This window comes from Lysinibacillus sp. RC79 (assembly GCF_041262405.1).
GTDB lineage: Bacteria > Bacillota > Bacilli > Bacillales_A > Planococcaceae > Lysinibacillus.
The window spans coordinates 1-201,739 of record NZ_JBGCCD010000008.1 but is presented as its reverse complement, the minus strand read 5'-3'; the positions used below and the strand labels follow the sequence as shown (position 1 = coordinate 201,739).

Here is a 201,739-nt window from a genome sequence, read left to right as displayed (position 1 = left end):
ACTCTCCATAAAAAGAAATTCGATTAGCTCAAATTGTTTTGCTGGCATCATGTTTGATGTCCAAAATTTTGTTTCGTTCACCAACTCAAGGTTAGTTACTAAAAACTTTATTGATTACGTTTTGCTTGTTCAGTTTTCAAGGTTCATTACTTTATTTTAAGTGTCACCTCTTGGCGACTCACTTATAATATCAAGAATCTAAAACTATGTCAACACTTTCTCAAAAAAAATCAATAGTTTTTAAAAAATCTATTATTCTTCTTCTACTCACCATGTAAAGAGGGTTTTAGTTAGCCTTAATTAAATAATTTCAAAGGAATAATTTTCTCTATATCACTTGGTTTTTAAGATATCAATTTTCTCATAGTTAGCTCATTTTATTTAGACGTAGGAACCTTTGTTAATGCTTTGGTTTCGATACCTAAATATTTGTCGATTGAGATAAAAATGAAAAAGGCAGACGCCAATATTAATGGGTTGCCCTTTTACTATTATAAATTTGTTATTATACGTGAAATATAGAAGGTACGATTTTTACCTAAATCAAATATCTCCCCTGAATGGCTTAGTTTGATAAGTGGTCGAGTTGGTGCAAATTTATTTACAAACATTACTTCGCCTTGTTCCAGATTAGATAGTTCAACTATTGTTCCTAGAGGAAGGTCGACAACAATATCTATCAGTGCACGAACTACTTTAATATCAAACTTCCCAAATTCAGATTCATTAATCATCTCTATGACTTTAAAGGAAGATTGCTTAGCTCTATACACTCGCTCACAAGTCATTGCATGGAATACATCTGCAACCGCGATAATTTGAGCGAAAGTAGAAATATTAGCGATTTTTTCCCCTTTCGGATAGCCACTACCGTTTAAACGCTCATGGTGCTGGAAAATAGCCTCTTTCATTGTATCCTTTAAGATTGTTAAATCTTTGACCATATTATAGCTATAAATCGGATGCTTATAAATTTCATCAAACTCCTGCTCTGTTAAGGTTGTTTTTTTATCGCGGATACGCGGATGAACTTTTGCCATTCCACAATCAGCTAATAACCCTCCAATTGCAACTTGAATTGTAATTCCTTTGTCATAGCCTAATTTTTGTGCAATCACCGAAGAAATCAATGCTGTTGCTACACAATGATGGTACAAATAGTCTTTTTGATTTGAATACTCATTCAATTCAAAAATGATTGTACGATCTTCTAAAACCATTTCTAATAATGGCAAAATGATTTTACGTGCTTTCGCAATATCTACCTTTGCACCAGCTTCCCAATTTTTAAATTCTTTTTTGAACTGTTCAACAGAATTGTCATAAACCTTTTTGAAAGTTGGAACAGCATCTGTTGGAACAACTAAATCTGTTTCTTTTACCTCCGTTCGAGCCTCTATACCATCATTATAAACAGGGACTCTTGAAATATTAAAAGCAAAAAAAACTTGTAAATGCTCATGGGAAATTATTGTATTTTTAAAAATTATTGGATATTGTGTATTAGCAAAAATATCTTCTGAAATTACTTTACCAACGCGTAACTCTGAAATTGGGACATGTATAGTTTCCACGTAATTAACTCCTCTTCACTATTTCACTTGCTTAAACATAAGGTTAATTTCATTTTATCATGGAATTCAAAATAATTACTTATTTTTCATGATTTATGCTAAAAAAACCGATGAACGACATGAGCTGTCGTCATCGGTCTTTTTATTATTCTTCTACTTGATCATTTTCTTCGTTAGAGTCTTCGTTAAAGTCTTCGTTAGAGTCTTCTTCTTTTTCAACCTTTGCTACAGTTGCAACAAGCTCTTCATCGCCTAAACGAATTAAACGAACTCCCTGTGTACTACGGCCAATTAATGAGATATCATTCACATCCATACGGATTAGCATGCCGTTAATTGTAATAAGCATTAAATCTTCTGAACCATCAACAGTTTTTACAGCTACCATTGGACCATTTTTATCAGTGATTTGAATTGTTTTTAATCCTACACCACCACGGCTCTGTAAACGATATTCCTCTTCAGAAGTACGTTTACCGTAACCTTTTTCTGTAACAACTAAAATTTCCTGTCCTGGTTCAATGATTTCCATACCAACTACTTCGTCACCATCACGTAGTTTAATACCTCGTACACCACCTGCAGTACGGCCCATTGAACGAATATCATCCTCTTGGAAACGTACAAGCATACCATCACGAGTACCGATAATCACTTGTTTATCGCCATCTGTTAAACGAACAGAAATGAGATCATCATCTTCTCGTAAACTTATAGCTATTAAGCCGTTTGTTCGGATGTTAGCAAATTGAGATACTGGTGTACGCTTTGTAATACCTGTTTTAGTAGTGAAGATAAAGTACGCATCTTCATCAAATGAACCAACACGGATCATTGCTGTTACTTTCTCACCTTTATCAATATTGAGTAAGTTAACAATCGGTAAGCCTTTCGCTGTACGACCAAATTCCGGAATCTCATAACCTTTTGCTCTAAATACTTTTCCTTTTGAAGTGAAAAATAAAATTGTATCGTGTGTAGATGTATTCATAAGATGCTCTACAAAATCATCTTCATTTGTGCCCATACCTTGTACACCACGACCACCACGTTTTTGACTGCGATATGTATTCGCAGCTAAACGTTTGATATAACCATTGTGCGTTAAAGTTACGACCGAATTTTCGACTGGGATTAAATCCTCGTCTTCAATCATTTCTAAACCGCCAGAAGTAATTTCAGTACGTCGTTTATCGTTAAAGCGTTCTTTTAGTTCTACTATTTCAGTACGAATAATATCAACAATTTTAGTCTCATCCGCTAAAATCGCTTTTAATTCAGCAATTAATATTTGAAGCTCTTGATATTCTGCTTCAATTTTTTCACGCTCTAATCCACTTAAACGAACTAAACGCATATCTAAAATCGCCTGTGCTTGACGTTCAGATAAATTGAATCGTTCCATTAATTGTGGTTTCGCTTCATCACCACTTCGCGAACCACGGATAATAGCAATAATTTCGTCGATATGATCAAGAGCAATACGTAAGCCCTCTAAAATATGTGCTCGATCTTCTGCTTTCCTTAAGTCAAATTCCGTACGACGACGAATAATAACCTTTTGATGCTCTAAATAATGATGCAGCATTTCTTTTAAGCCCATTACTTTAGGTTGACCATTTACTAATGACAGCATATTAATACCGAAGCTCGACTGCATGGCTGTTTGTTTATATAAATTATTTAAAACTACATTAGCATTTGCATCTTTACGAACTTCAATGACTACTCGCATACCACGTCGGTCAGATTCATCACGTAGGTTTGTAATACCATCAATTTTTTTATCGCGTACAAGCTCTGCTATTTTTTCAATAAGCTTAGCTTTATTTACTTGGTATGGTAATTCATGAACAAGAATTGTTTCTTTACCATTTGATTTTTGTTCAATCTCTACCTTTGCGCGAATAATGATGGAGCCACGACCTGTTTCGTAAGCGCGGCGAATACCGCTACGACCTAAAATTAATCCACCAGTTGGGAAATCAGGTCCTGGGATGATTTCCATCAATTCTTCCGTTGTAATAGCAGGATTTTCAGAAAGTGCTATCACTGCATCTATCGTTTCACCAAGTTGATGTGGCGGAATATTTGTCGCCATACCTACCGCTATTCCTGCCGCTCCATTTACTAATAAGTTTGGATAGCGACTTGGAAGGACAACAGGTTCCTTTTCTGAACCATCATAGTTATCTGTATAGTCAATTGTGTCTTTATTGATATCACGAAGCATTTCCATTGCAATACGAGACATACGTGATTCTGTATAACGCATCGCTGCCGCTCCGTCACCATCGACAGATCCAAAGTTACCATGACCATCGACTAGCATGTAACGATAGCTGAAATCTTGCGCCATACGTACCATTGCATCATAGATGGATGAGTCACCATGTGGATGGTATTTACCCATTACGTCCCCAACTATACGTGCTGATTTTTTGTACGCTTTATCTGCTGTATTCCCTAGCTCTTGCATGCCATATAAAATACGGCGATGTACAGGTTTTAATCCATCTCGTACGTCTGGTAATGCACGAGAAACGATTACACTCATCGCATAATCAAGGAAGGATGTTTCAATTTCTTTTGTTATATTAATTCCTTTAACACCGGAGCGTTCTTGTTCTGACAAAGTGTAGACCTCCTCTCAAGAAAGATTAAATATCTAAATTAGCGTATACAGCATTTTCTTCGATAAATTGACGACGAGGTTCAACTTCATCGCCCATTAAACGCTCAAATGCTTGGTTTGCTTTAATTGCATCATCTAATTCTACTTGTAACAATGTGCGGTGCTCAGGATCCATTGTAGTTTCCCAAAGCTGCACTGCATTCATTTCCCCAAGACCTTTGTATCGTTGTACATTTGGTTTTGGCATTTTTGATAGTCGTTCTAAAATTTCTTTTAATGTTTCGTCATCATAGCAATACTCAACATGCTTACCTTGCTTAACTTGATAAAGAGGTGGCTGTGCAATATAAATATAACCTGCCTCTATGAGAGGTCGAAGGAAACGGAAGAAGAATGTTAATAGTAATGTGCGGATATGGGCACCATCAACATCGGCATCTGTCATAATAACGATTTTATGATAACGAGCCTTTTCTAAAGAAAACTCTTCACCAATACCTGTGCCAAATGCTGTAATCATGGCACGGATTTCTGCATTCGATAAAATTTTATCTAAGCGTGCTTTTTCAACGTTAAGGATTTTACCACGTAACGGTAAGATTGCTTGGAAGTGTCGGTCACGTCCAGATTTTGCTGAACCACCGGCAGAATCACCCTCAACGATATAAATTTCACATTCAGATGGATTTGTTGATGAACAGTCAGCTAATTTACCTGGTAAACTTGATACTTCAAGGGCATTTTTGCGACGTGTAAACTCACGTGCTTTTTTAGCAGCGACACGTGCACGAGCAGCCATTAAACCTTTTTCTACAACTTTACGAGCGACAGTTGGATTTTCTAACATAAATCGTTCAAAACCATCTGAGAATAAGGAGTTAGTAATTTGGCTAACTTCAGAGTTACCAAGCTTTGTTTTTGTTTGTCCTTCAAATTGTGGATCAGGATGCTTAACTGAAACAATAGCTGTTAACCCTTCACGAACATCCTCACCAGTAAGGTTTGCATCTGATTCTTTTAATAGTCCGTTTTTTCGAGCGTAATCATTAATAACACGTGTCAGAGCTGTTTTAAAACCAGACTCATGTGTACCGCCTTCATACGTATTAATGTTATTAGCAAATGAAAAAATATTTGAAGAGAATCCAGCATTATATTGCATAGCAATTTCAACTGAAATACCATCCTTTTCCCCAAGAACATCAATTGGTTCATGGATAGGCTCTTTAGATTGATTCAAATGCTCTACATAAGAACGGATACCACCTTCATAATGATACGTAGTAGAACGTTCCTCACCTTCGCGTTCATCAGCAATTGTAATCTTGATACCACGATTCAAATAAGCTAATTCACGAATTCGATGTGCTAAAATATCATATTCATAAACCGTAGTCTCTTTAAATATTTCAGGGTCTGCTTTAAAACGTGTAGTTGTTCCATTACGATCTGAATCACCAATAATCATTAGCTCTTGAACAGTTTTCCCACGTTCAAATATAATTTCATGAATATGACCCTCACGATGAACTTGAACAATCGTCTCAGCTGATAGAGCATTTACAACAGATGCCCCTACACCATGAAGACCACCAGATACTTTGTATCCTCCACCGCCAAACTTACCGCCAGCATGGAGCACTGTCATAATAACTTCAACAGCAGGCTTCCCCATTTTCTCTTGTATACTTACCGGAATACCACGACCATTGTCTTCTACACGAATCCAATTGTCTTTTTCTATCGTTACTTTTATATCTGTACAAAATCCTGCAAGTGCTTCATCAATACTATTATCAACAATTTCCCACACTAAATGGTGAAGACCTTTAGAGCTTGTTGAACCGATATACATCCCTGGTCTTTTACGTACCGCTTCTAAACCTTCTAATACCTGTATCTGATCGGCTTCATAAGCTTGATTTTGTAAACCTTCGTTCTCTATAGCCACGGCTTTCATCTACTCCTTCATAACATCATTGTGTGTAAATGAATGAACAGTCAACCGAGCTGACTATTACCATTCTTTTGTAATCTAAAAAACTCCCGGGCTAACTTTCTTCAATCGCTCCTTGTTTCACGTGAAACAGCTGTGCATGCTCCATCGTTTCATGATGAATTCCATCAACACTTGTAGTCGTAACAAAAGTTTGAACTTCACCTTGAATGGTATTTAATAAATGCGATTGGCGATAATCGTCGAGTTCCGACAATACATCATCTAAAAGTAGTATGGGTGTTTCATTTGTTTCTTGTTTAATTAATTCGATTTCAGCAAGTTTTAATGAAAGAGCGGTTGTACGTTGCTGGCCTTGTGAACCATATGTCTGAACATCATAGCCATTTACTAAAAACTGCAAATCGTCTCGGTGCGGACCAACTAGTGTTACACCTCGATCAAATTCACGTTCCTTAGCTTCTATTAGCTTTTTATGCAAGAAGCCTTCAATTTCACTAGAAGTAAGTTCTTTTTCAATACCAGCTACTGTGCGGTATTTAATAGCTAACGTTTCTTTTCCTTGTGAAATACCAGCGTGAATTGGCTCTGCCCACTCCTGCAATAAATCCATAAATTGAAATCTTTTTCGAATAATTTGGGTAGCTGCGTGAATATATTGTTCATTATAAACTTCGTACATCACGTCATCTGGCATTGTTTTACCTTGATTCATTTTTAAAAAATGGTTACGTTGCTTTAAAATTTTTTGAAAGGTTAATAAATCATGTAAATAGACAGGCGAAATTTGCCCAATCTCCATATCAATAAAACGTCGGCGTATTTGCGGACTTCCCTTTACAACGTTTAAATCTTCGGGTGCAAACATCACGACATTCATTTGGCCAATATAATGACTGAGTCGACTTTGTTCTATGTGATTTATCTTACCTTTTTTGCCTTTTTTCGTAATCGTAAGCTCAATCGGTAAAATACCATGCCGTTTTTGAACGGCCCCTTCTATTTTACCATAGTCTGAATCCCAACGTATTAATTCTTTATCGTTCGTCGTTCGATGGGATTTAGCCATCGCTAATACGTAAATAGATTCCATAACATTTGTTTTTCCTTGAGCATTTTCACCAATAAAAACATTAATTTTTGGAGAGAAGTTTAAAGCTAAGGCATCATAGTTACGGTAATTTGTAAGTTTTAACTGCTCTATATGCATAATTTACTGTCCAGTGGTTCCAACGATACGAAATCGACCACATCCAGGAATATTTACAATGTCACCGTCACGTAATTTACGACCGCGGCGATCATCTACTTCTCCATTTACATATACTTCATTTTCGTGTAAAAACCACTTCGCCATGCCACCAGAGCTAATGGCATCGGTCATTTTTAAAAGTTGCCCTAATGTGACAAACTCTACATCAATTTCAATGTCCTTCATAGTTGAGTTCCCCTCCAAATACAGACTGTCTATCTCTCTATCATACCTAAATATTCGCCATAAGTAAAAAAAGATAGCCGCAACTAGCGACTACCAAAAAGTTTTTCAAAGCATTTAGAGCTTGAAATTATGGAGTTTATTCTCTCCAACAAAAATTGACATCCGCCGGAGGCTTTAGGCCAACAGATGTTTTTGCGCGAAAGCGTAGTGCTAACGTAGCGACAGCAGCATGATGTTGGTCACTCAGTCGTGTGTTGCTGTCGCTGCGCTTTCGCACAGATAAATTGTCACAGGATATGGCGTTTTTAGACTGAGTTACTCTAGTTCAGCAGGTGTTTGGACACCCGCTGAAAAGTAACTTAAACCCGCATTCATCTCCCGCCTATAGAGGTGAGAGACTTCTGTACCTGTCGCTTTGCTTTCGCTACAGAAAATAATTGTAACTGCCGTTTCACTTACGTTACATAAAACATTTGCTGAAAGAAGTTAATTCTTAATAAGTACGTACAGGTAAAATCAACTGTAAAATAGCATCGTCATGAACTGAACGTAAAATAAATGGTCTCATTGCTCCTGTAAATTGAATGACAACATCTTGACCATCTATTGCTTTCAAAGCTTCCATCATGTATTTCGCACTGAAAGAAATTTTTAAGTTCTCCCCTTCTAATGATTCAACAGGAATTTCCTCTTGAACCTTACCGATTTCTGGAGAATTAGAAGAAACTTCGACAGCTTGATTATCTAAAATCTCAAAACGTACAACATTATTACGATCGCCACGAGCAACAAGAGATGCACGATCGATCGCTTGTAATAATGATTTACCGTTAATTGTTAGATTTGTTTGATACTCTTCTGGAATTAAACGTGATGTATCTGGGTAGTTACCTTCAAGTAAGCGAGAGAAGAATAACACTTCTCCAGTTTTAAATAACACTTGCTGGCTTGTCATAACAATTTGCACAAGATTTGTAGAATCCTCTAAAACTTTATTTAACTCATTTAAACTTTTACCAGGAATTACAACGCTATGTTCAACTTCAGGTAAATTTTCCAGTTGAACTTTACGTCTTGCCAAACGGTGGCTATCTGTTGCAACACAGATTAATGTTTCGTTTTTTATCTGCCAGTTTACACCTGTCAACACTGGTCTACTTTCTGAAGTGGCAACAGCGAATACTGTTTCACGGATAATCGACTTTAATAGATCAGCAGGAATAGTAAATTTTTGATCCTCTGTTAATTCGGGTAATAAAGGATATTCAGCAGCATCTGAGCCAATTAAATGGAATTCAGATTTACCTGAACGGATATGAGTTTGGAAACCAGTTGTTACTTGAATTTCAACCTCATTTGTTGGTAACTTACGTACAATTTCATTAAACATACGAGCTTGTACAACAATTGATCCTGTTTCTGTAATATGAATTATTTGTTGGCCATCTTCTTCAACTGGAATAAATGTTTGAATTGTAATATCAGCATCACTACCTGTTAAGCGAATACCCTCATCTGTTACATCAATTTTTATCCCCGTTAAAATTGGAATAGTTGTTTTTGAACTTACGGCTTTCATGACATCATTTAAACCCTCTAATAAACGGTCACGTAAAATATCAAATTTCATTCGTTTTCCCTCACATATTTATATTATTTATTTATATAAAATAAAGAAGATATAGTAATAGGTCCTGTGGATTTGTGGATAAGTGCTTTCAAGTGAATAAAATCAGTCTATCCACATGTAGATAGACTGTGTATAAGTTTGTGTTTAAATGTTTGTGTTGTCCACAGCATTATTTCCCTAGCATGCTTCGAATTTGTTTAATATCTTGCTGTAGCTGAACGTCATTTTTCAACAAAGAAGATATTTTTTCGTGCGCATGGATAACAGTAGTATGGTCACGTCCACCAAATTCTTCGCCAATTTTCGGCAGCGAGAAATCTGTTAATTCGCGAGATAAAAACATGGCGACTTGACGCGGGAAGGCAATTAACTTTGTACGTTTTTTCGCGACAAAATCCTCTAAACGAATGTTAAAATGCTCTCCTACTGCATTTTGAATGTCTAATATCGTGACAGTTCGTGGCTTTGAATTAGGAATAATATCCTTTAATGCTTCAGCAGCCAAAGTTGCATTAATATCCTTGTTAACAAGTGATGAGTAGGCAACGACGCGAATAAGCGCACCTTCAAGCTCCCGAATATTGGAGTCAATCTGGTTCGCAATATAGAGCATGACTTCATTTGGCACTTCTAGACCATCAGCCTTTGCTTTTTTTCGAAGAATGGCGATACGAGTTTCCAAATCAGGAGGTGCAATATCTGTAATTAGTCCCCATTCGAATCGAGAACGTAAACGATCTTCCAATGTCGGTATTTCCTTAGGAGGACGGTCACTGGAAATAACAATTTGTTTCGATTCTTCATGCAATGTATTAAAAGTATGGAAAAATTCTTCCTGAGTTGATTCTTTTCCAGCTAGAAATTGAATATCATCAATTAGCAGTACATCTACATTGCGATATTTATTGCGGAAATCAAGAGCCTTATTATCACGAATTGAGTTAATAAATTCATTTGTAAATTTTTCAGATGATAAATATACCACCTTTGCATTTGGGTTATGTTCCAGTACATAATGACCAATCGCATGCATTAAGTGTGTTTTGCCAAGTCCTACTCCCCCATAGATAAAAAATGGGTTATAAGCCTTCGCAGGCGCTTCTGCGACAGCTAGCGAGGCAGCATGTGCAAAGCGGTTACCAGAGCCAATAACAAACGTATCAAAAGTATACTTCGGGTTTAACATACCTGGTGAAATATCATGGTGTTCGTTATTTTTTGCTTGGATAATCGGCGCTGGTAAATCGAAATCGTCCGAATCCTGGTTTTTTTGAACAACAAACTTAATAAGCAAGTCTTCGCCTGTAAGCTCCGTTAATATACCTGTAATCAAATGAATATAATGATTTTCAAGCCAGTCTCGAGCAAACGAATTTGGCGCAGCAATTGTCACAGTAGAACCACTACCATTGTAGGAAAGTAGTTTTGTAGACTTTAGCCACGTTTCGAAGCTTGGTTTAGAAATTTTTTGTTCAACTTGAGCCAGGACATTATTCCATAGTTCTTCTAAATGTTCCAAGCTGCTAATCTCCTTTACAGTTCAATACAATTACAATAATAAAAGCGCATTTATAGAAACGGTAAATACGTTCATTTTTACAACTAGTCCACAAACTCACAAGTTGTGGATAAAAGTTAACCAAAGGCTGTGATAAAAATTATCCACAGCATATCAACAGTTGTGGATAAGATAAAAGTTAATTTCAGTTTTCAACAAAGTGAAGCACAGATATCGTATCAGAAAAACAAAGCTATTTCAATAGTTTGCGAAACTTATCCACACACCTTTCATTTATGCACTTCCAAGTTGTCCACAAGGTCTGCTTATGTGAAAAAGATGTAGATAAATGTTGTGGATAAAAAATAATGCAAAAAATACTATACACAGCTCTGTGTAAAAAAAACAAGTACTCTGTGGATAATTTATATTTGTTTCAGTAGAAGATGATCGTAGTAAAAGATAGACATAGATTCGCTTAAATATAGAAATTTATAAAATTCATTGACAAAATCACTAGTTACTTTATATAATATTCAGGTCTGTATGTTGAAAAATTCAACTCAATCAGGAGGTGTCTATATAAATGAAACGTACTTACCAACCAAAAAAACGTAAGCACAGCAAAGTTCACGGTTTCCGCGCACGTATGAGCACGAAAAACGGTCGCAAAGTTCTTGCTGCTCGCCGTCGTAAAGGAAGAAAAGTATTATCAGCATAAAATAAGTCCACTGAGACACATCAGTGGTCTTTTTTTTCTTTATTTTTGGTAAACCTAGAAATGAGGATCAAAGGATAATTATCGAGTAGCAGGTGAAAGAAATGAAAAAACGCCAACGAGTGAAAAAAAACGATGATTTTCAAAAGGTGTTTAAAAAGGGTAAATCTTTCGCTAATCGTCAGTTTGTCGTATATTTTTTAGAAAAAGAGGGACAAACAGAATTTCGTGTAGGATTATCGGTTAGTAAAAAGCTTGGGAATGCAGTAACACGCAACCAGATCAAACGCTATATTCGACAAAGTATTCATGAATTAAAGGATGAGTTAAAGTCGAATATGGACTATGTTATTATCGCCAGACAACCGGCGGCCACTATGGATTTTCATGAAGTAAAACAGGGTTTGCAGCATGTACTACGAATCGCAAAAGTATTAAAGAAGACGTAATATGAATGGCAACCAAAGTGGTGAATAGAAGCGTTTCTGCGCAAAAGTGAAATCGCTGAAAATACTCACCGGGGTATTTCTAAATGGATTTTCACTGCAATATATGAATTATTAGTAACATTACTTAGTAAATATGTGCACATTGTTAGAATATTTAGTAGAGTGAAACGATATATGCATGATAAAATAACTGATAACTTTATTCAGTTGCAGGAAACTGTAAATGTATAAAGAAGAGAACGCATATAGTTTTAGAAAAAGTGAATAGTATTTGTAGGGGGAAAAAGGTTGAAGAAACAACTTTGGGTAATTTTGTCGCTAGCATCAGTAGCATTGCTACTTTCTGGTTGTACAGAATTCAAAGAACCAATCTCCAAAGAAAGCACAGGCTTCTGGAATGAATTCATTGTTTGGCCTTTAGTGTCAGCGATAAAATACTTTGCTGATTTGCTCGGTTCATATGCATGGGGGATCATTGTTGTAACGATTATTATTCGTTTAGCCGTTCTTCCATTGATGATTAAACAAACAAAGAGCTCTAAAAAAATGCAAGAAATTCAGCCAAAATTGAAGGAATTGCAAAAGAAGTATGCTTCTAAGGATGCACAGACACAGCAACAGTATCAAAAAGAGATGATGCAGCTTATGAGTGAGTCTGGTGTCAATCCAATTGCTGGATGTTTACCTGTATTCATTCAAATGCCAATTTTAATTGGTTTCTACCATGCGATTAGTCGTATGAATGCTACACCTGCTTTTGATTTAGGAAATTTCTTTATTTTCCCATTAGCAGAAACAGCACCGGCACTAGCAATTACTGCTGGTATAATGCAATTTATCGTTTTACGTACGGGCCCAGCGATGGATAACCCTCAAATGAAAATAATGATGTACATTATGCCATTTATGATTATTGCTTTCGGTATGGCATTGCCAGCAGCATTATCATTATACTGGGTAGTCGGTAACATTATTTCGATTGCTCAAAACCTGTTTATTTACAAACCTTGGGAGAAAAATAAAACACAACCTGCTCAAAATGGAGGGGCTAAAAAGTGAAACAACTTACGCAAATAGGCGCAACAACACAAGAAGCGATCTCATTGGCGTTACAGAAACTTGGCAAAACCCGCGAACAAGTAGATGTTGAAGTTTTACAAGAAGGTAAAAAAGGATTTTTAGGTTTTGGGGCACGATCTGCAGAAGTTCGTGTAACAGTAAAGGAAGTACAGGTTCGATCAACAATTGAAGAAGAAATAGCTGAACAGCAAAATACGATTCAATTTGTCGAACCAACAGTAATAGATGATGTTGAAGCAATAAGTTCACAAGTTTCTGAACAACCAAGTGATATCGAAGCTGTTCAACAAGTCGTAGAGGAACAAAAAGAGGAAGAACAAACCTCGGTAAACCCAATTGAAGAAGCAAAGACTTATGTAGTAAATATTGCTGAACAATTGGATATTCATGATCTTGAAATTGAAACGACACGTGAAGGGAAATATGTATTATTTCAACTGAAGAGCGAGAAAGCTGCACTGCTAATAGGGAAACGTGGTCAAACATTAAATTCCTTGCAGCAATTAACACAACTTGTGTTAAATAAAAGTGCCAAACAGTTCTTAATGGTGAAATTAGACGTAGAAAACTATCGTGAACGTCGTCAAGTAGCTTTGGAGTTACTGGCAGATCGTATGGCAGATAAAGCACTTCGCTTAAATCAGCGTGTGACATTTGAGCCAATGCAGTCGTACGAAAGAAAAATTATTCATAATCAATTGGCAAATCGCCTTGATATTGAAACATATTCAGAAGGAACGGAGCCTAATCGTTATTTAGTCATTGAACCTGTAAAGTAACGACTAAACTTCGTAAAAAACATACAGGCAAAGCTAAAGTCATTTTATCGTCATGATAAAATGACTTTTTATGTTGTTGAAAAACTATTATGTCAGTGAAATTAAGGTGTTCTATTAAAGAAAGTATGGCTCTTCGGCAAAACGAGGGGTTGATTTCCGCTCCGACTGGGCGCTTTGTTGTTGCTGTCGCTACGCTTTCGCACAGAGCAAAGCTTCCTGGGGGGCGTCCGATGAGCCGCTTGGGCCAACACGATGTTGGTCACGAAGGCGTTATCACAGGACGTGATAACGCCTTCGTTCCCCTATCTGCTCGCTCCAGGGTCTCATCTGTGACGCTAATCCCCAAGGAGTCGCCCAGCCTGGAACGGAAATCACCCTCATTTAAAGCGCCACAACATTTACAAAGATTCCATCGACCATTTTGATTTTTTATCTGTTAAAGCAACTAACTATAAGATTTTTAATTGTGGACAACAGAGGGTATAGTTTTCGTTTAGGTTAAAGATTTAACTTTCTAGCGTTCGCAACTTTTGTCGAAATACGTGCTATAATGTAGAGCTTTCTTATTATCCACAATTGGAAATTATCCTTACTTTAGATTTTGCAGAAAATATGTTAGTCTAAGGTGTTAGTAAGTATTGGTCGGTTTTTATTTATCCACATGTGGATAACGTTAAGGAGGTCATTAAATGGAGTTCGATACAATTGCTGCGATATCCACACCGATGGGTGAAGGAGCTATTGCTATTGTTCGCTTAAGTGGGGACGAAGCAGTCGCAATTGCAGATAAAATATTCAGATCGCCTGGTGAGAAAAGTTTAACAACGAAGGCTTCACATACAATTCATTATGGACATTTGGTCGATCCAAAAACAAATGAGGTTGTAGAGGAAGTAATGCTGTCATTAATGCGCGGACCTAAAACATTCACCCGTGAGGATGTAATCGAAATTAACTGTCACGGGGGACTAGTTTCGGTGAACCGTGTATTAAAGCTAGCATTAACAAATGGAGCAAGACTTGCCGAGCCAGGTGAATTTACAAAACGCGCATTCTTAAATGGACGTATCGATTTATCACAGGCTGAAGCAGTCATGGATTTAATAAGAGCGAAAACTGATAGAGCGATGAATGTAGCGTTGGGACAAATGGATGGCAAATTATCGCGTTTAATAGGTGACTTACGCCAAGCATTACTAGAGACATTAGCGCAAGTAGAGGTTAATATAGATTATCCGGAGTATGATGATGTAGAAGAGATGACGGTACCGGTATTAGTAGAAAAATGTACATGGGTACGAAATGAAATTATTAAACTTTTGCAAACATCTTCTCAGGGGAAAATATTACGAGAGGGTCTATCAACTGTTATTTTAGGCCGCCCAAACGTTGGGAAATCTTCTCTTTTAAATAGTTTAGTACAGGAGAATAAGGCTATTGTGACAGATATAGCGGGTACAACTCGTGATATTATAGAAGAGTACGTGAATGTACGTGGTGTTCCGCTTCGTTTAGTCGATACAGCTGGTATTCGAGAGACAGAGGATATCGTCGAACGAATTGGTGTTGAACGTTCACGTGAGGCGTTGCGTGGCGCAGATTTAATTTTATTTGTTTTAAACTACGCAGAGGAATTGACTGCCGAGGATGAGCGTCTATTCGAAACAATTCAAGCGATGGATTACATCGTTATTGTCAATAAAACAGATCTACCGCAAAAAATTGATGTAGCTCGCGTCAAAGAGCTAGCAGGCAATCATCGCGTTGTGACAACTTCTCTTTTACAGGAAGAGGGTATCACAGAGCTAGAGGAAGCGATTGCCGCGTTGTTCTTTGAAGGGCAAATTGAAGCGGGCGATTTAACATATGTTTCAAATGCAAGACATATTGCTTTACTACATCAAGCACAAGCAACGGTCGAGGATGCATTAGCTGGAGCACAAGCTGGTGTACCTGTTGATATGGTGCAAATAGATGTCACAAGAACATGGGAAATACTTGGTGAAATTATCGGTGACACTGTACAAGAAAGCCTAATTAATCAGTTATTTTCACAGTTCTGCTTAGGGAAATAATTTTACTAAAGAAAGGAAGATACGAGCTATGCCAACAAAATATGAGGCAGGCACGTTTGATGTTATCGTAATTGGCGCAGGTCACGCAGGTTCTGAAGCTGCACACGCTGCTGCCAAAATGGGTGCTAACACACTGATGTTAACAATCAATGTAGATATGATTGCATTTATGCCATGCAATCCATCCATTGGTGGTCCTGCCAAAGGAATCGTAGTACGAGAAATTGACGCATTAGGTGGCGTCATGGGGAAAGTTATTGATAAAACGCATATTCAAATGCGTATGTTAAATACAGGAAAAGGTCCTGCTGTGCGTGCATTACGTGCACAAGCGGACAAAGTTTTATACCAACAAGAAATGAAACGTACGTTGGAGGAAACTGAAAACTTAACAATTCACCAAGGAATGGTGGAAGAGCTAATAATTGAAGACGGGGAAGTAACAGGTGTTATTACACAAATCGGTGCTATTTACCGCGCTAAAACAGTTGTAGTCACAACAGGTACATTCCTTCGTGGTGAAATCATTATTGGAGACGTAAAATATTCAAGTGGTCCTAATAACCAACAACCGTCCATTCGTTTAGCAGATAACTTAAAAGAGCTTGGCTTTGACCTTGTGCGTTTTAAAACAGGTACACCACCACGAGTGAATAGCCGTACCATTGATTATGATAAAACAGAAATTCAACCTGGAGATGATGTTCCACGTGCATTCAGTTTTGAAACAACTGAATTCATCATGGATCAGCTACCTTGCTGGTTAACTTATACAAGCCTAGAAACACATGAAATTATCGAGGCAAACCTACATCTTTCACCGATGTACTCAGGGATGATTAAAGGTACGGGCCCACGTTATTGCCCTTCTATTGAAGACAAAGTTGTGCGATTTAACGATAAACCGCGCCACCAAATCTTCTTAGAGCCAGAAGGTCGCAATACACGTGAAGTATATGTACAAGGTTTATCAACTAGCTTACCAGAACATGTACAAACACGTTTACTAAAATCAATTCCAGGCTTAGAAAAAGCAGAAATGATGCGTGCTGGTTATGCTATTGAGTACGATGCAATCGTGCCAACACAATTGTGGCCAACTTTAGAAACAAAACGTATTAAAGGCTTGTATACTGCTGGTCAAATCAACGGAACATCAGGTTACGAGGAAGCAGCAGCTCAAGGCTTAATGGCGGGGATGAACGCTGCTGCTAATGTGCTTGATAAAGCAGAATTAATCTTAAGTCGTTCAGATGCTTATATTGGCGTTTTAATTGATGATCTAGTGACAAAAGGAACAAATGAACCGTATCGCTTACTAACATCTCGTGCAGAATATCGTTTACTACTTCGTCATGATAACGCAGATTTACGTTTGGTAGAGCTAGGTTATAATATGGGAATGCTTACTGAGGAAAGATATGCAACATTCAATGAGAAAAAAGAGCTGATTGAAAACGAAATTGCACGTCTTCGTGAAGTTATTATTAAACCAAATGAAGCAACACAAGCTGCTATTCGCTCTGTAGGTGGTAGTGAGCTAAAAGACGGTATTCGTGGAGCGGATTTATTAAAACGTCCAGAAATGCATTATGAATTAATTTCTTCGTTAATTCCAGCAGACATAGAGCTTTCGGATGAAGTGAAGGAACAAATTGAAATTCAGCTTAAATATGAAGGTTATATTGAAAAAGCATTACAACAAGTTGAAAAGCTTCATAAAATGGAGAATAAAAAAATCCCTGAAAATATTGATTATGACGCTATTTCAGGTCTAGCAACAGAAGCTCGACAAAAATTAAAACAAGTTACACCACTTTCCATTGCTCAAGCATCGCGAATCTCTGGTGTAAACCCAGCAGATATTTCAATATTACTTGTTTATATTGAGCAAGGTAAAATCGCACGCGTCAGCGGTGAATAATTAACAACAGTAAAGTGAATAAGAGGCGGGCATACCTTTGTGCCCGCTTCCTATTTTTAAGGCTATGCTATCTTTACATAGTTGATGAGTACATGCTTACAAATCAATAATAGGGATAGTCAAGCCAGTTAGAAAAAGGAGACTTTACATGAACGAACAACAATTTATCGAGGCTCTAAAGAAGAAGGGCATTGAACTTTCTGAAAAGCAGTTGGCTCAATTCAAAAAATACTTTGAGTTACTTGTTGAGTGGAATGAAAAGATGAACTTAACTGCTATTACTGATATAGAAGGTGTTTATTTAAAGCACTTTTATGATTCGATTAGTGCCTCTTTCTATTTTGATTTTTCAAAAGTGACGACAGTTTGTGATGTTGGAGCAGGTGCTGGTTTCCCAAGTATTCCAATTAAAATCTGCTTCCCACATTTACATGTAACAATTGTCGATTCTTTAAATAAAAGAATTACATTTTTAAATCATTTAAGTGATGAGTTACAATTAGAGAATATGCATTTTGTACATGCCCGTGCAGAGGAATTTGCTCAAAATGCGAAATATCGTGAACAGTTTGATGTTGTAACAGCTCGTGCGGTAGCCCGATTATCGGTCTTATCGGAGTTATGTGTCCCACTAGCAAAGCAAGGTGGCTATTTTGTTGCTTTAAAAGCAGCAGCTGGTGCGGAAGAGTTAAAAGATGCAAAAAAAGCATTGGCTACATTAGGGGTTGCACTAAAAGAAGAATTTTCTTTCCAGCTACCTGTTGAAGAAAGTGACCGTATTTTATATATCTTTGATAAAATAAAAGGAACACCAAAAAAATATCCGCGTAAACCAGGTGTACCAAATAAAACACCGATTCAATAATTAGTGTTTCATGTGAAACTTCTCAAAGTAGAAAATATTTTTTCTATTTTGAGCATACATACTAGTTATGGGTGGTTCACGCAAATGACATCTATGAACTATATACATTTTAAGAAATATAATAAATAATAATAGAATAAAACAGAGCAAGATAGTTACTTAAAGGTGGTGCCACTTGGATGAAAAGTCCTTTTTCACGTTTTTTTGGAGGCGGGAATAAAACTGAGCCTATTGTGAAAAATGAAGTAGAACAAGCAGAGGCGGTTCATGCAGCAGAAGAGGTTATAAAGCTGCCTATTGATCAAATTGTGCCTAACCGTTTTCAGCCACGTACTATTTTTGATGATGAAAAAATTGAAGAATTATCAAGAACCATTCATACGCATGGTGTGATTCAGCCAATCGTTGTACGTAAAACAGCAGAAAATCAATATGAAATCATTGCTGGTGAGCGTCGTTATCGAGCAATGAAAAAGCTACAATGGACAGAAGTTCCGGCAATTATAAGAAATTTAACTGATAAGGAAACAGCCTCTATCGCGTTAATTGAGAACCTACAGCGTGAGGAATTAACATCAATTGAAGAAGCTGTTGCCTATCAAAAATTATTAGAGCTTCATGAGCTGACACAAGAAGCTTTAGCCCAACGACTTGGAAAAGGACAATCCACGGTAGCTAATAAATTACGTTTATTAAAGCTGCCTGAAGAAGTGCAGCAAGCTATTTTGAAGCGTGAAATCTCTGAACGACATGCACGAGCATTAATTGCAATTAAAGATCAGCCATTACAGCTAGAAGTTTTACAACAAACGATTGAAAATGATTGGAACGTTCGTCAGTTAGAAGAGCAGATTTATTCTTTATTACATCCAGAGGCAGAAGTTCAAGAAGAAGCGGAACCGAAGAAAGTAAAGCCGAAACGTAAGGCCATTAGTAAAGACGTACGTATTGCTTTAAATACGATTAAACAATCGTTATCTATGGTAACAAAGAGCGGTATAACAGTTAAGACTGAAGAAGAAGATACAGAGGAATATTATCAAATTACAGTGAAAATACCTAAAAAGAAAAGTCTTAAGTCGTGATCGGAATTATATTAGAAAAATAAAAAAATGACTTTTATATCTCTGTACAAAGGAGGCATCTCAGTAATATTTCTGAGATGTCTCCTTTTTTGTATATATTCTTAATATTTTATACAACTATTTTCTGTTTTTTTGATAGAATGAAAGTAAGATAGAGGTATTTAACTTCTTTCAGCAAGTGTTTTTTGTACCGAAAGCGTAGCGACAGGTACAGAAGTCTCTCACCTCTATAAGTGGTAATATGAATGCGGGTTTAAGTTACTTTTCAGCGGGTGTCCAAACATCCGCTGAAAGAAGTTAAAGCCTCCGGCGGATGTCACGGATTCGGAAAGGAGTGCTTAGAGGATGTTAGCCTAAAATCATCGCATCCATGCGATAACGGCTAACTGACCTGCATCGTGCAGGCCTAAGCACAAAGCCGAATCCGGACACAATTATGCCGAGGCATAATTGATCAGTGATTTTACAAATGATTTATCAAAGTGAACCTTTGATAGATGAAAGCAGGTGCTTTTAAATGGGTAGAATTATAGCAATCGCCAATCAAAAGGGTGGCGTAGGGAAAACAACGACATCGGTCAATTTGAGCGCTTGTCTAGCATATCTAGGGAAGAAAGTGCTCTTAATCGATACTGATCCACAAGGAAATACAACGAGTGGGCTTGGCGTTAATAAGGGAGAACTTCAAGGTTGTATTTATGATGTATTAATTGATGATGAAAACGTTAAAAATGTCATTCAACAAACAAATGTAGAAAACTTAGCAATCGTTCCCGCAACCATTTCACTAGCAGGAGCAGAAATTGAATTAGTTTCGACAATTTCCAGAGAAGTACGTTTAAAGCATGCACTTCAAGATGTAAAAGAAGACTATGATTATATTATTATTGATTGCCCGCCTTCGTTAGGGCTACTAACAATTAATGCTTTAACTGCTTCAGATGCGCTCATTATTCCTGTACAATGCGAATATTATGCATTAGAGGGGTTAAGTCAGTTATTATCAACTGTCCGTTTAGTGCAAAAACATTTAAATCAGCAATTATACATTGACGGTGTATTGCTGACGATGCTTGATGCACGAACAAACCTAGGCTTACAAGTTATTGATGAAGTAAAAAAATATTTCCAAGATAAAGTATACAAAACAATTATTCCTCGTAATGTGCGATTAAGTGAGGCTCCAAGTCATGGGCAGCCAATTATCATTTATGACGCAAAATCAAGAGGTGCAGAAGTGTATTTAGAGATGGCGAGGGAAGTGATTAAAAATGGCTAGAGGTTTAGGAAGAGGCATAGGTGCATTATTTCCTGGAGAGTCTATAGAACAAAGTGGGCAAGTGGAAGAAATACAATTAGAGCTTATCGTCGCAAACCCATTTCAGCCTCGTAAAATTTTCGATGAAGAAACTTTACAAGAATTAGCTGACTCTATACAGGAACATGGTATTTTACAGCCAATTGCTGTACGTAAAAAAGGACGCAAATATGAAATCGTTGCTGGAGAACGCCGTTATAGAGCAACTCAATTAGCAGGGTTAGAGGTTATTCCAGCTATTATAAAAGAGCTATCAGATGCGCAAATGATGGAACTAGCTATTTTAGAAAATCTACAGCGTGAAGATTTGACAGTTATTGAAGAGGCTGAGGCATATCAAAGCTTAATGGAAAACTTACATTTAACACAGGAGGAGCTTTCCAAAAGATTAGGGAAAAGTAGACCGCATATTGCTAATCATGTTCGTTTACTTGCATTACCAGAGGATGTTCGTGAGTGTATGAATGATGGAACACTATCGATGGGACAAGGACGAGCGTTACTTGGATTGAAAAATAAAAGAAGAATATCAGAAGTGGCAAATAAGGTCATTAAACAAGGATTAAATGTACGGCAAGTTGAAATGTTAGTACACAATTTGAATGAAGAAGTTTCACGTGAAACAACTCAACCAAAGAAAAAGGATATATTTGTGGCAGCTAAGGAAACACAGTTACGTGATTACTTTGGAACAAATGTACAAATTAGGAAAGCTAATAATAAAGGGAAAATTGAAATTGAATTTTATTCTGAAGATGATTTAGAACGCATTTTAGAAATATTAAATTTACAGGAAGAATAAGAGAAATATCGATATCGTAATCAGAGCGCCGAACTACAAGGCGCTCTCTATTTTTCTAGAGAGAAGGAAGGTTGGGACGTGGTATTACTAGGGGCATTAATTAACGCTTTGCTTATTATGGCAGGTGCATTGATAGGACGCATTTTTAAAAATATACCTGAATCGATGAAGACTACTGTATTATCAATTATCGGTTTAGCAGTTGCACTTTTAGGCATTAAAATGGGCTTTGAAAGTGATAATTTTATTATTTTAATGATAAGTTTAGTGGTTGGTACAGTAATTGGTGAATGGTTAGATTTAGATAAGCAAATGAATAGACTTGGAAAATGGGTAGAATCTTTATTTAGTAAAAATCGTACTGATAATAATCAAATTGGCATAGCAGAAGGTTTTGTAACGGCCTCTTTAATATTTGTAGTTGGCTCTATGGGCGTAATTGGTGCACTCGATAGTGGTCTGCGTAATGATCATAATATACTTATTACGAAAGGATTAATCGATGGATTTATATCGATAATATTAGCATCTACATTAGGTGTTGGAGTGCTATTATCTGCAGTACCTGTATTCGTCTATCAAGGATTAATTGCACTTTTTGCAGGTGTTATCAGCTCCTTTATACCAGATGCTGCACTACAAATGTTTATTCATGAAATGACTGCTGTAGGCGGTGTTATGATTTTTGCCATTGGTTTAAATATAGCAGGCTTAACTAAGATCAAGGCTGCCAACTTGTTGCCAAGTCTCATCGTTGTCGGTATTGTGGTTGCTATCTTCTATATGTTTCAGTGAATAACGATGTGCAGCGAGCAATAGAGCTCTTGAAAGCTTTTCCGCCATTGCATAGGAAATATGAAGTCTTGTATTTTGTAAAACAAGCATTTCCATAAAGCCTCCAACATTGACTATTCCTTTAATGGAAATATCACCGATGGGAGGTAATTCTTTTTTTACAGCTTTTCCTGGAAAAATAGGTCCGTTCTGTACAGAAATATGTCCAACATTTTGTTCACTTCCAAGACATGCATCAATCGCAATAATGAAAGGTTTTATAGTATGATTGTGTAGCTGTTGCATAGTAGTGTCTAAATTAAGAGCATGCAAAGGATTGTCTAAAGAGCCTACAATTTCATATGGAAAACTAACTGACTTTTTTAGGAAGCTACCTGTTAACGGCCCAAGTGTATCACCTGTACAACGGTCACTTCCAATACAACAGAAAATAAGGCGTTCATGATGAAATGGTATATGTTCTAAAAATAATGTACTTAATTGCCAAACGATATTTTTACTTTCATGATGAAGAGAATAAGGGAGTAACAATTTTGGTATAGTATTCATAAAAAAACTCGCTTTCCTTTTTATTTGTAAGAAGTGCTCGATTTTTATGCAGTATACGCAAATTTTTAGCAAGTTATTCAAGAGGTGGTAATAATGGATTGGTTTAGTGAAAAGGTATTAAGTAACTTATGGGATAAGCTGATGTCAGAGAAGCTTTGGGAAACGATTATGACTGCTTCAATTAAGATAACGGTTATTTTGATCGCATCGTGGTTAGCTGTCCGATTAGGTAAAAAATTTATTAAAAAAGTGTTTCTAATGCGTATGCGTTCACCTTTAGACCATTCAGAACGTCGACAAAAAACAATTTCAAGATTATTACAAAGTGTCATTTCCTATGTTGTTTATTTTTCAGCAATCGTTGCTATTCTCTCTATCTTAGAGATTAAGATAGCAGGATTATTAGCTGGAGCAGGGATTGTCGGTTTAGCCATTGGTTTTGGTGCGCAAAGTTTAGTGAAGGATGTCATTACTGGATTCTTTATTATTTTTGAAGATCAATTTGGTGTTGGTGATTATATAAAAATAAATGCAGCTGAAGGAACTGTTATAGAAATAGGTTTACGTACGACGAAGATTAATGGTTCTACAGGAGAGCAGTTTATTATTCCGAATGGTTCAATTGGTGATGTTGTCAATTACTCTGTCAACAACTCTAAAATTCATATAGATTTACAAATGACGACCGATGCCGATTTTGAAAGAGCTGAATCTATTATTAAAAAGTATTTAAATACTTTACCTGACATTCATAAGGAACTTGTAGCAGTACCTGTCTTTTTAGGTGTCCAAAATGTTAAGGGTACAGAAGTAACGATTCGTATAGTCGCAGAAACATTGCCACAGCAACAATACGGGGTGGCTCGTACTATTCGTCGTGATGTTACAAAACTCTTTGAAGAAAATAATATTCCAATGGCTCATCCAAAAATGATGTTCTATGGTGTTAATGGAAATGAAGAGGGGAGAAATGAGTAATATGGAAGCGAAGAAATTTGGTTTAAACGATATTGTTGAAATGAAAAAGCAGCATCCATGTGGCACAAATAAGTGGAAGATTATTCGGATGGGGGCGGATGTGCGCATTAAATGTGAAGGATGTCAGCATAGTGTCATGATTCCACGCCGCGAATTTGAGAAAAAAATGAAAAAGGTTTTAATTTCGGCTAGTGAAGACTAGCTTGTATCTTCAATCAGTAGGTGTTAGTGACACCCACTGATTGAAGATAAAGCCTCCGGTGGATGTCACGGATTTTGAAAGGAATGAATATAAGGATGTTAGCCTAAAACCTTCGCATCCTGCGAAAACGGCTAACTGACCTGCATCGGTAAAAATGCCACGTCCTGTGGCATTACCGAAATGACCGACATCGTGTCGGCCCTCGTGCAGGCCTGGGCACAATTCAAAATCTGGACGCATTGTTTATCTGTAGCGAAAGCAAAGCGACAGCTACAATTACGCCAAGGCTAAATTGATGTGTATTAGACTTTTTATGAGTGAATCAATATAATAGATAAGGTTATACAGTGATTTATTGGTGGGGACTTTCTGCATCCTCACCGTATCCGTTAGAACGGGAAATAAGAGCAAATTTGAACAGATCATAGAAAGGTTGTGTCCATTCATGGCATTAACAGCTGGAATCGTTGGTTTACCTAACGTAGGAAAATCAACATTATTTAACGCAATTACAAAAGCGGGCGCATTGGCTGCAAACTATCCATTCGCAACAATCGATCCGAACGTCGGTATTGTTGAAGTACCAGACGCACGTTTAGATAAATTAACAGAATTAGTAATACCTAAAAAAACAGTACCAACAGCATTTGAGTTTACTGATATTGCTGGTATCGTAAAAGGCGCTTCAAAAGGCGAAGGTTTAGGGAACAAATTCCTTGCTCATATTCGTGAAGTAGATGCAATTTGCCAGGTAGTACGTTGCTTTGTAGATGAAAATATTACACACGTATCAGGTGCAGTTGATCCAATTGACGATATTGAGGTCATTAATCTAGAGCTTGCACTTGCTGATTTAGAATCTGTTGATAAGCGATTACAACGTGTTAGCAAAATGGCAAAGCAAAAAGACAAAGAAGCAATGATTGAAGAACCAATTCTTCTGAAAATTAAAGAACAATTAGAAAACGGTCGACCAGCACGCGCTGCAGAGCTTTCAGAGGACGAGCTAAAGGTTATTAAAGGACTTCATCTTTTAACAATTAAACCTATGCTTTATGTGGCAAACGTTTCAGAAGATGAAGTAGCTGACGCAGATAATAACGAATATGTGCAAAAGGTACGTGAGTATGCAGCTGCTGAGGGAGCTCAAGTTATCACAATTTGTGCAAAAATAGAGGAAGAAATTTCTGAGCTTGATGATGAAGAAAAAGCAATGTTCTTAGAAGAACTAGGCATTAAAGAATCTGGTTTAGATCAATTAATCCGTACTTCATATGATTTACTAGGACTAGCAACTTATTTCACTGCTGGGGTACAAGAGGTACGTGCATGGACATTCCGTAAAGGCATGAAAGCACCACAATGTGCTGGAGTCATTCATACAGACTTCGAACGTGGATTTATTCGTGCAGAAACAGTTGCTTTCGATGATTTAGTAGAAGCTGGTTCTCAAGCTGCTGCTAAGGAAGCTGGTAAAGTACGTCTTGAAGGTAAAGAATATGTAGTGCAAGACGGCGATATTATGTTATTCCGTTTCAATGTGTAAAATACAAACAGGGGCAATCTTTCAATGGATTGCCTTTTTTGTCTATATACTTATCTGAATTTTCAATCCGGATGGTAGGCTAGTATGAACATATTTCAAATAAAAGAACGTGGTTTAGAAATTGAACGCCATAGATTTGTGCAATAATAGAATCTGCTTGGAGTCAAGCAGATTCTTTTTGTAACGTGACTTGCATCAGTTATTTCTTTTCCTCAGGCATATATACATAAAGCTTAGGTAAATGAGGATCATCCTGTATGAATGCATTTTTTGGGTATTTGCGCAATTCTTTATACATGGAAAAATCACCTACTGCCCCAGCTATTAAAAAAGCTCCCACTAATACTAAAACAGTACTGTTAAAATAGAAACCAGCAATTGTCGGGAGGACGCCAGTTGTCCAGAATGGAAGTAATAAAGCTTTTTTCATTGCATGATTTGGTAACGGTTGTTCAGTTGTTGCGTACGCTACGCCAAGCTCTAAATTTAAGCCGTATTTTAATGATTTAAAGGGCACGCCACCGAAGACCATAAAACCAATTAAATGAAAGGCTTCATGTAAGATAATGAAAACAATATACAGAATGACGAAAAGGATGGATCCAATAATCATATTCCAAAATGTTATGGAAAAAGGATCTTTAGTGTAAATATATTGAATCATCATAAATATTAGTACAAGACCACTAGTGACAACGATATTTTCCAACATTAGTTTTTTTATATTGAGTTCAATGACAATAGGTTCTTTATCTGGTAGCATGAAGATCTCCTTTCATTAATAAATGAATTAAGTTCATTATATAGAATGAATTGTTTGTTTGCGACTTGAAAGACAAACGTCTATATGTTACAATTCATTGATGTGAGTAATAATTATTACTTACTCCTTGCTCCCTGTGTACAGGAGAGCCTAAGTCCATAAGGAGGTGTAAACAGATGAGAAAATACGAATTAATGTACATCGTACGTCCGAACATTGAAGACGAAGCGAAGAAAGCTTTAGTTGAACGTTTCAACGAAATCTTAACTTCTAACGGTGCAGAAGTCATCGAATCAAAAGAGTGGGGCAAACGCCGCTTAGCTTATGAAATTCAAGACTTCCGCGAAGGTTTCTACCAAATCGTGAAAGTAAACGCTACTTCAGAAGCAATTAACGAATACACACGTCTTTCTAACATTAGCGAAGATATCATTCGTCACATTGCTGTTCGCCAAGAAGCATAATCATTTATTTTTAACAAAATGCTGAAAAGGAGGTTGCATTTCTGATGATAAACCGTGTCGTATTAGTTGGAAGACTAACAAAAGATCCTGAGCTACGCTATACGCCTAATGGTGTTGCGTCTACAAGATTTACAGTTGCTGTGAATCGAACATTCTCAAACCAACAAGGTGATCGCGAAGCTGATTTCATTAGCTGTGTTGCATGGCGCAAACAGGCTGAAAACTTAGCGAACTTCATGAAAAAAGGAAGTTTAATTGGAGTGGAAGGCCGCATTCAAACAGGCAGCTATGAAGGACAAGATGGTAAACGAGTATACACAACAGATGTAGTGGCAGATAGCGTACAGTTTTTAGAGCCTCGTAATGCTAGCGGTGCTCCTGCTCCTCAATATGGTGGGCAGAATACTTACGGTAATAATCAACCGTCATATGGCGGTGGACAACCACAGCAACAGTTTGGTGGTGCTATGCCAGGGCAGGGTTCATTTGGCGGCGATGCTTATCAGCAAAATCAACCACCTATGAATCAGCCGAATTATACACGTGTAGATGAGGATCCATTTGCTAATAGCAAAGGACCGATAGAAGTATCTGAGGATGACTTACCATTCTAATACTTCTAAAATAAAAAATGATAAGGAGGAGACATACTATGGCACCACGTCGCGGAGGCCGCAAACGCCGTAAAGTTTGCTACTTCACTTCAAACAATATTACGCACATCGACTACAAAGATGTAGATTTATTAAAAAAATTCATCTCTGAGCGCGGTAAAATTTTACCACGTCGCGTAACTGGCACAAGTGCAAAGTACCAACGTAAATTAACTTCAGCTATCAAAGTATCTCGTATCATGGGATTACTTCCATTCGTAGCAGAAGACAAATAAGATATAAATAAAGGCACAACAAGGTTTAATCGCTTTGATTGTGCTTTTTTTATTTGTGAAAATGGAGTTGCTAATCTTGTAACCGCCAGTATAGAAATTTTAGAAGGTTAACATGTGAATAATCACATAGGGTAAGGAAATCGAGAATGAATATCCCGATTCTGGTAATATCGTTTATTTTATAGCACATCACCAAAAGATGAGGATGGTTAAAATGCATGTCATGTTGATTGGAGTGGAGACCGGGCGACTCCTTGGGGATCAGCGTCACAGATGAGACCCTGCAGCGAAGCGAAGCGGCTCATCGGACGCCCCCAGGAAAGCGCCCGGTCGGAACGGAAATCAACTCCCACGCTATGGCGATGAGCTTAGTTGATCTCAGTAATTGCTCTATATATTACCATTTGCTATTATCATAAGAATTTATTACACTCTTAATAGACATGAATAAAGAAAAGATGAAATTTTAGAGATTGAGAAACAATCGACTAAGTAACATTTTTTAAAACAAAAAGGCTTATAATCATTTCGATTAAAAGCCTTTTTTCATGTATTAGTAACTGTCGTAAGTTGCTTTTTTTATTGTTGAAAAAATTTGAGAAACACATATATATAATCAATGAATGAATTTGTTATGCTTTTTCGGTGAAAAATCTCCTATATAGCTATGTATTTTATGCTTTAGTCATTGGTTCTACAAAATTAATGACAAAGCATACAGTTGTTCTTAGCGTTTTTTGTTCAATAACCTGAAAAAATGGTACAATAAAGGTCAGTAAGTTTGACTGAAAAAAGGAAGGTTTTCAATGCCGAATAATCAAACAAAGGCGCTTGTACAAGGCTCAATGATGGCCGCAATCTTTACGATTTTAATGCTTATTTCTGCATATGTACCATTCATTTTTATAGTAAGTCTAATATTTGCTCCACTACCGATTGCTTGGTATAGCGCAAATTACAAGCGTTCCTCATCAATATTTGTAGCAATAGTAGGATGTATCTTAACCACTTTAACGAGTGGCATAACTATGTTACCATTTGCCTTTATTTTGGCATTACTTGGTGCCGTTATAGGAAGTGCAATTAATCTAAAGAAGAGCAAACTTTACCTATTCATGTCATCTGGGGTTGCTGTTCTTCTGTCAATGGCAATTGTTTATGTAGCCTATGTTCAATTTGCTGGTATCAATATCATTGCCATGAGCACAGATCTTTTACGCGGAAATTATGAGCAATCAAATGAACTTACAAAAACTGTGACGGGTCAAGTAATGTTTCAGCAAGAACAAATTGACGCTATGTTAAAAACAATTGAGCTGACAATACCTGCAACAGTAACAATCTCTGCATTTATGGCAGCCTTTATTATCATAGCGGTAAATTTACCTGTATTAAAACGTCTTGGTTTAGACGTACCGAAATTTGCACCGTTCCAAAATATGCGTCTACCACGATCTATTTTATGGTATTACATGATAGTTTTATGCATTAATTTATTTATGCGTCCAGAATCCGGATCTACATTAGATATTGTTGTTTTAAATGTTTCTTATATTTTATGGATGTTATTAATCCTGCAGGGGATTTCCCTTATACATTACTTTATTTCAAAAAAGGGAATGCCAAATGGTGTTAAATGGATAGCTACTTTGTTAGCCTTACCACTATCATCCTTTATGATATTGCTAGGCATCGTAGATTTAGGTTTCGACGTACGTTCACTTGTGAAGGGGAAAACTAAAGAATAAGGGGCTGATGTAATGGGGACTTTTAGAAAACGACCAATCCGCTATCCGCTTTTTGTTCTTTCCATTTTTGGCATTGTGACGTTTGTGCTTCTATGTATTTGGAATATCGGGATAGGTATCGGTTATGGAGTAGGTTTTGTTCTATTAATGGCCTATACGTGGAAGGTAGAAAAGATTACCTTTGATGAAACAGAAAAGCATATTGAATCCATCTCTTTCCGCATGAAAAAAGTTGGGGAAGAGGCATTGCTTGAAATGCCAATCGGGATTTTACTTGTCAATGATCAATATGAAATAGAATGGTCGAATCCATATATGCAAGGCGTTTTAAATATGGAAAATTTAGTAGGTGAAGGAATCGTTAATATATCTGACGACATTTACGTGCTAATGAAGAGCGAAGAGACAAACGAAGATACGATTACGCTCCGTGATCGTAAATATCGAGTTTATTATAAAAAAGAAGAGAATTTACTATATTTCTTTGATATCACTGAGCAGATAGCTATTGAAAAACAATACTATGCAGATCGTACAGTTATTGCGATTTTATTTGTTGATAACTATGACGAAATTACGCAAGCAATGGATGACCAACCACGTAGTTTAACGAATACGATGGTGACATCAATTGTTAATGATTGGGCAGCTGAGCAAGGTATATTTGTAAAACGAATATCATCCGATCGTTTTTTAGCTGTATTAAACGAATCCATTTTAATGGAGCTTGAAAAGAAAAAATTTGCCATTTTAGATACTATTCGAGAAAAAACAGCGCAAAAAAATATGTCATTAACATTAAGTATTGGTGTTGGCGCAGGATCATCTTCATTAGTCGAGCTTGGTGAACTAGCACAATCAAGTTTAGATCTTGTTTTAGGTCGTGGTGGTGATCAGGTTGCCATCAAGCAACCTTCAGGAAAGCTAAAGTTCTATGGCGGGAAAACCAACCCAGTTGAGAAACGTACACGCGTTAGAGCACGTGTTATTTCCCATGCACTACGTGATTTAATTCAGGATAGTGACCAAGTGTTTGTTATGGGACATAAAAACCCTGATATGGACTCTATTGGTGCCTCCGTTGGTGTACGTAAAATGGCACAAATGAATGATGTGAAGGGCTATGTGATCATAAATTTTGAAGAATTAAACGGAAGTGTAACACGTTTAATGAATGAAATAGAGAGTAAATCGGATTTCTATGAAAATTTCCTAACACCAGATGAAGCTGCGGCAAGAATGACAGAAAAATCATTGCTCGTAATTGTCGATACACATAAACCTAATCTAGTCATCGATGCACACCTATTGAAGCTGGCTGAAAAAGTTGTGGTCATTGATCACCATCGTCGAAGTGAAGATTTTATAGAAAATCCAACGCTTGTTTATATGGAGCCATATGCATCGTCTACAGCAGAGCTTGTAACAGAGTTACTCGAGTATCAACCAAAGCGTGCGAAGATTAATATGTTAGAGGCTACGGCATTGCTGGCGGGAATTATTGTCGATACGAAGAGTTTTACATTGCGTACAGGAGCCCGTACGTTTGAAGCGGCTTCTTATTTACGGACAAATGGTGCCGATACAGTGCTAGTACAGCGATTATTAAAAGAAGACGTCGATACGTATATCGAGCGTTCTAAAATAGTGCAGACTGTTAAGTTCGTGAAGCCGGGTATTGCAATTGCTGTAGGTGAGGAAGCGAAAGTGTATGATTCTGTACTAATTGCGCAAACAGCAGACATTTTACTAACAATGAAGGATGTTGGTGCTTCCTTTGTCATTGCGCATCGTTCAGATGGCAAAATCGGCATAAGTGCAAGATCACTTGGCGAAGTAAACGTACAGCTTGTTATGGAGAAGCTAGGCGGCGGCGGGCATTTAACTAATGCAGCTTGCCAAGTCGAATCAAATTCCATTGCTGGAGTAAAAAAATATTTAGAAGAGGCCATAAATGAGGTACTCGAAGGGAGTTCTGAATCATGAAAGTAGTATTTTTAAAAGATGTTAAAGGAAAAGGGAAAAAAGGGGAAATAAAAAATGTAGCAGACGGCTATGCACAAAACTTCTTAATTAAAAATGGTTATGCTGCTGAAGCAAATGCACAAGCATTAAGTCAATTAGAAGGTCAAAAGAATTTAGAAGCTAAAAATGCTGCTGCCGAATTAGCTGAAGCGGAAGCATTAAAAGAAAAATTAGAAGCTTTAACGGTAGAACTAAAAGCAAAATCAGGTGAAGGTGGTCGCCTATTTGGTTCAGTATCTTCAAAGCAAGTTGCCGATGCACTTCAAAAAAAGCATGGCATAAAAATTGATAAACGTAAAATGACTTTAAGTGATGGAATTCGTGCGCTAGGCTTTACAAATGTACCTGTAAAACTACACCACGAAGTATCTGCTACTTTAAAAGTTCATGTAACGGAAGAATAAGGGGCGACAATCCATGAACGAACCGATGATGGATCGCGTTCCACCGCATAACCGGGAAGCGGAGCAATCGGTTATCGGTGCGATTTTCCTCGATCCTCAATCGTTAATCACTGCATCTGAAATTTTACTAGCAGATGATTTTTATCATAATGCACATAAGCAAATTTTCGAAACGATGCTACGTTTAAGTGATCAAGGAAAAGCGATAGATGTTGTCACAGTTACTGAAGAATTATCAGCTAAAAAAGAAATTGAGGATGTTGGCGGGCTATCGTATTTACTAGAGCTCGCCAATGCTGTCCCTACGGCTGCTAACGTCGCACACTATGCGAAAATTGTCGAAGAAAAGGCCCTATTACGTCGTTTAATTCGTGTAGCTACTAAAATAGTAGAAGATGGCTATACTCGTGAAGATGAGGTAGAGGCATTACTTGGTGAAGCAGAGAAGAAAATGATGGAGGTAGCCAGTCGTAAAAATGCGGGTGACTTTAAGCATGTTAAAGACGTATTGGTGGAAACCTTTGATAACATTGAGAAGCTTCAATCACAAAAAGGTGATGTTACAGGTATTCCGACAGGCTTCCGTGACTTAGACCATATAACAGCTGGCTTCCAGCGTAACGATTTAATTATTGTTGCGGCACGTCCATCTGTAGGGAAAACAGCCTTTGCATTGAATGTCGCACAAAGTGTTGCCGTTCAAGCGCGGGAAAATGTTGCGATCTTCTCCTTAGAGATGGGTGCTGAGCAGCTAGTTATGCGTATGCTTTGTGCAGAGGGAAATATAGATGCACAAGTTTTACGTACTGGTGCTTTAACAACAGAAGATTGGGGTAAACTAACTATGGCAATGGGGAGTTTATCAAATTCAGGAATTTTTATTGACGATACACCGGGTGTACGTATCAATGAAATTCGCGCAAAATGTCGACGTTTAGCACAAGAGCATGGCCTCGGTATGATTTTGATTGACTATTTACAACTTATTCAAGGTAGTGGTAAAGCAGGGGAGAACCGTCAGCAAGAGGTATCTGAGATTTCACGTTCTTTAAAACATTTAGCGCGTGAATTAAAGGTTCCAGTCATTGCATTATCACAGCTATCTCGTGGCGTTGAGCAACGTCAAGATAAACGACCAATGATGAGTGACTTACGTGAATCGGGAAGTATTGAGCAAGATGCTGATATTGTTGCCTTCTTATATCGTGATGATTATTACGATAAGGAGTCCGAGAGTAAAAATATGATTGAAATTATTATTGCTAAACAGCGTAACGGTCCAACAGGTACAGTTACTCTTGCCTTTAAAAAAGAATTCAATAAATTCATTAATGTGGATTGGTCGCAAATGCCGCCACCACCTCCACGTGATTAAATATTAACCTTCATTCAACAGGAAAAAATTCCTTTTTTAGAGGGAATTCAACGTTAGAGATTACGCCAAAACGGAATTAATCTGAATGTTAGATAATATTCATACCATTCTGTTATTAAACACGAACGTTGAATCATATTATTTGATTTTACGTTCGTGTTTTTAAGTATTTTTGTTGACTAGGCGTTTCTATCATTGTTACAATAATTAACGGCTTAAAAATTGAGATACAAATCGTATCTAACGGAGGTGCTGACTATGACATCAGTTGTAGTTGTAGGAACACAGTGGGGAGACGAAGGAAAAGGTAAAATTACGGATTTCCTTTCACAAAAAGCCGATGCAATCGCTCGTTTTGCAGGCGGTGATAATGCAGGTCATACTATTAAATTTGATGGCGAAACTTATAAATTACATTTAATTCCATCAGGTATTTTCTATAAAGAAAAAACTTCAGTAATCGGAAATGGTCTGGTTGTTAATCCAAAGTCATTAGTGACTGAGCTTAGAGGCTTACAAGAGCGTGGCATTAATACAGATAATTTACGAATTTCTAACCGTGCGCATGTTATTTTGCCATATCATATAAAGCAAGATATCGCTGATGAGGAAAGCCGCGGCGATAATAAAATTGGTACGACTTGTAAAGGGATTGGACCATGTTATCAGGATAAAGTAGCACGTATCGGTATCCGTATGGCTGATTTACTAGACAAAGATGTATTTGAAGAAAAGCTACGTCAAAATTTAGCAATTAAGAATAAATTATTTGAGAAATTTTACGAAGTTGAAGGTGTAACATTCGAAGAAATTTTCGAGGAATATTACAACTATGGACAAGAAATCGCAAAATATGTAACAGACTCATCGAAAATCTTAAATGATGTACTAGATGAAGGCGGCAAAGTGTTATTTGAAGGAGCACAAGGTATTTTACTTGATGTCGATCAAGGTACGTACCCATTTGTAACATCTTCAAATCCTGTTGCCGGCGGAGTAGCAATCGGTGCTGGTGTTGGTCCATCACGAGTTACAAGTGTTATTGGTGTATCGAAAGCCTATACATCTCGCGTTGGTGATGGTCCGTTCCCAACTGAACTATTTGATGAAGTGGGTCAACAAATTCGTGAAGTTGGTCGTGAATACGGTACAACAACTGGCCGTCCACGTCGTGTAGGCTGGTTTGATACGGTAGTTGTACGCCATTCACGTCGAGTAAGTGGTATTACGCATCTTGCGCTTAATTCAATTGATGTTTTATCTGGCTTAGAAACAGTGAAAATTTGTACTGCGTATAAATATAAAGATGAAACAATTACTGAGTATCCAGCAAATCTTCATATTATTGAACAATGTGAACCAATTTATGAAGAGCTTCCAGGCTGGTCGGAAGATGTTACAGGCTGCAAAACATTAGAAGAGCTACCTGAGAATGCACGACGCTATGTAGAACGCGTGAGTGAATTAACTGGTATTGAAATTGCTACTTTCTCTGTTGGTCCTGCACGTGAACAAACGAACGTTTTAGTGGACGTTTGGGAAGCATAATTAATTTTAAATAACAAAAGGGCGTACCATATACGGTACGTCCTTTTTTATAGCTCTTTCCTTACGCCGAATTTTGAGGTGAGACGCAAATTATTGTCCGTTAATGCAGGATATATTTTTTGTATTCAAAATTAAGTATGGCTCTTCGGCAAAACGAGGGGTTGATTTCCGTTCCGACTGAGCGCTTTGTTGCTGTCGCTTCGCTTTCGCACAGAGCAGAGCTTCCTGGGGGCGTCCGATGAGCCGCTTCACTCGCGCTGCTCGCTCCAGGGTCTCGGGCCAACACGATGTTGGTCACGAAGGCGTTATCACAGGATGTGATGGTTTTAGCCTTCGTTCCTCTATTGCTGATCCCCAAGGAGTCGCTCAGTCTCCACTCCAATCAACTAATTCACTTATCATGTATCTTCTGGCATATTACTTCAGTTTATAGTGTGATAATATGCGAAAATATAGCGGTCGTAACAGATGCTTTTTGTGCGAAAGCGAAAGCAACAGATGTTTTTTGCAAAGCGTAGCTACACCAAATGTAAAATAACGTCATTGTTATAAGTCTATTCAATTTGATTATGGTAAGTAGCCATAGCGTTCACTTTCATAGATGTATTTCAACAACATTAAAAGGTCGTGCCATATATGGTACGGCCCTTTTGTCATTAGTGAATATCTCTCTTCTTGAAGCGACCACCTTTAACCTCTGCAATATTACCAATTGCTAGGAATGCATGATCATCAATTTCAGCGACAATTGATTTAAGCTTCGATTCCTCTAATCGAGTAATAACGGTAAAAATAACTTTTTTATCGTTCCCCGTATAAGCTCCCTCACCATGAAGGAAGGTTACACCTCGACCAAGTCGGTCCATAATGGTCTGCCCAATTTCATCAATGTCGTCACTAATGATATAAACAGATTTTGATTCCTCCATCCCTTGAATGACGATGTCAATCATTTTATAGGCAATATAGTATGCCAGGATAGAGTACATGGCTTGTTCCCATGTAAACACAAATCCCGCTACCATAAAGATGAGTAAATTGAAAAACATAATAATTTCACCAACGGAGAACGGTGTTTTTCTATTAAATAAAATAGCTAAAATTTCTGTCCCATCTAATGAACCACCATAACGAATGACGATGCCGACACCAATACCTAAAATCATACCTCCAAAAACTGTGGCCAAAAGCGTATCCTGAGTAAACGGGTTTAGATTATGTAAGAAAAGTGTTGTTAATGAGAGTACTGTAATTCCGAGTCCTGATGAAAGTGCGAAAGTTTTACCAATTTGTTTATAGCCTAAAAAGATAAAAGGTAGGTTTAAAATGAAGATGAAAATACCAAGAGGTAAATTTAATAAATGAGAAGTGATAATGGAAACGCCTACGATTCCACCATCCATAATGTTGTTTGGTACTAAAAATAGCTCCAGCCCCAGTGCCATAATGACTGCACCTAATGACACCATAATGGTCCTAATTATAAGTTTACGAACAGTCTTCTTACTTTGGGGCTTTCGTACTTTAGGGGTTATTCCAGAGGTTTGTGAATCATTCAAATTAATCGCTCCAATCAACTAGTATATCTTACCTCTAGTTTATCTGAATATTAAAAAAGTAAAAAGCGATAAGTCTAAAATTATATTAATAGCTACAAAAATAGGGATTATGTAACAATTAGTAGAGAATTAATACATTTACATTACAAAAAGATGAAAACAGTCAAACCATATTTTCTTTATGGTACAGTGTAGTGGTGCAAAAAATCTTTGTGGGTAATTAATCCTACGGTAGGTTAAAGTTGGAAGGGGCTTTATTAATGAGTTCGTCTTGGTCAAGAAAAGAAAAGAACAATAGATTCACTTATAATTTTTCTTCAATTAAAAAGGTATCCATTATTACAGTTGTAATGACAAGTTTAACGTTTAATGTAGGTTTTGCAAAAGAAAATCATAAAGAAGATTTAAATAAAATTAATCACGTTTACGTGGGGAATAAATATATAGATGCGGTTCCTAATGAGCAAGCGATCGAAGAAATCATTGCATCAAAGGGAAAGGGAGCAAGTCAACAATACAAAGAATTATCTATCGATGCTAGTTCTTCTGTTAAAATAATCCCAGAGATAGTATTTAGTAATCAAACAAAAGATGCGGAAATTTTGGAGAAATTAGAGCAATCTTTAGTAGTTAAATCTCCAGCTTTTACATTATTTGTAGCTAATAAGCCTGTAGTTTCTTTAAAAGATACAAAAGCCTATGAAGATACTATTCGAATGCTAAAGCTACAATATGTTTCACAGCAAGAGCTAAATAGTATATATGTTAACCAGCAATCTACGAATATTCCACCAATACAGACTGGTGAAACGCGCCTTTTAGATATTTCTTTTAAACAGGAAATTTCAGGTACAACACAAAAAGTAGCACCAAATGCTATTGTAGCCCCTGAGGAAGCTGTGAAATATTTAATGACAGGTTCTCTTGAACGAGAAACATATAAAATTCAATCAGCTGATGTTTTAGGCTCGGTTGCCCAAAAACATGGATTAACAACAGCTGAGCTATTAGCGTTAAATCCTGGTATCACTGTTGATACAGTTTTACAGATCGGGCAAGCATTAAACGTAACAGTCGCTAAACCATTAGTAACACTTGAGATAAAACAGGAAAAGAAAGTTACTGATAAAATTCCGTTTAAGAAAATAGTTGAAGAAGATCCGACGATGTATAAAGGTGAGAAAGTGATTAAACGACAAGGCGTTAATGGAAGAAAAGAAACATCATATTTATTAACGTCTGAAAATGGAACTCGTATATCCAAAGTTGCGTTAGAAGAAGAAATCATACAACAACCAGTTGACGAAATTGAAGTAGTTGGTACGAAGGTGATTTCTTCTCGTGGTACGGGTGAATTTACTTGGCCAACAGTGGGTGGCTATATTTCAAGTGGGATGGGCCAACGTTGGGGAGAACTCCATCGTGGTATTGATATTGCCCGTCCTAGTAATTACAATATTTTAGCTTCAGATAATGGTGTTGTTGTCGCAGCTGGTGTCTCTGGTAGCTACGGTAATCGTATTGTAATAAATCATAATAATGGTTATACAACGCTTTACGGACACCTATCTTCAATTAAAGTGGAAGTAGGACAAGTAGTAGAAAAAAGTTCAGTTATAGGTATTATGGGCTCTACTGGAAATTCAACAGGTACACATCTACACTTTGAAGTTAAGAAAAATGGTTCGTTAGAAAATCCATTATCATATGTAGGGCGTTAATCAGTTCGAATAGAAGGCAGTCCGAAATAGGGCTGTCTTTTTGTATACTTCGTATATAAATCTATGTTATTTCCCGAGAAATATTTGTCGAAAAATAGTTTAATATAATATCGTAAAATGTCTTAGGATTTAGAATAATGCATAGAAGCTAAAAGCATGGTAGAGTTAGAGTAGTGACTTTAAAAATACACAACGTTTAATAATAGATAAATAGCGAAAGGGAGAAAAATATATGGACAAAACCATTTTAGTTGTTGACGATGAAAAACCAATCGCAGATATTTTACAGTTTAATTTAATAAAAGAAGGCTACAAAGTTATTTGTGCTTATGATGGAGATGAAGCACTAGAGAAGGTTGAGGAAGAACAACCAGATTTAATGCTTTTAGATATAATGTTACCTAAGCGTGATGGGATGGAAGTTTGTAGAGAAATACGAAAAAAATATGATTTCCCTATCATTATGTTAACAGCAAAAGGCTCTGAGATTGATAAAGTATTAGGACTAGAAATGGGCGCAGATGATTATGTGACAAAGCCATTTAGTACACGTGAACTTATTGCGCGTGTAAAGGCAAATATGCGTCGCTTACAGGTAGTAGCTCCTACTGCCGAAGAGGTTGAAGAAGAGTCCAATGAAATTGTAGTAGGCTCTCTTGTTATTCAGCCAGATGCTTACTTAGTATTGAAGCGTGATGAGGCAATTGAACTAACGCATAGGGAGTTTGAATTATTACATTACTTAGGTAAGCATATCGGTCAAGTAATGACGCGTGAACATTTATTGCAAACTGTGTGGGGCTATGATTATTTCGGTGATGTACGAACAGTAGATGTAACAATTCGTCGTTTACGTGAAAAAATAGAGGACAATCCTAGTCATCCGGCTTGGATCGTCACACGTCGTGGAGTAGGTTATTATTTACGAAATCCTGAACAGGAGTAAAAAGGAATGCAGAAAGTAAGCTTCTTTAAATCAATTCATGTCAAACTAGTATTAATTTATATTTTGCTGATTCTGCTTGCTTTGCAAATAATAGGAATATATTTTGCGCGTGAATTAGAGCAAAATTTAAAAGACAACTTCCGAGAATCCATTTTTCAACGTGTCGATTTGATGCAATATAGCATTCGTGAAGAAATGTTAAAAGAACGCGATGAAAGTAGTATGCCAACTCTTGAAGAAAGCTTGAAAACGATTGTAATGGAGTTTTCCACAGGGTTGAAGGAATCTAATGGAGATATTTTAGAAATCCGTGTCATCGATAATAGACAGCGTATTCGCGCCACATCTGAGGTAGACAATCAAAGTTTGATTGGACAACGCTCGAATAACGATCTCGTACGCCGTGCAATCTCTGCAGAAACATTATTTGAAAACATTAAACTTGATAATAAAACAAGAAACCGAGTATGGGTGTTAGCTTCGCCAATTCGAAATGGTGCAGGTCCTGATGATGAAATCATAGGGGTACTCTACATTGAAGCTAATATTGAATCTGTTTTTGAACAAGTGAATGACATTAACCGTATTTTCCTTAGTGGTACGGCAGTGTCCTTGGTGATTACTATCTTTTTAGGAATTTTAGTGGCACGAACAATTACACAGCCTATTTCAGATATGCGTAAGCAGGCACAGGCGATGGCAAAGGGTAACTATTCTCGAAAAGTGCGGGTTTATGGTACAGATGAGATAGGGCAGCTTGCTATAACCTTTAATCATTTAACGAATCGCTTGCAGGAGGCGCAATCTACTACAGAGGCAGAGCGGCGAAAGCTCGATTCGGTCCTTAGTAATATGACTGATGGTGTTATTGCGACAGATCGAAAAGGGCGCATCATTCTTATTAATGATCCCGCACTAGAGCTGCTGCATATTTCAAGAGATATTACATTAGGTCGTCCGATTGCATCTGTTTTAGGTATTGACCAAGAGTATAGTTTTGAGGATTTAATTCACATGAATGATGCGGTGAATTTAGATTTCAGTACAGCAGACGCACCGTATATTTTACGTGCGAATTTCTCTGTTATTCAAAAAGAAACGGGCTTTATTAATGGTCTAATTACCGTCCTGCACGATATTACGGAACAGGAAAAAATAGAGATGGATCGCAGGGAATTTGTATCAAATGTGTCACATGAATTACGGACACCATTAACGACGATGCGTAGTTATTTAGAGGCGTTAGCAGATGGTGCATGGAAAGATGAAAATATTGCTCCAACATTTTTGAATGTTACACAAACAGAGACAGAGCGTATGATTCGCTTAGTAAATGATTTATTACAGTTATCACGAATGGATAGTTCAGATTATGAGTTGAATAAAGACATTGTTCTATTCAATTCATTCTTTAACCGTATTATCGATCGTTTTGAAATGTCTAAGTCAGATAAAGTGATGTTTGAACGTTTATTCCCAGAGGCATCTTACTATGTAGAAATTGATACAGATAAGGTGACACAAGTTATCGATAATATCATTTCCAATGCTATTAAGTATTCACCAGATGGAGGTAATATTCGCTTTGGCTTTACAGCGCAAGGAGATATGCTGAAGGTTATGATTTCTGATGATGGTATGGGAATTCCTAAGGAAAATGTAGGACGTATTTTTGAGCGTTTCTATCGAGTAGATCGTGCTCGAGCTCGTTCTATGGGAGGCACTGGTCTAGGGTTGGCTATTGCCAGGGAAATGATTGAAGCTCATGGTGGTAAAATATGGGCTGAGAGTGAGGAAGGACATGGAACAACGGTTTTCTTCACATTACCACTTAATTTAGATGATTTTGACGAAGCAGGTGAGTGGGAATGAAATATATAGAACCAGTTAAATCAGTTGTTTTATTCCTACTTGTTATGTTAAGTGTGGTGTTAACCTTTATGATTTGGACATACACGCCAGATTATAAATTTATTGAACAGACTGAAGGAAAAGAAATCCTAATTGGACCACAAAAAAAAATGGAGGATGTAATTCGTCCGTATAAAGCTATTTACCATTTTGACAAGGAATTTACCGGAACCGTATCTAATGGTGTAATGGAAGATATTATGGAAGCATTTAAGGGATGGAATGTCCTAGATTTAATGCCCGTTAACAATAATCTTCCGGCCAACTCTGTAAACGAGATGATTCGTACTAATAATTGTATGACTGTCTTTTTTGCGGGTGAGATTCCTTACTCTGCCTTTAACTCAATTTTTCAGTTCGCCGATAAGGAGCTACCTGAAACAACCTTTAATCGTATGATTATAGATTGGAGTAATTATAATAACAAAGATTTACAGGTGTTTTTCATTAGTGGCAATAATGAAGTATTGATGCGTTCACGTGTAAGTCTAGAAAATGCTAATCAATTTGTAAGAAATATTATTGAGCCAGCGAAAACATACGGCACTTTTAAAGAAGTGGAGCGAGATGGCTTTACCTCACTATATATTGCAAACGATAAAATTGAATCAGCAAAATATACGTATTTTGTCGAAGAGAAACCTGAATTATTTAAAAATGTGTTATTTACAAATCCAAACAATGTCCTTCGCACTGATGAAAGTGCAACTACTGAAAAATATCAAGATGGAATGTCACGGATGGTGATTGATTCGAAATTAAAATCATTAACCTATGTATATCCAGCTGCAGAAAGTAGTGTAAGAATAGAGCCTTCCAAGCTCTTGACGGATAGTTTTGAATTTATCAATGAACACGGAGGCTTTACAGATGATTATCGCTATGTATCAACAAGTACAAGCAATAACCAATTAGATTATCAACTATATTTACATGGATTACCGATTTATAGTGAGCAGGCTATAAACCGAATTACAACCGTTTGGGGAGATAATCGTATTTTCCGCTACAAACGTCCATACTTTTCTTTTGAGAAGGATATTTTATCTGAAAAAGAGATGAAAGAACTTCCGTCAGGATCGGAAATCGTTGAAAAGATTCAAAAGCTTAAAAACATTGATTTATCAGATATAGATGACATTGTTGTGGGTTACTATTTAACTCTTGATCAAAACACAATAGTGACATTAGAGCCATGCTGGTTTGTTATTCGTAATGGTGTATCGATGAAACTGACACCTGAAATATTAGGAGGTGTCAAAAATGGATTGGAATAGAACAAAATCTATTTTTATATTCGTTTTTTTAATCCTAAATATCTTCCTGTATTGGTTGTATTTAAATCGATATAATGAAGCGCAGAGCGTAGAAATACTAGGTGAAAAAACAATAGAAGCCCGTTTAAAAGATGATAATATTACGTATGGACCACTGCCTAATAGTAATGAATCTGCCACTTACATTACTGGCAAAGTGCATAATTTTAAAAAAGATGATTTTCCTGAGGATAATCAGCAAGTAAGTTTCACTGATGAGACACATGCACATATACGTGCTAATTTTATCAACCCTGTGAAATTACGAAATATTAATGAAAATGCAAGCTTTACCGATTTTGTCCATACAAACGTTAAAGAAGGAGATTCTTATGCATTGTGGAAGGTAGATCGCGAGGATCGAGTTGCAGTCTTCTTCCAGAAGAAAAATAATCGAATGTTCTATTACAATGATAGTGCTGTATTAAAAGTATACTGGAATATAGATAACGAAGTGATAATGTATGAGCAGACAATGATTGACAATATTGAAGAAATGGAGCAACAGGAAACTGTCATTCCACCACTTCAAATTTTCCAAACACTTTATAATAAAGGGCTATTAAAGTCAGAATCAAGTATTAAGCAAGTGAAGTTAGGTTACTCGACATTTAGTAATTTAACGCAAACGCAAGTGTTGATACCAACATGGGAAGTACAAGTGGAATTATCGGACGGAGAAATAGAAGAGCACTTCGTTGATGCTATTGATGGGAAAATTATCGAAATCCAAGGAGACAAGCAAAAAGGCGAAGAGGAAGACTGGGGAGTTGAATAATGCGATTTAGTGTTTTAGCAAGTGGCAGTACAGGAAATTCGATTTATGTAGAGAATGAAGATCACGCATTTATTGTCGATGCTGGTCTCAGTGGCAAAAAGATGGAGCAACTATTTACAAAAATCGACCGCAATATGAAACAGCTAAGTGGCATTTTCGTTACACATGAGCATAGTGATCATATTAAAGGAATAGGTGTATTAGCACGAAAATATAGTGTACCTATTTATGCCAACGCCAAAACGTGGCAGGCGATGGACGGGCTAGTCGGTGAAATACCTTTAGAGCAACGTTTTGAATTTGAAATGGATACTGTAAAGCATTTTGGTTCATTAGCTGTTGAATCCTTTGCCGTATCACATGATGCAGCCGATCCAATGTTCTATAGCTTCCATGAAAATGGACGCAAGCTTGTTGTTATTACGGATACAGGCTATGTTAGCGACCGTATGAAGGGTATCATTCGAGGTGCTGATTCCTTTGTATTTGAAAGTAACCACGATGTGAATATGCTGCAAATGGGGCGTTACCCATGGTCTATAAAACGTCGTATTTTAAGTGATGTAGGGCACGTTTCCAATGAGGATGCAGCTATAGCAATGAGTGACGTAGTATTTGAAAAACCAACAAATATTTATTTATCACATTTAAGTATGGATAATAACATGAAAGAGCTTGCGCGCATGAGTGTCACACAAACTTTGCAATCGTGCGGCATTATTGTTGGAGAGTATTTAAATCTATTTGATACAGATGCAGAAGAGCCGACGAAATTAGTAACCGTTTAATGATTAGCATCAGTTAAGAATATCGACATTATACAAATGAAGCTTTAATGAGGCTGTTCAATGACATTTTATAAAAATGCTTTGAACAGCCATTTTTATGTCCATTTTATTTATTTTTCATCTGATTTTAATGTTTGAATCGTAATATTAGGGTAACAACTAACAAATACTAATAAGGGAAAGGATGAGGACGAATGAGCTATTTTCAAGATGATGATAAAAACAATGACTCTCTAAAAAATGATGAAATACAAAAATCACCTCTTCAGGAGCGACTCGAACAAGAGGAGCGAGAAACGCAAGAGAAACGTTATAAAAAGAAAGGCGGTGGCGGAGGTAAGGGTGGTTATTTTTTCACGGGTCTTATCGGTGTCATCATAGGCGCTTTACTCGTTTGGCTCATGATGCCTGGACTTGTTAATCAAATGCCTGGTACAACAACAAGTAGCGCAGGTAATGGTAATAAAAATGAAACAACCATTAATCAAGTTGCAACAGAAGTGACAACTGATGTTACGAAAGCAGTTGATAAGGCTTCAGGGGCCGTTGTAGGGATTACAAATATTCAAGAAGTGAAAAGTGGAGGATTCTGGAACCCGACAACCACGTCAGAAGAGGCTGCAGGGAGTGGTTCAGGTGTTATTTACAAAGTTCAAGGTGATAAAGCATTTATCGTGACAAATAACCATGTTATTGAAGGTGCAAAGCAGTTAGAAGTAACAATGCCAGATGGTTCGAAAGAAGTGGCACAATTAGTTGGTCGCGATGTTTGGACAGACTTAGCAGTCATTTCAATCAGCTCTAAAGATGTTAAGACAGTAGCGACATTTGGTAACTCTGATGTATTAAAACAAGGTGAAACAGTAATTGCGATTGGTAACCCACTGGGCTTAGAATTCTATGGTTCTGTTACTACAGGTGTTGTATCTGGTAAGGATCGTTCTGTACCAGTTGACATAAACAATGATGGCACTATAGATTGGCAACAAGAAGTATTACAAACAGACGCAGCAATCAATCCTGGTAATAGTGGTGGTGCACTTGTTAACCTTGCTGGTGAATTAGTCGGTATCAACTCCATGAAAATTGCACAATCATCTGTTGAGGGTTTAGGCTTCTCCATTCCGATTAACTCAGCGATTCCTATTATCGAGGAATTAGAGAAAAATGGTGAAATGAAACGTCCAACAATGGGTATTAAAATATTAGCAGACTTAACGGATATTCCGTCATTCTATCAACAAAATTTAAAATTGCCAAATGATGTTACAAAAGGTGTTGTTATTGATAATGTTGTGCCTAACTCTCCAGCTGCAAAAGCAGGCATTCAACAATACGATGTAATAGTTGAAATGGATGGCGAAAAAATCGAAACATCAATCGATTTGCGCAAGCATTTATATATTAACAAAAAAATTGGTGATAAATTGACGATGAAAGTATACCGCCAAGGTAAATTAGTGGATCTATCACTAACATTAACAAATAGCGATTCATTGTAAATTAGAAATCAGTGGGGATTATAAGATCTCCACTGATTTTTTGTGGAATTAAAAATATTATTTATCATCAAAAGTTGGAGCTAATATTTGTTAGAATGTATGCCATTTTTATTAGTTGATTGGAGTGGAGACTGGGTGACTCCTTGGGATCAGCAATAGAGGAACGAAGGCTAAAAGCATCACGTCCTGTGATAACGCCTTCGTGACCAACATCGTGCTGCTGCCGCTACGTTAGCACTACGCTTTCGCGCAAAAAACATCTGTTGCCCCAAGCGGCTCATCGGACGCCCCCAGGAAGCTCTGCTCTGCGCGCGAAAGCGAAGCGTCAGCAACAAAGCACCCAGCCGGAACGGAGATCAACCGGACATTATAGTGATGAGCCAAAAATATTCGGAGGCATCGGCTGAATTATTAAGAATGATTTAGAAAATATTGTGGATAACTAGAAAATTGTGAATAATAACATATACACTGCGAGTGGCGGTAGAAAGCCTATTCTTCCATACTCGCCTGACCTTTGTTACAATAGACTGTGGATAACATAGACCGAATTGTGAATAAGTTTGTGGAAATTTCGGAAAATAAGAAGAGGTGTAAAAATGGAAAAATACAGCTGTGAAAACCATATAGAACACGCTTTAGACATGTTTGTGGCTGAGCAAAAAGAGTTCCCAATTATGGATAAAATCGAAGAGGATAAAAAGTTATCCACAAAATGTAGCTACTGTGAACGACCTGCAGAATATCTTGTATCAAGTAAATAACTTTACACAAGATATAGGAATGGCTTGTGGATATGTTGATAACTTTTGTGGATAATTTGTTTGTAAATGAAATGTAAAGGTGGATAACGTGTGAATATAACGATTGTATCAGTCGGAAAACTAAAAGAAAAGTACTTAAAAATGGGAATAGATGAATACGTAAAACGTCTCGGTGGGTACGCAAAAATGGATTTAATCGAAGTACCAGATGAAAAGGCACCCGAGCAGCTAAGCGAAGCAGAAATGGAAATCGTAAAGAAAAAAGAGGGTGAACGTATTCTATCTAAAATCAGCCCAGATACATACGTTATCGCCCTAGCCATTAACGGCAAAATGAAAACCTCTGAACAAATGGCGGCAGATCTTGAATCCCTCATGACCTACGGCAAAAGTAAAATCGCGTTCGTCATCGGCGGCTCCCTTGGTTTACACGATGATGTATTGAAACGAGCTGATGAGCAACAATCCTTTGGAAAGATGACATTACCGCATCAGCTAATGAAGCTTGTTTTGGTCGAGCAGGTTTATAGAAGTTTTAGGATTATGAAGGGTGAACCGTACCATAAGTAAGTGCGGTTTTAGAAGGGGATTTCTCCTAAGTCATTTAGTGACTGAGAGATGGTCTCCTTTATTCATGTATTGATTTCCGTTTCAGACGGACGCGTTCCGCGGGCATAACTTCAGTCTCCTCGTCGCACCGCTCCTGCGGGGCATTCAGCTCATGCTATTCCAGCTGGAGTCGCCGCCTTCCACTACAATCCATCACCAACTAAAATAGTGATTTACTAAAAAGTATACAAAAAACAGGCATGGAAAAAGTTCTCTTTTTCTATACCTGTTTCCATTTAAGAATTTGTTGGATAGTCCTTTTTCTCCAAACTGAGTATAAGCATAAAATGGGAATATAGTAGATTTATGAATCAAATGTTACTTTCATTTTTAAATGTGTATTGGTGCGAGTGTTAAATATTACTGCTGAAAGGGAACAAATGACAATAAAAATCGTTCGGAGAATGTAGCTCATGCAAACAGAATCAACAATCAGTTCTTATTCATGGGTATCATATGAATGGTCTGTTAAGTGGATAGAGCCATTGAAGGTGACTGGCAATGGAAGGATATCAGGAACTAACAAAAGCGGATTGAAGTTATTAGAAGTCCTTATGGTCGTTCCTATCATCGGGTCGAAACAGGCTAGCGCTATCACGGTAAACCGTATCATAAGTAATAGAGGTTTTCCGTGTATAATAGGATACAGATATAAAATTAAAAATAGTAAACTGATCTAGAACTAGACTGTTAGCTAGAAATTATACTTTTACTTTTAATTTTAGTAGGCTTTGATTGGAGACATTGTGAATGTTAAGTGAACAGACGAGATATTCTAGGCTCGCGAGTATAACCAAAGTAATTAATACAAAGTTAGAACTACGTGAAGTTTTACAGCGTGTAACGCAGGCAATATCCGAGGAAATCGTGCAATGTAACTCGGTTGGTATTTATTTACCCGAAAAAGATGGCACATTTAGAGGATTTGTAGGAAAACCAGAAGATGTGAATGGCATAACGCTCGATACACAGGTAATTGATATTGAAACAGACTTACTGGCCAAAGAGGTTATTGAAACTAAAAAAACCATCTATATCGCTAATACCTCAAAGGATAATCGGCCGGACCCGAGATCGGTAGGAGCCTTCAAAATTAAATCCTTATTAGCACTGCCTATCTCATATGAGCAAGAGATATTTGGTTTAGTTTTTTTATTTGATTATGGAACGCCGATGAATTTAACAGAATCAGAAATTCAGAGTGTTGAAGCATATGTGAATATGGCTGCAGTTGCAATTCAAAACGCAAATAATTTAAAGCAAAAGGAAAACCTTATTGCAGAAAAGCAGTTGTTACTCAATGTTACACGTGATTTGTCGATGTGTTCCTCCGTGCAGAAAAGTCTTGATAAATGTTTTTACTACTTAGGAAAGGTTTTAGGTAGCAAAAAAAGTGCAGCCCACATCCTGGATCCGTTTGGAAAAAACACAATCACATTCATGAAGTTTAATAAAGACTGTGATTGGACAGAAGCCAATTGGATGGAGAATCTTAAAAGCATAAGAATGAACCAAAGCTACGAAGCTATGATTCAACAGATTATTGAAACAAAAAGTATAATTCTCACTCCAAATATAGATAGTATGAGTCTACTTATGATGCCACTGGTTTCAATGGGGGAAGTATTAGGGGTTATAACAGTTGTCAATTTAGGAGGGGAAACATGTAATTTCCATGAATCTCAAATTCAATTAGCAAAATCGATAGTCGATGCCACAGCCCCTACAATTTCAAACTTGTTATATATGGACCAACTTGAAAATATGGTAGAAGAGCGAACAAGGGAACTAGCTGCTGCTAATGAAAAGGTTACGAGTGTTATTGAAAGTATAACGGATGGATTCTTTGCATTGAACAAAGAGTGGGAATTTCTTTACATGAATAAACATCAATATTTGCCGCAAAGGAAAACGGCAAAAGATGTATTAGGCCAGAATATATGGGGGATTTTCCCGAAATGTGTAGATACGGTCATGTATAAGGAATTTCATCGTGCGATGTCAGAGCGAATAGCAGTACATTTCGAAATGACCTCAGCATATGGTGATTATTGGTACGAAGCAGTTGCTTACCCATATGATGAGGGAATCTGCTGCCTTTTAAAAAACATAACCGAAAAAAAGAAATATGAGAAGGAATTGAAAAGATTATCAAACCTAGACTTAATAGGTCAGATGGCAGCAGGTATTAGCCATGAGATTAGAAATCCTATGACAACAGTACGAGGATTTTTGCAGCTATTAAAAAAAGAGAACGAATTCGAAAAACATAATGATTACTTTAATGTAATGATCGAAGAGCTTGACCGTGCCAATTCTATTATTACTGAATTCCTTTCTATAGGTAATACAAAGACATCCGATTTACAGATGTTAGATTTAAATTCTATTATTCGAGATATTACTCCTTTAATAAAGATAGATACATTTAATCAAAATAAAATTATTCAATTTAATCTGAAAGACATTCCAGATTTACTTTTAAATCGTAACGAAATACGACAATTGATAATAAATCTATACCGTAATGGCTTAGAATCAATGAGCACAGGTAAGGTTCTATCCATCAGTACCTACAAAGGAGATGAAAATTGTGTAATTCTTGCAGTACGGGATCAAGGAGAAGGTATCAGTCCTGCGATAGTAGAGAAATTGGGTACTCCATTTTACACGACCAAAGATAATGGCACTGGCTTAGGACTAGGCATATGCTATGCAATTGCTGCCCGTCATAACGCAAAAATTGAATTTCAAACAGGATCTGAAGGAACTACTTTTTTTATAAAATTTACTTATATATGAAAAAGTGAAACTCTGCTTTAGTGTTGTTACGAAGAACCGTAGTGTTGAATAGATTAGCAAGATATGCAAATTTCTTTACTTGCATATCTTTTTTGTTAAGAAGGTATTTACATATAATGCTCTGAATAAATAAATTTATGAGTTCAAATTTCAAAAAACTATTTCGATAATTATTAATAGCTATGATGAAATCTGCGCTATATTGATATGCTATTTCGAAGGAGGTGTAGAATGAAGCAACTTTATATAAAGCAAAAGGTATTCAGTCTAAGTGGCAAATTCACAATAAAGGATCAGCAGCAGGAGAGTTCCATACTACAGTTATAAGTGGGCCACTTTTTAAACAAGATTTAAAGGTTAGAAATGGAGAGGTTACGTCAAAAGGTGACTATATGTACCTAACATTAGAATTAGAAAATTAACATTTTGAAAATAACCTCCATTAAAGGTGCAACGGTGAACCTTATCATAAGTAAATGAGGTTTTTAAAATTTATAGATACGCTAAACGAATGTAGATAAATTTAGGAAACATAGATTAGTTGCTTTTTTGATGTCAAGTTCCCAATTTGAAACTATGATGTTCGTCTATCTGACTTCGAAAAACGCTATTTCGCAAGTAGTCTATAGGATTTTTAATTTCGAATACTAATCTGGAATGACGGTGAGGATGCCTGTGTTAATGGTATATGTTATCGGCAAACTACGGTTGATAGCTGAAGTGTCAGATTGATAGGGGTCATTTGTATTAGCGGATTCGATTTGAAATCCTTCATTTCAATATAGAAAGTCAGCTCAATCTGAGTTGACTTTTTTAGTCAGTAAAAAATGGGCATCCTTGATGAAATCCAACATACTTCGGGTGATGACTAGGCTCGGAGACCGGATGATGTCAAAAGTAGATGCATCTGTTAAAATTGAGATTACTTAAGGATCTAGTAGCTTGTAAAGGGGTAAAAGTAAATCAATGGATTACGATAAAATTCAGCATATGCAAATCAATAAAGTAGTGGAGTATATTGAAGAACATATTTATGATACCCTCCGACTTGAACAGTTAGCCAAAGTGTCTACGTATTCTCCTTTTCATTTTCAACGATTGTTTAAAGGGATTATTGGCGAAACTCCGGCTGGCTATGTAAAACGGATTCGTTTGGAGAATGCGGCACATTTATTAATTTATGAACCACAATTACCAATCACACAAATTGCATTAATGAGTGGCTATTCATCATTGTCAGCTTTTTCTTATTCATTTAATGCCTATTTTAAAACGAATCCAAAAGGCTGGAGAGAAGGAGCTTATTTACAACGATTTCCACGTGAATATCTTAATTGCAGAATCAGTGCAATCGCTTTAGCCATAGAGCCTAAATAAATCGGGGGTAAATGTATGTCAATTGATTTAAGTGCGTTAAATTATCTTGCTATTCTTATTGGTGGAATCTTGTATATGATTTATGGGGCGATCTATTATTCCATATTAGTAGGGAAGGAAACTCAAAGCAAAGGTGCATTAAAATATGTGATTTCAGTAATCGTTGCCTTTATTAGTTCCATTTTTATTGCAATTCTCGTTCAAGCCACTAGTTCAAATAGTTTGTTAGAAGGTGCTGCTGTTGGAGGTATTATTGGCATTCTTATTTCAATTGTTTATTTGAAAAATACATTATTTGGACTCGTAAATAAGAGAAATTTTTTAATTGCGATTGGTGACCATTTTATCATTTTTACCTTACTAGGTGCACTCCATGGTCTTTTTGTCTAATCGTATCGATTTTATAGATTGAAACAAGTAAAAAGAAGGATTTCTCATACATATGGGGATCCATTTTTTATTCCTCATATAGGGGCGTTACGGTGAACCATACCACAAGTAAATGCGGTTTATTCGAAAATAGAGAAAGTACCGTTCTAGATTTTAGAACTGTGCTTTTTTTTAGTAATTGATGGAACGATAAGTAGATATTTAAAAACACTCCTAAATGTCGCTTTAGGAGTGTTTTCACTTTATTACAAATGTTAATTATAGAAATAGAAATCATGTCAAATACATTGAAAAAAATGTGAACCCGTGGTAAATTTATATAGATAGACATTTTATAATTAAAAAGGGTAAACTATCCCTATTTTAATTATAAAATATAATTTTTCATTAGTCAACCCCTATATTTATATTTTTAAGGAGTGAATGCTATGAATTCGGAGTTTCAGCAGGAGCAAAAACGGGTGGACAATGTAATGGAGACCATTACGGAGCAAATTAGCAGATTGGAGGTAGAAACTTCGCAGCGCAAGAACGAAGTGGTAAATATTCGCAAACACTTTTGGGATGAAATCAAGGTGAATACGGATACCTTCGACGATTTTCTTGAGACCGTCATCAGCTTGAGACAAGAAGCTCAAGCATTGTCCGTAAGCCAAAGCACCCACAAACATGCATCTAAGAGATTGTCTACGCTGCGACGTATGCAGAAGGTTCCCTACTTCGGCCGAATTGATTTCATAGAAGAAGGAATGTCTACTCAGGAGCAGGTCTATATAGGAATCTCCTCGCTTATGGATAAAAGTGGAGAGGATTTTCTTATCTACGATTGGAGAGCACCAATCTCGAGTGTCTACTACGATTACCAGCCTGGTCCTGCCCAGTATGCAATACCAGGAGGCATAATCCAAGGGGAGTTGGAGAAAAAGTGGCAATATCTTATCCGCGGAGGTGTTCTTCAATCTATGTTCGATACAAGTCTCACTATTGGAGATGAGATTTTACAGCAGGTTCTTGGCCAAGGTACGGATAAACATATGCATAGTATAGTAGCTACCATTCAACAGGAACAAAACCGGATTATCCGTCATAATCACGGGAAGCTTCTCATTGTTCACGGTGCAGCTGGCAGTGGTAAGACATCTGCGGCATTACAGCGAATTGCTTATTTGCTCTACAAATATCGAGATAGTCTGAATGCTGATCAGATTATTTTATTTTCACCTAATTCAATGTTCAACAGCTATGTGTCCAATGTGCTGCCGGAACTCGGCGAAGAGAATATGCAGCAGGTGACATTTCAGGAATACTTGGATCATCGACTAAGTAAAGAGTTTCAGGTTGAAAATCCTTACGAGCAATTGGAATATGTTTTAACAGCAGCAAATTCTCCTTCGCACAGGTCAAGGGTGGCTGGCATCCGATTCAAAGCATCTACCTGTTTTTTTGAGGTCATCAAGTCATACAGAAAGTCGCTTGAGTTATCTGGAATGTTATTCAAGGACATTAACTTCAGAGGAAGGCCGATTGTTACCGCTCAACAAATTGCGGATAGATTTTATAGCGGCGATACCTCAATCAACTTCCATAATAGACTTGAAGAGTTAAAGGAATGGCTCATGAAGAAAATAAAGGAAGCCGAAAAGGTTGAACGGAAGAAGCCGTGGGTGCAGGAGGAAATCGAGCTGCTTAGCAACGAGGAATACCATAAGGCACATACCTACTTAGCGAAAAAGCGCGGTTATGAAAGAGAATCAATTGGCGATTATGAGATGGAGCTTGAAGCACTTGCACGATTGATTGTTCACCAGAAATTGAAGCCGTTGCGAAAACGAATCCGGGCGTTTCATTTCATCGACATTAAGGAGATATACAAGCAGCTTTTTGCAGACCCCCTGCAGATCAAACAGTGGATAGAGGGGAAAACACCCGCGGAGTGGGTGGATATTTGTCGAGCGACGCTAGAAATGGTAGACGAAGGCAAACTGTTTTACGAAGATGCTACTCCGTTTTTACTTATGAAAGAATTGATTCAAGGCTTTCAGACGAATAGGTCGATAAAGCACATACTTGTTGACGAGGCGCAGGACTATTCACCATTTCAATTCGAATTTTTAAAGCGTTTGTTTCCTGCGGCAAGGATGACAGTACTAGGTGACTTTAATCAGGCGATATTTGCCCATGCCAATGAAATGGTGGATTTTAATAGCCTTAGCAGCTTATACGGACAGGATGAAACGGAAGTAATCAACATGACGCGCAGTTATCGTTCTACAAAACCGATCATTGAATTTACACGCAGACTAGTTCCAAACGGTGAACGGATTATTCCTTTCGAACGCGATGGCGAGTTGCCTGTGCTAACACAATTGTTCGATCACGCAGAACTGCACCGCTGCATTGTCTCCAAAGTCGAAGCTTTGCGAAGTCTTGGCTATAATAGTATTGCCATAATATGCAAATCAGCTGAGGAAAGTAAGAGTGCATATGAAGCCTTGTCCAACATTGAAGATGTTAAGCTTATAAAGAATGGCTCACCTGAGTATGAACAAGGAGTTGTGGTTATACCATCGTATTTATCCAAAGGCATCGAATTCGAAGCTGTCATCATCTATGATGCATCGGAGCAAAAATACGGTGATAAGAACCTGCGCAGAGTTTTCTACACCGCTTGCACCAGAGCGATGCATGATTTGCAGCTTTACAGCGTAGGTGAACCGAGCCCATTTTTGCTCAACGCCTTGCAGGAAAATCTCATCCGAGTTTGACCTAATTGGATTTTTAAGAAAAACTAACATTCCTAAAAGAATCGGTGCCTAAGTAAATAAAATGGTAAGGAAATGAAAGAAAATGATGATCATTCATTGACGAGAATAATTACCTTCAACCTCATTTAAATACATTACGGAGAACCGTATCATAAGTAAGTGCGGTTTTAAAAAAGACCATTTAGGACGTTGAATTTGCAACGTCTTAGGTGGTTTTAATTTATTGAGTAAGAAAATATAAATTTCCGCAGAAGGTAACATTGAAAATGCTATTATTTACGTTTATGGCAAAGCGAATTTGTTTATGATTTTAATTGATAGCCCCAAAAAATTTCATGGAAACAAAAAAGGCAACATCTCACAAGGAGATGCTGCGGTAGAATTCTTTGTTCCTGAAGAACTCTAATGGGTTTGGCACCCAATAACGCTAATTTGTTCAATCTAAAATTACCATTATTCAGTGTCAATAATTGTTGTTTACTACTTATATAATATAGCATAGCAACCTGTGATATATTAATTAATTATGTATTCTGTGTATACGTTACACAGAATACATAAAACTGAGGACACATTCGATTTATATTTAAGCGTTTTATAAAAATCGCACTTAAGCCTATTACGGTGAGCCGTATCATAAGTAAGCCCATAGTTATTTGAAGAGGAAACATCAAAGAATAACGAATTTCTTTGATGTTTCTTTTTTCTGGGCAATTATCTTTATTAATAGTAATCTGATTAATAATAGAATGTAGAAAATCTTTTTGTTGTTCAGGGGGAAGAGTGGGTAATATTTTAGAAAATGAACTTAAAATCTTAGAGATTTGTTCAAATGAAATTATTTAAACTATTTCTTTTAGCCATGCTCAAATACTAGTTCCGTTTCTATATTTACATCTACAATTTTAAATCTTTTTTCAATGGATAATGTTCTATACCATTCTTGATTATCCATACTATATCGCTCATTCTTTGGTATCAAGTTAGCCACGTTAAAGGCTGGATTATTTGAGATTTTTTCATATAAAACATCGAAGTCATATACATCTAAAGGATTAATGTTAAAGGTTGGATCATTAAAGATTTTTTTACATAAAACACCTAATTCAATTCCAGCGTTCTCCACCCCGTAATCTGCTAAAAATAATATCTTTTTTCTTCATCCTTCATATAGTAACAATAACCTTCGTATACTAAGCCACCAATATATGAAGTAGGGTGCTCGTGGTTCTCCATACATAAACATATATTGCAATTAAGAGACTTGAAAATATTAATGAATTTAGTGAGGTATTCATACTTTATAGGTACTGTTGGTGGAAATCCCCACAATCTGGTTTCGAGTCCTATATATCTTTCTTCTATCCTGATTTCACAATATTCATCTTCATTAAGACTTTCGTTTTTCTTTTCATTTAAAAAGTATCTAATATACTTATCAGCAATCTTATGAATATGTTTACGTGGTGGTATTAAGTCACCATACATAAGCAATACTAATTTTTTTATTGTGTTTTCACACCTCATTTTATAGCTATATTACAGCGTTCCCCCTTCAATTGAACTGAATTAATTATACGGCATTTCATACATAAAAATATCTCATGTCCGTAAACTAGCAAAAAGTAGGTACAAGAAAAAATCTTGCACCTACTTTTTTTATGTTGTCGCAATTTCCGCAACTTCTGCACCCACATGTACGGGTGGTTTACGATCTTTCCATGGAGCAGATTCTTCTAATTGTTTCCCAAGCTGTAGAAGGGTTAACTCATCTGCGAAGCGTCCTGTAAATTGCAGCCCGATTGGTATGCCAGACGCACTCATCGCAAGCGGCAATGATAACGATGGTTGACCTGTTGCGTTAAACAAATTGGTAAACGGCGCGTATGTGAAAATTTGCTCTGTCCATTCAATCGCAGAGATGTTTGGATTATCCGCATTTAGCTCACCAATTTTCGCTGGTAATGTGCCGATTGTTGGGCTTAAAAGCACATCATAATCTGCAAAGAATGTCGCTACTTGACGTGATACAAGTGCATTCGTATTAATGGCTTCTAAAAGTGCGCTAGCTTTTAAGTCTTTGCCATATTCATAGCATTGCCAAATGGCTGCTTCGATATTATCGCGTGAAGGTGTTTTACCTGTTAATTCTGCTGCCCCTACAATCATTTTATAAATATTCGCTGTCCAAATATCTACCGTTGCGCGTGAAAATAGTGCTTGGTCGTAAACTGGTCGAGCTTCGACTACTTCATGCCCTAACTCTTCTAATAATTTTACGGCCTTATGTACGGCCTCGATACATTCCGGATCAACGAGTGCACCAGAATTTGTTTCTGTTGTCCAGGCGATCTTCAGTGGACGTACCTTTTGCTGAATTGCTTTACTGTAAGGCATTTCTGGGCTTTGAATAATCGAGTAGCATCCTAAGTCTGGCCCAGCTACTTGGTCCAGTAATGTAGCGGTATCACGAATGGTTTTTGTCAACGCAAATTCAATGGCTAGCCCATTTAGTGCCTCACTGTTATAAGGACCCATTGGCACGCGACCACGTGAAGGCTTTAAGCCAACGACACCACTGCATGATGCAGGAATACGAATGGATCCGCCTCCATCATTACCATGTGCGATTGGGACGATACCACTTGCGACAGAAGCGGCTGCACCGCCACTTGAACCACCTGGGCTATGGTCTAGATTCCATGGATTACGTGTTGGCCCATAAATGACTGCTTCCGTTGCGGCATTATAGCCGAACTCTGGTGTTGTGGTTGTACCGCTTAACACAAAACCAGCGTTTTTAAAACGTTTCATTAATTCACTATCGACAGACATTACAGCATTTTCTGCAACACGGCTGCCCATACTATGTGGCACACCTTCCGCATGGAGTACAACTTCTTTAATTAAAAATGGGACACCTGCAAATGGTTGATTATCATTTAAAGTTGAAATCGCTTTGTCAGCCTGTTCCTCTAATACGCTGACAACGGCATTAATCGAAGGGTTAACCTTTTCAATACCTTGTAGCGCCAATTTTGTAAGCTCTTGTGGTGTCACTTGCTTTGTTTTTACTAACTCCGCTAATCCAAGACCATCATATGATGCATATTCTTGTAAATTCATCTGATCACCTCATTGTAGTTTTGACTTACAAATTCATTTTAAATTGAGATGAAAAGAATTGATATTACCCAAAAGGATAATTCGTTTCGAGCGAGAATATATGAACTTAAAATAGAAAATAGGAGGAATTAATATTGTATGAGCATAAAGAGGTGGAGTATTTATTAGAAGCAACATTTAAGATTTCGAATATGAATATGCAACAAACAAGTGAAGACTTTAAATTGAATGTGTTGCAAGTATTGAGTGAATGTTTTCAATATGAGCATACGTTATTTTGGGAAGTGGAAGATGGGGAGTTAAATGAACAGCCCGTCTGTTTCAATGTAGAGACATATACGGTACAAAATTATCTACATGATTATAAATATTATGATCCTTTACACCCAGTGAATATGCAAAACCAACCCGATATTCAATTAATGCAACGAAATGAAGTAATATCGATGAAGAAAAAGCGGCATTATGTTGAGCGCTTTTTACAATTAAATGATTTTATAGATGAAATGGTTATGTATCTGTACAATCAGCAAAAGCCAACAGCGGCTATTGGCTTTTTACGAAAAAAAGGGGAGACACCATTTACAGAGCAGGATAGTCAAAAGCTATTGTATGTAAAACGGACGATTGAAAATGTATATTTATTACATCAATATGTTCAGCCAGACGAGTCATTGCAAACTACACAACGTGAAAAAGAGCTGTTAATGTATTTATGTAAGGGATTTAAAAATGCAGAAATTGCCAGTTGTTTATATGTCAGTGAAAATACAGTAAAGAAGCATCTGCAAAATTTGTATCGAAAATTTCAAGTAACTTCCCGAACGCAGCTTGCATTAAAATATGCAGAAAGCTTTCGAGCATAAAAATAAGATGTTGCCAATCGATAAAAACCGAGTGCTATTTTAACCCGATAAATATAAAAAGCCCAAAATAAACAAAAGACTGATGAGAAACTATTTTCTCATCAGTTTTTATTAGTCCTAAGTATCGATCTCTTCTTGATGCGATAGAGTAATACTGCTATTAAGATTACAAGGACAATTATTAGTAAATAAAGACGATTATGGGCTGTTGCTAAAATAATGCTAAAGGATGCTGAAGCAAGTACTAAGCCATAAATCATGTTGCCTACTGTGGTTGCGATAACAAAGTGCGAGGTTTTAATGGAGCTTAACCCAGAGGCAATATTGATTAAATTCGTTGGCATAAATGGAAGAACGCGTCCAGATAAAACAAAAAGAAAGCCATTTTTCTCTATTTTCTCTTGGTATTTCTTTGTTTTCGAATTAGAAAATGCATCCTTAAAAAGATATCGAATGGATAAGAAAATCAGTGTGCTACCAATTACGCTGCAAAAACAGCCATATAAATAACCGTACCAGAAACCGAATAAAGTAATATTTGTAGCAATTACAAAGACAAGTGGAATGAATGTAAATAAGTTTTGCAACACCATGATGACGAGCATAATAAGTAAAATGAGTAGGATATTATTGTGTGCTAAAGTTTGAATCGTTTCCGGAGTTAAGTCAGCAACCGTTAAACCGCTCCTTTTTAATAAAAAGAATAGGCAAAGTATGAATGCAATATAACCAATAACGCGTAAAATAAGTTTACGTTTATTCATGAGATGCTCCCTTTGAAAGGGTATGAATAGTATACTTACTCAAAATTTCTTTTATTTTCTGCTGTGATTCGAGTACCACTTCTATGATAAATTGACCCATATAATCAAATTTTATAGATTTGTCATCGATCAGTTTATATCCCCCACAGCGTTCTCCGAAGCCTTCAACAACATTTTCTTGCATTAATTTAGCCAATACTTTTCGAATAAAGCTCGAATCAATTCCTAATTTTTCAGTCAATGTGTTTCTTGTTACAAGCCGATTTTCATTTGCTAATAAAGCTATTGATTTAATAGCTACTATGAAGTTAGTTTTACCTAAATAGCTTAATTGTAAGAAATTTTCCATGTGTTCACGTCCTATAAAATCAAAGTATTACTTTCATGATTGTAAAAATTAAAAAAACATGGAAATGAGAAAGGAGTCTTTCTGTAAGAAAGACTCCATCTGTTTACTATGTCTTAATCTATCAATACAGCAGATGGTTCTTTATGCTGGATATGACTTGAAATCCAGCCGACGATGCAAGCGAGTAAAAGGTAAATGAGTAAAAACAATCCTTGTGTGACTAAGTTTGACCAGCCACCAAGGGAAATGACTTCCTGGAAACCCTTTAGTGAATGCGCCATTGGCAAGAATCCACCGATCTTAGCTAACATTGGGTTTTCGAGTTCACCTGGGAAAGTTCCGCCACAGGTTGCTAGTTGAAATACTAATAATGTGACAGCTAGTAATTTACCGAGATTCCCCAAGAGAATAATGAGCATGAGGATGAAGGTCATGAAAGTTAATGATACGATAATACTTGATAGGATAAATAACGGTACACTGGCTACTGTTAATTTAAATCCTAAAAGTACTACGAGGTCCACGATAAGAGTCTGAATTAACCCTACTACGTAAACTAATCCTAGTTTATTGATAAAGTGAACGGTGCCGGTCACTTTTAGAAGTTCTCTACGCCCTAGCGGCAGAATATTGGCTGCCATAATGCCACCTACAAATAAAGCAAGAGACAAGAAATAAGGGGCGATGCCAGTTCCATAGTTCGGAACTTTAGATAAATTGGATTCTACTAATTCAATTGGTTGTGCAAACATCGTTGTAGTAGAATCGTTGTATTGAAGATTAGACGTTTCTTTCGCTGCTTCATTTAGTTTTGTCGCTAACTCATTTGAGCCAGCTGCTAGTGAAGAAAGTCCGTCTTGTAGTTTCACTAATCCACCTAATTCTTGACCGATGCCACTAGCGAGAGTTGTGATTCCTGTGTTAAGGGTTGTATAGCCTGCCATCCATTTTGTAAATCCGCTAGCGAATTCAGCCGTTCCCTCATGTAATTGTTTTGCCCCTTCAGTAGCCTGAGTTATTTTAGCACCAAACGTTTCCATACCAGTTTGAAGTGATGCTTGCCCAGTAGCGATATTTTTTGCAGCTACTCCCACCTGGTCTTGTCCAGCTTTTAAAGTAGTTTCTGCTGCGGATAATGCCTCTGATAAAGCAATAATTTGTTGGAATTTCTGATCCTGTTGCGCTTCGGGATGGGTTTTTACATATTGGGCTAATTGTTCCTCCAAATTGCTAGCTGTATTAGCTGCTTGTTCTTGTCCTTGAACTAATTTTGTATTTCCAATGGACCAGTTTGTAATACCTTGGCTTACTTGATCCATTCCCAATTGTAGCGAGTGTTCGCCTTCCGTAAGTTGTTGTAATCCTCTATATAAAGAGTCAGAGCCGGTTGTGAGTGCATTTATACCATTAGATAAGCTTTCTTGTTCAGCTGAAAGTTTCGTGCTACCTGTTTTAAGTTTTTGTGCCCCTTCATCTAAACTTTGAATGCCATCTGTTAATTTATTGCTTCCACTTTTTGCGTCCACTGTTCCATCATAAAGTTTCTGTGCCCCAGTCCCTGCATCAGCGAAGCCAGTAGAAACATCCTGGAATTTAGTTAGAATCGTTTCTGAGTAAAACTTCGTAACGCTGGCATTGATTTTCGTTTCCATTTTTTCAACGGCCGTTGTAGAAATTTGCGATGCTACATAGTTTCTTCCCGGATTGACTTCATATAAAAGTTTAGCCGGTTTTGGTGTTTCATCCATTAATGTTGTGATGTTTTTAGAAAAATCCTTTGGAATCGAGATGACCATATAATAGTCGCCTGCTTTAAGTCCTTTTTTGGCGGTCTTCGCAGAGACAAATTGAAAGTTTAATTCTTTACCTTTCTTCAATTGGGCAACAAAGTCATCACCGATGTGAATGGATTCATCATCGATTTTAGCTCCTTCATCAAGATTAACGACTGCTACAGGAAGTTTATCTAATTGTCCGTATGGATCCCAATATCCTGCTAAAAAGAATCCTACGTAAATTAAAGGAACAAGAGTAAGGAAAATTAAAGCGATTCGTCCATGCTTATGTTTCCAAATGGCGACTAAGTCTTGTAATACTAACTGTATTCCTTTCATGAAATATCCTACCTTTCTTTCCTTAAAAGATTAATTCATCATAATCTAATCTGTTGATGTTGTATAATACATAAAAAGTTATTACATAATAGATTTGAATCTATGTAAAAAGGGGAATCTACATGGAATTTTTGCAGTTAAAGTACTTTCAAACAGTTGCTCGTTTGGAACATATGACGAAAGCAGCAGAACAACTTCAAATTGCCCAGCCATCGCTCAGTAAAACGATTTCCCGTTTAGAGGAAAATTTGGGGGTGGAATTGTTTGACCGGGAACATCGGAAAATTAGTCTGAATGCAGCCGGGAGAATTTTTTTAAACCGTGTGGATCGGGCTTTTGCAGAATTGAACGAGGGACAAAGAGAACTGAATCAATTTATTGATCAAGACCAAAGAAGTATTACATTGGCAGTTACGATTCCAAGAGTGTTACCTGCATTATTAGGTTCGTTTTTATCGAAATATCCTGATGTTCGTTTTCAACAGTTTCTAAAATCCGTTTCTTCTATGAAAAAAATGTTGATGGAGGGGGAATTGGATTATTGTATTTCTTCAGTTCCAATTGAAGGAGAGGACATTAGATGGGAACCTCTCATTACTGAAGAAATATTTTTAGTCGTGCCACCTAATCATCGGTTAGCAGGGAGGGAAAGCGTTCGGCTTGAAGAGGTTAAGGATGAAGCATTTATTAGCATGAATACAGGCTACGGCTTTCGGAACTTAACCGACCAGTTTTGTCGTGAAGCGGGATTTGTCCAAAATATCGCTTTTGAAGGTGACGAACCCACTGTTATTTCAGACTTAGTTAGGCAGGGGTTAGGTGTTGCTTTCGTTTCTGAATTATCATGGATACCTAAATCAGGGGAATTTCCATATAAACTTCGAATAGACGAACCAGCTTGTCAACGAACTATTGGGTTAGCCTGGTCCGAAAAGCGCTACTTTACACCAATTGCTAAGCAGTTTCGCCAATTTGTTGTAGAATACTTTTTAACAATTTCTCAAAATTGATTAAATGACCTTTTTTATAGTGATGAAGATCTTAAATACTAATAAATTTTAGAGTATAAACGAAAAAATAAGCTGGATAGAGAGTTTGATTTTTAATAACTTCTATCCAGCTTATTTTTTAAATCCTTATATAAAACATGCATCTCAGTTCATCAATTAACACTCTAAAAAAATGATCATGTATGCCACAAACTTGTGCTGGGCATAAACATAATCAAAATGCATAGTCAGAGCTATTTGTTAACTTTTTATTGCTAGGCCACTAAAAGAAATCGGTCCAACAATGTTTGCTTGTGTGTTAGGTGTAATGTTCTCAACAAAAACCTGATAGAAGTTAGCGCCAGCTACTAAATTGGAATCAATAGCTTGGAATGTAAAAATGTAATTTTGTTCTGAACCTGTTGATTCTGCGCCATTTTGAGTATTATAAATTTCTTTCCCGTTACGGAAGATTCTAAATACAAGTTGAGAAATATTTGTAACTCCCGTCACACCAACGCTTGCAAGTAGCTCAACGTTATTATTTCTTGAAGCGGTGCCTGGGATATTTATTTGAATAGAGGCTAGAAGAACTCTAAATGGAGCTTGTGGAATTGGAAAAGCAGTTTCTGGGTTAAACGTACTTAGAGGTTCAGTTGCTTGGTAATCAAGAACTTGTGCCATTTTATCACCTCCTTTTGCTAGGATACTATAAGATATGTTCTATATTAGAGCTCCGATTGTGTAGTAAACTAAGCCGTGCTATTTTTTAAAACTTTGTTTAGTTAATCCGTTCTAGCTCTACTTAAATTTGTTGTGTGTAAGCTCTCAAATTAAAGTCATGTAGATTTATTAGGGAGAAATTTTTCATAAGTTTGAGGAATAAAATATGTGAAAAGGTATGTGAACATAGTTGTTTTGCATACTTTTTAGATGAGATGAATTTATATTTGAGGCAAATCTTCATTGAAGGATGAAGGTAGATATTCTTTTTACATTGAAATGAGCCAAATAAAATCATCCTCAATAATAATCTGAACGTCTAGACCAAGGCTAATCAACTTCTCAGCTTTTAATTGTTTCGTACTTATACCGCGATGTTTGTCCCCAAGAATAAGGAAATCTGTATCCTGTGTAACTGCCCCCTGCATAATCCCTCCACAAGCTCGTACTTTTTTCGCAGCTTCTGAACGTGTCATCGTGGAAAGGGCCCCAGTAAAGACGATTTGTTTATTATAAAACGGATGCATCAAGCATTCGGATGGGTCAGAAAGTAAGATGACTTCTGTGTTGTCCTTATTGTTGTTCATGTTTACTCTCCTTAATTGAAATGAAAGATTTTTACCTGAATTATAGGTGAGATTGATTGATACGATAGGATGTAGGTAACAAAAGAATGTCTCTCTACATTTAAACTGTACATGGAGAATAGTATCATATAGATCCGTTCTTCATGAATACTTGTATCAATAGATAAAAAGAGTATGTGAATTTAAATTGATTTCGTATACTTTTTTCCCAAAAGAAGGATTTTATAAATGTTGCCCGAACTATGAAATAGAGAGACAAAAAAATAAAACTTCTTGTTCAACAAACTAGCCCATTAACAAAACGAAAAATAAGGGGAAAAGGATGGTTCAATGGTGATTCAATTTCAAAAAGATAATATTACAGTTTTTCAAAGCGCATTATATATGACTACCTCGGCAATCATTGAAACTAATGAAGCAGTAATTATGACAGATCCTAATTGGTTACCTACTGAAATTGAAGAAATTAAGAGCTATATCAACAAGATGAAAGGTGATAAACAACTATATATTATTTACACACATAGCGATTTTGATCATATTATTGGGTCTGGGGCATTCCCAGAAGCTAAGGTAATTGCATCTAAACAATTTAATGAAAATCCTAACAAAGAAAACAGTATTCAAAAAATTAAACAATTTGACCAAGGATATTATTTGAATAGAAGCTATTCACCTGTATATCCAACTGTAGATATTGTTGTTTCAGAGGATGGGCATAAATTAGAATTAGATTCCCTAACCATGACATTTTATCAAGCACCTGGTCATACGAATGATGGTTTATTTACAGTTATTGAGCCGTATGGTCTGTTTCTTTCTGGCGATTATTTATCAGATATTGAGTTCCCGTTTATTTTTAGCAACTATAAAGACTATGTAAATACGGTCAATAAAGCTGAAAATATTTTGCTTAATCATCATATAACGACCCATATACCTGGACACGGTTCGACAACACAAAATCAACAGGAAATTCAAAAAAGAATAAACGATTCGAAGTATTATTTAGAGAAGCTTCCTCATGATAATGGAGAGTTAGAAAGATATTTAAGTCTAGAGTATCCATTTTTTGAAGGAATGAAAAGCATCCATACTGACAATAAGAAAATGGCTAAAGAAAATGTGTAAGAGGCTGATATAAAGGAGACCGATCATTTTAGACGGTCTCCTTTTTTCTTAAACTTGTACTACACTCATGAATGCATGAGTGTTATCTTCTGTATCTTTAAAAAATAATATACACGTTTCTGTTTGCCCCATTTTTGCTAATAAGTAGATGTCATATTTCTTTTGATTATGTATTTATAGTCAAAGTTATATACAAAATGCATTTTCATTAGATATTCGTTACTTCATCCGTACATATTTTCTGCACATTTTCCAATACTATATATAGATTATTTATCAAATTGACACGAAGGGAAGAGGCAAAATTGGCTAAGCACTCAGATATGAGCTGGAAACAGGATCATCCAAGCACTTTGTTTGGGAACTCTGTCCAAAAGGCAGAGCGTTTGTTGAAGCATGCAAAGTCACATCCGGAGGAGATAGCGATTGAGCATGCTTTCAATCAAATCGAACATGCAGAAAATGCATTTATGAATGCAAAGCAATTTGGTGAGCATTTGGATACAGTCCAACAAAATAAAGAATACTTAGAGCAGATCAAGCAGCAATTACATGAAATGCAAGGCAAATAGTAGATAGAAGAAATAAAAATAATGCTTTAAGCGGTTTAAGCCCTATAATCTAAAGGACTTAAGCCGCTTAATTTTTTATTTTTGTTTGCTTGCATATAATGCACTGTTAGTCAATTTTTTATGTGAAATGTTGTACAGATGAGGAAACATAATGTTTTGAATAACAGAATGTAATCCGTCGATTTGAACGTGGGAGATTAAGACCTTTCCTGGGAAATATTTTCTGTTGTTTTTAATTAACACCAAACAATTATAGTATACGGTGTAGTTTGTGCAGGAATACTTCTTGTAGTAGGGCCATAGATAACAATTAGGTTTCGATTTGCCGGGCTTTTTGAAAAAGATTGCCCATTTTTAAGCAAGATAAGCGTATAAGCAGAAAGATTTAATTGTAATTGGCCATCACTACTCACTAATTGGCTATTAAAAAAGTCGACTTTGACATTTTGAAAGTTATTTTCCTTTACAACGACGAGTGCTCGATATTGGGGCGGATATATCAAAGGTACAGGCGCATCTCCATCATAATATCCAGTAATCTGATCACCGATTGTTACAATTTCTTGGTTTACGAAATAAGTAGAAGGAGAGATGACAAAATTGACGATGCCCCGAGTACTATCTTCTATCGTCATAAGTTTATAACAACCTTCCTTTTCTCCGTTTTGCCCGATTGGAAAATCATCAATCTGAGTAACGACCCCTCGAAATGATTTAAAATTTACCATAGCCATTCCTTTCTTTATAAAATCTAAATCGATCATTGGTGAGACAAAAGCTTGGTTTGATTATTGTTTACCCAAAGGAACTGATTTGAATTCAATTACTAAAAGAAAACCAATTTTATAATAAGTACTTTAATTCAGCGTAATTTTAATTTATGTAACATCTCCAATTTGGGTGACAGAGAATGATTTTATTATCAAAAGGTTAGGTTTCTATATTACATGAATCAATATATACTTAATTTGCAAACTATGAATGTTTATTTTTTCAGAGGAGGGGAGCCTATTGAAGTGGATTTCTAAAAATAAGAAAGCCCTTTTACTATTCATCATTATTATTATTGTCATTGCTGGAATACTCGATATCAAATATGAAGGATTGTTCTTTCAACTATTGCCAGAGTCTATTCAAAATCGTTTAGCTGATATTATCAAATAAGTAAAATTGTATTTTCTAGGACACAGAGACTGGCTATAAAACTCTTTTATTCATAGTTGGAATTGGCTGTATGACTTAATTAGCAACAGCAGTATATTTCTTGTACTAACGATAGGTAGCAGTTCTAGAAGATTGATTGTGGCTCTTTCGAATAAAATCTGTTGACATGGAGTTAACTCCATCTTTTAAAGTAAATGTATTAAAAGAATGGGGTGATGTAAATGGATATTATTGCTTATGTATTGATAGGGTTATACGCATTATTAACAGGGATTGCCGGCTTGCATCAATGGAAAGAGAATGGATATCAATTACGAACATTCTTATTTGTGGTCTTATCTATCAGTATGCTTGTAACGATATTTTTACCAAACAAAGCTCTGGTACTAATGTTATTAATCCTTGAATTTGTTCTATTACATGTATTAGCAATTGCGGAAGGGCTATTAACAAATAAACAGCTAAGATATAGTCACCATATCGTTCGCTTCATCTTCCATTGTATACTGCTATTAATGGTTTATAAATTTATTTACTAGTAGGTGATGATCATAAAAATCGGTGAGTTTGCTACATGTACTGGTCTTAGTAAAGATACTATCCGTTATTACGAAAAAATGGGTCTATTGCATCCGGAAATAAAAAACAAACATCGAGAGTATAACGAGGATCATATCGAAATCATTGGTACGATTCTTAAATTAAAGCAATGTGGTTTTTTACTTCAAGAAATTAAAATACTTTTTGAATGGTCGCAAAATACTAATGAAAATGATGAATTGACAGAGGCGGAAATTCAGAACATTCAACAGATGAAAATATTATTTCAAAATAAGTATAAGCAGATGATTCAAAGAGAAAAAGAGATTAAACAAATAAAGCAAGTATTGCTACGTGCTGATTGTAAAATGGAGCAACTACTAGAAAAAAATAGAGGCTAGATGGGTGTTCTAATAAGAATCACGGTGTCATTTTAAAATCCTGAAAAATGCACTGAATTAGCAATAGGTAAAAGTGGAACATCAATAAAAAAGATAACATTTTATAAATTTAACGCAGCTAATAAGGCTGTGTTTTTTTATTACCTTGAATATATTGTGGTATTCCAAAGTGCAATTGAAAGGTGATGATAATTTTATGGAAGAATGGAAAATGGCACTTGAAGAGTTTTTAAAAGATTGGAAGAACCGAAATGATGTCGTTGGAGCGCTTGTATGTGGGAGCTACATAATGGGAGATCCTTCAAAGCGTTCTGATATAGATGTACATATTATTTTATCTGAAGATGTTGATTGGCGAGAGAGAGGGAATAGAATTGTTAATGGTTTTCTTATAGAATATTTCGCTAATCCACCAAAACAAATTCGCAAATACTTTCAAGAAGATTTTCAAATCCATAGAACAATGTCCATGGTTCAATTCATGACAGGAAAGATTCTATTTGATAACACGGGGATACTTAATGAGTTAAAAACCGAAGCTGAACATTGGCTAAACAATGACTATGAAGAACTAAATAAAACCGTTTTAGAAATAAAAAAATATTCACTATGGGATTCATTAGATAATTTAAAGGATTGTTTTGAACAAAAAAGAGTAGATTTCCCCTTTATGTATTTTAATTCGTTAGCTAATTTATTTTCTGAGTACTGTCAGTTTTTAAAGTTAGAAAGCATTCCATACTATCAAGTACATTCTTATCTTATAGATCCAGCATTTATTAAAAAATATCTGAAAAATGTTTTTCCCGATTCAATATTTAAAGAAATGTTTTTAAAAGCATTAATTGAAGCGGATAAATTATGAAAAGTTAGTAAACCATGTATTTAATCAGATGGGTGGTTTTAAAATAGATGGCTGGAAAATAAAAAGCCCTGTCGAAAAATAGGATGAAATTTGACTTTTTGGTTAGAATAAAAGAAATAATTTTAAAATAACACTAGAAAATATTAAGAAAATTCGATATATTTTTATATGTAGTGGAGCTGGTGTAAAAACAAGACTGGTTCCATATCTTTATGTTATTATATAGATATAATAATTAAAAAATCCTCATTATTATATGAAAATGCTAGCCAATTTTAGGTCAATTATTCCATAAAACTTAAATAAAGGCTGGGTTTCTTAGTGAGGGAATAGGAGGTTTTTCTCTTGATTTATTAAGGGGAAGGCTCGAAAAATGCACATAACTCTCATATAGATAGTTGATATTTTAATCTTTATGTAATTATGATACACTGCAATAAGGTAATAATTGATACAGAAAAGGTGTACTCCTAGGTTACTCCGTGGCTTACTTTGACATCTAAGCAGGAGAGCTTACATCCTTTCTGCAAATCTTAACATATAAGGAAGGTAAAAATGAGTAACAGACAAATTAAATCAGATGTTATCTTAATTGGTGCCGGAATCATGAGTGCGACTTTGGGGACAATGCTCAAAGAATTAGCGCCAGATTGGAAAATTACAGTGTTTGAGCAGCTCGATAAAGCTGGTGAAGAAAGTTCTCACGAATTAAATAATGCGGGAACTGGGCACGCGGCACTTTGTGAGCTTAACTACACTTCAGTGAAAAAAGACGGATCAATCGATATCAGCAAAGCGATTAAAGTTAATGAGCAGTTCCACCTTTCAAGACAATTTTGGTCTTATCTTGTGAACAACCAACTGATCAGTAATCCACAAGACTTTATTATGCCTTTACCTCATATGAGTTTAGTACAAGGTGCAGACAATGTAGAGTTTCTAAAAAAACGTCATGAAACGATGACAAAAAATCCTTTATTCCAAGGTATGGAATTTTCTGATAACCCAGAAAAACTAAAGGAATGGATTCCTCTTATTATGCAAGATCGTCCAGCAGATGAAGCTATCGCTGCGACAAAAATTGACACTGGTACAGACGTTAACTTTGGTTCATTAACACGTATGTTATTCGACCACTTAAAAACTCAAGACGTTGACATCAACTACAATCATAGTGTTGAAAGCATGAAACGTACTAGCGATGGTTCATGGGAAGTACGAGTGCACGACAAAAATGGCTGTAAAATGGAATACCATACAGCAAAATTTGTCTTCCTTGGAGCTGGTGGAGGAAGCCTAGAATTACTACAGAAATCAGGTATTCCTGAAGGAAAACATATTGGTGGATTCCCAATCAGTGGATTATTCTTAGTATGTAAAAACCAAGAAGTTGCTGAACAACATCATGCAAAAGTATACGGAAAAGCTAAAGTTGGTGCTCCACCAATGTCTGTTCCGCATCTTGATACACGCTATATTGATAACAAAAAATCATTACTATTTGGACCGTTCGCAGGTTTCTCACCTAAGTTCTTAAAAACAGGTTCAAATATGGATTTATTTGCTTCTGTAAAACCGCATAATATTACAACGTTATTAGCGGCAGGGGTTAAAGAGATGGGATTAACAAAATATTTAATCCAACAACTTATGTTATCTAAAGAACAACGTATGGAAGAGCTACGTGATTTCATTCCAAATGCTAAGAGCGATGATTGGGATATTATTGTAGCTGGTCAACGTGTACAAGTTATTAAAGATACTGAAGCTGGTGGTAAAGGAACGCTTCAATTTGGTACGGAAGTTGTAAGTGCTTCTGATGGCTCAATTGCTGCATTACTTGGAGCTTCTCCAGGTGCATCTACTGCTGTACACGTTATGCTTGAGGTAATCAATAAATGCTTCCCTCAACATGTTAACGAGTGGGAGTCAAAAATTAAAGAAATGATCCCATCATACGGCAAATCATTAGTAGAAAATCCAGAGCTTCTTAAAGAAATTAACGAAACAACAGACGAAGCGCTTCGTTTAAAATAAAATTAGATGTAGAAACAAAGGATTTAAGTGTTTGTTTCTACAAAATAAAATAGAACCTTCATTCTAATTTTGGATGGAAGGTTCTATTTTTTTATTTAACAAATGGAGTTGCAGTGAGAATTTTCATCCATATTAACTAATATATTAAAATAGGCATTAATTAATGACAAATACATGAGGATTGAATGAAAATAGTTGAATGGACAGCATGATGAGAAATACTAATGAAGTATATGGCGAATATTCGACTCTTAATGAAGAACAACAACAAGCGATTGTTGAAGAGATAGCAATTGAGGAATTTGAAAAAGTTTGAGGGAGCTCCATTTTGGGGAGATGAATTAGACCCTCGCGTACAATTAATGATTATTAAACAAATAAGAAACACACCTTTTATTATCAAACAAAAGGTGTGCTTCTTATTTTAAAATTTAAGCTTGGAAAAACAAAATTGGATAGAGCGTTTGATATACATTGAACAAAAGAACAGCAACAAAGAAACCAAGAGTGCTAGAGGAATGCTGAAAGCGATCGGAAGCTCAACACCGTTCCAAATGCTCATTTGTATTTGTTCCAAGCCGAATGTTCGCAAAATGCCGGCTACTATTGATAGTAATGCGCTTAAGACTAGCCCTGCATAGAGGATAGATAATACGAGAAGGGCTAATGAGCAAAAAAAGCCTTGAATGATTTTTATGAATGTCATTCCTTTTCCCTCCGTATAATTTGCTGCACCTTGGCGTTTTTAGCAATCGAATAGCTTTTTGTATAATAAAGTGTTTGTATATGACAATTATCGCCTACTGCTACAATATCTCCATCAACGATTTCTGCATCTGTATAGGAAAGATGTATTTGTTCACCTTTAATATATTTACAATTCAGCTTTTTCTTTAGAAAAGATATAGATAACGTATCTTTTTCTACATGTATCACATCTGCAATAAGCTTTCCAATCTCATTTCCACCAGACATTTTTAATTGAAAATGTTTAGCCTCTATTTCATTCGCTTGAACAAGACCGATTGCATGAAACTGTTCTGCTTGTAAGTTTTGTTCCATGGTCAACTTCCCAGAACTATCCAATTTTGTTACTCGCCCATTGCGTATATTTAAGCTCCCGGCATTTTTAATCTCATTAATTTCACAAAAATCTTTTATAGAGCATGATCCTGTACTATTTAAAATCTGCGCTTCAACGCGGGAATGAAAAGAACTATGACCATGAGTAGAGATTTTTTTTACGCGTATTTCTTGATGTAAAGTAACAAATCCACGGATATTTAATTGCTCACAGTCTGCTGCTAAGTCTTTAATAGTGCCATTAGTAAGGGTTACTGTACGTAGTTTTTGAATCACGGATAATCACCTCATGTTAATTTAATTAATATATATTTTAATAATTAAAATATATATTAATTAAAGTATATGTCGCTTTGTTTTGTCAAGAACAAAAAATTTGCCATGAGCTTTTATGTATTTTCTGGGCAATAAAAAAAGGATTTCAATTTTATGAAATCCTAAAAAATTTTATTCATTAACTGATTAACCTCACGCAATATTTTTGCCATGTCTATCAGTTTTTCCTGTGGGAACTTTAAAAATAAATCTTGAACCTTTAAGTCACCGCTATTAGTTAACACCATTTTTACAACACGACGATCTTCTTTCTCTCGTATCCGCTCGACAAATTCTAATTTTTCCAGTTTATCGCACATCGATGTAACCGCTCCTGGTGTCACACTAAAGAACTCAGCAATTTCTGTTGCTTTCATACCACTATTAATTTTTAGTTGAAGTAGGAGGACCAGTTGGTTTTGAGATAATGATTCTCCCTCAGATAGGAGATTTACAAACATTTTTGATTTTTGCTGTATTTCAAGCATCTCTTTCATAATGATTTCCACATTGTGCAATTGATCATTTTTTGACATAGTATCACAGCCCATTAAAATATTTAATAGCTAAATTATATAGTAAATAAATAATGTGGGCTACAGCAAACGTTGCTATTGACTATATCGATAACTTCGATTGCTGTTGTAACAAAGTTTGTAATAGAGGTTGATTATATTAATGATATTAACCAGATGAGTGGCTCACCACCATAACGTCTAGTTGATTTCCGTTCCGACTGGGCGCTTTCCTGGGGGCGTCCGATGAGCCGATTCACTCGCAAGGCTCGCTCCAGGGTCTCATCTGTGACGCTAATCCCCAAGGAGTCGCCCAATCTCCACTCCAATCAACTTATATCCATGGCATATGAAAAATTGATTAAAACACGCTCTTATTAAATAAATAGGGCAGATTAATTTCTTGAAAAAAACATATTGTAAGAATATCCCCATTAATAATTTGACTGGATTCAAGATTATGAAATTATTACAATTGCATTTATTTTATAAAAGTATCGCACATCCATTCATAAAATTTTTCCTTCTCTTCAAATTGTGGATAATGTGCTGATTGTTCAAAGGCAATAAATTCTTTTTTATCGGCTTCAATCATATCAAAGTATTTTTTTGCTGCATTAGATGAAGTTTGATAATCATATTTACCCATAACAAAATAGCATGGTAATTCAAGTTTTTTTACTTTAGTAGGTAATGGGTTTTTCATTACTTCCTCTAATAGAGTTTTTTGAGAATAGGATAGCCCATAGTTGTAACGAATCACATCTAATAAGTTATACTCACGACTGAATAACATACTTATGATATTCCCATCAGGGTTATCAATAAGTCTTGAAGATCCACCATATTTTGCAATATACTTCCGTGGAGTAAACGTCTCGCCATTTTCAACTTGTTCAGTTAACCCTTGTAAATATAGAACATCCTCTGCATTACCATCGTATTCAGCTTGCTGAATAACGTAATTCAAACCGTCAATCTCGCTTCCTACTGTATCACTCATCTGTCCAATTCCAACATATGCTGTAAATTTTTCAGGAGCTTTAGAGGCAGCTTGCGTTGCAATAAACGTACCATAAGAATGGCCAATTAATAGTACTTTTTCTTTGCCAAGACGATCTGATATATAATCCGTCAAGGCCAATAAGTCATCTACGAGTAAGTCTGATGAAAGATTAGAATAATCCTCAAAAAAATGATATGATTTTCCGCTTGCTCTTTGGTCGTAATTCACGACCGTAAAATTGTTTTCCAATAAGTTTTGATACTTACTGGCATACGGTATTTCCGAACATCCAGGCCCTCCATGGACAAAAATAATAACGGGATTATCCTTATCTTTGCCACGTATCATAACTTCATGATTACTTCCATTTATCTTTACTTGCTCTAATGCACTTACACTGTTATTACCTTTAATATGGGAAGTCCATGTAGGGAATAAAAGCGCTGTTATGAGTAATACGATTGTAATTATTACAGTATATTTTATAAATTTCACTATCTTTTTCATCTAATTCCCCCTGTGAACATGAAATACAATCGGAATTTTTAGACTTTTTTAGGAAGAGTTGTTGAATTGTACATTTTTCTTTTATAAACATAAAAGTACATGCTAAGGGGCCACCATAGGACTACAAATATTGGATAAAACGCCCATATTACTCCTGGTGAAGAGACGATATTTACTGTAATAAAAAAGATACTGATAAGTACTGTAGCGGTAACAGAGAATGCTACAAACGTTTTTCTTTGTGCGTGGTATAAAGCTAAGGGCCACCAAATTACTAAAAATGCTGGATAAATCGCCCAAGGGTATGGATGGGACAAAATAATATTTAATAAGGAGTAATAAATAATGGTACTTGCACAGCCTATTAGTGCGATTTTTAATGTTTTTGCTTTTTCTTCTAAATACATAAGAATTGGCCACCAGATGATTGGATAAATCGCATAAATGAACCATATATAATCGGGTGAGTATAAATAATTTTCAATGATAAGAAAAGCAATAATCATGGCACTACAAACAAGAGAATATTGTTTATACATTTTTTTAGACATGAAAAATAAAGTAATGGGCCATAGCAACACAAGTAAACACGGGTAAATGAACCAAATCGTTTGAGGTGAGGTCGTATAATTGACGATTCCTAAAAAAAACATTGTCATCAAACTACCAACAATCGAAAAGCTAATAAAGTTCTTCATGTTTTATTCACTCCATTTCTTACGTGACCAAACGAAGTACATAGATAATGGCCACCATAATATTGCGAAAATCGGATAGATTGCCCAAATTGTATGCGGTGTATAGTAAAGATTAATAAAAATAAAAAATGCAATAATTAAGCCACTACCCCATATAGAGAATTCTAAATTTAATTTAGACATGTTTTTCTTTTCGGGCTCCTTGATGTCTAATTCCTTTTTTAAATCCTCAATATCTCCAAACTCCACGATGGCTTTGTTGATGGCATCCTCTTGTTCTTTCCCTTGATCCATCAAATAAAATACTTTTTCTTCAAGATTTTGAATGATTTCTTGTTTCACCATCTCTGTTTCTTTATTACGAGGAATGTCTTTAAAAAGCTCATCAATATGATTTTTTATTTTTTTCATTCTAAGCCCTCCATAAATAAGTCGATAATTTCTTTTACTTCCGACCACTCTTTTACTAGCTCATTTAAATAAGCTTTACCTAATGGGGTAATACGGTAATACTTTCTTTTGCCTCCGTGTGAAACATCACCAAAATAGGCTTCAATAATTTCCTTTTTCTCAAGACGTTGAAAAACTGCGTATAAAGTTGCTTCTTTAATTTGGAAACGATTATTTGTGCGGATACTTATTTCCTGAGAAATTTCATAACCATAACGATCTTTCTCTAAAATTAGCCTTAAAATAATGGAATCCAAGTGTCCGCGGATGATGTCACTTCGAACCATAAGTCACCTACTTCTTTTTATTGCTCTATCTGTCAGAGTAATATTAGCAAATATTACTCTACCTGTCAAAGTAATTTTTCCAAATACGTCCAGTTTTTCGCCGAGACATAATGGATTATAGGTTAAAAAATCCCCATTCACTTCAGAAGTAAAAGGGGATTGGGGATATTTATTTATTTATTTATTTAGCATTGAATTGTGATGGTTCTTCGATTTCATAAACTGTTTTCACAGATTTTCGGCACTTTTTATTACATATACAATGCTGCAAGGAATATACCTAATGTTTCTTCATAGATGTCGTAGAATTGGCTGAGTGGAAGCGGATTTGTACCACTACCTAACTCAACGGTAAAGCCGGGTCTGCGGAAGTCCTGAATAAACCAATCTTTATAACCTGCATAACTGCCTGCCGAATTGACAGGCTCGTAGCCACTGACCCGGCTAAACTCATTAACAAGGATTTCTGACTCTGGTGGTTCGAGATTTTCAAACCCCCAATAAATCACTCTACCTTGTGTATGAAACGCAAGAACTCTGGCAAAATCACGCTTCTTTGTTAAATCAGCCATAGCAATCGCCTCTGGCTCGGACAAAGGTCGTTGTCCTCCAAAATCTCTTGGTCCAGGTGTTTTAGGATTTCGTGCATTTTCGAGCTCCCATTTTGCAGGAAACTGATCGTTCAAATCGACACCATTTATATTAGCCTTCCAACCTGAGAAATCGGTGCTACCGTTATTCCAAGTAATAAGCTGATTTCTTAATGCCTCGTCACTAGGTGGTCCTTGAACTACTAAATCGACACCATCGGGATTGACCATCGGAACTATAGAAAGGATTGTTTGCTGGTAAAGTGGGAGTGAAGATAAACCGCGAATTGTACTTTGATTGGTGAGAGAGAGTAGGTAGTCGTTTATAAAAGTTAACATAATCGGAGTTGTAATCCATTCATTCGCATGAAAGGAGCCGTTATAATGTACACGCTTAGGTCCGTTTCCGATTAGAAGCTCTGGAATTTCATGCTGTAAAACAGAATGTCCAATTGTAGAACTTTGTAGAAATGGATAAGCATCGAGTAGCTTTTTGATATCATTCATCATAGTAGTGTAGGAATAATTTTGTTTACCATTGACGATCCTCCATGTGATCCGTTGGGGAATGCGAATTGTCTGTCCAATGTGTAATTGATTTGGATTAAGACCAGGGTTGACAAGCAAGATGGCTACTAATGGTAGATTTCTGCTTTGAGCTATTTGCCAAAAAGTATCTCCTTGTTTGATTTGATAATTGACTGTAACAAACCCCGGAATTCGGATGCGTTGTCCAACCCTTAAAAATGAAGGTTTAATATTTCGGTTCGAATCTATAATTAGTTGAAGAGGTATTTTAAACACTTCACTGAAACGCCAAAGAGAATCTCCTGGTCTTACGTAAATGTCCACATTGTTCTCTCCTTACTATCAATTATGCCTCGGTAAAATGGGCCAATATAAAATATATATGAAAAGAATATAGGAGTTATTAACTTTTAATGGCTCATCACCAAAAGTTGTGGATGATATTTGTTAAAACGTTTATATAAGTTGATTGGAGTAAAGACTGACGCCCCCAGGAAAGCGCCCAGTCGGAACGGAAATCAACCACACGTTAAGCTCTTTTAATGTGAACTTTGTTAAGTATTTGTCGGAAAGAGATTATTCTCTTAACCTAAGCGGAAGAAACTTAGTTACTTTTTGATGTACAATAATACTAGTTATAGAGTTTATGACAGATAAAGGTAGGAAAACAAATGTTAAATAAATTAAAGATAGGTATACGAACGAAAATTACGTTAGGCTATATTGTTATCATATTTTGTTTACTTGCATCAGTGATTATCTTAAATAATCAAATTACCTCTCTACAAAAAGAAAGAAATTATATTATCAAGAAGGATTCAAATATACATACTCTAACAAATCGCATTGAAAATTACATTTTAGATATGGAATCGAGCCAGAGGGGCTATATTATTACAGGTGAATCAAGCTATTTAGAGCCCTATAACAAAGCTAGTGAAAATTGGAAATCTAATTTTAATGAACTTTATCAGCTTTTAGAAAATAGCCCAATACAACAACAGAAGTTAAATGAGATAAAGTCGACAATTGAGCATTGGATTACAACGTCAGGAGAGCCTTCTATTAAATTTAAAAAAGAAAACAATACAGAAGCGTTATGGGAACTCTATAAAGTAGATATAGGCCGTAAAGACATGGAAACAGTACGAGAGCAGTTTGAAACACTCCGTTCAGAGGTAATTGCAACTATGCAAGCCAAAGTAAACGGGTTGGACAAAAGGAATGGTATTGTAACACTTACACTGCTTGGCATACTTGTATTTATTTCAGTTGTTGCGATTACCATTGCAAGTAGTATTTCTCGTTCAATCGTAAAAACGTTAACAGAGGTTACACGAACGATCCAAGAAATCGCTGCTTCCAAGAGCAGTCAAAAAGGAAGAATCCATGTTAGAACAAATGATGAAATCAATGCTCTAGCAGCCGCTACAAATGAGTTGCTGGATGCGCTTGAGAGAAGAGAATGGCTACAGTTGAATATTGCAGAAATTGTCACTAAATATCAAGGCATTTCTGCCATCACCAAATTAGCTGAAACCTTCCTTTCAGAAATAGCGCAAAAAACGCAGTCTTCCCTTGGTGCCTTTTATGTTCGTGAAACTACTGATAATAATATACAGTTTGTAAAAAAAGCTGCTTTTGCGGACGCAAGGGATAACGTTGGAATTGAGAGCTTTAAACTGGGGCAAGGCTTAATTGGACAATGTGCTTTAGAAAAAAGGGTTTTAATTGATAATGATATTCCAGAAGATTTCCGATTAATAAGCACTGGTTTAGGGGAAGTATCACCAAAAGGTATTTTTATCGTCCCTATTATATTTGAAAATGACGTAATAGCTGTCGTTGAATTAGCTACAATGACTGGCTTTAATGAGCTGCAGCAGGAATTAGTGAAACAAGTTATCGAAACCTTTGGATTAACGATCAATAGTGTCCTAGGGCGTATGGAAATTGTCCGTTTATTGAATGAATCAAGAGCTTTGACAGAGGAATTACAAGTACAATCTGAAGAGCTTCAGGCACAATCGGAAGAATTGCAGATCCAAACAGAGGAACTGACAATGATTAATGAACAATTGGAAGAAAGAACAAAAGAGGCAGAGTTAAAGTCGAGAGAATTAGAACAAGCTAAAAAAGAATTAGAGGAAAGTGCGGAGCAGCTGTTACTAAATTCAAAGTATAAATCTGAGTTTTTAGCCAATATGTCACATGAATTGCGAACGCCACTGAATAGCATATTAATTTTATCTGAAATGTTAGCCGAAAATAGCCAAAGCAATTTATCAGAAGAGGAAGCTGAATTTGCAAAGGTTATCCATTCTTCGGGTAGAGATTTGCTTGCATTAATTAACGATATTTTAGATTTATCTAAAGTTGAGGCAGGCAAGCTGGATATTAGCTTTGGTGAGATGAATATGAGTGAGGTTCCTGTACAAATCGAGCAAATCTTTGCGCCTGTAGCAACGAAACAAAATCTACAATTCCATATTTCGATAGACAAAAATGTAGTAGATGTTTTCTATACGGACGAAAAAAGATTCCAGCAAATATTAAAAAATTTATTATCAAATGCCTTTAAATTTACAGAGCAAGGCTCAGTTAATCTTGACATTAAACAGCTTTGCCAAGAACAGTTAACAAATAATATGCAGGATGTTAGTGCCGACTGGTTAGAAATCATTGTTTCAGATACGGGTATAGGTATTCCAAAGGACAAGCATCAGCTTATTTTTGAATCATTCCAACAGGCTGATGGGGCAACTGTACGTAAATACGGTGGAACAGGTCTTGGTTTGTCCATTTGTAAAGAGCTTGCAAGATTACTTGGTGGCTGGGTTTCTTTACAAAGTGAAGAGGGGCAAGGGAGTACATTTACACTGACAATCCCAAGCTTGCCAAATGGAATCGAGGAGCAAAAATACCTTGAACTTGCTATTCAAGAGGTAGGGGCTACTAATGAAGTACATGAGTTAGAAGAGGAAGAGCGGCTATCAGAAGTTCAGGAATTCTCTCAACATGAGATAGAAGTTTTTCAAGGGAAAAATATTTTAATTGTAGACGATGATTATCGTAATATCTATGCGTTAAAAAATGCGCTCGAAAAACGAGGCATGAATATCTTAGTTGCAAAAGATGGAATGGAGTGTTTAGATATTATGCAAGCTAATGATGAAATTGATCTTATTCTGATGGATATTATGATGCCAAATTTGGATGGCTATGAAACGATGTCGATTATACGAAAACAACTGAAGATTACAGATTTACCGATTATTGCTTTAACAGCGAAGGCTATGATAAATGATCGAGACAAATCGTTAGAGGCTGGTGCTTCAGATTATATTAGTAAGCCATTAAATTTAGATCAATTAATATCCGTTTTAAGAGTATGGCTAGTTTCTAAAGGGAGTTCATAAGATGGACCGATTTCCTTTGCAGCAAAAAACGCAGACAGATTTAGAAATTGATTTATTACTTGAGGCTATCTATCGTTTATCAGGATTTGATTTTCGACAATATAATCGTTCTTCTATATCACGAAGAATTTATACTAGGATGAGGATGAATAATATCCCAACGATTTCTCGTGTACTTGAAAAAGTAATTCACGAAGACCGGTTTTTAGAGCAACTATTGAACGATTTTTCTATAAATGTTACTGAAATGTTCCGTGACCCTAGTTTTTTTAAAGCTTTTCGCCAAGAGGTTGCACCGTATTTAAGAGATTACCCTGAAATTCGGATCTGGCACGCAGGATGTGCCACGGGTGAGGAAGTATACTCCATGGCTATTTTGCTACAGGAAGAAGGATTAATGGATAAAGCAGTTATTTACGCTACGGATATGAACGAACAAGTATTGGAGAAGGCAAAAAAAGGAGTATTCCCGATTAACAAAATGCAGGCATATACTAAAAACTATATGCTTGCAGGTGGCCTTCATGCCTTTTCCGAATACTATAAAACAGATGATCAATATGCTTATTTCCATCCGTCACTGTTAAAAGACATTATATTTGCACAGCATAATTTAGTAACAGATCAATCGTTTAATGAATTTCATGTCATTATGTGCCGAAATGTTTTAATTTATTTTTCATCAGAGTTACAAAACCAGGTTCATCATTTGTTTTCCGAAAGCCTAAGTGATAATGGATTTTTATGCTTAGGAGATAAGGAGACACTACGATTTGAAGATATTATTTCAACATATAAAGAAATCGTAGGCAATGAAAAAATATATCAGAAGATAAAGTAAGATAAAAAATGGGCTGATGCCTAAGTTTCTCCACAGTAGAGACTTAGGCATCAGCCCTATCTTAAGTAGTTTACGCCTGTGCCTGAATCATTAATACACACATATCATCTGGTTGATTTTCTTGTTTCTCCTTAGGCAGTAAATTGTCGATTAGACGTTGAGAATAATCCCATTTCGTAGATATTAGCGTTTGTAAATGCTTCTCTGACTCCATTTCATTTGGTCCCATTGCCTCTAACACACCATCCGTATATAAAACAATTTGCACATCCTCATTGTATTGAATGACTTGCTTTTGTACGTCGATCTCATCGAAAAAGCCAACTGCACAGCTCCCTCTATTTAATGGTACGAGTGTTTTTCCATCAACTAGAGCATAGCCAGAAGGATGACCAGCGTTCACGTATTCAATTGTTTTTTGTTCTGTATCTATCACTAAATAAATAGCTGTGAAATAAAAAAGATTGTCCTCTTTTCCGTTTCGCAAAAGTGTCATATAACGGTTTAACTCTTTTATAACTAATTCAGGATCTACTAATTGTTTAACGGCTTCTCTTAGGACAGAGGAGATAAACATACAAACAAGTGCTGCAGGGATTCCATGTCCCATCATATCAAGCAAAATGATGGCGTATCGGTGATCGTCTATTTTATGCCAATAATACGTATCCCCTGCTAAATTAGAAGAAGGAAGATAAGATACCTCTATTTGAATATTAGTGTCGTTTAAAGGAGCATTCAAAAGGCTTCTTTGTACGTGTGTTGCTAGATCTAATTCGTATTGTATTTTCTTTTCTTGCTGAGTATGCCAATCTAATTCAGCTTTTAATCGTAATGCAACTCGAATTCTAGCAAGAAGCTCGGTTTTATTAATCGGCTTTGTAATATAATCTACTCCTCCGACATCAAGTGCTTCTGCGAGCTTGTTTTTATCTTCTAGAGCTGTGACAAAGATAATTTGAATATCTTTTAATCGTTCATTTTGCTTAATACGTTTACAGGCCTCAATACCGTCGATTTCAGGCATCATTATATCTAATAAAATTAAATTCACTGAATTTCCTGTTGAATTTGGTGCATCTAACTGTAAATAATCAAAGAGCTCATAGGCAGATGTTAGAGAAACACAGTTATCATAACCTGCATTTTTTAATACTTTTTCAATTACAAATAGATTGACCTGATTGTCATCTACAAGAAGAATAGTCATAATTATTTCCCCTTAGTCTGTTTGCATTAGTGCAGATTATTTATAAATGTATTAACTTTATTATTATACAAAACATTAGAGAATAACGGTATTTTTATCAATTTGAGGGAGTATCTTAAACGTTTTTAAAATATATGAATGAGTAAAGAGCTAACAAGAAAGAGTCAGCTCTCAAAACTTATATTTCTTTTCAAATTTTAGCCTTTTTAAAGCCACTATAAATATCAAATGCATTTGCGATGATGGCAATAGCAATGCTTACGAATAATATTCGGTCTATAGCAAACAAAATCTTAGCAGAGGTCGTTTCCGTAATTGCCGCGATATAAGGTACAGCGGGACTGTGTATGAGATCTGGGTGAATAGCCATGAGTATAAAAACAATGACCCCTGTGCATTGAAGAAGTGCATTAGCTACGGCGATTAACATTGTCCATTGACCAGTCTTTAATTTCCAACATGTTAAAGCTACACTTAAAACGATACAAAATAAAATGATTGGTGCAAAGGAGAGTAAGACATTCTGATTGAATATAGGCATAACAAATTTTAAGCCGCCTTTATTGTGAGACGTATAGATGCCTAAAAGGCGATTAGCATTGAAATAGGCAAAGGCGAAAATAGCAATGCCTAAGAAACTAAAAATATTATCATTCAGCGAAATAGTTTTTTCTTTAGGAATGATTTTAACTTTTGCTAAATCATCAGGTGTCCATGTTGGATGGCCCTTTATAAGGGGGATTCGAATATTATTTCCTTCAGATCGTTCAATGACAATGAAAGCAACTGTAATCCAGAACAGTACGTAAATGATTACGGAAATAATATTAGCGATAGTTAGAGAAATAGTTTTAATAATAGCAGTCAGGAGTGCACCTTCTCCGTTATAAAGCACAATACTTTCTATCATCTGTACAATAATTGTAATTAAAATTGCCCAGGGAATAACTAATTTTATTGTCCTAATATAAGTGTCAAACACTTTTGGGCCGATTAAAAATCGTGGTGTATCTTGATACTTTGCCGCAACTTCTACAGGATTTCCAAGCTTTTTAAGCACATCCTCTATGTCTGATTCTGAATAATCTTCAGGTAACATATCTTCAATAGTAGATTTTAGTTCTAGACTGGTTTTATCACGCTTATCTTTGCTTATCCTTTTAGTTACTTCATGAATATATGCATCAATCAGATTCACTCTTTCCATCTCCCTTCAATAATTCATGCAGTCCATTCCTTTTTTAGTTGAGCCATATGTGTGCCCAATACATCATATTTCCGAGCTTTACCTTTAGTTGTATCCCACTTCTAATCAACGAGCTAACGCGAATAGTGTACTCAGTTCATTGTTACTGCCGACTTGCTCAAGACGCGGAAAAAGGGTATAGCTATTAAACGGTGTATGCAAAACAATATGCACTTATGTTCCACCTCGTAATTCCTTTGTTTATACATCTAATAAGGAGCTCACCTTAATCACCTCAGGGTTTAATACTGTCAACATACAGTACTATTTGCACGTGGTAATATATGTTATTATCAAAGGCTGAAATTAATGTGAAAAAAATTATGAAAAGAGCGTGCCTTACACTAAATTTAGTGTAGGATGGGGATGTATTTGAAAGTCGTTGAAAAATTATTGAAGGAAGAAGATTTTATACATTTTGTTGATATTGTGGTGGGTGCTTATCCAGGAAGGGTGGGTAGTTTACAGACAACAAAAGAGCAACTAAAGGCACTCTTTATGCACTATCAAAACAATGATGCATCCATTCATTCATTATTATGGGCTATGGGAAGATAACTAACTAGTTGGTGGTATGCGACTCCATGATGTTGAAATGAATCTTAATTTCCTTCATAAACAAGAAAAGATAGCCTGAGAATAAATAGCTTATTGTAATAAAGCAATTCCACCGTATAAAGCTATTGTTCTTTTTTCATAAAAAGTGATGAGCCGACAGGTCGTTCCAGCGGCGTAATGTTAATAATAAAATAGCTTATAATTAATATTAAAATAATAAGTGAATAAATTAAGGTGTTAATGGGATGGTCATGTTCTACGATAATTAATCGAATCATGGCCGTAATTCCTATATATATAAAGTAACGTAGTGGAAAATGATAATTCTCTTTAAAATATTTAATAATCATAGTGATAAATTCAAAATACAAAAAGAAAATAAGAATATTAGCGAGGAAAAGTTTATAGTCTCCGTCATCGTTGTTGAATATTAAAATTTTAAGGAATTGGAAGAGCTCTTTGCAAAGTAGGAAGGATAAAATGAGCGCTAAAAGTACAAGGCAAACATTTAAAAACAATTGTAAAGATTGCGGTACAGCCTTTATTAATTGTAAATAAGTCGAGTTCTTTTGATTCATCGAATTCCTCCAATCTTGTAAATCGTCCTAAGTGAAGATGAAAAACTAAATAGAGAACACAAGTCATATGGTTGATCGTTACCCTTTTATGATTTGAATATAACATTTTATCGTAAATGTATTAGGTTTAATTTGTAAAGGTTTGGTATATATTGGATTATCACCAAAAGCTGTGGATGATATTTGTTAAAACGTATGTTATGTATATAGGTTGATTGGAGTGAAGGCTGGGCGACTCCTTGGGGATCAGCGTCACAGATGAGACCCTGGAGCGAGCCGGCCGAGGAACGAAGGCTAAGAGCATCACATCCTGTGATAACGCCTTCGTGACCAACATCGTGTTGGCCCAAGCGGCTCATCGGACGCCCCCAGGAAGCTTTGCTCTGTGCGAAAGCGAAGCGTCAGCAACAAAGCGCCCAGTCGGAACGGAAATCAACCACACGTTATGGTGATGAGCCTATATAATCGCGAAAGAAAGTTTTCAAAATAAATTAGCTGTATGCTAAAATAGATGTGCATGAATATAAAATTCAAAAGGGGTTTTTAAAATGGCTAAAGCAGCAAAAACAGATGCAAAAATTACACCAGAGCGTTTAGAAGAAGCATTAAACGTACGTGATCGTCTTGTTATCGAGTTACTAGTACAAGTTCTTGATGAAAAGCTTGTAATTGAACGTCCAGTATTACGTGAGCGTGTAGCAAACCTTGTAGACCTTTCTGATCATGATGCAGAATTAAAAGAAACGATCCACGCTGTTATTAACAAGCTATAATTTTAAGGGAAATGCTACGCTTCATTGGTAGCATTTTTTCTTTTGTTGAAAAGGTACATATTGAATACATTCATACTTATAAAAATATAACGATCCCTTATAATTGGCTGTAAACCTATTTTATAAGGGATCTTAAATTTAGTAAAGTAGTACATCACGTAAAACGATCGACTAAATCATGCATGCGCTCTGCCTCTGTGTGTAGCTCTACCGAGGAGTTCATAATAGATGTGATTGCCGACTTTTGTTCATCAATCGAAGCATTAATCTGTTCAGTGGCAGCTGCTGATTGTGTCGCCACGCTAGCTATTTCATTAATGGCATTAATAACGATTAAACGATTTTCAGCCATCTCATGCATACCTTGATCGAGGGAAACAAGGTGCTCTGTAATGTCTTGTATAGAATCTGCTAATATAGTAAATGCATATTTTACTTCGTTAATCGAAATAGCCTGTCCCTGCGAAAGCTGGAGCGTGTGCATCATCTTTGAATCTGAATTGGCTGCATCTATTTCGATACGCTTTAATAAGTTCTTCACGCGGTTAGTAGCTTCATTTGTATCCTCCGATAAATTACGCACTTCTTCTGCTACTACAGCAAAACCTTTCCCATGTTCGCCTGCACGTGCGGCCTCAATACTTGCATTTAAAGCTAGAAGATTAGTCTGTTCAGAAATGGACGTGATTGTTTGTACAACATTATGAATTTCTTCCATTTGGCCGGTTAAACTTGAGAAATTTGCTTTCAGCTCTTCGATGACATTCGTAAATTCATTCGAGTTTTGCTGTAATACTTCTACTTTTTGTCTGCCGTTTTCCTGAGATGTATGAATAGCATTCATATTTTCAGTAATATCTGCGTATTTTTCAGTTGAATTTGAGATGAGTGACGACAATTTTCCAACCATACTACTCGCCATTTCGGCTTCTTCAGCTTGAATAACGGACCCTTTAGATATTTCTGTAATGGCTTGGTGAATTTCATCTGCTGAAGCAGTCGTTTCTTCTGTAATGGCGCTAAGCATTTCTGAAGAAACTCTCATTTGAGTAGCACTTTCTTTCGTATTATGAACCATTTCATGTAAGCTATGTTTCATATTATTAACATTGCTAGCGAGTACCCCTAATTCATCTTTTGTCGTAATCGGAATGTCTTCACCAGTTAATTTTCCTTTTGCAATATCTGATGTCATCACCATAATTCGGCGTATGTATGAAGTCATTTTACCTGAGAAGAACCAATATAGTGTTACACCGATGATTGTTGCAAAAGCAGTCATAGCAAGTGAGTAGTAAAGGACCTTTTTAGTGCCTGCATTAAAATCCATTTCATAGGTACCAGCAGCTATAATCCATCCCCAATGCTTGTCCTTAGCTACATAGGTAATTTTAGGAGCTACTACATCAGGATTTGATGGTAATGCCCAATCATATCGGACATATCCACCGTCTGCATTTGCCTCATCAATCATTTCGCGTACAAAATAACGACCATCACTGGTTTGTAAGTCGGAGATGTTTTGTCCTTCAAGAGATGGGTGAGTTTCCACATTTCCGTCATCTTTAAATGCATAAAAGTAGAAGTTTTCACCGTATTTAACAGGGTTATCAATGGATCTTTTATTATCTTTAAGTTTATGGCCAACTATCTGTGTTCGGGCGCGTTCCTGGGCTTCTTCTAGCGTAAGTTTCCCTTGTTGAACCTCCTCATCCAATTGAGCAATTAATTCAATAATGCCCAATGTACCATTTCTAAGACTTTGTCGACCGACCTCATCAATTTCATTTTTTGCCAAAAAGTAATTGACTGTTCCGACCAGTGCTGTTGGAATCAAAATGACAATAATAGCTAGAAGGACAAGTTTGTTGCGGACTGATGATTTGATCATAGGCAAAACCTCCGTTCTTTTCTGCTTACAAAAGCAAATTGTAAATTTACTAATAGTATAATTATAATATAAAATTTTCTAATTAAATAGAAAATTCTGAAAATAAATAGAAGATATGTCCAGTTTTTGAATGGTTTGGTTGTAGTTGGTTAGAGGTGGAATTAAGCAAAGGAATGAAATACGAATTTTTAAAGTTGGGTAGGGGAGAAAATGAATCTGCTCAGGAAGCATGAAGCAGTGATCGGGTGAGAGGCGAACTTGATCGGGTAGCGTGAAGAAGTGATCGGGTGAGAGTCGAAACCGCTCGGATACCCCAAAGAATTGCTCCGCCAAGAGCCAAAATCGCCCTGATTCCCTGAAGAAACGGCTCCGCTAAGAACCACCAACACTCGATACTTTCGACCCTATATAACACCCAAAATTGCTAGTGGAAAAACGGCATTAATTAAAAAAGACCCAAACAAGAATTTACTCCATTCTTGTTTGGGTTTCCCTAGTTTTTAGTATACTTTATCTCCATTAAAAATAGAGTTTTTTACAATTACATAATCTACATTTCGAATGGCATCTAGTTTATTGCCACCTGCATAGGAAATAGATGATTGAAGGTCTTGCTGCATTTCAACTAAAGTATCTTTGATGCTGCCTTTATGTTCAACATACATCTTTTTACCTTCAACATTTTTACGTTCGCCTTTTTGGAATTCAGAAGCAGATCCGAAGTATTCCTTCACAGTTTTACCTTCGACCTCGATTGTATTGCCAGGTGACTCTTCATGGCCTGCAAATAATGATCCAATCATCACCATTGAAGCACCAAAGCGAACAGATTTTGCAATATCACCATGTGTTCGAATACCACCATCAGCGATAATTGGCTTCGTTGCAGCTTTTGCACACCAGCGTAGTGCAGCTAGCTGCCAACCACCTGTACCAAAACCAGTTTTGATTTTAGTAATACATACTTTACCTGGTCCAATACCAACTTTTGTTGCATCTGCACCAGCGTTTTCAAGTTCACGTACGGCTTCAGGTGTACCCACATTACCAGCAATAACAAAGCTATTTGGTAAATGGTTTTTAATATGTTGAATCATACGAATAACAGCATTTGAATGACCATGTGCAATATCGATTGTAATAAAATCAGGCACTAAATTTGCAGCTGCTAATTCTTCAATAAATGTGTATTCTTCATCTTTTACACCAACGCTAATTGATGCGATTAATCCACGGCCTTGCAGATCTTTGATGAAATCGATACGTGTCTCAGGCTTAAAACGGTGCATGATATAAAAGTAACCGTTTTCAGCAAGCTTCACAGCAAGACTTTTGTCGATAATTGTTTGCATGTTTGCTGGTACAACAGGAAGTTTGAATGTATGGCCGCCTAAAGTTACAGAAGTATCACATTCTGAGCGACTTTCTACAATACATTTTGCGGGAATTAGTTGAATATCCTCATAGTCAAATACGTTATCCATTATAAACACTCCTAAAATACGAATATTTTTTAAGTTTTAATTTAAATCGTTCGTCATTTGGTAATTTACATTATTTTCGAGTAAATGTCAAAGCTTTTATCGAAATAAATAAAAAACTAGCAGGAAAGAACAGGAATTAAGTGAAATATAAAGATGTACTATTTTTCCGTTATAGTATGGGAAGTAGGCTTTATGATGATTTTTTAAAAGAGGAAAAGTAGTTTTTTGATCGGTTTATCTAAAATTTGTATTATTATTTGTTATCCATGTAAAATAGAATTGTTTCGAAAAATGACAAAGGGAGTGTTGGAAATGGCAGTAGAGGTTTACTTAATTTTAAATGGAAATTGTCGAGAGGCTGTATCTTTTTATGAGAAAGTTTTTAATACGAATAAGCCTGAAATTATGACATTTGGGGATTCACCACAAAATCCAAGTTATCAATTACCGGAGGAAGCAAAAGATCTTGTGATGCATACGCGACTTTCGATTTTTGGCAGCACTGTAATGTTCTCTGATACATTTCCAGGTAACCCATTCACGATTGGAAACAATATAACGTTAGCCGTAGTCTCAGACGACGAGGCTCAGATGCGAAAAGCTTTTGACGGTCTTAAAGACGGTGGCAAAGTTAAAATGGAGCTGCAAGAAACGTTTTGGAGTAAATGCTATGGCTCCCTTACTGATAAATTCGGTATTGAATGGCAGTTTAGTTATGAGGAAAATAAATAAAGATCAATTATGCCTCGGCATAAATTGCGTCCGGAATAAGAAGTTAATATTGAAAAGCACGATGTTTGGGAAATCTCCATTAACATCGTGCTTCTCTTTTTAGTATTTAAAACGATTCACATAGCTTTGTAATTCATCAGCCATATCGAGAAGTGCTTTTGCGGCTGTAGCCATTTCCTGCATCGAGGATAATGTTTGTTCGGTTGAAGCGGCAACTTCCTCTGACGCTGCTGCATTTAATTTAGCATGGTCTGTTAGCTCAATAGCAGTTGCAGAAACTTCTTCGACTACTGCTGACATCTCCTGAGCAGATGCAGATATATCCTCCATTTTTGGAGCAATATCGCGTAGACTCTTAATAATGCTTGCAAATTTTCTACTTGTATCTTCTGTTAGCTGTAAACCATCCTGGACATCCGCTGAAGCCTTAATCATTGTTTGAACAGATTTAGCCGTTTCTTGCTGAATGCCAGTAATGAGTGCAGCAATTTGCTCTGCTGATTGATGGGATTGCTCTGCTAACTTACGCACTTCATCGGCGACTACTGCAAAGCCTTTCCCATGCTCTCCAGCTCGCGCCGCCTCAATAGCAGCATTAAGGGCAAGCAGATTTGTTTGATCTGAAATAGCGCTAATAATTTCTAAAATAGAACCAATTTCTTTCGTTCGATCATAGAGAGATTTAATCATCGTATCCGATTGTGTCACAGATTCATGAATAGAAACCATTTGATTAACAGTTTGTTCTACTGCTTGACCACCTTCATCGGCCAATTTGATAGCATAGCTCGATAAATCTGAAACCTGCATAGAGCTATCAGCAACCTCGACGACTCCTTTTGCGATTTCCTCAATAGAAGCAGCATTTTGGTCAATACCTGTAGTTTGTTTTTCTGTACTGATAGCAACTTGTTGCATAGCTTCTGTAACTTGCTCTGAAGCAGCTATATTTTGTTCGGCATTCGCAGATAATCCTTGCGCAGAAGTCTGTACGTGTTGGGAGCTTTGATCAACGTTACGAATAAGTTTTTTTAAGTTAACCTTCATTGCGATAAAGGCTTCCCCAAGCTGTCCAATCTCGTCTTTAGAATGAATGTCGATAAACTCTGTTAAATCGCCCTCGCTAATTTTTATAGCGCTTTGTTTAAGTCGATTGATCGGATTAACGATCGATTTTATCATGAATAGCATAAAAATAATGCCAAAGATAATAGAAACAGCGATGATTATTAAGTTGATATTAAAGGTCGATGCAGCGGCACTTGCAGCCTCAGCCGTAAACATTGTACCCACAACTTTCCAGCCTGTTAGCTTATTTGTAACAAATTGTAGCTGACGATCTTTTTCTATAATGCTACCACTATCTTGTTCATAGATTTTAGTAATATAACTTTCTGTTGCTTCAGCACCACTTTCTTTATCTGGTTGGGCGATATAAATTTTATTGCTATCTAAAAGTGAAGCAAAGCCAGTTTCTCCAATGCGTATATCATTCGTGATGGTACTTAGTGTAGATATATTTAAATCTAACCCTATTACCCCAGAGCCATCTGGTAAAGCTTGAGTAATCGTAAGAACGATATCACCTGTAGTCTGTGTAATGTATGGAGCCGTAATAGAAATTTGGTTTTTGCTATCTAAAGCATGCTTATACCAAGGTCTCGTACGAGGGTCAAACCCACTAGGGTATTTTTGAGCAGGCTCATCCAGTAGTCTGCCATCAGAAGTTCCGATATAAATCAGTTCCACCTCTGGATGCATGTTCATGTATTCGTGGAAAAGAGATTTAAGTTCTGTATTTTTGCCTTCTTGTAAAAAAGATTGATTGAGCTTTTTTGAAAAATATTGAACGTCCTTCACTTTTGGCTCAATCGTGTTGGTAATATTCGTATTAAGCATGCGCACACTCTCGGTTGTGCTTGCTTGTTGTTCTTTCGAAATTTGCTTTCCAGCACTTTGGTAAGACACAATTCCAATTAACAGTGTTGGGATTAGAAGCATTGCTAAAAATGAAAAAATGAGCTTTTTCCTTAAACTTAGTTGTTTCACTTGAATTATCCTCACTATAATTTAGTATTTTATACTTTGTCTTATCACCGAAAATCGAGGAAATAACGCCTTCGTGACCAACCTCCTGCAGCTGCCGCTTCGCTTTCGCACAGACAAAACCCGGTCGGCTGACGTTTCGCTTTCGCGCAAAAAACATCTGTTATTGCCGCTACGTTAGCACTACGCTTTCGCACAAAAAACATTTATTACCCTAAGAGGCTCATCGGATAATCGACGCCCTATGTTATGGTGAAAAATATACACTTTACGGATTAAGGTAAATAATAGACAACTAGGCTTATTTTATCAAAAATAAAATAAAAGTTAAGTATTTTGTAATAACTGTTCATTAATTGTAGATATCAGAAACTAATATTTTGAAATTCCCCTAAAAACGATAACCATTAGATGACATATAAAGCTACATTTTGATGTATACTAATGCTCAAAAGAGGAGGGAATTGTTTCATGATTCGACAAATTGGACAGGTAATGTTATATGTAAATGATCAGGATACTGCCGTGAAGTTTTGGACAGAAAAAATTGGATTTGTAGTAGTTGCTGACCAGGAAGAGGGCGGAGTACGTTGGATTGAAATTGCTCCAACTAAAGAAGCTCAAACTACCTTTGTTCTTCACAGTAAAGAAATCATTGCAAAAATGCAGCCGGAATTAAATTTAGGGACACCTTCTATTATGTTTTATGCAGATCATATAGAAAATTTATATCAGGATTTTCAAGCAAAGGGCGTAAAAGTAGGAGATTTAGTAATGATGCCAATGGGTAGGGTTTTTAATTTTGCTGATCACGAAAATAATTATTTTGCATTGGTAGAAAAATAAATCTTATAGTTACATGGATGTCTTATCAGTAGAAAAAGTTAACGGGGAATCTGTCCGATTTCAATTGTTCTGTGCTGAAATCGGGCAGATTTTTTTCTATATAAGTGCGTTGAATTGCAATTTACTTTAAATCTTCTCCAAAAATCCCTACAGTTTGACGGTCAACTATAAATTCATGGCCATCCCATTTCAAAATATTTTCTACATAACCTAATCCATCGGCATGAAATCTGCCTGCGATAGCCTGATAAGCTAAAATCTCATATATTCCATCACGTTCATAGTCTACTGGATACAATCCGCTGATTGGATCTACCCATCCTTCAATAGGCTGCTTTAGTGTACCGTCTTGATTATAAATTTCCGCTAAATAATCTGTACCCTTGTATTGTAAATCGATGATATATTGCTTTTTGGGATTCATGCTACGAACGGCTACTTTGTATTGGTTTTGATAATTAACGGTGTACTTTAACTTATTATTAAATGATTCTGCATCAAAAATCGAGCGTATTTGGCCGTTTATTGAGGCAAATATTTCACCGTTGATAATACCTCCACTACCTCCTGTGTCAGAAATAGCTAAAATATCTTCTAAATGATTGCCGGTAAAGTCACCTAAAAATATAGTTGGGTTATAGCCAATGCCTTGTTTTAGTATTATTTTTTCGAATTGGTGCGATTGTCCGTAAAAAATAGCAAGCGTTAGGTTTTTCCACAAAGGGCTATCTGGAGTTTTAGTCCCCATCAAAAGAACAGTTTCAAGTAAGCCATCACCATTAATATCTCCAAATTTCGTCTGAATAACCTGAGGGGTCATAGGTGAAATAGCCATATTATTCAAAGATGGATTTATATTATTAGTCATACATGCACCTCTTTCTTTAGTTTTAGCATATGTTGTAAACATGGCTTGGTGAAAAAAGAAGACATGTTAGTAATGAATATAAAACTTATAAAAAAACTTATGATTAACCCATTGACATTTTTAATTGCGAAAAGTATGATATATGTCAACGAATCAGAAAATTCAGTACCAATCATCATCTCTCTACTAAAAAGTAGGTAGAGATTTTTTTACAACATTAATTCTTAGTAAATATATATGTTTTATACATTTTGGGAAGAAGGAGATTTTCTTGAAGGATTTATTTATTAAAACAAAGCAGCAGCAGTATTGGCTAGATCAGCTAGCATCTATTTCTGAGTCAATCAAGGCCGAGGCTAAAGAGGTAGATGAACAATCTCGGTTTCCATTCGAAGCACATAAACTACTTTTGCAAATTGGTTATCCAAAACTAACTTTACCGAAAGAATATGGCGGTGAAGGATTATCAGTCTATGATATGGTACTCGTTCAAGAAACGTTAGCAAGCTATGACGAGAATGCTTCACTCTCACTAGGATGGACATTGGGTGTTGTAGGCGAACTATATGAGAAAAAGCTATGGACAGACGATTTACTAAGTTCATTTGCTCAGGAAATAAAGAACGGTGCCATTATAAATAGGGCTGCGAGTGAAGCGGCAACTGGTAGTCCAACACGTGGAGGGCGACCAGGAACAAATGCTGTGACAAAAGAGGCAGGTTGGCTCTTAAATGGACGTAAAATCTTTACGACAGCCTCCCCGGTACTAGATTACTTCTTAACATCAGCGTGGATTGAGGAGAAAAATCAAATTGGTTACTTCCTTATTCATAAAGATGCCCAAGGGCTTTCAATTGAAGAAAACTGGGAAATGTCTGCAATGCGAGGCACAAGCAGTCATGACCTAGTTTTAAAAGATGTGATAGTCCCTTCAAATCATTTAGTAGAGTTACCGGGTCACCCAAGTGGTGGCAAGATAAATGGTTGGATTCTACATATACCAGCAACATACTTAGGGATTGCGCAGGCAGCTCGTGATTATGCACTGCATTTTGCCAATCATTATCAACCTAATAGTTTAAATGCTCCAATTAGTACATTACCAAATGTGCAGCAACTTCTAGGTGATATTGAATTGAAGCTATATCAAGCGCGCTTTGTACTGTATGGGGTTGCCGAAGCTTATGATGACCCAGCTAGACGTGAGCTTTTGGCAAATGAAATGGCAGTTGCTAAGCATACGGTAACAAATTTGGCGATTGAAATCGTCGATAAGGCAATGCGTGTAGTAGGAGCTAAAAGCCTACAATTAACAAATCCATTACAGCGCTACTATCGAAATGTTCGTGCAGGACTTCATAATCCACCGATGGATGATATGACAATTATTAAATTGGCAAAGGCAGCAATTGAACAACAAAAATCGACTGAATAAGGGGAAATGATATATGTTTAAACAAAAGAAAAAGATTTTTCAACTGGCAGCAATCGGGTTGGCTTCACTTGCTATTTTAGCAGGCTGTAATTCAGGTGAAGCTTCAGATAAAGGCTCAGAAGATGGCGTGAAAGTACGTACAGTGAAGGTTGCATTTGATCAGGCGTCTAAGCCTATTAGTTATATTGATGATAACGGAAACCCAACAGGCTACGATGTGGAAGTTATGAAGCTAGTGGATGAGATGCTACCTGAATATAAGTTTGAATTTGTAGGGACAACTAGTGATGATTTACTTATTGGTGTTGAGCAAGGGAAATATCAAGTAGGAATAAAAAATGCCTTCTTTACGCAAGAACGTACAGAAAAGTTTATTTTCCCTAAAGAATTTTTAGGCTTAAGTAGTGCGGGTTTAGTATTACGTAAAGAAGATGAAGGTATAAAAACATTAGCTGACTTTGCGAAAAAAGGTTATTCATTAGCACCAATTGCTGCGAATAATGCTCAATACACAATTATTGATGAATATAATAAAGCCAATCCAGACAATCAAGTGAAATTACAGGCTGGAGATGCATTTACTGTCGATGTTGTGCAATGGGTAAATGAAAAACGTGTCGATGGTGGTGTGATGATTGAAGGTCCGTTTAAACAACAAGTTTTAGCAGAAAATGGCCCATATCATAATTTAAAGGATGACGTAGTTTACAACGAATTTGCCGTTATTAAAACATGGCCGTTGTTCAATAAAAAGGAACAAGAATTTGCAGATGCTTACGATAAAGCTATAGCAAAAATTAAAGAGCAAAAGAAAACAAATGAATTAAGCACTAAGTTTTACGGTCGAGATTTATTTGAAGTGTTAGAAACTGTGAAGCGCTAATAGGCGGTAGCTGATCAAAGGAGATGCCTCTTTGAAAAGAAAGTGTTAGCAGCTACTACCAAATAAAAGGCTGTTGAGTCAGTATACTCAGCAGTCTTTATTAATAAAAAGAGAATTATTGTATCAGGTGTGTTGATTAGGGAAAAATGTTTGTTAATTATTGGGTGAAAAAGGGATTTTTTTGTTGATAATTTGCCTTATATATGAGCATATTTAGCTGATTGTAGTGAAGGGCTACTTGACTCCCGCTCGCCCGCAGGAAAGCAAGTAGCCCGTAACGGAAATCAGCGCCTTCTACTTAATTTTAGTAATTAAAAATAGCTAATCAACACACCTCTTATTGTACATTTATATAAAAGTTGGTGAGGAAATGGAAAAGTATTTTGATGCATCATACATTTGGAACTCAATTCCTGTATTATTGCCGTTTTTAAAAGTTACCTTCTTAATTGCAGGGTCTTCCATTGTACTAGGCACAATATTTGGCTTACTATTAGCGGCTGCCAAGTTAAGTTCAATAAAATTACTGCAAAAATTGGCGAATTTATATACTACGATTATGCGCTGTACACCATCTATCGTCTTATTATTCCTCGTATATTATGGTGTTCCAGCGTTAGCGGAAAACTTCGGCATAAATCTCCATTCAATCGATACAGCCATTTTTGTAGTCGTGACATTCACTTTACAATTTGCAGCGATTATGTCAGAGGTTATTCGTTCTGCCTATTTAGCCATAAATAAAGGGCAATTTGAAGCGGCTGTTAGTGTGGGATTGACGCCATTTCAAGCCTATCGACGTATTGTTTTCCCACAGGCACTCGTGATCGCTTTACCGAACTTTGGGAATGGAATGATTGCGTTATTACAAGAAGGGGCGCTCGCTTATACAATCGGCTTAATTGATATTGTAGGAAAGGCAAATTTAATTATCGCAAGTAATATTAATGCACATGCATTAGAAATATATATTGCTTTAGCGATTGTTTATTGGGTGCTGTCGATTATTATTGAAAAATTCTTCGCTATGTTAGAAAAGTTCTTTGGTAAGGGGAAAAAGACATTAGAAACAACGTAAGGAGGCGTAACCATGAATTATCAATTTTTAGTTGAAACATTTTTTGTTGCATTATCAGGTGTACCTATCGCACTCCTTGTGACAATTGTTGCTATGCTTGTTGCTCTACCACTTGGCTTTCTACTAGCACTAACACGGGTCAATAAAATCCCGGTGATCCATCATATAGCAAAAATTTATGTCTCCTTTGTCCGAGGTACACCTATAATCATTCAAATCTTTATTATTTATAGTAGTATCCCGTTACTACTTAAAATGATTTTTGAAAAATATAATATTGCCTATGATATTTATAAAATCAATCCGATTTGGTATGCATTTATCGTCTTCGCATTTAGTACAACGGCAATTTTAATAGAGGTATTTCGTTCTGCTTTAAGTACGATTGAAAAAGGTCAGCTAGAGGCTGCTCATGCAGTAGGCTTATCAACATTTCAAGCTTATCGCCGTATTATTATTCCACAGGCTTTAGTAGTAGCTATGCCTAATATTTGTACGGCTACAGTCAATCTCATTAAAGCGACGTCTTTAGGCTATGCAATGTCCTTACCTGAAATTACATTAAAGGCTAAGGTAGCTGCAAATGTTGGCTACAATTACGTAGAAGCATATATTGATATTTTCATTGTGTACTTAATTTTATGTAGTACGGTTGAATACATTTTTAAACGATATGAAAAACATTTAAGTAAATTCAAAGTGGCAAAAGCCTAAGGGGTGAACGAGTATGTTAGAAATTAAAAATATCCATAAATCATTTGGTGACAATGAAATTTTAAAGGGTGTCGATTTAGCTATTGATAAAGGTGATGTTGTTGTTATTTTAGGTCCCAGCGGCTCAGGAAAAACAACATTATTACGTTGCATTAACTTTTTAGAGAAAGCTGACCAAGGACATGCGACATTTGGTGATATCCAAGTAGATTTTCAAAATGTGAAGAAGAAGGACGTACATTCCATTCGTCAACGTGTAGCCTTTGTATTTCAAAACTATAATCTTTTCACGAATAAAACAGCGCTAGAAAATGTGACAGAAGGGCTTATTATAGGACGTAAAATTCCAAAGGCAGAAGCGATTGAAATTGGCAAAAAGGCGCTTGATAAAGTAGGCTTATCAGAAAAATATGATTCCTATCCAAGTCAATTGTCTGGAGGTCAGCAGCAGCGAGTTGGTATTGCGCGAGCAGTAGCGTTAAATCCTGATATTATTTTATTTGATGAACCGACTTCTGCGCTTGATCCTGAACTAGTAGGAGAGGTCCTTCAGGTTATGAAGAACATTGCAGCAGAAGGAACAACGATGCTTGTTGTCACACATGAAATGGGCTTTGCAAAAGACGTAGCAAACCGTGTGATTTTTATGGACGGTGGTGTCGTTGTAGAGGAAGGAAGCCCTCATGATATATTTGTTAATCCGAAAGAGGAGCGCACGAAGAAATTCTTAAAACGTGTTATTCCAGAGGATTATACGTACTACATTTAAAGATGATAAAAGAAGAGAATCTGCAAGCCTTCCATGGAAGCTTGCGGATTCTCTTTTTTGAAATTAAAGCTTTAAAAAATGTGTTAACTCATTAATTGAGTAGATATGCAATTCGTGCATAGCTCGTGTACAAGCTGTATAGAAATAATTACGTTCTGTTTCTCTAGAATAATTAGCTGCGGAAGCATTGTATAGCAAGACAGCGTCAAATTCAATTCCTTTTGCCATATAAGCTGGTAACAGTAAAATACCTTTTTTAAATTGTGTTGTATGATGGGTAATGAGTTGAATATCTACTTGGTCTTTCATTTTATCAAAAACCTTCGTACACTCTTGCTCTGTTTTACAGATGACTGCAATCGTTTCGAAATTTTGGGACAAGTTGTTAATCTTTTCGACAAGCTGTTCAATTAAATCTATTTCATTCGGAACAATCGTAATAGTTGGTTCTGGACCAGTTCTATTAAAGGCTTCTACTTTGGCGTCCTCATGTAAAATCTTCGAAGTAAGGTGGATAATTTGTTTTGTTGAGCGATAACTTTTCGTTAATATCATTTTTTCTACTTGTTCACCATACAATTGTGGTGTCAGCAGTGAAGGGTTTTTAAATGTATGAGGATGGATAGTTTGATGTCCATCACCCAATATAGTCATACGTGCACGTGGGAATAATTGTTGTAATACAAATAGCTGAAATGGAGAATAGTCTTGTGCTTCATCGATTAAAACATGACGAATCATCGTATTTGTTCGTTGACCTTCTATTTTGTCCTGTAAGTATAAAAATGGAGCAGCATCTTCATACGAAATAATGCGCTTTGCTAAGTTAGGGAGTGTATGTTGACAGATTTCTTCCCATTGGTCGGGTAAAAAGTTCTGTAAGTGCTGATGAATAGTGTTGTTCATTTCAAACAATTGACGATAAATGCCTAACATATGAACGAACTTTAATTGTTTCACAGATTGACGAAGTGGCTTGAACTGCTTTTTGACAATTTGGATAGCTATTTTCTTACGCTCTTGCTCAAAATCATCAAAAGTGTTTTCTGAAAAACGACCTTCCTGTAAAAGCTCGCTATAGGTTTTTGTATACTCTTCAATGTCTAAAAGTTCACTAGCTTCTTCCACCCATTCTTTCGCTCGTTCTGCTTTTTCAATTTTCGATAATTGTTGTAATAACCATTCTTTTACCAACTGCAGTCGATTTGGGATAGGAATTGTGGAATTGAACGAATAAAAGTATTCAGCAATTTCTTGAGCTGTAATAATTCTTTCTCCGCGGAAAACAATATTTTTAAACAACAAACCTTCATGTGCAAGGTGCTCCATATATTTGTCCATCAATTCTCGATATTGGAGGCTAGCTTTAAAAGAAATAATCGTAAGCTTCGTTTGGTAGAGCGAGTCATCTTTCTCTGTTAAAAGTGACTCCAATTGTTCATAAGGATATTCCAATTGGAACTGTCGACCTAAACGTTTTGTTGCATATTCAGAGAAGGTTAATTGCTGCATATTATCTTCACCTAAATCCGGTAAAACGGTATGAACATATTGATTAAATAGCTGATTAGGTGTAATCAATAAAATTTGATCTGCGGTAATTTGGTCTCGATAATGATACAACAAATAAGCAACACGTTGGAGAGCAACAGCCGTTTTTCCACTACCCGCGACACCCTCTACTATTAGATAAGGCGTGTGGACATGTCGAATAATTTTATTTTGCTCTGCTTGAATCGTTGCTACGATGCTACGGATATGTTCGTTCGCATTTTGAGCGAGTATATCAAGTAATAAATCATCACCGATCGTTAAACCTGTATTAAACATCGATTGTAATTGGCCATTTTTAATGATAAATTGCCGTTTTAAAAGCATCTCACCTTGGATTTCTTCAGTCGCCGTTTCATAAGTAGCTGGGCCAGGCGTGAAATCATAATACATACTTGATATCGGGGCTCGCCAATCATAAATTAATATGTTTTCGTTCTCTTCATCCATTAAGGTTGCTACACCGATATAAATCTTTAAAGGTTCGTTATGGCCATCCTGTAAAAAATCAATGCGAGCAAAATAGGGTGATTGCTGTAAACGGTCGTAAATTTTTACATCCTTGATGACACGTTGCTGAGCATGCTGGGAATCAGATAAGAGCTCTGCCTGTTGTTTGATAGCATAAAAGGTTTCGTCTATATCCTCAGGCGTATCTAAATTCACTCTAACGTCATCCCAAAAGGTTTTCTTTAATGTTAAAACATTGTCTTTAACAGCCTTTTCTTTTTGTAGTAACTCCTCTTTTTTGTGACCAACTGTGTTTAAACAAAGAACAAGATACTGTTTTTCTTCTGTCCATTCATATTGCTTTTCCAATGTTACTCACATTCCTTTCAATATGGATTTAGAATCGGGAAATTTATCATACAGCTAGTTCAGAAAGAAGTATAGTCTAGTAATTTTGGCAAATTTATGATATAATAAAGTTATAAGAGAAAATCAATTTTTTAATAAAAATGGCGGTTCCACAAAAGTTGGAACGGCCGTTTTTTTGCAGCCTGATTTCTGATTTCTCCCCTCTTAAGCATGTGACTTTTTTTATCATAATGTGAGGTTGATTTCCTGACTAGGCGCTTTGGCTAACAGATGTTTTTTGCGCGAAAGCGTAGCAACAGCATGATGTTGGTCACAAAGGCGTTCTCCTATTTGCTTGCTCTAAGGTCTCATCTGTAACGCTGATCCCCAAGGAGTCGCCCAACTTCCGATCCAATCCAATCCAATCAACTTATATTCATGGTATACGTTTTAACAAATGTCATACCTAACTTACATCATTTTAACCCTCGAACCTCAAAAAAATAATCTCAGTACTTTAAAACTAAGCTGATGGTTAATTTTTGATAAATAAGAAGAATGGGGGTTAATCGTTAACTAAAGAATATATTTTTATAAATGATATAGACACTTGAAAGGGGATGAAGAAATGAAGGTGATTTTTACGGTTCGGTTACCCGGAAGTGATACGAGTGCGTTTGTTAAGGGGTTAACAAAAAGCGAAAATGCGTTTATTCTTTCAAGTGATGCCATTCGTCAAGAATTATTTGGTGACGCTACAAGGTAGAAATCGCGAATGATATTCTGTGGTTTGTGTGAGTGTTTGAATGTGGCCAAAAGTCAATTTGTTATTGTTGGTGCGACAAATATCGAACGGAAACGCAGGGTATTTGCGCTAGGTAAATTGTCTAGTGGTGTGGAAGTTGCATGTTATTATTTTGATATACTATATGTATTGTGTGTATCAAAAAATCAACAAAGAAAGAGAAAGTTCCGATAGTGATAATGGAAAAAATGAGAGGAAATTTAGAGTTTCCGATATTGGGGGAGGGGTTTGAAGAGGTTCATATTGTACATGAAGCGAGCTTGTATGAAATCTCAAAAGGGCAATTTATTTCACTAATCCAGAGCCGACCCACATATGAGGAGCTTTTTATAAATATATGAATGAAAACAGTCCATTATGCATCTGAACTGGGGATTGAAACGGTAGCTGTATTATATCGAAGCATTTTCGATGAAGAAAAAATAAAGAAGATGTTTACAGGGAAATCACTTCTAGGGGATGAGTAGGAAGGGGATGTTATTAGAAATGCGGCCGCCTTCCATTATGATGAGTTTCGATATAATCTAGGGAAATTTGTGAGACAGAATCATGTTCGAACAAGCGAACGTAGGTTAAATGAAGAAGTAAATTGAAATAAGCTTTATTTGAAAAGATTGAATCTACTATAAAACAAAAGGACTGAGAACAATGTAATTCTTTAACATGAAATTAATAATATATAATAAATATGAGGAAGTATGCAATGGCAGCGAGTCCCTTTGCTGAATAGGGACTTACAGGTTCGATTCCTGTCAACCTCACTAAATGAAAAGGCATAATAGAATTTATTCCCTCTAAGTAGACAATGTAAAAAGGATACTTAGGGGGTTTTTCTATGAACAGGAGCTTCGTGGGAAGTATTACATTTTTAAAAAAATAATTTAGTATAGCTTATCTTTTAGACGTTTTCCTCAAAAACTAAACGCACTCCCGTTTCTCACTTTTATTATTTAATTTTTTTAGATCGGAATGGAGAATAGCAAAATCGTACTATACGTCATGGAAAACATGATATAAGATAAAATATAGCAATTATTATAAATAGGAGGTAAAAATGGTGAGAAGTGGTTATTCGTCGATAATTAGTATTTTAGCATGCTGTTTTTTACTTCTGCTACCGTATACAGCAAGTGCCCATCCAGGCAGAACTGATAGCAATGGAGGACATACCTGTCGAACTAACTGCGCAAAATGGGGATTAAAAAATGGAGAGTATCATTATCATAATGGCGGTAGTGCATCCAACGGTAGTAGTGGTGCATCCAGTGGTAGCAGTAGTACATCAAAGCCTGCCCCAACAAAATCTGTAACCTCAACGCCAGAGCCAAAAGTGGATGAGGATCAAGTGAAGGCGGAAAGCTATTACACAACAGCAACGGATTTATATAATAGTGGAGATTATAAGAAAGCTATTACTGAACTTGAAAAGATTTATGCATTGAATAAAAGTAGTAGTAAGACAGATAGCCTTATTCAAAATTCTATGAATGCTATTTATCAGTTGGCTGAATCTAAGAGTAATACAGGGGATTATTCAATAGCTAAAGATTATGCGATTTATATAAAAGAAAATCGACATGCTGGCGACGAGATTAAGCTAAAGGCTAATGGTTTATTAAAACAAATAGAAGAGAACGAGAAAATCAATGAATTGCTTAATAAAGCAACAAATGCTAGAGATGAAAAAGATTACGAAAAAACTTTCGGCTTTATCCAAGAGGCTCAGAACATAAAAGATTTAGATAAAATTAAATCTTTTTATAATGAAACGGTAGAGTCTTTAACGAGTGATGCAGAAGAAGCATTTCACCAAAAGCAGTATGGGGATGCTAAAAAGCTTTATAAATTATTGGTCAAAAAAACAGAAACGCCAACATTAATCTCACAATATCAAAAGAAAATTCAGCGAATACAAGGCGAACAATTACTACAAAAAAGTTTTGATATTAAGACAACGGATTTTGAAGGGACGTCTCTTTTTAATCATTTAATGGAAGATGAAAACAACTCACCTTATGATGAAAATATTGTAAATATATTAAAAGACTCCTTACATGAGGGTACAGATAATGCTAGGAAATTTATATTTAATGTTAACATTGAAGAATTGTTAAAAGGGGGAAAGAAAGATGCTGCATAAATCAGAATTAAAACTTAGAACCCCGATTTTTAAAACAGCTTGGTTTATGTGGTTTTGGTTAATTATTTTTCCTCCTTTGGGTGTATTTCTTATGTGGAAACAGGGACGGCTTACTAAAATGAAACGTACTATAGCTACCGTAATAGCCGGTGTCTACTTTGTCTCTCCGATGATAATTGGAATGGCAACAACGCTGCCTCTTTATAATAATCAAGAAGAATTTATAGAGGTATTCAATAAAGAAGTAAAAAAACTGGACTTCTCATATTCTCTTGAAAATATAAAAAAAGAAGAAGAAACAATTACTTCGAAGTTGGGTAAGGATATTACTTTAATTGAAAATATTGATGAAAAAGGCGCAGTACATGAGTTGGTTATGGTAGGGCAAGGCGAAGGAATGGATATCATACTTTCTATGGGATTGTTAATTGGTATGACAAACCTCGACTTAAACCAAAACGAGATAGGCGCTGTTTTGAAGGATTTACGTTTATTTGACGAAAGTTATGAATATCAAAAGAATGAAACAACTGTAGAGAAAAATACGATTCGATATAATTTAAAATATGATCAAGCTGCTGGTGTAATATTTAGTGTTTCAAAAGTGAATTAATATATATAACTAATGAATATTTCAGTAAAAAAAGTGCGAGCAACTAGCCCGCACTTTTTTGAAAATTATTTTGTATAGTTATCGAAATAACCTTGAATATAAATCATCGGTGTTCCTTTGTCACCTGAACCTGAAGTTAAGTCTGAAAGAGAGCCAATTAGGTCTGTTAAACGACGAGGCGTTGTACCTTGAGCAGCCATTTTCCCAGTTAAATCTTCATCTTTGTTTTGGATATACTCAGAAATTGCTGCTTTTAATTCTTCTCCGCGAAGATCCGCAAAATCGTTATCTGCTAAGTATTTTAGTTTTACTTCGTTTGGCGTGCCATCTAATCCAGCAGTGAAAGCTGGTGAAACAACCGGGTCAGCTAACTCCCAAATTTTACCTACTGGATCTTTGAATGCACCATCACCATAAACCATTACTTCAACTGTTTTACCAGTAGCTTCTTTGATTTTTTCTTGGATGCCATCAACAATCGGTTGGCAAGTATGTGGGAATAGTTTTACGCTATCTTCAGTAGCTTTATTTGAACCAAGTAGACCATACTCCGCATTAAAGCCAGAACCATTATTAGATTCAGATAAAATATTATCAAGACTGTATACTTTTTCAGCGCCATTTGCCATTAAAATACGTTTTGTACGTAGGCGTGTATGAATATCACAAGTTAAAACACTCTTCGTAAAATCTAAAATTGTTTTTGGGTTATTTGAAAAAATAACTTCACAAGAAGCGCCTTCAGCTTCGATTAGTTCTTTATAATATTCAATATAATCTACACCTGTAAATGTATGTTTTTTATAGCCGAAATGCTCACGGAATTCAACTTCAGTTAAAGTATCTGTCCAAGGATTAATCCCTTTTACATCTAGCTCATCGATATCAACTAGGTGATTCCCAACCTCATCTGATGGATAGCTAAGCATAAGAACAACCTTTTTTACGCCTTTTGCAATACCACGTAAGCAGTTAGCGAAACGATTACGGCTTAGAATTGGAAAAATAACACCAACAGTATCATCACCAAATTTAGCAGCTACGTCAACTGCGATGTCATCAATGGATGCATAGTTACCTTGTGCACGCGCTACGACAGATTCTGTTACTGTGACAATGTCACGATCTTCAATGGAATAGCCTTCAATCTTTGCTGCATTTAATACTGTATCAACAACGATTTGCTCAATATTATCGCCTTCGTTAATAATCGGACCACGAAGACCTCTTACTACTGTACCAACTACACGTTCCAAAATAATCTCTCCTTATTAAATAGGTAAATGATGTTAAATAAAACCAATATGGTTTTACTATACGCCCCTTTAGTGATATAAGTAAAATTAATAGTTCGTATAATAGCTATAAGGGGTGCTTATATGATAGGGAAATTAGATTTATATCGCGTTTTTAGTATTGTTGCTAAAAATAATAGCTTTTCAAGTGCGGCTAAAGATTTATATATGACTCAACCAGCTGTTAGCCAAGCCATGATGCAATTAGAAAAGGAGCTAGGTACACGTCTCTTTAATCGTACACCTAAAGGGGTGACGTTAACAACTGAGGGTAAACTTTTATATGAGTATACAAATTCAGCGTTAGGCCTTTTAGATGCTGGTGAGGAGAAGTTGCTAGAATTCAAAAATTTAACAACAGGTCAGTTGAAAATTGGAGTAGGGGACACTATTTCTCGTTTCTTTTTAATGCCTTATCTAGAGACGTTTCATACAATGTATCCAAATATAAAATTACAAATGTTAAATGGAACGACTTCGGAAATTTGTAACTTTATTAAATCTGGTGAGGTTGATATAGGACTTTGTAATTTTCCGATAGAAGATCAGACATTACAGTTAACCACTTGCACAGAGGTTCATGATATTTTTGTATGCGGCGAGAAGTACAAAACGTTGGCATCAAAAAGCTTAAGCTTTGAGGATCTGTTAAAGTTTCCACTTATTTTTTTAGAGAAAAAATCAAATTCAAGAAAGTATGTAGAAGATTACTTATTTGCAAGAGGGATCTTCATTGAACCTGAGTTTGAGCTTGGTTCACATGATCTAGTGCTGGAATTTGCACGCAGTAATTTAGGGATTGCTTGTGTAACCAAAGAATTTTCTAATGATTATTTGCAGCGAGGACTTTTATATGAGCTAACATTAACAGAAAGTATACCAACACGAAGCATTGGCATGTGTTATTTGAAAAGCGTGCCTTTATCTCGAGCAGCATTGAAATTTGTAGAAATTATTGAGCATAAGCAGGAACGTAAACGTCTAAATCCAAGAACTATAAAGTGAGCTTAGCGAGTAGTGTTGAAAACCAAAATGGTGAAGGGAATCTATGTCACATTAAATAAAGTATGGCTCTTCTGCAAAACGAGAGGTTGATTTCCGTTCCGACTGGGCGCTTTGTTGCTGACGCTTCGCTTTCGCACAGAGCAAAGCTTCCTGGGGGCGTCCGATGAGCCGCTTCGCTTCGCTGCAGGGTCTCGGGCCAACAGATGTTTTTTGCGCGAAAGCGAAGCGGCAGCAGCACCGATGTTGGTACGAAGGCATTATCACAGGATGTGATGGTTTTAGCCTTCGTTCCTCTATTGCTGATCCCCAAGGAGTCGCCCAGTCTCCACTCCAATCAACCACTTCACATAGTATATATCTTCTGACACATAATAGCTTTTCAACAACATGAAGCTTAGCGAATTACTAGTCGCTAAGCTTTCTTTAATAGTGCCTCTATAAGAATGTTAACATTGCGTTTATTTTTCATCGTAGGTGAGTACAAATATGAAAATGTTCGTATAAAATGCTGGTCCTCGAGAGGTAAGATTTTTATATCGTCATTTTTTAATTCACGCTCAATGACACTAGCAGACAGTAATGAAAGTCCAAGCCCTTGAATAACGCTTTCTTTCACACCTTGATTACTACTAATAGTAAGAAGTGAACCTACTTGGAGCCCATTTGCTCTAAATAAATGGTCTAAATAATAACGTGTGCCAGAGCCTTCTTCACGTGCGACCCAATTTTGCTGCTGTAAGTCCGCAACCGTAATAGTTGATTCCTTTGCAAGAGAATGATTACTCGCACTGACAATAAATAACTCATCTTGCATAAACGGTTTAATAAAAAGTTCATGGTCGTGTGCCTGTCCTTCAATAAGACCGATATCGACTTGTAACAATTTTGTATATTGAATGATTTCTTTCGTATTGCCAATAATAACTTGGAGCTCTAGCTGAGGGAATTGCTGCTGCAAGCTCGCTATGATAGGAGGCAATATATATTCGCCAATTGTAAAGCTAGCGCCAATTACAAGTGTACCTTGAATTTCATGATGATAGGTTAAAATATCTTCCTTTGCCGCCTCTGCGATTGCCATCATTTGCTTAGCTCGTTTATATAAAATTTCTCCAGTGGGTGTGATTTGTACAGATTTTGGTGAACGGATAAATAAGGTCGTTTGAAATTCTTGCTCTAAGTTTTTAATGTGTAAACTGACACTTGGCTGTGAAATATGAAGTATTTCGGAGGTCTTCGTAAAATTATTGACCTCCACCAATGTGATGAATGTTTTTAAAGCATCAAATTGCATATCACCACTCCTATTATTAGAAATATTAATAATTACCATTATATATATGTATTTTACTGATGGTTAACTTTTTAATAAAGTAATAATCATCAAGGATGAAAGAAGTGAACAACATGGATAATGGCCAGCATAGGTTAAATAGTTTCCTAACCCCAGCGTTTATGAAGGGGATATTGTTGACACTCATTATTGCCTTAGTAGCAAAGTATATTTCTACATTCCCGTTTTTCTCAATATTAGGGCAGCTTGTCATTGCAATTATATTAGGTATGGCTTGGAGAGCGGCCTTTAAGGTGCAGGATTCTTGGCAAACAGGCATAACATTTTCAAGTAAAAAATTATTACGCCTCGGCATTATTTTTCTGGGTATGCGTTTAAATTTAGCGGATATTTACAATGCTGGAGCGAGTGTTTTTCTTATTGCGTTTATTAATCTGGTATTTGCTTTAGTGGTTGTCTATGGCTTAACGAAGGTATTTCATGTTGATAAGAAGCTAGGCATATTAACAGCTTGTGGCACAGCTATTTGTGGGGCTGCTGCTGTTGTCGCTATTGCTCCTCAGATTAAAGCAAATGAAAAAGAAACGGCAGTGGGCGCAGCGATAGTCGCATTGCTAGGGACTGTATTCACATTAGTCTACACGGTGTTATACTCGGTATTTAACTTAACTCCTACTGAATATGGTATTTTTGCGGGAGGTACTCTACATGAAATTGCTCATGTTATTGCAGCAGCCTCAGCTGGTGGTAATGAAGCGATTGATATGGCAGTTATTGTGAAGCTAACACGTGTTGCATTGCTTGTACCCGTAGCTATTGTCATCGGTATTTTATATCGAAGAAATGAAAAGGGGCAGGAAAAAAAAGGATTTTCACTGTCGATAATCCCGTGGTTTATTCTTGGATTTTTAGCGATGAGTGCTATTAATTCGTTAGGGATTGTACCAGCTAATGTAGCGCAAATATTTGTAAATATCGCTTATATTTTAATTGGGATGGCGATGGCTGGACTAGGTTTAAATGTAGACATAAAAACCTTTAAACAATTAGGCGTAAAAGCGTTTATTGCAGGATTTATCGGTTCGGTTTGTTTATCAATACTTGGCTATGTTTTAGTTGTTTTCATGTAATAAAGAATTGGAAAAAATCCTGCATTTTCGAAAATGCAGGATTTTTTTAGATAGAATCAGAAGATGTTTTAGTTTTTATCCCACTACCTCATAAATAGTGGAGTTATGGTATACAAATCGAAAATTAGCGTGATGCTTCAATTGAAGAAGCTAATTCAGCTATTACTATTTTGCTACCAATCATTGGACTGTTTTCAGGTTTTCCTCCCTCAGAGCCTTGTCCAGGACGGTGATGAGCTGCAGCGAACGCATCGCTGTTACGCCAAGCTTGGAAATGCTCCTTAGACTCCCAGTACATATTGACGCTCATTTCGTCATAAGTCGGATCATCAGTTGAAACTAATACCTCCACTTTATGGAAGCCTTCAAACTGCTGTAGAGGTCCTGGCTTTGTAAAGTTCGGTGCCATTTTTGCAGCAAAGCCGGGTTTTACTTGAATACGATTTGTAACAATAATCATGCTTTCCCCCCTAATCATTTTTTAGTTAACTATATGAATGAATTATCAATGATTATCATTCGCAATCAATGATAATTCCCTTAGGAAGACATTGTCAATAGAAGAACAATGTAAATTGCAAATAGCTCGATATTTAAAATGTATGAACCAAGACCTAAATAAAGAAATATACGCCACTATAAGAATGTACAGACTCATTAGGTCCTGACATTTAACTGACATAATCCGATGATATAATGAAAATACGAATGAACTGGTGACGAGGTGAAAGGCCATGGCAAAAATATTAGTAGTAGAAGACGAATATGCAATAAGCCAAGTTTTGAAGGCATATTTGAAAAAAGTAGGCTATGATGTTATGCAATGTTTTAATGGCAGTCAGGCATTGGATATATTTCAAGAGGTTCAGCCTGATTTAGTATTACTCGATATCATGTTACCAGAAAAAAACGGTTGGTTAATTTTAAAGGAAATTAGAGAAATTAGTTCTTGTCCAATTATCATGCTAACAGCATTAGGCGATGTAAATTATCGATTAGAGGGCTTCGATCAAGGAGCAGACGATTATATTGCAAAGCCATTTATAGCTGATGAGGTAGTGGCAAGAGTAAAGGCAGTTTTAAGGCGCGCTAAAGGAAGCCATGAATCTTCAGGAATAAAACGCTTTGGTGGGCTAGAGATTGATATGAAAGCCCATAGAGTGCTACTTAAGGGAGAAGAAATCATCTTAACGCCTAGAGATTTATCTGTACTTTTATTTTTGGCCGAACACCCAAACCAAACATTTACACGTGATCAACTTATAGATCAAGTTTGGGGCTGGGAGTATGAAGGTAGTGATAGAGCAGTGGATTTAGCAGTGAAGCGACTAAGAAGGGTACTTAAGGAATGGAATGAGGAAGATGGAGAAATAAAGACACTACGTGGATTGGGGTATCAGCTAAGTGTTCAAAAAAAATAAGCGAATATCTTTACGCAATTACTGGACAAGCCGCTATTTATTAACTCTCTTTGTAGGTCTAGCCATTATCTCTTTTATTTCTGCTGCATGGATTCGACATACGACGTTTCAAAATCGACTAGAGATGATGGAATTTATAGCAGACGAGACTGTATTTCGTCTAACAGATACTTCTGGCCAAAATAATGGACCTATGAACGGTATTCCGGGGTTTATTGGTAATCGTGAGCGATCTACTATGCGAGAAATTGATCCAGTTTTATATGTTGTAGATACGGCAGGCAATATAGTAAGTAGCAATCGACCGATGCCGCCAGGGAGTGAAAAAAATGTTGCCAACTTACTGGGTGGAGAAGAAAGGACAAAGAAAATAACTGTAACGAGTGAGGGGCAAGAGTTAGTTCAATATGTCGTAAAAAGAAAACTTGAAAGGGACAATAAGGAAGTTGGCTGGGTGCTTGTCTTAGAGAAAAAGGAGAATTTAACGAAAGTTAACCAAGCATACGGGCTACTGGCATTACTTATTGGGGCACTTGCTGTATTGGGGTGGGGTGCTATTTATTTTTTATCAAAACGTTTAGCACATCCAATAAAACAAGTCGCCGAAGCCGCAAAGCAAGTGCAAGAAGGAAACTATACAGTTGATTTGCCTCAAAATATTAAGGAAGAAGAAATTTATGAGCTCGTTACCTCCTTTAAGGAAATGGCGAATAAGCTAGAACAATTAGAAAAGACTCGAACAGAATTATTAGCAGGCGTCACCCATGAGCTAAAAACACCGGTCACGTCAATTAGTGGATTATTGCAGGCAGTAAAAGATGGAGTCGTTACAGGGCAGGATGCTAGTGAATTTATTCAAATGGCATTAGTAGAAACGACGAAAATGAAAACGATGGTTGGTGATTTGCTAGCTTATAATCATTTTGCGGTAGATGCAATTCCAGTAAAGCTTGAAACAATGAATGTTAATCAGTTAGTGCGTGATGCTGTAGCTCAATGGGAAGTAATGCAGGATGACGAAAATGTTAAAATACAAATGGATTTCCTTGCAGACTCCGTTGATGTTCAGGCGGATGTTGTACGTATACAGCAAATAGTTACTAATTTATTGACGAATGCAAAGCAAGCAATGCAGGAAGGGATTGTCATCATTACGCTGGTGGAAAAAGAGGATGCTGTCTTCATTACTGTAAAGGACACAGGACATGGCATTCCTCAGGAAGATCAGGCATTTATCTTTGAACGTTTTTATAGAGGAGAAAATAAAAAATATGCGATCCGTGGATTAGGTTTAGGGTTATCACTTAGTAAAATGATGGCGCAATCTATAGGCGGTGATTTACGACTAATTGACAGTAATTCATCCGGAACATGCTTTGAAATAACACTGAAAAAGGCTACTACGCTCTAAAAGGCGTGGTAGCCTTTTTGTAAAGATTTTTTGAAGGAAATGTAAAGCTGACATCTGACTGACACATTAGGCCTTTATAGTAAGCATTGTAAATGAGAAACCAAAAGAAAGGATGGGTTCAAGGATGACCGCAAACAAAAGATTTCTCAGAACGATGGCCTTACCCGCTGCATTATTAATGCTATTAGCTGGATGTGGTGAGAGTAAAGATTATGTGGCGAAGGTTGATGGTGAAAAGATTTTACAAACAGAGTTAGATGACGCATTGCGTGAACAATACGGTACAGAGGTACTAGATACACTAATTACCAATAAAATAGTTGAGCTAGAGGCGAAGAAAGTGGGTGTTTCTGTATCTGAGGATACTATTCAAGAAGAATATGAGAATTTAGCGGAGTCGTATGGTGGAGAGGAATTGTTACAAACGACACTAGAGGAAAACGGACTGACGGAGCAAAGTGTGAGGGATAATATCCGTATGTATCAGCTTACAAAAAATGTAATTGCTGAAAGTGTCGACATATCAGATGAGGAAGTAGCTCAATATTTTGAAGACAATAAAGATAACTATGGACAAAAGGAAGAGGTCCTAGCCAGCCATATTTTATTAGAGGATGAGGCAACAGCAAAGGATGTGCTAGCCAAAATAAAAGCTGGTGAGGATTTTAAAGAGCTAGCAAAAACATATTCAATCGATTCATCAACGAATGAGGATGGCGGGGAAATAGGCTATATTAATCGAGGACAAATGGATGAGAAATTTGAAGAAGCCGCATTTGGCCTTGAAAAAGGTAGCGTCAGTGACATCGTTCAAACGTCAGATGGTTATCACATCATTAAAGTAACTGAAAAAGTACCTGCAGAAGAGGCCGTATTCGAGGATATAAAAGATGAAGTTTATGCGACTATGCTTGAAGAACGCATAAATGACGAATACACGTCTTGGTTAGCTGAAAAACAAGAGCAATACAAAATTGAAAAAATGTAGGGAGTGAACTATATGCCTAATATTACTTCGTTTAATCCTAACGGTCGAAAGGAGATTAAACAGGCTATCTCCTATCCGGACTATGCATTATTAAAAACTAAGCTACGGCATGTAATGCAGTTAGACAAGAATGCTGGGACGAATGGTAAGTATTTAATTCGCAGCACATATTTCGATAATTTTGCAAACAAAGTTCTAAATGAAAAAAAAGAGGGTTATATCAATCGAGATAAATATCGAGTACGAATTTACGGTAAATCCACTACGACTATAAATTTGGAGCGAAAAAGTAAACGAAATAATTTAACCTTTAAAACGAAGTGTGCCATATCTCAAAAGGAATATGAAAAAATGCGTGGTGGGGATATCGCTTGGATGGAGGAAGACAAACGAGCGTTAATTCAAGATTTATATCGGGACATGAAGTATCACAAATTGAAACCAATGACAGTTGTCGATTACGAGCGTGAGGCTTACATCTATCCCTTTGGAAATGTGCGTGTCACATTTGATAGTAAAGTACAGTCGAGCCTACGTAATACAGATATGTTTAATCCGAAACTGCCGATGGTTGATGTACTTGAGCCAAACTTAGTTATTTTAGAAGTGAAATATGATGAGTACTTGCCGGATATTATTAAGTACTTATTACAATCAGTAGATACACGTGCTGAGGCATATTCGAAATATCAGCTTAGTCGTATGTACGGCTAATTGGCTATTTATAAAGGAGAGTTGAACAATGGATACTATAAAATATAGCGATATTTTTAAATCCAGCTTTTTAGAGAAAACAACATCATTTTCATTAATAGATTCACTGATAGGGTTAGTTGTAGCGTTCTTTGTAGGGCTGTTTATTTACGCTGTTTACAAGAAAACCTTTAACGGAGTGATTTACTCTCATTCCTTCAATATTTCACTGCTCATTATGACGATGGCAACAGCACTAGTGATTATGGGAATAAGTTCAAATGTGCTGTTATCGTTAGGTATGGTTGGTGCGCTTTCAATTGTACGTTTCCGTACACCTATTAAAGATCCTATGGATTTAGTATATATTTTCTGGGCAATAGTTTCTGGGATTCTTTGTGGTGCAGGGTTTATTCCACTTGTTATAATCGGTGCCGTTCTAATTGGTCTTGTACTACTTGTGCTAGTGAACAAAATTACTGTGGAAAATCCATATTTATTAATTGTTAAATTTGAAGAAGATTTTGCTTGTGAGGAAGTGGAGCGTATTATTGCGGCACAGTCTAAAAAATTCGCTTTAAAATCAAAATCTATTATGTCGAATGTTGAAATCGAAACAACCTATGAAATTCGTGTTAAACAAAATGATACAAAACTGATGGACAATCTTACAAAAGTACCTGGAGTAAAATCAGCAGTAATGCTTAGTTATGATGGTAATTTCACTGCTTAGTAACCACTTTAGAGGAGTTTTCTTACTATGAAGAGAGGTGCAGATAATGATTAAAACACGGGTTGTCTATATTTGTATGGCAATTCTGCTACTCCTCTTTGTTGTTGTATTTGCTGTGCTTCCAAACGCAGGCATTGAAACAAAAAATACCGAGTTTTCCTATGAGTCTATTGTGTTTAATGAAAATAAAGTAACAACGGTAAATATTGAAATAGCCGAGGAAGATTGGACAGATATGCTAGAAAGTGCAGCAGATAAGGAGTTGAAGCAAGCTAATATCACGGTAAATGGCAAGAGAATAGAGAATGTAGCTATTCGTACAAAAGGAAGTTCATCACTGAACTCGGTTGTAAATAGCGACTCGGATCGATATAGCTTAAAAATAGATTTCGATTATTACGATGATACACAAAGCTTATATGGCTTGAAAAAATTAAATTTAAACAATAATTTCAGTGATACAACATTAATGCGAGAATATATTTCTTATGAGCTCATGGAACAAATGGGATTACCTACACCCGCTCATTCATATATGTATGTCACAGTGAATGGTGAGGATCGAGGTTTATTTTTAGGGGTAGAAGCAGTGGATGAAACATTCCTGGCAAATAACTACGGCTCTAATGATGGATTTTTGTTTAAACCAGATGGGACAGGCAGTGATTTAAAATATATTAGTGATGATATTGCTGATTATACGGGAATTGGCTTAAAAACGAACGAAGGCAATGTCAATCAATCAAAATTCATTGAAATGATTGAGGCCATCAATAATGGCGGCAATATCGAAAAATATATTGATGTCGATGAAATGCTGCGTTATTTTGCTGTGAATACGGCACTCGTAAATCTTGATAGTTATCAGGGAACTATGAAACACAATTACTATTTGTATGAGGAAAATGGTGTGTTTTCGATTATACCATGGGATTTTAATATGTCGTTTGGAGGCTTTGGCGTTGGTGGTAGAGGCGGTGGAATGGGTGACAATAATCAAATCCAAGACAATGCCAATATGAAAGCACCTAATGATGCACAGATAAATGATAAATCCGAAATAAAGCCTCCGAATAATGGTAAACAGCAACAACCAAATGCTGACCGGAATCAGGGAGGACTCAATATGGGATTTGGATTGTCTGGGGATCTGATGTCAGATAGCGCTATTAACTTTAGTGTGACTACACCTGTATCTGGCACAACATTAGAGGAGCGGCCGCTATTAAACGCCTTACTTTCCAATGAAGAGTATCGTGCTAAATATGAAGGCTATTTAGAAGAGGTAGCGACTAAGTACTTAACAGAAGATTACGTACAGAACATTACCAAACAATTAGCATTGCTATTAACAACTTATGTGGAAGCAGACCCTACGAAATTTTCTACAACAGAACAGTTTATAGAAGCGGTAGAAGGGGAAAAAAGTCTTCCTGAATTTGCAAAGCAGCGCTCCGAATCTATTTTGAAGCAGCTGTCTGGGGAGCTTGTTGTGGAAGCAACAACACAAGGGAATATGGAAATGCCTAATCCAGACGAAATTGGTGACATGAACATTCCGATGCAAAGACCAGATAACTTTGATCCGAATCAAATGCCAGAGGATTTTGATCCTTCACAAGCCCCTCCATTTAATCAAAATGGCGATAATCAGGGAGAAAGACCAAATGGTGGTGGTCCAATGCAACGACCTGACCAAAATGGAGGACCTATGTGGCCTAACCAAGGCGACGAACTAAAGCAAGAAACCGTTATCGATAAAAATACAATTCTTACAGCGGTTGTTTGCTTTGTCTTGTTAATAGTTGCACTGCTCTTTGTTTTAAAATTCAAACGAAGAGGTCGTTAAAAAAATAACCATATCCAAAACTTTTGGGTATGGTTTTTGCTTTTCATCGTGCTAAAATTAATCATTCTTTTTTTAGGAGTAATAGTATGAATGAACATCAATTTGATAAATATTTGCATATTAACACAGTCGGTGATCAATACGGCTTCCCTAAACTAGCTCATTATCATCGCTATGAGCCGACTCCGTATGTTGGCTTAGAACAATTATTTTCGGTGTATGAAATGCCTGATAATCCAGTGTTTATCGATATGGGATGCGGAAAAGGGAGAGTCCCTATTTATGTACATGATAAATTTCATATTCCGACAATAGGGGTAGAAATGGATGCAGGTTTTTATGCAGAGGCTGAGAATAATAAAAGGGGCTATCTTCAAAAAAAGAGTGCTCAAGCTCCGGTTTCCTTTATTCATTCAATAGCGGAGGACTATGCTATTCAGCCAAGCGACACGGTTTTCTTTTTTTTCAATCCGTTTTCAATCCATATTTTTCGGACAGTCATTCATAATATATGGAAGTCTTATGAACAACATATGCGTGAAATTCATGTTATTTTATACTACCCACCATATGATTATTTGCAGTTTTTACATCATGGGACGCCTTTTGAATTAATCCATGAGGTTCATCTTGAAAATGAAACAAATATTAACGAACGTCTCTGTGTGTTTGCATTGAAAAAAACTTAGAGCTGTAGAAATAACCCAGCTCTAAGCTTTTTTTAATAAGATTTAAAGACTAAGTCAAATTAGAAAAAATAATCTTACTATGATCGGATGTTACTTTATTTACCTGGTAATAAATAGTTAATGGTAATTCCAAATTAATACTTCCCGAGAACGTTGTAGTGCCTTATATCCCAGAACTAGCAATTTTCGAAAAACGGATTTCTTGTAACGAGATCTTATCGTAAAAAAATAATCGAAAATGCTAGTTTTATATTAATATTCATTCTGAATTAATAGATAATTCTTAAATTACTAATTATGCAGAAAAATCACTCTAGACTAAATATAAAGAATGTTTTACAATGTAAAAGGTTTAATTGAATAATATATTGATTTAGTAATAGATAGTTATAAATTGTTGTTTTGGTTATTTTTGTTATTGAGGAAATGTCATGGATTGTTTATAATTATCAGAAATATCTAATATTTGAAAAAACTTAGGGGGAATAAAATTATGAGAGAGAACAAAAAGCTTAAAAAGTTTGGCTCACTTCTAGTTGCATCTTCACTACTTGCAGGCGTTCTTGCTGGCTGTGGTAACGGAGATAGTTCAAGTTCAGGAGGAGGATCATCATCATCAGGCGGTGGCGGTTCTTCTGACGGTGATACTATTAAAATCGGTGCAAACTTAGAGCTTTCAGGTAACGTAGCTTCCTATGGGTCTTCGATTGGTCTAGGTGCAGAGCTTGCTGTTAAAGAAATTAATGATAATGGCGGAATTGACGGTAAAAAAATTGATCTTATTAAAGTAGATAACAAGTCTGAAAACTCAGAGGCTACTGCAGCAGCTCTTAAACTAGCAACGCAAGATAAAGTAGTAGCAATGCTAGCCCCAGCAACTTCTGGTAATACAGTTGCTACTGTTCAAATTGCGAATAAAAATAAAATCCCAATCGTTACTGGTTCTGGTACTGCTCCAAACATTACAGTGAATGATAATGGTAGCATTAATGAGTATGCATTCCGTACTTGTTTCATCGATCCATTCCAAGGGATTGTAGCAGCAAACTTCGCTTCTAATGAATTGAAAGCTAAAAATGTAGCTATTTTTGCGGACAATGCATCTGATTATGCAAAAGGTTTAGCGAAATCATTTAAAGAAACAATTACAAAAAATGGCGGGAAAGTTGTAAAGGAAGAAGCGTATGTAGCGAAGGATACTGATTTCCGTACACAGTTAACAAATATTAAAGGAGAGAAGCCAGACTTTATTTTTATCCCAGGATACTATGAAGAGGTCGGTTTAATTGTTAAACAAGCACGTGAAATGGGTATTGATGTACCACTGATGGGGGCTGACGGTTGGGATTCACCAACATTAGTAGAGTTAGCTGGTGCGAAAGCGCTAAATAACACGTACATCACCAACCACTACTCTGCAGAAGACCCAGATCAAAAAATTCAAGACTTCGTAAAGGCGTTTAAAGCAGCGAACAATGATAAAGCACCAGATGCATTCAATGCACTTGGCTATGACTCAATTTACTACATTGCTGATGCTATTAAACGTGCAGGCTCTACGGATGGGGAAGCAATTAAAAAAGCATTAGCCGACACAAAAGATCTTTCTTTAGTAACAGGTACTTTCTCAGTTGACGAAAATCATAACCCAATTAAAACAGCAACAGTTCTTGAATTTGAAGACGGTAAACAAGTGTTCAACTCTAAAGTTAATCCTTAATGTTTTTTAGGCAAGGGGAGGCGGGGAAACACGCCTTCCCTTTTATGTTTTTATCTTCATTCAGTGAAGGCTCCCACCATTGAAGGTGGTGAGATGAATGCGGATATGGTTCCTTTACAGTGTCCAAACACCTAATTACGCCAAGGCAAAATTGATAGAACATGAAAAAATTTTTTAAGAGGACACAATTTACTCTATTTTCAATAATAACATGTAGAAGTAAGTCCTATTTTTGCATTTTTCAAAAAATAAAAAGGAGTGAACGCTCATGGAATGGATACAGCAGCTTGTGAATGGTATTTCACTAGGTAGTATCTACGCATTAATAGCGCTGGGGTATACGATGGTATACGGGATTATTAAGCTGATTAACTTTGCCCACGGCGATGTCTTCATGATTGGGGCATTTATTGGCTTTTATGCAATTGCTAAATGGGAGCTTGGCTTCTTTCCAGCACTGTTATTGGCGATGGTGGTCTGTGCAATCTTTGGTGTTTTAATTGAACGTATTGCTTATAAGCGTTTGCGAAATGCCACACGTATTGCAGCTTTAATTACTGCAATCGGTGTATCACTATTAATCGAATATACTACTATTTTCTTCAGAGGTGCGCAACCGGCGGCATATCCTGATGTCATTACTAATAAATCATTTGATGTTTTCGGTGTTCAAATTAGTAGTACATCAATATTAATTTTATCTGTCGCAATTGTACTGATGGTTCTTTTACAATTCATCGTACATAAAACAAAAATCGGGAAAGCGATGCGTGCGGTTTCTCATGATGCCGATGCAGCACGCTTAATGGGCATTAATGTAGATAATACAATTTCAGCGACATTCGCAATTGGTTCTGCTCTAGCTGGTGCAGCAGGTGTTATCTTTGGTGTTTACTATACAAAAATCGATCCATTAATGGGTGTTATTCCAGGGGTTAAAGCCTTCATCGCGGCAGTACTTGGCGGTATTGGTATTATTCCTGGTGCCATGGTAGGCGGCATGTTGCTCGGTGTTGTGGAATCATTAGTAAGTGCACTTGGTTTCTCTCTATGGCGTGATGCAGCGGCATTTGTTATTTTAATTTTAATTTTAATCTTCAGACCATCGGGTATCTTTGGTAAAAATGCCCGTGAGAAAGTGTAGGTGAGCGGTGATTATGAAAAAGTCTAAAGTTTTCTGGGGCTATGCCGTATTAGCGCTAGTCATCTATGCAGTTATTCAGGTGCTTATTTCAACGAACATTCTCGATATTTACTATCAAAATATGTTGATTACAATGTGTATTAACATCATGCTTGCGGTCAGCTTGCATATTGTTATTGGGATTACTGGTCAGTTCTCGATTGGGCATGCCGGTTTCCTAGCAGTAGGGGCATATATTTCTGCCATTATTACAACTAAATTAATGCTTCCGTTCCCATTAGCAATTTTCTTAGGGGCACTTGCAGCAGCAGTAGCAGGTTTAATTGTAGGTATCCCGACGTTACGATTAAAGGGTGACTATTTAGCAATTGCAACGCTTGGTTTTGCGGAAATTATACGTATTATCTTTTTAAATACGGATTATGTTGGTGGCGCAGCAGGGATGCAGGTTGAATATTTATCTAATTGGACTTATGCATTCATAGGTGTTGTTCTAACAATTTTAGTAATCTCGAACTTTACGAATTCTCGTCATGGACGCGCATGTATTTCGATTCGTGAGGACGAAATTGCGGCAGATGCGATGGGTATTAACACAACCTACTATAAAGTTGTAGCGTTCGCAATTGGTTCCTTCTTTGCTGGTCTTGCAGGTGCCATCTTTGCACATAATTTTTACATTATTCAACCGACAACTTTTGGTTTCTTAAAATCATTTGATATTTTAATCTATGTAGTTCTTGGTGGTTTAGGAAGTCTTTCGGGATCCGTTATTGCTGCGATTTTCTTAACTGTAATCTCAGCTTACCTAGCAAACTTCCCAGAAACACGTATGATTATTTACAGTTTAGTATTAATAGTCGTAATGCTGTACCGTCCAACAGGCTTGATGGGAACAAAAGAAGTTACGGATTTATTTAAGTTTGGTAAAAAAGGAGGTACAAAATAATGACTGGAAACCTTCTTATCAATGTTGAAAATATGGGCATTCAATTCGGTGGTTTAAAGGCGGTACAGGGCGTTAATATGTACCTGAATCAAGGAGAACTAGTAGGTCTTATAGGGCCTAATGGTGCTGGTAAAACAACAAGTTTTAACATGCTTACGGGAGTGTATAAGCCAACTGAAGGTACGATTATATTTGACGGTACAAAGTTGAACGGGCTTGCGCCATATCAAGTAACACAAAAAGGTATTAGCCGTACGTTCCAAAATATTCGTTTATTTAAAGAGCTATCTGTTCTAGATAATGTTAAGGTAGCGAACCATTCGCTTGCAAAGCATTCCATGTGGTCTTCCATTTTCCGCTTGCCGAATCATTTTAAAGGTGAGGCAGAAATGGAGCATCAATCTATTGAGTTCCTAAAAATCTTTGGCTTAGATGTTTATAAGGATGAGCTTGCGAAAAATTTACCTTATGGGATGCAACGCCGACTAGAAATTGCTCGTGCCCTAGCTGCGAATCCTAAGCTGCTTTTATTAGATGAACCAGCAGCAGGGATGAACCCGCAGGAAACGCATGATTTAATGGAATTAATAGCGTTTATTCGTAAAGAATTTGACTTAACAATTCTTCTAATTGAGCATGATATGAGCTTAGTTATGGGGATTTGTGAACGTATATACGTGCTCGATCACGGTCAATTAATCGCTGATGGGACACCAGAAGAAATTCGCAACAATCCAAAGGTAATCGAAGCTTACCTTGGCGAGGAGGTTATCAGCTAATGCTAAAAGTACAAAATATAGATGTATTTTACGGTAATATTCAAGCATTAAAGGGCCTCTCTTTAGAAGTAAATGAGGGTGAAATTGTAACGTTAATCGGTGCAAATGGTGCTGGTAAAAGTACATTGTTAAAAACATTGTCAGGTTTATTAAAACCAAAGGGTGGAATCATTGAATATGAAGGCTTCTCTATCGCAGGGAAGGCTGCACAGACAATTGTAAAATCAGGCATTTCACATGTTCCAGAGGGACGTCGTGTTTTTGCCAATATGTCTGTTGAAGAAAACTTAGAGCTTGGAGCATATCTCCGTAGCGATAAAGCTGGTATCAAAAAAGATCTGGATCATGTGTATGAATTATTCCCACGTCTTTTGGAGCGTCGTAAACAGCAATCAGGTACATTATCTGGTGGTGAGCAACAGATGCTAGCGATGGGGCGAGCATTAATGGCAAAACCGAAATTGTTATTAATGGATGAACCTTCAATGGGACTTGCACCACTCATGGTAAAAAATATTTTCAATATTATTGAGCAAGTCAACAAAGAGGGTACAACCGTATTGCTTGTTGAGCAAAATGCCAATATGGCCTTATCAGTAGCGAATCGTGCGTACGTACTTGAAACGGGACGTATAGTATTATCAGGCACAGCGAAAGAGCTTCAAGAGAGTGAACAAGTAAAGGCAGCTTATTTAGGTGGTTTATAGAAGGAGAAGGCGTCTCAATTTTCGAGGCGTCTTTTTTGTATGAGCGCAGGGAGTGAACAGACGTATAGATTTGTTAAAGTGAAGAAAAGAAAGGCTAGAACGACGGATAGATCAGTCAAAGCGGCAGAAAGAAAGGCCAAAACGACGGATACACTTATCAAAGTGACGAAATAGCAGTAGCATTCGTTGTTTATTATTTGGTAATGTGGACGAAAGGAGTGATATTTTATGAAGTATTCAGCACAATATTTTATTGAGAAATTAAATTTAGCAGAGCATCCAGAGGGCGGGTATTATATATCCTCGTTTCGAGCAGCTGAGGATATGGCTGTAAGAGATGTACAGAGACCAATTTATACGAGTATTTATTTCTTACTTCGTTCACAGGATATATCGCATTTGCATCGTTTGAAATCGGACGAACTTTGGTATTATCATGCTGGCAGTCCGTTAACAGTCCATATGATTTTCCCAGATGGTACATATGAGGCGAAGAAGCTAGGATTAAATGTTGAGGCAGGAGAAGTACCACAATTAGCAGTACCGAAAAATACTATATTTGGCTCATCTGTAGAGGATGCAGATACATTTAGTTTAGTAGGCTGTATGGTTGCACCAGGCTTTGATTTTGAAGACTTCGAATTATTTACACAGGATGAGCTTTTAACTGACTATCCACAGCACGAGGAAGTTATTCGAAAAATGGCTTACAAGAAAATTTAACTTATTTCAGCAGGCTGAAATAAGTTAAAGCCTCCGGCGGATGTCACGGATTCGGAAAGGAGTTAATAAAGGATGTTAGCCTAAAATCATCGCATCCATGCGATAACGGCTAACTGACCTGCATCGGTAAAAACGCAACGTCCTGTGGCATTACCGAAATGACCGACATCGTGTCGGCCCTCGTGCAGGCCTAAGCACAAAGCCGAATCCGGACGCAATTATGCCAAGGCATAATTGATTAGAAGAAAAGTAGCCGTCTCAAAATTAGTTGAGACGGCCTTTCTATTTACCACAAAATAGTTTCAGGATAATTAGCTTTAATTTCAATATCATGTAACGATTTTTTTGTAGTAATCGCCGCTTCCATGAGTTGTGATTTTAGCATTACATATTCATCGTCTTCTAACATTAATCGGAGAGCAAATGCTGCTAAATGAGCTTTACGTTCCTCCAAACTTAGTTGAATATACTCTAAGTTCAAAACATCTACATACTGTGTTGCATAACGGAATGTTAATGGACTTTTAGTGTGTAGCATTCTTAAAAATACTAAGTATCCTTCCTCATGAAGCTCCTGCTCTAAGCAATCAGCAACCGCTGCCTGGAATTTACGAATGGCGGCAACATCAATATTCCAATCAGAAGAATCAATTAGCTCTTGATGTAGGCGAATGAAATCATTTAATGCGATAGCAGTAAAAATCAGCTCTGGCCAAAGAACCTCCGCTGCGAAATAAACATTTTTATTTGGAAAAATTAGTTCATGCTGTGTCAGTACACTTTTATTGAGCCCGTTGCTAACAAACTCAAGCTGATGCTCCCCCTTGGCAGCTTGACGTAGATTATAACAAACACTAAGAATGCGAAGGCGCGCTCCTTGATAATCATAATACTTGTTTTCATCACCAGTTATTTTGTAAATAGCATTAATAAGCTCATCTAAATCCCAAAAATCCCCGCTAATACGTGCGCCAGTTAACTGCTCAGTACTTCGAATTGACAGCATAGTTCTATCTCCTTAAAGTGCTTTATTTTGGTGTGTATTTAAGTAGTCTGAATAGTTCTGTTCGTTCTTTATCTGTTAAATCACGCCACTGTCCAACCTTTAAATTGCCAATCTTAATATTCATAATACGAATGCGTTGTAGACGCTTAACGGAGTAGCCAAGTGCCGAACACATACGACGTATTTGACGATTTAAACCTTGCTCTAAAACGATTTTAAAGACTTTATCAGATATTTTTTCAACATAACAAGGTAGGGTTGTAGTATCTAAAATATCTACACCAGCTCCCATTTTTTCGATGAATTGCTCTGTAATAGGTTTATCAACTTGCACGATATATTCTTTTTCATGATGATTTTCCGCACGTAAAATTTTATTGACGATGTCACCGTCATTTGTCAGTAATAATAGCCCTTCTGACTCTTTATCTAGTCGTCCAATATGAAAAATGCGAAGAGGATGATTGACAAAATCAACGACATTTCCTTTTATATGACGTTCAGTTGTGCTTGTAATTCCTACTGGTTTGTTTAAGGCAATATATACGAGCTGTTCTTCTTTTTTTACCTCTTTTTCATCAACACAAACCATATCACCAGCCTCAACTTGACTGCCGACTGTAGCAAGTTCACCATTAATTGTTACTTTACCTTCCTCTACCCATTTATCCGCACCGCGACGAGATACGATGCCTGTTTCACTCAAATATTTATTAATGCGCATACTGTTCTCCTATACATTTATATTATTGTTTAGTATACATTATAGTTGGTCACACCGTGAATCCTAGAAGCTTTTCTAGCAAAAATAGCTCTTCGCCACAGCCTACACATTCTACTCCCGGAAAATGTTTTTCGTGAGTCTCCTCTTCGCTCATACTTCGTTTCATATGCTTTCATAGCAACCTACTTTCTTAATCAAGAACAGATTTTAGTATTAATCTAAAAAAATTTAAAAAAGTTGAAATTATTTTTCATTTCTGACAATATATTGTGTAAGAGGGTATCTATGAAAATGTTGTTATTTCGATATAAAATGACGATATTTGTAGAATATTTTCTCATTATTTTGTGTAAAGGGGAGAAGTAAAATGGTTTATGCATTTCCAAACACTGAAGGGTCGGTAGTTCAATTCAAAGAGAAATATAATAATTATATTGGTGGGGAATGGACATCTCCAGTGAAAGGACAATACTTTGACAATGTTACACCTGTTACTGGACAAGTTTTTACACAAGTAGCTCGTTCTACTGCTGAGGATATTGAACTTGCACTTGATGCAGCGCATGCCGCAAAAGATGCATGGGGAAGAACATCCGCAACAGAGCGTGCAAACATTTTACTTAAAATTGCGGACCGCATAGAACAAAACTTAGAAAAGTTAGCCGTTGCCGAAACATGGGATAACGGAAAAGCGGTACGTGAGACATTAAATGCAGATATCCCTCTTGCAGTTGATCATTTCCGTTATTTTGCGGGAGCTTTACGTGCACAAGAAGGCGCAGTAAGCCAAATCGATAATGATACTGTCGCTTATCATTTCCATGAGCCAATAGGGGTAGTAGGTCAAATTATCCCTTGGAACTTCCCGTTATTAATGGCTGTTTGGAAGTTAGCACCTGCACTTGCGGCTGGAAACTGTGTAGTGTTAAAGCCTGCAGAGCAAACACCAACTTCGATTATGGTACTCGTTGAATTAATAGAAGATTTATTGCCATCAGGTGTACTAAATGTTGTCAATGGCTTTGGCTTAGAGGCAGGGAAGCCGCTAGCATCGAATCCACGCATCGGTAAAATTGCCTTTACTGGTGAGACAACGACAGGTCGCTTAATTATGCAATATGCTTCACAAAACCTTATTCCAGTTACACTAGAATTGGGCGGTAAGTCGCCAAACATTTTCTTTGAGGATATTATGGACGAAGATGATGCCTTTTTAGATAAAGCAGTTGAGGGCTTTGTATTATTTGCATTAAACCAAGGTGAAGTATGTACATGTCCTTCTCGTGCATTAATTCAAGAATCTATTTACGATAAATTTATGGAGCGTGTCCTACAGCGTGTTGAAGCGATTAAAGTTGGGAATCCACTTGATCCGAATACGATGATGGGTGCGCAAGCTTCAAGTGAGCAAATGGAAAAAATCCTTTCTTACTTAGATATTGGTAAGCAAGAAGGTGCCGAATGCCTAATTGGAGGAGAGAAAAATAATGTAGGATCAGGCTTTGAAAATGGTTACTACATTAAGCCAACTGTCTTCAAAGGACACAATAAAATGCGTATTTTCCAGGAAGAAATTTTCGGGCCAGTTGTTGCTGTAACAACATTTAAAACAAAAGAAGAAGCGTTAGAAATTGCGAATGACACATTATACGGTCTTGGCGCAGGTGTATGGACACGTGATATGAATACAGCTTATCGCTTCGGTCGTGGTATTCAAGCAGGGCGTGTTTGGACAAACTGCTACCATGCTTATCCTGCACATGCAGCGTTCGGTGGCTATAAAATGTCGGGTGTTGGTCGTGAAAACCATAAGATGATGTTAGCTCACTATCAACAAACGAAAAACCTATTAGTTAGCTACAGCGAAAACAAACTTGGTTTCTTCTAATCAATAGGGAGGTGCATGAGCGTGGTCGAGCGTGTTATAGCAACAGAAGAAGCGCTAGCACTAATCGAATTATTGAAAGAAAAGCATGGACCCGTAATATTTCATCAATCAGGTGGATGCTGCGACGGCTCTTCGCCAATGTGTTATCCAGAGGGCGACTTACTATTAGGTGATCAAGATGTTCGCCTAGGAGAGATTGGTGGTGCTCCCTTCTATATGCATAAAAATCAATATGACTATTGGAAGCATACACAAATAATCTTGGACGTTGTCGATGGTAGAGGTGGTATGTTTTCACTTGAAGGCGTTGAAGGTAAACGATTCTTAACAAGATCAAGAGCCTTTTCAACAGAGGAGTTAAAGGAATTAGGGTTAATTTAAAGATTTTAGAGACAGCGGCAAAAAGTATTGCCGCTGTTTTTCTATGTTGATTTTTCTGGAAAAGTGTATGTAAGGCTATATTATTTGGAGAGTTAAATAATCGTAAACGATCTTGTTCAGCATCAGCTCCCCATTCACATTAGATTAATATTACTATATAGGACGCGGGTGAAGCAGCTCATCGGACGCCCCCAGGAAAGCGCTCAGACGGAACGGAAATCAACCTCTCGTTATGGCGATGAGCCTAAATTGATGAATCCTTTTTTTGTTTTATTACGTAAATGTGGAAAAGGAGCGTGTTAAACATGGATTTTGTTATGATTGAAAATCAGTTTACAAATACGGTGGAGGATGTCTCAAAGGCTGTCGGTCGGACGGTTGATCGTAAAATCGTGTTAGCCATTGCTAGCAAATATGTAGCGTCAGGAAAACTCTTTGACTCCGTAAAATATAAAGTAGTATTACAAGAAATGAAAAAGCAAACGTCATGGACATCTCCGTTAAGAACAACGGTAGGTTATAGTATTGCTGCAAATTTGATGGAGCAAGAGGATACAGAACAAGCAGTAAAAAATTTACTGAACAACGTTGACATAATGAAGGAAGCAAAATTTAGAAGTGGGAATTTTAGTTTTATTGGTGCACAGTTTTTAACGGAAGAGGAAAGTGAGAAACGTGCACATGCACAGGTAGCACGCGCATTATTTGACGCAATCCGCAAGCACCATCGATTTTTGACGTCATACGATGATATTCCCTATGCAGTATTGTTAAGTAGCCCATCTGACGACGTTGAGCTACGTGCAGAAACAATGAATCGTTATTATAAAGAATTACGTACGTATAATTTTAATGCAGGTAATGAGCTTCAATGGCTATCGCAAGTACTGACTTTCTTATCACCTCAATATGATAATACGTTAGTGCCTAATGTTGTAACGATCCGTGACACACTAAAAAAACAAGATGTAAAGGTCAAGGCGATGCATTATCCATTACTGGGCTTTTTAGCAATCCTTGAAGTGAATCAAGTACAGCTTCAACAGATTGTTGATTTATATCATGAGTTAAAGGATATGAAACTTTTAAAATGGCATCGTGAATTCGTGTTATTTATGGCCACACAAATTGCTATTTATAATATGGCGAATGTACAACAATCCTTATCAATGTCAATCATGTCGTCCATTGAATTGTTAATTCAAGCACAGCAGGCAGCAATGTTGGCGGCAGTTAGTGCAGCAGCTGTAGCATCAAGCTCTTCGTGATAAAATAAAGAAGAACTTGATTTTTGGAGGTGCATTTGAAGGATGAAGGAAACAAAACTTTGGATGAATGGTGAATGGCAGAACGCAAAGGAAACATATGAACTGAAATCACCCTATAGTGGTGAGGTTATTGCAAAGGTAGCTAAGGCGTCAATTTCTGACGTTGAGCAAGCAATAGAAGGTGCACAGGAGGCATTCCAAACGTTTAAAAAAACAACAGCCTACGAACGTGCCGAAATATTATATAAAGTGGTCGACATTATGCGCCAGCGTAAAGAGGAATTAGCTGAAATTTTGGCTTTAGAGGCGAGTAAGCCAATATCAGCAGGTTTAACTGAAATAGAACGCACAATAGCAACCTATCAATTTGCTGCGGAGGGAGCTAAGCAAGCAAAAGGTGAAATGGTACCGATGGATGCTGCACCCGGGGCAGGGGATCGTATTGGCTGGACAAAACGAGAACCTCTAGGTGTAATTTCAGCCATTGCACCATTTAATTTTCCATTTAATTTAGTGGCACATAAATTAGGTCCTGCTTTTGCAGTGGGAAATACAGTTGTCTTAAAGCCAGCGACGCAAACGCCATTAAGTTCGATCGTGATGGCGGAAATTTTCCAGCAAGCGGGGCTACCTAAAGGTGTGCTTCAAATTATTACAGGTAGCGGTGGGGAGCTAAGTGATACACTTGTGACCCACCCGCTTGTGAAAAAGGTGACATTCACGGGAAGCGGTAAGGTTGGATTGGGCATTAAAGAAAAAGTAGGCTTGCGTAAAGTCACTTTAGAACTTGGTTCCAATGCAGCAGTAATTGTCGAGCCATCGACACCGATTGATAAAATTATTTCGCGTTGTGTCGGTGGTGCCTTTAATTTTGCTGGGCAAGTTTGTATCTCCTTACAACGTATTTATGTACACTCATCTATTATTGATGAATTTACAAAGGCGTTTGTAGCTGAGACAGAGAAATTAGTGGTAGGTGATCCACTAGATACAAATACGGATGTTAGTGCAATGATTAATCCAAAAGAAGTTGAACGTATTCGTCAATGGATTGAGGAAGCAAAGTCACAAGGTGCGGTAGTTGCAACAGGAGGAACATTTACGGAACGTACTTTAACGCCAACTGTTATGACGAATGTGACGGCGGATATGAAAATTGTTTGTCAGGAAACATTCGCGCCAATCGTCTCAATTGTTTCATATGAAACATTAGACGACGCTATTCGACTAGTGAATGAGTCGGAACTTGGCTTAAATGCTGGAATTTATACGAATGTGTTACAAGATGCATTACGTGCAGCGGATGAAATACAGGCAGGTGCGGTTATTATTAATGATATTCCGACATTCAGGGTTGATAATATGCCATACGGCGGCGTGAAAATGAGTGGCTACGGACGCGAAGGTATTAAGTGGGCAATTGAGGAAATGACAGATATGAAATTTATTACGATGAAAAAATCGTTCTAATTTGCATCAGCTCTTTTTCTGCGATACGATGACGAAAGTACATTCATGAAGGGAAGTTGCAAGAACTATGACAAACAACGCAATACCGATGGGCCAGTCACGTACTGTTCAAACGCGTCTCGTATTACCGCCAGATACAAATAATCACAACTCCATTTTTGGTGGAAGAGTGTTAGCTTATATTGATGAAATTGCTGCTATTACAGCAATGAAGCATGCAAAAGGGCATGTAGTTACAGCCTCTATTGATTCGGTTGATTTTTTATCGGCAGCACATGTAGGGGATATTTTAGAAATTGAAAGTATTGTTTCGTCAACGGGACGTTCTTCAATGGAAGTTTATGTTCGAGTTATTTCGAGAAATATTGAAACTCGTGAGGAAAAATTAACGACTGAGTCCTTTGTAACAATGGTTGCAGTAGATGATGACGGTAAACCTAAGCCAGTTCCAGCAATTTACCCTGAAACAGATGCAGAAAAACGTCTGTTTGAAACGGGACCAGCAAGACGAGAGCATCGTAAACAAAAACGTGCATTACCGCATTAATAATGAAAAGGGAAATTGACGTATACGGTCAGTTTCCCTTTTTTACGCTTACATTTTCAACTCATTTACCACATTAATAAGTGAATCGGAAGAAGAAGATACTAGTGTAGCCCCTTGTGACAGTTCAGTAATCAGGTTAGAGATTGCTGAAATATCTCTTGATGTATTGACATACTGCTGTTGAATTCCGGAAACAGCATCGGCGATATCATTAAATGATTTAGATAAACTGTTTTGTGTATCTACGCTATGTTGAATCTTTTGATCAACGTTAATAACTGAATTCGACATTGTTGTAATATTACTTTCAGTTTCTTTAATGAGATGAGAAACATTTTGTACAGCATTTTTTGTTTCTTCTGCCAGCTTACGAACTTCCTCAGCAACAACAGCAAAGCCTTTACCATGCTCACCTGCACGGGCTGCCTCGATAGAAGCATTCAATGCTAATAAGTTAGTTTGATCGGCAATTCCTGTAACTAGCCCTACAATTTCTGATATTTTTTGAGAAGATGTACGTAACTGGTTCATCGTCACTTCGAGACTGTTTACGCTTTGCAAAATAACCTGTATTAAATCATTTTGATCTTGTAGCTGCTGCTGTCCACGTCTGGATTTTTCCTGTGTATCAGCAACGAAAGTTAAGCCTTGCTTTGTAGCTACTGCGATATCATCTGTTTGAGAAGAAATGACTAATAAAGAAGCTGCTGTTTCTTCACTAATCTCATTGAGTTCCTCTGCCGTTTTTTGAATGGTAGTAACAAGTGCATGTTTTGTGTCATCAGCTGCTGAGCGAATGCGTTCCTCTTCTTTTTCATAGGCTTCGATTACAAGCTGCTGCTCGAAGTTAATGATTTTGCAAAAGGCATTGATAGCGCGTATTGCATCATGTTTCGATAGATCTAACTCATTTGTAAAGCGTGTAAATGTCGTTGTTAATGACTGGAATGAGGCGATATACCACTTCGATTGTAGACCAATTCGAACATGGACTTCGGCGATTGCCTTCCGTTCATCAATATAAGAGTCATTAATATGACTTTCGAAAATATCACTCAAATGCTTATGTAAAGTAACTTTTAAACGATCGATTTGTGACGTTCTGTTTATAATATCTAACAAATCTTGGCTCAAACTAATGGCTGCATAAAATTGATCCACCATTTCAGGAACTAAATCCTTAGCTAAAGGCTGTAGTTGTTTAATGATGGCTAAATCCTCAATTGTTAAATCTAAAAGCTGCAACTGTTTTTGAAGTTTTGGATGGTTTGATACATCCAATTGTACATTGTTCTTATAATTTTCAGGTGCTAATGTAATTGAGTAGCTTGAATCGTTCTTTTTTGTAAACCAACTCATTGTTGTTTGCTCCATTCTTTATAAATGCATAGTAAGATATAAAAAAACGAATTGCTTGGTTTGTTAATTTGCGAAAAATATGGTATTTAGTCTATTCTACTATTTTTTGTAGTAAATTTGGTTAAAATTTTAGTTTATTTCTTTATTTTTTTATAGGCATTATAGAGGATTGTCGATTAAAAGTCATGAAATAGACTATTAAAAAGGTAATAGGTAAATTGAATTTGAAATAGGAAACCTGTAAAATACGAACTGTTTAGATTGAACGTAACAATAGTTTTGAGGAGGTATTACATGGAGAAGAAACGTTTCAAATTTGTTATTCCGGTTATGGTAATTGTAGCAATTGGATCGGTTTACATGTTACGAAACTACTATGCTGAAGTACCAGACTTAGATCAACTATTAATTACTATCTGTGCAACATTAGTATCTGGGGTTCTCGCATACTTTTTATTTCCACAGCAAGGCGAAGATAAAATTGATGATCGCGGTCCTTACTAACAGTAAAAAGGCACCTTAGAAAAATCTCTAAGGTGCCTTCAGCTTGTCGACAAAAGAATGAATATAAGCTGATTTCCAAACCGAGTGGACGCTTTTCCACGGGCTAGGCTTCAATTTCCACATCATCTGTGACGTTGGTCCCGAAGGAATCACTATAGCAACATCACTATTAAGGTTTAAATAAACCGAACCATCCTTTAAGTTTAAAGACTCCCAACATAAATAAAACGATAAGAATCATAATTCCGAGCACAATAAAGTAGCTAAATTTCCCGTGTAGCTCTGGCATATAGTCAAAATTCATTCCATAAACACCAGCAATAAATGTTAGAGGAATAAAGATTGTTGAAACAATTGTTAAGGTCATCATGATGCCATTCATGCGACTAGAGCTCATCGCCATATAGCTATCACGCATATCAGCAGTGAGCTCACGGTTGGATTCGATCATTTCGGTGAGTTTAAGCAGATGGTCGTAAATATCTCCGAAATAAGCTCGTTCTGATTTCTTAAGTGAAAATCGGTAAGAGTTAAGGATACGATATAATAGATCACGCATTGGTAAAATGGTGCGTCGTAGATCAAGCAAATCACTACGGAATTCAAACACAACTTTCATAGCATTGGGGTTATTTTGATAGGTAAGCTCATCTTCTAGTGCATTTAAATGATCCTCAATCTTATAGACAAGGGGGAAATAGCTATCAACGATTTTATCGATTACCTGGTATGTTAAATATACTGTGCCGCGTTCCCAATTCTTTGGCTGTTTTTCTAACATCATTTGTACTCGATCTATTTCCGGAGCTACGTTTTTATGAAATGTGACAATGAATTTATTAGAAACAAAAATGTTTACTTCCTCAGCTGTTAATTCTTCGTTAACTCTTTGGATAACAAAGAAATGGAAATCATCATAAAAATCGAGCTTTGGCCGCTGTAAACGCATTAAACAATCTTCTATAGCGAGTGGATGAAAATGAAAAAATGTATCTAACAGTAGTTCTTCCTCATCGGTCGGGCAATTAAAATCGACCCAGTACCATTCAAATTCGTTTTTGTGTATATCTTCAAGCGGAAATTCCTTTATAAGCTTTTGGTCTTTTGTAATTCCAATTGTGCGTATCACAGCATTCACCTCAATTCTGTTCATCCTATCCTAACAGGTGTATATATCTTCACTAGATATGTTCTTTAAAACATATCCAACCGCCAAACAAAGTAGTAGCAAAGAACCTAGATGGTTTTGTAAAGCCTGCCTGCTGTAATAGTGATAAAATGTCCTCTTCACGCATAAATGAAAGAGAACGTATGGATTTCTCCATTTCTGCTACGTCTGATGGTGATAGCTTTGTATGGTGTAGCCAATAAGCACGCCATAAATCAAATTGTAGCTCAGTTTCTAAGGAACCGGGTTGCCCGTATTTTGAGACAAGGACAAATGGGGCACCAGGCTTTAAATTATTCGCTATTTCTTTTAATGTTGCAAGCTTCTCTTGATCATCTTGTATAAAATGAAGCACTAATACACAGCTTGCTGCATCAAACCTCACTGCAGGTAGCTGAGTATCTAGTATAGTTCCTTGATATAAAGAAATATTATTAGGTATGGATTTTAAACGTTCACCAGCTATTTGTAGCATCGCTTCCGACGGATCTATGCCAACAAATGACCAATGAGGTCTTTCCTCAGCGAGCTGTAAAATTTCATTACCGCTTCCGGAGCCAACTACTAAAAATTCAGCGTTCTCATGTAACGCAGATTGGTAAAAGGTTTGTGTTAAACGTAGCATTGCATCATAGCTAGGTAGCGTGCGACGAATACCTTTTTCGTATTCGTTTGCAAGTTTGTTATTAAACTCCATCGAGTATCACATGCCTTTCAAAAAAATTTATAAATCCAACTTATATTTGAAACTATTTAAAGCGTAGTTCCGTAAATAGTGGTACATAAAATAAAAAAATAAATGGAAGGGTTGATATAAATGGAAACAAAATGGTCTAAGGTAATCATACACGCAAGTGCATTTTTTGCGCCATGGTTAGTACCCATTATATTTTTCTTAATTAGTTCGGAAGAAGAGGTAAAGAGTATTGCTGTGCAAGCCTTATTGTTCCAAATTGTCTTAGGGGTATTACTTACAATTTCGGGTATTTTAAGCTTCCTACTCATTGGTATACCGTTTTTAATTATTTTTGGTATTATGTATTTTATTGCGCCGATTATCGGTATTGTGAAGGCTTTATCTGATGAGTCTTGGCGTTATCCAATTGTTGGTCGCTGGGTATAATTTTTATAGACGCAAGTATATGCTAGTTGCATATGCTTGCGTTTTTTCTATTGCTGAAAAGGGTATCTTATATCTAAGGACAAACGCTTTAACTTCTTTCAGCGGAATTCTCCCACCTCTATAGGTGGTGAGATGAAGCGAGTTTAAGTTACTTTTCAGCTTTTCTGTGTGCGGATTAATTGCAATTATTTTCAAGCGTTTTGTATAATATACTCAAAGAAAGTCAAAGATAGTCAAAGTCAGTGGAGTAAGCGAGGTGTATTCCTAAAATGCGTAATATATCAGACATCATAGAAGGCTACTTAAAGCAAGTACTTGAATTAGGTGGAGAAGGGCATATTGAAATAAAACGTAGTGAAATTGCAGATAAGTTTCAATGCGTGCCCTCACAAATAAATTATGTAATTAATACAAGATTTACTGCCGAACGAGGGTACCTTGTTGAAAGCAAACGTGGTGGTGGTGGATACATTCGAATTTTACGTGTCCGCGCGAATTCACAAATTGATCTAATCGATGATGTCCTCAGGCAAATAGACGGTGGGGCATCGCAAACAATGGCAGAAGATTTAGTGTATCGACTAATTGATGAGCAGGTAATTTCAAAGCGAGAAGCGAAAATAATATTAGCAGCAGTTGATCGTTCAACTATCGATTTGCAACTCCCGTTACGGGATAACATTCGAGCCAAAATTTTACGAGCGATGCTAACAACGATTAAATATGAACAGCAAAAATAAAAGAGGTGATGGAAATGATATGCGAACATTGTAAGCAGCGTAATGCGACAGTTACCGTAACACAAGTTCAAAGTGGTCAAAAGGTGGAGCACCATTATTGTGACGTCTGCGCCTCGCAGTTCCATCCATTTCATGCTGAATTTAAGCAAGAGCCAATATCTATTCAACAGCTATTATCCAATTGGTTTGGTTCACCTACATGGCAGCAACAAAAAGTGGGTGAAAAACAGCAAGCACAACCACAACCGCAAACATGTCCACAATGTGGATTTACGTATAAACAGTTTTTAAAAGAAGGTAAATTTGGATGCCCTAGCTGCTATGACACCTTTAGCGAGCACTTACCGAAGCTGTTTAACCGTATACAGGCCGGTCCTCAACATATAGGGAAAATGCCCGGTGCTCGAAATAATGTTCATGTCATCAAAAAGCAAATTGAAGATATTCGTAAACGTATGAGGATTGCTGTAGATGAAGAACAATTTGAAGAGGCAGCTAAGCTTCGTGATGAAGTGAGGGAACTTGAGAAGCAGCTACAATTTGAAGGTGGTGATGTGTCGTGATGATTGAACCGTTTTTAGAGCGTGCTACACCAATTTGGATGAGTGTGGAGGACGATTATTCAGATATTGTCATTAGTACACGCATCCGCCTTGCTCGAAATTTAGATAGTTATCGTTTTCCATTAGCCTTTACAGAGGATGAAGCATTACAGGTGGAACAGGCAGTTACACATGCAATCAAGGACAGTACAGAACTTCGAGAAAATTATTCATATTTTGCTATTAAAGATTTAACGTCTTTACAGCGTCAAATACTTGTAGAAAAACATTTAATTAGTCCTCAGCTTGCAAAGAAAGAGCGAGATGGTTCCATGCTCTTATCTGATGACGAATCAACTAGCATTATGGTGAACGAAGAAGATCATTTACGCATTCAATGTATGACGGCGAGTTTTCAACTTCAAAAGGCTTACGAGCAGGCCAATAAAATAGATCGTGCCTTAGAGAAAGCTTTGCCTTATGCATTTCGAGATACATTTGGTTATTTAACAAGTTGCCCGACGAATATTGGTACTGGTTTGCGAGCATCCGTCATGATGCACCTGCCAGCCCTTACACTTACGGGTCAGATGAATCAAATTATGAATGCAATGACGCGATTAGGAATGACGGTAAGAGGAATATATGGAGAGGGTAGCGAAAATACAGGTAATGTTTACCAAGTGTCGAATCAGATTACACTAGGTAAAACAGAGGATGATATTTTAGCGGACATCCAAAGTGTCGCTGAAAAAATAATTCAAAAAGAACGGCATGCAAGAGGAAAGTTAATGGAAAAAGCAGAACTAGCCTTAGAAGACCGTGTATACCGTGCTTTAGGTACTTTAACACATGCTCGAATTTTAACGAGTGAGGAAGCTGCTACTTGTCTATCCAATGTTCGTTTAGGGGTAGATTTACAGTTAATTGAAGGTATTAAAGCGACCAAATTAAACGAATGTGTAGTCAGTATGCAGCCTGGATTTTTACAGAATTACGCAGGGGACGTTTTGCCGCCTGCTGAGCGAGATCGCGTACGAGCTGAAATGCTTCGTGAGGCACTATCTCGAGAAAATATGAGTAAGCCTATTATTCGGGGAAAAGGAGAGGATTCATTTGATGTTTAATCGTTTTACACAACGCGCGCAAAAAGTATTACAGCTTGCACAAGAAGAGGCCATTCGTTGGAAACACGAATCAATCGGAACAGAGCATATTCTACTAGGACTTATCCGTGAAGGTGGCGGTATTGCTGCAAAAGCATTAGAAGCCATTGATATTAGTCCTCAAATGATTGAAGAAGGTATTGAAGAGCTTGTAGGGAAAGGTAAAGAGGATGTTGGTCCAATAGTCCATTACACACCTCGAGCTAAAAAAGTAATAGAACTATCAGTCGATGAATCACGTAAATTAGGTCATTCCTATATCGGCACAGAGCATTTACTATTAGCGCTTATTCGTGAAGGTGAAGGTATAGCGGCCCGTGTATTAAATAATGCTGGTGTCGGATTGAATAAGGCTCGTCAGCAAGTGCTATTGTTATTAGGCAATAACGATAATGCTCAATCTGGTCAACAAGCTGCACAGGCTGCCAATACACCAACATTAGATAGCCTTGCGCGTGATTTAACGCAAATTGCTCGTGAAGGCACTTTAGATCCGGTCATTGGTCGAAGCAAGGAAATTACACGTGTTATCGAGGTTCTATCTCGCCGTACAAAAAATAACCCTGTATTAATCGGGGAGCCAGGTGTTGGTAAAACAGCTATTGCTGAAGGCTTAGCGCAGCAAATTATTAATAATGAAGTGCCAGAAATTCTTCGTGATAAACGTGTTATGACACTTGATATGGGGACAGTTGTTGCTGGAACAAAATATCGTGGTGAGTTTGAGGATCGCTTGAAAAAAGTAATGGATGAAATCCGCCAAGCAGGAAATGTTATTTTATTTATCGATGAATTGCATACATTGATCGGTGCAGGTGGTGCAGAAGGTGCCATTGATGCGTCAAATATTTTAAAACCATCATTAGCACGTGGCGAACTTCAATGTATTGGTGCAACGACACTAGATGAGTATCGCAAATATATTGAGAAGGATGCGGCATTAGAGCGCCGTTTCCAACCAATTCAAGTTGATGAGCCAACTGTAGAAGAAGCGATTCTAATTATTCAAGGCTTACGTGATCGTTATGAAGCACATCATCGTGTGAAAATTACAGATGAAGCAATTGAAGCGGCAGCAAAAATGAGTGACCGATATATTTCTGATCGTTTCTTACCAGATAAGGCGATTGACTTAATTGATGAGGCGGGTTCTAAAGTACGCTTACGCTCATTCGCAGTGCCACCAAACTTAAAGGCACTTGAAGATAAGCTTGAAAATGTGCGCTCTGAAAAGAATGCAGCTGTTTCAGGTCAAGAATTTGAAAAGGCAGCGTCATTAAGAGATACAGAGCAAAAGCTAAAAGATGAAATTGAAACTACAAGAAAAAATTGGAAGGAAGAACAAGGTAAAGCCGAATCAAAAGTTACAGTGGATGATGTAGCAGCGGTAGTATCTATGTGGACTGGAATTCCAGTATCGAAAATTGCTTCCGAAGAATCTTCTAAGTTATTACAGCTTGAAGAAGAGTTACACAAACGAGTTGTAGGTCAAGGAGAAGCAGTAGAGGCGATTTCTCGCGCAATTCGTCGTGCAAGAGCTGGCTTGAAAGATCCGAAACGACCAATTGGTTCATTTATTTTCTTAGGCCCTACAGGGGTTGGTAAAACAGAGCTTGCTAGAGCATTAGCTGAGGTTATGTTTGGCGATGAGGACGCAATGATTCGCGTTGATATGTCTGAGTACATGGAAAAACATTCGACTTCACGTTTAGTTGGTTCACCTCCAGGCTATGTAGGCTTTGATGATGGCGGTCAACTAACAGAAAAAGTTCGTCGTAAACCGTATTCAGTAGTATTACTAGATGAAATTGAAAAGGCTCATCCAGATGTTTTCAATATCTTACTTCAAGTACTTGAAGATGGCCGTTTAACAGATTCTAAAGGTCGAGTGGTAGATTTCCGCAACACGGTTGTTATTATGACATCAAACGTTGGTGCAGATGCTTTAAAATATCGTAAAAACCTTGGTTTCAATGTAGGTAGTACTGATACGAAGTATAAAGATATGAAGGGTACAATGCTGGAGGAATTGAAAAAAGCATTCCGCCCAGAATTCTTAAACCGTATCGACGAAATGATCGTCTTCCACTCACTAGAAAAAGAACATTTAAAAGAAATCGTAGCGATGATGGCGAATGCTTTAACAAAACGTCTAAAAGAGCAAGACATTTCGTTAGAGTTAACGGATTCGGCTCTTGAGAAAATTGCAGAGGAAGGCTACGATCCTCAATACGGTGCTCGTCCACTACGTCGTGCATTGCAAAAACAAGTAGAAGACCGTTTATCGGAAGAACTGCTAAAAGGCAATGTAGAGAAGGGCAACCAAGTTATCATTGATTATGTGAATGATGAGTTTGTTGTGAAGAAAAAAGAGGGAGTTTCTACTTCTAAATAATCTTCATATCATACGATAAAGTGAACCTTCGCTTTCGGTACAGATAAATTACTGCACATTCATGCGGGGTAAACATTTCATTTGAAAAGGACAGCAAGGCTTTAAGTGCCAAGCTGTCTTTTTTTATGTACAATATTAAATATAAGAACAAATATTCGAGGTGGATGCAATTTGGCAAAGAAAAAAACAAAATTTGTATGCTCAAGCTGTGGCTATGAATCCGCAAAATGGATGGGAAGATGTCCGGGATGTGGAGAATGGAATAAGATGGTTGAAGAGGTGGAGGTCGTTGCAAAAGGGCCACGTGGGGCATTCCAACATTCTGCTACGGTTACCCAAAAGGCTCTCCCTATTATGCAGATTGAAGTTGCTGAGGAATCACGAGTTGCAACAGAAATGGGTGAGCTTAACCGAGTGTTAGGTGGCGGCATCGTGCCGGGTTCTCTTGTGTTAATTGGGGGGGATCCTGGGATTGGGAAGTCGACGTTATTATTACAAGTATCTGCGTTGCTATCGAATAAGGGACATCGTGTGCTCTATATTTCTGGTGAGGAATCTATCCGTCAAACAAAGCTACGTGCAGAACGTTTAGGCGTGGTATCACAGGAGCTATATATATATTCTGAGACGAATTTAGAGTTTTTAAATCAGACTATTGACGATGTGCAGCCAAAGTTCGTTATTGTCGATTCTATTCAAACTGTTTTTCATCCGGAGGTAACGAGTGCACCTGGTAGTGTATCACAAGTACGTGAATGTACCGCAGAACTTATGCGAATTGCAAAAACAAAGGGAATTGCAATTTTTTTAGTGGGACATGTAACAAAAGAGGGACAAATTGCAGGGCCACGTATTTTGGAGCATATGGTTGATACGGTATTGTATTTTGAAGGAGAACGACATCATAATCACCGTATTTTACGTAGCCAAAAAAACCGCTTTGGCTCTACGAACGAAATTGCTATCTTTGAAATGCTTCAAGGGGGCTTAAAGGAAGTGTTAAACCCGTCTGAATTGTTTTTACAGGAGCGTTCACAGGGGGCGGCAGGGTCAACGATTGTAGCCTCGATGGAAGGTACACGGCCAATTCTAGTTGAAATTCAGTCGCTTGTAACACCAACAAGCTTTAATTATCCAAAACGAATGGCAACGGGTGTCGATCAAAATCGTGTGCAGCTGCTTATGGCAGTCCTTGAAAAGCGAATGGGCCTCATGCTACAGGCACAGGATGCATATATTAAAGTTGCTGGCGGCGTGAAGCTTGATGAGCCTGCCATTGATTTGGCTGTGTTGACAAGCATCGTTTCAAGTTTTAAGGATCAAGCTGTCAGAGCAACGGATTGCTTTGTTGGGGAAGTAGGTTTGACAGGCGAGGTGCGTCGTGTATCACGTATTGAACAACGTGTGATTGAGGCAGCAAAGCTCGGATTTAAACGGGTCTTCATACCGGCCTCGAATATCGGTGGATGGGATTTTCCACAAGGTATTGAGATAGTTGGTGTAGAAACGATAAAAGATGCATTGAATGCTTGCTTTAGAGAGCAATAAAGAAGCTTGTGCATGTTGGACAATGTTCTAACATGCACTTTTAATTTATTTCAGCGGGTGTACAAACATCCGCTGAAATAGAGGAACTCAGTCTAAGAACGCCACGTCCTGTGGCAATAAACATATGTTGCTGCCGCTGCGTTAGCACTACGCTTTCGCACAAAAAACATATGTTGGCCCAAAGCCTCCGGCGGATGTCACGGAAATCGGAAAGGAGTTAATAAAGGATGTTAGCCTAAAATCATCGCATCCATGCGATAACGGCTAACTGACCTGCATCGGTAAAAGCGCCACGTCCTGTGGCATTACCGAAATGACCGACATCGTGTCGGCCCTCGTGCAGGCCAATGCACAAAGCCGATTCCGGACGCAATTATGCCGAGGCATAATTGATTTGCAAGAGTAGAGATTTAGCTTTTGGAATTCATAGATAAGAGGTAGGAAACTCTAAGAGGGGAAATGGCGTCTAAAATAATGTCTGTGAAAGAGTTTGTTTAATGCCGAGCGGATGTCAAAGAGCTGGCTAATTTTTGTGTGAAGGATTTCAGTAATTGGTTTTCTCTGTCATTAGAATCGAAATGATCGATCAAAAGAAGAGATATTAATGATACTTTGATGGGTTCATAAAAGATTTTCTACAGTAAACTATGTATAATTATATATTAAAAATGGGTGGTGACAGTTTATGAAAAAATTTGTTCAAATTGCTTTTTTACTGATTGGAGGAGCATTAGGCCTTGTTTTCTTACCGCCATTATACGAATTGCTTCATTTATCATCTAATCCTTGGCTGGATAATCCTTACGTATCAGTAGCTTTAGGAGCGCTTTTACTGTTTACATTATCGTTTGCCTTTTCAGATTATTTTGTAAGGCTCATTAGCTGGATGGAAGAGGTGTTATTTAAAGTACCTATTGGGGATTTATTATTTGGCACACTTGGACTTATTATCGGATTAATTGTTGCTTATTTCTTAGGCTTTGCAATTGATAGTATTGATTTACCGATTATTACAAAAGTTATACCAATTATACTGTCATTTGTGCTTGGCTATTTAGGGTTCCGTGTAGGCTTTAAAAAGCGAGAGGAATTAATCCAGCTATTTACATTACGTGGTAACAATACGAAGAAAAAATTAACGGAAGGTGGAGAGCCGCAAGAAGCACGAGGAAACTATAAACTGTTAGATACTAGTGTTATTATTGATGGTCGTATTGCAGATATTTCTGAAACCGGCTTTATAGAAGGAACACTAGTTGTACCCCAATTTGTCCTTACTGAGCTCCAGCATATTGCTGATTCTTCAGATACATTAAAGCGTACAAGAGGTCGTCGTGGTTTAGATATTTTAAAGAAATTACAAGATGAGCGTTCGACGAAGGTTGAGATTACTGAAGAGGACTTTGAGGATGTGCAAGAGGTTGACTTAAAGCTAGTACGTCTTGCAAAGAAAAGGGGTAACGATACACAAATTGTTACAAACGACTTTAACCTTAACAAAGTTTGTGAGCTTCACCACGTTAAAGTGCTAAATATCAATGATTTAGCAAATGCAGTAAAGCCTGTCGTTATTCCAGGTGAGGATATGCAAGTGATGGTCATTAAAGATGGCAAAGAGCATAATCAAGGGGTTGCTTATTTAGATGATGGCACAATGATCGTTGTTGAAGGTGGACGTAGCTATATAGGACAGGCAATTACGGTAACCGTAACAAGTGTTCTTCAAACATCAGCAGGTCGTATGATTTTTGCTAAACCAAAGGATGACTAGGAAGTGGGAAATGTGCAATATGAAGTAGTGTTGCCTGCTGCGGGAAGCGGAAAGCGAATGGGTGCAGGGCAAAATAAGTTATTTTTAAATCTTTTAGAAAAACCGATCCTCATACACACACTGGAGGTATTTCAACAGGATAGCCAGTGTACTGGTATTTGGCTTGCTGTGAAGCCAGAAGAGCGTGTATTTATTCAAGAAATGCTAGAGAGGTATGGAATTACTAAAGTTAAAGGTTTACCTGATGGTGGTGCAGAGCGACAGCATTCCGTCCATTCGTGCATGAAAGAAATGAAGCAGGTCGATATTGTGCTTGTGCATGATGCTGCGCGTCCATTTATTACGCATGACATTATTGCGAGTCTTGTGCAAAGTGCGCATGACTTTGGCGCTGCGATTGCAGGTGTTCGTGCGAAGGATACGATGAAAAAAGTACGCAATGGTGTTATTGAAGAGACTATTGATCGAGAAAGTTTATGGATGATTCAAACTCCACAAGCATTTCAATTTGATTTGATTGTAGAGGCAGAGGATGTAGCTGAGAAGGTAGGCTTCCTTGGCACGGATGAAGCAATGCTTGTTGAACGTCTCGGTCATGAGGTGCATATTGTAGAAAGCAGCTACGAGAATGTAAAGATGACGACGCAAGAGGATTTAGTTTTTGGTGAAGCGATATTGCGTAAACGTGCTTTGAATGCGAGTAGTTGAAGTGAGTCAATAGGTAAATGAAAAGGTAGCGGTTAGAGCAGCTAGACAAAATCCCGTAAAGAAGTAGCACTATAACTTCTTACGGGATTTTTATTTTAACTTCTTTCAGATTTTTTCTCTTCTTCTGCTTGACTATGGGCTGTTTCAGCAATGTTCTTAAATGCCTCAATTCCTCAAAATGTAAAGCTGTTAAGCAACTCTTTTTGCAGAGAAAATCCACTATTTCATAATACTCTTTAATTCCTCTATAAAAGCAGACCGTCTTGGGTAAGTTTGCAGTAAATCAGCAATTAACTGTTCTGCTTCTATGGCATAGCCAGCCTTACGCATAATATTGATAGAACGACAGACATCTTTATAATTTTTTCGATTAGTGGAAGATTGAGCATCGATAGTGATGGCGTCAATGAAGAGTGCACAAACTTCTTCATAGTACTGCTCTTTAATGAATTGATAATAGTCCTCTATTCGTGTTGGGTATTCTTTGCAATAGTCTAGAATACGTTTAGTTTGTTGTTCCTCTACAATAAGCCTTGCATATAAGCGCGAATTTGCAAGGTTATTTAATAATTCTTCTAGAACCTCCGGCCATTGTTCAGTAGAGTGAAGAGCTTTGAATTCCTTGTAAAAATCATAATCGCCTTGTTGTAATAGCTTTAAAGCTAATTCACGCATTTCTTCTGTATGCCCTAAATGCTGATGAGCTATAAAAGCATAGCGTTGCCACATGCTCACAATTCCTGGGAGTTGTTGATCTTGCTGGATCCCATCTGCTGTTAATTGTAATGTTTTTTCATATTCACCGTGGTTAATGGTAGATTGAATAAGTTGTTCACGCATATGGTAGTCCTCAATATGCTTTTCCAAAAATGCCTCTACTTCCTTACTACTGTATTTATTCTGTAATAAGTGAAGCTCAATCTGCTTTAACTCTTTATTAATATATTGTGCATTCCAATCATCTGATGTACTTTCCGTCGAATGAATAAGGGTTTTAAATTGCTCCTCAATCGCATCATCCACACAAAGAGGAACACAGGCATGGAGCAAATGAATACGACAGTCTACCCAGCCATCTAACTCGTGTTGCATTGCTTTTTGAATAACAAGTTCATATACTGTTCCATACTGCTCTTTTGACCAAAGACTAGCTCCTTCTTCAATCGCTTGACTAATTAATTCAAGACTTTCATTTATGGCATCACCGAAATGACCATCGGAATCATCACCATATTGTAGTGCCTCTAATGTGTATTGAAGGCACAGAAAACTAAGCTCAATAGCTGTAATATAATTCTCTTCGTCAATATGCTCCTTAGCGTGTTGAAGTGTTGAGTAGACACCTTTTAGCGCTTTCGATGCCTGATGACGTGGGATAAAACCGCTACGCCCCTCTTGCCCAGCTTTTAGATGCTGGACAATTATTTTTTTAGCGGCCTTTCCTATATCTGTTGGCTCCATTAGTCGCATTTCTAATTCTTGCAAAAAATTAGGGGAGTTCTTCCCAACTGTTAGAATTAGGCTTATTAAATCTTCTTTTGTTTGTGTTGTTAGCAATTGCTGTAATGTTGATTTTTTTGCTTTAGATAATCTAGATACTGATACAGGAGGATTGTTAAGCTGTTCGTTAATCGCGTATAGCACAGCGGCAATATGCTTGCAATCATCATCGTAAGGGCAGTCACAATTCGCATATGTAATATCGCCATTTGATGTGATGACGACATCTACAGTATACGGTTCAGTTCCTTCAACCTCTGCCTGCCAATTGCTATTGTCAATTTGCATAATATCAATGACATGATTTTTTACATAATAATCGTGCCCACGCTGTACAATTACTTTTTTAAACTGCTTTTCAAAAGTATTGATGTTCATTTTATTCCCGCCTTATCGTATTAGATTAATGCAAGCATAACAAAAAATACGAGGGAAATGAGAGCCCGATAGTATATAACTTTGTCGAGACACTCATTTCCTAGGAAATATGTTAAAATGTGAGGGTATAATATAGAGTAAATATAAAAGTGAAAGAAGGTGAATGAGACTGCCGTATGAGCTGAATAGACGCTTTTAAAGTCTGCATATTTTTTGAAGTAAATGGGCTTCAGGTGGTGGATTTTATTTATCTTATTAGACAGTCTCAAAATCATATGTTTCGAGTGGGACAAGGATTTGACGTGCATGCATTTGAAGAAGGGCGTCCATTAATTATTGGTGGTATAACAATTCCTCATGAAAAAGGGTTAGTAGGGCATTCGGATGCAGATGTTTTATTACATACTGTAACAGATGCAGCGTTAGGGGCTATTGGCGAGGGAGATATCGGTCGTCATTTCCCAGACACAGATCCTGCGTTCAAAGATGCTGATTCAGCGAAATTATTAGAGCATATTTGGAAGATTGTTGAGGACAAGGGTTATGTTCTAGGCAATGTGGATTGTACGATTATGGCACAACGTCCGAAAATGGCACCATATATTGAACAAATGCAAAATCGTATTGCTGAATTACTTCATGCAGAGCCTTCTCAAGTGAATGTTAAAGCGACAACAACTGAACGTTTAGGTTTTACAGGTCGCGAGGAAGGGATTGCGGCTATGGCGACAATCCTATTGATTAAGAAGTAAAAGCAGGCTCTCAGCGCTTTTATTTCCTGTAACAGAGTGGTAAAATGAACAAAGTCAATTTTTTGAACGAAAATTTAGGAGGCTTTTAATTATGGCGAAAGAAGTTCGTGTTCGTTACGCGCCATCCCCTACTGGTTTCTTACATATCGGTGGAGCGCGTACAGCGTTATTTAACTATTTATATGCAAAACATCATAACGGTAAATTCATCGTACGTATTGAGGATACAGATATTGAGCGTAATGTAGAGGGCGGAGAAGCATCTCAGCTAGATAACTTAAAATGGTTAGGTATTGAGTATGATGAGTCGATCGATATTGGTGGACCATATGCACCTTATCGCCAAATGGAGCGTCTTGATATTTATAAAGAGCACGCTGAAAAGCTATTAGAGCAAGGTCTAGCTTACAAATGCTTCTGTTCTTCTGAAAAATTAGAAGCGTCTCGTGAAGAACAAAAAGCACGAGGTGTTGCAGCTCCAACTTATGATGGTACTTGTCGTCATTTATCAGCGGAGGAAGTTGCGGCTAAAGAAGCTGCTGGTGAACAATATACAATTCGTATGCGCGTACCTGAAAATGTAACATATGAATTTGAAGATTTAGTACGTGGACAAGTAACATTTGAGTCAAAAGATATTGGTGACTGGGTACTTGTTAAAGCAAACGGTATCCCAACGTATAACTATGCGGTAGTGCTAGATGATCACTTTATGGAAATTTCACATGTATTCCGTGGCGAAGAGCATTTATCGAATACACCAAAACAAATGATGATTTTTGATGCATTCGGCTGGGAATATCCACGCTTTGGTCATATGACATTAATCATTAATGAAAACCGTAAAAAATTATCAAAACGTGATGAATCAATTATTCAATTCGTCACACAATATAAAGATTTAGGCTACCTACCTGAAGCGATGTTCAACTTCTTCGCATTACTTGGCTGGTCTCCTGAAGGGGAAGAAGAGATTTTCTCAAAAGAAGAATTTATTAAACTCTTTGACGAAAAACGTCTTTCAAAATCACCATCTATGTTCGATAAACAAAAGCTTACTTGGATGAATAACCAATACATTAAAAAACTATCTTTAGAAGAAGTAGTGGTATTATCTTTACCACACTTACAAAAAGCTGGTTTATTACCAGAAGAGTTAACAGAAGAAGAACGTGCATGGGCTACAGATTTAATCGCACTTTATCATGATCAAATGAGCTTTGGTTCTGAAATTGTAGAACTATCTCGCCTATTCTTTAACGATCATATTGAATATGATGAAGAAGCAAAAGCAGTTTTAGCTGGTGAGCAAGTACCTGAGGTAATGGCTGCATTTAAAGCACAGCTTGAAGGTTTAGAGGAATTTACGCCTGATACTGTCAAAGCGGCTATTAAAGCTGTTCAAAAAGAAACAGGTCACAAAGGTAAAAATCTATTTATGCCAATTCGTGTTGTAACGACGGGTGAAACGCATGGTCCAGAACTTCCTAACGCGATTTGCTTAATTGGCAAACAGAAAACAATTGATCGTGTAGAAAAATTCGCACAATAAGTAGAAAATGATTGACAATTTATTAGTTCGTTGTAAAATGTATTTAAATTGAGAAAGCGTTGATAAGGAGAAGTAAGTGACGCATGCTCTAAAGAGAGGACCATCACCGGCTGAAAGTGGTCTGAGCCTAGGCAAAACTGAAATGCACCTTTGAGCATAAAGCTGAACAAAAAGTAGGCTTTATCGATTCGTTCCCGTTACAGAACGTCCAGAGTGGGAGGCTTTCGCCTTCAATCAGAGTGGAACCGCGCATATTTAGCGTCTCTGTCATTCCTTTTTTAGGGATGATAGGGGCGCTTTTTTATTTTCCGGACATGTGACTTGAAGCGATGGATGCGCCGAATTCTGCTCGACTACTCTGCGGTGAAATCAACGTCAGCTATAGTATTTCAAAGGCCAGGGATGCAGTTGATTTGTATGGAATTTTCAAAGGATCAAAGCAGATCAAAATGAAAAGGGGGAGCTTTTTGTGTTTAAAAGAATGAAGGAAGATGTAGAAACAATTTTTGAGAATGATCCTGCAGCGCGTAGTGTACTCGAAGTTATACTAACATACTCAGGTCTGCACGCTACTTGGTCACATCGAGTTGCTCATTGGTTCTTTAAAAAGCGTTTTTATTTTATAGCCCGTACCATTTCACAAATTAGTCGCTTCTTTACTGGAATTGAAATTCATCCGGGAGCGAAAATTGGTCGACGCTTCTTTATTGACCATGGGATGGGCGTTGTAATTGGTGAAACATGTGAGATTGGTGATAATGTAACGTTGTATCAAGGTGTAACTTTAGGTGGTACAGGAAAAGAAAAGGGAAAACGCCATCCGACATTAGAGGATAATGTACTAGTTGCAACAGGTGCAAAAGTTTTAGGTTCTATTACTATTGGTGAAAATAGTAAAATTGGTGCAGGCTCAGTTGTTTTAAAAGAAGTGCCACCAAATGCTACAGTTGTCGGTATTCCTGGTAAAATAGTGATTAAGGATGGAGTTCGTCTAGAGAAAAAACTAGACCACCAAAATATACCTGACCCTGTAGAAGAACGTTGTCAAGCTTTCGAGAAGCAGATTGCAGCATTGAATCAGGAAATCGAACGCTTACAAAAGGAGAGAGAAACACAATGAGTATTCAAATTTTCAACTCATTAACACGACAAAAGGAAACTTTCGTACCGCTGGAAGAAGGCAAAGTAAAAATATACGTTTGTGGCCCGACAGTTTATAACTACATTCATATTGGGAATTCACGTCCTGTAATTGTCTACGATACAGTGCGTCGTTATTTCCAATACAAAGGCTACGATGTGAAATTTGTTTCAAATTTCACAGATGTTGACGACAAAATTATTAAGGCTGCTAATGAACTTGGAGAAGAAGTTCATGAATTAACGGAGCGCTTTATTGCCGCGTACTTTGAAGATGTTACAGCGCTAGGCTGCAAGAAAGCAGATGTACATCCACGCGTCACAGAGCATATGGATGATATCATTCAATTCATTCAAGTTTTAATCGATAAAGGCTATGCTTATGAGTCAGCTGGTGATGTGTATTATCGAACTCGTAAATTTAATGGTTACGGTAAATTATCTCACCAATCGGTGGATGATTTAAAAATTGGTGCTCGTATAGAAGCAGGCGAGAAAAAAGATGATGCGTTAGATTTCGCTCTTTGGAAAGCTGTGAAGCCAGGTGAAATTTACTGGGAAAGTCCTTGGGGCAAAGGACGTCCAGGTTGGCATATTGAATGCTCTGTAATGGCACGTGAGCATTTAGGAGATACTATTGATATTCATGCTGGTGGGCAAGATTTAACATTCCCGCATCATGAAAATGAAATTGCACAATCTGAAGCTCATAATGATAAAACATTTGCGCGTTATTGGATGCACAATGGGTATATTAATATTGATAATGAAAAAATGTCCAAATCCCTTGGTAATTTTATACTCGTTAATGATATTCGTAAACAAATTGACCCACAAGTTTTACGCTTCTTTATGCTTTCTGTGCATTATCGTCATCCGATTAACTTTGCGAAGGATTTAGTAGATGCAGCCGCAAATGGGTTAGAACGAATTCGTACTGCCTACAACAATGCGAAACACCGTTTAACAGCAACTGTGAGCTTAGGCGATCACTCAGAAGAATGGCTTGAAAAAATTGCTGAACAAAAAGCTTATTTTGAAGAAGCAATGGATGATGACTTTAATACAGCCAATGCCATTTCTGTATTGTTTGAATTAGCACGTATCGCAAATATTTATCTAAACGAAACGAATACTGATGAAAAAGTACTATTAAGTTTTACTGAAACTTTTGAGGTGTTAGGTGACGTCTTAGGTATTGAATTTGCAAAAGAAGAAGAGCTATTAGACGAAGAAATTGAAGCACTTTTACAGGAACGTGTAGAAGCACGTAAAAATCGTGATTTTGCTCGTTCGGATGAAATTCGTGACCATTTGCAAGCGCAAGGTATCATTTTAGAAGATACGCGACAAGGAACTAGATGGAAACGAGGGTAAGTAACTTGGATAAACTCCGCAACGAAGATGTTAAGCAATTAAATGCATTAGCGTTAGCCTATATGGGAGACGCAGTTTTAGAACAAAAGATACGAGAGCATTTGCTACGTGCTGGCCGTGTCAAACCTAACACGCTTCATAGAGAAGCGACACGTTACGTATCAGCGAAAGCTCAATCTATAATTGTACATCGAATGATGGATGAAGGCTTTTTAACAGAGGAGGAATTGGCTGTGTTCCGTCGTGGACGCAATGCCAAATCCGGTTCTGTGCCAAAAAATACAGATGTTCAAACATACCGTAATAGCTCAGGCTTTGAGGCTGTGCTTGGTAGTTTATATTTATTAAATGAATTAGAACGCGTTTATGCAATCATTGCATACGCTATTCAAATAATCGAGGAATCGAAAGGAGTGTCGAATTAATGGCAGAGCAAAATGGTGAAATTATTGCCGGTAAAAACCCAGTGTTAGAAGCACTTCGTTCAGGCCGCGATATGAATAAAGTATGGATTGCAGAAGGTGTGAAAAAATCAGGGGTGAATGAACTTCTAGATTTAGCACGAGAACGTGGAGTCATCGTTCAATTTGTCCCGAAAAAAAAGGTGGATCAATTATCAGATGCCAATCACCAAGGAATAGTTGCCTCTGTTGCAGCATATAGATATGCAGAGCTAGAGGATTTATTTGCTGCAGCGGCAAAAAAACAAGAAGATCCATTCTTTTTAATTTTAGATGAGCTAGAGGACCCGCATAATCTGGGCTCTATTATGCGAACTGCTGATGCGATAGGTGCGCATGGTATTATTATTCCGAAGCGCCGTTCTGTGAGTTTGACAGCTGTAGTGGCAAAGGCATCAACTGGCGCGATTGAGCATGTACCTGTTGTGCGTGTAAATAACCTAGCGCAGACGGTAGATGAGCTAAAAGAACGAGGGGTATGGATTGCAGGTACAGACGCCAAAGGTTCTGCAGACTATCGTAAAATGGATGCAACATTGCCACTTGCGATTATTATTGGTAGTGAAGGTAAAGGAATGGGCCGCTTATTAAAAGAGAAATGTGACTTTTTATATCATTTACCGATGGTTGGGCATGTCACATCACTAAATGCATCAGTAGCTGCTGCACTTTTAATGTACGAAGTGTATCGTAAACGTCAAGAAGCGAATGATTGACAATGAACAACATTTTGCTTGTTGATGGCTATAATATGATAGGAGCTTGGAAAGAGCTACGGCCATTACGAGATACGAATTTTGAAGATGCCCGTAGAAGATTAATTGAGCTTATGGCTGAGTATAAGGCAGCTATCGGGTGGCGCATAATTATAGTTTTTGACGCACATCTTGTATCGGGTGTGGAGCAAACTTATTTAGAAAATGATGTCGAAGTCATTTATACACGGAAAAACGAAACAGCAGATGAACGTATTGAAAAAATGACACACGAACTAAAAGCTAGAAATGTACAGATTCACGTAGCAACCTCTGATATGGCAGAGCAAAATGTTATTTTTGGTAATGGTGCTCTGCGAAAATCGGCAAGAGAGCTAGAAATTGATATGGGTATTATCCAGCATAAAATTTCTCATGATGTGAAACGAAAACAGGATAGCAAGCCGCCTTCTCGCATAGAGCTAAAGCCCGATGTTGCTTTGGCCTTCGAAAAATGGCGGCGTGGTTTGAAATGATTGATTGACGCATATTTTCCAATTCCGTTATACTGTTCCTAATTATCTGTTGTGGCTGAGGTGATACCATGTTTAAAAATAGTATTGTACAAGTGACACAAGATTTTGAACGATTCAATGATGAAGAACTTATTGAAATGGTGCATCAAGGTAATACAGATGCGTTGGATTATTTAATTACGAAATACCGTTTGTTAGTGAGAGCAAAGGCTAGATCTTATTTTTTAATTGGTGCAGATAAGGAAGACATTGTCCAGGAGGGCATGATTGGTTTATATAAAGCCATTCGCGATTTTAAAGGAGATAAGCTTGCTTCTTTTCGAGCTTTTGCTGAACTATGTATTACAAGACAGATTATTACGGCTATTAAAACAGCTACAAGACAAAAGCATATACCACTAAATTCTTACGTTTCTTTGGACAAGCCTATTTTTGATGAGGAGTCAGATCGTACATTAATGGATGTGTTAACCGGCGCTATTATGGATGATCCGGAAGAATTAATGATTCATAGAGAAGAATTTGACTACTTAGAAGAAAAGATGGGTGAGATTTTAAGTGAATTGGAGCTACAAGTGTTAGCCCTTTACTTAGATGGACAGTCTTATCATGAAATTTCCGCGAAATTAAATCGTCATGTGAAGTCTATTGACAATGCTTTGCAACGAGTAAAGCGTAAATTAGAGCGACATTTAGTTCTTGAAGAAATGTCTTAGCGGTTGTATGCCTTTATTGACATTGACAAATATAGGTGTTAGTCTTGAAAAGACAAAGTGCCGAAAAGGTGATTATATGGCAAAAAAAGTCGTTCTAAATTGCGAAAAATGCGGATCGAGAAATTATACGTTTCCAGCTAAGGAAGATTCAACCGTACGCCTCGAATTAAAGAAATTTTGCTCGCATTGCAATGAACATACAGTGCATAAACAAACGCTATAAAATAATATGTAAATAGACAGATATGATTGATTCGGAGGTTAGGCTAGAATGGGCAAGATTAAGGGCTTTTTCAGCAATGTAATGTCGGAAATGCGCAAAACAAGCTGGCCAAAAAGTAAAGAACTGACGAAATATACAGTCGTTGTAATTTCAACTGTTGTAATTATGGCTTTATTTTTTGTGTTAGTTGACTTAGGTATTTCATCATTATTCCGCTGGTACTTAGAGTTATAATTTAGTAAATAGCATGTTAATACTTCTGAAATAGCCCGTCATTACAATAAACGGGTTTTTTCGTTTGTTTTATCTTCATTCAGCAAATGTTTCTTGTAGCGAAAGCAAAGCGTCAGCTACAGGAGACTCCCACCTCAATAGGTGGTAAGATGAATGCAGATTTAATCTACTTTTCAGGGTGTCCAAACACCCGCTGAAATAGAGGAACTCAGTCTAAGAACGCCACGTCCTGTGGCAACGACTGAGTGACCAACTTCGTGTTGGCCTAAAGCCTCCGGCGGATGTCACGGATTTTTAAAGGAATGAATTGTGCAGGCACAATTCAAAATCTGGACACAATTACGCCAAGGCGAAATTGAAGAAGTAAACAGCAGTAAAATATTCTCAATATGATAAGTATGCTACTAGGATAGTATGAGGGTAGCAATAGATGACTATGCTAGATTAGGTATATATCATCGGGCTTTCGCTAGCTATTAGCGAAAGCTATGTTTTTCTAATGAGCAGTTTGTGAAAAGAGTAAAGGATGCATTTAGCATATCGCGATTCATTTTCACTTTTATTTGTAAGGGAGGGACGGACGAGAAGTCCTAGTAGTTATGGAGAAAAATTGGTATGTTGTTCATACGTATTCAGGATATGAGAACCGTGTAAAAGCAAACCTAGAGAAACGTGTAGAAACAATGGGTATGCAGGATAAGATTTTCCGTGTTATTGTGCCTGAACATGAAGAAACAGAAATGAAGGATGGGAAAAAGCGTACTATGATGCGTAAAGTTTTCCCTGGTTATGTTTTAGTAGAGCTAATTATGACAGATGATTCGTGGTATGTTGTACGTAATACGCCAGGTGTAACTGGCTTTATCGGTTCATCTGGTGGTGGTGCAAAGCCAACACCTTTGTTACCTGAAGAAGCGGATCGTCTACTTCAGCAAATGGGAATGACTGATAAAATTGTCGAGATTGATATTTCTGTTGGAGAAGCAGTAGAAGTATTAGAAGGGCCTTTTGCTCACTTCCAAGGACGTGTTGAAGAAATTGATACTGAAAAAGGAAAAGTGAAAGTTTCTGTCGATATGTTTGGTCGCGAAACAATTATGGAACTAGATTTTGAGCAAATACAAAAAATGTAGTTCTAGTAACTAAAGTGACATATGTATAAGATGTATGTCGCAGATTTTATTAATTACTACTTGCTTAAAAAAATTAAAAGTGGTATCATTTCTAGGTCAGATTGTCATACTTTGGTTTGACGTCTGTATTGATAATTTTAATGTTATCGGCACTTAGCTGACAGACAGATATTGAGTGGGAGGGGCAACCCAATTACCACATCACGGACTTAAGGAGGTGTGTCTCGTGGCTAAAAAAGTTATTAAAGTTGTTAAACTTCAAATCCCTGCTGGTAAAGCAAACCCAGCACCACCGGTTGGTCCTGCATTAGGTCAAGCGGGTGTGAACATCATGGGATTCTGTAAAGAATTCAATGCACGTACTGCAGACCAAGCTGGTCTTATTATTCCAGTTGAAATTTCAGTATTCGAAGATCGTTCATTCACTTTCATTACAAAAACTCCGCCTGCAGCAGTACTACTTAAAGTAGCAGCTGGTATCCAATCTGGATCTGGTGAACCAAATCGTAAAAAAGTGGCAACGGTTAAACGTGATAAAGTTCGCGAAATCGCTGAAACTAAAATGCCAGACCTTAACGCTGCTTCAGTAGAAGCTGCTATGTTAATGGTTGAAGGTACTGCACGAAGCATGGGTATTGTTATCGAAGACTAATCCCATTACTTGATGATGTATTTGTTTTTTGGAAGGTTGCGGAGTTTCTTTGTGAACGCGCAACCTTTATTCGTGGGAGGTAAAATCCGCTATAACCACAATCAAGGAGGAATTATATAATGGCTAAAAAAGGTAAAAAACTGCAAGATGCAGCAAAATTAATCGACCGTAATGCACTATACGGCGCTCAAGAAGCAATCGAACTTGCTCAAAAAACTAGCACAGTGAACTTCGACGCTACTGTAGAAGTTGCTTTCCGTCTAGGAATCGATACTCGTAAAAACGACCAACAAATCCGTGGTGCAGTAGTGTTACCAAACGGTACTGGTAAAACTCAACGCGTATTAGTATTCGCTAAAGGTGAAAAACTTAAAGAAGCTGAAGCAGCTGGTGCTGACTATGTAGGCGATGCAGAATACATCCAAAAAATCCAACAAGGTTGGTTTGATTTCGATGTAATCGTTGCAACTCCTGACATGATGGGTGAAGTTGGTAAACTTGGTCGTGTATTAGGACCTAAAGGTTTAATGCCAAACCCTAAAACTGGTACAGTTACTTTCGATGTAACAAAAGCTATCGCAGAAATTAAAGCTGGTAAAGTAGAATACCGTGCTGATAAAGCTGGTATCATCCACGCACCTATCGGTAAAGTTTCTTTCTCTACAGAAAAATTAGTAGAAAACTTCTTAACTGTATTTGATGTAGTGCAAAAAGCAAAACCTGCTGCATCTAAAGGTACTTACATGAAATCTGTAAACGTTACAACTACAATGGGTCCAGCTCTTAAAGTTGACGCTTCAAGCGTAGTAGTAAAATAATTAAAGTTTTTATGTAAATCTGTTGACGGCACTGTCTATCTATGATAAGATGGTTGCTGTTGTGAATCATCCATTTGTACCGTAGACAGTAGGAGTGACTTGTCACTTAATGATCCTACCGAGGACAGCGGAATTCGGATTCTTATTTTAAAGATGATGACTTTCAGCCTCTGTGTCTATTTGACCCAGAGGCTTTTCTTTTGTCGGTATAAATGACCCATTCTAATAGGAGGTGTCATCATGAGCAAAGTTATCGAAAACAAACAAGCACAAGTTCAAGAGATTACTGAGAAATTCCAAAATGCTGCTTCTGTAGTAGTTGTGGATTACCGTGGTCTTAACGTTGCGCAAGTAACTGAACTTCGTAAACAACTTCGTGAAGCTGGCGTTGAGTTCAAAGTTTACAAAAACACTTTAACACGTCGTGCTACTGAAGCTGTTGGTCTTGAAGGAATCAATGACGTATTAGTTGGTCCTAACGCAATTGCGTTCTCAAATGAAGATGTTGTAGCTCCTGCTAAAATCATCAACGAGTTCGCTAAGAAAAATGAAGCTTTAGAAATTAAAGCGGGTATTATTGAAGGTACAATCTCTTCTGTTGAAGATGTTAAAGCACTTGCAGAACTTCCATCACGCGAAGGTCTTCTTTCTATGCTTTTATCTGTACTTCAAGCTCCAGTGCGCAACTTCGCACTTGCAACAAAAGCTGTTGCAGAACAAAAAGAAGAACAAGGCGCGTAATTTCGTACGCACTATAACTTCTGCGGCATGATCCGCAACAATAAAACATTATCCAATTAGGAGGAAATTATAATGAATAAAGAGCAAATCTTAGAAGCTATCAAAGCTATGACGGTTCTTGAATTAAACGATTTAGTAAAAGCTATCGAAGAAGAATTCGGTGTAACAGCTGCTGCTCCTGTAGCAGTAGCAGGTGCTGCTGCTGGCGCTGTTGAAGAAAAAACAGAGTTTGACGTAGTATTAGCATCAGCTGGTGCTGAAAAAATCAAAGTGATCAAAGCGGTTCGTGAAATCACTGGTTTAGGTCTTAAAGAAGCTAAAGAAGTAGTAGATAACGCTCCTAAAGCTCTTAAAGAAGGTGTTTCTAAAGATGAAGCTGAACAAATCAAAGCTAAACTTGAAGAAGTTGGCGCATCTGTAGAAGTTAAGTAATCTCGCGTTACTTTTAAACAAAAGGAAAGCTCGTCATTGTGGCGAGCTTTTTTTCTTCATTCTGAGGAGGCGTGGAAATGTCAGATCACTATTATACGAGTAAGCCTCAAACTGAGAGTAAACCTCGTCACTGGACATTCAAGTTGTTAGGGCATACGTTTTCCTTTGAAACGGATGCAGGTGTATTTAGTAAAAGTGAAGTAGATTTTGGATCCCGTGTTTTAATAGATGCTTTTCAAATGCCTGATATTGATGGTGCGATTTTTGATGTGGGGTGTGGGTACGGACCAATCGGATTATCGATTGCCAAAACAAACCCAGACCGTACCGTTTTTATGATGGATATCAATGAACGTGCTGTTACACTCTCGCAAAAAAATGCGCAAGTAAACGGTGTTCAAAATGTACGGATATTTGTGAGTGACGGACTATCGAAGGTTGATAATGATGTAAACGCTGCAGCTATTTTAACCAATCCTCCAATTCGCGCAGGAAAGGAAACAATTTTCCGCTTTTACGATGGAGCTTATGATCAGTTAGTGTCATCTGGTGAGCTGTGGGTAGTCATACAGAAGAAGCAGGGTGCACCATCAACGGTAAGTTACTTAGAAGAAAAATTTTCTGAAGTCGATGTTGTGGAAAAGAAAAAAGGGTACTGGATAGTACGTGCGAAAAAATAAGTGAAATATGCATAAATTATTGACTTGACAAATCGGCTATGATAACATGATAAAATGCAAAAATATTATTTTGAGGTCGTATGCCCTTTTTGAATATGATTGTTATAATGTGGGTATACTTGCCAAGATAAGTTTAGTTAACCGAAAATGAGATCTTTTTGAAGACTCGTTTTCTTTTTGTCTTTCGAAATCATACACTATTTGTATGATTTTGCAAAGACCTAATATCGCTTTATTGAGGGGTGAATGAGTTGACAGGTCAACTAGTTCAGTATGGACAACACCGCCAGCGTAGAAGCTTTGCGCGTATTAACGAGGTGCTTGAGCTTCCAAATCTGATTGAGATTCAAACGGCGTCTTACGAGTGGTTCCTTGAAGAAGGTTTACGTGAAATGTTCCGTGACATTTCGCCGATCGAGGACTTTACAGGTAATCTTTCATTAGAATTCATCGATTATTCGTTAGGAGATCCTAAGTATGAAGTCGATGAGTGTAAAGAGCGAGATGTTACTTACGCAGCTCCATTACGTGTGAAAGTACGTCTTTACAACAAAGAAACAGACGAAGTGAAGGAACAGGATGTCTTCATGGGTGACTTCCCATTAATGACAGAGACAGGTACGTTCATTATCAATGGTGCTGAACGTGTTATCGTTTCACAATTAGTCCGTTCACCAAGTGTGTATTTCCATGATAAAACTGATAAAAACGGTAAGAAAGGTTTCGGAGCGACAGTTATTCCGAACCGTGGTGCATGGTTAGAATATGAAACTGACGCGAAAGATGTAGTATATGTGCGTATTGACCGTACTCGTAAGCTACCAGTAACTGTGTTACTTCGTGCGTTAGGCTTCGGTTCAGACCAAGAAATTATCGATATTATCGGTGATAACGAATATTTACGTAATACGTTAGAAAAGGATAACTCTGAAAGTACTGAAAAAGCACTTTTAGAAATCTATGAACGTTTACGTCCAGGTGAGCCACCAACAGTTGAAAGTGCGAAGAGTTTATTATACTCTCGTTTCTTCGATGCAAAACGCTATGATTTAGCGAATGTTGGTCGCTATAAAATGAATAAAAAGCTTCATATCAAAAATCGTTTATTTAACCAAACGATTGCTGAAACGCTTGTAGACCCAGAGACAGGCGAAATTTTAGTAGAGAAGGGTACAGTTCTTGACCGTCGTACTTTAGATAAAATCTTACCGTATCTAGAAGATACATCAAAAGGTATCGGTTACCGCACTTTATCACAAGTAGGTGGAGTGCTTGAAGATGACGTAACAATCCAGTCTATTAAAATTTATGCACCGAAAGATGAAGCGCAAAAAGAAATCAATATTATTAGTAATGCGTACATCGATGAAGAAGTGAAGAATGTTACACCTGCTGACGTATTATCTTCAGTAAGTTATTTCTTTAACTTACTTTACCAAGTAGGGGCAACAGATGATATTGACCATTTAGGTAACCGTCGTCTACGCTCTGTTGGTGAGCTTTTACAAAACCAATTCCGTATCGGTTTATCTCGTATGGAACGTGTAGTACGTGAGCGTATGTCTATTAACGATACAGCTGCTATCGTACCACAGCAATTAATTAATATTCGTCCGGTAATTGCGTCAATTAAAGAGTTCTTTGGTAGCTCTCAATTATCACAATTCATGGACCAAACAAACCCATTGGCAGAGTTAACGCATAAACGTCGTCTATCTGCATTAGGACCTGGTGGTTTAACACGTGAGCGTGCTGGTTTCGAAGTACGTGACGTTCACTATTCTCACTATGGTCGTATGTGTCCAATCGAGACACCAGAGGGTCCAAACATTGGTTTAATCAACTCATTATCTTCATTTGCCAAAGTAAATAAATTCGGATTCATTGAAACACCTTATCGTCGTATTGACCATGAAACAGGTAAAGTAACGGATCAAATTGATTATTTAACAGCTGATGAAGAAGATAACTACTATGTAGCACAAGCGAACTCACTATTAAATCCTGATGGTACATTTGCTAAAGACGAAGTAGTAGGTCGTTTCCGTGGGGATAATACAGTATTTAATAAATCGCAAATGGACTACATGGACGTATCTCCTAAACAAGTAGTTTCAGCAGCGACGGCATGTATCCCGTTCTTAGAAAACGATGACTCGAACCGTGCACTTATGGGTGCCAACATGCAACGTCAAGCAGTTCCTCTTCTTAACCCAGAAGCACCATTCGTTGGTACTGGTATGGAACACGTTGATGCGCGTGACTCAGGTGCGGCTGTAGTAGCGAAATATGATGGTATTGTTGAGCACGTTGAAGCTCGCTCTATCCGTGTTCGCCGTATTGAAGTCGTAGACGGTAAAGAGGTTAAAGGCGATTTAACAAAATATAAATTACAAAAATTCATTCGTTCTAACCAAGGTACTTCATACAACCAACGTCCGCTTGTAAAAGTTGGCGAACGTGTGAAACCTCGTGACATTTTAGCAGATGGTCCATCTATGGAAAATGGTGAACTTGCTCTTGGTCGTAACGTACTTGTTGCGTTCATGACTTGGAACGGCTTTAACTATGAGGATGCTGTTATCATGAGCGAACGCCTTGTAAAAGATGATGTTTATACATCTGTTCATATTGAAGAATATGAATCAGAGTCTCGTGATACAAAATTAGGACCTGAAGAAATCACTCGTGATATTCCAAACGTTGGGGAAGATGCGCTTCGTAACTTAGACGAACGTGGTATCATCCGCATCGGTGCAGAAGTCCGTGATGGTGACATTCTTGTAGGTAAAGTAACACCTAAAGGAGTTACAGAATTAACTGCTGAAGAACGCCTATTACATGCTATCTTCGGTGAAAAAGCTCGTGAAGTTCGTGATACTTCATTACGTGTACCACATGGTGCTGGCGGTATTATTCTTGACGTGAAAGTATTTAACCGTGAAGATGGCGATGAGTTGCCACCAGGTGTTAACCAATTAGTTCGTGCTTACATTGTTCAAAAACGTAAAATTCGCGTAGGGGACAAAATGGCCGGACGTCATGGTAACAAAGGGGTTATCTCTCGTATCTTACCGGAAGAGGATATGCCATTCATGCCAGACGGTACTCCTGTTGATATCATGTTAAACCCACTTGGCGTACCTTCTCGAATGAACATCGGACAAGTTTTAGAATTACACTTAGGTATGGCTTCTCGTTCCCTAGGCGTTCATATGGCAACTCCAGTATTTGATGGTGCCAACGAGGAAGATGTTTGGGAAACAATGGAAGAGGCGGGCATGAACCGTGATGGTAAAACAACTCTGTATGATGGGCGTTCAGGTGAACCATTCGATAACCGTGTATCAGTAGGGATCATGTACATGATCAAACTTGCTCACATGGTTGATGATAAACTTCACGCACGTTCAACTGGTCCTTACTCGCTTGTTACTCAACAGCCACTTGGTGGTAAAGCGCAGTTCGGTGGACAACGTTTTGGTGAGATGGAGGTATGGGCACTTGAAGCATACGGTGCTGCCTATACACTTCAAGAAATCTTAACAGTTAAATCCGATGACGTTGTTGGTCGTGTGAAGACGTACGAAGCAATCGTTAAAGGTGAAAGTGTACCAGAGCCAGGAGTTCCTGAATCATTCAAAGTATTGATTAAAGAGCTTCAATCACTTGGTATGGATGTGAAAATGTTAACGATCAATGATGAAGAGGTAGAGCTTCGCGACTTAGACGAAGAAGAAGATCTTCAACCAGCTGACGCACTTAACATTGCACCAAAACCAGAAACAGAAGAAGAGCCAGTAGAGTCTTTTGAATAATGGAAAACGTTAATTCGCATTCTTTGTGAACACGGTCAAAGTTATTTTTCAAATTAGTCGGGCAGGATTTAACGCCCTGTCCGGCTTTTTCTTTCAATAAATCATTCTATTTTTAATCTTTTGCTAAAGAAACATGATTCTTGCAAACGATTATCGAGCTGCGTAAAGAGTCTTTATAAAGACCTATACTAGAGGGAGGTAGGCTCCTTGATAGACGTTAATGAATTTGAATATATGAAAATCGGTTTAGCTTCTCCTGACAAGATTCGTTCTTGGTCATACGGTGAAGTTAAAAAACCTGAAACAATTAACTATCGTACATTAAAACCAGAAAAAGATGGTTTATTCTGTGAGCGTATTTTCGGTCCAACTAAGGACTGGGAGTGTCATTGTGGTAAATACAAACGTGTACGTTACAAAGGCGTAGTTTGTGATCGTTGTGGTGTTGAAGTAACACGTGCTAAAGTTCGTCGTGAACGCATGGGCCACATCGAATTAGCAGCACCAGTTTCTCATATCTGGTACTTCAAAGGTATTCCTAGCCGTATGGGTCTTATTTTAGATATGTCCCCACGTGCACTAGAAGAAGTAATTTACTTTGCATCTTACGTTGTAATCGAGCCAGGTGCTACAAACTTAGAAAGTAAACAATTGCTTTCTGAAAAAGAGTACCGTGCATATCGCGAAAAATTCGGAAACACATTCGAAGCAGCTATGGGTGCGGAAGCAATTAAGAAATTGCTAGGCAAAATTGATCTTGAAGATGAAACTCATTCTTTAAAAGAAGAGTTGAAATCAGCACAAGGTCAACGTCGTACACGAGCAATTAAACGTCTTGAAGTTGTTGAATCATTCCGTAACTCAGGTAACTCTCCTGAATGGATGATTTTAGATGTACTACCGGTTATACCACCAGAGCTTCGTCCAATGGTGCAATTAGATGGTGGTCGTTTTGCAACTTCTGACTTAAACGATTTATATCGTCGTGTAATCAACCGTAATAACCGTTTAAAACGTTTACTAGACCTTGGTGCTCCAAGTATCATCGTACAAAACGAAAAACGTATGTTACAAGAAGCTGTTGATGCATTAATCGATAACGGTCGTCGTGGTCGTCCTGTAACAGGTCCTGGTAACCGTCCATTAAAATCACTTTCACATATGCTGAAAGGTAAACAAGGCCGTTTCCGTCAAAACTTACTTGGTAAACGTGTTGACTATTCTGGTCGTTCGGTTATCGTAGTAGGTCCAAACTTAAAAATGTACCAATGCGGTCTACCAAAAGAAATGGCAATTGAGCTATTTAAGCCTTTCGTAATGAAAGAGTTAGTAGAACGTGGTCTTGCTCATAATATTAAATCTGCTAAACGTAAAATCGAGCGTTTAAACAACGATGTATGGGATGTTTTAGAAGATGTAATTCGTGAGCATCCAGTATTACTAAACCGTGCACCTACGCTTCACCGTCTTGGTATTCAAGCGTTTGAACCAACACTAGTTGAGGGTCGTGCTATTCGTCTTCACCCATTAGTATGTACAGCTTATAACGCTGACTTCGATGGTGACCAAATGGCGGTACACGTACCATTATCAGCAGAAGCACAAGCAGAAGCTCGTCTTCTAATGCTTGCTGCACAAAATATCCTGAACCCGAAAGATGGTAAACCAGTTGTAACACCATCTCAAGATATGGTATTAGGTAACTACTACTTAACACTTGAGCGTGAAACAGCTCGCGGCGAAGGAACAATTTTCTATGGGCCAAACGAAGTATTAATTGCATATGATACAGGTAATGTTCACTTGCATACTCGTATTGCGATAAAAGCAAGTTCGTTAAATAACCCAACATTTACTGAGGAACAAAATAATATGTTCCTATTAACGACTGTTGGTAAAGTAATCTTTAACGAAATCTTGCCTAAATCATTCCCATACATTAATGAGCCAACTGCATTCAACTTAGAACAAGAAACACCAGACAAGTACTTTGTTAAGTTAACAATTGATGAAGAAACGTTAAAAGAGCTTGAGGCAGATGCTGCTTATAATGGACTTGATGAAAAAGGTAAAGTTGATGCACAACGCACAGCTGTACTGCACAAACACTTTGCATCAGTACCAGTTGTAAACCCATTCCGTAAAAAATTCTTAGGTAATATCATTGCTGAAGTATTTAAACGTTTCCACATCACTGAAACATCTAAAATGCTTGACCGCATGAAGAACCTAGGATTCAAATATTCAACACGTGCTGGTATCACTGTAGGTGTATCTGACATCGTCGTATTACCAGACAAAGGCGAAATTTTAGCAGTAGCTCAAGAAAAAGTAGATAAAGTTCAAGCGCAATTCCGTCGTGGTTTCATCACGGAAGATGAGCGTTATGATCGCGTTATCTCAAGCTGGAGTGCTGCGAAAGATGAAATTCAATCGAAGCTGATGAAGTCGCTTGAGAAAACGAACCCAATCTTTATGATGTCTGACTCAGGTGCCCGTGGTAACGCATCTAACTTTACACAGTTAGCAGGTATGCGTGGTCTGATGGCCAACCCGGCTGGTCGTATCATCGAACTTCCAATTAAATCTTCATTCCGTGAAGGTTTAACGGTATTAGAGTACTTCATCTCTACTCACGGTGCTCGTAAAGGTCTTGCCGATACAGCCCTAAAAACTGCCGATTCAGGTTACTTAACACGTCGTCTTGTTGACGTAGCACAAGATGTTATCGTTCGTGAGGATGACTGTGGAACTGACCGTGGTTTAACAATTGGTGCGTTGATGGAAGGTACAGAGCTAATTGAAGCGTTAGATGAACGTATTATCGGTCGTCATACGAAGAAAACAATCTATCATCCAGAAACAAGCGAAGTGATTTTAGAAAAAGACGGATTAATCGACCAAGATATCGCTCGTATCATTATAGAGCTAGGTATTGAAGAAGTAACAATCCGTTCAGCATTCACATGTAATACAAAACATGGTGTATGTAAAAAATGTTACGGCATGAACTTAGCAACAGGTGAAGAGGTTGAAGTTGGAGAAGCAGTTGGTATTATTGCGGCTCAATCAATCGGTGAACCAGGTACACAATTAACAATGCGTACATTCCATACAGGTGGGGTTGCCGGGGATGATATTACACAAGGTCTTCCACGTATCCAAGAGATTTTTGAAGCACGTAATCCTAAAGGTCAATCAGTTATTACTGATATCGCAGGTACTGTTTCAGACATCACTGAAATCCGCGAAGGTCTAAAAGAGATTACAATTGAAGGTGAAGTAGAAACACGTAAATACGCAGCACCTTACAATGCTCGTCTAAAAGTACAAGAAGGCGACTTTGTAGAACGCGGTCAAGTATTAACAGAAGGTTCTATCGATCCAAAGCAATTGTTAAAAGTTAAAGACGTTTCAACAGTTCAAGAATACCTGTTAAAAGAAGTACAAAAAGTATACCGTATGCAAGGGGTAGAAATTGGAGACAAACATATCGAGGTAATGGTTCGCCAAATGCTTCGTAAAGTACGTGTAATTGAAGCTGGTGATACAGAATTATTACCAGGCTCATTACTAGATATTCACCAATTCTCAGAAGCAAATGTAGATGCTGTGTTAAATGGCAAAAACCCTGCAACTTGTCGTCCTGTTATCCTAGGTATTACAAAAGCGTCTCTTGAAACAGAATCATTCTTATCCGCTGCATCATTCCAAGAAACAACTCGTGTGTTAACGGATGCTGCTATTAAAGGAAAACGTGATGAACTTCTTGGTCTGAAGGAAAACGTAATTATCGGTAAACTTGTTCCTGCAGGTACTGGTATGCAACGTTACCGTCAAATCCGTATTGAAAAAGATGAGCTTGACACAGAAAACTTAGTTTCTGCTGAATAATCATTAAAATAAGTGCCGAAGAGATGTGTTTTTATCATCTCTTCGGGCTTTTTAAAGATATTAGTTGACAGTCGAAATTGGTAATGATAATATATTGAAGGTTGATAGTTAACTGTCTATACTTCGGAGGATATGAAAATGTCTTATGATAGAGTAAGGGATAGTCAAACAATCATAGGTACAAAGCAAGCAGTAAAAGCAATGCGAGCCGGTTCAGTGAAAGAACTTTTTGTGGCACTCGATACAGACAATTGGGTAACCGATTCGGCCATATCTTTCGCGAGAGAAATCGGTATACCAGTTATTCTTGTTGAGTCGAAAAAGGAACTGGGCAAGGCCTGTGGAATCCACGTTGGAGCTGCAGTAGTTGCGATTACTGTAGATTAGTTTTTGTGTATTAAACACAAAGACTTTGTTTTTACCCAAAAAATGAACCACCTGGATGTGTGGTATTAACAAGGAATAAATGAAGGGAGGAAATACCGATGCCTACAATTAACCAATTAGTACGTAAGCCTCGTCAATCTAAAAGCACGAAATCAAAATCACCAGCGTTAAACAAAGGATATAACTCATTTAAAAAATCTTTAACTGATGTTAAATCTCCACAAAAACGCGGAGTTTGTACTCGTGTAGGTACAATGACACCTCGTAAACCAAACTCAGCGTTACGTAAATACGCTCGTGTACGTTTAACTAACCAAATCGAGGTTACAGCTTATATCCCAGGTGAAGGCCACAACTTACAAGAGCACAGTGTTGTTCTTATCCGTGGCGGACGCGTAAAAGACTTAGCGGGTGTTCGTTACCATATCGTACGTGGAGCTCTTGATACAGCTGGTGTAAACGGTCGTTTACAATCACGTTCTAAATACGGAACAAAACGCCCTAAAGAAAAAAAATAATTTAACATTATTGAGCGTTGCTTAATAATGAGCCTAAGTAGTTGTCGCAAATTTCTAATCTCGCTAGCAGATTGGGAATTTTCGCGACAAACATGACAAAACAATTCTTATAAAATAAATCGATAACTATTCGAAAGGAGGAAAACACATGCCTCGTAAAGGTCCTGTTTCCAAACGTGACGTGTTACCAGATCCAATTTATAGTTCAAAACTAGTAACTCGTTTAATTAATAAAATGATGGTTGATGGTAAAAGAGGTACTTCTCAAAAGATTTTATATGGTGCGTTCGAACTTGTTAAAGAACGTTCTGGTGAAAATCCAATTGAAGTATTCGAAGCTGCTCTAAATAACGTAATGCCAGTTCTTGAAGTACGCGCTCGCCGTGTTGGTGGTTCTAACTACCAAGTGCCAGTAGAAGTACGTCCAGAACGTCGTACAACTTTAGGTCTTCGTTACCTAGTTAACTATGCTCGTCTTCGTGGTGAAAAAACGATGGAAGAGCGTTTAGCTAACGAAATCCTTGATGCTTCTAACAACACTGGTGCATCAGTTAAAAAGCGTGAAGATATGCACAAAATGGCAGAAGCGAACAAAGCATTCGCTCACTACCGTTGGTAATCTAAACATCGCATAAGCCCAATATGGAAGGAGAAATACCTTATGAAACGCGAATTCTCACTAGAGAATACTCGTAATATTGGGATCATGGCTCACATTGATGCTGGTAAAACAACAACTACTGAGCGTATCCTTTATTACACAGGTAAGATTCACAAAATTGGTGAAACTCACGAAGGCGCTTCTCAAATGGACTGGATGGAACAAGAGCAAGAACGTGGTATCACAATCACTTCTGCTGCGACAACAGCTCAATGGAACGGCAACCGTGTAAACATCATCGATACTCCTGGACACGTAGACTTCACTGTAGAAGTTGAACGCTCACTACGCGTACTTGATGGCGCAGTAACAGTTCTTGATGCTCAATCTGGTGTTGAGCCTCAAACTGAAACAGTTTGGCGTCAAGCTACAACTTACGGCGTTCCACGTATCGTGTTCATTAACAAAATGGATAAAACAGGAGCAGATTTCCTATATTCTGTAGGAACTCTACACGATCGTTTACAAGCAAACGCTCATCCTATCCAATTACCTATCGGAGCTGAAGATCAGTTCTCAGCAATCATTGACTTAGTTGAAATGAAAGCTACTTTCTACGGCGACGAAAAAGGTACTGCAGTAACTGAAGGTGAAATTCCTGAAGAACACCGCGCACAAGCTGAAGAATACCGTGAAAAATTAATCGATGCTGTTGCAAGTGTTGATGAAGAAATCATGGAAAAATATTTAGAAGGCGAAGAAATTTCTGTTGCTGAACTTAAAGCGGCTATCCGTCGTGCTACGATCGCAGTAGAATTTTACCCAGTAATCTGTGGTACAGCATTCAAACACAAAGGCGTACGCCCAATGTTAAATGCAGTTGTTGATTACTTACCATCTCCATTAGATGTACCAGCAATCAAAGGTACTGATATTGATGGTGACGAGGAATTAGAACGTCATTCTTCAGATGAGGAGCCATTCTCAGCTCTTGCATTCAAAGTTATGACTGACCCATTCGTAGGTAAATTAACTTTCTTCCGTGTTTATTCTGGAACTTTAGAATCAGGTTCATACGTACAAAACTCTTCTAAAGGTAAACGTGAACGCGTAGGCCGTATCCTACAAATGCACGCAAACTCTCGTGAAGAGATTTCTAAAGTATTTGCTGGGGACATCGCAGCAGCAGTAGGTCTTAAAGATACTACTACTGGTGATACTCTATGTGACGAGAAAAACTTAGTTATTCTTGAATCAATGGAATTCCCTGAACCAGTAATTTCTCTTTCTGTAGAACCAAAATCAAAAGCTGACCAAGACAAAATGGGTCAAGCTTTACAAAAACTTCAAGAAGAGGATCCAACTTTCCGTGCTCACACTGACACAGAAACTGGTCAAACAATCATCTCAGGTATGGGTGAGCTTCACCTTGATATCTTAGTTGACCGTATGCGCCGTGAATTTAAAGTAGAAGCTAACGTAGGTGCCCCAATGGTATCTTACCGTGAAACATTCCGTGGCTCTGCAAAAGTTCAAGGTAAATTCACTCGCCAATCTGGTGGTCGTGGACAATACGGAGACGTAACGATTGAGTTCTCTCCAAATGAAGAAGGTAAAGGCTTTGAATTCGAAAACGCTATCGTTGGTGGTGTAGTACCTCGTGAATACATTCCTGCAGTAGAAGCTGGTCTTCGTGACTCTCTTGACCGCGGTGTAGTAGCTGGTTACCCACTAATCGATATTAAAGCGAAATTAGTATTCGGTTCTTACCATGACGTTGACTCGAATGAGATGGCGTTCAAAATTGCTGCATCTATGGCTCTTAAAGAAGCTTCGAAACAATGTGATGCAGTTATTTTAGAACCAATGATGAAAGTTGAAGTTGTAATTCCAGAAGAATACCTAGGTGATATCATGGGTAACATTACTTCTCGTCGCGGACGCGTTGAGGGTATGGAAGCTCGCGGTAACTCTCAAGTTGTTCGTGCAATGGTTCCTTTAGCGGAAATGTTTGGTTATGCAACAACTCTTCGTTCAGCAACGCAAGGACGTGGTGTATTCTCAATGACATTCGATCATTATGAAGAAGTACCAAAATCAATCGCTGCTGAAATCATCAAAAAAAATAAAGGTGAATAATTGAATTTTCATCTTGCATAAAGTATAACTAATTTGTAAGCTATGATTGTGGGATGGTGGATGGGCCCGTTCGCCATCAGCAATCATTCTATAATTTTTTTGAAAATATAAACATATAATTTTGAGGAGGCAATCTCTAATGGCTAAAGAAAAATTCGACCGTTCAAAAACGCATGCTAACATTGGTACAATCGGACACGTTGACCATGGTAAAACAACTTTAACTGCTGCAATCGCAACAGTTCTTTCTAAAAAAATGGGTGGAGAAGCTAAATCATACGCTGATATCGATAACGCTCCAGAAGAAAAAGAACGTGGTATCACAATCAATACTTCTCACGTAGAATACGAAACTGATACTCGTCACTATGCACACGTTGACTGCCCAGGACACGCTGACTATGTTAAAAACATGATCACTGGTGCTGCTCAAATGGACGGCGGTATCTTAGTAGTATCTGCTGCTGACGGCCCAATGCCACAAACTCGTGAACACATCCTTTTATCTCGTCAAGTAGGTGTTCCATACTTAGTAGTATTCATGAACAAATGTGATATGGTAGACGACGAAGAATTATTAGAATTAGTAGAAATGGAAATCCGTGACCTACTTTCTGAATATGACTTCCCAGGTGACGATCTTCCTGTAATCAAAGGTTCTGCTCTTAAAGCTCTTGAAGGTGAAGCAGAATGGGAAGAAAAAATCGTTGAATTAATGGACGCTGTAGATTCTTACATCCCAACTCCAGAACGTCAAACTGACAAACCATTCATGATGCCAATCGAGGACGTATTCTCTATCACTGGTCGTGGTACAGTTGCAACTGGCCGTGTTGAACGTGGTCAAGTTAAAGTTGGTGACGTTGTTGAAATCATCGGTATCACTGAAGAAGCTAAATCTACAACTGTAACTGGTGTAGAAATGTTCCGTAAATTATTAGACTATGCTGAAGCTGGTGACAACATCGGTGCTTTACTTCGTGGTGTAGCTCGTGAAGACATCCAACGTGGTCAAGTATTAGCTAAACCAGGCTCAATCACTCCACACACTAACTTCAAAGCTGAAGTTTATGTTTTATCAAAAGAAGAGGGTGGCCGTCATACTCCATTCTTCTCTAACTACCGTCCTCAGTTCTACTTCCGTACAACTGACGTAACAGGTATCTGTAACTTACCAGAAGGCGTTGAAATGGTAATGCCTGGCGATAACATCGAAATGACAGTAGAACTTATCGCTCCAATCGCTCTTGAAGAAGGTACTAAATTCTCTATCCGTGAGGGTGGACGTACTGTAGGCGCTGGCGTAGTTGCTTCTATCCAAAAATAATTTTAGCGCAAGCTAATTTTCCAAACCAATCTGTAGGGACGCTTACAGATTGGTTTTTTATGTTAAAATAAGAAAAGATTTATGGATAATCCAACCTTAATTAGATTATTTTATGTATACATAATAGATGAAATATCAAAGAACAGAAATATCTCAACATGGTAAAAATTAGAATAGAATTTTTTTTATGAACTGGTGGGGATGAAGGCTAGTGCAGCATGTAGAGTGTAGAATCGCGTTCCTTTCAATTTCTACCAACCTTTTTAATAGTTCTTACAGTTCTTACATATAAACATTTCATGAAAGGGGAATTTGTAGATGGAGATGAAAATATTGCTGATTGAAGATGATTCATCGATTTTCGAAATGATTCAGACACGTTTTGCACAATGGTCGCTTCAAGTTGTAGGTCCTAAAGATTTTCAAAAGGTGATGGATGATTTTATTGAACAAAAGCCGCAGCTTGTATTGATTGACATTCAGCTTCCGGCCTATGATGGCTTTCATTGGTGTCGTGAAATACGTCATATCTCAAAGGTGCCAATTCTCTTTCTATCTTCACGAGACCACCCAATGGATATGGTAATGGCAATGCAAATGGGTGCGGATGACTTTGTACAAAAGCCTTTCCATATGGAAGTATTACTAGCAAAGGTACAAGCTATTTTACGCCGTACATATGATTATATAGAAGAATCAATGGATGTCACACGGTTTAATGGTGCAGTTATTGACTATGCACGCAGTGAGATTATGTATGAGGGTAACCTTGCTTCGTTAACTAAAAATGAACTCTTTATTTTACGCGTTTTAGTGGAGAAGGCTGATCAAATAGTCTCTAGAGATGATTTAATGAGAAAGTTATGGGATGATGAGCGTTTTGTTAATGATAATACATTGTCAGTAAATGTTAATCGATTACGTACGAAGCTTGAGGATATAGGTTTACAAGAAGTGATTTTAACTAAAAAGGGACTTGGTTATATGGCTGTAACACAAGGGACGTGAGTGACAATGTTAATTTTATTTTTAAGAGAACGCCTCGCATGGATAGGCTTTTTCGTTTTTATCATGGTCATTATCAATGTTTTATTTTCTTTAGATGCGGGATTAGAGGGAATATCTATTTGGTATATGAATATTAGCGTGCTTATTAGTTTTATGATCTTTCTTACTTGGCGATATGTAGTAGAAGTAAGACAGCTAAATGATTGCCTGGGAAATGTGGAAAGTCAACTCGATGATGTGCATAGCAAAAATTTGACTTTATCACCTTTTCAAACGGCATACCTTACGAAAATTGAAGATGTTTTTTATGATAAGAACACAGAGTTAAATCAAGCAAAGGTACAGCTGCAGGAATATTCGGATGAACTCCTAGCATGGGTTCATGAAGTAAAGGCACCTTTAACTTCAATTAATTTAATGCTGGATCACATAGAAGATTTGACACTACGTCGTAAATTAGAGACTGAGTGGCTAAGACTGCATTTATTGGTTGATCAGCAGCTACACCAAACACGTTTAGCTTCTATTGAAAAAGATAATTATATGACAGAGATCGAGCTAAAGACTGTGGTCTATAAGGAAATAAGAGCTATGCAGGCATGGTGTATTGAAAAAGGTATCGGTTTCGATGCTGAAGAGTTAACAGAGACAGTGATGACGGATGGTAAATGGCTAGCCTTTATCATCCGACAAATTCTTTCCAATGCTATTAAATATAGTCCTGCAAATTCGGAGGTGTTGATTTTTACGGAAATAGATGCAACTGGAGCAACGCTATTACATATAAAAGATGCAGGTATTGGCATTCGTAAGGAGGATTTACCTCGAATTTTTTATAAATCGTATACTGGGACGGCCGGTAGAGAGTCTGCACAATCAACAGGTATGGGTCTATACTTAGCACATAATGTGGCACAGAAAATCGGCGTTCGTATTACTGTCCAATCCCTTGTTGGAGAAGGCTCGATATTTACATTACGTTTTCCATTGCAAAATGAATATGTCAAACTAACAGGTAGATGACGAAATTGTCACCTACCTTTTTATATTGTCATGTAAAACACACGAATGGGTGAAGAAGACAGGGTACACTTGAACTATAGAAAGGGGCGTCTACAAGTGGCAGTTTTAATTGGTCGTAAAGTAAAAAAAATATATGGTAAAAAATCAACAGCCCAAGAGGTTTTAAAGGGCATTGATTTAGAAGTTAATAAAGGTGAATTTGTTGGCATTATGGGACCTTCAGGCTCTGGAAAAACAACACTTTTAAATGTTTTATGTTCGATTGACTTTGCAACAGAAGGTGTTATTGAAATAAATGGTCAAAACTTACGTGGTATGAAGGAGAAGGCGTTAGCTAATTTCCGTCGTGAACAATTGGGATTCATATTCCAAGATTATAATTTGTTAGATACACTAACGGTAAAAGAAAATATTCTACTACCATTAGCTATTGGTAGGCTACCAAAGGCTGTTGCAGAGAGTCGCTTAAAAGAGATTACACACTTATTAGGTATTACTGAGACTTTAAATAAATATCCAAATGAAATATCAGGTGGTCAAAAGCAACGTACATCAGCAGCTCGTGCACTTATTACAAATCCGTCGCTTGTATTCGCTGATGAACCTACAGGCGCACTTGATTCAAAATCAGCCACTGCACTGTTAAAAAATCTGCAAAGTATTAATGAATCAAAAAAAGCAACGATTATGATGGTTACGCATGATGCGGTAGCAGCGAGCTTTTGTACCCGTGTTCTATTTTTGAAGGACGGACTTATTTATAGTGAGCTTTATAAAGGAGATAAAACGAGACAGGCATTTTTCCAAGAAATCATGCATACGCAAAGTGTGCTAGGCGGTGACGGCTATGAGTCTTAGTAAACTCGTGCTTCGCAGTATGAAAAAAATATGAAGCATTATTATTTATATTTTTTCGCACTTATTTTTAGTGTTACTTTATACTTTTCCTTTGTGACATTGCAGAATAATGCTGAAGTGTTGGCTACAGTAGACAAGAGCGGTACGGCCAAAGCGGGTTTTGCTGCGGCAACATATATGCTGTACTTTATTGTCTTGTTTTTCGTCCTATATGCTAACCATTTATTTATGAAGCGTCGCAGTAAGGAAATAGGCTTGTATCAGCTAATAGGGATGACAAAGGGGCTTATCGTACGCTTATTAGCGGTAGAAAGTATCCTCTTATTTGTAGGAGCAATCGTTTTAGGGATGCTTGCAGGGTTCTTTAGTTCGCGCTTATTTGCAATGATATTACTGCGGGTACTCGAAAAAGAGGCACTTGTGACGATGACATTTAGTACAGAGGCATTACAGCAGTCTATCGTAGTATTTGCCATTCTACTAGTTATTGTACTTGTACAAATGGCTTGGATGATTTACCGCGTATCATTACTATCATTATTCAGTGCTTCCAAGCAAGCCGATGAGCGCGTAAAACGTTTCAGCCCATTACAAATGGTCATTGGTTTTTTGGGGCTTGTACTAATTGCATATGGCTACTATGCATCAACGAAGCTCTTCGATATTAACTCTCAGGGCAATTTAACTCTTAATATGATTATTATTTTAGCAACTACCATTGGTGGAACGTTCCTTGTTTTCCGTTTCTCTGTAGCATTTATTATGAATTCAATTCGTCTTAAGAAAAATGGACATTTAACTGTCCGTGATGTATTAGCATTAACACCGATTATGCATCGCATGAAAGGTAATGCGAAATCCCTAACGCTTATAACGGTTTTAACGGGTGTTTCACTTGGGGTTACAACATTAGCATATATATCTTATTATTCAACAGGCTCGTCGTCATATAGCCAAGTACCTGCAGATTATATTTTGCTTGAAGGCCATTTCCAGGAGTTTTTAAAGGAGCTTGAAGAAAATAATATTGATTTTGATAAAAAAGATTTCCGATTACAGAGTGTTTCAGCTTCACTTGCACAATTATTACCTGAAGATCAGCAAAATAAGGATAATCCCTTATATGGTGTAGAAGGAATCATTACTACAATTCCGTTGTCTGATTATCAACAAATAGCTCCTGAAGCTTTTGTTTCGGATTACGATGTTATTTTAACAAACTATAAAGGCTATATGACAGAGATGTTTCCGCTTGAAAAGGATCGTGATGTAGTTGTCACTATAGGAGGTCCAGAGGAATATAGGAAAGAAACCCTTCATGTAAAAGATATACAACATGAGAGTATTATAAGTGGTGCTGTGACTGGTGGGCCTGGGGGACCTGTTTTCGTAGTTTCAGATGCATTGTTTAAAGAATTAGCTGCTCACGAAGTACCTGATTTGTTGCATAAACAAACTTCTATTACATTAAAGAATAAAAGTGATTTAGCTCTAGCTGAGAGTTTATATATGCAAACAAAAGATGTACAAATAAATGGAGTGAATTTTTCATTCTATATACTGTCTTATAAAGAACAACGTAAGGAGAATATTGAAACATTAGGTTTAATAATTTTTACTGCAGCATTTTTAGGCTTAGCATTTTTAATGACAACAGGTAGTATTTTATACTTTAAACAAATGTCTGAGGCTGAAGAGGAGCGAGGTTCTTATACGATATTAAGAAAGATTGGCTTTGCTGAAAAAGATATTATGAAAGGTATATATATGAAACAAGCCTTTAATTTTGGTGTTCCGTTAATAATAGGGTTACTTCATAGTTACTTTGCTGTTAAGTCAGGGTGGTTTTTATTCGGCTCAGAGTTAACCGCACCATTATGGATTGCTATGAGCTGCTATATAGCGTTATATGCTATTTTTGCTATACTTTCTGTTGGTTATTATAAAAAAGTCATTCGTGAATCGTTATAATAGGAAGAAATCTAAAAGCAGTATGATTATTTAAGATCATACTGTTTTTTTTGTTTAAATTTGGAAAATTATTATAGGGGTATAAAAACATCTTGACTTTCAATTATTAGACGATTAAAGTTTAATGTATTAGTAATCTAGTGTACGAAAGTGAAGTGTTGAAATGAACGCAGTAATTGTGGCAGTAGCTGTCATGTTAATATTAAGTTTGCTCCGTATCAATGTTGTTCTTTCTCTTGTGTTGGGTGCCTTTGCAGGGGGTCTAACAAGCGGCATGGGTATTGAAGCAACTGTACAATCATTTACAGAAGGTCTAGGAGCAGGCGCAACGATTGCTTTAAGTTATGGATTGCTTGGTGGTTTCGCCATTGCTATTTCAAAAACGGGAATTCCTGAATTAATGATTGCAGGGATTTTAAAGATATTAAATAAAAACGGTACAAGTAATCGAAAAGGTTTAGTAAAGGTTTTAATCTTCTTACTGATCTTTATGATGTCTATTTTCTCACAAAATTTAATTCCAATTCATATAGCCTTTATTCCATTATTAATACCGCCACTTTTAAAAGTTTTAAATATGCTAGAGGTTGATCGACGAATTATCGCAACACTAATTGCTGTTGGTTTAATAGGGACATATAGTTTCGTTCCTGCTGGCTTCGGAGCTATATTCCAAGACATCGTTTCTACGCAAGTAACTAAGGCAGGTATGGAGGCATCTTCACGTGATGTACCAATAGCGATGGCTATACCCGTTCTTGGGATGTTAATTGGATTATGTGTAGCCTTCTTCGTTTACCGGAAACCTCGACAATATCAAAATAATGATGTAGAGACAGAGTCTTTAAATGTTAATGTTAGTAAGTTCGTGATTTTTTCTACGACTGCGGCTTTAATTGTCGCTCTATGTGCACAAATTTATACTGATTCGATGATTGTAGGTGCTTTTGCAGGCATTATGATTATGTATTTTACTGGTGCACTTAATTGGAAAGAGGCAGATGAGATTCTTTCTGAGGGAATGAAGATGATGGCCTTTATTGGTTTTGTGATGATCGCTGCAAATGGCTTTGCATCGGTTATTAACGCTACGGGTCATGTAGATAGCTTAATTTCAAACTCTTTAACAATTCTTCAAGGAAATAAGAGTCTAGCTATATTGATTATGTTGGTCATTGGTTTAATAGTGACGATGGGGATTGGTTCATCCTTTGCGACAGTACCTATCATCGCGACCTTATTTGTTCCTCTTGCACAAGGGTTAGGAATGAGTCCTTTGGCGATTATCTGTCTTATAGGTACAGCAGGTGCTTTAGGTGATGCCGGTTCTCCTGCTTCAGATTCTACTCTTGGACCAACTGCGGGTTTAAATGTAGATGGACAGCATAATCACATTTGGGATACATGTGTGCCAACGTTTATTTTTATAAACATCCCACTCATTATATTTGGCTGGGTTGCATGTGTGTTTTTCTTATAAAGTGAAAACCTCCGGCGGATGTCACGGAATCGGAAAGGAGTTCAAAAAGGATGTTAGCCTAAAATCATCGCATCCATGCGATAACGGCTAACTGACCTGCATCATGTTGTTGCCGCTGCCGCTTCGCTTTCGCGCAGATAAAACCCTTTTGCTGTCGCTTCGCTTTCGCACAGACAAAACACCTTGCTGCCGCTACGTTAGCACTGCGCTTTCGCACAAAAAACATCTGCTGCTGACGCTTCGCTTTCGCGCAATAAACATCTGCAGGTCTAAGCACAAAGCCGATTCTGGACGCGATTATGCCGAGGCATAATTGATTTAGTGGGTATTCTTCATCCGCCACTGATTATTAGTCTTTACCAACCGGGATTTTACGGGCAGTGAGTCTCCTACCTAACTTCTTTGCTTTGGCTGAATTTTGAGGTGGGAGTTTTACTGCTCGTTAATGCGGGATAAAGATATTGTAAGAGCGGTTTCTAAATAGTAGAGACTGCTTTTTTACATAATGATATTGCTTAATTGTTAGAAATGTCCGAAAACGTTGATATAACAGCCTTATGTGTTGCAAAGTGCATTGAAATTTTATATACTAATAAACGGCTTAGATAAGCGAGAAATATTAGTGAATATTAGTAGTATAAGAATATCTGCAACATTTAAAAGAATTTAGCGAAAAGACTTGCTTATTCTTTTTTTATTGTGTATAATGTTGAATGTTGGTCTTTGACTGCGATGAAACGAGAGGTTGCCGACACACCCGGCCGCTTTGCCATGGCGGTGTGTAGGATAATTTTCGTGGAGAATGTCTAGAAAATAGGCGAGAAGGAGGGAAAATAATGGCAAAACAAAAGATTCGTATTCGTTTAAAAGCGTATGATCACCGTATTTTAGATCAATCTGCTGAGAAAATTGTGGAAACTGCAAAACGTTCAGGTGCAAGTGTATCAGGTCCGATTCCACTTCCAACTGAGAAGTCTGTGTACACAATTCTTCGTGCTGTTCACAAGTATAAAGATTCTCGTGAACAATTCGAAATGCGTACGCATAAACGTCTGATCGATATCGTTAACCCAACACCACAAACTGTTGATGCGTTAATGAAACTTGATTTACCATCTGGCGTTGATATCGAAATCAAACTTTAATGGTAAAAAATATAACTTTTTTAAAACTTACAGGAGGTGTGACAAATGGCTAAAGGAATCTTAGGTAGAAAAATTGGTATGACACAAGTTTTCGCTGAAAACGGCGATTTAATTCCGGTAACAGTTATCGAAGCTGCTCCAAACGTAGTGCTTCAAAAGAAAACTGTTGAAACAGACGGCTACGAAGCGATCCAAGTTGGTTTCGAAGACAAGCGTGTTAAGCTTTCTAACAAACCAGAACAAGGTCACGTAGCAAAAGCGAACACTGCTCCTAAGCGCTTCATTCGTGAATTCCGCAACGTAAACGTGGGAGAATACGAAGTTGGTCAAGAAGTCAAAGTAGAAATTTTCGCAGAAGGCGATGTAATTGATGTAACAGGTGTTACTAAAGGTAAAGGTTTCCAAGGTGTAATTAAACGCCACGGTCAATCTCGTGGTCCTATGGCCCACGGTTCTCGTTACCACCGTCGTCCTGGTTCAATGGGTCCAGTTGCTCCGAACCGCGTATTCAAACAAAAGAAATTACCTGGTCAAATGGGTGGCACTGTAGTTACAATCCAAAACTTAGAAATCGTGAAAGTTGATGCGGAACGTAACTTACTACTTGTTAAAGGTAATGTTCCTGGTTCTAAAAAAGCTCTAGTTACAGTTAAAACTGCAATTAAAGCTAAGTAATCACCTAAGGAAAGGAGGAAACAGGAATGACAAAAGTATCTGTACTTAGTCAAACAGGTGCTTCAGTTGGTGAAATCGAATTAAACGATGCGATTTTTGGAATCGAGCCAAATGAAGCAGTATTATTCGACGCTGTAGTAGCACAACGCGCTTCTCTTCGTCAAGGTAATCATAAGGTTAAAAACCGTTCTGAAGTTGCTGGTGGTGGTCGTAAACCATGGCGTCAAAAAGGAACTGGTCGTGCTCGTCAAGGTTCTATCCGTTCTCCACAATGGCGCGGCGGTGGTATCGTATTCGGTCCAACTCCACGTAGCTATTCTTACAAATTACCTAAAAAAGTTCGTCGCTTAGCTCTTAAATCTGCTTTATCAGCTAAAGTAGTAGAACAGAACTTCTTAGTTCTTGATGCTCTTTCACTAGCAGCACCAAAAACAAAAGAATTCACAAAAATCCTTAAAGATCTTTCTTTAGAGAAAAAATCTTTATTCGTAACTGCTGACCTAGATGAAAACGTAGCATTATCTGCTCGTAACATCCCTGGTGTAACAGTTTTAACTGCAAATGGAATCAACGTTCTTGATCTATTAGGTCATGATAAAGTTGTATTCACAAAATCTGCAGTAGAAAAAGTTGAGGAGGTGCTTGGATAATGGAAGCACGTGATATTTTAAAACGTCCAGTCATTACTGAGCGTTCTTCAGAACTTATGGCCGAGAAAAAGTATACTTTCGAAGTAGACACTCGCGCTAACAAAACTCAAGTAAAAGACGCTGTAGAAGAAATCTTTGGTGTAACAGTTGAGAAAGTAAATGTTCTTAACTACAAAGGTAAATTCAAACGCGTAGGCCGTTACGGTGGTTACACTAACAAACGTCGTAAAGCGATTGTTAAATTAACTGCTGATAGCAAAGAAATCGAATTATTCGAAGTGTAATCCTTTATGGATTTATGATTTGAACACTCAAGAAGGAGGGAAACACAATGGCGATTAAAAAGTATAAACCTACCTCTAATGGTCGTCGTAATATGACGTCTTTAGACTTTGCGGAAATTACAACTAACAAGCCTGAGAAATCATTGCTTGAACCAACTAAACGCAAAGCTGGTCGTAACAACCAAGGTAAAATCACTGTTCGTCATCATGGTGGTGGTCATAAGAAGCAATACCGTGTTATCGATTTCAAACGTGTGAAAGATGACATTCCGGCAAAAGTTGCTACTATTGAATATGATCCAAACCGTTCTGCGAATATCGCATTAATCAACTACGCTGATGGAGCAAAAGCTTACATCTTAGCACCAAAAGGTCTAGAGGTTGGTCAAACAATCGTATCTGGTCCGGATGCTGATATTAAAGTAGGTAACGCATTACCATTAGCAAACATTCCAATGGGTACTACAATCCATAACATCGAGTTAAAACCTGGTAAAGGTGGACAATTAGTACGTTCTGCTGGTACTTCTGCACAAGTACTTGGTCGTGAAGATAAATACGTAATCGTTCGTCTACAATCTGGTGAAGTACGTTTAGTATTAGCTACTTGCCGTGCTACAATCGGTCAAGTTGGTAATGAACAACACGAACTTGTAAACATCGGTAAAGCAGGTCGTAGCCGTTGGTTAGGTAAACGCCCAGAAGTACGTGGTTCTGTAATGAACCCTAACGATCACCCACACGGTGGTGGTGAAGGACGTTCTCCAATCGGACGTAAATCACCAATGACTCCTTGGGGTAAACCAGCACTTGGTTACAAAACTCGCAAGAAGAAAAACAAATCGGATAAATTCATTATCCGTAGTCGTAAAAAATAAAGTGGTTAAACTACGGTTCTATGTGAGAGCCGTGGTGGAATCACGAAGGGAGGTTCCTACATGGGTCGCAGCTTGAAAAAAGGACCTTTTGTTGATGGTCACTTATTGAAAAAAGTGGAAGCACAAGAGGCTTCTGAGAAAAAACAAGTTATCAAAACTTGGTCACGCCGTTCTACAATCTTCCCGAACTTCATCGGATTAACAATTGCTGTATATGATGGACGTAAACATGTTCCTGTATACGTAACTGAAGATATGGTAGGCCACAAACTTGGTGAGTTCGCACCGACACGTGCTTACAAAGGTCACGGTGCAGACGACAAGAAAACAAGACGCTAATTTTGAGAGGAGGTAAATCCTAATGACACAAGCTAAAGCTATCGCTCGTACAGTTCGCATCGCTCCTCGTAAAGTACGTCTAGTTGTAGACTTAATTCGAGGCAAGCAAGTTGGTGAGGCAGTTGCAATTTTACGTCATACTCCAAAAGCGGCGTCTCCAGTCGTTGAAAAAGTATTAAAATCTGCAGTTGCTAATGCTGAACACAACTACGATCTTGACATCAACTCTTTAGTAGTTTCTGAAGTTTTCGTTGATGAAGGTCCAACATTAAAACGTTTCCGTCCACGTGCACAAGGACGTGCAAGCGCAATTAACAAACGCACAAGCCACATTACTCTAGTGGTATCTGAGAAGAAGGAGGGTTAATCCATGGGTCAAAAAGTACATCCAATAGGACTACGCGTTGGTATTATTCGTGACTGGGAGTCAAAATGGTACGCTGAAAAAGACTATGCAACTCTACTTCACGAAGACATTAAAGTGCGTAAACATATTGAAACGGCTCTTAAAGACGCTTCTGTTTCTAAAATTGAAATCGAACGCGCTGCAAACCGTGTAAACATTACAATTCACACTGCGAAACCAGGTATGGTAATCGGTAAAGGTGGTTCTGAAGTTGAGAATCTTCGTAAATACCTTAGCGATTTAACTGGTAAACGTGTACACATCAACATTATCGAAATCAAACGTGCTGATCTTGACGCTCGTCTAGTAGCTGAAAATATCGCTCGTCAATTAGAAAATCGTGTATCATTCCGTCGTGCGCAAAAGCAAGCGATCCAACGCACAATTCGTGCTGGTGCAAAAGGAATTAAAACACAAGTATCTGGTCGTTTAGGTGGCGCTGATATCGCGCGTGCTGAACACTATAGTGAAGGAACTGTTCCACTTCATACTCTACGTGCTGACATCGACTATGCACACGCAGAAGCTGACACTACTTACGGTAAATTAGGCGTTAAAGTATGGATCTACCGTGGTGAAGTTCTTCCTACGAAGAAATCTGTGGAAGGAGGCAAATAATATGTTATTGCCTAAACGCGTAAAATACCGTCGTGAACACCGCGGAAACATGCGTGGCGAAGCGAAAGGCGGTAAAGAAGTATCTTTCGGCGAATGGGGCTTACAAGCTCAAACAGCTAGCTGGATTACTAACCGTCAAATCGAATCTGCCCGTATCGCGATGACTCGTTACATGAAACGTGGCGGTAAAGTTTGGATTAAAATCTTCCCACACAAACCTTACACTAAAAAACCTCTAGAAGTCCGCATGGGTTCTGGTAAAGGTTCTCCTGAAGGTTGGGTTGCAGTAGTAAAACCAGGAAAAGTAATGTTCGAAATTGCTGGTGTATCTGAAGAGATCGCACGTGAAGCACTTCGTTTAGCATCACATAAGCTTCCTGTTAAATGTAAGATCGTAAAACGTCAAGAAACTGGTGGTGAATCTAATGAAAGCTAATGAAATCCGTGACCTTGCCACTTCTGAATTAGAATTGAAAGTGAAATCACTGAAAGAAGAGCTTTTCAACCTTCGCTTCCAATTGGCGACTGGTCAATTAGAAAACACAGCTCGTATTCGTGAAGTGCGTAAAGCAATCGCGCGTATGAAAACTGTTATTCGTGAAAGAGAAATCAGTGCAAATAACTGATAAAGGAGGTTTTCAAGTATGACTGAGCGTAATCAACGCAAAGTTTACACGGGCCGCGTTGTTTCAGATAAAATGGACAAAACTATTTCTGTTTTAGTTGAAACTCACAAAAAGCACAAGCTTTATGGTAAACGTGTAAAATACTCTAAAAAGTTTAAGACTCATGATGAGTTAAACACAGCGAAAATCGGTGATATCGTACGTATCATGGAAACTCGCCCGCTATCAGCAACTAAACGTTTCCGTCTAGTTGAAGTTGTAGAAAAAGCGGTTATTATTTAATAACTATTTCGGAACAACCAATTTCCGAAGGGAGGTAACCTAAGTGATCCAACAAGAAAGTCGTATGAAAGTTGCTGACAACTCAGGTGCACGTGAAGTTCTTACAATTAAAGTCCTTGGTGGCTCTGGCCGTAAAACTGCTAACATCGGTGATATCGTTGTTTGTACAGTTAAGAAAGCAACACCAGGTGGCGTTGTTAAGAAGGGTGACGTTGTTAAAGCTGTTATCGTTCGTACTAAATCAGGCGTGCGTCGTAAAGATGGTACGTACATCAAATTTGATGAAAATGCTTGTGTAATTATTCGTGATGATAAATCACCACGCGGAACTCGTATTTTCGGACCTGTTGCACGTGAATTACGTGACAGCAACTTCATGAAAATCGTTTCTCTAGCTCCAGAAGTTCTTTAATTTCATGATAGTGCCAATCAAGGAGGTGCGACAGTATGCATGTAAAAAAAGGTGACAAGGTTAAGGTTATCACTGGTAAGGATAAAGGCAAAGAAGGCGTTATTCTTGCTTCTTACCCTAAACAAGATCGCGTTCTTGTTGAAGGTGTAAACATCGTGAAAAAACACGTAAAACCTAACCAATTGAATCCACAAGGTGGTATTGTAAGCCAAGAGGCTGCAATTCACGTTTCGAACGTAATGCTAATCGATCCTAAATCTGGCGAGCCGACTCGTGTAGGTTATACAATCGAAAACGGTAAAAAAGTTCGTGTTGCAAAAAAATCAGGTGCAGTAATCGACTAATTTCTATAAAAGAAGGGAGGTACACAAATGAGCCGCCTAAAAGAAAAATATTTAAATGAAGTTTCTCCTGCTCTTATGAGCAAGTTTGGATATAAATCAGTTATGCAATTGCCGAAAGTTGAGAAAATCGTTATCAACATGGGTGTTGGTGATGCTGTTCAAAACTCAAAAGCATTAGATGCAGCTGTAGAAGAATTAACAATTATCACTGGTCAAAAACCAGTAGTAACTAAAGCGAAAAAATCGATCGCAGGTTTCCGTCTACGTGAAGGTATGCCTATCGGTGCTAAAGTTACATTACGCGGTGAGCGTATGTATGAATTCTTGGATAAATTAATCTCAATTTCACTACCACGTGTACGTGACTTCCGTGGTGTTTCTAAAAAAGCATTCGATGGTCGCGGTAACTACACTTTAGGTGTTAAAGAGCAATTAATTTTCCCAGAAATCGATTACGATAAAGTTTCAAAAGTACGCGGTATGGACATCGTGATCGTAACGACAGCGAATTCTGATGAAGAAGCTCGCGAGTTATTGACACAATTCGGTATGCCGTTCCAAAAGTAATTAAACAAGGAGGGCGAAAACGTGGCTAAAAAATCTATGATCGTTAAACAACAACGTAAGCAAAAGTTTAAAGTGCAAGAATATACACGTTGTGAACGCTGTGGCCGTCCACACTCTGTATATCGCAAATTTAAACTTTGCCGTATTTGTTTCCGAGAACTTGCATATAAGGGACAAATTCCTGGCGTGAAAAAAGCCAGCTGGTAATCCCCTAATTTGGGAAGGAGGTAAATGTAATGACAATGACTGATCCGATTGCAGATATGCTTACTCGCATTCGTAATGCGAACATGGTTCGTCACGAGAAGTTAGAAGTACCGGCTTCCAACGTGAAAAAAGAAATCGCTGAAATTTTAAAGCGTGAAGGTTTCGTACGTGACGTAGAATACGTGGAAGACAACAAACAAGGTATCATCCGTATCTTCTTAAAATACGGTAAAGATAACGAGCGCGTTATCACTGGTTTAAAACGTATTTCTAAACCTGGTCTACGAGTATATGCTAAAACAAATGAAGTGCCTAAAGTACTGAACGGTCTTGGTATCGCTTTAGTGTCATCTTCACAAGGTTTATTAACAGATAAAGAAGCTCGCGCTAAACAAGTTGGCGGCGAAGTTCTAGCATACGTTTGGTAATTAGCAATAAATGAATGGAGGTGCAACTAAATGTCTCGTGTAGGTAAAAAAATTATCGAGGTACCAGCTAACGTAACTGTTACTGTTGCAGCTGACAACTCAGTTACCGTTAAAGGTCCTAAAGGCGAACTTGTTCGTTCTTTCAACCAAGATATGAAAATTGAGCAAGAAGGTAACGTACTTTCTGTATCTCGTCCTTCTGACTCAAAAGAACACCGCACAAACCACGGTACAACTCGTGCGCTATTAGCGAACATGGTTACTGGTGTTTCTGCAGGTTTCGAAAAATCATTAGAACTTATCGGTGTCGGTTACCGTGCGCAATTACAAGGTAAAAAACTTGTTCTTAACGTAGGTTATTCACATCCAGTTGAGTTCACACCTGAAGATGGTCTAGAAGTTGAAGTTCCTTCAAACACTAAAATCATCGTTAAAGGTATCAGCAAAGAACGTGTTGGTGCTCTTGCATCTAACATCCGTGACGTGCGTCCACCAGAGCCTTATAAAGGTAAAGGTATCCGCTATGAAGGCGAATATGTTCGTCGTAAAGAAGGTAAAACAGGTAAATAATGCTGCCTAGGCATTAGAAAGGAGTGACCCTTGTGATTACGAAACAAGATAAAAATCAGGTTCGTAAAAAACGTCATGCACGCGTACGTTCTAAAATTTCGGGTACTGCTGAGCGTCCACGCTTAAACGTATTCCGTTCAAACAAGAACGTTTACGCTCAACTTATCGATGACGTAGCAGGCGTAACAATTGTTAGCGCATCTTCTCAAGAAAATGGTTTTGAAGGTGCTGGTAGCAATGTTGATGCTGCAACTAAAGTCGGTGAAACAATCGCAAAACGCGCTACGGAAAAAAATATTACTGATGTAGTATTTGACCGTGGTGGTTACTTATATCATGGACGCGTGAAAGCTTTAGCTGAAGCTGCACGTGAGAACGGTTTAGAATTTTAATAAAAAGGAGGGACACATTTCATGAGTCGAATTGACGCAAACAAACTTGGAGAACTTGAAGAACGCGTAGTTACTATTAACCGTGTTGCTAAAGTTGTTAAAGGTGGACGTCGCTTCCGCTTCACAGCATTAGTTGTAGTTGGCGATAAAAACGGTCATGTAGGTTTCGGTACTGGTAAAGCTCAAGAGGTGCCAGATGCTATCCGTAAAGCTGTTGAAGATGCGAAGAAAAACTTAATCGAAGTGCCACGCGTAGGTGGAACAACTCCACACTTAGTGCAAGGGCGCTTTGGTGCAGGAGAAATCCTAATTAAACCTGCTGCTCCTGGTACAGGGGTTATCGCTGGTGGTCCAGTACGTGCCGTACTAGAACTTGCTGGTATTACTGATATTCTTTCAAAATCTCTTGGAACTAACACACCAATCAATATGGTGCGTGCAACAGTTCAAGGTTTAACTGAATTAAAACGCGTAGAGGACGTAGCTAAATTACGTGGTAAATCAGTGGAAGAAATATTAGGATAAGGGGGGAAAGATAATGGCTAACAAATTAGAAATCACCCTTACAAAATCTGTGATTGGTTCTAAACCTGCGCAACGTAAAACAATCGAAGCTCTAGGTTTACGCAAATTACACCAAACTGTTGAGAAAGCTGATAATGCAGCAACTCGCGGTATGATTGATGTAGTAGCTCACTTAGTTACTGTAAAAGAAAACTAATTTTTAATTAACGAACAAGGAGGTGCCATCCAATATGAAACTTCATGAGTTAAAACCAGCAGAAGGTTCCCGTAAAGTACGTAACCGCGTAGGTCGCGGTATCGGTTCTGGTAACGGTAAAACTGCAGGTAGAGGTCATAAAGGTCAAAACTCTCGTTCTGGCGGCGGTGTACGCCCAGGATTCGAAGGTGGTCAAAACCCTTTATTCCGTCGTTTACCGAAACGCGGCTTTACTAACATTAACCGTAAAGAGTACGCGATCGTTAATCTTGACACATTAAACCGTTTTGAAGATGGTGCAGAGGTAACAACTGCATTATTACTTGAAACAGGTTTAGTGAGCAATGAAAAAGCTGGAATTAAAGTTCTTGGAAACGGAACTCTTAACAAAAAGCTTACTGTAAAAGCTCATAAATTCTCAGCTTCGGCTAAAGAAGCAATTGAAAATGCCGGCGGAACTACTGAGGTGATTTAATGTTTCAGACGATCTCTAACTTTATGCGTGTTCGAGATATACGAAATAAAATCATTTTTACTCTTTTAATGTTAATCGTTTTCCGTATTGGTACGTTTGTACCAGTACCAAACGTTGACGCTAATGTATTAAAGGCAACTGATGAGTTCAATCTCGTTGGTTTCCTGAATACTTTTGGCGGTGGTGCTTTAAAGAACTTCTCTATCTTTGCGATGGGAATTATGCCTTACATCACTGCTTCAATCATTGTTCAGTTATTGCAGATGGACGTAGTGCCGAAATTTGCTGAGTGGGCAAAGCAAGGTGAAGTCGGAAGACGTAAACTTGCTCAATTTACTCGTTACTTTACAATTGTTCTTGCCTTTATCCAATCATTCGCGATGTCATTTGGTTTTAATAGAATGTATGGTGGATCTTTGATTAAAGAAGAAGGAATTTTAACATATGTTACAATTTCTATTGTATTAACAGCGGGTACAGCATTCCTAGTATGGCTTGCTGAACAAATTACTGCGCATGGTGTTGGGAATGGTATTTCAGTTGTAATTTTCGCAGGTATTGTTGCGGCATTACCGAATGGCATTAACCAAATCTATGCACAGCAAATCGAGGGTGCTGGTGATAAACTATTTATCAATCTAGTGATTCTCGGATTGCTTGTTTTAGTTCTGCTTGCAGTTGTTGTTGGAGTTATCTACGTGCAACAAGCACTACGTAAAATTCCAATTCAATATGCAAAACGAGTTACTGGACGCAACCAACAAACAGGTGCTCAACAAACGCATTTACCGTTAAAAGTAAATGCTGCAGGGGTTATTCCGGTAATCTTTGCATCAGCGTTTCTGATGACACCTCGTACGTTAGTTCCGTTCTTTGGTGATGGTGCTGTATCAACATTCATTCAAAACACGTTTGATTATACAAAACCTGTTGGGATGATTGTTTATGTTGTATTGATCGTCGCGTTCACATATTTCTATGCATTCGTACAAGTGAATCCAGAAAATGTGGCAGATAACTTGAAAAAGCAAGGTGCTTACATTCCGGGTATTCGTCCGGGTGAAAGTACTCAAACGTATTTAACAAGCGTGTTATATCGTCTGACATTTGTCGGTGCGATTTTCTTAACTGTTATTTCAGTAATGCCGATTATTATCATAAACTTTATGAATCTACCTGCCACAGTGCAGATCGGTGGTACTAGTATTATTATCGTAGTCGGCGTAGCGCTGGAAACGATGAAACAGCTAGAATCTCAACTTGTTAAACGTCACTACAAAGGCTTTATGAAATAATGTTGGTTTTTAGGGAACGTTCTATCGTTTCCTGAAATCAGCAAACCTTTTGTGGGAGGAATATTTCCGTATGAATATCGTTTTAATGGGTCTGCCAGGTGCTGGTAAAGGCACACAGGCAGATAAAATTGTTGAGAAGTACGCGATTCCTCATATTTCTACAGGCGATATGTTCCGTGCTGCTATTAAAGATGGTACAGAACTAGGCTTGCAAGCTAAATCGTTTATGGATCAAGGTGCTCTAGTACCGGATGAAGTAACGATTGGTATTGTTCGTGAACGACTTGCTAAACCTGATTGTGAAAAGGGCTTCTTATTAGATGGATTCCCACGTACTGTTCCTCAAGCTGAAGCTTTAGACAGCATCCTTGCTGATCTTGGTAAAGCTATTGAACATACAATTAACATCCAAGTTGAAAAAGATGAGCTAGTTGCTCGTCTATCAGGTCGTCGTATTTGTAAAACTTGTGGCACATCTTATCATCTGATTTTCAATCCTCCAGCTGAGGAAGGAAAATGCGATAAAGATGGTGGCGAGCTTTATACGCGTGCGGATGATAATCCTGAAACGGTTGCAAACCGTCTGGAAGTAAATATGAAACAAGCACAACCTTTACTTGACTACTATGAAGTAAAAAGTGTGTTAACAAATATTGATGGACAGCAAGATATTAACAAAGTGTTTGCTGATCTTGATGCTCTATTACAGGGCAGCCGCAGCTGATACCCGGCTCCGGGCGCAGAATACTGCTTCCGCGGGAGGCATGCGGGAGCAACACCGAAACATAATTTTTTTGAGAGTTGCAAAAGCATATTGTGCCCGGTATATATTTCTTTTAAAAAGTGCAACATTACTTTTGGAAGAGTATAATGGGTTTCGTGGAAGCATCTGTGTAACGGGTATGAATATCTCATCAAAGACATTCCGGTATTCGTGTAAACATGGGAGGTTCAGTGCCCTTAATGGTTCTGTATATTCCGTGGATTGTGTGAAGCGAAACCAGACGAGCGTCTTTCAAACATCTCTCATACAATCCAAACATATGTTGAAACGAGGTTGCTTCTATAGTTGCAGCAGATATCCGTTTGATGTAACGATGAGAACTTTAATTTGCATATAGAGAGGAGACAGAGTAGATGGCGAAAGATGATGTAATTGAAGTCGAAGGAACAGTTGTTGAGACTTTGCCAAACGCGATGTTTAAGGTAGAATTAGAAAATGGACATGTGATTTTAGCACACGTATCTGGTAAGATTCGTATGCACTTTATCCGCATTCTACCTGGAGATAAGGTTACTATCGAGTTATCTCCTTATGATTTAACTCGCGGTCGTATCACATACCGTTTTAAATAATCTTTTGCGCTCCGGACTACTAAGGAGGTTAGGTTAGATGAAAGTGAGACCATCTGTAAAACCGATCTGCGAAAAATGTAAAGTAATTCGCCGACGCGGTAAAGTAATGGTAATCTGTGAAAATCCTAAACACAAACAAAAACAAGGGTAATTCTAAAGGAGGTGCACAACGTACATGGCACGTATTGCTGGTGTTGACATTCCTCGCGACAAACGCGTGGTAATTTCATTAACTTACATTTACGGTATTGGTAAAACTACAGCTCAGAAAGTATTAGCTGACGCAGGTATTTCAGAAGATACACGCGTACGCGACTTAACTGAAGATGAGTTAAACAAAATCCGTGAACAATTAGACTCATACAAACTTGAAGGTGACTTACGTCGCGAAACTTCATTAAATATTAAACGTCTGATGGAAATCGGTTCATTCCGTGGTATCCGTCACCGTCGTGGTTTACCTGTTCGTGGTCAAAATACGAAGAACAATGCGCGTACGCGTAAAGGTCCTCGTAAAACAGTAGCGAACAAGAAAAAATAATCAGTAAAGGAGGTTCCTTCTTAACATGGCTCGTAAACAACAAACTCGTAAACGTCGTGTGAAAAAGAATATCGAATCTGGTATTGCACACATTCGTTCTACATTCAACAATACAATCGTAACGATTACAGATATGCAAGGTAACGCTGTATCTTGGTCAAGTGCTGGTTCTCTTGGTTTCCGTGGTTCACGTAAATCTACACCATTCGCTGCTCAAATGGCTGCAGAAACTGCTGCTAAAGCATCCCTTGAACATGGTCTGAAAACGTTGGAAGTAACTGTTAAAGGTCCTGGTGCAGGTCGTGAAGCTGCAATTCGTGCACTTCAAGCTGCTGGTTTAGATGTAACTGCTATTAAAGACGTTACTCCAGTTCCTCATAATGGTTGCCGTCCGCCAAAACGTCGTCGCGTGTAATGGGTGCGTCTCATATTGTATGAGAACATCATTTTTTGTACAGACTGTCTTGTGCAGATAATAAACGATACGTCAATGACGATCGAATCTATGATGGAAAGAACCTATACATTCGATGTTTTGAAGGAGGGTAAATAAAATGATCGAAATTGAAAAACCAAAGATTGAAACGGTGGAGATCAGCGAAGATTCCAAATATGGAAAGTTTGTTGTAGAACCGCTTGAACGCGGATATGGAAACACTTTGGGTAATTCTTTACGTCGTATCCTTCTGTCTTCATTACCAGGAGCTGCTGTCACTTCAATTCAAATTGACGGTGTTCTTCACGAATTCTCAACTGTAGAAGGCGTTGTAGAGGATGTAGCTTCAATTATTTTGAACGTGAAAAAACTAGCTCTTAAAATCTACTCTGACGAAGAAAAAGTTATTGAGATTGATGTAAAAGGCGATGGTACAGTTACAGCTGCTGACATTACACATGACAGTGATGTAGAAATTTTAAACCCGGATCTATATATTGCAACAATCGCTAAAAACGGTCATTTACGTATGCGTATGTACGCTCAACGCGGCCGTGGTTACACTCCTGCTGATCAAAACAAACGTGAGGATCTTCCTATCGGCGTGATCCCGATCGACTCTATTTACACTCCAGTATCACGCGTCAATTTCCAAGTGGAAAATACTCGTGTAGGTCAGTCTTCTGACTACGATAAACTTTCTCTTGATGTGTGGACAGATGGTAGCATCGGTCCGAAAGAGGCGATTTCGCTCGGAGCAAAAATTTTAACCGAGCATCTAAACATCTTCGTTGGCATGACAGATGAGGCACAAACTGCTGAAATCATGGTCGAAAAAGAAGAAGATCAAAAAGAAAAAGTTTTAGAGATGACTATCGAAGAACTTGATCTTTCGGTTCGTTCTTATAACTGCTTAAAACGCGCTGGTATTAACACAGTACTAGAACTTGCGAATAAGTCAGAAGACGACATGATGAAAGTTCGTAACCTTGGACGTAAGTCACTAGAAGAAGTAAAAGCGAAGTTAGAAGAGCTTGGTTTAGGATTACGCAAAGAAGACTAAGCGATTTAAACAAAACTTATAAGATCAGATATTTTTTATAAAGGAGGGAAACATCCATGGGTTACAGAAAACTTGGTCGTACAAGTTCTCAACGTAAAGCGATGTTACGTGACTTAGCTACTGATTTAATCATCAACGAGCGTATCGAAACTACTGAGGCTCGCGCTAAAGAAGTACGTAAAGCTGTTGAAAAAATGATTACTTTAGGTAAACGCGGAGATTTACACGCACGCCGTCAAGCTGCTGCATTCATCCGTCGTGAACTAGTAACAACTACTGATGCAGAAGGTAACGAAACAACTTCATTTGCACTTCAAAAGTTATTTGATGATGTTGCACCACGTTATGCAGAACGTCAAGGTGGTTACACTCGTATTCTTAAAGTAGGTCCTCGTCGTGGTGACGGTGCACCTGTTGTTGTGATTGAATTAGTTTAATCATTAGAGAAGACAAGTGATAAAGAGGGTGGAATCACCACCCTCTTTCTTTATAAACGATTTATACGACAAATAATTAAGCTGAGCGTTATGATGAGCGGACACTGTTGTGTGGCGTCTCGTTTAGCTCTCCGCACCTCATTCAGAGGGAACAAGGGCTTGAGCACCCGTGTTTCTTGAAAATGTAACGACTAGCGCATTTCTATCGAATGAGGTGCGCGCTTTTTTATTTTTTAGGGAATTATGATAGCGCCAATTTAGTGGTGCTTTTTTTTATATTCTCGTTTTATAATTGCGCTCGCCAGAATGTTTGGGTTCCTCACTCCAACATTTGATGTATTCTTGAAGAAATAACCTATAAATTATATTTATTCCTATATATTCCGAGTAAAATAAATGAAAAGTGATTTTAGCACTTTTCTTTTATCGACATACTGATTGTAGTAGAATTCATACATAAAAAAGTGTAAGTTAGTTAGTAGAGCTGAGCATGTAGAGAGGAGTTCTAGAAATGCCAGAAATTTTATCATTAAATAATGTGACATTTTCATATACACCAGAAGAAAAAGAAAGTCGTAATGCAGTTGAAAATGTAAGCTTTGCGGTACAGGAAGGGGAATGGATTGCCATTGTTGGCCATAACGGTTCTGGTAAATCCACCATTGCAAAGCTTATGAATGGTTTGCTTTACCCACAACAGGGCGATGTACGTATATTACGTGAACCATTAAGTGAAGAAAACCTATGGGCAAGCCGCTCACAGATGGGCATGGTTTTTCAAAATCCAGACAATCAATTTGTTGGAGCGACAGTGCAGGATGATGTTGCTTTTGCTCTTGAAAATAACGGAGTACCGTTTGAAGAGATGGTAGAACGTGTACATGCAGCACTAGAACAAGTAAAAATGAGTGATTTTTTAGATCATGAGCCACATCATTTATCAGGTGGGCAAAAGCAGCGTGTTGCCATTGCAGGCGCACTCGCATTGAAGCCAAAGCTCCTTATTTTAGATGAGGCAACGTCTATGCTAGATCCCCAGGGGCGTGCTGAGGTATTACAAACAGTTCAAACTTTGCGTGCTGAAACAGGGTTAACGGTAATATCTATTACGCATGATTTAGAGGAAGCAATGCTGGCAGATCGTGTTCTCTTCATGAATGATGGAAAGAAATTTGCTGAGGGTACACCTGCTGAAATTTTTGCACTTGGGGACAAGCTAGTTGAGTTTGGGCTAGACTTGCCATTTGCCATGAAGTTATCAAAGTTATTGCAAAAGGAAGGTGTTCCGTTAATGGGGCAACATATGACAGAAGAAGAGTTGGTGAATGATTTATGGACATCAAACTTCAACAAGTAAGCTATGCCTATTCACAAGGTACACCTTTTGAAAAACGTGCATTATTCGATGTGGATTTTGAAATTCCTTCACATACGTTTCGGGCAATCATCGGGCATACCGGTTCCGGTAAATCGACAATTCTTCAGCATTTTAATGCACTTCTAAGACCAACTTCTGGGGAAGTACATATTGGAGATCGCATTGTTGTAGCTGGAAAAAAGGCGAAGAATTTAAAGGCTGTACGTCAAAAGGTTGGTATTGTGTTTCAATTCCCGGAGCATCAGCTATTTGAAGAAACTGTATTGAAGGATATTATGTTTGGTCCTATGAACTTTGGTGTATCAGAGCAAGAGGCTGAAGCGCGAGCAAAAGAGCTTGTAGGCTTAGTAGGCTTACCAGAGAACGTACTTGAAAAATCACCTTTTGATTTATCGGGTGGACAAATGCGCAGGGTAGCAATTGCTGGGGTTCTAGCGATGGAACCTGAAGTTATTGTTTTAGATGAACCAACTGCAGGGCTTGATCCACGCGGTCAGAAAGAGATTATGGATATGTTTTATAAGCTGCACGAGGAACGTGGCCTAACGACGATACTCGTTACGCACAGTATGGAGGACGCAGCTCGTTATGCAGACACTATTGTCATTATGCATGAAGGGAAAAATGTACTAAGTGGCACACCACAAGAAATTTTCAAAGATGTAGAGACATTAAAAAATTTCCGCTTAGAACTACCTCGTATCGTACGCTTTCAACAAAAAATTGAAAAAATGATAAACAAATCCTTCTCAAAGATATGCTTAACCGAAGAAGAGCTGGCCACTGAAATTTCTCGAGTGCTAAGAGAGGAGCGTGGACAGTCATGATGGAGAAAATGATATTTGGGCGCTTCCTTCCAGGAAATTCTCCAGTTCATAAGCTCGATCCACGATCAAAGCTTATATTTGTGTTTGCATTCATTATTATTGTTTTTTTAGCAAACAACATAGTGACATATGCCTTGCTATTGGCTTTTACTTTACTCATTGTGCTAGTATCACGTATTCGTCTGTATTTTTTAATTAATGGTCTAAAGCCAGTACTTTTTTTAATGGCATTTACCTTCTTGATTCATATATTTATGACGAAAGAAGGTGCCCCAGTATTTGAGTGGAAGTTTATCACTATTTATGAAGAAGGTATCCGACAAGGGATATTTATTTCGATACGTTTCCTAGTTCTAGTGTTTATGACATCTATCTTAACGCTTACAACGTCACCGATTTCCATTACCGATGGCATTGAAGTACTGCTAAATCCATTAAAAGCGGTGAAAGTGCCTGTACATGAGTTAGCTCTGATGATGTCTATTTCATTGCGCTTTATTCCAACGTTAATGGATGAAACAGATAAAATTATGAAAGCACAAATGGCGCGTGGTTCGGATTTATCTTCTGGACCAATAAAGGATCGTATTAAAGCGGTTGTGCCATTACTGGTACCTCTCTTTGTAAGTGCTTTTAAACGAGCTGAGGACTTAGCAACAGCTATGGAAGTAAGAGGTTACCGTGGAGGCGAAGGGCGTACAAGGTATCGCAAGCTAAAGTGGGATATGAGTGATACATTTGCCCTTGTGTTTTTAGTAGCGATGGCCGCTTTACTATTCTTCTATAGAAGTTAAAAGGAGTAAGCTTTATGCGACGATTAAAAGCAATTATAAGTTATGATGGAACGCAATTTTCTGGTTATCAAGTACAGCCTGGAGAGCGCACAGTACAGGCAGAGCTTGAGCGTGTTCTAGCCATTATGCATAAAGGGGAAAAGATAAAGGTAACAGCTAGTGGCCGTACAGATGCAAGGGTGCATGCAACAGGTCAAACATTGCATTTTGATTCACCACTCGCAATTCCAGTAGATAAATACATGAAGGCATTGAATGTTCAACTGCCAAGAGATATTCGGGTAATGTCGATTGAAGAAGTTGCTGCAGACTTTCATGCGCGCTACAGTGTAACAGGGAAGCGGTACCGATATATATGGTCATGTGAGCCTGTACAGAGTCCATTCCGCAGACAATACACTGTAGAGACGAATGGTGTAAAACCAAATGTTGAGGCAATGCAGGAGGCAGCAAAGGCTATTATCGGTACCCATGATTTTTCATGCTTTTGTGCAGCCAATACAAGTGTCAAAGATAAGGTGCGCACAGTAACTTCACTACAATTTGAATGGTATGGTGAAGAGCTTCATATGGTGATTGAAGGAAATGGCTTCTTATATAATATGGTACGTATTATCGCAGGCACGCTTTGGGAAGTTGGTATAGGACGTCGTGACATTGAGAACGTGGAGTTAGTCGTTCAATCGATGAATCGCGATAAAGCAGGCAAAACTGCACCTCCTCAAGGTCTGTATCTTGAGAAAGTCTTCTATTAAAAGTTTCGTCACCATAGCGTGTGGTTGATTTCCGTTCCGACTGGGCGCTTTGCCGCTGACGCTTCGCTTTCGCGCAGAGCAGAGCTTCCTGGGGGCGTCCGATGAGCCGCTTTTGTTGCTGCCGCTACGTTAGCACTACGCTTTCGCACAGAAAACATCCGCTTCGTTGCAGGGTCTCATCTGTGACGCTGATCCCCGAGGAGTCGCCCAGTCTCCACTCCAATCAACCTATATCAATTTCGTCGGTGTAATTGCGTCTGGATTTTGAATTGCGCCCGCGAATTTTATAGAAATCTTGACACGAAATAACATTATATTTAAAAAATGAAGGCTAATAAAAGCCCTAATTTAACCAATCAATGAATCTGAACAACTTCTCCAGGTGTTTATTGAAATTGCTTGACTTTAAAAGTCATTCATTATATGATAACAGATGGTATTTTCATTACCACCACAAATAAGCCCCGAAAACTTATAGTGTAGTTTAATGAAAAATAACGGTAATCGAATCGATTAGGAGGATATATACATGCGTACAACATTCATGGCTAAAGGTCACGAAGTAGACCGTAAATGGCTAGTAGTTGATGCAGAAGGCCAAACTCTTGGACGTTTAGCTTCTGAAGTAGCTGCTATCTTACGTGGTAAACATAAACCAACATTCACACCAAACGTTGACACAGGTGATCACGTAATCATCATCAACGCTGACAAAATCCATTTAACTGGTAACAAATTAGAGGGTAAACTTTACCGTCACCATACTCAATTTGCGGGTGGTTTAAAAACTCGTACTGCTGGTGAAATGCTAGATAAGTACCCAACAAGAATGATCGAATTAGCAGTTAAAGGTATGCTTCCTAAAAACTCTTTAGGTCGCAAAATGTTCGGTAAACTAAACGTTTACACAGGAACAGAACACCCACATGCTGCACAAAAACCAGAAGCATACGAGCTTCGCGGATAATATAAATTAAGAGGAGGATATTACTTTGGCACAAGTTCAATACATCGGCACTGGTCGCCGTAAAAGCTCTGTAGCTCGTGTACGTTTAGTACCAGGTACAGGTAAAATTGTTATCAACAAACGTGAAATCGAAGAATACGTACCATTCGCTGCATTACGTGAAGTAATTAAACAACCATTAGTAGCTACTGAAACTACAGGAAGCTACGATATCCACGTAAACGTTAACGGTGGTGGATACACTGGTCAAGCTGGTGCAGTACGTCACGGTATCGCTCGTGCTCTACTTCAAGTAGACCCAGATTTCCGTGCTGCATTAAAATCTGCTGGATTACTTACTCGTGATTCACGCATGAAAGAACGTAAAAAACCAGGTCTACGCGGCGCTCGTCGTGCACCTCAGTTCTCAAAACGTTAATATCGTTGTTATATCAACGTTTTCAAACCCTTTCTCGAATTTTCGAGAAAGGGTTTTTTGTGTGGAAAATGCTTTAATCCTAAGGCACTGTTATTGTCTGGAATATTAGTAGCAATTATGATGTGTAATTTATATAGAAATGGCTGATACTACTGTTAAGTTGTTTATTCTGAAAATGGAGGTCAATATATGAAAAGGCTATTAATAGTATCACTTGCAGCAGTTGCACTTCTTGGTGCATGTGGTAATAAAACTGACGTAAAAAAAACTGAAGAAGTAAGAACAGGAAATAATGCAGATCAAAGACAGGTAGAAATAACAGAAGGTCAAGCGAATGCCAAAATTCTCAGTAGTACAGATTGGCAAGCCACAAAAGTTTACGATAAAAATAATAAAGATTTAACAGCAGAGAATTCAAATTTAATGGGCCTTGCGAAATATGACGGTGATTCAGGACGCTATGAATTCTTCGATCCAAATACAGCTGGAAGCATCGACGATAAAGGGATTTTCTTTATTACGAATGATGGAAAGCATAGAATATTGATCTCAGAAACAAAAAATTACCAAGGAATTGTGGATATTACTAAGCTAACAAATAAAATGTTTACTTATAAACGAATGGGGAAAGATGCAAATGGTAGCGATGTAGAGGTATTCGTTGAGCATATCCCTTATAAGGAAAAAAACCTAACATTTACGGCACCAGATAAAACATTAAATGAGTCTACAGGTACTATTGTTAAGGACGTGGATGGAGACAAAATTTTAGCTGGTACGCTTTGGCAAGGAACGGTTGTATTAGATGTCAACAAAAATGATGTAACACAATATAATACAAATTTTATTAGCATTGCGAAATATGATGCTAATACGAATAAATATGAATTTTTCAATCCCGAAACAGGTAAAAGCCGCGGTGACTATGGTTACTTTAATGTGATCGATGGAAATAAATTAAGAGCTCATGTTTCAATTGGCGACAATAAATATGGGGCTGTGCTCGAAATTACTGAGCTAAATAATAAGAAATTCACATATAAAAGAACGGGTAAAGATAAAGACGGTAAGGATATAACAGTATTTGTTGAGCATGAACCTTATACAGGTAAGTTTAAACCAGAATTTACACTAAAATAAAAAATAACGGCTTTAGTCCTTGTATTATAAAAGGATTAACGCCGTTTTATCATTACTAAAAAGTATTTTTTACAAACTCCTACTTTTAATACTTGAGAGTTTTTTTTACTTTCTGGCATAGTTCAATCACTAACTTCGTACACTATATGTAAAAGGGTGGTGGATATGGGTGAAGCGCTGGCTTGCACTAGGAGTAATTATGCTAATGAGTATAGTGTTCGTGGCATATGAAACGAATGCTTCGAACCGTAACTTCTTCTTACCGGACCCACTTGGTGGCATAAAAATTGTCATTGATGCGGGACACGGAGGTCAGGATGGAGGTGCTTCAAAGGGCGAAGTAATTGAAAAGGATATTACACTTGCAATTGCTCAGCATGTGGAGAAGCAATTAAAGAAAAAAGGCGCAACAGTCGTAATGACACGAACAAAAGATGGAGATGTTATTGATGAGCACGCGTCGTCAGAAAAGTTTGGAACATTGAGAGAACGAAAAAAGCAGGACATCTTTTTAAGAAAAGACATAGTAGAAAAAGAAAAACCGGATCTTTTTATTACAATTCATGCAAATGCCATTCCTGAAACAAAGTGGCGTGGCGCACAGGTGTTTTATCATAAAGAAGGACATGCTGAAAGTGAATTACTAGCAAAGAGCATTCAAGATTCCATTCGTGCTAATTTGAAAAATACTGATCGGGAAGCAATGTCTATAAAACAAATTTATTTACTGAAAAAAGCTGAGGTACCTGCTGCACTAGTAGAAACAGGGTTTATAAGTAATGATGATGAACGTGCACTATTAACCGATAAGAAATACCAAGAAAAAATGGGAGATGCCATTGTTGAAGGTATAGAAGAGTATTTATTAGCTAAAATTGAATAGAGCAACTACACAACGTAAATTAAGTCATTATGATATACTAACATTGAGATAATATAAGGGGAGTGTTCGTCGTGATAACTGAACAACAAGTACGAGAAATACTAGGACAACTACAAGATCCATTTTTACATAAATCATTTGCAGAAACAGACGGTATTATAAATGTAGCGATAAAAGAAGAGAAGAATCATGTCAGTGTAAAAATTGCGATTGCTAAAACAAATACACCTGAACAATTACAGCTACAAATGAAAATTGTTGAAGTTTTGAAGGAAGCGGGTGCAAATACAGTTGGTATTCGTTTCGAAGAGCTTTCAGCAGAAAAACTACAGAGCTTCCGTGGCGTAGCAACTGAGGCTGAGGCACAAGATATTTTATCTCCACTTAGCACAGTACAAGTTATTTCAATTGCCTCTGGTAAAGGCGGTGTAGGGAAATCTACAGTATCAGTTAACTTAGCTGTTGCATTAGCTCGTCTAGGTAAAAAGGTTGGCTTAATTGATGCGGATATTTATGGATTCAGTGTGCCTGATATGATGGGTGTTACAGATATGCCCAAAGTGGTAGACAATCGAATTTTCCCTGTTGATCGTTTAGGTGTGAAAATGATTTCAATGGGCTTCTTTGTTGAAAATAACGCACCGATTGTATGGCGTGGACCAATGTTAGGTAAAGTGTTAGATCAGTTCTTCCGTGATGTAGAATGGGGTGAACTAGACTATCTACTATTGGATTTACCACCAGGTACAGGTGACGTTGCATTAGATATCCACCAAATGCTTCCTTCATCAAAAGAAATTGTCGTAACAACACCACATCCAACGGCAGCGTTCGTTGCAGCTCGTGCAGGTGCGATGGCTTTACAAACAGACCATGAAATTTTAGGTGTTATTGAAAATATGGCATGGTATGAATCGAAATCAGGTGACCGTGAATTCGTATTCGGTCAAGGTGGAGGTCCAAAGTTAGCAGAAGAACTACGTACAGAGCTACTTGGTCAAATTCCTCTTGGTCAGCCTGACTGGTCAGAAGAAGATTTTGCACCTTCTGTTTATGCTGAAAAACACACAACAGGACAAATTTATTTAGATATCGCGACGAACATCATTAATAAATTAAATAAATAAATGAATAATGAAAACGGATTTCCTCGAACAATGGAGGAAATCCGTTTTTCATATGTGAGTGGTTACTCAGAGCCTTTTTGTTCATTACCTTCACCACCGCCGCCAGCTTCTTTTTTACCGCCGCCAGCTTTACCTGTCTCGCCACCGCTCTTCCTAATAAGCTCCTGCCATTTTGTTTGCATAAGTGGACTTTCAATCGTTTCCTTGACGATTTCCTCCGTTTGTTTTCTCATATTGGAGGATTTTAGAATAGTCTCTAACTGCTTTTGCATATCTGGCTGGCCAAAGAAAGCCTCCATATCTTTTTGGAAAGAGGGGTCTTTTATTAATTCCTTCATAATATCCTGTTGTTGCTTTTGCATACTTTTAGCTACAGTTTCCTTAAACTTTGGATCTTCGAATGTTTTCTTCCAAAAGTCTTCTGCTTCTTTGGAAAGCAAGGTAGCTTCGGTAGCTTTCTTCACTTCATCATGCTCCAAAACCAATAATTCACGGAAACTTGGTTCCTCTAAAAGCTTTCGCAACGCCTTTTTACCATCCTCGGTTTGTAAAGAGTCGATCATTATTTTTTTTATTTCATCATAGGACATGGTAGAGGCTTTATCTTGTGAACAGGCAGAAAGAAAAAGCATTAGGATTAGTAGTAAGAAGAATTTTCGCATCAATCATCAGTCCTTTCTATAAATAGACTCTTTCAATTATTGTTCACATTTATGATGACTTTATGTATTGGTTACGATGAGAAATAGCTTTTTTAACAATGCATTGTTAAAATAAGTACAGATATATATTGAGAAATTGGGGGACTTTTAGTTGTGACGATACGAAATTGGGCAAAGTTTTTCTTCTTTGCAATGCTCGTTGGTGGCGCAGTCAACGGAATTTGCAGTTTATTTATTCGATGGGACTTCTTTCAACCTTACATAACAAACGGTCACTGGGGTGAATTTTTGGCCGGGCTTTTATGGATGGTTTTCTTAGGATTTACAATGAGTGTTATTGCACAAGCGGGCTTTTTTGCTTATTTAACGCTCCATCAAGTGGGAGTTAATATTTTTAGAACACTTACATTATGGAATTGGGTACAGCTTTTATTAATTGCGTTTACTATTTTTGATATTATATTCTTCCGCTTTATACCAGGTGTAAAAGATGGACAAAGCTGGTTATTCTATGTTGGTTTGTTAATTGTATTACTATTAGGTGCTATAGCGACAGCCATTCAAAAAGTGAAATTAACAGGAAAAAAATATGTTTTCATTTCAGCTTTATTTTTTATGATTGTCGTTACAACACTGGAATGGACAATTGCATTAATGGGTCGCGATGAAAATATTAACGAGTATGTTGCATTACTACTATTCCCACTACTCGCTGTAAATGCTTATCAATTATTAGTATTACCAAAATATAATGCAAAATCCGAAGAAGATCGTCAAAGATTAGAAGCACGCCGTAAAGCGCGTCGTGAACAAGCTAAAAATGCATAATAATTAACAAAAGAAGTTGCCTCTATTAGTTGGAGGTAACTTCTTTGTTATCCCGCATTAACGGGCGGGCAGTAATTACCCAAAGTGAAGCGTCAGGTACAAGACTCCTGCCGTAAAATTTAGCGAAAGTGTGGGAAATCAACTGTCCGTAAAAGCCCGATTGGTGAAGACTAATAATCAGTGGGGATGAAGAAAACCCCCACTGATTAAAGTTTCACTTTATGGTGATTTTTTAGTTTGAACTTTATAGCCGAATATATTTTCCTCAATCGACATAAATTTATTTTGTTGTAGAAATGTATTCAGTTCTTTAATCGAGATTTTATTATTTTGGTGTAAAGACATAAAAACAAAATCTCCCTTTTGTAATTTAGGTGTTTTTTCACCTTTCCAGATTAGAGAGGGAGAAAGTATATTCATCTGCTGTTGAAATAAGTTATTTTGTAAATCCTGCGAATACTGGTGATTTCGTGTTGCAAACCAAAGTGGGGTTTCTTGAAAATGCTTTTCGTAAGTATTAATATCTTTTTGAACGACGGCAAGATCAATTGGCTTATCTACGGAATCCTCAGGCCCTAATAATCCTGTAGGTAGTTTTCGCTCTTGAATGACTTTTAGGTGCTCGGGTGAACGTTCAATCCATGCAGCATCTAATAAAAGAAGCGGATAAGGTTCTTTTACAGTTTTAAGCCAGTCCAACAGGGTTTCATCAGAGAAAGAAATTTCGACAACAAGTGATGTTCCATAATGTCCTTTTGTTACAACTGCTGGAGCATCGGCGATGTTGAATACAGAAATCATAGTAGAATTTATCGGCTTTATAAAGACAAACAGTATTACGATGAAAAGCAGTGAAATCAACGTTTTACGAACCATTCATAACAACCTCGTTTCTATATTTTTAAACAAAAAAATAAAGTTCTTAAAAAAACTTATGATTTAGTGTTGACTTTCATGATTAATCGATGATATTATGTATAAGTCGCCAAGAGGTGACGCGGTAAACGAAAAAATGAACCTTGAAAACTGAACAAGCAAAACGTAATCAATAAAGTTTTTAGTAGCTAACCTTGAGTTGGTGAACGAAACAAAATTTTGGACATCA

202 protein-coding genes, 1 pseudogene and 2 other annotated features are annotated in these 201,739 nt (G+C 37.5%); of the genes and pseudogenes, 156 read left to right on the top strand and 47 right to left on the bottom strand.

What is annotated here, in order from left to right:
• Positions 1-491 precede the first annotated feature (491 nt).
• The 7 genes from ABH968_RS10725 to dnaA form a co-directional block, all read right to left on the bottom strand.
• Complete coding sequence (locus ABH968_RS10725; protein ID WP_370044009.1) at positions 492-1,574, bottom strand: HD-GYP domain-containing protein; 1,083 nt, start codon at positions 1,572-1,574, stop codon at positions 492-494.
• 145 nt (positions 1,575-1,719) lie between these two features.
• Positions 1,720-4,209: a DNA gyrase subunit A gene (gene gyrA, locus ABH968_RS10720; protein ID WP_370044008.1), complete on the bottom strand. Its 2,490-nt coding sequence runs from the start codon at positions 4,207-4,209 to the stop codon at positions 1,720-1,722.
• A 25-nt stretch (positions 4,210-4,234) separates the two neighbouring features.
• Positions 4,235-6,169 carry a DNA topoisomerase (ATP-hydrolyzing) subunit B gene (gene gyrB / locus ABH968_RS10715; RefSeq protein ID WP_370044007.1) on the bottom strand — a complete coding sequence of 645 codons (1,935 nt, stop codon included), beginning with the start codon at positions 6,167-6,169 and terminating at the stop codon, positions 4,235-4,237.
• Between the two features lie 91 nt (positions 6,170-6,260).
• Positions 6,261-7,376 carry a DNA replication/repair protein RecF gene (gene recF / locus ABH968_RS10710; RefSeq protein WP_370044006.1) on the bottom strand — a complete coding sequence of 372 codons (1,116 nt, stop codon included), beginning with the start codon at positions 7,374-7,376 and terminating at the stop codon, positions 6,261-6,263.
• Between the two features lie 3 nt (positions 7,377-7,379).
• The gene (gene yaaA / locus ABH968_RS10705; RefSeq protein WP_370044005.1) at positions 7,380-7,604 is read right to left on the bottom strand and encodes a S4 domain-containing protein YaaA; all 225 of its coding nucleotides are present in this window, start codon (positions 7,602-7,604) and stop codon (positions 7,380-7,382) included.
• Between the two features lie 493 nt (positions 7,605-8,097).
• The gene (gene dnaN, locus ABH968_RS10700; protein WP_370044004.1) at positions 8,098-9,234 is read right to left on the bottom strand and encodes a DNA polymerase III subunit beta; all 1,137 of its coding nucleotides are present in this window, start codon (positions 9,232-9,234) and stop codon (positions 8,098-8,100) included.
• Positions 9,235-9,403: 169 nt separating this feature from the next.
• A complete protein-coding gene (gene dnaA, locus ABH968_RS10695) occupies positions 9,404-10,753 on the bottom strand; it encodes a chromosomal replication initiator protein DnaA (protein WP_053482948.1) in 1,350 nt (449 codons plus the stop codon).
• A 565-nt stretch (positions 10,754-11,318) separates the two neighbouring features.
• On the opposite strand from dnaA, the gene rpmH reads away from it, so the two are divergent.
• From rpmH to ABH968_RS10640, 11 genes are all read left to right on the top strand, one after another.
• Positions 11,319-11,453 carry a 50S ribosomal protein L34 gene (gene rpmH / locus ABH968_RS10690; RefSeq protein WP_004233310.1) on the top strand — a complete coding sequence of 45 codons (135 nt, stop codon included), beginning with the start codon at positions 11,319-11,321 and terminating at the stop codon, positions 11,451-11,453.
• A gap of 101 nt (positions 11,454-11,554) precedes the next feature.
• Entirely contained in the window at positions 11,555-11,899 is a 345-nt protein-coding gene (gene rnpA, locus ABH968_RS10685; RefSeq protein WP_053482947.1) for a ribonuclease P protein component, read from the top strand.
• 288 nt (positions 11,900-12,187) lie between these two features.
• Positions 12,188-12,958 carry a membrane protein insertase YidC gene (gene yidC, locus ABH968_RS10680; protein ID WP_370044003.1) on the top strand — a complete coding sequence of 257 codons (771 nt, stop codon included), beginning with the start codon at positions 12,188-12,190 and terminating at the stop codon, positions 12,956-12,958.
• Positions 12,955-13,758 carry an RNA-binding cell elongation regulator Jag/EloR gene (gene jag, locus ABH968_RS10675; RefSeq protein ID WP_370044002.1) on the top strand — a complete coding sequence of 268 codons (804 nt, stop codon included), beginning with the start codon at positions 12,955-12,957 and terminating at the stop codon, positions 13,756-13,758. The genes yidC and jag overlap by 4 nt, the downstream gene beginning before the upstream one ends.
• A gap of 689 nt (positions 13,759-14,447) precedes the next feature.
• Positions 14,448-15,833 (top strand): tRNA uridine-5-carboxymethylaminomethyl(34) synthesis GTPase MnmE, encoded by a 1,386-nt coding sequence (mnmE, locus tag ABH968_RS10670; protein WP_370044001.1) that lies wholly within the window; start codon positions 14,448-14,450, stop codon positions 15,831-15,833.
• A gap of 28 nt (positions 15,834-15,861) precedes the next feature.
• Positions 15,862-17,757 (top strand): tRNA uridine-5-carboxymethylaminomethyl(34) synthesis enzyme MnmG, encoded by a 1,896-nt coding sequence (mnmG, locus tag ABH968_RS10665; protein ID WP_370044000.1) that lies wholly within the window; start codon positions 15,862-15,864, stop codon positions 17,755-17,757.
• 148 nt (positions 17,758-17,905) lie between these two features.
• A complete protein-coding gene (rsmG, locus tag ABH968_RS10660) occupies positions 17,906-18,622 on the top strand; it encodes a 16S rRNA (guanine(527)-N(7))-methyltransferase RsmG (protein WP_370043999.1) in 717 nt (238 codons plus the stop codon).
• A gap of 179 nt (positions 18,623-18,801) precedes the next feature.
• The gene (gene noc, locus ABH968_RS10655) at positions 18,802-19,707 is read left to right on the top strand and encodes a nucleoid occlusion protein (RefSeq protein ID WP_370043998.1); all 906 of its coding nucleotides are present in this window, start codon (positions 18,802-18,804) and stop codon (positions 19,705-19,707) included.
• Positions 19,708-20,224: 517 nt separating this feature from the next.
• Positions 20,225-20,986: a ParA family protein gene (locus ABH968_RS10650; protein ID WP_370043997.1), complete on the top strand. Its 762-nt coding sequence runs from the start codon at positions 20,225-20,227 to the stop codon at positions 20,984-20,986.
• Complete coding sequence (locus ABH968_RS10645) at positions 20,979-21,827, top strand: ParB/RepB/Spo0J family partition protein (protein WP_370043996.1); 849 nt, start codon at positions 20,979-20,981, stop codon at positions 21,825-21,827. Before ABH968_RS10650 ends, ABH968_RS10645 begins: the two co-directional genes overlap by 8 nt.
• 78 nt (positions 21,828-21,905) lie before the next feature.
• A complete protein-coding gene (locus ABH968_RS10640; protein ID WP_370043995.1) occupies positions 21,906-22,622 on the top strand; it encodes a DUF554 domain-containing protein in 717 nt (238 codons plus the stop codon).
• On the opposite strand, the gene yyaC is transcribed toward ABH968_RS10640, so the two are convergent.
• On the bottom strand, positions 22,539-23,171 hold the full coding sequence (gene yyaC, locus ABH968_RS10635) for a spore protease YyaC (protein WP_370043994.1): 633 nt from the start codon (positions 23,169-23,171) through the stop codon (positions 22,539-22,541). The genes ABH968_RS10640 and yyaC overlap by 84 nt on opposite strands.
• A 93-nt stretch (positions 23,172-23,264) precedes the next feature.
• Here yyaC and ABH968_RS10630 point away from each other — a divergent pair, with 93 nt between their 5' ends.
• The 3 genes from ABH968_RS10630 (at position 23,265) to ychF (ending at position 25,897) form a co-directional block, all read left to right on the top strand.
• Positions 23,265-24,149, top strand: coding sequence for a mechanosensitive ion channel family protein (locus ABH968_RS10630; protein ID WP_370043993.1), 885 nt, complete (start codon positions 23,265-23,267; stop codon positions 24,147-24,149).
• Position 24,150: 1 nt separating this feature from the next.
• Complete coding sequence (locus ABH968_RS10625; RefSeq protein ID WP_370044020.1) at positions 24,151-24,351, top strand: DUF951 domain-containing protein; 201 nt, start codon at positions 24,151-24,153, stop codon at positions 24,349-24,351.
• A 445-nt stretch (positions 24,352-24,796) separates the two neighbouring features.
• The gene (ychF, locus tag ABH968_RS10620; RefSeq protein ID WP_370043992.1) at positions 24,797-25,897 is read left to right on the top strand and encodes a redox-regulated ATPase YchF; all 1,101 of its coding nucleotides are present in this window, start codon (positions 24,797-24,799) and stop codon (positions 25,895-25,897) included.
• 199 nt (positions 25,898-26,096) lie between these two features.
• Here ychF and ABH968_RS10615 read toward each other — a convergent pair whose 3' ends face one another.
• The gene (locus ABH968_RS10615) at positions 26,097-26,660 is read right to left on the bottom strand and encodes a DUF3267 domain-containing protein (protein ID WP_370043991.1); all 564 of its coding nucleotides are present in this window, start codon (positions 26,658-26,660) and stop codon (positions 26,097-26,099) included.
• Positions 26,661-26,836: 176 nt separating this feature from the next.
• Here ABH968_RS10615 and rpsF point away from each other — a divergent pair, with 176 nt between their 5' ends.
• From rpsF to ABH968_RS10575, 8 genes are all read left to right on the top strand, one after another.
• Positions 26,837-27,124, top strand: coding sequence for a 30S ribosomal protein S6 (gene rpsF, locus ABH968_RS10610; protein ID WP_370043990.1), 288 nt, complete (start codon positions 26,837-26,839; stop codon positions 27,122-27,124).
• A 44-nt stretch (positions 27,125-27,168) separates the two neighbouring features.
• Positions 27,169-27,738: a single-stranded DNA-binding protein gene (gene ssb, locus ABH968_RS10605; protein WP_370043989.1), complete on the top strand. Its 570-nt coding sequence runs from the start codon at positions 27,169-27,171 to the stop codon at positions 27,736-27,738.
• Positions 27,739-27,776: 38 nt separating this feature from the next.
• Positions 27,777-28,013 carry a 30S ribosomal protein S18 gene (gene rpsR, locus ABH968_RS10600; protein ID WP_004233359.1) on the top strand — a complete coding sequence of 79 codons (237 nt, stop codon included), beginning with the start codon at positions 27,777-27,779 and terminating at the stop codon, positions 28,011-28,013.
• Between the two features lie 806 nt (positions 28,014-28,819).
• The gene (locus ABH968_RS10595; RefSeq protein ID WP_370043988.1) at positions 28,820-29,761 is read left to right on the top strand and encodes a YybS family protein; all 942 of its coding nucleotides are present in this window, start codon (positions 28,820-28,822) and stop codon (positions 29,759-29,761) included.
• A 12-nt stretch (positions 29,762-29,773) separates the two neighbouring features.
• Entirely contained in the window at positions 29,774-31,747 is a 1,974-nt protein-coding gene (locus ABH968_RS10590) for a DHH family phosphoesterase (RefSeq protein ID WP_370043987.1), read from the top strand.
• The gene (gene rplI, locus ABH968_RS10585; RefSeq protein WP_370043986.1) at positions 31,744-32,190 is read left to right on the top strand and encodes a 50S ribosomal protein L9; all 447 of its coding nucleotides are present in this window, start codon (positions 31,744-31,746) and stop codon (positions 32,188-32,190) included. The genes ABH968_RS10590 and rplI overlap by 4 nt, the downstream gene beginning before the upstream one ends.
• A 13-nt stretch (positions 32,191-32,203) precedes the next feature.
• Positions 32,204-33,565 (top strand): replicative DNA helicase, encoded by a 1,362-nt coding sequence (gene dnaB / locus ABH968_RS10580; protein ID WP_370043985.1) that lies wholly within the window; start codon positions 32,204-32,206, stop codon positions 33,563-33,565.
• A 258-nt stretch (positions 33,566-33,823) separates the two neighbouring features.
• Positions 33,824-35,113, top strand: a complete 1,290-nt coding sequence (locus ABH968_RS10575; RefSeq protein ID WP_370043984.1) for an adenylosuccinate synthase — start codon at positions 33,824-33,826, stop codon at positions 35,111-35,113.
• Positions 35,114-35,769: 656 nt separating this feature from the next.
• On the opposite strand, the gene ABH968_RS10570 is transcribed toward ABH968_RS10575, so the two are convergent.
• Complete coding sequence (locus ABH968_RS10570) at positions 35,770-36,582, bottom strand: YitT family protein (RefSeq protein WP_370044019.1); 813 nt, start codon at positions 36,580-36,582, stop codon at positions 35,770-35,772.
• A 350-nt stretch (positions 36,583-36,932) separates the two neighbouring features.
• On the opposite strand from ABH968_RS10570, the gene ABH968_RS10565 reads away from it, so the two are divergent.
• The 14 genes from ABH968_RS10565 to helD (ABH968_RS10500) all read left to right on the top strand — a co-directional run bounded on the left by ABH968_RS10565 (position 36,933) and on the right by helD (ABH968_RS10500) (position 54,341).
• Complete coding sequence (locus tag ABH968_RS10565) at positions 36,933-38,393, top strand: peptidoglycan DD-metalloendopeptidase family protein (RefSeq protein ID WP_370043983.1); 1,461 nt, start codon at positions 36,933-36,935, stop codon at positions 38,391-38,393.
• A 232-nt stretch (positions 38,394-38,625) separates the two neighbouring features.
• Entirely contained in the window at positions 38,626-39,339 is a 714-nt protein-coding gene (yycF, locus tag ABH968_RS10560; RefSeq protein WP_053482923.1) for a response regulator YycF, read from the top strand.
• 6 nt (positions 39,340-39,345) lie between these two features.
• A complete protein-coding gene (gene walK / locus ABH968_RS10555) occupies positions 39,346-41,211 on the top strand; it encodes a cell wall metabolism sensor histidine kinase WalK (protein ID WP_370043982.1) in 1,866 nt (621 codons plus the stop codon).
• On the top strand, positions 41,208-42,527 hold the full coding sequence (locus tag ABH968_RS10550; RefSeq protein WP_370043981.1) for a YycH family regulatory protein: 1,320 nt from the start codon (positions 41,208-41,210) through the stop codon (positions 42,525-42,527). The genes walK and ABH968_RS10550 overlap by 4 nt, the downstream gene beginning before the upstream one ends.
• Positions 42,514-43,344 (top strand): two-component system regulatory protein YycI, encoded by an 831-nt coding sequence (locus ABH968_RS10545; RefSeq protein WP_370043980.1) that lies wholly within the window; start codon positions 42,514-42,516, stop codon positions 43,342-43,344. The genes ABH968_RS10550 and ABH968_RS10545 overlap by 14 nt, the downstream gene beginning before the upstream one ends.
• Positions 43,344-44,132 (top strand): MBL fold metallo-hydrolase, encoded by a 789-nt coding sequence (locus tag ABH968_RS10540; RefSeq protein WP_053482919.1) that lies wholly within the window; start codon positions 43,344-43,346, stop codon positions 44,130-44,132. The genes ABH968_RS10545 and ABH968_RS10540 overlap by 1 nt, the downstream gene beginning before the upstream one ends.
• 194 nt (positions 44,133-44,326) lie before the next feature.
• A complete protein-coding gene (locus ABH968_RS10535) occupies positions 44,327-45,634 on the top strand; it encodes a S1C family serine protease (RefSeq protein WP_370043979.1) in 1,308 nt (435 codons plus the stop codon).
• Between the two features lie 599 nt (positions 45,635-46,233).
• Entirely contained in the window at positions 46,234-46,398 is a 165-nt protein-coding gene (locus tag ABH968_RS10530; RefSeq protein WP_049662644.1) for a CxxH/CxxC protein, read from the top strand.
• Between the two features lie 90 nt (positions 46,399-46,488).
• Complete coding sequence (gene rlmH / locus ABH968_RS10525; RefSeq protein ID WP_370043978.1) at positions 46,489-46,968, top strand: 23S rRNA (pseudouridine(1915)-N(3))-methyltransferase RlmH; 480 nt, start codon at positions 46,489-46,491, stop codon at positions 46,966-46,968.
• A 789-nt stretch (positions 46,969-47,757) separates the two neighbouring features.
• On the top strand, positions 47,758-49,809 hold the full coding sequence (locus ABH968_RS10520; RefSeq protein WP_370043977.1) for a GAF domain-containing sensor histidine kinase: 2,052 nt from the start codon (positions 47,758-47,760) through the stop codon (positions 49,807-49,809).
• Positions 49,810-50,087: 278 nt separating this feature from the next.
• Complete coding sequence (locus ABH968_RS10515) at positions 50,088-50,231, top strand: Dph6-related ATP pyrophosphatase (protein ID WP_370044018.1); 144 nt, start codon at positions 50,088-50,090, stop codon at positions 50,229-50,231.
• 544 nt (positions 50,232-50,775) lie between these two features.
• Positions 50,776-51,186 (top strand): helix-turn-helix domain-containing protein, encoded by a 411-nt coding sequence (locus tag ABH968_RS10510; protein ID WP_370043976.1) that lies wholly within the window; start codon positions 50,776-50,778, stop codon positions 51,184-51,186.
• A 15-nt stretch (positions 51,187-51,201) separates the two neighbouring features.
• Positions 51,202-51,576 carry a DUF1761 domain-containing protein gene (locus ABH968_RS10505; RefSeq protein ID WP_370043975.1) on the top strand — a complete coding sequence of 125 codons (375 nt, stop codon included), beginning with the start codon at positions 51,202-51,204 and terminating at the stop codon, positions 51,574-51,576.
• A 428-nt stretch (positions 51,577-52,004) separates the two neighbouring features.
• Positions 52,005-54,341: an RNA polymerase recycling motor HelD gene (gene helD, locus ABH968_RS10500; protein ID WP_370043974.1), complete on the top strand. Its 2,337-nt coding sequence runs from the start codon at positions 52,005-52,007 to the stop codon at positions 54,339-54,341.
• Positions 54,342-55,197: 856 nt separating this feature from the next.
• Here the strand turns inward: helD (ABH968_RS10500) and ABH968_RS10495 are convergent.
• A complete protein-coding gene (locus ABH968_RS10495) occupies positions 55,198-55,467 on the bottom strand; it encodes a hypothetical protein (protein WP_370043973.1) in 270 nt (89 codons plus the stop codon).
• A 533-nt stretch (positions 55,468-56,000) separates the two neighbouring features.
• Complete coding sequence (locus ABH968_RS10490; RefSeq protein ID WP_370043972.1) at positions 56,001-57,467, bottom strand: amidase; 1,467 nt, start codon at positions 57,465-57,467, stop codon at positions 56,001-56,003.
• 134 nt (positions 57,468-57,601) lie between these two features.
• Between ABH968_RS10490 and ABH968_RS10485 the strand changes: the two genes are divergently transcribed.
• Positions 57,602-58,333 carry a response regulator transcription factor gene (locus ABH968_RS10485; RefSeq protein ID WP_370043971.1) on the top strand — a complete coding sequence of 244 codons (732 nt, stop codon included), beginning with the start codon at positions 57,602-57,604 and terminating at the stop codon, positions 58,331-58,333.
• 101 nt (positions 58,334-58,434) lie between these two features.
• Here the strand turns inward: ABH968_RS10485 and ABH968_RS10480 are convergent, their stop codons facing one another.
• The 3 genes from ABH968_RS10480 to ABH968_RS10470 form a co-directional block, all read right to left on the bottom strand.
• Positions 58,435-59,097: a TVP38/TMEM64 family protein gene (locus tag ABH968_RS10480; protein WP_370043970.1), complete on the bottom strand. Its 663-nt coding sequence runs from the start codon at positions 59,095-59,097 to the stop codon at positions 58,435-58,437.
• Positions 59,090-59,446, bottom strand: a complete 357-nt coding sequence (locus ABH968_RS10475) for a hypothetical protein (protein ID WP_370043969.1) — start codon at positions 59,444-59,446, stop codon at positions 59,090-59,092. Before ABH968_RS10475 ends, ABH968_RS10480 begins: the two co-directional genes overlap by 8 nt.
• A gap of 113 nt (positions 59,447-59,559) precedes the next feature.
• On the bottom strand, positions 59,560-61,560 hold the full coding sequence (locus ABH968_RS10470; RefSeq protein ID WP_370043968.1) for a YhgE/Pip family protein: 2,001 nt from the start codon (positions 61,558-61,560) through the stop codon (positions 59,560-59,562).
• A gap of 122 nt (positions 61,561-61,682) precedes the next feature.
• On the opposite strand from ABH968_RS10470, the gene ABH968_RS10465 reads away from it, so the two are divergent.
• Entirely contained in the window at positions 61,683-62,570 is an 888-nt protein-coding gene (locus ABH968_RS10465) for a LysR family transcriptional regulator (RefSeq protein ID WP_370043967.1), read from the top strand.
• 240 nt (positions 62,571-62,810) lie between these two features.
• Here the strand turns inward: ABH968_RS10465 and ABH968_RS10460 are convergent, their stop codons facing one another.
• Entirely contained in the window at positions 62,811-63,233 is a 423-nt protein-coding gene (locus ABH968_RS10460; RefSeq protein ID WP_370043966.1) for an exosporium protein C, read from the bottom strand.
• A 308-nt stretch (positions 63,234-63,541) separates the two neighbouring features.
• Positions 63,542-63,859: a BRCT domain-containing protein gene (locus tag ABH968_RS10455; RefSeq protein ID WP_370043965.1), complete on the bottom strand. Its 318-nt coding sequence runs from the start codon at positions 63,857-63,859 to the stop codon at positions 63,542-63,544.
• 333 nt (positions 63,860-64,192) lie between these two features.
• Here ABH968_RS10455 and ABH968_RS10450 point away from each other — a divergent pair, with 333 nt between their 5' ends.
• Together ABH968_RS10450 and ABH968_RS10445 are read left to right on the top strand one after the other, a co-directional pair.
• Positions 64,193-64,990, top strand: a complete 798-nt coding sequence (locus ABH968_RS10450; protein WP_370044017.1) for an MBL fold metallo-hydrolase — start codon at positions 64,193-64,195, stop codon at positions 64,988-64,990.
• A gap of 305 nt (positions 64,991-65,295) precedes the next feature.
• Positions 65,296-65,562, top strand: a complete 267-nt coding sequence (locus ABH968_RS10445; RefSeq protein ID WP_370043964.1) for a hypothetical protein — start codon at positions 65,296-65,298, stop codon at positions 65,560-65,562.
• A 236-nt stretch (positions 65,563-65,798) separates the two neighbouring features.
• On the opposite strand, the gene ABH968_RS10440 is transcribed toward ABH968_RS10445, so the two are convergent.
• Complete coding sequence (locus ABH968_RS10440) at positions 65,799-66,290, bottom strand: hypothetical protein (RefSeq protein ID WP_370043963.1); 492 nt, start codon at positions 66,288-66,290, stop codon at positions 65,799-65,801.
• Positions 66,291-66,573: 283 nt separating this feature from the next.
• On the opposite strand from ABH968_RS10440, the gene ABH968_RS10435 reads away from it, so the two are divergent.
• From ABH968_RS10435 to mqo, 5 genes are all read left to right on the top strand, one after another.
• Positions 66,574-66,726 (top strand): hypothetical protein, encoded by a 153-nt coding sequence (locus ABH968_RS10435; RefSeq protein WP_370043962.1) that lies wholly within the window; start codon positions 66,574-66,576, stop codon positions 66,724-66,726.
• A gap of 221 nt (positions 66,727-66,947) precedes the next feature.
• Positions 66,948-67,265 carry a hypothetical protein gene (locus ABH968_RS10430; RefSeq protein WP_370043961.1) on the top strand — a complete coding sequence of 106 codons (318 nt, stop codon included), beginning with the start codon at positions 66,948-66,950 and terminating at the stop codon, positions 67,263-67,265.
• A 6-nt stretch (positions 67,266-67,271) separates the two neighbouring features.
• Positions 67,272-67,667, top strand: a complete 396-nt coding sequence (locus tag ABH968_RS10425; protein WP_370043960.1) for a MerR family transcriptional regulator — start codon at positions 67,272-67,274, stop codon at positions 67,665-67,667.
• 196 nt (positions 67,668-67,863) lie between these two features.
• A complete protein-coding gene (locus ABH968_RS10420) occupies positions 67,864-68,532 on the top strand; it encodes a nucleotidyltransferase domain-containing protein (protein ID WP_370043959.1) in 669 nt (222 codons plus the stop codon).
• Between the two features lie 555 nt (positions 68,533-69,087).
• Positions 69,088-70,569 carry a malate dehydrogenase (quinone) gene (mqo, locus tag ABH968_RS10415; RefSeq protein WP_370043958.1) on the top strand — a complete coding sequence of 494 codons (1,482 nt, stop codon included), beginning with the start codon at positions 69,088-69,090 and terminating at the stop codon, positions 70,567-70,569.
• A 424-nt stretch (positions 70,570-70,993) separates the two neighbouring features.
• On the opposite strand, the gene ABH968_RS10410 is transcribed toward mqo, so the two are convergent.
• The 8 genes from ABH968_RS10410 to ABH968_RS10375 all read right to left on the bottom strand — a co-directional run bounded on the left by ABH968_RS10410 (position 70,994) and on the right by ABH968_RS10375 (position 76,872).
• Positions 70,994-71,275: a hypothetical protein gene (locus ABH968_RS10410; protein ID WP_370043957.1), complete on the bottom strand. Its 282-nt coding sequence runs from the start codon at positions 71,273-71,275 to the stop codon at positions 70,994-70,996.
• Entirely contained in the window at positions 71,272-71,928 is a 657-nt protein-coding gene (locus ABH968_RS10405) for a hypothetical protein (protein ID WP_370043956.1), read from the bottom strand. The genes ABH968_RS10410 and ABH968_RS10405 overlap by 4 nt, the downstream gene beginning before the upstream one ends.
• Positions 71,929-72,089: 161 nt before the next feature.
• Positions 72,090-72,503 (bottom strand): MarR family winged helix-turn-helix transcriptional regulator, encoded by a 414-nt coding sequence (locus ABH968_RS10400; RefSeq protein WP_370043955.1) that lies wholly within the window; start codon positions 72,501-72,503, stop codon positions 72,090-72,092.
• A gap of 460 nt (positions 72,504-72,963) precedes the next feature.
• Positions 72,964-73,995, bottom strand: coding sequence for an alpha/beta fold hydrolase (locus ABH968_RS10395; RefSeq protein WP_370043954.1), 1,032 nt, complete (start codon positions 73,993-73,995; stop codon positions 72,964-72,966).
• A gap of 38 nt (positions 73,996-74,033) precedes the next feature.
• The gene (locus tag ABH968_RS10390) at positions 74,034-74,693 is read right to left on the bottom strand and encodes a hypothetical protein (protein ID WP_370043953.1); all 660 of its coding nucleotides are present in this window, start codon (positions 74,691-74,693) and stop codon (positions 74,034-74,036) included.
• 3 nt (positions 74,694-74,696) lie between these two features.
• Positions 74,697-75,104, bottom strand: a complete 408-nt coding sequence (locus ABH968_RS10385) for a permease prefix domain 1-containing protein (RefSeq protein ID WP_370043952.1) — start codon at positions 75,102-75,104, stop codon at positions 74,697-74,699.
• Positions 75,101-75,430, bottom strand: coding sequence for a PadR family transcriptional regulator (locus ABH968_RS10380; protein WP_049662700.1), 330 nt, complete (start codon positions 75,428-75,430; stop codon positions 75,101-75,103). Before ABH968_RS10380 ends, ABH968_RS10385 begins: the two co-directional genes overlap by 4 nt.
• A 251-nt stretch (positions 75,431-75,681) precedes the next feature.
• On the bottom strand, positions 75,682-76,872 hold the full coding sequence (locus ABH968_RS10375) for a M14 family metallopeptidase (protein WP_370043951.1): 1,191 nt from the start codon (positions 76,870-76,872) through the stop codon (positions 75,682-75,684).
• A 347-nt stretch (positions 76,873-77,219) separates the two neighbouring features.
• Here ABH968_RS10375 and ABH968_RS10370 point away from each other — a divergent pair, with 347 nt between their 5' ends.
• Together ABH968_RS10370 and ABH968_RS10365 are read left to right on the top strand one after the other, a co-directional pair.
• The gene (locus tag ABH968_RS10370) at positions 77,220-79,967 is read left to right on the top strand and encodes an ATP-binding protein (RefSeq protein WP_370043950.1); all 2,748 of its coding nucleotides are present in this window, start codon (positions 77,220-77,222) and stop codon (positions 79,965-79,967) included.
• Position 79,968: 1 nt separating this feature from the next.
• Positions 79,969-80,808, top strand: coding sequence for a CheR family methyltransferase (locus ABH968_RS10365; protein ID WP_370043949.1), 840 nt, complete (start codon positions 79,969-79,971; stop codon positions 80,806-80,808).
• Positions 80,809-80,878: 70 nt separating this feature from the next.
• On the opposite strand, the gene ABH968_RS10360 is transcribed toward ABH968_RS10365, so the two are convergent.
• Positions 80,879-82,018: a SpoIIE family protein phosphatase gene (locus tag ABH968_RS10360; protein WP_370043948.1), complete on the bottom strand. Its 1,140-nt coding sequence runs from the start codon at positions 82,016-82,018 to the stop codon at positions 80,879-80,881.
• Positions 82,019-82,208: 190 nt separating this feature from the next.
• Positions 82,209-83,225, bottom strand: coding sequence for an HAAS signaling domain-containing protein (locus ABH968_RS10355; RefSeq protein ID WP_370043947.1), 1,017 nt, complete (start codon positions 83,223-83,225; stop codon positions 82,209-82,211).
• 411 nt (positions 83,226-83,636) lie between these two features.
• On the opposite strand from ABH968_RS10355, the gene ABH968_RS10350 reads away from it, so the two are divergent.
• Positions 83,637-83,822, top strand: coding sequence for a hypothetical protein (locus tag ABH968_RS10350; RefSeq protein WP_370043946.1), 186 nt, complete (start codon positions 83,637-83,639; stop codon positions 83,820-83,822).
• Between the two features lie 122 nt (positions 83,823-83,944).
• Here ABH968_RS10350 and psiE read toward each other — a convergent pair whose 3' ends face one another.
• Entirely contained in the window at positions 83,945-84,400 is a 456-nt protein-coding gene (psiE, locus tag ABH968_RS10345) for a phosphate-starvation-inducible protein PsiE (protein WP_370043945.1), read from the bottom strand.
• A gap of 548 nt (positions 84,401-84,948) precedes the next feature.
• On the opposite strand from psiE, the gene ABH968_RS10340 reads away from it, so the two are divergent.
• Complete coding sequence (locus tag ABH968_RS10340; RefSeq protein ID WP_053595978.1) at positions 84,949-85,173, top strand: hypothetical protein; 225 nt, start codon at positions 84,949-84,951, stop codon at positions 85,171-85,173.
• Positions 85,174-85,327: 154 nt separating this feature from the next.
• On the opposite strand, the gene ABH968_RS10335 is transcribed toward ABH968_RS10340, so the two are convergent.
• Both ABH968_RS10335 and guaC read right to left on the bottom strand, forming a co-directional pair.
• Positions 85,328-87,064 (bottom strand): methyl-accepting chemotaxis protein, encoded by a 1,737-nt coding sequence (locus ABH968_RS10335; RefSeq protein WP_370043944.1) that lies wholly within the window; start codon positions 87,062-87,064, stop codon positions 85,328-85,330.
• Between the two features lie 500 nt (positions 87,065-87,564).
• Positions 87,565-88,548, bottom strand: a complete 984-nt coding sequence (guaC, locus tag ABH968_RS10330; protein ID WP_370043943.1) for a GMP reductase — start codon at positions 88,546-88,548, stop codon at positions 87,565-87,567.
• A 312-nt stretch (positions 88,549-88,860) separates the two neighbouring features.
• Here guaC and ABH968_RS10325 point away from each other — a divergent pair, with 312 nt between their 5' ends.
• The gene (locus ABH968_RS10325) at positions 88,861-89,280 is read left to right on the top strand and encodes a VOC family protein (protein ID WP_370043942.1); all 420 of its coding nucleotides are present in this window, start codon (positions 88,861-88,863) and stop codon (positions 89,278-89,280) included.
• 99 nt (positions 89,281-89,379) lie between these two features.
• Here the strand turns inward: ABH968_RS10325 and ABH968_RS10320 are convergent, their stop codons facing one another.
• Complete coding sequence (locus ABH968_RS10320) at positions 89,380-91,329, bottom strand: methyl-accepting chemotaxis protein (RefSeq protein WP_370043941.1); 1,950 nt, start codon at positions 91,327-91,329, stop codon at positions 89,380-89,382.
• A gap of 468 nt (positions 91,330-91,797) precedes the next feature.
• Here ABH968_RS10320 and ABH968_RS10315 point away from each other — a divergent pair, with 468 nt between their 5' ends.
• A complete protein-coding gene (locus ABH968_RS10315; RefSeq protein ID WP_370043940.1) occupies positions 91,798-92,172 on the top strand; it encodes a VOC family protein in 375 nt (124 codons plus the stop codon).
• Positions 92,173-92,293: 121 nt separating this feature from the next.
• On the opposite strand, the gene ABH968_RS10310 is transcribed toward ABH968_RS10315, so the two are convergent.
• Positions 92,294-93,040, bottom strand: coding sequence for a hypothetical protein (locus ABH968_RS10310; protein WP_370043939.1), 747 nt, complete (start codon positions 93,038-93,040; stop codon positions 92,294-92,296).
• 271 nt (positions 93,041-93,311) lie between these two features.
• Between ABH968_RS10310 and ABH968_RS10305 the strand changes: the two genes are divergently transcribed.
• From ABH968_RS10305 to ABH968_RS10285, 5 genes are all read left to right on the top strand, one after another.
• Positions 93,312-94,475 (top strand): acyl-CoA dehydrogenase family protein, encoded by a 1,164-nt coding sequence (locus ABH968_RS10305; protein ID WP_370043938.1) that lies wholly within the window; start codon positions 93,312-93,314, stop codon positions 94,473-94,475.
• 13 nt (positions 94,476-94,488) lie between these two features.
• A complete protein-coding gene (locus ABH968_RS10300; RefSeq protein ID WP_370043937.1) occupies positions 94,489-95,358 on the top strand; it encodes a transporter substrate-binding domain-containing protein in 870 nt (289 codons plus the stop codon).
• 370 nt (positions 95,359-95,728) lie between these two features.
• Positions 95,729-96,436, top strand: coding sequence for an amino acid ABC transporter permease (locus ABH968_RS10295; RefSeq protein WP_370043936.1), 708 nt, complete (start codon positions 95,729-95,731; stop codon positions 96,434-96,436).
• A 12-nt stretch (positions 96,437-96,448) separates the two neighbouring features.
• Positions 96,449-97,150, top strand: a complete 702-nt coding sequence (locus ABH968_RS10290) for an amino acid ABC transporter permease (protein WP_370043935.1) — start codon at positions 96,449-96,451, stop codon at positions 97,148-97,150.
• A gap of 13 nt (positions 97,151-97,163) precedes the next feature.
• Entirely contained in the window at positions 97,164-97,919 is a 756-nt protein-coding gene (locus ABH968_RS10285; RefSeq protein WP_370043934.1) for an amino acid ABC transporter ATP-binding protein, read from the top strand.
• A gap of 63 nt (positions 97,920-97,982) precedes the next feature.
• Here the strand turns inward: ABH968_RS10285 and helD (ABH968_RS10280) are convergent, their stop codons facing one another.
• Positions 97,983-100,289 (bottom strand): RNA polymerase recycling motor HelD, encoded by a 2,307-nt coding sequence (helD, locus tag ABH968_RS10280; RefSeq protein ID WP_370043933.1) that lies wholly within the window; start codon positions 100,287-100,289, stop codon positions 97,983-97,985.
• A gap of 607 nt (positions 100,290-100,896) precedes the next feature.
• Here helD (ABH968_RS10280) and ABH968_RS10275 point away from each other — a divergent pair.
• From ABH968_RS10275 to ABH968_RS10265, 3 genes are all read left to right on the top strand, one after another.
• Complete coding sequence (locus ABH968_RS10275; protein ID WP_370043932.1) at positions 100,897-101,034, top strand: hypothetical protein; 138 nt, start codon at positions 100,897-100,899, stop codon at positions 101,032-101,034.
• 1,093 nt (positions 101,035-102,127) lie between these two features.
• On the top strand, positions 102,128-103,213 hold the full coding sequence (locus ABH968_RS10270) for a YHYH domain-containing protein (protein WP_370043931.1): 1,086 nt from the start codon (positions 102,128-102,130) through the stop codon (positions 103,211-103,213).
• On the top strand, positions 103,203-103,826 hold the full coding sequence (locus tag ABH968_RS10265; protein WP_370043930.1) for a hypothetical protein: 624 nt from the start codon (positions 103,203-103,205) through the stop codon (positions 103,824-103,826). Before ABH968_RS10270 ends, ABH968_RS10265 begins: the two co-directional genes overlap by 11 nt.
• Positions 103,827-103,891: 65 nt before the next feature.
• Here the strand turns inward: ABH968_RS10265 and ABH968_RS10260 are convergent, their stop codons facing one another.
• Positions 103,892-105,082 (bottom strand): coenzyme F420-0:L-glutamate ligase, encoded by a 1,191-nt coding sequence (locus ABH968_RS10260; RefSeq protein WP_370043929.1) that lies wholly within the window; start codon positions 105,080-105,082, stop codon positions 103,892-103,894.
• Between the two features lie 123 nt (positions 105,083-105,205).
• Between ABH968_RS10260 and ABH968_RS10255 the strand changes: the two genes are divergently transcribed.
• A complete protein-coding gene (locus ABH968_RS10255; protein WP_370043928.1) occupies positions 105,206-106,126 on the top strand; it encodes a LysR family transcriptional regulator in 921 nt (306 codons plus the stop codon).
• A gap of 412 nt (positions 106,127-106,538) precedes the next feature.
• On the opposite strand, the gene ABH968_RS10250 is transcribed toward ABH968_RS10255, so the two are convergent.
• On the bottom strand, positions 106,539-107,420 hold the full coding sequence (locus ABH968_RS10250; RefSeq protein ID WP_370043927.1) for a LysR family transcriptional regulator: 882 nt from the start codon (positions 107,418-107,420) through the stop codon (positions 106,539-106,541).
• 113 nt (positions 107,421-107,533) lie between these two features.
• Here ABH968_RS10250 and ABH968_RS10245 point away from each other — a divergent pair, with 113 nt between their 5' ends.
• Positions 107,534-108,550 carry a YeiH family protein gene (locus ABH968_RS10245; protein WP_370044016.1) on the top strand — a complete coding sequence of 339 codons (1,017 nt, stop codon included), beginning with the start codon at positions 107,534-107,536 and terminating at the stop codon, positions 108,548-108,550.
• A 124-nt stretch (positions 108,551-108,674) separates the two neighbouring features.
• Here the strand turns inward: ABH968_RS10245 and ABH968_RS10240 are convergent, their stop codons facing one another.
• A complete protein-coding gene (locus ABH968_RS10240; RefSeq protein ID WP_053482858.1) occupies positions 108,675-109,010 on the bottom strand; it encodes a heme oxygenase in 336 nt (111 codons plus the stop codon).
• Between the two features lie 274 nt (positions 109,011-109,284).
• Here ABH968_RS10240 and ABH968_RS10235 point away from each other — a divergent pair, with 274 nt between their 5' ends.
• The 13 genes from ABH968_RS10235 (at position 109,285) to ABH968_RS10175 (ending at position 122,356) form a co-directional block, all read left to right on the top strand.
• Positions 109,285-109,971, top strand: coding sequence for a response regulator transcription factor (locus ABH968_RS10235; RefSeq protein WP_370043926.1), 687 nt, complete (start codon positions 109,285-109,287; stop codon positions 109,969-109,971).
• The gene (locus ABH968_RS10230) at positions 109,955-111,382 is read left to right on the top strand and encodes a sensor histidine kinase (RefSeq protein ID WP_370043925.1); all 1,428 of its coding nucleotides are present in this window, start codon (positions 109,955-109,957) and stop codon (positions 111,380-111,382) included. The genes ABH968_RS10235 and ABH968_RS10230 overlap by 17 nt, the downstream gene beginning before the upstream one ends.
• A 124-nt stretch (positions 111,383-111,506) precedes the next feature.
• Positions 111,507-112,370 carry a peptidylprolyl isomerase gene (locus ABH968_RS10225; RefSeq protein WP_370043924.1) on the top strand — a complete coding sequence of 288 codons (864 nt, stop codon included), beginning with the start codon at positions 111,507-111,509 and terminating at the stop codon, positions 112,368-112,370.
• Positions 112,371-112,382: 12 nt separating this feature from the next.
• Positions 112,383-113,084, top strand: coding sequence for a polyphosphate polymerase domain-containing protein (locus ABH968_RS10220; RefSeq protein ID WP_370043923.1), 702 nt, complete (start codon positions 112,383-112,385; stop codon positions 113,082-113,084).
• A 28-nt stretch (positions 113,085-113,112) separates the two neighbouring features.
• Complete coding sequence (locus ABH968_RS10215) at positions 113,113-113,796, top strand: DUF4956 domain-containing protein (RefSeq protein WP_370043922.1); 684 nt, start codon at positions 113,113-113,115, stop codon at positions 113,794-113,796.
• Between the two features lie 46 nt (positions 113,797-113,842).
• Positions 113,843-115,645 carry a CotH kinase family protein gene (locus tag ABH968_RS10210; RefSeq protein ID WP_370043921.1) on the top strand — a complete coding sequence of 601 codons (1,803 nt, stop codon included), beginning with the start codon at positions 113,843-113,845 and terminating at the stop codon, positions 115,643-115,645.
• Positions 115,646-115,731: 86 nt separating this feature from the next.
• Positions 115,732-116,334: a class I SAM-dependent methyltransferase gene (locus tag ABH968_RS10205; RefSeq protein ID WP_370043920.1), complete on the top strand. Its 603-nt coding sequence runs from the start codon at positions 115,732-115,734 to the stop codon at positions 116,332-116,334.
• 493 nt (positions 116,335-116,827) lie between these two features.
• The gene (locus ABH968_RS10200; protein ID WP_370043919.1) at positions 116,828-118,054 is read left to right on the top strand and encodes an ABC transporter substrate-binding protein; all 1,227 of its coding nucleotides are present in this window, start codon (positions 116,828-116,830) and stop codon (positions 118,052-118,054) included.
• A 268-nt stretch (positions 118,055-118,322) separates the two neighbouring features.
• Positions 118,323-119,198, top strand: coding sequence for a branched-chain amino acid ABC transporter permease (locus tag ABH968_RS10195; protein ID WP_053482855.1), 876 nt, complete (start codon positions 118,323-118,325; stop codon positions 119,196-119,198).
• A 13-nt stretch (positions 119,199-119,211) separates the two neighbouring features.
• Positions 119,212-120,147, top strand: a complete 936-nt coding sequence (locus ABH968_RS10190) for a branched-chain amino acid ABC transporter permease (protein WP_370043918.1) — start codon at positions 119,212-119,214, stop codon at positions 120,145-120,147.
• Entirely contained in the window at positions 120,147-120,926 is a 780-nt protein-coding gene (locus ABH968_RS10185) for an ABC transporter ATP-binding protein (protein WP_370043917.1), read from the top strand. The genes ABH968_RS10190 and ABH968_RS10185 overlap by 1 nt, the downstream gene beginning before the upstream one ends.
• Complete coding sequence (locus tag ABH968_RS10180; RefSeq protein WP_370043916.1) at positions 120,926-121,633, top strand: ABC transporter ATP-binding protein; 708 nt, start codon at positions 120,926-120,928, stop codon at positions 121,631-121,633. The genes ABH968_RS10185 and ABH968_RS10180 overlap by 1 nt, the downstream gene beginning before the upstream one ends.
• Positions 121,634-121,861: 228 nt before the next feature.
• Positions 121,862-122,356, top strand: a complete 495-nt coding sequence (locus ABH968_RS10175; RefSeq protein WP_370043915.1) for a cupin domain-containing protein — start codon at positions 121,862-121,864, stop codon at positions 122,354-122,356.
• 286 nt (positions 122,357-122,642) lie between these two features.
• On the opposite strand, the gene ABH968_RS10170 is transcribed toward ABH968_RS10175, so the two are convergent.
• Together ABH968_RS10170 and rluF are read right to left on the bottom strand one after the other, a co-directional pair.
• Positions 122,643-123,362 carry a DUF6904 family protein gene (locus ABH968_RS10170; RefSeq protein ID WP_370043914.1) on the bottom strand — a complete coding sequence of 240 codons (720 nt, stop codon included), beginning with the start codon at positions 123,360-123,362 and terminating at the stop codon, positions 122,643-122,645.
• A 22-nt stretch (positions 123,363-123,384) separates the two neighbouring features.
• Positions 123,385-124,086, bottom strand: coding sequence for a 23S rRNA pseudouridine(2604) synthase RluF (gene rluF / locus ABH968_RS10165; protein WP_370043913.1), 702 nt, complete (start codon positions 124,084-124,086; stop codon positions 123,385-123,387).
• Between the two features lie 367 nt (positions 124,087-124,453).
• Here rluF and adh point away from each other — a divergent pair, with 367 nt between their 5' ends.
• The 5 genes from adh (at position 124,454) to ABH968_RS10140 (ending at position 129,640) form a co-directional block, all read left to right on the top strand.
• Positions 124,454-125,974, top strand: coding sequence for an aldehyde dehydrogenase (adh, locus tag ABH968_RS10160; protein ID WP_370043912.1), 1,521 nt, complete (start codon positions 124,454-124,456; stop codon positions 125,972-125,974).
• A 21-nt stretch (positions 125,975-125,995) separates the two neighbouring features.
• A complete protein-coding gene (locus ABH968_RS10155; protein WP_370043911.1) occupies positions 125,996-126,355 on the top strand; it encodes a DUF779 domain-containing protein in 360 nt (119 codons plus the stop codon).
• Between the two features lie 305 nt (positions 126,356-126,660).
• Positions 126,661-127,623 (top strand): DUF4003 family protein, encoded by a 963-nt coding sequence (locus tag ABH968_RS10150; protein WP_370043910.1) that lies wholly within the window; start codon positions 126,661-126,663, stop codon positions 127,621-127,623.
• A 42-nt stretch (positions 127,624-127,665) separates the two neighbouring features.
• Positions 127,666-129,093, top strand: a complete 1,428-nt coding sequence (locus ABH968_RS10145; protein ID WP_370043909.1) for an aldehyde dehydrogenase family protein — start codon at positions 127,666-127,668, stop codon at positions 129,091-129,093.
• Positions 129,094-129,160: 67 nt separating this feature from the next.
• Positions 129,161-129,640: an acyl-CoA thioesterase gene (locus ABH968_RS10140; RefSeq protein ID WP_370043908.1), complete on the top strand. Its 480-nt coding sequence runs from the start codon at positions 129,161-129,163 to the stop codon at positions 129,638-129,640.
• Between the two features lie 48 nt (positions 129,641-129,688).
• Here ABH968_RS10140 and ABH968_RS10135 read toward each other — a convergent pair whose 3' ends face one another.
• On the bottom strand, positions 129,689-131,014 hold the full coding sequence (locus ABH968_RS10135; RefSeq protein ID WP_483308123.1) for a protoglobin domain-containing protein: 1,326 nt from the start codon (positions 131,012-131,014) through the stop codon (positions 129,689-129,691).
• 279 nt (positions 131,015-131,293) lie between these two features.
• Between ABH968_RS10135 and ABH968_RS10130 the strand changes: the two genes are divergently transcribed.
• A complete protein-coding gene (locus tag ABH968_RS10130) occupies positions 131,294-131,503 on the top strand; it encodes a hypothetical protein (RefSeq protein WP_053482844.1) in 210 nt (69 codons plus the stop codon).
• 169 nt (positions 131,504-131,672) lie between these two features.
• Here ABH968_RS10130 and corA read toward each other — a convergent pair whose 3' ends face one another.
• On the bottom strand, positions 131,673-132,632 hold the full coding sequence (corA, locus tag ABH968_RS10125) for a magnesium/cobalt transporter CorA (protein ID WP_370044015.1): 960 nt from the start codon (positions 132,630-132,632) through the stop codon (positions 131,673-131,675).
• A gap of 52 nt (positions 132,633-132,684) precedes the next feature.
• Positions 132,685-133,368 carry a class I SAM-dependent methyltransferase gene (locus ABH968_RS10120; protein WP_370043906.1) on the bottom strand — a complete coding sequence of 228 codons (684 nt, stop codon included), beginning with the start codon at positions 133,366-133,368 and terminating at the stop codon, positions 132,685-132,687.
• 120 nt (positions 133,369-133,488) lie between these two features.
• On the opposite strand from ABH968_RS10120, the gene ABH968_RS10115 reads away from it, so the two are divergent.
• The 8 genes from ABH968_RS10115 to ispD all read left to right on the top strand — a co-directional run bounded on the left by ABH968_RS10115 (position 133,489) and on the right by ispD (position 142,664).
• Positions 133,489-133,794, top strand: a complete 306-nt coding sequence (locus ABH968_RS10115) for a magnetosome magnetite crystal formation protein family (RefSeq protein ID WP_370043905.1) — start codon at positions 133,489-133,491, stop codon at positions 133,792-133,794.
• A 269-nt stretch (positions 133,795-134,063) separates the two neighbouring features.
• Positions 134,064-134,534: a CtsR family transcriptional regulator gene (locus ABH968_RS10110; protein ID WP_370043904.1), complete on the top strand. Its 471-nt coding sequence runs from the start codon at positions 134,064-134,066 to the stop codon at positions 134,532-134,534.
• 14 nt (positions 134,535-134,548) lie between these two features.
• Entirely contained in the window at positions 134,549-135,097 is a 549-nt protein-coding gene (locus tag ABH968_RS10105) for a UvrB/UvrC motif-containing protein (protein WP_370043903.1), read from the top strand.
• Positions 135,094-136,203 (top strand): protein-arginine kinase McsB, encoded by a 1,110-nt coding sequence (gene mcsB / locus ABH968_RS10100; protein WP_370043902.1) that lies wholly within the window; start codon positions 135,094-135,096, stop codon positions 136,201-136,203. Before ABH968_RS10105 ends, mcsB begins: the two co-directional genes overlap by 4 nt.
• A complete protein-coding gene (locus ABH968_RS10095; protein ID WP_370043901.1) occupies positions 136,193-138,637 on the top strand; it encodes an ATP-dependent Clp protease ATP-binding subunit in 2,445 nt (814 codons plus the stop codon). Before mcsB ends, ABH968_RS10095 begins: the two co-directional genes overlap by 11 nt.
• Before the next feature lie 171 nt (positions 138,638-138,808).
• The gene (gene radA / locus ABH968_RS10090; protein WP_370043900.1) at positions 138,809-140,185 is read left to right on the top strand and encodes a DNA repair protein RadA; all 1,377 of its coding nucleotides are present in this window, start codon (positions 138,809-138,811) and stop codon (positions 140,183-140,185) included.
• A gap of 685 nt (positions 140,186-140,870) precedes the next feature.
• A complete protein-coding gene (locus ABH968_RS10085) occupies positions 140,871-141,956 on the top strand; it encodes a PIN/TRAM domain-containing protein (RefSeq protein WP_370043899.1) in 1,086 nt (361 codons plus the stop codon).
• Between the two features lie 12 nt (positions 141,957-141,968).
• The gene (ispD, locus tag ABH968_RS10080) at positions 141,969-142,664 is read left to right on the top strand and encodes a 2-C-methyl-D-erythritol 4-phosphate cytidylyltransferase (RefSeq protein ID WP_370044014.1); all 696 of its coding nucleotides are present in this window, start codon (positions 141,969-141,971) and stop codon (positions 142,662-142,664) included.
• Between the two features lie 219 nt (positions 142,665-142,883).
• Here ispD and ABH968_RS10075 read toward each other — a convergent pair whose 3' ends face one another.
• Positions 142,884-144,542, bottom strand: coding sequence for an SWIM zinc finger family protein (locus ABH968_RS10075; RefSeq protein WP_370043898.1), 1,659 nt, complete (start codon positions 144,540-144,542; stop codon positions 142,884-142,886).
• A gap of 275 nt (positions 144,543-144,817) precedes the next feature.
• Here ABH968_RS10075 and ispF point away from each other — a divergent pair, with 275 nt between their 5' ends.
• From ispF to ABH968_RS09935, 28 genes are all read left to right on the top strand, one after another.
• Positions 144,818-145,294, top strand: a complete 477-nt coding sequence (gene ispF, locus ABH968_RS10070; protein WP_370044013.1) for a 2-C-methyl-D-erythritol 2,4-cyclodiphosphate synthase — start codon at positions 144,818-144,820, stop codon at positions 145,292-145,294.
• Between the two features lie 91 nt (positions 145,295-145,385).
• Positions 145,386-146,846, top strand: a complete 1,461-nt coding sequence (gene gltX / locus ABH968_RS10065; RefSeq protein WP_370043897.1) for a glutamate--tRNA ligase — start codon at positions 145,386-145,388, stop codon at positions 146,844-146,846.
• Positions 146,847-146,896: 50 nt separating this feature from the next.
• Positions 146,897-147,115, top strand: a binding site (T-box leader).
• A gap of 200 nt (positions 147,116-147,315) precedes the next feature.
• Positions 147,316-147,966 carry a serine O-acetyltransferase EpsC gene (gene epsC, locus ABH968_RS10060; RefSeq protein WP_370043896.1) on the top strand — a complete coding sequence of 217 codons (651 nt, stop codon included), beginning with the start codon at positions 147,316-147,318 and terminating at the stop codon, positions 147,964-147,966.
• Complete coding sequence (cysS, locus tag ABH968_RS10055) at positions 147,963-149,363, top strand: cysteine--tRNA ligase (RefSeq protein ID WP_370043895.1); 1,401 nt, start codon at positions 147,963-147,965, stop codon at positions 149,361-149,363. The genes epsC and cysS overlap by 4 nt, the downstream gene beginning before the upstream one ends.
• A gap of 5 nt (positions 149,364-149,368) precedes the next feature.
• The gene (locus ABH968_RS10050) at positions 149,369-149,788 is read left to right on the top strand and encodes a Mini-ribonuclease 3 (RefSeq protein WP_483308122.1); all 420 of its coding nucleotides are present in this window, start codon (positions 149,369-149,371) and stop codon (positions 149,786-149,788) included.
• On the top strand, positions 149,788-150,540 hold the full coding sequence (gene rlmB, locus ABH968_RS10045) for a 23S rRNA (guanosine(2251)-2'-O)-methyltransferase RlmB (protein ID WP_053482828.1): 753 nt from the start codon (positions 149,788-149,790) through the stop codon (positions 150,538-150,540). The genes ABH968_RS10050 and rlmB overlap by 1 nt, the downstream gene beginning before the upstream one ends.
• A 2-nt stretch (positions 150,541-150,542) precedes the next feature.
• On the top strand, positions 150,543-151,055 hold the full coding sequence (locus tag ABH968_RS10040; protein WP_370044012.1) for an NYN domain-containing protein: 513 nt from the start codon (positions 150,543-150,545) through the stop codon (positions 151,053-151,055).
• 68 nt (positions 151,056-151,123) lie between these two features.
• Positions 151,124-151,771 carry an RNA polymerase sporulation sigma factor SigH gene (gene sigH, locus ABH968_RS10035; RefSeq protein ID WP_370043893.1) on the top strand — a complete coding sequence of 216 codons (648 nt, stop codon included), beginning with the start codon at positions 151,124-151,126 and terminating at the stop codon, positions 151,769-151,771.
• A gap of 7 nt (positions 151,772-151,778) precedes the next feature.
• Positions 151,779-151,994, top strand: coding sequence for a 50S ribosomal protein L33 (rpmG, locus tag ABH968_RS10030; RefSeq protein WP_370044011.1), 216 nt, complete (start codon positions 151,779-151,781; stop codon positions 151,992-151,994).
• 48 nt (positions 151,995-152,042) lie between these two features.
• Positions 152,043-152,228: a preprotein translocase subunit SecE gene (gene secE, locus ABH968_RS10025; RefSeq protein WP_053596042.1), complete on the top strand. Its 186-nt coding sequence runs from the start codon at positions 152,043-152,045 to the stop codon at positions 152,226-152,228.
• A 599-nt stretch (positions 152,229-152,827) separates the two neighbouring features.
• The gene (nusG, locus tag ABH968_RS10020; RefSeq protein WP_049662801.1) at positions 152,828-153,361 is read left to right on the top strand and encodes a transcription termination/antitermination protein NusG; all 534 of its coding nucleotides are present in this window, start codon (positions 152,828-152,830) and stop codon (positions 153,359-153,361) included.
• 226 nt (positions 153,362-153,587) lie between these two features.
• Positions 153,588-154,013 carry a 50S ribosomal protein L11 gene (gene rplK, locus ABH968_RS10015; protein ID WP_004233593.1) on the top strand — a complete coding sequence of 142 codons (426 nt, stop codon included), beginning with the start codon at positions 153,588-153,590 and terminating at the stop codon, positions 154,011-154,013.
• A gap of 119 nt (positions 154,014-154,132) precedes the next feature.
• Complete coding sequence (gene rplA / locus ABH968_RS10010; RefSeq protein ID WP_370043892.1) at positions 154,133-154,831, top strand: 50S ribosomal protein L1; 699 nt, start codon at positions 154,133-154,135, stop codon at positions 154,829-154,831.
• Positions 154,832-154,892: 61 nt separating this feature from the next.
• Positions 154,893-155,039: a sequence feature (ribosomal protein L10 leader region), on the top strand.
• A 32-nt stretch (positions 155,040-155,071) separates the two neighbouring features.
• Positions 155,072-155,572, top strand: coding sequence for a 50S ribosomal protein L10 (gene rplJ / locus ABH968_RS10005; RefSeq protein WP_134022296.1), 501 nt, complete (start codon positions 155,072-155,074; stop codon positions 155,570-155,572).
• Between the two features lie 72 nt (positions 155,573-155,644).
• Positions 155,645-156,004 carry a 50S ribosomal protein L7/L12 gene (gene rplL, locus ABH968_RS10000; protein WP_370043891.1) on the top strand — a complete coding sequence of 120 codons (360 nt, stop codon included), beginning with the start codon at positions 155,645-155,647 and terminating at the stop codon, positions 156,002-156,004.
• Between the two features lie 77 nt (positions 156,005-156,081).
• Positions 156,082-156,684, top strand: a complete 603-nt coding sequence (locus ABH968_RS09995; RefSeq protein ID WP_370043890.1) for a class I SAM-dependent methyltransferase — start codon at positions 156,082-156,084, stop codon at positions 156,682-156,684.
• Positions 156,685-156,926: 242 nt separating this feature from the next.
• Entirely contained in the window at positions 156,927-160,502 is a 3,576-nt protein-coding gene (gene rpoB / locus ABH968_RS09990) for a DNA-directed RNA polymerase subunit beta (RefSeq protein ID WP_370043889.1), read from the top strand.
• Positions 160,503-160,709: 207 nt separating this feature from the next.
• Entirely contained in the window at positions 160,710-164,396 is a 3,687-nt protein-coding gene (gene rpoC / locus ABH968_RS09985) for a DNA-directed RNA polymerase subunit beta' (protein ID WP_370043888.1), read from the top strand.
• A gap of 138 nt (positions 164,397-164,534) precedes the next feature.
• On the top strand, positions 164,535-164,783 hold the full coding sequence (locus ABH968_RS09980) for a ribosomal L7Ae/L30e/S12e/Gadd45 family protein (protein WP_370043887.1): 249 nt from the start codon (positions 164,535-164,537) through the stop codon (positions 164,781-164,783).
• Positions 164,784-164,881: 98 nt separating this feature from the next.
• A complete protein-coding gene (rpsL, locus tag ABH968_RS09975; protein WP_008181595.1) occupies positions 164,882-165,301 on the top strand; it encodes a 30S ribosomal protein S12 in 420 nt (139 codons plus the stop codon).
• A 148-nt stretch (positions 165,302-165,449) separates the two neighbouring features.
• Positions 165,450-165,920 carry a 30S ribosomal protein S7 gene (rpsG, locus tag ABH968_RS09970; RefSeq protein WP_036123710.1) on the top strand — a complete coding sequence of 157 codons (471 nt, stop codon included), beginning with the start codon at positions 165,450-165,452 and terminating at the stop codon, positions 165,918-165,920.
• A gap of 42 nt (positions 165,921-165,962) precedes the next feature.
• Complete coding sequence (gene fusA / locus ABH968_RS09965) at positions 165,963-168,041, top strand: elongation factor G (protein ID WP_370043886.1); 2,079 nt, start codon at positions 165,963-165,965, stop codon at positions 168,039-168,041.
• 139 nt (positions 168,042-168,180) lie between these two features.
• Complete coding sequence (gene tuf / locus ABH968_RS09960; protein ID WP_370043885.1) at positions 168,181-169,368, top strand: elongation factor Tu; 1,188 nt, start codon at positions 168,181-168,183, stop codon at positions 169,366-169,368.
• Positions 169,369-169,692: 324 nt separating this feature from the next.
• Positions 169,693-170,376: a response regulator gene (locus ABH968_RS09955; protein ID WP_370044010.1), complete on the top strand. Its 684-nt coding sequence runs from the start codon at positions 169,693-169,695 to the stop codon at positions 170,374-170,376.
• Positions 170,377-170,382: 6 nt separating this feature from the next.
• Positions 170,383-171,399 (top strand): sensor histidine kinase, encoded by a 1,017-nt coding sequence (locus ABH968_RS09950; protein ID WP_370043884.1) that lies wholly within the window; start codon positions 170,383-170,385, stop codon positions 171,397-171,399.
• A 96-nt stretch (positions 171,400-171,495) separates the two neighbouring features.
• Positions 171,496-172,257: an ABC transporter ATP-binding protein gene (locus ABH968_RS09945; RefSeq protein ID WP_370043883.1), complete on the top strand. Its 762-nt coding sequence runs from the start codon at positions 171,496-171,498 to the stop codon at positions 172,255-172,257.
• Between the two features lie 30 nt (positions 172,258-172,287).
• A complete protein-coding gene (locus ABH968_RS09940) occupies positions 172,288-174,228 on the top strand; it encodes an FtsX-like permease family protein (RefSeq protein ID WP_370043882.1) in 1,941 nt (646 codons plus the stop codon).
• Positions 174,229-174,391: 163 nt separating this feature from the next.
• Entirely contained in the window at positions 174,392-175,708 is a 1,317-nt protein-coding gene (locus ABH968_RS09935; RefSeq protein ID WP_370043881.1) for a Na+/H+ antiporter family protein, read from the top strand.
• A gap of 64 nt (positions 175,709-175,772) precedes the next feature.
• On the opposite strand, the gene ABH968_RS09930 is transcribed toward ABH968_RS09935, so the two are convergent.
• Entirely contained in the window at positions 175,773-175,925 is a 153-nt protein-coding gene (locus ABH968_RS09930; protein ID WP_370043880.1) for a hypothetical protein, read from the bottom strand.
• Positions 175,926-176,544: 619 nt separating this feature from the next.
• Here ABH968_RS09930 and rpsJ point away from each other — a divergent pair.
• The 34 genes and pseudogenes from rpsJ (at position 176,545) to truA (ending at position 194,609) form a co-directional block, all read left to right on the top strand.
• Positions 176,545-176,853, top strand: a complete 309-nt coding sequence (rpsJ, locus tag ABH968_RS09925; RefSeq protein ID WP_004233624.1) for a 30S ribosomal protein S10 — start codon at positions 176,545-176,547, stop codon at positions 176,851-176,853.
• A gap of 45 nt (positions 176,854-176,898) precedes the next feature.
• Complete coding sequence (gene rplC / locus ABH968_RS09920) at positions 176,899-177,528, top strand: 50S ribosomal protein L3 (RefSeq protein WP_142509896.1); 630 nt, start codon at positions 176,899-176,901, stop codon at positions 177,526-177,528.
• 26 nt (positions 177,529-177,554) lie between these two features.
• A complete protein-coding gene (gene rplD / locus ABH968_RS09915; protein WP_053482812.1) occupies positions 177,555-178,178 on the top strand; it encodes a 50S ribosomal protein L4 in 624 nt (207 codons plus the stop codon).
• Positions 178,178-178,462: a 50S ribosomal protein L23 gene (rplW, locus tag ABH968_RS09910; protein WP_370043879.1), complete on the top strand. Its 285-nt coding sequence runs from the start codon at positions 178,178-178,180 to the stop codon at positions 178,460-178,462. Before rplD ends, rplW begins: the two co-directional genes overlap by 1 nt.
• A 47-nt stretch (positions 178,463-178,509) precedes the next feature.
• Complete coding sequence (gene rplB, locus ABH968_RS09905) at positions 178,510-179,340, top strand: 50S ribosomal protein L2 (RefSeq protein ID WP_370043878.1); 831 nt, start codon at positions 178,510-178,512, stop codon at positions 179,338-179,340.
• A gap of 60 nt (positions 179,341-179,400) precedes the next feature.
• Entirely contained in the window at positions 179,401-179,679 is a 279-nt protein-coding gene (gene rpsS, locus ABH968_RS09900; RefSeq protein ID WP_370043877.1) for a 30S ribosomal protein S19, read from the top strand.
• A gap of 22 nt (positions 179,680-179,701) precedes the next feature.
• The gene (gene rplV / locus ABH968_RS09895; protein WP_004233639.1) at positions 179,702-180,046 is read left to right on the top strand and encodes a 50S ribosomal protein L22; all 345 of its coding nucleotides are present in this window, start codon (positions 179,702-179,704) and stop codon (positions 180,044-180,046) included.
• A 3-nt stretch (positions 180,047-180,049) separates the two neighbouring features.
• Positions 180,050-180,703, top strand: a complete 654-nt coding sequence (rpsC, locus tag ABH968_RS09890; RefSeq protein WP_370043876.1) for a 30S ribosomal protein S3 — start codon at positions 180,050-180,052, stop codon at positions 180,701-180,703.
• A gap of 1 nt (position 180,704) precedes the next feature.
• Positions 180,705-181,139, top strand: coding sequence for a 50S ribosomal protein L16 (gene rplP / locus ABH968_RS09885; RefSeq protein WP_010860599.1), 435 nt, complete (start codon positions 180,705-180,707; stop codon positions 181,137-181,139).
• A complete protein-coding gene (rpmC, locus tag ABH968_RS09880; RefSeq protein ID WP_049662852.1) occupies positions 181,129-181,329 on the top strand; it encodes a 50S ribosomal protein L29 in 201 nt (66 codons plus the stop codon). The genes rplP and rpmC overlap by 11 nt, the downstream gene beginning before the upstream one ends.
• Before the next feature lie 18 nt (positions 181,330-181,347).
• Positions 181,348-181,611, top strand: coding sequence for a 30S ribosomal protein S17 (rpsQ, locus tag ABH968_RS09875; protein WP_049662854.1), 264 nt, complete (start codon positions 181,348-181,350; stop codon positions 181,609-181,611).
• 43 nt (positions 181,612-181,654) lie between these two features.
• Positions 181,655-182,023 (top strand): 50S ribosomal protein L14, encoded by a 369-nt coding sequence (gene rplN, locus ABH968_RS09870; RefSeq protein ID WP_004233650.1) that lies wholly within the window; start codon positions 181,655-181,657, stop codon positions 182,021-182,023.
• A gap of 35 nt (positions 182,024-182,058) precedes the next feature.
• Complete coding sequence (gene rplX, locus ABH968_RS09865; RefSeq protein WP_370043875.1) at positions 182,059-182,367, top strand: 50S ribosomal protein L24; 309 nt, start codon at positions 182,059-182,061, stop codon at positions 182,365-182,367.
• Between the two features lie 27 nt (positions 182,368-182,394).
• Complete coding sequence (rplE, locus tag ABH968_RS09860) at positions 182,395-182,934, top strand: 50S ribosomal protein L5 (RefSeq protein WP_004233654.1); 540 nt, start codon at positions 182,395-182,397, stop codon at positions 182,932-182,934.
• Between the two features lie 21 nt (positions 182,935-182,955).
• The gene (locus ABH968_RS09855) at positions 182,956-183,141 is read left to right on the top strand and encodes a type Z 30S ribosomal protein S14 (RefSeq protein WP_004233656.1); all 186 of its coding nucleotides are present in this window, start codon (positions 182,956-182,958) and stop codon (positions 183,139-183,141) included.
• A gap of 29 nt (positions 183,142-183,170) precedes the next feature.
• Positions 183,171-183,569: a 30S ribosomal protein S8 gene (rpsH, locus tag ABH968_RS09850; RefSeq protein ID WP_370043874.1), complete on the top strand. Its 399-nt coding sequence runs from the start codon at positions 183,171-183,173 to the stop codon at positions 183,567-183,569.
• A gap of 30 nt (positions 183,570-183,599) precedes the next feature.
• Positions 183,600-184,139 (top strand): 50S ribosomal protein L6, encoded by a 540-nt coding sequence (rplF, locus tag ABH968_RS09845; protein WP_370043873.1) that lies wholly within the window; start codon positions 183,600-183,602, stop codon positions 184,137-184,139.
• Positions 184,140-184,171: 32 nt separating this feature from the next.
• Positions 184,172-184,531 carry a 50S ribosomal protein L18 gene (gene rplR, locus ABH968_RS09840; protein WP_370043872.1) on the top strand — a complete coding sequence of 120 codons (360 nt, stop codon included), beginning with the start codon at positions 184,172-184,174 and terminating at the stop codon, positions 184,529-184,531.
• Between the two features lie 21 nt (positions 184,532-184,552).
• Positions 184,553-185,056, top strand: coding sequence for a 30S ribosomal protein S5 (gene rpsE / locus ABH968_RS09835; protein WP_049662867.1), 504 nt, complete (start codon positions 184,553-184,555; stop codon positions 185,054-185,056).
• A gap of 13 nt (positions 185,057-185,069) precedes the next feature.
• A complete protein-coding gene (gene rpmD, locus ABH968_RS09830) occupies positions 185,070-185,252 on the top strand; it encodes a 50S ribosomal protein L30 (protein WP_053482805.1) in 183 nt (60 codons plus the stop codon).
• 34 nt (positions 185,253-185,286) lie between these two features.
• Positions 185,287-185,727: a 50S ribosomal protein L15 gene (gene rplO / locus ABH968_RS09825; RefSeq protein WP_010860592.1), complete on the top strand. Its 441-nt coding sequence runs from the start codon at positions 185,287-185,289 to the stop codon at positions 185,725-185,727.
• Positions 185,727-187,022: a preprotein translocase subunit SecY gene (secY, locus tag ABH968_RS09820; RefSeq protein WP_370043871.1), complete on the top strand. Its 1,296-nt coding sequence runs from the start codon at positions 185,727-185,729 to the stop codon at positions 187,020-187,022. The genes rplO and secY overlap by 1 nt, the downstream gene beginning before the upstream one ends.
• 70 nt (positions 187,023-187,092) lie before the next feature.
• Positions 187,093-187,746 carry an adenylate kinase gene (locus ABH968_RS09815; RefSeq protein ID WP_370043870.1) on the top strand — a complete coding sequence of 218 codons (654 nt, stop codon included), beginning with the start codon at positions 187,093-187,095 and terminating at the stop codon, positions 187,744-187,746.
• A 249-nt stretch (positions 187,747-187,995) separates the two neighbouring features.
• Positions 187,996-188,073, top strand: a pseudogene (locus ABH968_RS09810) (type I methionyl aminopeptidase); the annotation flags it as partial.
• An 86-nt stretch (positions 188,074-188,159) separates the two neighbouring features.
• Positions 188,160-188,378 (top strand): translation initiation factor IF-1, encoded by a 219-nt coding sequence (infA, locus tag ABH968_RS09805; RefSeq protein ID WP_004233690.1) that lies wholly within the window; start codon positions 188,160-188,162, stop codon positions 188,376-188,378.
• Between the two features lie 37 nt (positions 188,379-188,415).
• On the top strand, positions 188,416-188,529 hold the full coding sequence (rpmJ, locus tag ABH968_RS09800) for a 50S ribosomal protein L36 (protein ID WP_000868344.1): 114 nt from the start codon (positions 188,416-188,418) through the stop codon (positions 188,527-188,529).
• A 24-nt stretch (positions 188,530-188,553) separates the two neighbouring features.
• Positions 188,554-188,919: a 30S ribosomal protein S13 gene (gene rpsM, locus ABH968_RS09795; RefSeq protein ID WP_049662875.1), complete on the top strand. Its 366-nt coding sequence runs from the start codon at positions 188,554-188,556 to the stop codon at positions 188,917-188,919.
• Between the two features lie 25 nt (positions 188,920-188,944).
• Positions 188,945-189,334 (top strand): 30S ribosomal protein S11, encoded by a 390-nt coding sequence (rpsK, locus tag ABH968_RS09790; RefSeq protein WP_049662876.1) that lies wholly within the window; start codon positions 188,945-188,947, stop codon positions 189,332-189,334.
• Positions 189,335-189,473: 139 nt separating this feature from the next.
• On the top strand, positions 189,474-190,418 hold the full coding sequence (locus ABH968_RS09785) for a DNA-directed RNA polymerase subunit alpha (protein WP_004233733.1): 945 nt from the start codon (positions 189,474-189,476) through the stop codon (positions 190,416-190,418).
• Between the two features lie 56 nt (positions 190,419-190,474).
• Complete coding sequence (rplQ, locus tag ABH968_RS09780; RefSeq protein ID WP_012296051.1) at positions 190,475-190,855, top strand: 50S ribosomal protein L17; 381 nt, start codon at positions 190,475-190,477, stop codon at positions 190,853-190,855.
• A gap of 511 nt (positions 190,856-191,366) precedes the next feature.
• Positions 191,367-192,212 carry an energy-coupling factor ABC transporter ATP-binding protein gene (locus ABH968_RS09775; RefSeq protein ID WP_370043869.1) on the top strand — a complete coding sequence of 282 codons (846 nt, stop codon included), beginning with the start codon at positions 191,367-191,369 and terminating at the stop codon, positions 192,210-192,212.
• Positions 192,188-193,060: an energy-coupling factor ABC transporter ATP-binding protein gene (locus ABH968_RS09770; protein WP_370043868.1), complete on the top strand. Its 873-nt coding sequence runs from the start codon at positions 192,188-192,190 to the stop codon at positions 193,058-193,060. The genes ABH968_RS09775 and ABH968_RS09770 overlap by 25 nt, the downstream gene beginning before the upstream one ends.
• Complete coding sequence (locus ABH968_RS09765; protein WP_370043867.1) at positions 193,057-193,854, top strand: energy-coupling factor transporter transmembrane component T family protein; 798 nt, start codon at positions 193,057-193,059, stop codon at positions 193,852-193,854. The genes ABH968_RS09770 and ABH968_RS09765 overlap by 4 nt, the downstream gene beginning before the upstream one ends.
• A 14-nt stretch (positions 193,855-193,868) precedes the next feature.
• On the top strand, positions 193,869-194,609 hold the full coding sequence (truA, locus tag ABH968_RS09760; RefSeq protein WP_370043866.1) for a tRNA pseudouridine(38-40) synthase TruA: 741 nt from the start codon (positions 193,869-193,871) through the stop codon (positions 194,607-194,609).
• An 8-nt stretch (positions 194,610-194,617) separates the two neighbouring features.
• Here truA and ABH968_RS09755 read toward each other — a convergent pair whose 3' ends face one another.
• On the bottom strand, positions 194,618-194,758 hold the full coding sequence (locus tag ABH968_RS09755) for a hypothetical protein (protein ID WP_370043865.1): 141 nt from the start codon (positions 194,756-194,758) through the stop codon (positions 194,618-194,620).
• A gap of 380 nt (positions 194,759-195,138) precedes the next feature.
• Here ABH968_RS09755 and rplM point away from each other — a divergent pair, with 380 nt between their 5' ends.
• The 5 genes from rplM (at position 195,139) to ABH968_RS09730 (ending at position 199,144) form a co-directional block, all read left to right on the top strand.
• Positions 195,139-195,576: a 50S ribosomal protein L13 gene (gene rplM / locus ABH968_RS09750; protein WP_370043864.1), complete on the top strand. Its 438-nt coding sequence runs from the start codon at positions 195,139-195,141 to the stop codon at positions 195,574-195,576.
• A gap of 25 nt (positions 195,577-195,601) precedes the next feature.
• Positions 195,602-195,994: a 30S ribosomal protein S9 gene (gene rpsI, locus ABH968_RS09745; RefSeq protein ID WP_004233744.1), complete on the top strand. Its 393-nt coding sequence runs from the start codon at positions 195,602-195,604 to the stop codon at positions 195,992-195,994.
• 189 nt (positions 195,995-196,183) lie between these two features.
• On the top strand, positions 196,184-197,134 hold the full coding sequence (locus tag ABH968_RS09740; RefSeq protein WP_370043863.1) for a DUF4822 domain-containing protein: 951 nt from the start codon (positions 196,184-196,186) through the stop codon (positions 197,132-197,134).
• A gap of 169 nt (positions 197,135-197,303) precedes the next feature.
• Positions 197,304-198,017, top strand: a complete 714-nt coding sequence (locus tag ABH968_RS09735) for an N-acetylmuramoyl-L-alanine amidase (protein ID WP_370043862.1) — start codon at positions 197,304-197,306, stop codon at positions 198,015-198,017.
• Between the two features lie 71 nt (positions 198,018-198,088).
• Positions 198,089-199,144, top strand: a complete 1,056-nt coding sequence (locus tag ABH968_RS09730) for a P-loop NTPase (RefSeq protein WP_370043861.1) — start codon at positions 198,089-198,091, stop codon at positions 199,142-199,144.
• 62 nt (positions 199,145-199,206) lie between these two features.
• Here the strand turns inward: ABH968_RS09730 and gerD are convergent, their stop codons facing one another.
• Positions 199,207-199,806 (bottom strand): spore germination lipoprotein GerD, encoded by a 600-nt coding sequence (gene gerD, locus ABH968_RS09725; RefSeq protein ID WP_370043860.1) that lies wholly within the window; start codon positions 199,804-199,806, stop codon positions 199,207-199,209.
• A 153-nt stretch (positions 199,807-199,959) separates the two neighbouring features.
• Between gerD and ABH968_RS09720 the strand changes: the two genes are divergently transcribed.
• Positions 199,960-200,634: a KinB-signaling pathway activation protein gene (locus ABH968_RS09720; protein ID WP_370043859.1), complete on the top strand. Its 675-nt coding sequence runs from the start codon at positions 199,960-199,962 to the stop codon at positions 200,632-200,634.
• 219 nt (positions 200,635-200,853) lie between these two features.
• Here ABH968_RS09720 and ABH968_RS09715 read toward each other — a convergent pair whose 3' ends face one another.
• Positions 200,854-201,510, bottom strand: a complete 657-nt coding sequence (locus ABH968_RS09715; protein WP_370043858.1) for a hypothetical protein — start codon at positions 201,508-201,510, stop codon at positions 200,854-200,856.
• Positions 201,511-201,739: the final 229 nt, after the last annotated feature.

Coding starts and splice junctions, on each gene's coding strand:
- ABH968_RS10355 (WP_370043947.1), bottom strand. CDS start 83,225: ATGGAAAGAGTGAATCTGATTGATGCATATATTCATGAAGTAACTAAA.
- ABH968_RS09765 (WP_370043867.1), top strand. CDS start 193,057: ATGATGGAGAAAATGATATTTGGGCGCTTCCTTCCAGGAAATTCTCCA.
- rpsS (WP_370043877.1), top strand. CDS start 179,401: ATGGGTCGCAGCTTGAAAAAAGGACCTTTTGTTGATGGTCACTTATTG.
- ABH968_RS10625 (WP_370044020.1), top strand. CDS start 24,151: ATGGAAGCGAAGAAATTTGGTTTAAACGATATTGTTGAAATGAAAAAG.
- yycF (WP_053482923.1), top strand. CDS start 38,626: ATGGACAAAACCATTTTAGTTGTTGACGATGAAAAACCAATCGCAGAT.
- ssb (WP_370043989.1), top strand. CDS start 27,169: ATGATAAACCGTGTCGTATTAGTTGGAAGACTAACAAAAGATCCTGAG.
- rpsR (WP_004233359.1), top strand. CDS start 27,777: ATGGCACCACGTCGCGGAGGCCGCAAACGCCGTAAAGTTTGCTACTTC.
- rpsE (WP_049662867.1), top strand. CDS start 184,553: ATGAGTCGAATTGACGCAAACAAACTTGGAGAACTTGAAGAACGCGTA.
- ychF (WP_370043992.1), top strand. CDS start 24,797: ATGGCATTAACAGCTGGAATCGTTGGTTTACCTAACGTAGGAAAATCA.
- tuf (WP_370043885.1), top strand. CDS start 168,181: ATGGCTAAAGAAAAATTCGACCGTTCAAAAACGCATGCTAACATTGGT.
- ABH968_RS10425 (WP_370043960.1), top strand. CDS start 67,272: ATGATCATAAAAATCGGTGAGTTTGCTACATGTACTGGTCTTAGTAAA.
- ABH968_RS10400 (WP_370043955.1), bottom strand. CDS start 72,503: ATGTCAAAAAATGATCAATTGCACAATGTGGAAATCATTATGAAAGAG.
- rpmC (WP_049662852.1), top strand. CDS start 181,129: ATGAAAGCTAATGAAATCCGTGACCTTGCCACTTCTGAATTAGAATTG.
- rpsJ (WP_004233624.1), top strand. CDS start 176,545: ATGGCAAAACAAAAGATTCGTATTCGTTTAAAAGCGTATGATCACCGT.
- ABH968_RS10135 (WP_483308123.1), bottom strand. CDS start 131,014: ATGGAGCAAACAACAATGAGTTGGTTTACAAAAAAGAACGATTCAAGC.
- rplI (WP_370043986.1), top strand. CDS start 31,744: ATGAAAGTAGTATTTTTAAAAGATGTTAAAGGAAAAGGGAAAAAAGGG.
- rsmG (WP_370043999.1), top strand. CDS start 17,906: ATGAACGAACAACAATTTATCGAGGCTCTAAAGAAGAAGGGCATTGAA.
- ABH968_RS10530 (WP_049662644.1), top strand. CDS start 46,234: ATGGAAAAATACAGCTGTGAAAACCATATAGAACACGCTTTAGACATG.
- ABH968_RS10255 (WP_370043928.1), top strand. CDS start 105,206: ATGATAGGGAAATTAGATTTATATCGCGTTTTTAGTATTGTTGCTAAA.
- ABH968_RS10645 (WP_370043996.1), top strand. CDS start 20,979: ATGGCTAGAGGTTTAGGAAGAGGCATAGGTGCATTATTTCCTGGAGAG.
- ABH968_RS10285 (WP_370043934.1), top strand. CDS start 97,164: ATGTTAGAAATTAAAAATATCCATAAATCATTTGGTGACAATGAAATT.
- ABH968_RS09785 (WP_004233733.1), top strand. CDS start 189,474: ATGATCGAAATTGAAAAACCAAAGATTGAAACGGTGGAGATCAGCGAA.
- rplO (WP_010860592.1), top strand. CDS start 185,287: ATGAAACTTCATGAGTTAAAACCAGCAGAAGGTTCCCGTAAAGTACGT.
- ABH968_RS10265 (WP_370043930.1), top strand. CDS start 103,203: ATGCTGCATAAATCAGAATTAAAACTTAGAACCCCGATTTTTAAAACA.
- truA (WP_370043866.1), top strand. CDS start 193,869: ATGCGACGATTAAAAGCAATTATAAGTTATGATGGAACGCAATTTTCT.
- ispF (WP_370044013.1), top strand. CDS start 144,818: ATGTTTCGAGTGGGACAAGGATTTGACGTGCATGCATTTGAAGAAGGG.
- ABH968_RS10595 (WP_370043988.1), top strand. CDS start 28,820: ATGCCGAATAATCAAACAAAGGCGCTTGTACAAGGCTCAATGATGGCC.
- rplC (WP_142509896.1), top strand. CDS start 176,899: ATGGCTAAAGGAATCTTAGGTAGAAAAATTGGTATGACACAAGTTTTC.
- rplD (WP_053482812.1), top strand. CDS start 177,555: ATGACAAAAGTATCTGTACTTAGTCAAACAGGTGCTTCAGTTGGTGAA.
- ABH968_RS10455 (WP_370043965.1), bottom strand. CDS start 63,859: ATGAACAACAATAAGGACAACACAGAAGTCATCTTACTTTCTGACCCA.
- ABH968_RS10220 (WP_370043923.1), top strand. CDS start 112,383: ATGCCTAATATTACTTCGTTTAATCCTAACGGTCGAAAGGAGATTAAA.
- ABH968_RS10190 (WP_370043918.1), top strand. CDS start 119,212: ATGAAAAAGTCTAAAGTTTTCTGGGGCTATGCCGTATTAGCGCTAGTC.
- ABH968_RS10130 (WP_053482844.1), top strand. CDS start 131,294: ATGGAGAAGAAACGTTTCAAATTTGTTATTCCGGTTATGGTAATTGTA.
- rplA (WP_370043892.1), top strand. CDS start 154,133: ATGGCTAAAAAAGGTAAAAAACTGCAAGATGCAGCAAAATTAATCGAC.
- ABH968_RS10510 (WP_370043976.1), top strand. CDS start 50,776: ATGGATTACGATAAAATTCAGCATATGCAAATCAATAAAGTAGTGGAG.
- ABH968_RS09775 (WP_370043869.1), top strand. CDS start 191,367: ATGCCAGAAATTTTATCATTAAATAATGTGACATTTTCATATACACCA.
- ABH968_RS10395 (WP_370043954.1), bottom strand. CDS start 73,995: ATGAAAAAGATAGTGAAATTTATAAAATATACTGTAATAATTACAATC.
- ABH968_RS10420 (WP_370043959.1), top strand. CDS start 67,864: ATGGAAGAATGGAAAATGGCACTTGAAGAGTTTTTAAAAGATTGGAAG.
- rpmH (WP_004233310.1), top strand. CDS start 11,319: ATGAAACGTACTTACCAACCAAAAAAACGTAAGCACAGCAAAGTTCAC.
- rpmG (WP_370044011.1), top strand. CDS start 151,779: ATGCCTTTATTGACATTGACAAATATAGGTGTTAGTCTTGAAAAGACA.
- psiE (WP_370043945.1), bottom strand. CDS start 84,400: ATGAATCAAAAGAACTCGACTTATTTACAATTAATAAAGGCTGTACCG.
- ABH968_RS10245 (WP_370044016.1), top strand. CDS start 107,534: ATGGATAATGGCCAGCATAGGTTAAATAGTTTCCTAACCCCAGCGTTT.
- ABH968_RS10370 (WP_370043950.1), top strand. CDS start 77,220: ATGTTAAATAAATTAAAGATAGGTATACGAACGAAAATTACGTTAGGC.
- sigH (WP_370043893.1), top strand. CDS start 151,124: ATGTTTAAAAATAGTATTGTACAAGTGACACAAGATTTTGAACGATTC.
- ABH968_RS10145 (WP_370043909.1), top strand. CDS start 127,666: ATGAAGGAAACAAAACTTTGGATGAATGGTGAATGGCAGAACGCAAAG.
- ABH968_RS10075 (WP_370043898.1), bottom strand. CDS start 144,542: ATGAACATCAATACTTTTGAAAAGCAGTTTAAAAAAGTAATTGTACAG.
- rpsK (WP_049662876.1), top strand. CDS start 188,945: ATGGCTCGTAAACAACAAACTCGTAAACGTCGTGTGAAAAAGAATATC.
- rplM (WP_370043864.1), top strand. CDS start 195,139: ATGCGTACAACATTCATGGCTAAAGGTCACGAAGTAGACCGTAAATGG.
- ABH968_RS09980 (WP_370043887.1), top strand. CDS start 164,535: ATGTCTTATGATAGAGTAAGGGATAGTCAAACAATCATAGGTACAAAG.
- helD (WP_370043974.1), top strand. CDS start 52,005: ATGAATTCGGAGTTTCAGCAGGAGCAAAAACGGGTGGACAATGTAATG.
- ABH968_RS10430 (WP_370043961.1), top strand. CDS start 66,948: ATGGATATTATTGCTTATGTATTGATAGGGTTATACGCATTATTAACA.
- ABH968_RS10195 (WP_053482855.1), top strand. CDS start 118,323: ATGGAATGGATACAGCAGCTTGTGAATGGTATTTCACTAGGTAGTATC.
- adh (WP_370043912.1), top strand. CDS start 124,454: ATGGTTTATGCATTTCCAAACACTGAAGGGTCGGTAGTTCAATTCAAA.
- ABH968_RS10300 (WP_370043937.1), top strand. CDS start 94,489: ATGTTTAAACAAAAGAAAAAGATTTTTCAACTGGCAGCAATCGGGTTG.
- ABH968_RS09940 (WP_370043882.1), top strand. CDS start 172,288: ATGAAGCATTATTATTTATATTTTTTCGCACTTATTTTTAGTGTTACT.
- dnaN (WP_370044004.1), bottom strand. CDS start 9,234: ATGAAATTTGATATTTTACGTGACCGTTTATTAGAGGGTTTAAATGAT.
- ABH968_RS10340 (WP_053595978.1), top strand. CDS start 84,949: ATGGCTAAAGCAGCAAAAACAGATGCAAAAATTACACCAGAGCGTTTA.
- ABH968_RS10185 (WP_370043917.1), top strand. CDS start 120,147: ATGACTGGAAACCTTCTTATCAATGTTGAAAATATGGGCATTCAATTC.
- gyrB (WP_370044007.1), bottom strand. CDS start 6,169: ATGAAAGCCGTGGCTATAGAGAACGAAGGTTTACAAAATCAAGCTTAT.
- rplL (WP_370043891.1), top strand. CDS start 155,645: ATGAATAAAGAGCAAATCTTAGAAGCTATCAAAGCTATGACGGTTCTT.
- ABH968_RS10200 (WP_370043919.1), top strand. CDS start 116,828: ATGAGAGAGAACAAAAAGCTTAAAAAGTTTGGCTCACTTCTAGTTGCA.
- ABH968_RS10170 (WP_370043914.1), bottom strand. CDS start 123,362: ATGCTGTCAATTCGAAGTACTGAGCAGTTAACTGGCGCACGTATTAGC.
- secY (WP_370043871.1), top strand. CDS start 185,727: ATGTTTCAGACGATCTCTAACTTTATGCGTGTTCGAGATATACGAAAT.
- ABH968_RS10505 (WP_370043975.1), top strand. CDS start 51,202: ATGTCAATTGATTTAAGTGCGTTAAATTATCTTGCTATTCTTATTGGT.
- ABH968_RS10105 (WP_370043903.1), top strand. CDS start 134,549: ATGATATGCGAACATTGTAAGCAGCGTAATGCGACAGTTACCGTAACA.
- rlmB (WP_053482828.1), top strand. CDS start 149,788: ATGGCAGAGCAAAATGGTGAAATTATTGCCGGTAAAAACCCAGTGTTA.
- ABH968_RS09740 (WP_370043863.1), top strand. CDS start 196,184: ATGAAAAGGCTATTAATAGTATCACTTGCAGCAGTTGCACTTCTTGGT.
- ABH968_RS10630 (WP_370043993.1), top strand. CDS start 23,265: ATGGATTGGTTTAGTGAAAAGGTATTAAGTAACTTATGGGATAAGCTG.
- ABH968_RS10215 (WP_370043922.1), top strand. CDS start 113,113: ATGGATACTATAAAATATAGCGATATTTTTAAATCCAGCTTTTTAGAG.
- ABH968_RS10175 (WP_370043915.1), top strand. CDS start 121,862: ATGAAGTATTCAGCACAATATTTTATTGAGAAATTAAATTTAGCAGAG.
- walK (WP_370043982.1), top strand. CDS start 39,346: ATGCAGAAAGTAAGCTTCTTTAAATCAATTCATGTCAAACTAGTATTA.
- ABH968_RS10205 (WP_370043920.1), top strand. CDS start 115,732: ATGAATGAACATCAATTTGATAAATATTTGCATATTAACACAGTCGGT.
- ABH968_RS10440 (WP_370043963.1), bottom strand. CDS start 66,290: ATGGTAAATTTTAAATCATTTCGAGGGGTCGTTACTCAGATTGATGAT.
- ABH968_RS10115 (WP_370043905.1), top strand. CDS start 133,489: ATGGAAACAAAATGGTCTAAGGTAATCATACACGCAAGTGCATTTTTT.
- ABH968_RS10475 (WP_370043969.1), bottom strand. CDS start 59,446: ATGGAAAATTTCTTACAATTAAGCTATTTAGGTAAAACTAACTTCATA.
- ABH968_RS10250 (WP_370043927.1), bottom strand. CDS start 107,420: ATGCAATTTGATGCTTTAAAAACATTCATCACATTGGTGGAGGTCAAT.
- rplX (WP_370043875.1), top strand. CDS start 182,059: ATGCATGTAAAAAAAGGTGACAAGGTTAAGGTTATCACTGGTAAGGAT.
- ABH968_RS10480 (WP_370043970.1), bottom strand. CDS start 59,097: ATGAATAAACGTAAACTTATTTTACGCGTTATTGGTTATATTGCATTC.
- mqo (WP_370043958.1), top strand. CDS start 69,088: ATGAGTAACAGACAAATTAAATCAGATGTTATCTTAATTGGTGCCGGA.
- ABH968_RS10110 (WP_370043904.1), top strand. CDS start 134,064: ATGCGTAATATATCAGACATCATAGAAGGCTACTTAAAGCAAGTACTT.
- ABH968_RS09715 (WP_370043858.1), bottom strand. CDS start 201,510: ATGGTTCGTAAAACGTTGATTTCACTGCTTTTCATCGTAATACTGTTT.
- ABH968_RS09955 (WP_370044010.1), top strand. CDS start 169,693: ATGAAAATATTGCTGATTGAAGATGATTCATCGATTTTCGAAATGATT.
- ABH968_RS10140 (WP_370043908.1), top strand. CDS start 129,161: ATGACAAACAACGCAATACCGATGGGCCAGTCACGTACTGTTCAAACG.
- yyaC (WP_370043994.1), bottom strand. CDS start 23,171: ATGAATACTATACCAAAATTGTTACTCCCTTATTCTCTTCATCATGAA.
- ABH968_RS10565 (WP_370043983.1), top strand. CDS start 36,933: ATGAGTTCGTCTTGGTCAAGAAAAGAAAAGAACAATAGATTCACTTAT.
- rplP (WP_010860599.1), top strand. CDS start 180,705: ATGTTATTGCCTAAACGCGTAAAATACCGTCGTGAACACCGCGGAAAC.
- yaaA (WP_370044005.1), bottom strand. CDS start 7,604: ATGAAGGACATTGAAATTGATGTAGAGTTTGTCACATTAGGGCAACTT.
- ABH968_RS10390 (WP_370043953.1), bottom strand. CDS start 74,693: ATGAAGAACTTTATTAGCTTTTCGATTGTTGGTAGTTTGATGACAATG.
- rpsL (WP_008181595.1), top strand. CDS start 164,882: ATGCCTACAATTAACCAATTAGTACGTAAGCCTCGTCAATCTAAAAGC.
- ABH968_RS10520 (WP_370043977.1), top strand. CDS start 47,758: ATGTTAAGTGAACAGACGAGATATTCTAGGCTCGCGAGTATAACCAAA.
- ABH968_RS09935 (WP_370043881.1), top strand. CDS start 174,392: ATGAACGCAGTAATTGTGGCAGTAGCTGTCATGTTAATATTAAGTTTG.
- mnmE (WP_370044001.1), top strand. CDS start 14,448: ATGGAGTTCGATACAATTGCTGCGATATCCACACCGATGGGTGAAGGA.
- ABH968_RS10120 (WP_370043906.1), bottom strand. CDS start 133,368: ATGGAGTTTAATAACAAACTTGCAAACGAATACGAAAAAGGTATTCGT.
- ABH968_RS10470 (WP_370043968.1), bottom strand. CDS start 61,560: ATGAAAGGAATACAGTTAGTATTACAAGACTTAGTCGCCATTTGGAAA.
- ABH968_RS10150 (WP_370043910.1), top strand. CDS start 126,661: ATGGATTTTGTTATGATTGAAAATCAGTTTACAAATACGGTGGAGGAT.
- ABH968_RS10380 (WP_049662700.1), bottom strand. CDS start 75,430: ATGGTTCGAAGTGACATCATCCGCGGACACTTGGATTCCATTATTTTA.
- ABH968_RS10590 (WP_370043987.1), top strand. CDS start 29,774: ATGGGGACTTTTAGAAAACGACCAATCCGCTATCCGCTTTTTGTTCTT.
- ABH968_RS10615 (WP_370043991.1), bottom strand. CDS start 26,660: ATGCTACCAGATAAAGAACCTATTGTCATTGAACTCAATATAAAAAAA.
- ABH968_RS10490 (WP_370043972.1), bottom strand. CDS start 57,467: ATGAATTTACAAGAATATGCATCATATGATGGTCTTGGATTAGCGGAG.
- ABH968_RS10365 (WP_370043949.1), top strand. CDS start 79,969: ATGGACCGATTTCCTTTGCAGCAAAAAACGCAGACAGATTTAGAAATT.
- ABH968_RS09995 (WP_370043890.1), top strand. CDS start 156,082: ATGTCAGATCACTATTATACGAGTAAGCCTCAAACTGAGAGTAAACCT.
- ABH968_RS10535 (WP_370043979.1), top strand. CDS start 44,327: ATGAGCTATTTTCAAGATGATGATAAAAACAATGACTCTCTAAAAAAT.
- rnpA (WP_053482947.1), top strand. CDS start 11,555: ATGAAAAAACGCCAACGAGTGAAAAAAAACGATGATTTTCAAAAGGTG.
- nusG (WP_049662801.1), top strand. CDS start 152,828: ATGGAGAAAAATTGGTATGTTGTTCATACGTATTCAGGATATGAGAAC.
- fusA (WP_370043886.1), top strand. CDS start 165,963: ATGAAACGCGAATTCTCACTAGAGAATACTCGTAATATTGGGATCATG.
- gerD (WP_370043860.1), bottom strand. CDS start 199,806: ATGCGAAAATTCTTCTTACTACTAATCCTAATGCTTTTTCTTTCTGCC.
- rplF (WP_370043873.1), top strand. CDS start 183,600: ATGTCTCGTGTAGGTAAAAAAATTATCGAGGTACCAGCTAACGTAACT.
- ABH968_RS10180 (WP_370043916.1), top strand. CDS start 120,926: ATGCTAAAAGTACAAAATATAGATGTATTTTACGGTAATATTCAAGCA.
- rplQ (WP_012296051.1), top strand. CDS start 190,475: ATGGGTTACAGAAAACTTGGTCGTACAAGTTCTCAACGTAAAGCGATG.
- rpmJ (WP_000868344.1), top strand. CDS start 188,416: ATGAAAGTGAGACCATCTGTAAAACCGATCTGCGAAAAATGTAAAGTA.
- rplE (WP_004233654.1), top strand. CDS start 182,395: ATGAGCCGCCTAAAAGAAAAATATTTAAATGAAGTTTCTCCTGCTCTT.
- ABH968_RS10275 (WP_370043932.1), top strand. CDS start 100,897: ATGAAGGTGATTTTTACGGTTCGGTTACCCGGAAGTGATACGAGTGCG.
- dnaB (WP_370043985.1), top strand. CDS start 32,204: ATGAACGAACCGATGATGGATCGCGTTCCACCGCATAACCGGGAAGCG.
- rpmD (WP_053482805.1), top strand. CDS start 185,070: ATGGCTAACAAATTAGAAATCACCCTTACAAAATCTGTGATTGGTTCT.
- secE (WP_053596042.1), top strand. CDS start 152,043: ATGGGCAAGATTAAGGGCTTTTTCAGCAATGTAATGTCGGAAATGCGC.
- mnmG (WP_370044000.1), top strand. CDS start 15,862: ATGCCAACAAAATATGAGGCAGGCACGTTTGATGTTATCGTAATTGGC.
- ABH968_RS10460 (WP_370043966.1), bottom strand. CDS start 63,233: ATGGCACAAGTTCTTGATTACCAAGCAACTGAACCTCTAAGTACGTTT.
- ABH968_RS09950 (WP_370043884.1), top strand. CDS start 170,383: ATGTTAATTTTATTTTTAAGAGAACGCCTCGCATGGATAGGCTTTTTC.
- ABH968_RS10310 (WP_370043939.1), bottom strand. CDS start 93,040: ATGACTAATAATATAAATCCATCTTTGAATAATATGGCTATTTCACCT.
- ABH968_RS10225 (WP_370043924.1), top strand. CDS start 111,507: ATGACCGCAAACAAAAGATTTCTCAGAACGATGGCCTTACCCGCTGCA.
- ABH968_RS10210 (WP_370043921.1), top strand. CDS start 113,843: ATGATTAAAACACGGGTTGTCTATATTTGTATGGCAATTCTGCTACTC.
- guaC (WP_370043943.1), bottom strand. CDS start 88,548: ATGGATAACGTATTTGACTATGAGGATATTCAACTAATTCCCGCAAAA.
- ABH968_RS10235 (WP_370043926.1), top strand. CDS start 109,285: ATGGCAAAAATATTAGTAGTAGAAGACGAATATGCAATAAGCCAAGTT.
- ABH968_RS10085 (WP_370043899.1), top strand. CDS start 140,871: ATGAAAAAATTTGTTCAAATTGCTTTTTTACTGATTGGAGGAGCATTA.
- ABH968_RS10410 (WP_370043957.1), bottom strand. CDS start 71,275: ATGACATTCATAAAAATCATTCAAGGCTTTTTTTGCTCATTAGCCCTT.
- ABH968_RS10315 (WP_370043940.1), top strand. CDS start 91,798: ATGATTCGACAAATTGGACAGGTAATGTTATATGTAAATGATCAGGAT.
- ABH968_RS10550 (WP_370043981.1), top strand. CDS start 41,208: ATGAAATATATAGAACCAGTTAAATCAGTTGTTTTATTCCTACTTGTT.
- ABH968_RS10325 (WP_370043942.1), top strand. CDS start 88,861: ATGGCAGTAGAGGTTTACTTAATTTTAAATGGAAATTGTCGAGAGGCT.
- ABH968_RS10290 (WP_370043935.1), top strand. CDS start 96,449: ATGAATTATCAATTTTTAGTTGAAACATTTTTTGTTGCATTATCAGGT.
- rpsM (WP_049662875.1), top strand. CDS start 188,554: ATGGCACGTATTGCTGGTGTTGACATTCCTCGCGACAAACGCGTGGTA.
- noc (WP_370043998.1), top strand. CDS start 18,802: ATGAAAAGTCCTTTTTCACGTTTTTTTGGAGGCGGGAATAAAACTGAG.
- cysS (WP_370043895.1), top strand. CDS start 147,963: ATGAGTATTCAAATTTTCAACTCATTAACACGACAAAAGGAAACTTTC.
- ABH968_RS10270 (WP_370043931.1), top strand. CDS start 102,128: ATGGTGAGAAGTGGTTATTCGTCGATAATTAGTATTTTAGCATGCTGT.
- ABH968_RS09815 (WP_370043870.1), top strand. CDS start 187,093: ATGAATATCGTTTTAATGGGTCTGCCAGGTGCTGGTAAAGGCACACAG.
- ABH968_RS10040 (WP_370044012.1), top strand. CDS start 150,543: ATGAACAACATTTTGCTTGTTGATGGCTATAATATGATAGGAGCTTGG.
- ABH968_RS10650 (WP_370043997.1), top strand. CDS start 20,225: ATGGGTAGAATTATAGCAATCGCCAATCAAAAGGGTGGCGTAGGGAAA.
- ABH968_RS10240 (WP_053482858.1), bottom strand. CDS start 109,010: ATGATTATTGTTACAAATCGTATTCAAGTAAAACCCGGCTTTGCTGCA.
- recF (WP_370044006.1), bottom strand. CDS start 7,376: ATGCATATAGAGCAGTTAAAACTTACAAATTACCGTAACTATGATGCC.
- rplW (WP_370043879.1), top strand. CDS start 178,178: ATGGAAGCACGTGATATTTTAAAACGTCCAGTCATTACTGAGCGTTCT.
- ABH968_RS10335 (WP_370043944.1), bottom strand. CDS start 87,064: ATGATCAAATCATCAGTCCGCAACAAACTTGTCCTTCTAGCTATTATT.
- rplB (WP_370043878.1), top strand. CDS start 178,510: ATGGCGATTAAAAAGTATAAACCTACCTCTAATGGTCGTCGTAATATG.
- rpsH (WP_370043874.1), top strand. CDS start 183,171: ATGACAATGACTGATCCGATTGCAGATATGCTTACTCGCATTCGTAAT.
- ABH968_RS10570 (WP_370044019.1), bottom strand. CDS start 36,582: ATGGTGTCATTAGGTGCAGTCATTATGGCACTGGGGCTGGAGCTATTT.
- ABH968_RS10295 (WP_370043936.1), top strand. CDS start 95,729: ATGGAAAAGTATTTTGATGCATCATACATTTGGAACTCAATTCCTGTA.
- ABH968_RS10385 (WP_370043952.1), bottom strand. CDS start 75,104: ATGAAAAAAATAAAAAATCATATTGATGAGCTTTTTAAAGACATTCCT.
- ABH968_RS10575 (WP_370043984.1), top strand. CDS start 33,824: ATGACATCAGTTGTAGTTGTAGGAACACAGTGGGGAGACGAAGGAAAA.
- ABH968_RS10360 (WP_370043948.1), bottom strand. CDS start 82,018: ATGACTATTCTTCTTGTAGATGACAATCAGGTCAATCTATTTGTAATT.
- ABH968_RS10465 (WP_370043967.1), top strand. CDS start 61,683: ATGGAATTTTTGCAGTTAAAGTACTTTCAAACAGTTGCTCGTTTGGAA.
- ABH968_RS10545 (WP_370043980.1), top strand. CDS start 42,514: ATGGATTGGAATAGAACAAAATCTATTTTTATATTCGTTTTTTTAATC.
- ABH968_RS10540 (WP_053482919.1), top strand. CDS start 43,344: ATGCGATTTAGTGTTTTAGCAAGTGGCAGTACAGGAAATTCGATTTAT.
- rpsQ (WP_049662854.1), top strand. CDS start 181,348: ATGACTGAGCGTAATCAACGCAAAGTTTACACGGGCCGCGTTGTTTCA.
- ABH968_RS09770 (WP_370043868.1), top strand. CDS start 192,188: ATGGACATCAAACTTCAACAAGTAAGCTATGCCTATTCACAAGGTACA.
- rplJ (WP_134022296.1), top strand. CDS start 155,072: ATGAGCAAAGTTATCGAAAACAAACAAGCACAAGTTCAAGAGATTACT.
- rluF (WP_370043913.1), bottom strand. CDS start 124,086: ATGCGCATTAATAAATATTTGAGTGAAACAGGCATCGTATCTCGTCGC.
- rpsC (WP_370043876.1), top strand. CDS start 180,050: ATGGGTCAAAAAGTACATCCAATAGGACTACGCGTTGGTATTATTCGT.
- rplV (WP_004233639.1), top strand. CDS start 179,702: ATGACACAAGCTAAAGCTATCGCTCGTACAGTTCGCATCGCTCCTCGT.
- gltX (WP_370043897.1), top strand. CDS start 145,386: ATGGCGAAAGAAGTTCGTGTTCGTTACGCGCCATCCCCTACTGGTTTC.
- rpsF (WP_370043990.1), top strand. CDS start 26,837: ATGAGAAAATACGAATTAATGTACATCGTACGTCCGAACATTGAAGAC.
- rpsG (WP_036123710.1), top strand. CDS start 165,450: ATGCCTCGTAAAGGTCCTGTTTCCAAACGTGACGTGTTACCAGATCCA.
- infA (WP_004233690.1), top strand. CDS start 188,160: ATGGCGAAAGATGATGTAATTGAAGTCGAAGGAACAGTTGTTGAGACT.